This is a genomic window from Neobacillus thermocopriae, from assembly GCF_010975035.1.
Lineage (GTDB): Bacteria > Bacillota > Bacilli > Bacillales > Cytobacillaceae > Neobacillus > Neobacillus thermocopriae.
Genome location: NZ_JAAIUV010000003.1, coordinates 1 through 224,204, shown reverse-complemented (window position 1 = coordinate 224,204; position 224,204 = coordinate 1). Strand labels below are relative to the sequence as shown.

Annotated in this window: 201 protein-coding genes, 1 tRNA gene, 6 pseudogenes and 1 riboswitch; of the genes and pseudogenes, 66 read left to right on the top strand and 142 right to left on the bottom strand. The window is 38.4% G+C overall.

The genetic code is table 11. The features are described 5' to 3' along the window. Positions 1–172: 172 nt before the first annotated feature. From G4Z05_RS03625 to G4Z05_RS03560, 14 genes are all read right to left on the bottom strand, one after another. Positions 173–1,627 carry an Msr family ABC-F type ribosomal protection protein gene (locus tag G4Z05_RS03625; RefSeq protein ID WP_163250502.1) on the bottom strand — a complete coding sequence of 485 codons (1,455 nt, stop codon included), beginning with the start codon at positions 1,625–1,627 and terminating at the stop codon, positions 173–175. A gap of 353 nt (positions 1,628–1,980) precedes the next feature. Further along, a complete protein-coding gene (locus tag G4Z05_RS16690) occupies positions 1,981–2,025 on the bottom strand; it encodes an erythromycin resistance leader peptide (protein ID WP_105980607.1) in 45 nt (14 codons plus the stop codon). 180 nt (positions 2,026–2,205) lie between these two features. Then, positions 2,206–2,691, bottom strand: a complete 486-nt coding sequence (locus G4Z05_RS03615; RefSeq protein WP_163250501.1) for a flavodoxin — start codon at positions 2,689–2,691, stop codon at positions 2,206–2,208. 454 nt (positions 2,692–3,145) lie between these two features. Beyond that, positions 3,146–3,853, bottom strand: a complete 708-nt coding sequence (locus G4Z05_RS03610; RefSeq protein ID WP_163250500.1) for a DNA alkylation repair protein — start codon at positions 3,851–3,853, stop codon at positions 3,146–3,148. 238 nt (positions 3,854–4,091) lie between these two features. Then, entirely contained in the window at positions 4,092–5,099 is a 1,008-nt protein-coding gene (locus G4Z05_RS03605) for a DUF3231 family protein (protein WP_163250499.1), read from the bottom strand. 398 nt (positions 5,100–5,497) lie between these two features. Continuing rightward, positions 5,498–6,094: a YdeI/OmpD-associated family protein gene (locus G4Z05_RS03600; protein ID WP_163250498.1), complete on the bottom strand. Its 597-nt coding sequence runs from the start codon at positions 6,092–6,094 to the stop codon at positions 5,498–5,500. Between the two features lie 239 nt (positions 6,095–6,333). Continuing rightward, complete coding sequence (locus G4Z05_RS03595) at positions 6,334–6,909, bottom strand: hypothetical protein (protein WP_205597424.1); 576 nt, start codon at positions 6,907–6,909, stop codon at positions 6,334–6,336. A gap of 227 nt (positions 6,910–7,136) precedes the next feature. Next, complete coding sequence (locus tag G4Z05_RS03590; RefSeq protein ID WP_163250497.1) at positions 7,137–8,234, bottom strand: sulfate/molybdate ABC transporter ATP-binding protein; 1,098 nt, start codon at positions 8,232–8,234, stop codon at positions 7,137–7,139. Between the two features lie 16 nt (positions 8,235–8,250). Continuing rightward, positions 8,251–9,108 carry a sulfate ABC transporter permease subunit CysW gene (cysW, locus tag G4Z05_RS03585; RefSeq protein ID WP_163250496.1) on the bottom strand — a complete coding sequence of 286 codons (858 nt, stop codon included), beginning with the start codon at positions 9,106–9,108 and terminating at the stop codon, positions 8,251–8,253. A 15-nt stretch (positions 9,109–9,123) separates the two neighbouring features. Then, positions 9,124–9,960 carry a sulfate ABC transporter permease subunit CysT gene (gene cysT, locus G4Z05_RS03580; protein WP_163250495.1) on the bottom strand — a complete coding sequence of 279 codons (837 nt, stop codon included), beginning with the start codon at positions 9,958–9,960 and terminating at the stop codon, positions 9,124–9,126. 32 nt (positions 9,961–9,992) lie between these two features. Then, positions 9,993–11,042, bottom strand: coding sequence for a sulfate ABC transporter substrate-binding protein (locus tag G4Z05_RS03575; protein WP_163250494.1), 1,050 nt, complete (start codon positions 11,040–11,042; stop codon positions 9,993–9,995). Between the two features lie 157 nt (positions 11,043–11,199). Continuing rightward, positions 11,200–11,358: a YezD family protein gene (locus tag G4Z05_RS03570; protein WP_163250514.1), complete on the bottom strand. Its 159-nt coding sequence runs from the start codon at positions 11,356–11,358 to the stop codon at positions 11,200–11,202. A gap of 10 nt (positions 11,359–11,368) precedes the next feature. Further along, positions 11,369–11,824 (bottom strand): RrF2 family transcriptional regulator, encoded by a 456-nt coding sequence (locus G4Z05_RS03565; protein WP_163250493.1) that lies wholly within the window; start codon positions 11,822–11,824, stop codon positions 11,369–11,371. Between the two features lie 488 nt (positions 11,825–12,312). Then, on the bottom strand, positions 12,313–13,020 hold the full coding sequence (locus G4Z05_RS03560; protein WP_163250492.1) for an MOSC domain-containing protein: 708 nt from the start codon (positions 13,018–13,020) through the stop codon (positions 12,313–12,315). 383 nt (positions 13,021–13,403) lie between these two features. Here G4Z05_RS03560 and G4Z05_RS03555 point away from each other — a divergent pair, with 383 nt between their 5' ends. Then, on the top strand, positions 13,404–14,309 hold the full coding sequence (locus G4Z05_RS03555) for a hypothetical protein (protein ID WP_163250491.1): 906 nt from the start codon (positions 13,404–13,406) through the stop codon (positions 14,307–14,309). 424 nt (positions 14,310–14,733) lie between these two features. Here the strand turns inward: G4Z05_RS03555 and G4Z05_RS03550 are convergent, their stop codons facing one another. The 5 genes from G4Z05_RS03550 to G4Z05_RS03530 form a co-directional block, all read right to left on the bottom strand. Further along, positions 14,734–15,294 carry a 5' nucleotidase, NT5C type gene (locus G4Z05_RS03550; RefSeq protein ID WP_163250490.1) on the bottom strand — a complete coding sequence of 187 codons (561 nt, stop codon included), beginning with the start codon at positions 15,292–15,294 and terminating at the stop codon, positions 14,734–14,736. Between the two features lie 11 nt (positions 15,295–15,305). Beyond that, a complete protein-coding gene (gene ribD, locus G4Z05_RS03545) occupies positions 15,306–16,400 on the bottom strand; it encodes a bifunctional diaminohydroxyphosphoribosylaminopyrimidine deaminase/5-amino-6-(5-phosphoribosylamino)uracil reductase RibD (RefSeq protein WP_163250489.1) in 1,095 nt (364 codons plus the stop codon). Next, positions 16,393–17,148 (bottom strand): GTP cyclohydrolase II, encoded by a 756-nt coding sequence (locus G4Z05_RS03540; RefSeq protein ID WP_038539296.1) that lies wholly within the window; start codon positions 17,146–17,148, stop codon positions 16,393–16,395. Before G4Z05_RS03540 ends, ribD begins: the two co-directional genes overlap by 8 nt. 658 nt (positions 17,149–17,806) lie before the next feature. Next, positions 17,807–18,289: a hypothetical protein gene (locus G4Z05_RS03535; RefSeq protein WP_163250488.1), complete on the bottom strand. Its 483-nt coding sequence runs from the start codon at positions 18,287–18,289 to the stop codon at positions 17,807–17,809. A gap of 345 nt (positions 18,290–18,634) precedes the next feature. Beyond that, positions 18,635–19,885, bottom strand: a complete 1,251-nt coding sequence (locus G4Z05_RS03530) for a S8 family peptidase (protein ID WP_163250513.1) — start codon at positions 19,883–19,885, stop codon at positions 18,635–18,637. Between the two features lie 872 nt (positions 19,886–20,757). Between G4Z05_RS03530 and G4Z05_RS03525 the strand changes: the two genes are divergently transcribed. Further along, complete coding sequence (locus G4Z05_RS03525; RefSeq protein WP_038539291.1) at positions 20,758–21,105, top strand: PadR family transcriptional regulator; 348 nt, start codon at positions 20,758–20,760, stop codon at positions 21,103–21,105. Further along, a pseudogene (locus G4Z05_RS03520) lies at positions 21,092–21,445 on the top strand (HAAS signaling domain-containing protein); the annotation flags it as partial. The gene G4Z05_RS03525 and the pseudogene G4Z05_RS03520, both read left to right, overlap by 14 nt. Before the next feature lie 145 nt (positions 21,446–21,590). Here G4Z05_RS03520 and G4Z05_RS03515 read toward each other — a convergent pair. Continuing rightward, the gene (locus tag G4Z05_RS03515) at positions 21,591–21,761 is read right to left on the bottom strand and encodes a hypothetical protein (RefSeq protein ID WP_163250487.1); all 171 of its coding nucleotides are present in this window, start codon (positions 21,759–21,761) and stop codon (positions 21,591–21,593) included. 425 nt (positions 21,762–22,186) lie between these two features. Here G4Z05_RS03515 and G4Z05_RS03510 point away from each other — a divergent pair, with 425 nt between their 5' ends. From G4Z05_RS03510 to G4Z05_RS03500, 3 genes are all read left to right on the top strand, one after another. After that, positions 22,187–22,948: a hypothetical protein gene (locus G4Z05_RS03510; protein ID WP_163182769.1), complete on the top strand. Its 762-nt coding sequence runs from the start codon at positions 22,187–22,189 to the stop codon at positions 22,946–22,948. A gap of 24 nt (positions 22,949–22,972) precedes the next feature. Continuing rightward, positions 22,973–23,158 carry a hypothetical protein gene (locus tag G4Z05_RS03505; protein ID WP_038539286.1) on the top strand — a complete coding sequence of 62 codons (186 nt, stop codon included), beginning with the start codon at positions 22,973–22,975 and terminating at the stop codon, positions 23,156–23,158. Between the two features lie 174 nt (positions 23,159–23,332). After that, complete coding sequence (locus G4Z05_RS03500) at positions 23,333–23,767, top strand: hypothetical protein (RefSeq protein WP_240465298.1); 435 nt, start codon at positions 23,333–23,335, stop codon at positions 23,765–23,767. Positions 23,768–23,899: 132 nt separating this feature from the next. Here the strand turns inward: G4Z05_RS03500 and G4Z05_RS03495 are convergent, their stop codons facing one another. From G4Z05_RS03495 to G4Z05_RS03455, 11 genes and pseudogenes are all read right to left on the bottom strand, one after another. Further along, positions 23,900–24,592, bottom strand: coding sequence for a 4'-phosphopantetheinyl transferase family protein (locus tag G4Z05_RS03495; protein WP_163250486.1), 693 nt, complete (start codon positions 24,590–24,592; stop codon positions 23,900–23,902). 195 nt (positions 24,593–24,787) lie between these two features. Further along, positions 24,788–25,006 carry an MbtH family protein gene (locus G4Z05_RS03490; RefSeq protein ID WP_163250485.1) on the bottom strand — a complete coding sequence of 73 codons (219 nt, stop codon included), beginning with the start codon at positions 25,004–25,006 and terminating at the stop codon, positions 24,788–24,790. Next, complete coding sequence (locus tag G4Z05_RS16770; protein ID WP_477505075.1) at positions 24,999–28,955, bottom strand: non-ribosomal peptide synthetase; 3,957 nt, start codon at positions 28,953–28,955, stop codon at positions 24,999–25,001. Before G4Z05_RS16770 ends, G4Z05_RS03490 begins: the two co-directional genes overlap by 8 nt. Positions 28,956–29,000: 45 nt before the next feature. Next, positions 29,001–29,219, bottom strand: a pseudogene (locus tag G4Z05_RS16765) (phosphopantetheine-binding protein); the annotation flags it as partial. Positions 29,220–29,243: 24 nt separating this feature from the next. Beyond that, positions 29,244–32,003 (bottom strand): annotated as a pseudogene (locus G4Z05_RS16760) (non-ribosomal peptide synthetase); the annotation flags it as partial. Positions 32,004–32,015: 12 nt separating this feature from the next. Further along, positions 32,016–32,243: a phosphopantetheine-binding protein gene (locus G4Z05_RS03480; protein ID WP_038539274.1), complete on the bottom strand. Its 228-nt coding sequence runs from the start codon at positions 32,241–32,243 to the stop codon at positions 32,016–32,018. A 32-nt stretch (positions 32,244–32,275) separates the two neighbouring features. Beyond that, positions 32,276–33,889 (bottom strand): (2,3-dihydroxybenzoyl)adenylate synthase, encoded by a 1,614-nt coding sequence (locus G4Z05_RS03475; protein WP_163250483.1) that lies wholly within the window; start codon positions 33,887–33,889, stop codon positions 32,276–32,278. Between the two features lie 89 nt (positions 33,890–33,978). Beyond that, positions 33,979–35,034, bottom strand: coding sequence for a bifunctional 3-deoxy-7-phosphoheptulonate synthase/chorismate mutase (locus tag G4Z05_RS03470; RefSeq protein ID WP_420872899.1), 1,056 nt, complete (start codon positions 35,032–35,034; stop codon positions 33,979–33,981). A 78-nt stretch (positions 35,035–35,112) separates the two neighbouring features. Beyond that, positions 35,113–35,772: pseudogene (locus G4Z05_RS03465) on the bottom strand (isochorismatase family protein); the annotation flags it as partial. A 137-nt stretch (positions 35,773–35,909) separates the two neighbouring features. Then, entirely contained in the window at positions 35,910–37,115 is a 1,206-nt protein-coding gene (gene dhbC, locus G4Z05_RS03460) for an isochorismate synthase DhbC (protein ID WP_163250480.1), read from the bottom strand. A 31-nt stretch (positions 37,116–37,146) separates the two neighbouring features. After that, positions 37,147–37,935, bottom strand: coding sequence for a 2,3-dihydro-2,3-dihydroxybenzoate dehydrogenase (locus G4Z05_RS03455; RefSeq protein WP_163250479.1), 789 nt, complete (start codon positions 37,933–37,935; stop codon positions 37,147–37,149). Between the two features lie 852 nt (positions 37,936–38,787). On the opposite strand from G4Z05_RS03455, the gene G4Z05_RS03450 reads away from it, so the two are divergent. Next, positions 38,788–39,072 (top strand): YggT family protein, encoded by a 285-nt coding sequence (locus G4Z05_RS03450; RefSeq protein WP_163250512.1) that lies wholly within the window; start codon positions 38,788–38,790, stop codon positions 39,070–39,072. 105 nt (positions 39,073–39,177) lie between these two features. On the opposite strand, the gene G4Z05_RS03445 is transcribed toward G4Z05_RS03450, so the two are convergent. From G4Z05_RS03445 to kynU, 3 genes are all read right to left on the bottom strand, one after another. After that, positions 39,178–40,335, bottom strand: a complete 1,158-nt coding sequence (locus tag G4Z05_RS03445) for a DUF4317 domain-containing protein (RefSeq protein ID WP_163250478.1) — start codon at positions 40,333–40,335, stop codon at positions 39,178–39,180. A gap of 179 nt (positions 40,336–40,514) precedes the next feature. Beyond that, the gene (locus G4Z05_RS03440; RefSeq protein ID WP_163250477.1) at positions 40,515–41,414 is read right to left on the bottom strand and encodes a DUF2971 domain-containing protein; all 900 of its coding nucleotides are present in this window, start codon (positions 41,412–41,414) and stop codon (positions 40,515–40,517) included. Between the two features lie 224 nt (positions 41,415–41,638). Further along, the gene (gene kynU, locus G4Z05_RS03435) at positions 41,639–42,922 is read right to left on the bottom strand and encodes a kynureninase (protein ID WP_038539237.1); all 1,284 of its coding nucleotides are present in this window, start codon (positions 42,920–42,922) and stop codon (positions 41,639–41,641) included. A 166-nt stretch (positions 42,923–43,088) separates the two neighbouring features. On the opposite strand from kynU, the gene G4Z05_RS03430 reads away from it, so the two are divergent. The 5 genes from G4Z05_RS03430 to G4Z05_RS03410 all read left to right on the top strand — a co-directional run bounded on the left by G4Z05_RS03430 (position 43,089) and on the right by G4Z05_RS03410 (position 46,394). Continuing rightward, complete coding sequence (locus G4Z05_RS03430) at positions 43,089–43,622, top strand: DUF6241 domain-containing protein (RefSeq protein WP_163250476.1); 534 nt, start codon at positions 43,089–43,091, stop codon at positions 43,620–43,622. A gap of 20 nt (positions 43,623–43,642) precedes the next feature. Beyond that, positions 43,643–43,867: a hypothetical protein gene (locus G4Z05_RS03425; protein ID WP_163182757.1), complete on the top strand. Its 225-nt coding sequence runs from the start codon at positions 43,643–43,645 to the stop codon at positions 43,865–43,867. Further along, the gene (locus tag G4Z05_RS03420) at positions 43,812–44,240 is read left to right on the top strand and encodes a DUF6241 domain-containing protein (protein WP_163250475.1); all 429 of its coding nucleotides are present in this window, start codon (positions 43,812–43,814) and stop codon (positions 44,238–44,240) included. Before G4Z05_RS03425 ends, G4Z05_RS03420 begins: the two co-directional genes overlap by 56 nt. A gap of 58 nt (positions 44,241–44,298) precedes the next feature. Then, entirely contained in the window at positions 44,299–44,874 is a 576-nt protein-coding gene (locus tag G4Z05_RS03415; RefSeq protein ID WP_163250474.1) for a hypothetical protein, read from the top strand. Positions 44,875–45,185: 311 nt separating this feature from the next. Then, positions 45,186–46,394: an MFS transporter gene (locus tag G4Z05_RS03410; RefSeq protein ID WP_051968262.1), complete on the top strand. Its 1,209-nt coding sequence runs from the start codon at positions 45,186–45,188 to the stop codon at positions 46,392–46,394. Between the two features lie 362 nt (positions 46,395–46,756). Here the strand turns inward: G4Z05_RS03410 and G4Z05_RS03405 are convergent, their stop codons facing one another. The 3 genes from G4Z05_RS03405 to G4Z05_RS03395 form a co-directional block, all read right to left on the bottom strand. Then, positions 46,757–46,954, bottom strand: coding sequence for a DUF4177 domain-containing protein (locus G4Z05_RS03405; RefSeq protein ID WP_038539223.1), 198 nt, complete (start codon positions 46,952–46,954; stop codon positions 46,757–46,759). Between the two features lie 174 nt (positions 46,955–47,128). Next, positions 47,129–47,320 (bottom strand): hypothetical protein, encoded by a 192-nt coding sequence (locus G4Z05_RS03400; RefSeq protein ID WP_163182753.1) that lies wholly within the window; start codon positions 47,318–47,320, stop codon positions 47,129–47,131. 207 nt (positions 47,321–47,527) lie between these two features. Continuing rightward, positions 47,528–48,262 (bottom strand): CAP domain-containing protein, encoded by a 735-nt coding sequence (locus G4Z05_RS03395; protein ID WP_163250473.1) that lies wholly within the window; start codon positions 48,260–48,262, stop codon positions 47,528–47,530. 469 nt (positions 48,263–48,731) lie between these two features. Between G4Z05_RS03395 and G4Z05_RS03390 the strand changes: the two genes are divergently transcribed. Next, a complete protein-coding gene (locus G4Z05_RS03390; RefSeq protein WP_038539214.1) occupies positions 48,732–49,166 on the top strand; it encodes a CBS domain-containing protein in 435 nt (144 codons plus the stop codon). Positions 49,167–49,238: 72 nt separating this feature from the next. Here G4Z05_RS03390 and panF read toward each other — a convergent pair whose 3' ends face one another. Together panF and G4Z05_RS03380 are read right to left on the bottom strand one after the other, a co-directional pair. Continuing rightward, positions 49,239–50,681 (bottom strand): sodium/pantothenate symporter, encoded by a 1,443-nt coding sequence (panF, locus tag G4Z05_RS03385; protein WP_163250472.1) that lies wholly within the window; start codon positions 50,679–50,681, stop codon positions 49,239–49,241. Next, positions 50,666–50,938, bottom strand: coding sequence for a YhdT family protein (locus G4Z05_RS03380; RefSeq protein WP_163250471.1), 273 nt, complete (start codon positions 50,936–50,938; stop codon positions 50,666–50,668). The genes panF and G4Z05_RS03380 overlap by 16 nt, the downstream gene beginning before the upstream one ends. A gap of 413 nt (positions 50,939–51,351) precedes the next feature. Here G4Z05_RS03380 and G4Z05_RS03375 point away from each other — a divergent pair, with 413 nt between their 5' ends. Then, on the top strand, positions 51,352–51,846 hold the full coding sequence (locus G4Z05_RS03375) for a MerR family transcriptional regulator (RefSeq protein WP_163250470.1): 495 nt from the start codon (positions 51,352–51,354) through the stop codon (positions 51,844–51,846). 119 nt (positions 51,847–51,965) lie between these two features. Here the strand turns inward: G4Z05_RS03375 and G4Z05_RS16470 are convergent. Further along, positions 51,966–52,299: pseudogene (locus G4Z05_RS16470) on the bottom strand (hotdog family protein). Positions 52,300–52,607: 308 nt separating this feature from the next. On the opposite strand from G4Z05_RS16470, the gene G4Z05_RS03365 reads away from it, so the two are divergent. From G4Z05_RS03365 to G4Z05_RS03355, 3 genes are all read left to right on the top strand, one after another. After that, complete coding sequence (locus tag G4Z05_RS03365) at positions 52,608–53,570, top strand: LacI family DNA-binding transcriptional regulator (protein ID WP_163250469.1); 963 nt, start codon at positions 52,608–52,610, stop codon at positions 53,568–53,570. A 41-nt stretch (positions 53,571–53,611) separates the two neighbouring features. After that, positions 53,612–53,818, top strand: a complete 207-nt coding sequence (locus tag G4Z05_RS03360; RefSeq protein ID WP_163250468.1) for a hypothetical protein — start codon at positions 53,612–53,614, stop codon at positions 53,816–53,818. Positions 53,819–54,026: 208 nt separating this feature from the next. After that, positions 54,027–54,956, top strand: coding sequence for an alpha/beta hydrolase family protein (locus tag G4Z05_RS03355; RefSeq protein WP_163250467.1), 930 nt, complete (start codon positions 54,027–54,029; stop codon positions 54,954–54,956). A 105-nt stretch (positions 54,957–55,061) separates the two neighbouring features. Here the strand turns inward: G4Z05_RS03355 and G4Z05_RS03350 are convergent, their stop codons facing one another. Both G4Z05_RS03350 and G4Z05_RS03345 read right to left on the bottom strand, forming a co-directional pair. After that, entirely contained in the window at positions 55,062–55,934 is an 873-nt protein-coding gene (locus tag G4Z05_RS03350; protein ID WP_163250466.1) for a putative RNA methyltransferase, read from the bottom strand. A 287-nt stretch (positions 55,935–56,221) separates the two neighbouring features. Next, a complete protein-coding gene (locus tag G4Z05_RS03345) occupies positions 56,222–56,656 on the bottom strand; it encodes a DMT family transporter (RefSeq protein WP_163250465.1) in 435 nt (144 codons plus the stop codon). Between the two features lie 348 nt (positions 56,657–57,004). On the opposite strand from G4Z05_RS03345, the gene G4Z05_RS03340 reads away from it, so the two are divergent. Then, entirely contained in the window at positions 57,005–57,403 is a 399-nt protein-coding gene (locus G4Z05_RS03340; protein ID WP_163250464.1) for a (deoxy)nucleoside triphosphate pyrophosphohydrolase, read from the top strand. A 29-nt stretch (positions 57,404–57,432) separates the two neighbouring features. On the opposite strand, the gene G4Z05_RS03335 is transcribed toward G4Z05_RS03340, so the two are convergent. The 18 genes from G4Z05_RS03335 to G4Z05_RS03250 all read right to left on the bottom strand — a co-directional run bounded on the left by G4Z05_RS03335 (position 57,433) and on the right by G4Z05_RS03250 (position 80,017). After that, on the bottom strand, positions 57,433–60,330 hold the full coding sequence (locus G4Z05_RS03335; protein WP_163250511.1) for a DEAD/DEAH box helicase: 2,898 nt from the start codon (positions 60,328–60,330) through the stop codon (positions 57,433–57,435). A gap of 163 nt (positions 60,331–60,493) precedes the next feature. Further along, positions 60,494–61,282, bottom strand: coding sequence for a 5-deoxy-glucuronate isomerase (locus G4Z05_RS03330; protein WP_163250463.1), 789 nt, complete (start codon positions 61,280–61,282; stop codon positions 60,494–60,496). Then, positions 61,275–62,132 carry a class II fructose-bisphosphate aldolase gene (locus tag G4Z05_RS03325; RefSeq protein ID WP_163250462.1) on the bottom strand — a complete coding sequence of 286 codons (858 nt, stop codon included), beginning with the start codon at positions 62,130–62,132 and terminating at the stop codon, positions 61,275–61,277. Before G4Z05_RS03325 ends, G4Z05_RS03330 begins: the two co-directional genes overlap by 8 nt. Positions 62,133–62,144: 12 nt before the next feature. After that, positions 62,145–63,041 carry a myo-inosose-2 dehydratase gene (iolE, locus tag G4Z05_RS03320; RefSeq protein WP_163250461.1) on the bottom strand — a complete coding sequence of 299 codons (897 nt, stop codon included), beginning with the start codon at positions 63,039–63,041 and terminating at the stop codon, positions 62,145–62,147. Between the two features lie 62 nt (positions 63,042–63,103). Beyond that, the gene (iolD, locus tag G4Z05_RS03315; protein ID WP_163250460.1) at positions 63,104–65,023 is read right to left on the bottom strand and encodes a 3D-(3,5/4)-trihydroxycyclohexane-1,2-dione acylhydrolase (decyclizing); all 1,920 of its coding nucleotides are present in this window, start codon (positions 65,021–65,023) and stop codon (positions 63,104–63,106) included. A 118-nt stretch (positions 65,024–65,141) separates the two neighbouring features. Beyond that, the gene (locus G4Z05_RS03310; protein WP_163250459.1) at positions 65,142–66,605 is read right to left on the bottom strand and encodes a CoA-acylating methylmalonate-semialdehyde dehydrogenase; all 1,464 of its coding nucleotides are present in this window, start codon (positions 66,603–66,605) and stop codon (positions 65,142–65,144) included. A 59-nt stretch (positions 66,606–66,664) separates the two neighbouring features. Then, the gene (gene iolC / locus G4Z05_RS03305; RefSeq protein WP_163250458.1) at positions 66,665–67,666 is read right to left on the bottom strand and encodes a 5-dehydro-2-deoxygluconokinase; all 1,002 of its coding nucleotides are present in this window, start codon (positions 67,664–67,666) and stop codon (positions 66,665–66,667) included. Between the two features lie 33 nt (positions 67,667–67,699). Then, positions 67,700–68,722, bottom strand: coding sequence for an inositol 2-dehydrogenase (gene iolG / locus G4Z05_RS03300; protein ID WP_163250457.1), 1,023 nt, complete (start codon positions 68,720–68,722; stop codon positions 67,700–67,702). A gap of 205 nt (positions 68,723–68,927) precedes the next feature. Beyond that, positions 68,928–69,932 (bottom strand): LacI family DNA-binding transcriptional regulator, encoded by a 1,005-nt coding sequence (locus G4Z05_RS03295; RefSeq protein WP_163250456.1) that lies wholly within the window; start codon positions 69,930–69,932, stop codon positions 68,928–68,930. Positions 69,933–70,008: 76 nt separating this feature from the next. Then, a complete protein-coding gene (locus tag G4Z05_RS03290; RefSeq protein ID WP_163250455.1) occupies positions 70,009–70,962 on the bottom strand; it encodes a sugar ABC transporter substrate-binding protein in 954 nt (317 codons plus the stop codon). Positions 70,963–71,038: 76 nt separating this feature from the next. Further along, positions 71,039–72,034 (bottom strand): ABC transporter permease, encoded by a 996-nt coding sequence (locus G4Z05_RS03285; protein ID WP_163182737.1) that lies wholly within the window; start codon positions 72,032–72,034, stop codon positions 71,039–71,041. Positions 72,035–72,038: 4 nt separating this feature from the next. Further along, positions 72,039–73,547, bottom strand: coding sequence for a sugar ABC transporter ATP-binding protein (locus tag G4Z05_RS03280; RefSeq protein ID WP_163250454.1), 1,509 nt, complete (start codon positions 73,545–73,547; stop codon positions 72,039–72,041). 358 nt (positions 73,548–73,905) lie between these two features. Next, positions 73,906–74,925 (bottom strand): Gfo/Idh/MocA family oxidoreductase, encoded by a 1,020-nt coding sequence (locus G4Z05_RS03275; RefSeq protein ID WP_163250453.1) that lies wholly within the window; start codon positions 74,923–74,925, stop codon positions 73,906–73,908. Positions 74,926–74,938: 13 nt separating this feature from the next. Then, positions 74,939–75,931 (bottom strand): Gfo/Idh/MocA family protein, encoded by a 993-nt coding sequence (locus tag G4Z05_RS03270; RefSeq protein WP_163250452.1) that lies wholly within the window; start codon positions 75,929–75,931, stop codon positions 74,939–74,941. A 208-nt stretch (positions 75,932–76,139) separates the two neighbouring features. Continuing rightward, positions 76,140–76,361, bottom strand: coding sequence for an SMI1/KNR4 family protein (locus tag G4Z05_RS03265; protein ID WP_163250451.1), 222 nt, complete (start codon positions 76,359–76,361; stop codon positions 76,140–76,142). 108 nt (positions 76,362–76,469) lie between these two features. Continuing rightward, entirely contained in the window at positions 76,470–77,243 is a 774-nt protein-coding gene (locus G4Z05_RS03260) for a hypothetical protein (protein WP_163250450.1), read from the bottom strand. Between the two features lie 335 nt (positions 77,244–77,578). After that, positions 77,579–78,757 carry a cation:proton antiporter gene (locus G4Z05_RS03255; protein WP_163250449.1) on the bottom strand — a complete coding sequence of 393 codons (1,179 nt, stop codon included), beginning with the start codon at positions 78,755–78,757 and terminating at the stop codon, positions 77,579–77,581. A 249-nt stretch (positions 78,758–79,006) separates the two neighbouring features. Next, the gene (locus tag G4Z05_RS03250) at positions 79,007–80,017 is read right to left on the bottom strand and encodes a DUF1646 family protein (protein ID WP_163250448.1); all 1,011 of its coding nucleotides are present in this window, start codon (positions 80,015–80,017) and stop codon (positions 79,007–79,009) included. Between the two features lie 316 nt (positions 80,018–80,333). On the opposite strand from G4Z05_RS03250, the gene G4Z05_RS03245 reads away from it, so the two are divergent. Next, positions 80,334–81,134, top strand: coding sequence for a LysM peptidoglycan-binding and 3D domain-containing protein (locus G4Z05_RS03245; RefSeq protein ID WP_163250447.1), 801 nt, complete (start codon positions 80,334–80,336; stop codon positions 81,132–81,134). 204 nt (positions 81,135–81,338) lie between these two features. Here the strand turns inward: G4Z05_RS03245 and G4Z05_RS03240 are convergent, their stop codons facing one another. The 3 genes from G4Z05_RS03240 to G4Z05_RS03230 all read right to left on the bottom strand — a co-directional run bounded on the left by G4Z05_RS03240 (position 81,339) and on the right by G4Z05_RS03230 (position 84,033). Further along, a complete protein-coding gene (locus G4Z05_RS03240) occupies positions 81,339–81,659 on the bottom strand; it encodes an MOSC domain-containing protein (protein ID WP_163250446.1) in 321 nt (106 codons plus the stop codon). 494 nt (positions 81,660–82,153) lie between these two features. Then, positions 82,154–82,816 carry an ABC transporter ATP-binding protein gene (locus tag G4Z05_RS03235; RefSeq protein ID WP_163250445.1) on the bottom strand — a complete coding sequence of 221 codons (663 nt, stop codon included), beginning with the start codon at positions 82,814–82,816 and terminating at the stop codon, positions 82,154–82,156. After that, the gene (locus tag G4Z05_RS03230) at positions 82,813–84,033 is read right to left on the bottom strand and encodes an ABC transporter permease (RefSeq protein ID WP_163250444.1); all 1,221 of its coding nucleotides are present in this window, start codon (positions 84,031–84,033) and stop codon (positions 82,813–82,815) included. Before G4Z05_RS03230 ends, G4Z05_RS03235 begins: the two co-directional genes overlap by 4 nt. A 1,533-nt stretch (positions 84,034–85,566) precedes the next feature. Continuing rightward, a riboswitch (TPP riboswitch) is annotated at positions 85,567–85,675 on the top strand. An 86-nt stretch (positions 85,676–85,761) separates the two neighbouring features. Between G4Z05_RS03230 and G4Z05_RS03225 the strand changes: the two genes are divergently transcribed. The 5 genes from G4Z05_RS03225 (at position 85,762) to G4Z05_RS03205 (ending at position 89,541) form a co-directional block, all read left to right on the top strand. Then, positions 85,762–86,358: a thiamine phosphate synthase gene (locus G4Z05_RS03225; RefSeq protein ID WP_163250443.1), complete on the top strand. Its 597-nt coding sequence runs from the start codon at positions 85,762–85,764 to the stop codon at positions 86,356–86,358. Positions 86,359–86,433: 75 nt separating this feature from the next. Then, positions 86,434–87,543 (top strand): glycine oxidase ThiO, encoded by a 1,110-nt coding sequence (gene thiO / locus G4Z05_RS03220; protein WP_163250442.1) that lies wholly within the window; start codon positions 86,434–86,436, stop codon positions 87,541–87,543. Between the two features lie 9 nt (positions 87,544–87,552). Next, entirely contained in the window at positions 87,553–87,756 is a 204-nt protein-coding gene (thiS, locus tag G4Z05_RS03215) for a sulfur carrier protein ThiS (protein ID WP_163250441.1), read from the top strand. A gap of 1 nt (position 87,757) precedes the next feature. Next, positions 87,758–88,525, top strand: coding sequence for a thiazole synthase (locus tag G4Z05_RS03210; RefSeq protein ID WP_163250440.1), 768 nt, complete (start codon positions 87,758–87,760; stop codon positions 88,523–88,525). Then, positions 88,522–89,541 (top strand): thiazole biosynthesis adenylyltransferase ThiF, encoded by a 1,020-nt coding sequence (locus G4Z05_RS03205; RefSeq protein WP_163250439.1) that lies wholly within the window; start codon positions 88,522–88,524, stop codon positions 89,539–89,541. The genes G4Z05_RS03210 and G4Z05_RS03205 overlap by 4 nt, the downstream gene beginning before the upstream one ends. A gap of 114 nt (positions 89,542–89,655) precedes the next feature. On the opposite strand, the gene G4Z05_RS03200 is transcribed toward G4Z05_RS03205, so the two are convergent. The 5 genes from G4Z05_RS03200 to G4Z05_RS03180 all read right to left on the bottom strand — a co-directional run bounded on the left by G4Z05_RS03200 (position 89,656) and on the right by G4Z05_RS03180 (position 93,526). Then, the gene (locus G4Z05_RS03200; RefSeq protein ID WP_163250438.1) at positions 89,656–90,270 is read right to left on the bottom strand and encodes a YjgB family protein; all 615 of its coding nucleotides are present in this window, start codon (positions 90,268–90,270) and stop codon (positions 89,656–89,658) included. 300 nt (positions 90,271–90,570) lie between these two features. Beyond that, positions 90,571–91,221 carry an amino acid ABC transporter permease gene (locus G4Z05_RS03195; RefSeq protein WP_163250437.1) on the bottom strand — a complete coding sequence of 217 codons (651 nt, stop codon included), beginning with the start codon at positions 91,219–91,221 and terminating at the stop codon, positions 90,571–90,573. Positions 91,222–91,233: 12 nt separating this feature from the next. After that, a complete protein-coding gene (locus G4Z05_RS03190; RefSeq protein ID WP_163250436.1) occupies positions 91,234–91,887 on the bottom strand; it encodes an amino acid ABC transporter permease in 654 nt (217 codons plus the stop codon). Between the two features lie 72 nt (positions 91,888–91,959). Further along, a complete protein-coding gene (locus tag G4Z05_RS03185) occupies positions 91,960–92,775 on the bottom strand; it encodes a glutamate ABC transporter substrate-binding protein (RefSeq protein WP_163250435.1) in 816 nt (271 codons plus the stop codon). Positions 92,776–92,797: 22 nt separating this feature from the next. Then, positions 92,798–93,526, bottom strand: a complete 729-nt coding sequence (locus tag G4Z05_RS03180) for an amino acid ABC transporter ATP-binding protein (RefSeq protein ID WP_163183524.1) — start codon at positions 93,524–93,526, stop codon at positions 92,798–92,800. A gap of 597 nt (positions 93,527–94,123) precedes the next feature. Between G4Z05_RS03180 and G4Z05_RS03175 the strand changes: the two genes are divergently transcribed. Next, positions 94,124–95,578, top strand: coding sequence for a L,D-transpeptidase family protein (locus tag G4Z05_RS03175; protein ID WP_163250434.1), 1,455 nt, complete (start codon positions 94,124–94,126; stop codon positions 95,576–95,578). A gap of 148 nt (positions 95,579–95,726) precedes the next feature. On the opposite strand, the gene lacZ is transcribed toward G4Z05_RS03175, so the two are convergent. Together lacZ and G4Z05_RS03165 are read right to left on the bottom strand one after the other, a co-directional pair. Next, positions 95,727–98,750 carry a beta-galactosidase, LacZ type gene (gene lacZ, locus G4Z05_RS03170; protein WP_163250510.1) on the bottom strand — a complete coding sequence of 1,008 codons (3,024 nt, stop codon included), beginning with the start codon at positions 98,748–98,750 and terminating at the stop codon, positions 95,727–95,729. Between the two features lie 46 nt (positions 98,751–98,796). After that, a complete protein-coding gene (locus G4Z05_RS03165; protein ID WP_163250433.1) occupies positions 98,797–101,001 on the bottom strand; it encodes a DEAD/DEAH box helicase in 2,205 nt (734 codons plus the stop codon). A 118-nt stretch (positions 101,002–101,119) separates the two neighbouring features. On the opposite strand from G4Z05_RS03165, the gene G4Z05_RS03160 reads away from it, so the two are divergent. Continuing rightward, entirely contained in the window at positions 101,120–101,902 is a 783-nt protein-coding gene (locus G4Z05_RS03160; protein WP_163250432.1) for a protein phosphatase 2C domain-containing protein, read from the top strand. A gap of 153 nt (positions 101,903–102,055) precedes the next feature. Here the strand turns inward: G4Z05_RS03160 and G4Z05_RS03155 are convergent, their stop codons facing one another. Further along, a complete protein-coding gene (locus G4Z05_RS03155; RefSeq protein WP_163250431.1) occupies positions 102,056–102,937 on the bottom strand; it encodes a LysR family transcriptional regulator in 882 nt (293 codons plus the stop codon). 232 nt (positions 102,938–103,169) lie between these two features. Between G4Z05_RS03155 and G4Z05_RS03150 the strand changes: the two genes are divergently transcribed. From G4Z05_RS03150 to G4Z05_RS03140, 3 genes are all read left to right on the top strand, one after another. Continuing rightward, positions 103,170–104,495, top strand: coding sequence for an aspartate aminotransferase family protein (locus G4Z05_RS03150; protein ID WP_163250430.1), 1,326 nt, complete (start codon positions 103,170–103,172; stop codon positions 104,493–104,495). Then, on the top strand, positions 104,492–105,898 hold the full coding sequence (locus G4Z05_RS03145) for a sodium:solute symporter family protein (RefSeq protein WP_163250429.1): 1,407 nt from the start codon (positions 104,492–104,494) through the stop codon (positions 105,896–105,898). The genes G4Z05_RS03150 and G4Z05_RS03145 overlap by 4 nt, the downstream gene beginning before the upstream one ends. A 194-nt stretch (positions 105,899–106,092) precedes the next feature. Continuing rightward, a complete protein-coding gene (locus tag G4Z05_RS03140; RefSeq protein WP_163250428.1) occupies positions 106,093–107,349 on the top strand; it encodes an ATP-binding protein in 1,257 nt (418 codons plus the stop codon). Between the two features lie 116 nt (positions 107,350–107,465). On the opposite strand, the gene G4Z05_RS03135 is transcribed toward G4Z05_RS03140, so the two are convergent. Next, the gene (locus G4Z05_RS03135; RefSeq protein WP_163250427.1) at positions 107,466–109,655 is read right to left on the bottom strand and encodes an alpha-galactosidase; all 2,190 of its coding nucleotides are present in this window, start codon (positions 109,653–109,655) and stop codon (positions 107,466–107,468) included. 308 nt (positions 109,656–109,963) lie between these two features. Between G4Z05_RS03135 and G4Z05_RS16585 the strand changes: the two genes are divergently transcribed. Then, complete coding sequence (locus tag G4Z05_RS16585) at positions 109,964–110,086, top strand: hypothetical protein (protein ID WP_276207620.1); 123 nt, start codon at positions 109,964–109,966, stop codon at positions 110,084–110,086. Between the two features lie 217 nt (positions 110,087–110,303). Here G4Z05_RS16585 and G4Z05_RS03130 read toward each other — a convergent pair whose 3' ends face one another. Next, positions 110,304–110,684, bottom strand: a complete 381-nt coding sequence (locus G4Z05_RS03130; RefSeq protein WP_163250426.1) for a TerB family tellurite resistance protein — start codon at positions 110,682–110,684, stop codon at positions 110,304–110,306. 414 nt (positions 110,685–111,098) lie between these two features. Here G4Z05_RS03130 and G4Z05_RS03125 point away from each other — a divergent pair, with 414 nt between their 5' ends. From G4Z05_RS03125 to G4Z05_RS03110, 4 genes are all read left to right on the top strand, one after another. Beyond that, positions 111,099–111,689, top strand: coding sequence for a guanylate kinase (locus G4Z05_RS03125; RefSeq protein ID WP_038539069.1), 591 nt, complete (start codon positions 111,099–111,101; stop codon positions 111,687–111,689). Between the two features lie 555 nt (positions 111,690–112,244). Further along, positions 112,245–112,430 carry a hypothetical protein gene (locus tag G4Z05_RS03120; protein ID WP_163250425.1) on the top strand — a complete coding sequence of 62 codons (186 nt, stop codon included), beginning with the start codon at positions 112,245–112,247 and terminating at the stop codon, positions 112,428–112,430. Positions 112,431–112,678: 248 nt separating this feature from the next. After that, complete coding sequence (locus G4Z05_RS03115) at positions 112,679–113,968, top strand: NCS2 family permease (protein ID WP_038539065.1); 1,290 nt, start codon at positions 112,679–112,681, stop codon at positions 113,966–113,968. A 118-nt stretch (positions 113,969–114,086) separates the two neighbouring features. Further along, entirely contained in the window at positions 114,087–115,073 is a 987-nt protein-coding gene (locus G4Z05_RS03110) for a Gfo/Idh/MocA family protein (RefSeq protein WP_163250424.1), read from the top strand. Positions 115,074–115,219: 146 nt separating this feature from the next. Here G4Z05_RS03110 and G4Z05_RS03105 read toward each other — a convergent pair whose 3' ends face one another. The 4 genes from G4Z05_RS03105 to G4Z05_RS03090 all read right to left on the bottom strand — a co-directional run bounded on the left by G4Z05_RS03105 (position 115,220) and on the right by G4Z05_RS03090 (position 118,706). Next, entirely contained in the window at positions 115,220–116,002 is a 783-nt protein-coding gene (locus tag G4Z05_RS03105; protein WP_327989869.1) for a hypothetical protein, read from the bottom strand. Between the two features lie 2 nt (positions 116,003–116,004). Continuing rightward, positions 116,005–116,472 carry an SgcJ/EcaC family oxidoreductase gene (locus G4Z05_RS03100; RefSeq protein ID WP_163250423.1) on the bottom strand — a complete coding sequence of 156 codons (468 nt, stop codon included), beginning with the start codon at positions 116,470–116,472 and terminating at the stop codon, positions 116,005–116,007. 169 nt (positions 116,473–116,641) lie between these two features. Further along, a complete protein-coding gene (locus tag G4Z05_RS03095; RefSeq protein ID WP_163250422.1) occupies positions 116,642–117,172 on the bottom strand; it encodes an NUDIX hydrolase in 531 nt (176 codons plus the stop codon). A 151-nt stretch (positions 117,173–117,323) separates the two neighbouring features. Then, positions 117,324–118,706, bottom strand: a complete 1,383-nt coding sequence (locus tag G4Z05_RS03090) for an L-cystine transporter (RefSeq protein ID WP_163250421.1) — start codon at positions 118,704–118,706, stop codon at positions 117,324–117,326. Positions 118,707–118,793: 87 nt separating this feature from the next. Here G4Z05_RS03090 and G4Z05_RS16465 point away from each other — a divergent pair. Then, a pseudogene (locus G4Z05_RS16465) lies at positions 118,794–119,416 on the top strand (IS1595 family transposase); the annotation flags it as partial. Positions 119,417–119,739: 323 nt separating this feature from the next. Here the strand turns inward: G4Z05_RS16465 and G4Z05_RS03085 are convergent. After that, the gene (locus tag G4Z05_RS03085; protein ID WP_163250420.1) at positions 119,740–120,921 is read right to left on the bottom strand and encodes a NupC/NupG family nucleoside CNT transporter; all 1,182 of its coding nucleotides are present in this window, start codon (positions 120,919–120,921) and stop codon (positions 119,740–119,742) included. A gap of 373 nt (positions 120,922–121,294) precedes the next feature. Here G4Z05_RS03085 and G4Z05_RS03080 point away from each other — a divergent pair, with 373 nt between their 5' ends. The 4 genes from G4Z05_RS03080 (at position 121,295) to G4Z05_RS03065 (ending at position 125,780) form a co-directional block, all read left to right on the top strand. After that, complete coding sequence (locus G4Z05_RS03080) at positions 121,295–121,987, top strand: response regulator transcription factor (protein WP_163250419.1); 693 nt, start codon at positions 121,295–121,297, stop codon at positions 121,985–121,987. Then, complete coding sequence (locus G4Z05_RS03075; protein WP_163250418.1) at positions 121,984–122,988, top strand: sensor histidine kinase; 1,005 nt, start codon at positions 121,984–121,986, stop codon at positions 122,986–122,988. The genes G4Z05_RS03080 and G4Z05_RS03075 overlap by 4 nt, the downstream gene beginning before the upstream one ends. A 100-nt stretch (positions 122,989–123,088) precedes the next feature. After that, the gene (locus G4Z05_RS03070) at positions 123,089–123,853 is read left to right on the top strand and encodes an ABC transporter ATP-binding protein (protein WP_163250417.1); all 765 of its coding nucleotides are present in this window, start codon (positions 123,089–123,091) and stop codon (positions 123,851–123,853) included. Then, positions 123,843–125,780, top strand: coding sequence for an FtsX-like permease family protein (locus tag G4Z05_RS03065; protein ID WP_163250416.1), 1,938 nt, complete (start codon positions 123,843–123,845; stop codon positions 125,778–125,780). The genes G4Z05_RS03070 and G4Z05_RS03065 overlap by 11 nt, the downstream gene beginning before the upstream one ends. 310 nt (positions 125,781–126,090) lie before the next feature. Here the strand turns inward: G4Z05_RS03065 and G4Z05_RS03060 are convergent, their stop codons facing one another. Beyond that, the gene (locus G4Z05_RS03060; protein ID WP_163250415.1) at positions 126,091–126,462 is read right to left on the bottom strand and encodes a hypothetical protein; all 372 of its coding nucleotides are present in this window, start codon (positions 126,460–126,462) and stop codon (positions 126,091–126,093) included. A gap of 567 nt (positions 126,463–127,029) precedes the next feature. Between G4Z05_RS03060 and G4Z05_RS03055 the strand changes: the two genes are divergently transcribed. Both G4Z05_RS03055 and G4Z05_RS03050 read left to right on the top strand, forming a co-directional pair. Further along, the gene (locus tag G4Z05_RS03055) at positions 127,030–128,703 is read left to right on the top strand and encodes a ribonuclease J (protein ID WP_205597421.1); all 1,674 of its coding nucleotides are present in this window, start codon (positions 127,030–127,032) and stop codon (positions 128,701–128,703) included. Positions 128,704–128,996: 293 nt separating this feature from the next. Further along, positions 128,997–129,500 (top strand): DinB family protein, encoded by a 504-nt coding sequence (locus tag G4Z05_RS03050; RefSeq protein ID WP_163250413.1) that lies wholly within the window; start codon positions 128,997–128,999, stop codon positions 129,498–129,500. 77 nt (positions 129,501–129,577) lie between these two features. Here G4Z05_RS03050 and G4Z05_RS03045 read toward each other — a convergent pair whose 3' ends face one another. Further along, complete coding sequence (locus G4Z05_RS03045) at positions 129,578–130,627, bottom strand: NAD(P)/FAD-dependent oxidoreductase (RefSeq protein ID WP_163250412.1); 1,050 nt, start codon at positions 130,625–130,627, stop codon at positions 129,578–129,580. A gap of 175 nt (positions 130,628–130,802) precedes the next feature. Between G4Z05_RS03045 and G4Z05_RS03040 the strand changes: the two genes are divergently transcribed. From G4Z05_RS03040 to G4Z05_RS03025, 4 genes are all read left to right on the top strand, one after another. Then, positions 130,803–131,648: an ABC transporter ATP-binding protein gene (locus G4Z05_RS03040; protein ID WP_163250411.1), complete on the top strand. Its 846-nt coding sequence runs from the start codon at positions 130,803–130,805 to the stop codon at positions 131,646–131,648. Further along, a complete protein-coding gene (locus G4Z05_RS03035) occupies positions 131,599–132,525 on the top strand; it encodes an iron-hydroxamate ABC transporter substrate-binding protein (RefSeq protein WP_163250410.1) in 927 nt (308 codons plus the stop codon). Before G4Z05_RS03040 ends, G4Z05_RS03035 begins: the two co-directional genes overlap by 50 nt. 69 nt (positions 132,526–132,594) lie before the next feature. Next, the gene (locus tag G4Z05_RS03030; protein WP_163250409.1) at positions 132,595–133,605 is read left to right on the top strand and encodes a FecCD family ABC transporter permease; all 1,011 of its coding nucleotides are present in this window, start codon (positions 132,595–132,597) and stop codon (positions 133,603–133,605) included. Beyond that, positions 133,602–134,609: a FecCD family ABC transporter permease gene (locus G4Z05_RS03025; protein WP_163250408.1), complete on the top strand. Its 1,008-nt coding sequence runs from the start codon at positions 133,602–133,604 to the stop codon at positions 134,607–134,609. The genes G4Z05_RS03030 and G4Z05_RS03025 overlap by 4 nt, the downstream gene beginning before the upstream one ends. Before the next feature lie 75 nt (positions 134,610–134,684). Here the strand turns inward: G4Z05_RS03025 and G4Z05_RS03020 are convergent, their stop codons facing one another. From G4Z05_RS03020 to G4Z05_RS03010, 3 genes are all read right to left on the bottom strand, one after another. Continuing rightward, on the bottom strand, positions 134,685–135,479 hold the full coding sequence (locus G4Z05_RS03020; protein WP_163250407.1) for a carbon-nitrogen hydrolase family protein: 795 nt from the start codon (positions 135,477–135,479) through the stop codon (positions 134,685–134,687). Between the two features lie 103 nt (positions 135,480–135,582). Next, a complete protein-coding gene (locus G4Z05_RS03015; protein WP_163250406.1) occupies positions 135,583–136,368 on the bottom strand; it encodes a YhfC family intramembrane metalloprotease in 786 nt (261 codons plus the stop codon). A gap of 210 nt (positions 136,369–136,578) precedes the next feature. Then, a complete protein-coding gene (locus G4Z05_RS03010) occupies positions 136,579–137,643 on the bottom strand; it encodes an LLM class flavin-dependent oxidoreductase (RefSeq protein ID WP_240465295.1) in 1,065 nt (354 codons plus the stop codon). 322 nt (positions 137,644–137,965) lie between these two features. Here G4Z05_RS03010 and G4Z05_RS03005 point away from each other — a divergent pair, with 322 nt between their 5' ends. The 3 genes from G4Z05_RS03005 (at position 137,966) to G4Z05_RS02995 (ending at position 141,246) form a co-directional block, all read left to right on the top strand. Beyond that, positions 137,966–138,709 (top strand): peptidoglycan recognition protein family protein, encoded by a 744-nt coding sequence (locus G4Z05_RS03005; RefSeq protein ID WP_240465294.1) that lies wholly within the window; start codon positions 137,966–137,968, stop codon positions 138,707–138,709. A 297-nt stretch (positions 138,710–139,006) separates the two neighbouring features. Further along, positions 139,007–139,678 (top strand): hypothetical protein, encoded by a 672-nt coding sequence (locus G4Z05_RS03000; RefSeq protein WP_163250405.1) that lies wholly within the window; start codon positions 139,007–139,009, stop codon positions 139,676–139,678. A gap of 53 nt (positions 139,679–139,731) precedes the next feature. Beyond that, positions 139,732–141,246, top strand: a complete 1,515-nt coding sequence (locus tag G4Z05_RS02995; RefSeq protein ID WP_163250404.1) for a glycine betaine uptake BCCT transporter — start codon at positions 139,732–139,734, stop codon at positions 141,244–141,246. A gap of 64 nt (positions 141,247–141,310) precedes the next feature. On the opposite strand, the gene G4Z05_RS02990 is transcribed toward G4Z05_RS02995, so the two are convergent. Next, complete coding sequence (locus G4Z05_RS02990) at positions 141,311–143,041, bottom strand: L-lactate permease (RefSeq protein WP_205597420.1); 1,731 nt, start codon at positions 143,039–143,041, stop codon at positions 141,311–141,313. Between the two features lie 180 nt (positions 143,042–143,221). Between G4Z05_RS02990 and G4Z05_RS02985 the strand changes: the two genes are divergently transcribed. After that, positions 143,222–143,905 carry an SIMPL domain-containing protein gene (locus G4Z05_RS02985; protein ID WP_163250403.1) on the top strand — a complete coding sequence of 228 codons (684 nt, stop codon included), beginning with the start codon at positions 143,222–143,224 and terminating at the stop codon, positions 143,903–143,905. 65 nt (positions 143,906–143,970) lie between these two features. On the opposite strand, the gene G4Z05_RS02980 is transcribed toward G4Z05_RS02985, so the two are convergent. Next, positions 143,971–144,705 carry a sulfite exporter TauE/SafE family protein gene (locus G4Z05_RS02980; RefSeq protein WP_163250402.1) on the bottom strand — a complete coding sequence of 245 codons (735 nt, stop codon included), beginning with the start codon at positions 144,703–144,705 and terminating at the stop codon, positions 143,971–143,973. 246 nt (positions 144,706–144,951) lie between these two features. On the opposite strand from G4Z05_RS02980, the gene G4Z05_RS02975 reads away from it, so the two are divergent. The 4 genes from G4Z05_RS02975 to tatC all read left to right on the top strand — a co-directional run bounded on the left by G4Z05_RS02975 (position 144,952) and on the right by tatC (position 147,799). Continuing rightward, positions 144,952–146,568 (top strand): PhoX family protein, encoded by a 1,617-nt coding sequence (locus G4Z05_RS02975; protein ID WP_163250401.1) that lies wholly within the window; start codon positions 144,952–144,954, stop codon positions 146,566–146,568. A gap of 46 nt (positions 146,569–146,614) precedes the next feature. After that, positions 146,615–146,791: a hypothetical protein gene (locus G4Z05_RS02970; RefSeq protein WP_163250400.1), complete on the top strand. Its 177-nt coding sequence runs from the start codon at positions 146,615–146,617 to the stop codon at positions 146,789–146,791. Positions 146,792–146,804: 13 nt separating this feature from the next. Next, positions 146,805–147,005 carry a twin-arginine translocase TatA/TatE family subunit gene (locus G4Z05_RS02965; RefSeq protein WP_163250399.1) on the top strand — a complete coding sequence of 67 codons (201 nt, stop codon included), beginning with the start codon at positions 146,805–146,807 and terminating at the stop codon, positions 147,003–147,005. A 68-nt stretch (positions 147,006–147,073) separates the two neighbouring features. After that, a complete protein-coding gene (gene tatC, locus G4Z05_RS02960; RefSeq protein WP_163250398.1) occupies positions 147,074–147,799 on the top strand; it encodes a twin-arginine translocase subunit TatC in 726 nt (241 codons plus the stop codon). 126 nt (positions 147,800–147,925) lie between these two features. Here tatC and G4Z05_RS02955 read toward each other — a convergent pair whose 3' ends face one another. The 18 genes from G4Z05_RS02955 to G4Z05_RS02870 form a co-directional block, all read right to left on the bottom strand. After that, the gene (locus G4Z05_RS02955) at positions 147,926–148,594 is read right to left on the bottom strand and encodes a GNAT family N-acetyltransferase (protein ID WP_163250505.1); all 669 of its coding nucleotides are present in this window, start codon (positions 148,592–148,594) and stop codon (positions 147,926–147,928) included. Between the two features lie 288 nt (positions 148,595–148,882). Continuing rightward, positions 148,883–149,392 (bottom strand): RNA polymerase sigma factor, encoded by a 510-nt coding sequence (locus tag G4Z05_RS02950; protein WP_163250397.1) that lies wholly within the window; start codon positions 149,390–149,392, stop codon positions 148,883–148,885. 22 nt (positions 149,393–149,414) lie between these two features. Next, on the bottom strand, positions 149,415–151,388 hold the full coding sequence (locus G4Z05_RS02945; RefSeq protein WP_163250396.1) for a DUF6449 domain-containing protein: 1,974 nt from the start codon (positions 151,386–151,388) through the stop codon (positions 149,415–149,417). Next, positions 151,363–152,262 carry an ABC transporter ATP-binding protein gene (locus G4Z05_RS02940; RefSeq protein WP_163250395.1) on the bottom strand — a complete coding sequence of 300 codons (900 nt, stop codon included), beginning with the start codon at positions 152,260–152,262 and terminating at the stop codon, positions 151,363–151,365. Before G4Z05_RS02940 ends, G4Z05_RS02945 begins: the two co-directional genes overlap by 26 nt. Then, positions 152,255–152,644: a GntR family transcriptional regulator gene (locus tag G4Z05_RS02935; RefSeq protein WP_163250394.1), complete on the bottom strand. Its 390-nt coding sequence runs from the start codon at positions 152,642–152,644 to the stop codon at positions 152,255–152,257. Before G4Z05_RS02935 ends, G4Z05_RS02940 begins: the two co-directional genes overlap by 8 nt. Before the next feature lie 430 nt (positions 152,645–153,074). Continuing rightward, entirely contained in the window at positions 153,075–154,097 is a 1,023-nt protein-coding gene (gene mglC, locus G4Z05_RS02930) for a galactose/methyl galactoside ABC transporter permease MglC (RefSeq protein WP_163250393.1), read from the bottom strand. A gap of 12 nt (positions 154,098–154,109) precedes the next feature. Next, positions 154,110–155,597, bottom strand: a complete 1,488-nt coding sequence (mglA, locus tag G4Z05_RS02925) for a galactose/methyl galactoside ABC transporter ATP-binding protein MglA (protein WP_163250392.1) — start codon at positions 155,595–155,597, stop codon at positions 154,110–154,112. A 192-nt stretch (positions 155,598–155,789) separates the two neighbouring features. Then, positions 155,790–156,848 carry a galactose/glucose ABC transporter substrate-binding protein MglB gene (mglB, locus tag G4Z05_RS02920; RefSeq protein ID WP_163250391.1) on the bottom strand — a complete coding sequence of 353 codons (1,059 nt, stop codon included), beginning with the start codon at positions 156,846–156,848 and terminating at the stop codon, positions 155,790–155,792. A gap of 608 nt (positions 156,849–157,456) precedes the next feature. Continuing rightward, on the bottom strand, positions 157,457–159,046 hold the full coding sequence (locus G4Z05_RS02915) for a response regulator (RefSeq protein WP_163250390.1): 1,590 nt from the start codon (positions 159,044–159,046) through the stop codon (positions 157,457–157,459). Then, positions 159,021–160,505: a sensor histidine kinase gene (locus G4Z05_RS02910; RefSeq protein ID WP_163250389.1), complete on the bottom strand. Its 1,485-nt coding sequence runs from the start codon at positions 160,503–160,505 to the stop codon at positions 159,021–159,023. The genes G4Z05_RS02915 and G4Z05_RS02910 overlap by 26 nt, the downstream gene beginning before the upstream one ends. Then, the gene (locus tag G4Z05_RS02905) at positions 160,506–161,504 is read right to left on the bottom strand and encodes a sugar-binding protein (RefSeq protein ID WP_163250388.1); all 999 of its coding nucleotides are present in this window, start codon (positions 161,502–161,504) and stop codon (positions 160,506–160,508) included. A 336-nt stretch (positions 161,505–161,840) separates the two neighbouring features. Then, positions 161,841–162,833, bottom strand: coding sequence for a LacI family DNA-binding transcriptional regulator (locus G4Z05_RS02900; protein WP_163250387.1), 993 nt, complete (start codon positions 162,831–162,833; stop codon positions 161,841–161,843). Between the two features lie 2 nt (positions 162,834–162,835). Continuing rightward, positions 162,836–163,894 (bottom strand): aldose epimerase family protein, encoded by a 1,059-nt coding sequence (locus G4Z05_RS02895; protein WP_163250386.1) that lies wholly within the window; start codon positions 163,892–163,894, stop codon positions 162,836–162,838. A gap of 23 nt (positions 163,895–163,917) precedes the next feature. Then, entirely contained in the window at positions 163,918–165,399 is a 1,482-nt protein-coding gene (gene galT / locus G4Z05_RS02890) for a UDP-glucose--hexose-1-phosphate uridylyltransferase (protein ID WP_163250385.1), read from the bottom strand. Between the two features lie 5 nt (positions 165,400–165,404). Further along, positions 165,405–166,394 (bottom strand): UDP-glucose 4-epimerase GalE, encoded by a 990-nt coding sequence (gene galE / locus G4Z05_RS02885; protein ID WP_038538984.1) that lies wholly within the window; start codon positions 166,392–166,394, stop codon positions 165,405–165,407. After that, positions 166,391–167,575, bottom strand: a complete 1,185-nt coding sequence (locus G4Z05_RS02880; RefSeq protein WP_163250384.1) for a galactokinase — start codon at positions 167,573–167,575, stop codon at positions 166,391–166,393. The genes galE and G4Z05_RS02880 overlap by 4 nt, the downstream gene beginning before the upstream one ends. 543 nt (positions 167,576–168,118) lie before the next feature. Then, positions 168,119–168,481, bottom strand: a complete 363-nt coding sequence (locus G4Z05_RS02875) for a VOC family protein (RefSeq protein WP_038538980.1) — start codon at positions 168,479–168,481, stop codon at positions 168,119–168,121. Between the two features lie 175 nt (positions 168,482–168,656). Then, the gene (locus tag G4Z05_RS02870) at positions 168,657–169,889 is read right to left on the bottom strand and encodes a Zn-dependent hydrolase (RefSeq protein ID WP_163250383.1); all 1,233 of its coding nucleotides are present in this window, start codon (positions 169,887–169,889) and stop codon (positions 168,657–168,659) included. A 408-nt stretch (positions 169,890–170,297) separates the two neighbouring features. On the opposite strand from G4Z05_RS02870, the gene G4Z05_RS02865 reads away from it, so the two are divergent. Continuing rightward, positions 170,298–171,578 (top strand): MFS transporter, encoded by a 1,281-nt coding sequence (locus G4Z05_RS02865; protein ID WP_163250382.1) that lies wholly within the window; start codon positions 170,298–170,300, stop codon positions 171,576–171,578. Between the two features lie 52 nt (positions 171,579–171,630). Here the strand turns inward: G4Z05_RS02865 and G4Z05_RS02860 are convergent, their stop codons facing one another. Continuing rightward, positions 171,631–173,058, bottom strand: a complete 1,428-nt coding sequence (locus G4Z05_RS02860; RefSeq protein ID WP_163250381.1) for an alanine/glycine:cation symporter family protein — start codon at positions 173,056–173,058, stop codon at positions 171,631–171,633. Between the two features lie 371 nt (positions 173,059–173,429). Continuing rightward, entirely contained in the window at positions 173,430–174,026 is a 597-nt protein-coding gene (locus G4Z05_RS02855) for a biotin transporter BioY (protein ID WP_163250380.1), read from the bottom strand. Positions 174,027–174,271: 245 nt separating this feature from the next. Here G4Z05_RS02855 and G4Z05_RS02850 point away from each other — a divergent pair, with 245 nt between their 5' ends. Further along, positions 174,272–174,808 carry a ribonuclease H-like YkuK family protein gene (locus G4Z05_RS02850; protein ID WP_163250379.1) on the top strand — a complete coding sequence of 179 codons (537 nt, stop codon included), beginning with the start codon at positions 174,272–174,274 and terminating at the stop codon, positions 174,806–174,808. Positions 174,809–174,976: 168 nt separating this feature from the next. Here the strand turns inward: G4Z05_RS02850 and G4Z05_RS02845 are convergent, their stop codons facing one another. The 7 genes from G4Z05_RS02845 to G4Z05_RS02815 form a co-directional block, all read right to left on the bottom strand. Beyond that, complete coding sequence (locus tag G4Z05_RS02845; RefSeq protein WP_163250378.1) at positions 174,977–175,291, bottom strand: antibiotic biosynthesis monooxygenase family protein; 315 nt, start codon at positions 175,289–175,291, stop codon at positions 174,977–174,979. Positions 175,292–175,386: 95 nt separating this feature from the next. Continuing rightward, positions 175,387–176,349 (bottom strand): siderophore ABC transporter substrate-binding protein, encoded by a 963-nt coding sequence (locus G4Z05_RS02840; protein WP_163250377.1) that lies wholly within the window; start codon positions 176,347–176,349, stop codon positions 175,387–175,389. Between the two features lie 59 nt (positions 176,350–176,408). Further along, complete coding sequence (locus tag G4Z05_RS02835; protein ID WP_163250376.1) at positions 176,409–177,170, bottom strand: iron ABC transporter ATP-binding protein; 762 nt, start codon at positions 177,168–177,170, stop codon at positions 176,409–176,411. Continuing rightward, positions 177,167–178,117 (bottom strand): iron chelate uptake ABC transporter family permease subunit, encoded by a 951-nt coding sequence (locus tag G4Z05_RS02830; RefSeq protein ID WP_163250375.1) that lies wholly within the window; start codon positions 178,115–178,117, stop codon positions 177,167–177,169. The genes G4Z05_RS02835 and G4Z05_RS02830 overlap by 4 nt, the downstream gene beginning before the upstream one ends. Then, on the bottom strand, positions 178,110–179,060 hold the full coding sequence (locus G4Z05_RS02825; RefSeq protein WP_163250374.1) for an ABC transporter permease: 951 nt from the start codon (positions 179,058–179,060) through the stop codon (positions 178,110–178,112). Before G4Z05_RS02825 ends, G4Z05_RS02830 begins: the two co-directional genes overlap by 8 nt. A 315-nt stretch (positions 179,061–179,375) precedes the next feature. Then, complete coding sequence (locus G4Z05_RS02820) at positions 179,376–180,392, bottom strand: DUF418 domain-containing protein (RefSeq protein WP_163250373.1); 1,017 nt, start codon at positions 180,390–180,392, stop codon at positions 179,376–179,378. Positions 180,393–180,455: 63 nt separating this feature from the next. Further along, positions 180,456–181,064: a class I SAM-dependent methyltransferase gene (locus G4Z05_RS02815; protein ID WP_163250372.1), complete on the bottom strand. Its 609-nt coding sequence runs from the start codon at positions 181,062–181,064 to the stop codon at positions 180,456–180,458. A gap of 146 nt (positions 181,065–181,210) precedes the next feature. Between G4Z05_RS02815 and G4Z05_RS02810 the strand changes: the two genes are divergently transcribed. Beyond that, a complete protein-coding gene (locus G4Z05_RS02810) occupies positions 181,211–182,077 on the top strand; it encodes a PRD domain-containing protein (protein WP_327989672.1) in 867 nt (288 codons plus the stop codon). A gap of 101 nt (positions 182,078–182,178) precedes the next feature. Here G4Z05_RS02810 and nagE read toward each other — a convergent pair whose 3' ends face one another. From nagE to G4Z05_RS02790, 4 genes are all read right to left on the bottom strand, one after another. Continuing rightward, positions 182,179–183,621 carry an N-acetylglucosamine-specific PTS transporter subunit IIBC gene (gene nagE / locus G4Z05_RS02805; RefSeq protein ID WP_163250371.1) on the bottom strand — a complete coding sequence of 481 codons (1,443 nt, stop codon included), beginning with the start codon at positions 183,619–183,621 and terminating at the stop codon, positions 182,179–182,181. Between the two features lie 148 nt (positions 183,622–183,769). Further along, positions 183,770–184,261, bottom strand: a complete 492-nt coding sequence (locus G4Z05_RS02800) for a PTS sugar transporter subunit IIA (protein ID WP_163250370.1) — start codon at positions 184,259–184,261, stop codon at positions 183,770–183,772. A gap of 345 nt (positions 184,262–184,606) precedes the next feature. Beyond that, positions 184,607–185,980, bottom strand: coding sequence for an RsmF rRNA methyltransferase first C-terminal domain-containing protein (locus tag G4Z05_RS02795; RefSeq protein ID WP_163250369.1), 1,374 nt, complete (start codon positions 185,978–185,980; stop codon positions 184,607–184,609). Between the two features lie 168 nt (positions 185,981–186,148). Next, positions 186,149–187,483, bottom strand: a complete 1,335-nt coding sequence (locus G4Z05_RS02790; protein ID WP_163250368.1) for a CNNM domain-containing protein — start codon at positions 187,481–187,483, stop codon at positions 186,149–186,151. 220 nt (positions 187,484–187,703) lie between these two features. Between G4Z05_RS02790 and G4Z05_RS02785 the strand changes: the two genes are divergently transcribed. Then, positions 187,704–187,853, top strand: a complete 150-nt coding sequence (locus G4Z05_RS02785; protein ID WP_163250367.1) for a hypothetical protein — start codon at positions 187,704–187,706, stop codon at positions 187,851–187,853. A gap of 213 nt (positions 187,854–188,066) precedes the next feature. On the opposite strand, the gene G4Z05_RS02780 is transcribed toward G4Z05_RS02785, so the two are convergent. The 7 genes from G4Z05_RS02780 to G4Z05_RS02750 all read right to left on the bottom strand — a co-directional run bounded on the left by G4Z05_RS02780 (position 188,067) and on the right by G4Z05_RS02750 (position 193,830). Next, entirely contained in the window at positions 188,067–188,624 is a 558-nt protein-coding gene (locus tag G4Z05_RS02780) for a hypothetical protein (protein WP_163250366.1), read from the bottom strand. 1 nt (position 188,625) lies between these two features. Next, on the bottom strand, positions 188,626–189,216 hold the full coding sequence (locus G4Z05_RS02775) for an SCO family protein (protein ID WP_420872898.1): 591 nt from the start codon (positions 189,214–189,216) through the stop codon (positions 188,626–188,628). Between the two features lie 215 nt (positions 189,217–189,431). Continuing rightward, positions 189,432–191,111 carry a cbb3-type cytochrome c oxidase subunit I gene (locus tag G4Z05_RS02770; protein ID WP_163250364.1) on the bottom strand — a complete coding sequence of 560 codons (1,680 nt, stop codon included), beginning with the start codon at positions 191,109–191,111 and terminating at the stop codon, positions 189,432–189,434. 14 nt (positions 191,112–191,125) lie between these two features. Next, positions 191,126–191,587: a cytochrome c oxidase subunit II gene (locus G4Z05_RS02765; protein WP_163250363.1), complete on the bottom strand. Its 462-nt coding sequence runs from the start codon at positions 191,585–191,587 to the stop codon at positions 191,126–191,128. A 16-nt stretch (positions 191,588–191,603) separates the two neighbouring features. Further along, the gene (locus tag G4Z05_RS02760) at positions 191,604–191,744 is read right to left on the bottom strand and encodes a cytochrome c oxidase subunit 2A (protein WP_163250362.1); all 141 of its coding nucleotides are present in this window, start codon (positions 191,742–191,744) and stop codon (positions 191,604–191,606) included. A gap of 335 nt (positions 191,745–192,079) precedes the next feature. After that, complete coding sequence (locus G4Z05_RS02755; RefSeq protein ID WP_163250361.1) at positions 192,080–193,108, bottom strand: ABC transporter permease; 1,029 nt, start codon at positions 193,106–193,108, stop codon at positions 192,080–192,082. Beyond that, on the bottom strand, positions 193,105–193,830 hold the full coding sequence (locus G4Z05_RS02750; RefSeq protein ID WP_163250360.1) for an ABC transporter ATP-binding protein: 726 nt from the start codon (positions 193,828–193,830) through the stop codon (positions 193,105–193,107). Before G4Z05_RS02750 ends, G4Z05_RS02755 begins: the two co-directional genes overlap by 4 nt. A gap of 214 nt (positions 193,831–194,044) precedes the next feature. On the opposite strand from G4Z05_RS02750, the gene G4Z05_RS02745 reads away from it, so the two are divergent. Then, positions 194,045–194,656 (top strand): TetR/AcrR family transcriptional regulator, encoded by a 612-nt coding sequence (locus tag G4Z05_RS02745; RefSeq protein ID WP_163250359.1) that lies wholly within the window; start codon positions 194,045–194,047, stop codon positions 194,654–194,656. A 136-nt stretch (positions 194,657–194,792) separates the two neighbouring features. Here the strand turns inward: G4Z05_RS02745 and cyoE are convergent, their stop codons facing one another. From cyoE to G4Z05_RS02720, 5 genes are all read right to left on the bottom strand, one after another. Beyond that, positions 194,793–195,734, bottom strand: a complete 942-nt coding sequence (gene cyoE / locus G4Z05_RS02740) for a heme o synthase (RefSeq protein ID WP_163250358.1) — start codon at positions 195,732–195,734, stop codon at positions 194,793–194,795. Positions 195,735–196,056: 322 nt separating this feature from the next. Beyond that, positions 196,057–196,129, bottom strand: a tRNA-Thr gene (locus tag G4Z05_RS02735). 154 nt (positions 196,130–196,283) lie between these two features. After that, positions 196,284–196,796 carry a DUF6141 family protein gene (locus tag G4Z05_RS02730; protein ID WP_163250357.1) on the bottom strand — a complete coding sequence of 171 codons (513 nt, stop codon included), beginning with the start codon at positions 196,794–196,796 and terminating at the stop codon, positions 196,284–196,286. A gap of 440 nt (positions 196,797–197,236) precedes the next feature. Then, on the bottom strand, positions 197,237–197,812 hold the full coding sequence (gene def, locus G4Z05_RS02725) for a peptide deformylase (protein WP_163250503.1): 576 nt from the start codon (positions 197,810–197,812) through the stop codon (positions 197,237–197,239). Further along, positions 197,799–197,996, bottom strand: a complete 198-nt coding sequence (locus G4Z05_RS02720; RefSeq protein WP_163250356.1) for a helix-turn-helix transcriptional regulator — start codon at positions 197,994–197,996, stop codon at positions 197,799–197,801. Before G4Z05_RS02720 ends, def begins: the two co-directional genes overlap by 14 nt. 338 nt (positions 197,997–198,334) lie before the next feature. Between G4Z05_RS02720 and G4Z05_RS02715 the strand changes: the two genes are divergently transcribed. From G4Z05_RS02715 to G4Z05_RS02700, 4 genes are all read left to right on the top strand, one after another. Next, a complete protein-coding gene (locus tag G4Z05_RS02715) occupies positions 198,335–198,580 on the top strand; it encodes a hypothetical protein (protein ID WP_163250355.1) in 246 nt (81 codons plus the stop codon). Positions 198,581–198,891: 311 nt separating this feature from the next. Next, positions 198,892–199,686 carry a hypothetical protein gene (locus G4Z05_RS02710; RefSeq protein WP_163250354.1) on the top strand — a complete coding sequence of 265 codons (795 nt, stop codon included), beginning with the start codon at positions 198,892–198,894 and terminating at the stop codon, positions 199,684–199,686. A gap of 65 nt (positions 199,687–199,751) precedes the next feature. Beyond that, the gene (locus tag G4Z05_RS02705) at positions 199,752–200,492 is read left to right on the top strand and encodes a hypothetical protein (RefSeq protein WP_163250353.1); all 741 of its coding nucleotides are present in this window, start codon (positions 199,752–199,754) and stop codon (positions 200,490–200,492) included. A gap of 23 nt (positions 200,493–200,515) precedes the next feature. Continuing rightward, a complete protein-coding gene (locus tag G4Z05_RS02700) occupies positions 200,516–201,073 on the top strand; it encodes a hypothetical protein (protein ID WP_163250352.1) in 558 nt (185 codons plus the stop codon). A gap of 257 nt (positions 201,074–201,330) precedes the next feature. Here G4Z05_RS02700 and G4Z05_RS02695 read toward each other — a convergent pair whose 3' ends face one another. Together G4Z05_RS02695 and rlmD are read right to left on the bottom strand one after the other, a co-directional pair. Further along, positions 201,331–202,575 carry an MFS transporter gene (locus G4Z05_RS02695; RefSeq protein ID WP_163250351.1) on the bottom strand — a complete coding sequence of 415 codons (1,245 nt, stop codon included), beginning with the start codon at positions 202,573–202,575 and terminating at the stop codon, positions 201,331–201,333. A gap of 468 nt (positions 202,576–203,043) precedes the next feature. After that, positions 203,044–204,414: a 23S rRNA (uracil(1939)-C(5))-methyltransferase RlmD gene (gene rlmD / locus G4Z05_RS02690; RefSeq protein WP_163250350.1), complete on the bottom strand. Its 1,371-nt coding sequence runs from the start codon at positions 204,412–204,414 to the stop codon at positions 203,044–203,046. A gap of 162 nt (positions 204,415–204,576) precedes the next feature. On the opposite strand from rlmD, the gene G4Z05_RS02685 reads away from it, so the two are divergent. Further along, complete coding sequence (locus tag G4Z05_RS02685) at positions 204,577–204,897, top strand: hypothetical protein (RefSeq protein WP_163250349.1); 321 nt, start codon at positions 204,577–204,579, stop codon at positions 204,895–204,897. A 196-nt stretch (positions 204,898–205,093) separates the two neighbouring features. Here the strand turns inward: G4Z05_RS02685 and G4Z05_RS02680 are convergent, their stop codons facing one another. Both G4Z05_RS02680 and G4Z05_RS02675 read right to left on the bottom strand, forming a co-directional pair. Then, positions 205,094–206,557, bottom strand: a complete 1,464-nt coding sequence (locus tag G4Z05_RS02680) for a nicotinate phosphoribosyltransferase (RefSeq protein ID WP_163250348.1) — start codon at positions 206,555–206,557, stop codon at positions 205,094–205,096. A 252-nt stretch (positions 206,558–206,809) separates the two neighbouring features. Then, on the bottom strand, positions 206,810–207,751 hold the full coding sequence (locus tag G4Z05_RS02675) for a diacylglycerol kinase (RefSeq protein ID WP_163250347.1): 942 nt from the start codon (positions 207,749–207,751) through the stop codon (positions 206,810–206,812). Positions 207,752–208,097: 346 nt separating this feature from the next. Here G4Z05_RS02675 and plsY point away from each other — a divergent pair, with 346 nt between their 5' ends. Beyond that, on the top strand, positions 208,098–208,724 hold the full coding sequence (gene plsY, locus G4Z05_RS02670; RefSeq protein WP_163250346.1) for a glycerol-3-phosphate 1-O-acyltransferase PlsY: 627 nt from the start codon (positions 208,098–208,100) through the stop codon (positions 208,722–208,724). Between the two features lie 229 nt (positions 208,725–208,953). Next, a complete protein-coding gene (putP, locus tag G4Z05_RS02665; RefSeq protein WP_163250345.1) occupies positions 208,954–210,432 on the top strand; it encodes a sodium/proline symporter PutP in 1,479 nt (492 codons plus the stop codon). A 553-nt stretch (positions 210,433–210,985) separates the two neighbouring features. Here the strand turns inward: putP and gatB are convergent. The 4 genes from gatB to G4Z05_RS02645 form a co-directional block, all read right to left on the bottom strand. Beyond that, complete coding sequence (gatB, locus tag G4Z05_RS02660) at positions 210,986–212,413, bottom strand: Asp-tRNA(Asn)/Glu-tRNA(Gln) amidotransferase subunit GatB (RefSeq protein ID WP_038538909.1); 1,428 nt, start codon at positions 212,411–212,413, stop codon at positions 210,986–210,988. Between the two features lie 11 nt (positions 212,414–212,424). Next, positions 212,425–213,876: an Asp-tRNA(Asn)/Glu-tRNA(Gln) amidotransferase subunit GatA gene (gatA, locus tag G4Z05_RS02655; protein ID WP_163250344.1), complete on the bottom strand. Its 1,452-nt coding sequence runs from the start codon at positions 213,874–213,876 to the stop codon at positions 212,425–212,427. Positions 213,877–213,888: 12 nt separating this feature from the next. Beyond that, entirely contained in the window at positions 213,889–214,182 is a 294-nt protein-coding gene (gene gatC / locus G4Z05_RS02650; protein WP_163250343.1) for an Asp-tRNA(Asn)/Glu-tRNA(Gln) amidotransferase subunit GatC, read from the bottom strand. 131 nt (positions 214,183–214,313) lie between these two features. Continuing rightward, positions 214,314–214,814 carry a VanZ family protein gene (locus G4Z05_RS02645; RefSeq protein WP_163250342.1) on the bottom strand — a complete coding sequence of 167 codons (501 nt, stop codon included), beginning with the start codon at positions 214,812–214,814 and terminating at the stop codon, positions 214,314–214,316. A 95-nt stretch (positions 214,815–214,909) separates the two neighbouring features. On the opposite strand from G4Z05_RS02645, the gene G4Z05_RS02640 reads away from it, so the two are divergent. Then, positions 214,910–215,362, top strand: coding sequence for an OsmC family protein (locus G4Z05_RS02640; protein ID WP_163250341.1), 453 nt, complete (start codon positions 214,910–214,912; stop codon positions 215,360–215,362). 205 nt (positions 215,363–215,567) lie between these two features. Here G4Z05_RS02640 and aceA read toward each other — a convergent pair whose 3' ends face one another. From aceA to pruA, 6 genes are all read right to left on the bottom strand, one after another. Then, positions 215,568–216,851, bottom strand: coding sequence for an isocitrate lyase (gene aceA / locus G4Z05_RS02635; RefSeq protein WP_163250340.1), 1,284 nt, complete (start codon positions 216,849–216,851; stop codon positions 215,568–215,570). A 291-nt stretch (positions 216,852–217,142) separates the two neighbouring features. Beyond that, the gene (locus G4Z05_RS02630) at positions 217,143–217,772 is read right to left on the bottom strand and encodes an NAD(P)-binding protein (protein ID WP_163250339.1); all 630 of its coding nucleotides are present in this window, start codon (positions 217,770–217,772) and stop codon (positions 217,143–217,145) included. Positions 217,773–217,785: 13 nt separating this feature from the next. Further along, the gene (gene cobA / locus G4Z05_RS02625; RefSeq protein ID WP_163250338.1) at positions 217,786–219,228 is read right to left on the bottom strand and encodes a uroporphyrinogen-III C-methyltransferase; all 1,443 of its coding nucleotides are present in this window, start codon (positions 219,226–219,228) and stop codon (positions 217,786–217,788) included. Between the two features lie 26 nt (positions 219,229–219,254). After that, positions 219,255–219,575 (bottom strand): nitrite reductase small subunit NirD, encoded by a 321-nt coding sequence (gene nirD, locus G4Z05_RS02620; protein WP_163250337.1) that lies wholly within the window; start codon positions 219,573–219,575, stop codon positions 219,255–219,257. Between the two features lie 7 nt (positions 219,576–219,582). Continuing rightward, positions 219,583–222,009 carry a nitrite reductase large subunit NirB gene (gene nirB / locus G4Z05_RS02615; protein ID WP_163250336.1) on the bottom strand — a complete coding sequence of 809 codons (2,427 nt, stop codon included), beginning with the start codon at positions 222,007–222,009 and terminating at the stop codon, positions 219,583–219,585. Positions 222,010–222,352: 343 nt separating this feature from the next. Beyond that, entirely contained in the window at positions 222,353–223,900 is a 1,548-nt protein-coding gene (gene pruA / locus G4Z05_RS02610; RefSeq protein ID WP_163250335.1) for an L-glutamate gamma-semialdehyde dehydrogenase, read from the bottom strand. Positions 223,901–224,204: the final 304 nt, after the last annotated feature.

Here is a 224,204-nt window from a genome sequence, read left to right as displayed (position 1 = left end):
GTTCTTTTTTCGTTAATAGTCTCTTCGTCATTCTAGTTCCGCTCCAACATCTTTTTTCTCATTATAAACAAAAGTACCCTACAAGAAGGACTTTTTTCAAAGTGTCCATCTTATAGGGTACATTTTACGGATTCATTCCCGTCAGAGGCTTTTTTTATTTTCTTCTCCCCTATCACCTTTGGATCAATTTTTTGTCAACAATATGAAAGTTTACGTCAGCGACATTTTTTATAAATTGCTTATCGTGGGATACAAATAAGATTGTACCTTCATAGGCAGAGATAAACCGTTCTAATGCTTCAATCGCATGAATATCTAAGAAATTAGTTGGTTCATCTAATAACAAAATGTTGTATTCCCCAAGGAACAACTGACAAAGTTGAAGGCGAATAGCCTCTCCTCCACTTAATGACTTCACACTTTTTACTAAATCCGTACCGACAAACTGCATCGAATGTAAAACACTACGTAGAAATCCTTCATCATATTCTGAACGATTTTTCAAAAATTGTAAAACCGTTTCATCATTCATAAATTGATAACTCATTTGACGAAAATATCCAAACTGAGCTTTTGGTGATATGGTTAATCCATTTCCCTTATGGGCAATATGGTGCAACAAGGTACTTTTCCCGCAACCATTGCTGCCGGTAATAGCAATTTTCTTACCTAAAGGTATTTGGAAACTTACTTCATCCAATAGCACTTGATCCTGAACACGAAGTGTTAGTCTGTTGGCCATAACGGGAAATTTATTATGCAATTCAAGCGCCTTCGATTGACGGAATTGAATGGGCCTTTCTTCTTGTACGGCTTCCACTACCTTAAGCTTTTCCATCCGATGTTCAATAGCTTTTGCAGCACGCTGGACAGCTTTTTGGCTCGTGCCTTTTGATTTTGTCATATACATCTTATTCGGTTTGGCATTCGCTTCTTTTTTAGACATGCTGCCTGCCTGAACAATTTTTTCCGCTTTTTTCATTTTTTCCTGAGCTGCTTTTTCCAGCCGGCTTTTTTCTTTCAAGTATTGTTCGCGAGCTTGGAGCTGTTGTTCACGTTCTAATTGTTTTTGAGCCATGTAATCACTATAATTACCTGAATAAATGTTGATTTTTCCCCCATCTACTTCCCAAATTGTAGTGACAAGTTCATCCAACAAGGCACGGTCATGACTAATGACAATCAATGCTCCATAATAATACCGTAATTCATCCAGTAAAAAAGATATACCCTCTTGATCCAAGTGAGTGGTTGGTTCGTCCAATAATAGCGCTTCGTAATAATGAGTAAACAATTGAGCCAGCTTCAGCCTTGTTTGCTCTCCGCCACTTAACTGAACAGATTGTTGAGGAACATGCAATTTTCCAAGTAAGGACGGATCCGCTTCTTTGATGGAGGGAGCTTCCACTTGCTCAAAATATCCAAAATCAACGAAACGGTTCACTTTCCCTGCTGTTGGCTGCACCATACCCGCAAGTACCTTTATTAAAGTACTTTTCCCTGCACCATTTTTACCAACGATACCAATGCGGTCAAATTGGTGTACTGCCAATCGTTCAATCTTAAAAATTTCTTTATCTAAATAAATCACTTCCACATTTTGTAATTCAAAACAAATTTGTTCCATTTTTGCTACCTCCCGAAATTGTTATGATTTCGTATCGGTAGCGAGACCGATACGAGCCTCAGTTCAAGCTCGTATCAATATCAAAAAAATAATAAAAACTGCATGGACGCTTCCCTCCCGCTTTCACTGTTAAAATAAAAAATCACAGGCTAGCTGCCTGCGATACAGAGTAAAGGGAATACCCCTATCCTATTCGGAAAAGGTGAAGCGAATAAGCTGTCTATAAAAAATAAAAAGGCATACCAATCTGCCTTTCTTCTATTCATGATATTGATAAAAATGAAGACTATTAAAAAAGGACAGACTCCTCCCATTACTCTGCATACACAAGCAGAGCCTTTGACCGTATTCAATTACTGGTTCAAAGTTGGGAAACGTAATCTCATAGAGTGTGTCATTTTTTAATATCCTCCTTACAATCATTAGTATAAATTTATTTTTTTAAAGTCAAAAGCCTATTTATGAACCATAGATTTTGAAATAGAAAAGATATATATGACAAGTTGCCGTTTTAACATGATTGTCTGATTCTTTCATTCTACGGAAATAGGGTAGCAGCCATCTGTAAAGAACACCATTTATAGAAAGTATTGCTTTACCCTTTGGTTCATTTCCTTTTTCAGCAAAACCCACTCATACACGGATTGGGCAAATTGCTGGCATTGGCGAATTTTATCCTCTGTTTGTGGATCTAGTTCTATTTTCAAGCTCTCCGGAAAAACGTTACACCCGCATTGAATCAACTGATGAGAGATCGTATCAACAGCGGCACAAAAATTTGGATAGGCATGATCGCCTGATCCGAAGCATGCCGCATTTTGACCAGTTAAGTGATACTCAAGTAACTCATGATAAAAATCTTCTGCCTCATATGGAAGGTCACCGTCCCCCCATGTATAGGTTCCAATAAAGATACAATCATAGTCTAGAAGGCTTTGTACTTCTACCGTTTCAAGGCTTTCCATATCAGCTTCACACCCTTTTGAAAGAAGGGTATTTTTTAGGATATTGGCCATTTCTTCTGTATTTCCAGACAGGCTCACATACCCAATAAACATTTTCATTCCAACCGCCTCCTAATTGAAAACGATTTTCAACAACCTATTGTTATCATAATAATTGATAATGATTTTCAATGTCAATATTTTTTCCATTTTTGAGTAAACGAGCAGCCAAATGAATCCATACGATTCATCCATTTAATATCAAAATCAGTAAAGCTCAATTATCCTGATTACGTATATGACTCTCTGAAAATTCAATCACTTTAGTCGTGAGAGTTATCTATGCTCCCAAGCCCTTCCTAGTGGGACGCTCTAACTAAGAGCAAGAAAAAGCAATGATCCCATGTGTTTGCTGACTGATTGTTAGTCTTTTATGCTAGACACTTTTTAAAAACAATAAAACCAGGCATTGCCCGGTTTCGATTTTTTTACGCTATTCCTATAAATCCTTTCTCTAAACAATTATAAATGAATAGGGTAATGCTCTTTTTTAAGTTAAATCTCCCTACTCATTCTAACACCTTACATATTTCCGCTTGAAGCCAAGTCTCCCTCTATCTATTTCCTTTTGAATATTTTCAAGTGCATTTAAAACACTACTTTTTTTCTTGTCCTTTTTGATTTCAACTGGACCAACGGCTTTTGCCGTTTCCACAGCCTTCTCATGGAGAGGAAGGTATGAAATCGCGACAGTGTAAATAAAAAGATTCATCGCCACTTTCGTTCGCTCGGGAGCATCATGAATCGTTTTTTCCACTTGGTCAAGCATACGAGCAATTTTGCTTTCACTAAACTCACTGTCCTTGCGGCTACCTAACAGCCAACAATAACAGCTCCAACCTGCCGACATTCTGAGTTCATCCCCACTTGCAATCCATTTATCCGCCACTTTTTGCGCCATATTTGTTTCTGACAAAGTGACAGCCACCACATAATCGGACAGCATATAGAAATAGGCTCCATCCATCCAGCGTTCAAAATCGGCTTCAGTCATAATCATTGGGTCCGCTATGATCCCTGCAAAATACATGGCATCATAATTTCCAGTGGCGTAAAGTTTCTCGGCCAATGGCTGATTTTTTTTAATCTTTTTTGCAAGCGGCTTCATGGCACCTGTAGCTACTCCAAAAAGCGGCTCGTGTGCCCCATTGTTTATGTACCTCTTTTTCAAACTTTCTTTACCGAGTGCTTCAAGTTCTTGCATCACCGTTTCGAAATCCATCCTTAGCCCTTCCTCCCTTTATAAATAGACATCCTTCCTTGTCATTTCCATTCATCTTCTTAATGTATAGGTGCCATTACCTATTCATTTGTCTCTCTCTATTCTACCATTTTTACCCTATAAGAAAAATTCCTTAATGACAGAGTGTTCCTTTTAGTTTTTTAAAAAAAAGGCTACAACTTGCTCAAAAAAAGGAAGTGATTGTTTCACTCCCATTGTGTTTGTTCCTGTTTTATTCTTACTGCCTTGCTAATTCATTCCGATCAGCAGCCATAGGAGGCTGTTCCATCCATCCATTTTTAATCATGATTTTCGCTCCATCCTCCGCATACTTTGCCACTTCAGCTGATAACTTTACATAGTGCACTCCTAAATCTCTTCTAGGACTCATGGCGATACTTGTACCATAAAAACCTATACTAAGAGCATTAAGGGTAGTTGTAAAATACATCATTAATTTATCCGAAAAGGTATAAGTTGTTGATTCAGTCACTTCAGAAGTCCAGTCCATAGAAAAAGGAAGATCCTCTTTTCTAAGGATGGATGAAAAAATTTCACAATGCTTCTTCGCAATTTCTTTTCCCCTTAGGAAGTATTCGGTTACTTCTTTTGACTGAGCTACTTGACTAAATCCTATTAATGTTGCCATTCCAAAAGCATTTTTTTGGAGATTAGAAAAAAGATTTGTAATTTCTGATCCACATAATGGTCTTCTTTCACCTAAAAAACCTTTCAAAAAGTTGTCCTTTTTGACAAAATCAATGCCGTCTGGGGTGGGTAAATAGGGATGCCGAATATAAAGACCTTTGGATAATAAAAGCTCTTTTACCTCTCTAATAAAATGGTTTAATTGAGTGATACATTCACTAAAAAAACTGTATACATCTGCCCTCGCAGATAAGCTCAGACTCATACAATGACCTTGCAGTGCAATTTTGGCCGCTTCATGGAGGTAATTTAATATATAAGCGTCTGAAAATAATTTGGGGGCATTGACATCCACATCCTCATCCAGTTTAAATCCATATGGAATCGGATACTTCTCTCTATTGAAAATTTCAGTGAGCGCACTAAGATTCCCGTGAATAAGTTTATTCGCATGTTCTAATAGGGATTTGACCTCTGGATCCTCCACAGTGGATAAAAAATATTTCGCTTTACATAAAATTGCACAATCATTGACATAAGATGTCCAAAGAGATGTAATCTCTGCTGACGTAAGCCTCGCCTGACTAACCTTCTCCATTTCATTAACCTCCACTCAAAAAATGAAGTATTCCATAATTTCAATATTCCCCAAACAAGTGAATTCATGTAAAAAAATACAAATCAGATAAGTGGAAACGCCCTGGTCAGCGGCGTATGGCTTCCTCCCAAAAGCTACCGCTTTCGGTCGTGCGATGTGGATGCTTCCGAAGCCTTCCTTGTGGAGCTCTCCAACTGAGATATAAGAAACACGATGAGCCCCGAAAGGCGAGTCGATGTTTACTTATCGTAGGTCAAAATGAAAAAGTAGAGGGAAGAAAGATGGAGTCTAACAAATAGGAGATTGATCCTTTTCTACATATAAAAAATGGGCATTCCAGAAGTCCGTTCCCCGACCTATTGCTGGAATAGCCCATCCAAATACTTTTTTCATCTTTTTTATATATCTTTTAACCCCTTCCCATTAAGAATCTTCTCCATACATTTTTGAATCCTTGACTCCCGCGTTTTGGATTGTTTGGCTTGTGAAAAATAAAGGATATACTGTCTTTGCCGTCCTGGTGTCAATGCTTCAAATGCTGATTTTAAGGCGGAGTTTTCATCGAATTTATTTAGAAGTTCTTTAGGCATGTCATATTCATCCGTTCTTTTTAACTTCACTTCCAAACCGGATTTTTCGACTTCAATCGCTTCATGAATATAGTTTTTCACGGTCGTTTCCATTTCAGCTATTTCTTGGATACTAGTAAACCGAATTTGGCGCTGTGCCTGACTATTCTCCCCAGGTTGGATTAGAATCCTATCGGCATCTTTTAACAAAGCACCTTTAAAAAACATCAATGCACAATATTCTTTAAATCCCTGAATGATAACGATATTCTTTTTCTCAAACGTGTAGCAAGGAAGCCTCCACTTTAATTCTTCCGTCAATTCACAGTCAAGGGCCATTTCTCTTAACTTCTCAAACTCTTCCTTCCACTTTTTCGTATTCTTTAAACATTCATCGACCTTAGGATTTTTTCTGCTATTTGTCATAAAGGAACACTCCTCGTCTCATGGTAAAAAATGTGATGGAAAATCTATTTTGTTTATTCTTTACCTTCAATGAAATCCCTTCAAACCTTCACGATGTTTTTTCATTATTCCCTTTTTCGCACCTAACCATTGATTACCGTATTACGTTCTTGGATTTTTTTCATATAGGGGTGTTTGGTAATTTACAAAAAAAGCAAGGAGCATTCAGTAGGAGAATGATGGAGGGAAGTTTGTATGATTTACCCGACAGAACTAAATACATTCAATGACGATGGCTGTCCCTTTGGAATTTTTCGATGAGCTAGAGGATAATCACTTAGTGGTCCTTCATAAACGAGTTGGAGATGAGGACAGTTTGTAAAATCATTGGGAGTGACAAGCATGTCCGGTTTGTCTGCAATGATAACATCTCCACTCTGAAAAACAGCAGATACAAATTGCGAGCAGAAATAAGCCTTTTCCCGCTTGATTGGTTGATTAAACAACACCCCGAATAAACCGATAAAATTATATCGGTAGCTGTGTCGCTCCTTCTCTATAGCTTGCACAAACTTTTTCATTCTTTGAAATTGCTCCTCCGTGACTAAACACCTATATACCGCACCAATCGCATTTTCAAACAAATCTTGGTTAATCTGTTCCCTTATAAACCCTCCTAAAAATGGGTTATTGGGTTTCTTCCGTCCAAAACTATATATTTCTCTTAATTGTGGATCAAATGAAATAGATACATGATTCAAGGATTGTTTTGTAAATAAGCCGATAGTCTTCGATAACGTCGTCTTTGTATCTGTAAGCAAAACATACACTTCCATTTTGATTCCTCCTCAACACTGCTCCCCTTTTCATTGCATCAATTTCATTCTATAGAACAGCGATGAGAAGGATAATAGTCCTCCGATTGATATTAAGATAAGACCTAAGACTGATCACGCAGAAAAGGTTAATAGATAAAAGGAAAGAGAATAAGGAGGAATGGGTGTGATTCCTCAAGAGAAATATTCACTCTCCTCCCCCATAGAAAAAGAGGCTTTTTCAGCCTCTATGACATGTAGGAAGAAATCGCTGAAACAACCTCTCCCTGTACGTTTTTCTCTGTTTGAATGGAGTTCGTTTTCCTATCAAACAGTACGATGTTTTTAAACTCGGCATATAAGATTTCTCCTTTATGAAAGGGACCCTGCTTCTTGTAATGATCGCTCGTCATTTCGACCTCAAATAATTCATCCGTATCCAGCCTTTTCAGTTCAAATCGGACCGTTGAACCGGCCTTATTAATATGGATCACTACTGCTGGTATGCTGTTTTCATTAGATTGCTGGTGCAAAACAATTTCATGCGGCCTAATATATCCAACCGCTTCTTCCGTCCCCTTTACATGCGGAAAATTCGTTACCAAAGATTCTCCCTTGAATTCATTCACTTTGCCTAAAAAGCTATAAACAAATGCATTGGCTGGTTTTTCATATACTTCTTCTGGTGAGCCAATTTGTTCAATTTTTCCATGGTTCATAATCACAACCGTATCCGCCATTTCTAACGCTTCCTCTTGGTCGTGCGTAACAAAAATGGTCGTAATGTTAAGCTTTTGATGGATTTCTCTTAACCAGCGGCGGAGCTCTTGACGTACTTTAGCATCCAATGCTCCAAATGGTTCGTCTAAAAGGAGTACCTCCGGCTCAACAGCAAGAGCCCTTGCTAAGGCAATCCTTTGCCTTTGTCCTCCGGAAAGCTGAGCCGGATAGCGATCTGCTAAATGTTCCAACTGAACGAACTTTAACAATTCCATTACTTTTTCCTTTATTTCCTTCTTCGTTGGACGTATTTTTCGAGGCTTTACCTTTAACCCAAAGGCGACATTTTCAAAAATCGTCATATGTTTAAACAGGGCATAATGCTGAAAAACAAAACCAACTTTCCGTTCTTTTACAGTTTTAGCCGTATAATCAATCCCATTAAAAAATATTTTTCCGGCATCCAAGTTTTCCAGCCCAGCAATCAGCCTCAGAAGAGTTGTTTTACCTGAACCAGATGGCCCTAATAACGCGACAAAATCTCCTTTTTGTATTTGTAAATTAATATCTTGAATGGCTGTATAGGTGCCGAATGCTTTTGTTACATTACGAATCTTGATCCCCATCTTCAGTCTCCTCCTCTTATCCGTTTTTCCTTGTTTTCCATTCAACAAGGCTTTTTAACACTAAAGTCACTAGCGCCAGCAGAGCCAATAAGGAGGCAACCGCAAAGGCAGCAGAAAAATGATACTCGTTATATAAAATTTCCACATGCAGTGGGACGGTATTGGTTAATCCTCTAATATGTCCTGATACAACGGATACAGCGCCAAACTCTCCCATCGCACGGGCATTACATAAAATAAGGCCATACAACAATCCCCATTTCATATTGGGAAGTGTAACTCGGAAAAACATTTGCCATCCACTAGCACCAAGGGTAATGGCAGCCTCTTCCTCTTCGCTTCCTTGTTCTTGCATCATCGGTATTAATTCACGGACAACAAATGGAAAAGTAACAAAAATGGTTGCAAGTACGATTCCAGGTATACTAAAAATGATTTTTATATTGTTTGTTTCAAGGAAGGGACCAAATACTCCTTGAGAGCCGAACAATAAGACAAACACAAGGCCAGCAATGACAGGGGAGACGGCAAAAGGAATATCGATGAGGGTAATCAAGATATTTTTTCCTTTAAACTCGAATTTCGCAATGGCCCATGCAGCAATGACACCAAAAATGGCATTAAGCGGAACCACAATGGCAGCTGTCATCAGTGTTAACTTTATCGCTGCAAGGGCATCCACATCCTTCAGGGCAGCGAAGTATAACTCGATTCCCTTTTTCAGGGCTTCTGTAAAAACAACGAGCAACGGTATGAGGATAAAAACCCCTAAGAACCCTAAGGCAGTTCCAATTAACAACCATTTTCTGATCGGAGCCAACGGGATGCGGCCAGCTCCTACACGTTTTACATTGAGTGGTTCTTTAGCTATCATGTTATCCAAACTCCTCTAGGACACTTGATGTTTTCTAGCCGTTCTCCACTGCCAAAAATTAATCAAAAATAAGAGAAGGAAGGAGATAACCAACATGACAGCAGCAATAACGGCAGCACCGCTATAGTCATATTGCTCCAGCTTGGTTATAATCAGCAGGGGAACTATTTCCGTTTTCATCGGCATATTGCCGGCAATGAATACTACCGAACCATATTCCCCCAAGGCTCTGGCAAATGCTAGTGCAAAGCCAGTCAACACGGAGGGAATAATGGAAGGAAGAATAATCTTGAAAAAGATTTGGGAAGAACTAGCCCCTAGAGTGGCGGCCGCTTCCTCATACTGTCGATCCAAATCTTGCAAAACAGGTTGAACTGAACGAACCACAAAAGGGAACCCGATAAAAGTTAAAGCAATCATGATCCCTATTTGGGTATAAGCAATCTTAATCCCAAATTCCTCAAAATATTGACCAATCCATCCATTGGGTGCATATATCGCGGTAAGCGCGATTCCAGCAACAGCCGTTGGTAGGGCAAATGGCAGATCAACAAGGGCATCAACGAAACGCTTGCCATAAAAATGATATCTCACTAGAACCCAAGCAATAAGTGTTCCAAATATTGCGTTCACCACCGCCGCAAGAAAGGAAGTATAAAAAGTCAATTTATAGGAATCCATCACTCTTTTATCGGTCACGATCTCCCAAAATTCCGAAAAACTTATCGTACTTGCTTTGACAAAAAGTACAGCAATCGGAATCAAGACAATGAAACTTAGATAAATAAGGGTATACCCCATGGAGAGGCCAAATCCGGGTAACACCCTTCGTCGTTTTGACTGAATAACCATGTGTACGTCTCTCCATTCTTCCAAACCTTTCCTTATGGTTGATAAATTTGATCAAAAATTCCTCCATCGTCAAAATGCGTTTTTTGTGCCTTTTTCCAGCCGCCAAATACCTCATCAATCGTAAATAGTTTAATCTCAGGGAATTGACTGGCATACATTTCAGCTACTTTTGGATCACGTGGACGATAATAATTTTTTGCGGCAATTTCTTGGCCATCTTTTGAATACAAATACTCAAGGTAAGCATTGGCCACTTTTTCCGTTCCGTGCTTTTTGGCCATTTTATCCACAACGGCTACCGGAGGCTCTGCCAAAATACTGACGGATGGGTTCACGATTTCAAACTGGTCTTTTCCCAGTTCATTGATAGCAAGGTAAGCTTCATTTTCCCATGCAATCAACACATCTCCGATTCCTCGTTCAACAAATGTGGTAGTCGAACCCCTGGCTCCAGAATCTAGTACAGGTACGTTTTTAAAGAGCTTCTCAACAAATTCTTTTGCTTTTTGTTCATCTCCATTATTTTTCTCTAAAGCATACCCCCAGGCTGCTAAGTAATTCCATCTTGCTCCTCCAGATGTTTTCGGATTAGGTGTAATTACGGAAACACCTTTTTTGATAAGATCATCCCAATCTTTAATTCCCTTTGGATTGCCTTTTCGGACTAAGAAGACAATCGTTGAAGTATATGGGGAACTATTGTCTGCCAGTCTCTCTTGCCAATCCTTCGAAAGTTTTCCCGCTTCCGCAATGGCATCAATATCATAGGCGAGTGCCAGTGTTACAATGTCTGCCTCGAGTCCATCAATGACGGAACGGGACTGCTTTCCTGATCCACCATGAGACTGGTTGATGGTTACTTTTTGTCCAGTTTCTTTCTCCCAGTAGGAGGCAAAGCTTTTGTTAAATTCCTCGTATAATTCGCGTGTTGGGTCATACGAGACATTTAATAACTCGATTGTTTTTTTGGTAGATTTTTTATCTTCTGTTCCATTTGCTTGATTGTTGGTTTGGTTTGAGCATCCTGCTGCACCTAGCATTAACAGGGTTGAAAATAGTGTAATCCAGATTTTTTTCAACATATGGTACTCCCCCTATTGACTGTTATGATCACTTTTTGTATTACCCTTTTATTGATATAAACAGGCTTTTTTGCAATAAAAAAAGCCCATTAGTTTTACTTGTACATCGTCATATACAAGGAACTAAAGGGCCTTCGGTTGTCCGATCGGCATCTATTCATCTTTTTTTCTGTTGATTGGTGAGTTGGCTACTTTTCTTTTGTAATGGCAGCCGATGTTTTTCTAATCGATCAATCTGAGTGATTTGTGAATCATGGACAGTTATTTGGACGGTTCCAAATTCTAATCCTTCCAATAGGCTAGCAATCTTATCCATTACTTGTTGATCAAGATGTCCTCTTAACGACAACAAAATCCTCTCCTTTTTGCAGTAAAATTCGGTTTTCCAACAAATCTTCCAGTGTCGTTCGCTCTAGAACGTAAGCAATGGTATCTCTGATTAATGACCATAATGGCTTTAATTGACATCCCTCCTCTAAAGGACATGGTTCATATTTGGTAATAGATGCACAGGCCATCGGAGACAAAGGCCCTTCTAAATCCCGGATAACTTCACCCAAATGAATTTCAGCAGCTTTCTTGTGCAACATATAGCCACCTTTTACACCTCTCTTACTTGTTACATACCCCATCTTTTTTAATTGGAGAAGGATTTGCTCCAGGTAATGTATGCTTACAAGGGTTTTATCTGAAATTTCCTGTATGCTCAAAACACTTCCTTGAGAATTTCCTAATAAAATTAAAGCTCTTAATGCGTATTCCCCTTTACTTGATACCTTCATTTCTCCTCCTCCTAATGTTGAGTAATCCAGTCAACATTCATGGCTAAAAATAAATCCCTCTGTTTCTGGGAAACTACCTAATTTAGTTTTGTATAAATATATGCAGTAACCAATTCATGGTCACGTATCCATAGGTACATCTTTATTTCATAGCCCAATTTAATAAAAAGGCTTATACCTAATTCCGATTAACTCTATAGGATTACTTTTTAAGAAATCTTAATATGGTCATTAAAAAAAATCAATAACTTTCTGAAAAGATCCTATAAAATTATTATTTGGCAGTGTGTAAAGGGCTGGATGATCGAACGCCCAAATCCAGTCCTTTTTTCCGCCAAATAACAAGAATAATAGCTTCTGACCTTTATTTCATAAAATATAATTCATAAAAGAGGGCTATATGTGAATGTCCTTACATCAACGACAATTGCTGACTCTCTGGATGTACCCTTCATGGTTTTGTACCTTACAAGGCTTGTCTTTTTAGTTTATAAATTGGGACCATATACCCTATTCGTAATATCCGGATGTATCCTTTTTTCAACCCGTGTCACTAATGTTTCCCGCATTCCGGGTGCAAGAAATTCGCAATGGGCTAATTTGCGCATCTCTTCAAAGTCCGGATTTTTCGCATGAAGGATTTGATTGCATTTTTGAATGGTCCACTGTGGACAAGGTCGTTCTACCAATTTAAAAGTTTGCTCCTCTTTTACCTGTCCTTCTTCAAGTACACGGAAATACCAGCCGGTTCTCCCCGTATTTTGTATAAGCAGGGCAAAAGTTTTGATTTTAAAACGACGGGCTGGCTTCCAGCATGGCTGACGCGGCTGGGAAACTTGAACAACGGCTTCACCAATCTGAAAGGTATCACCAATCGAAATCATGTCTTCCGTTACATTTTCCATAAGGAAATTCTCTCCCATACCACCGGGTCCAATCTCTAGTTTTCCAAGTTCCTTTTGCCAATAAGTATAATTTTCGACTGAATAAGCAAATACCGCTTTTTCAGGACCTCCATGATGCTGCAAATCAAATTGCCCATCCCCAGCTAGGCCCGTTTTTCCGACCCAAACTGGTCCTTTAACCGGCTCTTTAAAAATGGCACTCGTCCATTCTCGATCCATTGGATGGACCGCATCTTTTGTTCCAACCGTTTTTGGTTGCCCGACAAAAACTTTTTTTAAAAGAAAATCCATGTTACCCACTCCTACCGATCGTTGATCTGTATTTTTAATTACCCCTTCTGTCCATTCGACTTGAACGCGTTTGATTCCTGCTTCGAGAAGTAAGACCTCGGACTTAGGGAGAATTACAACTCTAGCACATTATGAAACCATAGATTTCCAAAATGTTTTATCACAGTTGTAACATCACAAATAAACACATTGTGAAGTGAGATTATATTTAAAAAAATTCGAATAATAACCCTTGAAGGAAATAAATATTAATTATTTTTTTGTTTTTGATCTGCGTTCCGAGTAGCCTTATGTATAAAAAATCAAATTTAAATTTATATTTATTGAATATATCGAAAAAAAGAGATTAAATGTATAAGGAAATAAAAAAACGAGGAGGAAATATGTGGGAGAAAATTGAAATTTATTTTTTTGACATAATGGGGTTGCTAATTCCAGGAATCGTATTCGTTACAGGGATTATCTTTACTTCGTTATTTCTAATTTCTGGTCAAGCTCTAAGTGATATACTCGATGTATTAAATAAAATTGCTTTTTTTAAGATATATTTAAAAATGGAAGAAGTGCTAAAAAAACATATTTGGCTATTTGTTGTCTTTGTCATTTTCAATTCTTATCTAATTGGCCATGTTATTAAAATTATGTCAAAGGTATTTTATTGGTTTTTCAGCATTATTTTTGACCAATTTTTTAATAAAATATTTTCATTTATTATTTCATGGTTATGGAAAAATATTAGAGCTTTGATCAGTTTTCTAAAAATTGGGGACCTTTTTAAAGATATTAACCCTGATTTTAAAAAATTCGTAATGGATTTTATTAAATCGTTTTATAAATTTTTCCATCATAATTTAAAAGTTATATTTGTTTTCGGAACAGAATGGTATGAAAAAGATAATAAACCTTTGCTTGAGGAATCATTACGAATTATTAATGAAAGATATGATACGAATTTCCCGACCAAATGGTATTCCATTTATAAGCTTTCAAAAATAATCATATATCATGAAAACTTAAAAAATATGAATGATACATTTTTAGCAAAATATAATTTTTATCGATCATTATCATTTATTTGTTTTTTACAATTTACATTATTAATAATTTTATCTTTCAATAAGGAATTACTAAATGATTATTCTGATATAATAATCAACATTTTAATGATTGTTAACCTAATTTTCTGGTACACCTTTCATGAAAAATATAAGCGATACTTCAAATTGTGTGGTAATGAAACCCTTGTAAGTATTTATTACCATTTAAAGACTACTGAAAGAAAGGGATAAAATGAAATCGCCAAATAGAAATTATGGCATCCCCATCATATGTAAAAGGTGAATGAGAACGGTTATGAAAACCGTTCTCTTCAATTTATAAAGCTTACTTAGTTTGTAATAAGCGGATTACTTTTTAATAATCAATATCTTTTTAAGAATTTAAATACCTTGATTATTTTGATTGTATTAGTAGTTAAGTTCTTTAGGGCTAATTTTAATCCATAACCATATTTATTGTTTTATTTCTTGAATTGAAGCAGTCCTTCCTTTTAAATTTTTTAGATTAGGTAGCTTTTCTTTAATAAATTAAGGACTTTATCACTCCTTTAAAGAACATTTTGTATCTTCGTCCCTCCATTTTTGGTGTTTGATTCCACTTTGCCACTGTCCCCTTTCCATAAAAAAAGAGCCGGGCTCCAATCGCCCAAGCTCCCTATTTGATTATATTTTTAAATTCCTTCCAATGTACCATTCGCGGTAAGTCGATATGCCGGTTATAAGATTGATCTTTAATAATGACTTTCACAGATTCGTTGAGAAGTGTATTTAGCACATCTGGTTTATCATCAAAGTAATAATCTAGATTTAATTGTTTGATGATTTCTACCTTTTCGTGGTCTTTCATCCCATAGAAAAATCTTTCATCCACGACAGGAAAACCGGTTTGTTTCATCCATTCTTTCGTTCTCTCTCCGTGTTCGGCTGGCCTCGAAGTAATATAGAAAATTTCATGCCCCTGTTTGTCTAATTGTTGCAGTGTTTCAAGGGCATCGGGAAAAGGAGGACATGAAGTGTAATAGATCTCCTCTAATGAACGATTCCACATGTGTTTCCCTTCTTCATCTGAAAGCCCAAAAGGTTCGTGGATTTCCACACGGTTTAGTGATTGAAAAACCTCAATCGGAACGTTTTGATTTAGTTTTTTATTGTATAGATGAAAAGCATGTTCCCGCAAATTTATTAATGTATCATCAATATCAAAACCAAATTTCATTGAACATTCCCTCATTTATGATATATCGGGTAGCCGACAAATTTGAAATCTCGGCCGATTTTCTCAAAGGAACCGTCGGCAAGCTCAACCGCATCCCGCATCATCTCAACCCCAGCTCCTTCCAGGAACGTCGGGGCATGTTGGCCGCCCACTAACTTTGGTGCAAAATATAAGACTACTTTATCAATTAATTGATTCTCCAGGAAAGAAGCATTAACGGCTCCTCCACCTTCAATTAATAAAGAAGAAATCAAATGTTCCCCTAAAATTTTGACAACATCATTTGGGTCCACCTGTTTCATCCCATTCGTATGAAAAACTTTAATCCCTAATGATTCCAGCGTTTTCTTCTTGTCTTCATCATAATTTTTGCTTGTAAAAATCCATGTCTCTGCTAAGTTATCCGTAACTACCTTTGATTCTAATGGAATTTTTAACGTGGAATCTAAGATCACACGGATAGGGTTTCGACCATTCGGGATACGCGCTGTTAATTCCGGATTATCCTTTATAACCGTGTTCACCCCAACAAGAATCGCCATATGTTCATTTCGTAGGTGGTGTACATCTAATCTCGCTTCTTCTGACGTAATCCACTTGCTGTCAGAGGTGTGGGTAGCGATTTTTCCATCCAAAGTAATTCCAGCCTTTAAAGTAACAAAAGGCTTTTTCTGAACGATGAACTTATTAAACACCTCGTTCATTTTTCGGGATTCCTCTTCTCTAACCCCAATTACTACTTCGATTCCTGCATCCTTAAGGATTTTCACCCCATTGCCAGCGACAATCGGATTGGGATCCAGTGTTGCAATGACAACCTTTTTGATCCCCGCTTCCACTAGTGCCACCGCACATGGGCCAGTCCTACCATGATGAGAACATGGCTCGAGAGTCACATAAATCGTACCACCTCTTGCTTTGTCACCAGCCATCCTTAAGGCATGAATTTCCGCATGAGGTTCGCCTGCTTTTAAGTGAGCCCCCACACCAACGATTCGATTATGATTCACAATGACAGCGCCTACTAATGGATTGGGATCGGTTTGTCCCTTCATCGCCTGGGCATTTTGTAACGCTAGATCCATATAAAATTCATGATTATTCATTTGGGCAGAACCCCTCATCCTTAATATGGCCAGAGCGCTCAATCTTTGTTTGCAAATATTTTTCGTTATATTCGGAAACATCCCCCCAAAGCGGTTTTCTTCCTGAAACTGGCAAACCTGCATCTTTTAAAGCAGCTAATTTTTTCGGGTTGTTTGTCACAAGGCAAACTGGTTTTGACCGTAATGCTTTTAAGACTTGAATCGCATCATTATAGTTTCTGGCATCATCAACAAAACCAAGAGCATGGTTGGCTTCAACGGTATCATAATTATTTTCCTGTAAAATGTAAGCCATCGCTTTACTGAATAAGCCAATACCGCGGCCTTCGTGATTGGCTAAGTAGAATAAAGCTCCCGTTCCATGCTCAACAATCATTTTCATAGACTGTTTCAGTTGATAGCCACAATCACATCGCTTACTACCAAAAATGTCACCTGTGTGGCAAATCGAATGCATTCGGATAATGGCATCATCAGCAAATGCAAAATCCCCATACACCAAAACACTGGATTGTTGCATTTCAGCCAAATTAATGGATGAGAGTTTATCAATAATTTTTTCAAAATTCTCCGTTACTTCGCTACAATTTAACCAGCAGTACCACTGGAATACGACCGTCTCACCATATAAATTGACTGGGAGACGAATAGGACCGACTAAGTAAATTGCGCCTTCCTCTGTTTTAATTAATTGGATTTTATCTTCAAGAACCGATAACACTTTAGGGTCAAACTTTGTTTGTGTCATCAAAATTCCCCCTTTTTAGGTAGTATGTAATATTTGTAGGTTATTCATCTCGTTTGAAAAAATATTTTAGGGAACTGATGAACCTATAGTAACAAAATTATCACCATGAACCAATTATTTTGAAATATGAGACCACGGAAATGGGTGAAAGGCTTTAATAAATCTTAAATTTAGGTATTACATTCGAATGTTAAACTGATTAGTAAGGAATATTTTTTACATTTAAAGGGGAGAGATTTGAAAGGGGATTTCTCCCTGTGAGGGAAAAATAGAAAAGTCATTACTCATGTTGTTGATTAAAGCCGTAGAAGGCTCGAAGCCCCTTCGACGAAATATGTAAAGAATTCCACATCGAAGAATAAGGAAGACCTACCGTCTTATTAAGTAATAAACGTATTGGTAGCCTTTCCACTCATCCAGGAACGCCGCTAGTTGACCATATTAAAAATGCAACGAACTTTCTTATTAATGAATAAGGCTGTGTTAACCTAGCGATGGATTTGCTCTCTTTGTGATTCGCTTTCCGTACGCGAACGGAACCCTTCTTGGCGTTTTCTGCACGACCACAGAGGCTTGTTACCCGTTCATGTATCCAAATGTGTAACACAACCTTAATCAACAATGAGGCCTTAGATAAACCGCCTTTCGAATAATTTTATTACTCATGATGGTTCTCATCCTGAAGAGGCATTCTGTTTTTTGCCCATAAAGATCGAATCGTAAATCCCACAATAAGTCCCGGAATGACACAAAGCATAGGTAACCACACTGGCCCCAATAGTACTCCAAAGAGGTTTAATTTGGAAGAATATATGCAGCCAACCGTGACAAAGTAAGCAGAAAATAAGAACGGAAGAAAGAGCGATCGATCAACATTCTCACTAGCATCTTGAAATGCATCCCACATTGCAAAGAAATACAAACATGGATAAAACATTAACCATTGATAGTTCGCAGTTTGTATCGCTTTTTCAATCTTACCTTGAAAACTTAGTATAATAATTTCATTAAAATGGGCTTGAACATTCACGATAAATTCTAGAAATATGAGAATAATCCCTTTTACCAATTTTCCATTTAATAGTTGACCAAATCCAGGAAAGGCAATACTCCAAAACAATACCTCTTTATGCTTGGCCACACAATTCTTGCCCTTTTCTAATTTGAAATTTGTTTTTAACGTTTATCCTAATCCACTTGTACTTCATCTTTCGCTGCCCTTCCTCAACATTAAATTTCAACTTATTTTTAAAGAAATTTCGATAGATCCATTGGGAAATCTTAAAATCGAAATGATAATATATGATTCATACTATCATCAGCCCCTCTCGCTCTTTTATAAAATAATATCTCCAATCGTAAAAGAAATATCAGTAAGAGAATTGATTTCAGGAAAAATTTTCTAACTTAAAGGGGTTGTTCGTTATGTTGATAAATGAGCAGATAGGAAAAAGCCATTTAAATCAGATGGCTTTTTCCCTTTTTCTTATTTTACTCTCGCAAACCCAAATCCTGAAGCATAGTCGTCTCCGGTCGTAGCCCCAATTCCGCCTTTAATATCATACAATTTCGCTCTTCTTTGTAATTCTGCACGCAGTTGAGTATGAGTCCACGTTGGATTAGATGACCATATTTTTGCTGCTAAACCTGATACGTGAGGGGTAGCCATGGAAGTACCACTAATGGTGTTGTAGTTTCCATCATACCAGGTAGATAAAATATCTCTGCCCGGAGCTGAAATTTCAATATCACGCTCTTGAATCACGTAATCACCGTCTGTAGCAGAAGAACCACGGGACGAGAAGTCAGCTACACGATAAGTACCATTTTGCTGAACATTTTCCAAAGCAGCAACAGCAATGGCATTTGGCAATGCTCCTGGATAATTAATCGTATTGACACCAGGCCCACTGTTACCTGCGGCAGCCACAACGAGTACTCCTTTGCTGTAAGCATAATCTACCGCACTGGCGATCAAGCTATCTTTGGCACTGGATCCTAATGACATAGAGATAATCACCTTAGAGCCTGTCCGAACGGCTTCATCAGCTGCATGACGAATGGCTCCAGCAATATCATCAGAATATCCTGATCCATTGTCATTTAAAACTTTGTATGCCCAAAGTTTCGCTTCGGGTGCTATCCCATAGACTCCTAATCCATCTGAGGCACCATGGGCGAGAACTGTTCCTGCCACATGTGTCCCATGTCCATTTCGATCTGTACACGAATTATTGACAATGGATGTGGCTTGGGTAAAGTCCTTACATTGTTCAGCACTTCCCACTAAATCATAATGATTAATATAAACACCTGTATCTAATATAGCTACTTTGATTCCTTTCCCACCAGATGTACTTGTAATCGACGGATCATTATAAATCGCTTCAATTCCCCAAGGTGTGCGGTCACTCGGAAGAGAAGTGATAGCTGTCGCACCTGATTTTCCTTTAGTTGAATCCTGAACTCGTTCTAACTTTACTTCATGAACTTTCTCAATTTGTAAATTTTTATTTTTCAATAATGCCTGGTATTGTTTCGCATTCACTTCAACTGTAAAGCCATCTGTTCCAAAATCCCAGCGGGCTTTATAGTTTTTCTTGGCACTTGCCATTTCTGATTTCGGACCTTTAATACTCACACGAATTTTCTGATTAGGATCTGGTTCTTGACCGAAAGCCCCTGTGGAAAATGTGGTGACTCCCATTGTCAAAGCAAGTAAAGCAGCTCCTAACATTTTTCTCTTTTTTAAACCTTTTCTCAACCCTTTTCTCCTCCTACCTTTGTAATAAATGCAATTGGCCATATTGCAATTTTCAGTTTATTTTTAATATTACAATTAATCAATATTTTATCTCTTTCGGGTGGTTGGGAAAATTTTCGAAAACCCTTTTATTAGAAAAGTGGAAGCCCCCTGGGCAGCGGCGTATGGCTTGGAGGGCTCCAACTGAGATATAGGAAACACGAAGAGCGAAAGCAATTCGATGTTGACTTATCGTAGGGCGGAGACCGAAAGACACTAGACGCTAGGGGGCTGGAGCTAGACAGTTATCGAAATCAAAATGATTTTTCTTATCTTCTAAGAAAAGCGGAAGCTCCCTGGGCAGCGGCGTATGACTTGGAGGTCTCCAACTGAGTTATAGGAAACACGAAGAGCGAAAGCGATTCGATGTTGACTTATCGTAGGGCGGAGACCGAAAGACACTAGACGCTAGGGGGCTGGAGCTAGACAGTTATCGAAATCAAAATGATTTTTCTTATCTTCTAAGAAAAGCGGAAGCTCCCTGGGCAGCGGCGTATGACCTCCTCCCTAAAGTGATCGCTTTCGGTCGTGCGATGTTTAAGCTGACGAAGCCTTCCTTATGGAAGCTCTCCTACTTAGATATAGGAACAGGAAAAGACGTGCTCCTTCTCAAGATGGCGATGTTCTTTTTAACCTTTCTTCCTCCATTTGTGAAGACAGGGAATAAAAAAAATTGTAAGATATCAAAGTTTGTTGCATGATGCACAATTATACTGTATGACACATAGTATAAACTATATAGTGTATGACATATAGTATAAACCATATAGTGTATGACACATAGTATGTGGAGTGAGGTGAGGTAAATGAGCACGCTGCTGCATTCGTTGACAACTGAACTGCGCAGAGGGACTTTAACGCTAGCAGTGCTGAGCCAGCTTCGGACACCGCAATATGGGTATTCACTGGTTCAATTATTAGAGAACTCCGGCATCAATATTGATCAGAGCACCTTATATCCATTACTGCGGCGGCTAGAAAAACAAGAACTTGTGACAAGCAGTTGGGATCATACAGAGAGCCGGCCGCGAAAGTATTACGTTTTAAGCGAACAGGGTCTAAAAATATTTCTTCAACTGAGAGAGGAATGGATCAAGAATTCCAAACAGCTTTATGGGCTGTTAAAAGGAGATGAGGAAGATGAATTTAATTGACATATATATACAGGAAGTGACCCGTAGACTTCCTGAAAAAAGCCGAGCGGACATTGCCCTCGAGCTGAAGTCTACCATCGAGGATATGCTTCCGGATGATTACAATGAGGAAGATATTAAAGAGGCTCTCAGCAAATTGGGCAACCCTGCAGCCCTGGCGGCCGGTTATCGGGATCAGCCGATGCATCTTATCGGGCCACGCTATTTTGATGTATATATATCTCTTTTAAAGATGATACTGCCGATTGCTGCTGCGGTTTCACTGATATCACTTGCAGCCGAATTTATTTTTAATTTCAACCGGGACGAAGCGATCATCAATATGATTCTCGAATTGGTGATGCTTTTTAACCATCCATGAAAACCGCACAAAAGGTCATAAAAGCCATTCGTGAGCTTACCATTAAAAACGTTGATTATGACGACTTCTGGAGTATGTAATTATACCCTTGCATAACGCAAATGCTTATTTTATTTGATTCTTCCTAATATACTTCTCCTAGTGTCTGAAGAGCACGTTCCATCTTGTATAAGATACGTAAATCCAAGTAACTTATATTCTTCGTTGGTATCAATGCTTTGATGCGATTTATCTCCTCTTCTGTAAACTGAACGGTGTATCGTACTTCGAGCTTTAATTGGTGGTCATCGAACATATTTTTAAACCTTTCCTTTCCGGAATTTCAAACTTTTTACAAGGTAAAAATGAATATTCGAATACTTTTCAGATAAAAAAATTCCCCAAAAAAATAGAACGGTTGATAACACGCAGGAATCGACGTGCATATTTGAATGCACACGTCAGGGAGATCCGTTCGAAGGATTTATTCATAGATGCTTCAAATTCAAGAATGGAAATAGTTTGTCCTAACTACAAAGACATTGAACAAAGCCCGACTATATATACCATAAAGTTCCATGCAATCTGTTAATAAAAATTAATAAAGTTATTAATAATTTTGAGGGTATTTTTCTGCGATACGAGGCTAAAAGAAAAACAAAAATTTGTCGTTTCCACATAAATAAATTTATTCCAAATCTATCAATTTATGGTAAAATAATGAAAGAAAGGAGCGGCTTTATGAAAAAAATTAAAAATCTATTTTTTTTACTTTTTGCTTTTGTTGTTGCTTTTAATTTGTTGAATTTGAATGCTTTTGCGTCATCTAAAGATAACACAGAATTACCGTATACTACTTTATCAGATAAGGATTCTAAAAAGATTATTAACAGGGCTAAATCTTTAGAGTTATTCAAAAAGGCAAAAAAGATCGTTAAGTCCGAGGGCTATGAATTAAACGGAAAACGAATCGCAGTTCATTTAAATGAGGCTGATACCAACGTTGCCTACTTTTACCTGGAAGAGCGAAACAAAAAAAATAAAAATAAAGATGAATTAAATCCTTTTATCGCAATAGCGGATGGAGGAGAAAGTTTTATTCAACTGGCTAAATACGAAAAAAATGGGATTTTGCATTCAAAACTCTATAAAAATAATACACTATTTAATGAAACCTATATTAATAAAGATGGATTATTCCAAAAAGGTTCTTATGTTTTTATTGAAGAATATACATATGATTTAACTGAAATGAATAATAAAATTTTGGAAGAGGATAATGATGTTAATAAAGATAATATGGTAACTGCTTCTTTCTCTTGGAGCACATTCTGGAGTTGTATTAAAAAACAAGGGAAAGATTCAGCACCTTTAAGAACTATGGTAATGTCAGCATGTTATTATGTATGCTTAACTGGACCGCCAAGTTGTATTACTTGTACAGCTATTAATGCTGGATTAACATTAGGTCAAGCTGGATATTGCGTAAAAAAAGCTTGGTAATTATGAAAAGAAAAGAGGGGTTAGATGGTTAAAGATGAGGAGCGATCTCATTCAAAAAATGTAGTTTTAGCCGTGTTTGATACGGTCACACTAGGAATTCCAGTTTATATTGCAAACTTAATAAAGCAACCCAAAAAGACATTAAAAATATCTTTAATTGTAATTCCCATTGTCGCGATTATAGCTTGGTTTCTTTCATCATTGAACTAATTTGTAAAGCCCTTAGTTTTGAGGGCTTTTTTTGTGTGTTTGATTTTCTTGTTTTTCAGTAGTTTTTCGTTGAACTTCATAACGAAATTCTAGCCTTATCCCGATGATCTGAAAAACATCACCTATATACCGAAGAAAAGAGCCATTAGCAAGTGTGAGGTATTCGGTAGCTTAATGTGGACAGCCATTTGGGCAACCCTCTACTTTTATGCTGACCGACTAATTGGCATTTATCATGGTGGAGGCGAAGGATTGGAGTTTAAAATCCCCGCATTTAATCAGGATGTTCTACTGGAATACTGGCCAGTCGTTGTGGTTATCATTGCGCTTGAAGTAGCATTGGCACTTTACAAATTAATTATTGGCCAATGGACAAAAAGGATGGCAATTTTCAACACCGTCCTAGAACTGTTTTCCACTATCGTTTTTATCTTCATCTTATTAAATCCGAATTTACTGCAACAGGAATTTGTAGGATTTATGACTGACTTATTTTCCATTTCGGCCGAACCATTTACAAACTGGCTACTTGGCGGCATCATCATTATATTTGTTTTTTATGCAGGAATGAGCATATATGATGGAATACGGAAGTCCAGAATACAATAAAAGATTTCTCTAACCAAAATGCCTGTTCTCATAAAGTAGAGAACAGGCATTCATTTAGTTCGACAATTAGAGAGATGAAAAAACTGCGAACTAAAAACCCGAGCTTTATTGAATTTACTGCCACCAATATCATCAGAAGCAGAAACTAGTATCACTCTTACTGCACGATTTCTCCATAAAATAAGTTATCAGCTGCTCTATAGATAGGAACTTCACTTTCTCAGCACGATATTCACTGCATACAGTGCATTGATATTGTGGATCTATATCGATATTCTGAACGAGAACAGGTTCTTTTTTTCCGTTTTGATAAACGAGCCCATCATAGTCAATATCAACGGTTTTTAAATCTGTCGCTAATCCCGTTCCTAACCACTTCACATAACTTTCTTTTGCCGTCCATAAATAATAGAAATCATTCATGCTATCAACCTCGAAGAGCTTTTTTTCTCTTTCGGTCCATACACTTTGAAAAAAGGAAAAATCACGGTACTGTTTCAGTTCCAAATCGATTCCTACTGGACGGTCACTTATTGCACCTATTACATACTGCCCCGCATGTGAAAGATTAAAATGCAGGATCTGATTCACTAATTCATATTTCCCAAATTGGTTTACCTGATAGTTTAATTCTACTGGGGCGCATTGCAATTGTTTGGCTAATTGCATATGCATTAACAAATTACCTATCATGCTACGCAAACGGTCCTCATATTGGCGAAATCGCAGAACATGATGCTGGCGTTCTTTTGGTAAGTTGACGAGTAGCTGGTGAAACAGCTCCTCCTCTATCTCTTTTAAGCGACAAACAAATAGTTGAATCATGAGGCTTTACGCTCCCTTAATGAAAAAACATCTGATTGAACAAATAACATAAAGAAAAAATCGGCCTTTTTACCAAATTTGGTTATTTGATAAGCGAAAGTGTTTTCAACTGCTTGTATGCCATCAGTAAAATGGCTGCAACAATGGCAATACCTAAAATAGCATAGCCACAGATACGATCAGGTCGAAGTTTTATCAAGATGTGACCTTCTCTATTGCAAGACGTAAACTTTTTGGACGCATGTCTCGCCAGTTTTCTTCAATGAATTGCACGCATTCCATTTTCACCTCTGGCCCATAAACCTTCTTCCATCCGGCTGGAATGTCAATTGCTGCTGGCCATAAGGAATATTGTTTCTCTCCATTTATTAGTACAATATAACTTCCCTGTTCGTTTTCAAATGGGTTATACATATTGTCCTTTCCCTTCCTTTAAAGTTAGTGCTTCTTTCACCATTTTTCCTATTTCCGCTAGCGGAGTTGGCTGGCACATATCCTCATGTCTGCATACAATGTCATAGCTCTTAATATGCCCAATAATAAAGGGTACCCAATTTTGTGCATCTACCTCAGGGAACCATTCTGGAACAATGGTTGATTTAAAAAATATTGCATCCCCCTGATAGCAGCCTGCTTCATGCTCTTTTAATAAACGAATCGAATTCTTAAATACTTCTTTTAACCTCATTATCGTATCTTCTGAAAGGGATGCGAGTGCGCTACCATCTGCCTGAAGCTCCCTAATCACCAATTCCTGTGTTAGCTCTGCATCTATTTTCGGCTCGAATCCTCCCAGTGCTAATAGTGCAACGAGTGCTTCCTGCTCCTCATTCAACCCAAATGGAGGGGCTAAGTGCATGGGATAAGCATCTAAAATAATGAGCTGTTCTACTTCATGGCCCATTTGCTGCAGTTGAACAGCCATTTCCTGAACCACATTTCCGCCAAACGACCATCCTAATAATCGATAAGGTCCTTCAGGCTGCACCTTTTGGATGGCCTGAATATATCCAGCTGCCATTTCAGCCAGTGTTTTCGGTAGCTCCTCTTTCTTGCCAATTCCTTTCGCCTGGACACCATATATAGCGATATTTGACGGTAATGTTTTCATAAGACCCGCATAGCACCAGCTTAAACCGCCTGCCGGATGAATACAGAACAATGGGTCATCCCCTTTTCGCAATGGCAATATGACATTAAGAGCATTCGATTCATCATCATCATTTAATTTCTCTGCTAGTCTCGCAACGGTAGGTGCCTCGAATAAATGGCCGATATTTAGTTCTTTTCCAAACGCCTCTTTCAAACGTCCCATTAGCTGAACGGCTAGTAACGAATGACCACCTAGTTCAAAGAATCCATCTTCAATCCCCACCTGCGGCACATGTAACACCTCTTTAAAAATCTCACAGAGCAGCTCCTCCTGTGGATTTCGAGGCAGAGTCAATTCTTTTAAACTATGGTCCGGCATAGGCAATGCCTGTTTATCTAACTTCCCGTTAGTAGTCAGTGGGATCTCCTTGATGATCGTAAATGTGGAAGGAATCATATAATCTGGTAAATCTTTTGCCGCAAATTGGCGTAGAGCCGCAGTATCTATGACTTGATCTTCTTCGTTCACGATATAGGCTGCTAATCTAACATCTCCCGGTACATCTTCCCTAACAATGACCGCAACCTGTGCAATTTGCGGATGTTTGAGCAGAACATTTTCAATTTCACCTAATTCAATGCGAAATCCTCGAATTTTAACTTGATGGTCAATACGCCCTATATAATCGAGCTCCCCATTTTTTGTCCAGCGGGCTAAATCCCCCGTGCGGTACATTCTGCTGCCAGGTTTTCCGTATGGATTGGCAATAAACCGCTCTGCTGTTAACGATTTACGTTCAAAATATCCCTGAGCTAATCCTTCACCTGCCACGTACATTTCACCAATTACATTTGGTGGCACAGGCTGTAGTTTTGAATCCAGCACATACACATCTAAATCCGGGATAGGTACACCTACCAAGCTGTTCACATTTCTTTTTACTAGTTCTTTCGTTAATTTCACATAACTAACATGAACGGTTGTTTCTGTAATTCCATACATATTTATTAGTTCAGGCTGATCATCGGCATGTCTTGAATACCAGTCTTGTACTCTATTAAAATCCAAAGACTCTCCACCGAACACAATATAGCGAAGAGATAACTGATTACTAATATCAGGATGATCCCTGTCTGCCTGCATGAGCTGATAAAAAGCTGACGGTGTTTGGTTTAATACGGTTACCTTCTCTATAGCTAATAATTGTAAAAAAGCTTCTGGTGATCGACTCACTTCATACGGTACAACGACAAGTCTTCCTCCATATAATAATGCTCCCCATATTTCCCACACCGAGAAATCAAATGCATACGAATGGAATAAAGTCCATACATCCTGTTCATTAAACTCAAACCATGAGTCTGTCGCATGCAATAAGCGAATAACATTCTGGTGAGGGATGACAACACCTTTCGGACGACCAGTAGAACCCGAAGTATAGATCATATAAGCAGGATGCAGGCTTTGTAATGGGGTGCTTCTCTCTTCCTGTTTAATATCGGAATCATCAAGATGCCCTATCTGCTCAAAGTCTATATAAATACATTCCATTTCATCCATCTCCATAGGCAGCTCCATATCCTTTGCCATCACAAAAATAGATGGATTCACATCATTTAGAATGTACTCAATACGGTCCTTCGGATAGGCTGGATCAATTGGAACATAAGCTGCACCTGTTTTGAGTACAGCCAAAATACTAACGAGCATGTCAAGAGAACGTGGCAATAGCAGTGGAACAAAGGAATCTGTCCCTATCCCCTTCTTGATGAGGTACCGTGCAAAACGGTTTGCTTTTTGATTTAATTGTTCATAGGTTAAGTGCTGGCCATCATATGTAACGGCAATGCGTTCGGGATGGGCAGCTACTTGCTGCTCAAATTGTTCCACAATTGTCGATGATTCTGTTTCAATCAATCCTGAATTCCAGGTATTGATCGTCTGCAGCCACTCTTCTTCTGTTATAATGCATAAGTCCTCAATAGTCGGATTTTTGTGCAGCTGGGTAAGCACCATCTGATAACGGTGCATCAACATCTCGACCGTATCGAAATCATAGAGATCCGTTCTGAACTCAACAATGGTTTCAATCCCATTTGCCGTATCATCCTTATACAATTCACGCATTTCGATACTTAAATCAAACTTTGATAGCCCGACTGTATGCAGCTCAAATTCAGCTGGATTATCATCAATGTTTAATGAAGGCATTGGTGTGTTTTGCAGTGCAAACATAATTTGGAATAATGGATGGCGTGAAGCCACACGCTCCGGATTGATTTGCTCTACTAAGCGATCAAATGGCACGTGCTGATGCTCCCAAGCTTCAATACAGGTTGAGCGTATACGTTCGATTAGCTGATCAAATCTTGGATTGCTGCTTGTATCTACACGCATGACAAGAGTGTTAATAAACATACCAATTAAATCCAATGTTTCTTTGTCTTCCCGTCCTGCAACCGGGCTACCAACCACAATATCTTCTCCGGCACCAAGCTTTGTCGCCATTGCACTAAATGCCCCAAGCAAGATCATATACAGGGTGGCATTTAAATCTTTAGCCAATTGCAACAGCTGCTGATGCAGCTCTGATGGAATGACAAATTTATAGGTTTCCCCTTTTGCCTTTGTACTAGGATTCCGTTTTCGATCCCGCATCAGTTCAATTTCATCCGGTATCCCTTCCAGCCGCTTTTTCCAGTATGCTAATTCACGTTCCTGCAAGGAAATGCCATTGACTTTATGTTCAAGCATTTGTTGCTGCCACAGAACAAAGTCTGCATACTGAACAGGTAAAGGAGTCAAGGAACCATCGTATGCCTCCTGAATATCCTGCATAAGGGTGGCTAGGGACCAACCATCTGCGCTAATATGGTGTAGTACAAATACTGCTATTCTTTCATTGATAATGGTTACTTTAAACCCTGCTTCATGCTGTAAATCAAAAGCATAACGGACTGCATGTTCAATTGCGCTTGTCTCGTCTTTTTCCTCCACTTTCCATACATCAAATGAAACCGGTTCTTCAACAACCAGCTGATATGGAACGCCATCAGAAGCTGGATATTTCGTACGTAAAATATCATGGCGGTTCGCTACTGCCTGCACAGCCTGCCGGAATTTGTCTACTCGGATTTTTCGCTTAAATGTCACAACAAGTGGAATATTATATGTCGCACTTGGACCTTCCAGCTGATGCAAAAACCACAGACTTCTCTGATTGAAGGATAATGGAAGGCGTTTCGGACGCTTCTGCTTTTGGATCTTCACAGATATATCCTCAGCATGATGTTGATCCAGCTTCCGAGCCAATAATTCAGGCGTAGGATTCTCAAATATGGAAGAAATAGTTATATTCGTGTCCAGCTGCTGTCGTATTTTTAACAATAATTGTGTCGCTAATAGGGAGTGTCCGCCCAAGTGGAAGAAATCTTCATCGGTCCCTACCTGTTCAAGAGACAACACTTCCTCAAATAAGCGGCAAAGAGTTTTTTCTAAATTCGATTTCGGTTCCTTTTTTTGCTGAGTGGACATATTCGGCCGAGGCAATCGCTTACGATCAATTTTTCCATTGTTTGTTAACGGCATGGCATCAAGCGGCACTATAAAAGAAGGAACCATATATTCTGGCAATTCCTGTTTTAAAGTTTTTGTGAATTCCTGAGGATCAATGCTCCCCACTATATAAGCAACAATGCGCTTGTCACCTGGAACATCTTCACGAGCTGTTACTACTGCCTGGCTAACCCCTTGATGTTTTACTATTTTCGCTTCAATTTCTCCTAATTCTATGCGAAAACCCCGAATTTTAGTCTGCGAGTCACTACGACTAATATATTGCAGTGTTCCATCCTTATTCCATTTCACTAAATCACCTGTACGATACATTCGGGTGCCTGGCGGACCAAACGGATTTGCAACAAAACGCTCGGCCGTTAACACTGGCCGATGATGATAACCGCGGGCAATTCCGTCTCCAGCAATGTACAGCTCACCGATTACATCTGGCGGCACCGGCTGCAACATGGAATCTAATACATAAACTTGTGTGTTACGAATAGGTTTTCCTAAATCTGGAACTTCTTGAATTTCAGCTGGAACTTGACTAGTTGTTGACCAAATCGTCGTTTCAGTAGGTCCGTACATATGATGAATAACCGCACCAGCAGAACCTAACTCATTGGCAAGGTGAATGGATAGCGCTTCCCCGCCAACCAATGCACGCAGCCCCGTTAAAGCATTCGGTGAATATTTCACAAGGTACTGCCATACAATTGGTGTAGCCTGCATGATTGTAATGTTTTCCTGTTCAATGATGCGCGCCAGCTCTTGTGGATCTTGAACTTCATGCTTCGCCGCAAGTACAACACATGCCCCGTTTATTAATGGCAAATAAATTTCAAGCGCGGATATATCAAAAGAAATGGTGGTTACAGCAAGCAGTTTTTCCTTTTCATCCAGTTGAAAAGTTTGCTGCATCGATTGTAAAAAATTCATTAAACTTGCCATCTCAATCACAACGCCTTTAGGCTGCCCTGTTGAACCTGATGTGTAAATCATATAGGCTGCCTGGCGGGGGGAATGACTAGACTCCCATTCTAATAGAGTTCTTTCCTGTTTTAGATGTTTGACATTTATCGTCATTACTTCTGCAGTAAAAGGCAGTTCCTCGAAATTCACAAGAACAATGGCCGGCTGTGAATCTTCAATCATATAATTCAAACGGTCTTGTGGATATTCCGGATCAAGCGGTACATAGGCAGCGCCCGCCTTTAACACACCAAGCATGGAAGCAACCATTTCTATGGAACGATCCATGCAAATACCGACAAACTGTTCACTGCCAATCCCTTTATTTTTTAATACTGCAGCAATTTTATGGACTTCCCTCATTAATTGATGATACGTAATCGATTGATCATTCATCTGAATAGCAATCGCATCTGGTGTACGTAACGCCTGTGCTTCAAACGCCCGGGTTAATGACACATATTCATCTTCTACATGAGTTTGATTCCAATCCAACAGTACTTGTTTGCGCTCTCCCTCACTTAAATAATCCACAGTAAATATTGGTAGATGCTGATTCATCAATAGCTGTGTGAAAAATCGCATAAAACGCTCGGCATGTTCTTTCACCTTTGATTCACAGTAGCGATTTCGATTGGCTACCACATCTAGTTGCATTTCCTCTCTTGTTTTATAAATATTGAAGGAAATATCTTCAACAGCCCCTGTAGAGAGTTTTTTCAACTCACCAATCGCCGATCCAAACCTTAAATCTTCATAAAACGGCATAAAATTGACTTGCGGACCGAAAAGAAGGTCTTCAGGATTAAGCTGCAAATCTCTGCGTATCTGCTCATGACGGTAATGTTGATGCTTTGCTACCTGTATCATTTTCTGCTTGGTCTGTAATACGATATGCTCAAACGACTGTTCAACCGTAAAGTCCATCCGTAATGGAACCGTATTTACTTTTGTACAAGGCACATTAACCGCCCTACTGCCGAGACGCCCCATCATCGGTATTCCCAGTACGACACTCCCTACATTTGTTAACCGTTTTGTATAGGCTGCAACGGCAGCAGTTATAACGTGCTGGACATTTACCTTTAATTGTTTGGCCATTTCCTGCACTTTTGCCCAACACTCGTGTTTAAACATACTTTCATGCAAAAGAGTTTCACCGATATCCGTATTAGCACTTTCTGACAAACTAGCAATCTCAGTACCGGCCAGTTCTTCACACCAAAACTCATGATCTCTCTTATATTCTTCTGACTGTTTATATTGCCACTCTTCTTCGATCACGTTCTCATAGTTTCCAAATTCCTTCGTATATTCTTGACCATTCAAATAAGCGTCATATCGCTCGGCTATTTGCTGAAAAATGAAACGAAAGCTATAGGCATCGCTCACCAGATGATGAATACGCAAATACAAATAGTGCAGCTGGCTATTTTCTGTAAAAACAATGGCGCGTACAAGTGGGTCCTTGGTCAGATCGATCATCGTTGCAATATCTTCATGCATGATGCGATTCGCTTTCTCAAAGTTTGCATTCTGATGTTCGCAAGAAAAGGATACGTTTTCTTCCAAGCGATGCCAAACCTGTCCGTCTTGTTCAAAACACTTAATATGTAATGCTTTTGCTGAAGTTATTGTATCGTTTACTGCCATTAATAGGATGCTCACATCGAGATCACCTTGTAATTGCACATATTCCGCTGTATTATACAGTGGGCTTGCTGTCATGTGATGTGCGTACCAAATTCCCAATGCTGCATCTGGTAATGGATAACTTTTTGCAGCCATTTCTTTTCCTCCTTATACAGCCGAATGTGTCTGAATCTTTTCAAGCCAGCCTTCAACCGTTGGCTGTTCCAAAAAATCTAGGAAATTAACAGAAATGCCTTGTTTACGCAGTTCTTCTACAATGGACATGATCATCATGGAATTCAAGCCGGCATAGAGTAAATTTTCGTCGTCCGCAATGGTATCCATCTCATCCTCTATATAGGATGCTATTAGTTCCCGCAGTTGTTTTCTTGTCATGTAAAATCCTCCATTCTTCGATTAGTTCCGTTCTATCTGGCCAGCTGTGGCCCTTTTTCTATCCATTCGCGCAAGTCTTTTTTCGAAACCTTCCCTAGGTGTGTCATTGGGAAATGATCGACTGCTACAAACTCATCCGGAATTTTATAAGCTGCGAGCCCACGTTCGGCTAAAAACTTTTTTAATTCTCGCGGCGATACTGCACTGCGAAAAATAACAAAAGCACAGCTTTTTTCGCCCATATAAGGATCGGTCTTTGCCACAATGGCCACATCATGAATAGCAGGATGTGCGAGGAGATGATTTTCGACTTCTTCTGCTGCAATTTTTTCGCCGCCACGGTTAATTTGATCCTTGGCCCTCCCTTCAACAGTTAGGTAGCCCTGTTCATTGACACTCACTATATCTCCAGTCCGGTAAAAACCATCTTTTGTAAATGCTTTGGCATTATGTTCTGGAGCCTTGTAATAACCTTGGATGGTATAAGGCCCTCGTGTTAATAAATGTCCTGCCACCCCAACTGGTAGCTCGTTATCTTCATCATCAACAATTTTTATTTCATCAAATGGAGACATAGGTTTTCCTTGTGTATGAAGAACGATTTCCTCTGGATCATCCAAACGTGTGTAACAGACTAATCCTTCTGCCATCCCAAAAACTTGCTGCAATTTGCATCCGAAAACGGGTTTTATTCTTTTGGCGGCTTCTGCACTGAATTTGGCTCCGCCGACTAAAATCACTTCCAAGCTTGATAAGTCCTCTGATCTTTGGGGCTTCACATCCAGCCAATGAAGGGCAAGCGGTGGGACAAGCGGCACCATAGTTACCCGATGCTTCTCTATTAATGGAAAAGCTTCATCAGGACTCGGGGAAAGACTTAGCACAATTTTCCCTCCTGCATATAGAGCCCCTAATATTCCAGGTGAACTCATCGGATAATTGTGGGCTACAGGGAGAACGACAAGAAACACGGTCTGATTAGTCACCTTACAGCACTCTACACTTAATTTGATTGTGTACATATATTCATCATGTGTTCTCGGTATGAGCTTCGATCTGCCCGTACTTCCACCGGATAATTGTAAAAAAGCAACGTCACTTCCCTGAACTTGAACCTCTCTCATCGGTTCATCACTATAGACCTGGTCAAAAGAAAGAAATTCCTCTTCATCTCCAACGACAATGACATGCTTCAATGATGGTGCGCATTCTTTAACTTGTCTTGCTAAGTTCCGATAATCAAATCCGCCAAATTGGTCAGGAATGATATAAGCTTTCGCTTCTGAAAACCTACAAAAATAGCTTATTTCACTAAAGCGATGGGAAGGTAGAGAAAATACCGGCAATGCCCCCATTTTGAATAAAGCGAACACTACCTCCACGTAGGGGATAATATTCGGAAGCTGCACCACTACACGGTCTCCCTTTTCAATCCCGAGCTTTTGCATTCCAGCTGCTAGCTTCGTCGCTCGCTCATTTAATTCTTCGTAAGTAATCGAAGAATAAGCATCTATGACAGCGATATCTTTGGCATACCGCTTGCTTCGGTCTTCAAGCATTTGTCCAAACGTCCATCCTTCCCAGCAGCCCTTCTGCCGGTAAAACTCCGCCCTATCGGCTGGCCAAGGTGTAAATCCTTCAAGCATCTTCCTACCTCCAATATTCTTGAATAGAATAAAAGTTTTTCATAACCAATAATGAATATCATTCTCATTAAAAGAGGGCACAATAGTATCTATGCATAAATTTGTTCATATTGATTCCGCTTAAGAAATGGTTGTATTTCACTGTAAAATTCCTCAAATTCATCCAAGTTCATTTGCTGTTTCGAATCTGATAACGCGTTTACCGGATCCGGGTGGACCTCTGCCATAATGCCATCTGCGCCAATCGCAAGTGCGGCTTTGGCGGCAGGAGCCAATAAATCTTTTCTTCCGGTAGAATGTGTAACATCCACTATAACTGGCAAATGTGTTTCCTGCTTTAAGATTGGAACAGCAGATATATCGAGAGTATTTCTCGTTGCTGTTTCGTAAGTCCGGATTCCTCTTTCACAAAGAATAACCTTTTTATTCCCATATGAAAGGATATACTCAGCTGCCAACTTAAACTCTTCCATTGTTGCGGACAATCCTCTTTTCAGTAAAATAGGCTTATCGATTTGACCTAATTCTTTTAAAAGGGAGAAATTCTGCATATTTCTCGATCCTACCTGAATGACATCAACAAGTGGGATTGCTTCTTCTATTTGATCAACACTCATTATTTCTGTAACCACTGCCATATTGTGTTCACGGGCCACTCTTGACAGAATTTCCAATCCTTCTAGTCCAAGCCCTTGAAAATCATAAGGAGAAGTCCTAGGTTTAAAAGCACCACCTCTTAAAAGCTTTACCCCTTTTTGCGCTAATACGGCTGCTACTTCCCGAACTTGCTGATAACTTTCCACCGCACAGGGACCCATAATCAAATGAGGATCGCCATTGCCAATTCGCTCGTGATTTACCGTAACGATTGTATCTTCTTTCTGGTGTTCTCTTGAGTAAAGAAAAGTTTTCTCCTTCTTTTTATCTGAAAGTCCCTTAAAAATATCTTCCATCGCCTTTATCATTTGTTCATCTTTCTTCTTTTTCGCTAAATGGACCATCCTTGTGAAAAGTGACTCAAATGAAATCCCATCATTTGTTTGCAGCTCTTGAACAAGTTTATGCCTTTTTAACAATAATTGTATAAGCTGTTCTTCAATCTTAGTGATCGCATCTTTTGAGCTGGATAAGTTTTTCATCGCAATGGACTCCTTTTATGAATTAATTACCTGATAGGTAATTGATTTACAGCTTCATTCAATAAATGGAGGGATATTATTTTTCCCTTCATTAGCTACGCCCTCTTTCCTTTTCAGCTCTTCCACGATCTTGGAGGCTGTGGTGGTCATTCCGCAGCGGGAGGATACATAGCTTAATGACATAGCATGGAATTCGGGTGAAAAATCTGCTACGGCATCTGCTACAAAAAATGGCTGTATGTCCTGCATAAATGCATCACAAGCGGACAGTAAACACCCTATATGAGCGTATACACCGCAAATGATAAGCTGATCACGCCCTTGAGACTGAAGGTATTCTAGTAATTCCGTTCGTTTAAATGCGCTGTATCTCCACTTCGTCAGCACCATATCCCCTTCATCTGGTGAGATCTCCTCAATGATGTCCGTGTATTCAGGCTTATCCTCAAGTCCCACTCCCCAAAAATCGGTAAGAAGTGCCCGGTCTTTAGGAGACTGATTTCCTGGTTGAGCAGAATAAACCACTGGGATTCCGAGTTTTTTACATTCCTCTTTCAACCGTTTTATATTTTGCTTGAGTTCAATAATCGGAGACTGGTTTTCGTCATAAGCATTTAAAAAATACTTTTGCATATCATGGATAAGTAGGACAGCTCGGTTAGGATCGATTTTCCAGTCTACCTTATTTTCTGGCAGTTTCTCTATTCCTGGCATTTTATATGGTGAGATGGAAGGGATACCCATCAAGCTTCACTCCTTTTATTTATGTGTCTTCTATCTTAACTGACATTCCACTTGGCTCAGGCACTGTCAGGGTATATAGTGCTGGCCTACTGGAATTTCAAAATTTTGAGATTCCATTTGATACGATCATTCGTAATCTATAAGTCTTGTAATCCCATTGCATTAAGCATCGTGCGAAGTTTAGCAGAGGTTTCATTCCATTCCTCCTCAGGTTTTGACCCTTCTACGATTCCTGCACCTGCATATAAAGAAACCGTACTATTTTCAATTTCTGCGCAGCGGATGGCCACGATCCACTCCCCATCTCCGCTTTCATCACACCAGCCAACAATACCTGTAAAATAATTACGATCAAAAGGCTCTATTTCATGAATAACCTCATAGGCCCTCTTTGTTGGGAATCCGCAAACCGCTGGTGTAGGATGAAGAGCAAGGGCTAAATCTAGGGATGTCAATTGGCTATCTACTAGTTCTCCTTTCATTTCTGTGGAGAGATGCCACATGGTTTCTGTTTTCACAAGAGATGGCTTATCTGGTACCATCAAGTTTTTACATAGACCCTTGAGTCCTTCGGCTACTGCTTCAACCACCACGGCATGCTCATGTAAATCCTTCTCTGATGCCAATAGCTCCTCCGCTCTCCGCTTATCTTCAACAGGATCTTCACTCCGAGGTCTCGATCCAGCAAGTGGATTGGCCAGCACGGCTGTTGCGGACCTTGATACAAGCAGCTCCGGACTTGCTCCAATAAAAGTTCGCTTATGGATGGGATTCAAATCACCAGATTGACGATTGAATAGATTGACAGCAAATGTATAGCCCCCTGCATTAAGCTGTACCAAATTCCGCAAAATTTGTTTTTTGTCTATCGGTTCCATTGTTTGACATCTTAATGCTTTGGCCAGAACAAACTTTTCCAGTTCCCCCTCTTTAATATAGGTGAGCCCTTTATTGACTCCTTCCATGTATTCCTCACGTTCAGGTATAAATTGACTTTCATATGTACGAACGGAAACCTTGCAATCTTGTAATTTATCATTTCCTTGAAGAGATTCAGCATATAGGATCTTCTCAGGAATGATGAGCTGCGGCGCATTCTTTGGATCAAAAGGGATAGCTCCTACTACCACAGGTTTTAGCATCCCTTCTTCCTTCGCCTCTTCCAATGCTTTCTTAACATGTTCCGAAAAATTGCTGTAGTCCACATTCCTTTCATGGAATAGTTCCTTAAATACACCCTTAGCTAACATGGTTCTTCTAGGTGAAGACAGGTAAAAGTCTTCCTCTTCATACTCATTAAGCAACTGGTCTTTTTCTTCTGCCATTGTTATAACACCATTCATTTTTCGCCCCTCCTGATTACACTTTTTTATTCTATGAAATGCCTAAAGTCGCTCCTCCATCTACACATATGTTTTGCATCGTAATATGAGAGGATTGATTTGAAACTAAAAAAAGTACTGTATTGGCAATATCTTGAGGAGTAGCTATTTTTTTTAATGGTATGCCTAAACGATAGGACTCTGGAACTCCCCGAATAAACTCATCTTTTCCAGAATCATCCTTCCAAAGCATTCGCAGCATCTCCGTGTCCGTTGAACCAGGCGATACGATATTGCAGCGAATATTGTATTTGGCAAGCTCAAGCCCCAAACATTTTGTGAACATCGTAGCCGCAGCCTTTGAAGCAGCATAAGCAGAAAGGGATATTCTCGGTGTAAATGCCGCATTGGAACCTACTGTGACGATTGAACCCCTTTCTCTAGGAATCATTCGCCTACTTACAGCACGAGATAAAATAAAAACCCCCGTTGAATTAACGGCGAACGCTTCATCCCAATCTTCATCCTTAAGACGGTCAACGGTTCCCATTCGCATAACTCCTGCTACGTTGATTAAAGCCTCAATAGGACCGTCATTTTCCTCTATTCTTTTTACGGTCTCTTCCACAGCTGGCCGATCACAAATATCCAGAGGATACGCGGCCGCTTGTAAGCCCTCCTTTTTCAGATCAACTTCAAGATTTTTCAATGCATTTTCCTCTTTATCCATTAAGGCAACGAACATACCACTTTTGGCTAGTTCTCTTGCAACGGCCTCTCCTATTCCTCCAGCAGCACCAGTCACGATTGCCACTTTTTTGGATGATAATGTAGACTGCATATATTCCTTCCTTTCTTGAAGATAAGGCAACTGGCAGGGTTCAAACCTATAACAGCAACTGCCTTAAAAATATGGCTAATGAAGAATAATGATAATCATTCTCAATAAAAATCAGGCTTAATTTCTTTATTTATCCATGAAGTAGATAATCAATAAATTTTATAATTGCCTTAAAGCTTATATAAACGATAATGATTATCACTATCACTTCTCAACACAAATGATAAATGTTCTCAATTAAATAATCAAAGGTTTTTCACTATATTTTCCATTTTTGATAAAATAGTCCTGTTTTAAAAAACCATTCTTTCTTCCCTGATAATTAAACCAAAAAAGCGTTAATCTTTATGATTAACGCTTTTTCAATATATGAAAATTCCTTTCATGACAGTCCAATTTTTTGGCATGTAATAGCCAAAATTACCCATATTATAAACCTGATAAATCAAAGGGTTGTCTGTTTCCAGCTATCCACTCATACTGTTGATATAAAGAGCAAGCCTAGTAATCCCTAAAAGCAAGGCAACAAGCACAAGGGGGGATTTAAGGAATCTAACTGAATGTTGTTCCCGATCAAAATGACAAGTGAATTTAGAATAGACGCCTTATTAACCTCCTTTACAACGGTCATAATCGGGGCCCTTTAGCCACTTTCTACTCATCATGCTTTCGGATCGCAGTCGCATAAAAGTTCGGCATTTGCAGATGATAGGGATGATGAGCCGGCCAAGGATCCTAGATTGTGTTATATCAAAGTCGGAGGCGTCCAAAAAAATTTTTCTAAAAAAATGTGAAACTTTCTTTGGACATACCCGTATTACATATATAAAACTAAAAATAGGCAGGAGATTTATATTGAGCACGACCATTTTACAGCTTGGTGCATATGCATTTGAAATTTACTATTGGTTGATTTTAATAGCGATTTTTGGATCGTGGTTTCCACAATTTCAAACCTCAAAAATTGGTTTATGGGTTCACCAATTAGTCGAGCCTTACTTAGGTTTTTTCAGACGTTTTATTCCCCCGCTCGGACCTATTGATTTTTCGCCAATCATTGCCTTATTGGCTTTAAGATATTTAAGCGGATTTGCCCTAGAAGGTTTGCGACAATCTTTGAATTTCTTAGGAATTTAATAGATTGTGTTGTCAATAAAAGAATTCAGGTATCCTTTTTTGGTTCCTATTTTGATCATAAATACATAAAACGGCTCGGATTTCTCCGAGCCGTTTTTTCTCCCACTAGAGTGATTTCTCTTCCAATTTAAATCCTTCCACCACGACCTCTTCATCTACCTCTAGAAGTAGGCATCTTTTTCCTTCGTATGTAATATATTTGACATGTTTCAGATCCTTTGGATCAATGGTTACATTGGCCACTTTTGTTTCAATTTTTATCGTTTTCGGCACTAAACTACTTGCTTTAAATTCATGCTTTTCGTCTGAGACGACACTTTTAAAGGCGTGCTCTACCTTCGCTTCATCCACATTTTCAACGCCACTAACAGTTAAAATCCGTTCGATGTCGCGATAATCTAGGGTTGGGGCTTCACTTTCTTCCTTTTCCACATTCTCTTGGACCACTCGATCAATCTCTTCATAAACACTAGAAATGACCCTCGAATCCACTTCGTCCCCAATTACTTCTTTTAAAATCAAATCAAAACAGTCTTTATCATCCTGTGCAGTAATGATATCCTCACAATCCAAAACTTTTTCAATAAACGTATAATCAGGTTGGTTCACTTTCCCGGCACAATAAAGAATATGATTCACATCCGCACGATTGTCATTAAATGCAGGGAACAAGAAACCACACATAGGTGAATCTAAATTAATAATCGGATCCACGACATGATACGATTTGAATTCTTTTTCAATATAATCAAACATGAGGGCTTTTTTGGGCTGATCGGTTTTATTAAGGCTGCATAGGATAAACTCATTGGCATACACCTCATCATCCCCACCCTCTTCGGATTCCGGATTCCTCTTTTTGGTCGGCTTCCGGTACTCTCCACGGATAAATGTCACCACGGTGTCAAATTCATAGGAGGCATAGGCAAACATTTTTCCCACGATCTCCAACATATTATCCTGCCAATCGGCGGAATCCATTTGCATCCCTTCGTAGAGTATCGTTTGTGTACTGTAATCCACATCCCGTTTGAATTTCAGCTCAAATAGCTTTGCATCCAGATGCCCGGTCAACACCTTTTTAAAATTGGCTAGAAAAAGTTCTTGTGTTTCTTGGTCCAGCATTTGAAAAGGCCGGCTGACTTGGTGATAGATTTCACCTGATTCTTTTTTGACATATACATTGAAGATTTCTCGAATATTCATCCTAGGGTTGTCTAATTTAAATTGTTTTCGAATATTAGCAATGTCTTTTTTGTTCATTTGTCTCATCTCCCATTTCTTGATTATACTGTTCGGAAGCGAATCTTCCTAGTGAAAGCCATACCATTTGCTATCGAATGATTGGGAGAGAAGACGAGAAAAAGCTCACTCGAAATCGTCATAAACGACCGTTTTCCTTTCGAGTTCTTCCATCTTGACTCAAGCTCTGGTTATTCTAATTAAAATCTTAATGGGGCGTTAGATGTTCTTAGTTCAATGCCTTCTAGCTTTTTCACAGTCAAATAAAATTCTAAACCAGATCGGACAATGTCTAATTTCGTCCGTGGTCCAATGGTTATTTCTCGAATTAACAACCGCTTTTCACCAGATTGTTCGTCATATTCATAGACAGGGACTTTAATAAAAGGGATGAACGCGCCTCTGGATACACGGAAGTGGATGGATTCATTCGATTTCGGAATGTAAATAAACCGATATTCTTCTTCACTAGCAAAAGCAGGATGTTTAATAAAGCAACCTAATGTACCAAAAGTAAATAACAATGCTTGAGAAAAACGCTCCTCTGATAATTGGGAATCCCTAGCCAGATGTAAAAGTTTTTCGATCACCTTTTTAACAATAGCTTTCTGTTTTTCTTCTGAGTAAATGACTCTTCCTACAAAAGTAAACTGAGAATTGAAAGATTGGCCGAAGAACTTTTTCCCATCGATGCCAATATTACATCCCTCATTCATTCCATAATTATTCCATAAAACGAGTGAATCCGGGTTTTCTGTTAATGAAAACGCAAATATATTTAAATCCTTATAATAGCCCTCGGTAGAAGCAAAGTCCTTGTATAAGGAAATAAATGTCTCCTTTTCTTTTGAATCCTCTACATCAACAATTACTTTTTGGACAATTTCGTTGACGTAAGATATTTCTTTATAGTCATTCATAAAATCGACACGTGTGACCCAAATGCATTTTTCACGATCCAGGATATTATTTAAGGCCTCCATCGAAGTGTAATGATAAAGCATAGGCCCATTCATAATTTTCGATAAATTATCAAAAACATGTTCAAGAAAGAAATTCGCCATCTCTTGTGTCGTTTCATCGATAATAACCTTTCCCAAATTCCTTCCTCCCCAATACGTTTTACCCTTTAGTATATCTATAGACGGAAGGAAACATTTCTAAATTTATGAATAGACTTTCAAAAAATTGCAAGTGCTATGGCCATGTAGGCGCTCAACTAAGATAGCCTCTGACAGATCATAAGGCAGTGCTAGAACTTGCCTTTAACCAATTTTTCTATGTACAAACAAAAAACTCGCCCATTTGGCGAGTCTTCAATATATCAAGCGACCACTTCCCGCTCATTCTTAAATTTTTCATACTGCTTTTCGGTCATGATTGTTTTTAGAATTTGGACAACTTCCCAAACTTCTTGGTAAGAAGTATATAGTGCAACTGGAGCTAGACGGATAATGTTCGGTGCCCGGAAATCAGGAATAACGCCATTTTCCTTTAGGGACTTGCAAATACGGGCAGCTTCCTCATGCTCAAGACTTACATGTCCACCTCGTCGTTCCTCTTCTCTTGGTGAGCCGATGTGAAATCCCATGCCAGCCAATTCTGTTTCAATTAAATCCATTAAATATTGAGTAAGTTTTAAAGATTTTTCACGGATACGTTCTATTCCTGCTTCATGAAACATGTCTAAGGACCCAATCAGGGGTGCAAGACTCAGCACATGTGGAGTTCCGATTTGGAAAGCTCCGGCAGAGTTTGCAGGTGTAAACGTATGTTCCATATCGAATTGCTTCTCTTTATTCGAACCAAACCAACCAGTCATTCCCGGTAATTGATTAAAATGTTTTCGGTTGACAAATAAGGCGCCTACTGCACCTGGTCCGCCATTTAAATGTTTGTAATTACACCAGAAGGCAAAATCAACATCCCATTCACTGAAATAATGTGGGATCGATCCAGCCGAATGACAGGCATCAAACCCGATTATGATCCCTTTTTTGTGGGCTGCTTCTGTTAATCGTTTCATATCTAAAATTTGTCCGCTTCGGTAAAGAATCGTTGGGAGAACGACTAGAGCCACTTCATCGGTCATAGCTTGAATAAGATCCTCTTCATCTAAATAACGACCATCACGGCTCTTTACCCGAATGAGGTGAGTATCCGGATCCAAACCATGAAGCCTCAACTGGCTTTGAAGAGCATAAATGTCAGATGGAAAATTAAGTTCATCTGCCAATATTTTTGTACGTTTTCCTTCCGGTTTATAAAAGGTGGAGACAAGCTGATGTAGATTAACGGTGGTGGAGCCAGTGACAATCACTTCTTCTTCTGAAGCCCCCACTAATGGCGCCAGTTTCTTACCTAATTCCTCCGACATATAAAACCATGGATGTTTCCCCTGTGTCCAGCCATCAATTCCATATTGCTTCCAATCTTCCAGTGTCTCTAGCAGTGTCTTTTCTGCTCTCTTCGAAAGAAGCCCCAATGAATTTCCGTCCATATAAATCGTTCCTGGTTTTAAATAAAACTCCTCACGAAAACGCGATAGAGTGTCTTTCTCATCTAACTGTTTAGCAAACTCTAATGTTGGCAAGAACTCAGACATCATTTCTCCCATCCCCCTAAATTGAAATCGTTTACAAAAAGAATAACAAACAATATGACATGATGTCAATAACTTAGAATACTAGGGAAACAGGTCCGCGAAATTACGACACAATTCCATCTTGATAAAATTTTTCTCAAATAAGAATATATGGTAATGGGGGGGTTCTATGAAAAAATATGTAATTTGGTCTGTTTCCATTCTTGCTGCTTGTGCAATTATTTTTCTAGCCACGATGAAGATTATTGATAATGTTAAAGAATTCAAGAAAAAAGAAGTGAAGATCGAAAAAGCTGTTTCTCAAGAAGAGAAGAAAGAAAAAGAGAAAGAACATGAGGAACAAACTGGCTACATTGGTGGAGAAAATGAATTAGGTCTTAAACCAGATTCTGCTGAGGTGACTGTTGTTGATGTCATGCACAAAATGACTCATCAAAAAGTTAGAGCTGATGATAAATGGGGGGCTTATCCAATAACTCCAGAAAACATTGAGATTGTTTATCATATTGTTTCTAATAGCTCTTTTAAAATCAAAGGAGACTTGTTAGAAATTGTTACAAGATGGAAAAATGGTGATTTTTCCAAAGCAGATGAAGACCATAACTACCTATGGAGATACCAAGGTGGAAACGTCGGTGAAGCTCATGGTCTTATGAGTCCTGAAGAAGAAGCTGAATTCATTAAAAACAACTTTCAAAAATAACTGGAATAGGAGGATTTTTCATGATGAATAAAAAAGTTGTTATTGCTGCTGCCCTTAGCTTGGCAATTGTAGCAGGAGGAGCATTGATTGCTTTATCAAATAGTGATAAAAGTAAAGTAGAATCTAATGAAACTGAGTATCCTAATCTCAAACCACCAAGAATGCATGTAGTAAAAGGTATCGAAAAGGTTGGCGTTACTCCAAGAAGAATTGGAACAAGCTGCCAAAAACGTTGGAGAAATTAATAATGTGAAGGATCTCCAAAACCACTTGATAACTTTATCTTTACAAAAGCTTGAGTTTAAAGGTGAACAGTATCACAAATTTATTCCTCAAGGAACTGCTGACGTAGCAAGAATTCAGGTGACAAAAGCTAACCTTCAATACCTACACAACCAAGCAGTCAAGTTAAATGCCCCAGCAGAATTTGTGAAAATTATAGACAAATGGAAGCAAGGAGACTTCTCTGATATGCTCAATGACTATGCTTTGATTAGAGAGGTAAAACCGGAGGAGAGCACAGCAATAAAAATGAGAACGGAAGAAGAAGAACAGGAATACATCAAGCATTTCTTCGGTGATAAAGGATTAGAAATTCATAATCGAGATTGGAAATAGTCATTAAAAATAAGCTCTGAATTCTTTCTCTGAAGTTTTTTAAAAAATGGAGCACATCATGTTAAAACAACTATTTTCTTTATTCCCTATTCTTCTTATTTTCGCAAGCTTGTTTTTCCCATTCATTTTAATAGATCTATTGATTATTAATTTAATGGATGGATCTTATTCTAAGTTAATGTATTTAATCCTGTTTCTTGTTGTATTTTATATAGCTGATTTAATATTGAATATCTTCATAGACAGTTTGTTGAAAGTAATGGCTGATTTTAATTTTTTAAAAATGAATGGCAACTTTATTTCTGCAATATTTGATTTATTAGGTAGTTTTATTGTGATTAGTCTTCTTGATTCTATATTTCAAACAGTGAATCTTTCTATTGGCATAAAAATATTAATTGTTTTCATTCATACATTATTAGTATTTTTAATCCATAACTTTCAAACTGAAATTGACCAGGGTGCTGACAATACAGACAATAAGCTGCCATCAACTGTCGAATATGAAATAAGGTATCTTTTGCAAAAAGAAAATTTAGTCACTTGCATTGACTTAATAAAACAAAAATATCCCGATATACCTAAAAAAACAATAATAAAGACGGTTCGAAAAATGAATAACGAGCATAAATAAAAATGACTCCTTTTAGGGAGTTATTTTTATTTTGAAAGAAATGGTTTTTGAAAAAAGAGAAGTTTATTTAGGACAAAAATGGTGTAGAACCTGAAGTTGAACTTTTCATTGGCGATGGATATCTTGTGCTTAAAAAGAAGAGACCTCCCCTGGTACTAGTGCTAGTAAAATCGTCAAGCATTTGCGGATATGTGCAATGCTTTATGTGATACTATCTGCGACCTGAAAAAAGGTGATGTCACTCTAATATTCATAAGAAAACGACATATGATATACTTTAGGTGGTTTATACAAAGAGAGGAGTTCTTTCCGTGGAGTTACAACAGGCACATTCACATTCGAAATCTACATATATCTTTTTTCTCATTACGGGAATTGTTCTGGTTGCCTTTAATCTTCGGCCAGCCATTACCTCACTGGGTCCACTAATTGGGATGATCCAAGAAGATGTCGGCCTTGCCCATTGGAGTGCCGGTTTATTAATGAGCCTTCCGTTAATCACCTTTGCCGTCATGTCCCCGATTGTTCCAAAAATTGCGGCTCAATTATCCAATGAGAAAACATTATTAATCGGCCTATTTTCACTATTAATTGGAATTAGCATTCGGTCGATCCCGATGACGTTTTTTCTATTCCTGGGAACACTACTTGCCGGGACAGGCATCGCCATTGGAAATGTGCTGCTTCCTGCTATTGTAAAAGATAAGTTCCCGGAAAAATTTGGTCTATTAACAAGTGTCTATTCTACCTCCATGGGCCTACTAGCTTCATTAGCCTCAGGCATCAGTGTTCCATTAGCCGTAGGTCTAGACCTTGGATGGCAAGGAGCTCAAGTCATTTGGGGATTACCAGCGGCCATTGCCATTTTCGTATGGTTTTACTTACAAAAATTTAATCAAGAACAACCTCAAGATACAAAAAAGACCCTTGTCAGTACAACATTTGTTTGGAGTTCAGGACTGGCATGGCAAATCGCGATTTTCATGGGGTTTCAATCATTTTTATTTTATGTGACAATCTCTTGGCTGCCTGAAATTTTACATAGCCGTGGCATGAGTTTGGAAACAGCCGGATGGATGCTTTCATTCAGCCAATTAGTGGGACTGCCTGCCAGCTTCTTCATTCCTGTCTGGGCCGGACGGCTTCGTTCCCAAACCTGGCTAGCCTTTATGTTGAATGTGTGCACGTTAATGGGATATATAGGTTTACTTTTTGGCTCCACTTACCCTATTTTCATTACAAGTATTATTTTCATCGGAATCGGTTTAGGTGGAACTTTTCCATTAGCCCTTAGCTATATTGGCCTGCGAACAAGAAATGCGAACCAAGCTGCCGCTTTATCTGGAATGGCTCAATCCACTGGTTATATTTTGGCTGCGGTTGGACCATTATTTATTGGCTACTTATTTGACCATACCCATTCATGGACCATCCCGCTAATCACCCTCAGCTTGGTCACGATTATCGTCATGGTATTTGGAATGATCTCTGGCCGGGATCGAACAATTGAAGGGCGATAAAAACGAAAAAGTTTGGTTTTGAAATGGTTTTAGCATCATTTAGGTATGTAAGTGAACATGAATAAAAAGCATCGGTGAATGACTAAGGTGTTCCGTTTTAAGGTGCATATCGAATCAATGACATATAATATGACGCGTGAATGGTCGCGCGTCATTATTTCTTTTATAACATGCGATGGACATTTGTTTTAAGGGGGATATTTAAAATTTTCCAACTTCGATAATACCTATTCTATTTGAGATAAAAAAAAGACCTCTTATCCACTGGATGATGGTCTTTATTAAGCATAATGTTCTTCTATTAAAGCCCTCTTTAGTTTAAATGTTATGTTTCACAAACTTTCATAACGAATGGTTTCTGTTTACTGTTTTATAGGTCTTTCAAATATCAATTCAAAGTATGATCCTACTGCAACTCCTGAAGTTACAAAATCAGGAGAAAAAATTTGAACAAAACGCCAGCCTTCATTTGCGTGATTTTTAATGACTTCTCGATAGTCTTCCTTAGGTTTACCAGATAATTTTTTCAACTCTATTTTTACAAACTTGTATTCATACATTGATTTCCCCTCCTTTTGATTATGCTTATTTAATTATTAGTAAATATTAATTAGAAAAAGGTTTAAATATTTCGATGATTCACTCCAACTAAATGGCCCCGTTAGTTGAATGAACTTGTGCATGCCATTATTACTAATAATACTACCGTTTCTTTTTTAGATGATGGCTAATTGTCATTTTGGAATGTGATTGGCATATGGATCATATAAACCCGTAAGTAAAGTAACGCTTCCCATTAAAATGACGGTACCTGCTATTAACAATCCATTACCAATGATGTTATTTTTCTTTTTTCGAGAGAATATCCCTAGTGAAATAAAAATAATGGCAATTGGTATTAGTACGAGCCCTAAACCGATATTCAATTGTAATTCCTCTCCTTTAAAGAAAAATTCCCTTAATTTAACAGGTATATTTTAACAAATAATCAGAATAAAACAAGTAAGTCTTTCAAAATAAAATTTCGGTCATTTTTTTCATAAAATCATAAAGATCCGCGCTTGTAACATCCTTTAAACATAAAAAAATACGCATGGATTCCCCATGCGTAAAAGTTATCAGAGAAGTAATTTTTATTTACCAATAAACTCTTGTGTCCAATAGTTACCTTGAGAAACGTGGCCAACGCCAATATGTGTGAAGTTCGGATTTAAAATATTCTTACGATGGCCTTCACTATTCATCCACGCCTTAACTACTTCCTCTGGTGTACGTTGTCCCATGGCAATATTTTCACCAGCAGAACGATAAGAAATGCCATATTGTTTCATCATATCAAATGGTGAACCATAAGTTGGGCTCGTATGGCTGAAATAGTTTTTTGCGGACATGTCACGTGATTTTTCACGCGCCATTTTACTTAATTGCTCGTCCACCTTAAGAGCAGGAAGACCTTGTTTTGCACGTTCTTGGTTGGTAAGGTCAACCACTTTTTGCTCATAGGCGCTTAAGCTGTTCGTTGTTTGCTTAGATGCTGGTTGTTGTGGTGTTGCTGGCTTTTCAGCCTTTACAGGTTGCTGAACAGGCTGAGTTGTTTTAGGCTGTGCAGGCTTCTGTGTCTGTTCAGTTGGGTTCATTTTAGGTGATTGCTGCTGAGTCACCGTCTGCTTTGGAATCTTTATGCCATATTGTGAATAGATTTGCTCTAAAATTTTATTTATATCATTCCAATTCGTGCTTTGGTATACATATACATGTTTTTGTACATCAGTTTTGATGGTTGCGGCTTCTGCCTTATGAACGATAGGGCTTGTCATCAATAACGCTGCCGCCGCTGCAACAGTTACTAATCCTTTTTTCTTTGCCATTTCTAACATCCTCCCCTGTCAAAAATCGCTGTTGCCAAAATTCACTTTCATCATACCATGAGATTTTTGTCATATTTCAGGAAGGAGTTGGAAGTGGGTGAATATCCTTTCGTGTTTTTATCACGATACATCTAACAAAGCTTAGAATGACAAGTTTTATTCGCCTAATTGGAATCGTTTCCTTTTCCACAAAATCCCCAATATCTATCATTATTTCCATGATTTATGTACATTTTTAGGGTTGACATACTTGCAGAAAACGCGCTTTTTTTACAACTGTTTCTAAAAAATATCAAACCTTACACCTAGATTAACCATGATACAAGCAAATATCGAAGGAAAATTTGGCTGACGCATGCATTTATATTCCACCAAAGCTGCGTAGCCATTGGCTAGTAAAATGTACCATTAATAAAATAGCTACTCGATCCCATCCTATAAAAGAAAATTTTATTTTGGAGGTCATTACATGGCACAATTAAGAGATATCATGACATCTAATGTGGTTACTGTTAATGAAACACAAACTGTACAAGAAGCTGCCGCGTTAATGAGTCAATATAATATTGGCGCAATCCCAGTAGTCAACAACAATAAAGAAGTGGTTGGAATGATTACCGACCGTGATATTACCCTTCGTACAACAGCACAAGGAGAAGGAGCACAAACACCTGTGTCTCAAGTCATGACAGCACAAAAAATTGTACAAGCTACACCTGATATGGATGTTCATGAGGCGGCCAATTTGATGGCACAACAACAAATTCGCCGATTACCAGTAACAGAGAATGGAAAAATCGTAGGAATGGTGGCTCTAGGCGATCTTGCCGTACAAAATATCTATGCAAATGAAGCCGAACAAGCTTTACAAAGTATTTCCACTCCTTCTGCTCCTCAGCAGTAATCAAAAGAATTTAAGAAGTGAGCACAGACCCATCCTTGGGGCTGTGCTCATTTTTCCGTACATTAATTGGCATTAAGACATCCATGGTTGCTGAACCATTTGCTTTGTACACTTACTTACCAGAACAAACACAAGGAGAGAAATAATGACAGGAATTGTTACCGTGTGCATACCAAGCAAATTCCCATGAAATTGATAAATATACACATACGAAACTAGTCCGATTACCATCGATGCCAATGCTCCATATTTATTTGCCCTATTCCAATAGAGACCTAAAACAACGGTCCATAAAAAGGCGGATTCCAGCCCACCAAAGGCAAATAAATTTAACCAAATTAATAGTTCTGGTGGACGAATGGCAAAACCTACAACAGCAATCCCAATAATGGTTGTCACAAGAAAACTCATCCGTTTGATTTCCGCCTCATTCGCCTTAGGTTTCAAATAGTTTAAATAGACATCTTTAACAAGCGTTGAACTTACAAGGATTAACAAGGCATTTACTGTCGACATAATGGCTGCCATTGGTGCCGCCAAAACGATTCCAGCAAGTACTGGCGGTAAAATTTCCAGCGTTAAAGTAGGCATTACTTTATCACCTACTTCTATTCCTGGAATCACGGCTCGTCCAAATACACCGATTAAGTGCATCCCAAACATAATCGTTCCAATACCAATGGTTCCAATAATAATGGCACGATGCATTCCTTTTGACTCCTTATAACTCATCGCCCGAACAGCGATTTGCGGAAGACCAATGACTCCAATTCCAATTAAGATCCAGAAGGTCGATACATAAAGCGGTGAAAGACTAGCATCTGCCCCGAATGGCGAAACGAAATTAGGATTTTCCGCCACAAGATTCGCCATAATGGCAGAAACCCCGCCTCCTTCCGTGATCACAGCAACCAAGAGAATGACCGTCCCAATAATCATGACCGATCCCTGCATGGCATCGGTTAAAGCAACTGCCGCAAATCCGCCAATAATGACATAAACTAGCACCGCTACTGAAAAAATCAACAATGCTCCTTGATAAGATACCCCAGTTAATGACTCGATTAATCGGGCACCACCAACCCATTGGGCAGTCATGGAAGCGAATAAAAAAACAAAAATCGCAAATGCAGAAAGTAGAACAATTACATTGGATTGATAACGTGCCTTAAGGAAATCAATTAAGGTAATTGCCTCATATTTCCGAGCGATAATCGCAAATTTTTTTCCTAAAATCATTAAGACAAAATATCCTGCCGGCAATTGAGCCATAGCTAGTAAGACCCAACCTAATCCCGTTTGATAGGCCACACCCGGACCACCAATAAAGCTTGACGCACTTCCATAGGTCGCCATCATGGTCATCGCAAGCAAGAAGCCACCCATTTCTCGTCCGCCAAGGAAATAATCCGATAGAAATGAATTGGAGTGTCGCAAACGTGCATTTGCCCAAAAACCTATACAAAATATACTCACAAGGAATATGACCAGTGGAATGATTACTTGCCAATGCATCCGTCATCCTCCTCCTCAAGGGAAACTTCAGTGAAGAAGAATTTTATGACGACGGCAATCAGCACAATCATAAAAACAGTTCCAGCAATACAGCTATAAAAAAACCAGGCTGGAAAACCAAGAATGTATGTATACGTAGTTGGATCTTGTCCTCCCAATCCATAGGCAAAGCCATACCAAATAGCAAAATTGATGATGACAAGGATGACACCGATTTTCGCTTCTCTATGTGCATATTTAAAACGTTTATCTTCCATACTCTCACACCTTTCCGAACCTATTTTATACGTAAAAGCCTATTTGAATAAAGGAATTAATAAATCAAGCCTTCCCTGTGACTGGCTCATTATATCAAAAAAATCATTTTTTACACGTTTCTTTGTTTTTTACGTATTCTACTTTTATTTTTCCCTCTCCCTAGGATATTTACAAAAACCCGTTTTACTGGAGTCCTAAAATAAAACCAAGCCAAATTCCGTCTTTTTTATTACATAAAAAGTCAACACCGATAATTGGATAGCTGACTTGTTGAATAGGATCTTTATTTCATGAACTTGTAAATATACTTTAATTTCATGTCACAATCCTGTCCTTTTTCTGAAAAAATTCAATGATAGGATAGTTCTATCCTTAAATGTCAATCTAGTTACGGAAAAAGTGAGTGAGAAATATGCTGAGTGTAAAAGAAGCTGCTGCCCATTTAACTTCGAATGGCATTGCTGCCAGTGATCAAGAGGTAATGACATGGATTAAGGAAGGCAAAATAAAGGCCAAAATGGACAAAAGAAGGAACACCACCTACAAAATCCATATTAAAGACCTTATTGCGTTTATGATACAAACCCATACCGCTCACCTTTCTTCCCAATTAGAAGAGTCCCTTCAGGAAAATCGCCGTCTGACCGAACAAATAGAACTATTAAAGACCCGTGTACATATTGAACAATCTAAGGTACGCACCTTAAAAAAATGCCTAAACACACAGATGGAACTTAATGGATCTAGCACTATGAACTATAGTGAGTTGTTGAGACTGGACCAAGACTCAAACAGCCACGATCTAAAAAAAGAATTTAAAAAGTTGTTAAAAGCCCTCCATCCCGACCGCGGTGGAGATGAAAGGCTTTTTAAAGTGTTTCATGAACATTATGAGAATATAAAGTAACCATTCATTTTGAGGGAAGGCCTTTGTCTTCCCTTTATTTTTGGCATGTATATGCACGTTTTCCCCTTAAAAACCAGTTTTTTCCATCGCTACTACTATTACGTCAATATAGATGGTATTTATAAAATAACACCCGCAAAGCCTCTTTTAAGACCTCTTTATCGTTCTGATTTTTACATACAAAGGAGGCAGCGATAGCAGTTCGATTTTTTTCTTCCTGCTATTCGTAGTTTTCAATTTTTACCTCACAAATGATGGTATCTCAAAATCCATTATACGAGACAAAACGTTTGGATCCCTGTCTACATTTGTAATCAGCGTAAAGGTTAATAGTCCATTGATGAACAGTCTTCCCTGTTCTTCCAGGGTTTTATGATAAATCCCCTTATCTCCTGAAATCTTAGTAAATCATTCTACATCCCACACAGTAAAAGTCCGTTCAAATGTTATCATATCCCCTACTTTTCATGACATCTTCCCTCTCATTTTCTATACAGTAACCATTATCCAAATATTACAATAATAGTAATTTATCCCCTACTCTTTTGTTTTTTTGTTGGGATGTCTTTTTTGATACTGGGAAATGGAAAATGATGCTAATATTAGAATAGAGCCGCATAAGAACAATAAGCACAAAATACCTTTCATAACGAACATTTCCTTCACTCCTTATCACGGTGAATGATGTCAAAATGATTGTAAATGGTGAAACGCATTTCAGATCAAGAAGAAAAAACCATTTTCGTAAGGAGTTTCAAACGATGGCAAATATTAAAGATATTGCAAAAAAAGCAGGAGTATCTGTTACAACCGTTTCCCGTGTATTGAATAATCATCCATATGTGAGCGAAGAAAAAAGAGAAGCGGTTAGGAGGGCGATAGAGGAAACCAACTACAAACGAAATTTAAATGCGGTTCATTTAAGTAAAGGAGAAACCTTTCTCATAGGGGTAGTCATTCCTTTCACCAATCATCCTTACTTTGGTTTGTTAATGGAAGGAATATCTAATGAAGCGGTAAAGAACAATTACAAATTAGTTCTGTTCCAAACCAATTATGAGGTGAACAGAGAAGTGGAAGCATTAAAGATGTTACAACATAAACAGATTGATGCTTTAATTATCTGTTCAAGAAGCTGTAGTTGGGATGTGATCGAAGAGTATGTACAATACGGCCCCATCGTTCTTTGTGAAGATTCAAGGGGGCGAAAGGTATCTTCCACCTTTATTGACCATTATAAAAGTTTTTTCAATGCCTTAGAATATTTACATAAGAATGGCCATCAAAAGATCGGTTATTGCATTGGTAGAAAGTCAGGAACCAATAGTAAGCAAAGGGAAAAAGCCTACAAAGAGTTTCTGAAAAAGATCCATGCACCCTATGTCCCCCATTACATTTTTGATCAATGTCTTAAATTTGAGGATGGAGTTAAAGTGGTGCAGCAATTAACAGAAATGGATGATCCACCTACTGCCTTGTTAGTGACTAGCGATATTGTGGCAGCTGGTATCATTACTTGCTGTAAGGAAAAAGGAATCTCCATCCCTGAACAATTAGCCATTATGGGGTTTGATAACCAGCCAATCGCAAAAATCATGCACATCACCACACTCGAAATCCCTTTGGTTGAAATCGGAAAAAAATTATTCCTTCAGGCCATCGACAAGGAGAAAAATTCTCATGAAGAGATACAAGTTAAATTAATCGAACGACAAACTGTGTAAATTCTTATCCATTATTCGAGGAGATAGGAGAGGATTATGTCATGAGAAAAATTTACGAATATCTATCTATCGACGAAAAAAAAGAAGTAGTGGAAAAATTAAAAGCAGATTTAAAAGAGTTAGAACAAGAGCTAAATCAAAATAAAAATTCCTTTTCAAAATTTGTATGCGAAATTTTGTATAGTACACGAGATCAATGGCAATTAGAAATTGAAGAGTTAGAAAAGGAAATAAAAGCTAATTGTTAATCGGTTTTAAAAAAGTTCCTCAAGTAAGGAGGAACTTTTTTCTTTGCTATATACCACCATATAGAGAATGACAAATGGGAGTTGTTTGTCTACCTCTTTTCCTTTCTCCAAGGAAACCAAATGGATAGTCGATAAAATGATTTAGGCAGGGAAATCAACCTAATGGAACGAAAATAATAGAATGAGTGGTAGATAGGAGGAAAACACAATGGCCGATGAAAAAATTGTCATAGGGGCAGGAACAAAATATCCACTTAATGGCAAATTGTCCCTTCCAGATGAAAGGAATGGTTCGGTTCCTGCAGTTGTATTGGTCCACGGCTCGGGTCCAGCCAATATGGATGCAAAAGTCGGAAATAATTACTTTTTTAAAGATATAGCCGATGGACTCTCCGAAAAAGGAATTGCGGTAGTACGTTATGATAAGCGTACCTTTGTATACGGCAAAGAATTGAAACACCAAACCAACATGACAGTCAAAGAAGAAACGATAGAAGATGCCATTCTAGCAGCAAATTTTCTTCGAAATGATTCACGGATTGATGCTAGTAAGATCTTTGTTTTAGGTCATAGTATGGGAGGGATGTTGGCTCCACGTATTGATGCAGAAGGTGGCCATTTTGCCGGCATCATCATTGCAGCTGGTTCCCCGCGTAAAATAGAAGAAATTATGTTGTCCCAAAATGAGGATGTCTTAAACTCGTTAAATTGGTTTCTCAAAATAATCGCTAAGAAACAGGTTGCCAAATTAGCTACTAAATTTGACCAAATCTATCAAATGAGTGATGAAGAAGCAAAATCAACGAAACTATTTGGCAAATATGTTAGAGCCTATTATTTTAAAGAGATGGGAGAACATCCTGCTCCTGATTATCTGAGAAATTTAGAGAAACCCGTTCTCATTCTCCATGGAGAGAAAGATGTCCAAACATCAGTAGAAAAGGATTTTCATGCATATAAAAAACTATTGGCTGATAAGCCAAATGTCACCTTTAAACTTTATCCAAATCTGAACCACTTATTTATGCCAGCCATATACGGAGAAATTCTAAAAGTAAAAAAAGAATATAAAGTGCCACAGAAAGTAGATCATCAGGTGATTCAAGATATAGCCGATTGGATACATTCCATCACATAAATCTTGACTCGCAACTACTTTGTTTATGCAATTCGCTTTGCAAGATAGGAAATAGAAAACCAAATAAAATAGGCAGCTAAAAAACTTAGCCGCCTTTTCCTTTCTCTAATGATTCCTTCCAATTAATATTTTTAAATCAATGGTGATCTCTGAACAATCCCGCTTCAGCAACACATCCATATCTGATTTTGTCAGATTCCAAGAAAGTGGGGACATTTGAACTAAGTTTTTAAACTCAATCGGAGTTAATTCTTTTGTATAAGATAGGGAGATAACATCCTTTAAATCAAAATGCTTTTTAAACAGTTCTTCCGTTTCCTCGTTTTTAGCCATCCCCTTTTTCGTGTCTCCAAAAAGAGCTTCCCGTAGTTCAATTAAATAATTAGGACCTGGAACTACTTTGATCACAAGACCATTAGAAACTAAAATCCGCTTAAATTCCTTATAATTGGAAGGCGATAAGATATTAAGAATGACATGAATGGATTGATCAGCAATAGGGGACTTCGCCAAATCTCCCACCAGCCATATCGGTTCTTTGTAATTCTTTGCAGCCATGACAATACCATCTTTAGAAATATCCAAACCAATCCCTTGAAGCGGAATTTCACTGCATTGGTCTAAAATTTTTTGTAAATGTGATCCTTCCCCACATCCAGCATCAAAAATGAATAATGGAGAATGAGAATGTTCGCTATATTCCTTAATCGCCTTCGCCAGATTCTCATGAAGCAGTGTATATAAATCACTTTCCATCATAATTTTCTTCCTTGCTTCAAACAATTCCTTATGATAATGACTTTTTGTCGGGCGAGACATCAAATTCACATACCCTTGTTTCGCCAAATCAAAGGTATGGTTGTTTCTACACATAAGGCTTTTTAAATCAACCACTTCAAACGGACTTTCGCAATGAGGACATCGAAATGCTTTTATATATTTATGTATCACTTCTGCACTTTTCAGTTTATTCGACATATTTTCTCTTCCTTTCGTTTCAAAAAAGCGTAAGCTCTGCTCTGCGGCATTTGCCAAGAACAGATGGAGGGAAAACGACAAGACCATGTACGAAGGGTCTCACCGCTAGTGCTGACATTTTTTAGTTTAAAAAATCACAGACAATCAGCCTGTGATCATTCAGAGTAAAAATGTCCAGCTTTTTTACCTGGTGCCCTTCTCTTTAACCTGGAATGGTCTTCCAATTCCTTCATACCCTATTCTATCAAATTCTAGTTTTTAATAAACAAGTATGAGAACGTAACGAATCATTTTTGATTAAATAAATAAATGGAAATAAACAATAGAACCATTGCCACTATTTTTTTCATATCCATTGGAATCCGAGTTCCGCCAAATAATCCGAAGTGGTCAATAATGATACCCATGATGATTTGTCCAGCAATAACCGCGGCCAAAGTAGGGGCAACACCAATTTTCGGCACACTAAAAACCGCAACGATCACATAGATAGCCCCTAACAATCCTCCGATTAACTGCCATTTTGGAACTGTTGTAACAACCAATAGATTCCCTTTTCCAAAAAAGATAACAGTAAAGAACAATGCTAGTGTTCCAATCCCAAATGAAATAAAAGCAGCTTCTAAAACCCCTGCTTTCTTCCCTAGCCCTCCATTAATTTGACCTTGAATCGCCACCGCAATACCGCCAATGAATGCTAGTATCGGAAATAATATTTTCATCCATGCTACCCCCTCATCCTTTGTCATCTATTGAAAGTCATGACTTGCTACTAATCTTTCACCTTTTCATCATTATTGCTACTGTAAAAATACACCACTCTCTATAAAATAACACAGATTCTTTTAATACATTTTAAATTTACCTCATCGATTCATTATAAAGTTGCATTTAAATCCTCTAATATTCCTTCCTCAAATTATTTCTAACATTAATTTTCTAGTATGCTTTGTTTTCTGTATACCCAGTTTTATTAAAGAGTAAATAACCGCCCCCTTTAAATGAAAATAGGATTATTCACTTTAAAAATGATATTATAAATTATGAAAGATTTTTTTAGGGAGGCCGTCATGAAAAAACACATAAAGGTAGTAGCAGCCATTATTGAAAACGATCAACAAGAAATTCTGTGTGCTCTTAGATCACCTGAAATGTCTATACCAAATATGTGGGAGTTTCCAGGTGGAAAAGTAGAAGCAAATGAGGATATATACACCGCTCTAGAAAGAGAAATTAAAGAAGAATTGAACTGTAAAATTGAAACATTTAAAGAAGTTTTTAATGATAATACCCATGAATACGAAACATTTATTATAAATTTAATTTCAATTAAATGCCGAGTAGTGGAAGGAACCCCGACTCCAAGTGAACATTCAAAGTTAATTTGGTTAAAAAGAGAAAACTTAAATTCTCTCAAGTGGGCACCTGCGGATATTCCAGCAGTTGAGCAATTAATTCAAGAAAAATAGTCTTCTCAAAATGAGAAGACTTATCTTTATTAATTCGTACCATTAATAATGTAGCTGTAAAGTTTAGTTTCAATCGGATTTTCCATTACCAAATTCATATGAACCACTGGTAGCTTTTTCCCCTTACCATCTTCCATAGTTACCTGTTCGATACAATTTTTATCTGGGGTTGCTTTTCCTAAATAATAAAAATCTGTTCCTTCATCATCATCTTTCTTTACAAAAATATGAAGTTCAATACCTTTTTCTTCTGATTCAATGATTGTTTTCACTTCTTGGGATTCTAATGTTCTATTACTCCTTGTTGCCCACTTAAGGACTTCAGGACTTAAAAATTCATCTGCATAATCTATACTCGATCCAACATCTTCTTTTTTGTAATAAGTCACAAAGATTGGACATGTGCCATGTTTGGTTTTATAGCCATAAAGAGTAGAGCTTTCATCATTAGACCAATTCAAAAGTTTACATACATCTTTCCGTGAATATTTCTGATATAAAGTTAATGGTACTTCAGTTTTATAGTGCATAGACTTTTCCCTAGCGCTCTTAATAACATCTTTTACAAGGATTTTAAAAAACGGGTTATCGTTTAAACTTCTACGTACCACATCATTAAATGTAAATATGCCATCCACATTTAATATGATTGGCTGATTCCCATACTTTTCTTTATAACTTTGTGTAAAAAATTCTAAACTAAAAACTCTTAAAACTGATGAAAGAGTCTTATCGTCAACCAAACAGTTACTATCAATTAAATGTTTTATATAATCATCAAATTTTACTGTTTCTTGTTGTAGAAGAAGGTCCATTAAAATAATTTCATGTTTCCTTTTGCCGTTTAAAATCTCCATAGATAGCATAGTCAGTACACTGTTCTCATACTTCGATAATAATGGTACTTCTTCCTGGAGCTTTAATAAAAATTGATAGTAATTCGTGTGCTTAGTGACAATTACTTCTGGATCAATGGAATGATTTACTACAAAATCATATAGATAAGGTATTCTACCTATCCGATTTTTCAACTCTACAAATGCCTCTTTTAATACTTTTAATGCTGTTAAATTACTGTTGTTAATCGCTTTAAAAATTTGCTTTTTGGCAATTTCCTCAAAATTGATCGTTGAAACTCCCTTAATATAGCTCGTGTCCTTGATGCAACGACGTAATTTATCCTTACTATGAGATTTATCACCTGATAAAGCAATTGGAATTAAATAGTTATTTTTATAATTACCAATAAAGTCAATAATTGTTACATATTCTTTCGTTGGATGTTTACGCAGCCCCCGACCGAGTTGCTGTATAAAGATAATACTAGATTGTGTTTGTCTTAACATGACTACCTGATTTACACTAGGAATATCTATTCCTTCATTGAAAATATCAACAGTAATAATATAATCTAACAGTCCTTCTTCAAGTTGCTTTACTCGACGATCCCTTTCTTCTTGAGAATGATCCCCTACTAATGCAACTGTTCGTAGCCCTTTCTCATTAAAAGCATTCGCTAATTTTTTTGCCTCCTCTTTCCTACTACAAAACATTAGCCCTTTTACTTTTTCACCTGAAAATCCATAGTAATGGATTTTTTCAAGAATATGATTTACCCGTTCCTCGGTAACAAGCTTTGATAATACGGCTGTTTCATCAATTAATTCACCATTATATTCAAGATCAGTTACACCAAAATAATGAAAAGGACATAGCATATCTTCCTCAAGAGCTTCCTGCAACCGAATTTCATAGGCAATGTTATAATCAAAAAGCTTAAAAATATTATAATCATCTGTCCGTTCTGGTGTAGCAGTCATACCCATTAAAAAATCAGGATTAAAATAATCGATTACCTTCTGATAGGAATGGGCACCTGCTTTATGTACTTCATCAATTAAGATATAATCAAATTCTTTTGAATCAAACTGAGCCAAAGTTTCTTCCTTAGAAATAGATTGAATCGTAGCAAACAAATATTTTGCATTTGTCTGTTTACTAGTTCCTGATAGTATGCCGAAGTCGGATTCAATTCCTCCAAGAACCTTTTTATAATCTTCTTTTGCCTTTTGCAGTATTTGTTCCCTATGTACAATAAATAACATACGTTTTGGGCGGAAACGTCTTACATCAAAAGCAGACAAATATGTTTTACCTGTTCCAGTTGTCGATATGACTAATCCCTTTTTTGCTCCAGCATCACGAATTGCTTGAATTCCTTGTAATGCTGCTTCTTGCATTTTATTTGGCTTAATCTTAAGAGCCTCTTCAATAGAATTTATATTATATTGAGACGGTAATTCTACTACTTGGTCTAATGCTTTTCTATGTACAAGAGGTGTGTACCTCTTTTCGTATAATTCTATCCATTCTTCATTTAATGGATGAGCTTCGTTCCAAACTTCTTCAAATTGATTTTTGAAATGATAAACAATTTCCCCATTTTCATGTGAGGTCAATTTAACGTTCCATTCATAATTTACTTTTAAAGCATGGGCAGTTAAATTTGAACTTCCAACAATTAATGAATAATGGTTTCTTTGATTAAAAATATATCCTTTAGAATGAAACCCTTCTAAATTAGTTGTCCTAACTTCAACATTTTCAATTTTCATTAATTCCTTAAATACTTTTGGTTGATTAAAATTTAGGAAGGTTGAAGTTAATATACGACCTTTTACCCCTTTTCGTTTAAGGTTAAGAAAATGAGATTTTAGAGTTGCCAGACCGCTTTCAGTAATGAAAGCTACTGAAAAAAAGAATGATTCACAGCTTTCTAATTCATCAAGTAATGTATTTAATACATTTTCTCCATTTCTTGGATTATTCACTAATAACTTCGGTCTATAATTTCCAGTTTTACTTATCCTTTGGTCAATAAATCCTTTATGTAACGAAACCTTTAAATCATCAACAAAAATACCCATTGAATCACCATTCATTACCAATTGATAAATCAATTGTAATGCTCGCTAATACTTAGATCAACTAGAACATAATATTTATTGCTTGCAATCTTACAATATTAAAAAAATCGCCTGCGGCTCATTCAACAGCCACGCAGGCGATAAATTTTCTCCTATTCTACTATTATTTCTCCGGCCAAATCTTCGCATCAGGCTCAAGCAGCCATTTGTGTTCTTCCTCCATGATACGGTCTGTCCATGGATTTTGATCAAGATGGCGAATCATCCAGCAAAAGTACATGGCATATCCAGGTGCGGTTGCTTGTGGGTGATCTAAATGGCCAGGAATGGTAATATAGCTATTATGCTCGACGCGGTATGCTTCTTCCCCCACCATCGCACAACCAAATCCTTGTGGCTTATCAAAGCGGTAGTAATAAACCTCTGGCTGATCATGATGATGAGGTGGGTAACTGGACCAGCGGCCCGGATAAGAAATGACCTCGCCAATGACAAGATTGGAGTAAGGTGCATGGTTATAATCAAAAATCGTGCGAATGACACGCTCTGCTGTTCCATTCCAAATCCCTTCCCCCAAAACCGAGCTTTCGCAATCTTCCGGGGTATACAATTTGGCTTCAAATTCTTTTTCATTATTGGTTTTTTGAACAAGCACTTCACTCTTGGTCAATGCTGTCAGCTTTACTTCTACTCCCTTTGGAACATGCAGGCACCAAGGGTCTTCTTCAAAAACACTCTTACGTTTGATTTCCTGAATGTGACCGTTCCATTCCAAACGGACAGAACCTTCTAGTAATAGGATAGCCGATTCCTTCCCTCCATCGAATAGAACCTCCTCTTTTCCTTCTGCCAATGTGTAAATGCCAATATCCTGAAGCATATCAGGATGCTTGTTATCCATATCTGTTATCGCTGTATAACCTTCTTTTAATTCACCAAGTTTTTCATACATAATTTTTTACCTCCTCCACACGTCCCTCACTTTGGAACATGCGTATATGGCGTTTGACATTTTCTGCAGCAGCCTCAATCATTCGTTCGTGATAGGAAAAATAATCTTTAAATGGCGCTTCCTCGTTCACCGTTTGAATCACCTTATTAAAAGTAGCGGTGGCTACATTAATTTTCCGAATGCCGTAGCGAATGCAGCGTCGGAAATCTTCTTCTGAAATTCCAGAACCGCCATGAAGGACAAGTGGAGTCTTCACTTCGCGGTCAAGTTCCTCTAAACGATCAAATCGTAAATTCGGTTCCCCTTTATACAGTCCATGGGCATTACCAATTGCAACCGCCAAGGCATTCACTTCCGTTTCAGCAACAAATTGCTTGGCCTCTTCAACGGAAGTAATCATCCCTTCCAGATCGACCGAACCATCTTCACTCCCGGCCACCTGGCCAATTTCGGCTTCTACGGTGGCACCATATTCACGGGCAATCGCCGCCATCTTTATGGTTTGTTTCATGTTTTCTTCAAGCGAATGATGGGAGCCATCATACATAATGGAGGAAAACCCTATTTCTAATGCTTCGCGAATTTTTTCTTCTGTTAGCCCATGGTCAAAATGGACAGCAACCGGAACCTTCGCTGCTTTGGCTGCCGCTACCATCGATGGCCCAATAATATGTAACGGAGAATGTTTCAAACGGACTTCTGCAATTTGTAAAATAAGCGGGGAGCGCAGTTCTTCTGCCGCATGAACAGCTCCCAGCACCATTTCCATATTGGCTACACTAAAGGCACCTACACCGTATTGGTTCTTCTCAGCATGGTCTAGAATTTCTTTCATCTTTACTAATGGCATCGTATCGCTCCTTTATAATCCACTGATTTCACGAATATATTGACGAGCTTTAAATGCATACTCCAATGGGTTGGCAATGGCTGGATCCTGCTCGGCCTCCACCACAAACCAACCTTCGTAACCAGCCGCATCTAAAGCTTCAAACACCGGCTTAAAGTCAATGCAGCCGTCTCCAGGCGTGGTAAAGACGCCACTTTTCACTGCCTGAAGGAAACTCATACTTTCTTCACGTACCTTATGGGCAACCTCCATTCGTACATCCTTCAAATGAACATGATGGATACGCCCCATATGTTTGTTTAGCACATGTAAATGATCTTCTCCGGAAAAAACAAGGTGACCCGTATCATAAAGAAGCGATACTTTTTCTGGATCTGTTTCCTCCATTAACCGGTCAATTTCTGCCGTCGTTTGAACACCGGTACCCATATGGTGGTGATAAACAATCTTCATTCCTTTTTCTGAAGCCAGTTCTCCCAACACATGCAGGCCGTCGACTAAAAGCCGCCATTCTTCCTCTGTAAACACAGGCTTTTTCTCAAATAACGGAATCTCCATTTTTCCTTGTATACTGTTTCCTTGCTCAGACACAACAATGACTTTGGCCCCCATCTCGTGTAAAAAGTCACGATGCTCCTTAAATGCCTCGACGTTTTCCTCTAATGGCCTGGAGGTTAAAAAAGCACTAAACCAAGCACTAGCAATCTCCAATCCTCGTAATGACAGCGCTTTTTTTAAAACTTCGGTATTACGCGGATATTTATTTCCCACTTCACTTCCGGTAAATCCAGCTAATGCCATTTCACTAATACATTGCTCAAATGTCACTTCACCGCCAAGCTCTGGCATATCATCATTCGTCCAACCGATGGGTGCAATGCCCAACTTTACGTTCTTTCCCTCAAACATGTTCCACAGCCTCCTCAAAAATGACTATGTTGTTTTTCCATCCGACCTGTTCTACAACTCTACTAATAGGCACGAGCTTTTTGAAGATTTGCTTCTTTGTGTTGATAGGAAGCCTGGATACTTTCTTTTTTTGAAACTTCTGCAATACCCACATGCCACCAGGAATCATAGCCATGGGTCATTGTTTTTGGAAGGACTTTAATATCAATTAAAGTGCTGACGGTTTGTTTTTTCGCATCTAATATTGCCGCTTCCAGCTCTTCCATTGTTCGAACCGAATAAGTTTTCACACCATATCCTTCTGCTACTTTGGCAAAATCAATCGACATTACTGAACCATCCAATTTTCCTGTTTCAGGATTACGCTTTCGAAATTCCGTACCAAAGCTACCCATGCCATTTTCCATTTGCAGATTATTGATACAGCCAAAACCGGAATTATCAAACAAAATGACATTGATTTTTTGGCCTTCCTGTAGACTTGTCACAAGTTCGGAATGAAGCATCAAAAAGCTACCATCACCTACCATTGCATACACTTCCTTATCGGGCTCTGCCAGCTTCGCTCCAAATGCACCGGCAATCTCATAACCCATACAGGAATAACCGTATTCCATATGATAGGTGTTGCGATTTTTTGATACCCACATACGCTGCAGGTCGCCTGGCAAACTTCCCGCTGCCCCAACGACGATCGCTTGATCATCGATGAGTTCATTCACTTTGCCAATCACACTAGTTTGAGTAAGTTCAGAACCAAATACCTCTTTATATTCAGGTAGGATTTCATCTAAATGTCCGGCAATTTCTGGTGTAAAAGAATCTCCATAGCGAATGTGATAGAGTCGATTCAATTCTTTCTCCCACTCTTGCTTGGCTACAGCAATTTCATTCGTATAAGTTGAAACATAATCCCCAAGCGCCTCTTGAATAGCTTCAAGGCCAGCCTTCGCATCCGCCACGACCTTTACGGCATCAAGTTTGGAAGCATGAAATTCGGAAATGTTAATCGTCAATACTTCTGCTTCTCCAAATAATTGTTTGGAGGCTGTCGTAAAATCCGTAAAGCGGGTTCCTACACCAATAATTAAATCCGCTTGTTTGGCAATCGAATTGGCAGCCGAGTTACCCGTTACTCCAATTCCGCCAAGGTTTAGTGGATGATGGCTTTCTACAGCACTTTTTCCTGCCTGGGTTTCACCAAATGGAATATTAAATTTTTCAGCAAATTGTAAAAAGGTATCAGCCGCCTCCGAATAACGGACTCCACCACCCAATATGAGCAATGGCTTTTTCTTGGACCGAATCAGTTTCACTGCATCCTTAACACTTTCAGCCGATGGCTGACGACGCTCAATGCGATGGACTCGTCTAGCGAAAAAGCTTTCCGGAAAGTCCCATGCCTCTCCTTGGACATCCTGCGGTAAAGCAATGGTAACGGCACCCGTATCAGCAGGATTTGTTAACACTCTCATCGCATTCAACATAGCCGACATGAGTTGCTCCGGACGGCTCACACGATCCCAATATTTGCTTACAGCTCGAAAAGCATCGTTCGTGGAAATCGATAAATCATGTGTTTGTTCAATTTGTTGAAGAACTGGATCAGGCTGTCTTGTAGCAAACACATCCCCCGGTAGTAATAGAATCGGAATATTGTTTGCTGTCGCTGTGGCCGCAGATGTCACCATATTGGCTGCTCCCGGTCCAACCGATGATGTGGCCGCCATAATTTGTTTACGATGCTTTTGCTTAGCAAACGCCATCGCGGCATTAGCCATCCCCTGTTCATTCCGTCCTTGATACACTTCTAATTCTCCAGGATCTTCTTCTAATGCCTGACCAAGGCCCAACACGTTTCCATGGCCAAATATTGTAAAAATCCCTTTTACAAATCGCTCTTGTTTCCCATCAAATTCTACAAATTGAGCATTTAAAAATTTTACTACCGCCTGTGCAGTGGTTAATCGAATCGTACCCATTCTGACAATCCCCTTTCCGTTCAATGAATCTTTTTTCTAAAATCAAACCATAGCCAACAATGAAAAAAGGAAGCGGCACGGACCGACCTCCGTCCCACCACTTCCTCTCTCATTTCAACTACTTCATATAACGTGCCGTTAACATTTTCTTTCTTGTATAAAATTCCACACCATCTGGCCCATTGGCATGAAGATCACCGTAGAAGGAATCTTTATAACCAGAGAATGGGAAGAAAGCCATTGGAGCTGGAACGCCAATATTGACTCCAAGCATACCGGCATCAATGGTTTCACGGAACTGGCGAACGGCCGCTGCACTATCGGTATAAATGCAGGCTCCATTAGCAAATCGTGATGCATTAGCAAATTCAATCGCCTCAGTTAAATCTTTCACACGTACCACTGATAATACCGGTGCAAAGATTTCATCTTGCCAAATTTTCATATCTTGCGTAACATTTTCAAAAATGGTTGGTCCGACAAAGTAACCATCGCTGTTTACTGCTTTGTCATTGCGTCCATCACGAACAAGTGCCGCCCCTTCTTCTAATCCTTTTTCAATATAGCCAATGGTACGCTCCTTATGATTTTGACGAATCACTGGTCCCAAGAAGACATCTTCATCCAACCCATTTCCGATTTTGATCGCGTCTGCCTCTTGCTTAAGCATAGATACAAATTGATCGGCAATCGACTCTTCTACTAAGACCACGGATGCTGCCATACAGCGTTCTCCCGCGGAACCAAATGCTGCACTGGTAATTTGCTTGACTGCATTTTCTAGATTTGCATCCGCCAATACGATAGAGTGATTTTTAGCCCCAGAAAGAGCTTGAACCCGTTTTAAGTTGGCAGAAGCCGTTTTATACACGTATTCAGCCACAGGCTGAGATCCAACGAATGAAATCGCTTTTACAAGTTTGTGCTCCAAAAGTCCGTTTACAACGTCGTGAGCTCCATTAACAATGTTTAATACTCCTTTTGGAAGACCTGCTTCTTCAAATAACTCAGCGAGTTTCGCAGCAAGAAGAGGCGTACGCTCCGATGGCTTTAACACGAAAGTATTTCCGCAAACAATCGCAAGCGGGAACATCCAGCATGGAACCATCATCGGGAAGTTAAATGGAGAAATGCCCCCCACTACTCCAAGAGGATAACGGTACATCCCAGATTCAAGACCTGAAGCAATATCAGGAAGCTGTTTCCCCATTAAGAGAGTTGGTGCTCCCGCAGCAAATTCTACACACTCAATCCCACGAAGCACTTCACCATGGGCTTCGGACAAACTCTTTCCATTTTCGATCGTAATGAGTTTGGCTAGTTCATCCCAATGATCCACAAGAAGCTGCTGGTATTTAAAAAGGATCCGAGCACGTTTTGGGACCGGCACTTGAGACCATGTTTGGAAGGCTTCATTCGCTGCTTGAACAGCACGATTCAATTCTTCTTTTGTAGAAAGCGGAACAATCGCAAGTTCTTCACCTGTTGCAGGGTTATAAACTACTTCTGTTTTTTTAGAAACGGACTCAACCCATTCTCCGCCAATATAGTTCTTTAACTTTTTCACAGTAGTTACAGTCATTGAGAATTCTTCCTTTCTATCAAATTTATATAGGAAACTTTCAATCTATTAATGATTAGTTAAACTGGTTCATATACAGCGGTTTCCATGTATTGCTCTAGTTCTTCCCATGTCGGCATCGCGTCAGAGCAACTATGGCGGGAAATGACAATGGATGCAGAAGCACTCCCCCATTTCATTGCTTCTGACACTTCTTTTCCTTTCATTAATCCGTATATAAAGGCAGAAGCATAAGAATCACCTGCACCAAACGTCTTCAACACTTGGGTCCGGAAGATTCCGCTTCGATGGACCGCTCCATCTTTTGTATAAGCGATCGAACCAGAGCCACCATGTTTAATTACCACTAGTTTGGCACGATAAGAAAACCAGCGGGATGCGGTATAATGATCATCGGACTCTTTAACATGTAATAATTTCTCCATCATATCAAATTCTTCACGCGTACCAATAATCACATCACATTTTTCAGCAGCCAAATTATAATAAACAGCTGTTTCTGCTTCATCTGTCCATGTATATGGCCGGTAATCCAAATCGAAAAATACGGTAACATCATGTTTTACTGCATATTCCAAGGCCAAAAAGACCGCTTCACGCGATGGGCTTTTCGCAAGTGCCGTTCCAGAAACTAACAAGGCTTTGGATTGTTTTATATACTGTTCATCCACATCAGATGGATGGAGTTTTAAATCCGCCACATTATCGCGATACATTAAAATGCTGCAATCCTCTGGGCTTTTGATTTCTGTAAAAGCAAGACCGGTAACCGCTCCAGTATGATCGATCTTTACACCGGTTGTATCAATTCCGTTTTTCTCCAAGTAGTCCGTAATAAAACGTCCCATTTGATCATTGGCAACCTTCCCAATAAATCCTGTTTTTTGACCGAGCCTAGCAGAGCCAATAGCGATATTAGCAGGTGAACCGCCGACATATTTGGTAAAAGTTCGTGTTTCCTCCATGGGGCGATTAATTTCATTGGCATTTAAGTCAATACACAGTCGGCCGATAGCAATCAGATCAAAGGGGCGATTTGGATGAAATTGTAGTGGGTTCATCTACTTTCCTCCTTCCGTACCTATTAAAATCCTTTACACAATGGCGGTTTCGCCCACTTGCTCCAACTTAACAGGAACGCCTGTTTCCAGTGATTTTTTTGCTGCTCTTGCAATCCGTTCCGCCTGTAGTCCATCAAATCCACTGCAAACGATTGGCTTATTTTCAAGGATGGCAGCGACAAATTCTTTTACCTCATCTATATAAGCTTGTGTATATCGTTCAAGGAAGAAATACAATGGTTTCTCTTTTGAAACATGTTCGGCTGTGGAAACTTCCACTTGATTCGCCCGTTTATTATCTGCTTGAGCAGCACCTTTGTCGCCAAATATTTCAAGTCGTTGGTCGTATCCGTATACAGCTTGGCGACTATTATCGATGACACCAAGGGCTCCGTTAGCAAACTTCAAAGTAACGATGGCAGTATCTATATCACCTGCTTCGCCTATCGCTTGGTCAACGAGTACAGCGCCATTTGCAAACACTTCTACTACTTCGCTATCCATTATGTAACGAGCCATGTCAAAGTCGTGAATAGTCATATCCATGAACAACCCGCCGGATGATTGAACATATTCAATACTTGGCGGTTCTGGATCACGAGAGGTGATACGTAAAATATGAGGCTTTCCAATCGTTCCATCTTGGACAAGTTCTCGTATTTTTCGAAAGTTTGGATCAAAGCGGCGATTAAATCCTACTTGTAGCTTCACACCGGCTTTTTCCACCACCTTGATTGCTTCTTCTGTCTCTTCTACTGAGAAACTAACCGGCTTTTCGCAAAAGATATGTTTTCCTGCTAAAGCGGCTTCTTTTATGATCGTTGCGTGTGTATTGGTTGGGGAACAAATAAATACTGCTTTAATTTCTGGATCCTTTAATAAATCATGGTAATCATTGGTCAATACTTCAATTTGTTTCTCCTTTGCCCACTCTTTCAAGTGTCTAATTTCCACATCCGATACACTTTTTACTCGGATTTGCGGAATGACTCTTAAATGATCGACATGTAATTTGCCAATTCTTCCTGCTCCGATGATTCCAACAGTCAATGTCATCGACTAAATCCTCCCTATCAAAATCGCAGTTAATAAGTTAAGCGCTTTCCTTACTGTTAATTATAGCCAATATTTATTTATTTTCAAGTTAATTTTGAATTTTTATAAATATGCTTACTTCTCTAAATCACACCGTTCGGTAAGCGCTTAACTTAATGTTTAAATAGGAAGCCGCCCTATTGATTCAGGCAGCTTTATTGTTGAATTACCTTGTTAAATCTTTTACAGATTCCCGTTCTACCAGTGTTGGCGTAAGCATGATCCGGCGGCCTGGCATGCTTGGTTCCTCAATCGCCTCCAGTAGTTGCTGAATCGCATAGCGGGCCAAATCTGAAATCGGCTGTGCAATCGTCGTTAAGCCTGGGTCGGAAAGTTCAGCATAGATCGTATTGTCAAAACCAATCACAGATATATGTTTCGGGACCAATACCTTCGCCTTCCGCGCTTCATTGATAAAAACGGCTGCGATCAAATCAGTAGATGCAAAGACAGCAGTGGGCCTTTCTTTCATTTGCAAAATTTTTTGTGCGGCCAATTTCGCGTCTTCTATCTTAGATTTGGCATTAATGATCGCATTGCTATCTAGTTCAATTTTTTGATCAGCAAGTGCTTGTTTAAAGCCCTCCAGCCGAAGACGGCCACTTGGTCTTTCCATTTCAGTTATCATCGCCAATTTGCGGTGTCCTTTTTCTAACAAGTAACAACCAGCAAGATATCCACCCCTTAAATCGTCCGTCGTCACAACGTGCGCGGATAAAGAAAGATGGTCAATGGAAAACAGGATAAACGGAATATTTCTCGAGCGGAGTTTTTGAAGGGCTTTCAATTCTTTGAGTTCCGTTGCGATAATAATCCCGTCCACCTGTTTTTTTAAAAGAAGCTCAAGGTACTCCTGCTCCCTTTCCAATTGATAATCTGTACTGCACAAAATAATGGAATAGCCTGTTTCCCTTGCATTATTTTCTAACGCCCGAGCCACTTCGGCAAAAAACGGGTTGGCGATATCAGGCACAAGCACCCCAATCGTATAGGTTTTCTTGCCGGTTAAAGCAGCAGCTAGGCTACTAGGCTGGTATTCCAGCTCCTCCATTATTTTCATTACTTTTTTTCTTGTTTTTTCACTAATGTGACCTGTATTATTCACTACTTTGGACACAGTAGCGATGGAGACGCCCGCCTTTTCGGCAACATCATAAATAGTAGGTTTCATGTGCTCTAACTCCTCAATAGGTCGTTTCCTCCTATTTTATCATGAAGGAAATCAGCGGGATGAATGGATTGATTCATTATTTTGAAATACTTTCCAGAAACTCTAATTTTTCTTTAGCGTTTTCTTTCGTAATAATGTCAACACCGCTGTTAATTCGTTTTTCAACTTTCTTTCCTTTTATAGCCTCCAACGCATTTTTTACCCCTTCATATCCCATATCATAAGGACTTTGAGCAATGGTACCAGCAAGTTTCCCAGCCAAAATCGATTCTACTGCTTCTTTAGTTCCATCTGTACCAATTACTTTTACATCAAGACCTTTAGCTTCCACCGCCCGTAACACTCCAAGGGCCATATCATCATTAGCGGAAAACACCCCTTTAATATCACTATGTTTCTGAAGGATGTTTTCCATGACGGAAATCGCTTTTGTTTTGTCACTATCAGCAGGTTGTTCTGCGACAATTTCCATTCCGGCTTCTTTAAGGGCTTCCTTCGCTCCTTTAATTCGTTCATCAGTTGCTGTATTTCCAAGCGCTCCAGAAATCAACGCAACCTTATCCCCCTTTTGAAGCATAGATGCAAGTAATTTTCCGCCTTCTTGACCTGCTTCATAGTTTTCCGTTCCAATAAAGGTTATTTTATTTTTCACATCTGCATCCGTATCAATCAAAAGAACGGGAACATTTGCTGCTTCTAAGGCAGGAACGACGGTATCCGGTTGGGATGGAGATACAACTAGTGCACCAGGTGATTGGCTTAATTGGTCTTCGATCATATTAATTTGTTGCATTACTTCAGATTCAGCATTGGGCCCCACGACATTGACGTCCACTCCAAGTTCTTTCCCAGCTGCTTTTGCCCCTGCTTCAACATACTTCCAATAAGGACTTGACAACGTTTTCAAGACAACGGAAACACTTTCCTTCCCACCACCACCGGAAACTTCTTTATCACCGCTACATCCTGCGATGAGTGCTATACAGGAGACAGCCACTGCTGCACTAAATACTTTCCACTTCTTTTTCATTTGATTACCCCCATTAATTCCTATATTTCATACCCTGAGTACCTTTTTAGGTACTCAAGGCTATATAAACGTAGTGTTAAGATTTTTTACTTTTGCGTTGGCGAAGAACGTCAACATAGACAGCTGCGATTATGACAGCACCAATGACCGTCATTTGGAAATCGGCTGAAACATTTAATAGATTTAAACCATTTCGAAGAACAGCGATAATCAAAGCCCCAATTAATGTTCCCCAGACCGTACCGACACCACCAAGGAAACTTGCGCCACCAATGATCACCGCAGCAATCGCATCAAGCTCATAAGAAAGTCCAGCAAGTGGGAATGCCGAGTTCACGCGCCCTACCATGACAAGACCAGCAAGACCTGCCATTAAACCGCTGATGGTATAAACAATAATTAATACTCGGTCTACATTAATACCAGAGAGGCGCGCTGCTTCTGGATTTCCCCCGATTGCGTAAATATAGCGCCCTGTTTGTGTTCTTGTTAAGAAAATATGGAAAATCACATACACCACGATAACTAGAAGGAAACTTACTGGAATAGGGCCGACAAATTCCCGTCCCAAAAATTGAATCATATATGGAAATCCGGCAATCGGTGCAGCGGCTGTAACAATAAGCGCAATCCCGCGAGCGATATTCATCGTACCAAGAGTGGAGATGAACGGATGTGGTAAACGTAACTTCGTTAATAAAATTCCGTTTAACCATCCAAATCCGGCTCCCATCAACAGACAAACTAAAATCCCAACAATAGGACTCATTCCCAAATTGACCGATACAATTCCCATGAACATAACAGATATAGCTAGGACGGAACCAACAGACAAGTCAATCCCTGCTGTTAAAATAGGAAGAAGCATTCCTATAGCTAACAAAGCATTAATGGTAGACTGACGAGCAATGTTCATGATGTTATTAACGGTTAGAAATTTATCAGATAAAAGAGTTAGCACGGATGATAAAAGGACTAGACCAATGAGTGGCCCAAATTTGCTTAATAATTTTTTCAATGGACGATTTTTTTTTGTAACCTCATTTTCCGTTTGGATGACAACTTGACTCATATTCTCACACTCCTGTAGCCGCTTTCATTATTCGCTCTTGCGTCGCTTCTTGAATTGGTAAATCAGCAGTGATTTTTCCTTCACTCATAACGAGAACCCGGTCACACATACCTAGGATTTCTGGAAGCTCAGACGAAATCATGATGACAATAGCACCGTTTACAACCAGCTGATTCATTAAACGATAAACTTCTACTTTGGCCCCGACATCAATGCCTCTGGTCGGTTCATCAAAAATAAATACTTTTGCATGTGTGCAAAGCCATTTTGCAATGACAACCTTTTGCTGATTTCCTCCACTCAAGTTGCGGGCATTCAGATCAATGTTATCAGGCCGTACCTTTAATTCTTTAATAAACCGCTGCGCTTCCTCCCGAATTCCTTTTAAATCAATCAATCTCGATTTTTTCTTGAACTTCTTCATATTGGCCATAACAATATTAAAATCTAGCTTTTGGTCAAGTAAGAGTCCCTCTCCTTTTCGATCCTCTGTGATAAAAGCAATTCCTGCATCAATGGCATCCCGTGGTGACTTAATCTTTACTTCTTTTCCATCAATAAAGATTTTTCCATTTCGGCTTGGATCGGCACCAAAAATGGCTCTCGCAAGCTCCGTGCGGCCGGCACCAACTAGTCCCGCGATCCCTACGATTTCACCATATCGGACACTAAAACTTACCGGACCAGGAGCACCGGCAACTTCTATGTTTTCCACCCGAAAACCTTCTTTACCAAGAGGAAAAGTTTGTTTCGGAAATTTTTCATCCAATGTTCGCCCCACCATCAATTCAATCCAGTAGTCAGGATCCGTCGTTTTTACTGGTAAAGTCTCAATTTTGAAACCATCCCGAAGAATCGTAATTCGATCTCCTAATCTTTTAATTTCTTCCAGCCTGTGAGAGATGAATACAATCGCTATTCCTTTTGCCTTCAACTGCTCAACACAGTTATACAGTTGCTCTACCTCTTTCGCACTTAAACTGGAGGTCGGCTCATCCATAATAATTAACTTTGCTTCTAAGGCAAGCGCTTTCGCAATTTCGACGAGCTGTTGCTGTCCAATTCCAAGATCCCCTAGTTTTTGATCAGCCAAATCCGGGCTTTGTCCAAGCATTTGTAAACAACGCTTTGCTTCTTCTAGCATGGCTTTTCGGTCAAGCAGTGACATCTTCCCTTTTTTCTTTAATTCCCTGCCTAGAAAAATATTTTCATAAACTTTGAGGTGGGGAATGACATTTAATTCCTGATAGATCGTAGCAATTCCTAGTTTTATTGCATCAACGGGGGTATGTAATTGAGCTAGTTGACCTTCCCAATAAATTTCTCCCGCATCTTTTTGATAAGCGCCGGTCAAAATCTTAATTAGTGTCGATTTTCCCGCCCCGTTTTCACCGAGCAAAACATGAACTTCTCCTGCTTTAACATCTAAATCAATCCCTTTTAATACATGGTTTTGATGAAAGCTTTTTTTAATTCCTTTCATTTCTAGGAGGTTTTCTGCATGCGCAATCATTAACAAACCCCTTTCTCGTCATCTTTGGCCTTTTAAAATAATTAATTTTCGGAAAGCGTTTTCCTAATCTTATTCTGATTATAACTAGTCAAATAACATTTTTCAATTAGTTTTTTAAATTTTTAAACTAATTTAAATTATTAATCTAGTAAAATTAGCATAAGCCTCTTTTATTAAGGACTTCAAATTAAAATGGAGTGCAATCGAGTAAGAGGAATCATCGTCACAGAGGCTAGAGTTCAATCAAATTAAGAGGAGAACTTTAAAATGAAGGTATCAAAAAAGAAAATTCTCCAAGATCAAAAAGGGACATCCAGATATGACTTTCTGGATGCCCCTTTTTAACTAATAGGCGGTTTTATTTTACTCCAACAGCTCCAACATTCATTTTTCTCCCTGTCAAATAGGATTCACGTGCCGCTAAAGCTATTTCAAGCGCTTTCACTCCATCCTCTACGGTGATGCGAGGAATCCTCTTCTCCGCTACAATGCGGAAGAAGTCCATAAGCTCTAAATGGTATGCATCAATAAAACGGGTTGGGAAATCCGGCACAATATCGTGGGAAACCTTATTCTTCGTCAATATTTGAATCGAATGATGCTGTAGATTTCCAATAAAAATGGAACCCTCTGTTCCAATCACTTCTGCGCGGATATCGTATCCATAATAGGCATTGCGACTCGCCTCTACATCTCCTGCTGCCCCTGATGCAAATTCCAAGTATGTTAATGATTGGTCCACATCCTGATATTTTTTCATAAATGGATATTTTAAAATGCTGCCATGGGCTGAAACAGTTTTCACTTCTGAATCCATTAAATAACGGGCGATATCAAAATCATGAATGGAAACATCAACAAATATGCCTCCACTATGCTCAATAAAGATTTCTTGCGGAGCATGTGGATCGCGGGAAATGCCACGATAATAGATAGGTTCACCGATATCACCAGCTTCAATCCGCTTTTTCGCCTCCTCATAAGCGGGGTCGAATCGTCTCATAAACCCGACCTGACAAATGGCATTTGATTTCTCGACCAGCTCTTTAATTTGAAGCGCTTCCTTTAAATCGATGGTTAACGGCTTTTCAATAAAGATCGCTTTCTGGGAAGCCACTGCCTTATTTAATAATTCAAAATGAGAGCTTGTCGGAGTGGCAATGATTACCGCTTGAATGGTTTCATCTTGAAAAATTTCATCTGGATTAGAAGTATAATACGGCACTTCTAATTCCTCTGCCACTTTGCGAGCCATTTCCACATTCATATCACACACGGCTGCAAGCTCTGCATGTTGAATTCTTAATGCCACGTTTACAGCATGCCAATATCCTAGTCTCCCTAATCCCAAAACAGCAGAACGAATTTTCTTTGTCATGTTTCCCTCTCCTTTAGTTTACATCGATTAACACAGAATGGTTTTGCAGTGATTGATAGCTTTTCTCTAAACAGCGGGCCATTTCTAGAGAATGATTGGCATTGTAGATCGGATCTTTTTTATTCAAAATACATTCATGAAAATGTTCTACCTGGTTTAAATATTGATCATCTTTCCATCTTTCAAATAAGATGATGTTGCCATTGTTGTCTTTAACCGTAATTTTACCGAAGCCATCATCAGAAACATCTGGGCGGAAAGAGGAATCAACAAGGATTGTTCCTTTAGACCCAATAATCTCGTAACGGTTAATAAACGGAAGCTCCATGGAAGCCGTGATTTCTGCTGTTCGTAATTGGTCATCGATTAACACACAAGTGGAGGTAGTATCGACGCCAAAGTCCGGATGTACTTTACCAATCATAGATAGTTTCATAGGTTTAAATCCGATCAATTGTGTGATCGCATGAAAACCGTAACATCCGACATCACGCATTGCTCCACCGCCGAGTTCATGATTAAAGCGAATATCCGCGTTATTCTCAAGTTTCCAGGAAAAATGGGCTTTCGCATGTTGATACTGCCCAATAAGGTTGGATTGAAGAAGCTCTTTTACACGTGTATGCTGACGGTGAAATTGATACATAAACGCTTCCATGAAAACAACTCCATTGTCCTCCGCCGCTTTTTTGATCGATAGCATTTCATCTTCTGTCAAGGCAGCCGGTTTCTCAAGCAGAACGTGTTTTCCATGGTTCATCGCTTTAACGGCCCATTCGGCATGTAGAGAATTAGGCAACGGTATGTAAACAGCATCAATATCTGGATCAGTTAACAGTTCTTGATAATTTTCATAAATCGTCGGCACTCGAAAACGCTCTGCCTTCCCTTTGCTTTTTGAAGCAACCGCCGATACAACCGCTCTCCCTGAACGTCTTAGTGCAGGTACTAACTGGTCAAAAGCAATATTGGCTGCACTCATAATCCCCCAACGTATTTGAGTCATTGTCCTCCTCCATCTCATTTTTTCGTTTGTGGTTTTTCGTTGAATTCATGAAACAAACACAAAAGTAACATATTGATTAAAAAATCTTGATAAGTTAAGCGCTTTCCTTTTCTCTCATTTTAACCAACTTCTACTATCATTTCAATTATATTTCTCAATTATTAGAATTTTTATTCTTATTTTGGATAGAAACATAAGCCCTATTACGTCATTTATAATAATTCCCGTTATAAAGCCATCTACCGTCTTCAATATCTGGCAATAGTCCCTTTACGTATTTTTTTAATTCCTCAGGTAATTCATCTTTATCAAGTTCATCTAAAGTAAACTTGATAATTTGTCCTTCCTTAAAGTCCATGACTTGAACTTCCATTTGCAGCCTACCCTTTAGGTCCGTTATTTTTCTAGTCATCATAATGTGGTAAGCCATACGATCACCTCTTATGTATTTTACCAAACATATGTTCTGTTTATAAAGAAATGTGTTAGGCATTTTAAAGTTGTTTATAGGAATGATGCCAGGATCTTTGTAAAGTCACTATTCTTTCAAAAACAGTTTCCGCATCTTTTTAGAGGCGAGGTCAAAGAAATTAGAAATTGGATTTTTGTCAGTCGATGAAAGTTTGACTTTTCTAATTCGTTGTTTCCAACATTGGATCATGATATCCAAGGTTCTTTCTAGTTCTTCCATTTTATGTTTAAAGCAGACAGTGGTCATTTTCCGAATATATCCAATGGTTTTACGTTTTAAAGGCTGTGACAACACACGATCACTGACATATGTAGGATGTAATTCCCTCGTTTTCTTTTTCGGATTTGGAATACAAATGAATTGATTTTTATGATGGTCAGTAGAATCCCCTTCATCTTTATCGTGTTGGTTATGTTTCACAGAAAGAGACATAGTTTCTATTTCATTCAATAGTTTCTCTTTGGAGGATTCATCGATGGGATAACGATTAAAAATATATAGATTACTTGATTGGGAGCCATTTTCACGTTCGGTTTTAAGAACCGTAAGGACGCCAAGTTGGATTGCTTTTTGCGTCATTCGTTTAAATGTAGAGCGGGAAATGCCATTTTCATTGTATTCTTCATGGATCGTCTTTAAGATTGTTTCAATTTTTGTATTCGCCACACCTGGGACCTTGGTTGCAAAACGGGCCAAACATTTTAACCCAACCCATTCTCCTTTGGTGAAATCTCTTTTGTGATTCACAAGCCACTTCTCAAAATGGGCATTAAATTCCTTCAGACTTTCAAACTGAGAAAAAGCTTTAAGCTGTTCCATATTGCCAGATTTCAAATTCATCCCATTGCACCATCCTTTCAACCTCTATATAGGGAAAAAGAAGGCTCAAGGTCAGGGGAAGTTGTGACAAATTTTTGAACAAAATTCGTTCATCATCTAGCGCGAATCGTAGCACGATACGTGGGCAAAAATAAAATAAAAAAGAAAAATAAAAAGAAAAACAACAACAAAAGAAATACATCCAAATGTAATCGTCATTCCTATCTAGTGAATCATCATCCTAAGAGCAATAAAAAAAGAGAGAAGCAGATTGAACCACTTCTCTCTTATGCCCTTTTCCTCTCTAGGCAAATGCCAAGCACCTTGAAAATAGGGCAAGCTCATTTTTTTATCATTTAGAACTGGCCTGATCTCTCATTTGGAGATAAAACCATTGTTTTGTTGCTCTTGGATTGAAAAAACCATTTCAACATTGGAGGAGTAACAAGGGTTGTCACGATCACTACTACTACAGCTGTAGCGAATAAATCTTGAGGAATTAAATTTGCTGATGAACCCATGGCCGCAACAATTAAGGCTACTTCCCCACGAGAAACCATGGCCGAACCAATTCCCATTGAACTATTCCATCCAAAACCAGAAAGTTTGGCACCAAGTCCTGCACCAATAAATTTAGTTAAAATCGCTAAAATACTAAGTGCAATAATTAAACCTAAATGATCCATAATCCCCGAAAACTTTGCCGAAATTCCAATGAAGGCAAAGAATACGGGTACGAAAATCGAATAGCTAATTGTTTCCACTTTTTCAAACACTTCATGCTTAAATTTTGTTAAGCTAATCGCAATCCCAGCTATATAAGCTCCAATAATATTAGCCACACCTGTGTATTCCGCTGCGACTGAAAAAATAAAGCAAATGATTAAAGCTGAGGAAACGACCATTTCACTAACTGGGAATTTGGTTAATTTCTTCATCACCCAAGGAACCACTTTCCATGCTAAGAAAATAGCAATGACAAAGAACAATACTTTCTTCATGACTAAAGTGGATAAGGATACGTCCCCACCGCCAGCAATGCTCATTAAGAAAGCTAAAATGATCATGACCACCACATCGTCAAGAACGGCAGCACCTAATATCGTCGTTCCTTCCGGAGTTTTCAACTGATTCATTTCTTTAAGAGCCTGTACAGAAATGCTTACACTCGTGGCAGAAAGCATCACACCTAAAAACCATGATTGTAAGTTGGTTAAACCCATTATTCCTCCTGCGGCATATCCTAAGAATAATGGAACAAGAATACCACCAAATCCAACAAAGGCCGATGATTTTCCAGCGCGTTTTAATTCATCAAGATCCGTTTCTAGGCCTGCGATAAACATTAACAAGATAACACCTATCGTACTAAATGCGGATAGGGTATCTGATGGACCAATGAATCCAAACACAGATGGACCTAATAAAATCCCTGCAATAATTTCTCCTAGTACAGAAGGTTGGCCCCATTTCACACTTAAGCTTCCTGCCAGTTTGGCTGCGATGATAATGAGTACCAAATGAAGAATAATCATAGATTCCATCCCTCCATATTCATAAAAATTTCCAACAAAAAAAGAGCCTGTTACCAAAGGACATAAAAATCCCCTTGGTGACAGACTCCTCCGTAACTCTTAGCTATTCTTTTGTACATTTATTATACCATAAACCAATTAAAAATGAAACCAACAGAAAATTCCATTAATCAATACCATTGTAAAGATGCATCACATAATAAATGGAACTACCGATGGTCCCTTATTAAGTACACACAACCAAATTAACTAAAAGACAGTCAATAGGATAAAGTATACTGCCATGAAAACCAATCCGATTGGAACACCAAAGGCAGCCCACTCTTTGCTCGTAATGTTTAACTTTCCTGCTGAAATAATATTTGGAATGTTACCAGGTATGAGCATCCCACCACTAATAATTAAACCAAGCAATACCGCTCGAATGGTTTCAATATCCATTGCCGGGCTAACTTCTGCAGCCACAAGCGTCGCATTATCCAATACGGCGGATATCATATTAATCCAATACAATAAACTTGGAGAAAGACCAATGACATACTCATTGATAAATGGCTCAAACCCATGTCCAAGAAAAGTAAGCCCCATTACGAATAAATAAATTTTCAGCGAACGAACCAATATCTCTTTATAGCTCTCTCCTGTATTTTCCGACTTTAACCCACCTTGTTCTTCATGTGGTTTCACCAAGAAAAAGGATAAGAGTCCAAATACGAAGACAGCAGGCACTACATCTTTCCCAATCAGTTGAAGGAGAAATGTAAAGTCTTCATTTAACTTACTTATAGCAATGGTTGCTAATGGTTCCCCAATTGGGGTTAATGCCGCTCCAAGACCAATAGAAAAACATGCTAACACTGTGAATCGAACTTCTGATTTTCGATCAAGTGGAAGAACATTGACGATAATGACAAGAACAATCGCTGCAATAATGGCCGTAATGATACTAGAAATTAACCCAAGTAATATAACAGTTAAGGCGAAAAAGAGTCTTGGTGTCAGTTTTTTACTGCCCCATAGAATCGATTTTTCAATTTGTTTTTGAAACCACTTACAAATCAATCCAGCTATAAATACAGCCAATGTAATATGTATAGGGTCAATTAGTGCTTTCTCGATCAGATGAAAATCCATCATTCCACTGATAGTCGCTGCCGCAATTCCCATAACAAACAAAAAAATTTCCAAATTGTGTTCTACTTTTTTTACTAGGAAAGGCAGCAATAAGACCAATAATAGTATGATAATTAAGCCAATCATATTCCATATTCCTTTCTCTGAACAATTATTCATAAAATTCATTTATCTATAATCATAATACTAACCTTTTTTTGTCGTAAAAAGAAGAGACTTTTCTTATTTCATTACTGCTTTTTTAAATATTTTTATATTTACTACCTATTTAACCTCCTCTCATTTCCACTATCCTTCCAATAGTTTTAACCGTTATAGAAATATTATTGCAATATAAATGCCATAGACGTAACCAAAATATTACCTGCCTGTTCTTTTTCTGTGAAAATTCTATGATACGATAATTAACAATTAGCAACCAAAGAACATGGAGGGTAAAACAATGCTAAAGAAAACAATGTCAATAATAGCAGGTGCTGTACTCTCGGTCACTGTAAGTGCTAATGTTCAAGCAGCAACGATCACGGTAAAAAAAGGTGATACGTTATGGGATCTTTCACGTACAAATAATACGACTGTTGAAAATATTCAAATGTTGAATCATCTTACAACTGACCTTATTCATCCTGGTGACGTCCTCACCATTGCACCTGAAAAACACTATACGGTGAAAAAAGGTGATACGTTATGGGACATAGCCCAAGAACATGATGTAACCGTTGCGCAATTAAAAGAATGGAACGAATTATCTTCGGATCTCATTCATCCTGGTTTAAACCTTATTATCTTTGAAGGAGCAAAAACAACGAATACAGTTAAGAATGAAAAAACCGTAACGCCATTAGTGCAAGAAACGAAGAATGCTCCAACTGCAACGGCGACTCCTTCAACAAATCAGGCAACAACAAAAAGTGAACCTGCAGCAGCTGCTCCTTCAACAACAACGGAAGGTAAAAAGAAACTTATAATGGAAGCTACAGCCTATACGGCATCATGCGAGGGATGCTCTGGTATTACAGCCACTGGCATTGACCTACGAGCAAACCCAGATCTAAAAGTCATTTCCGTTGACCCATCGGTGATTCCACTTGGTAGCAAAGTGTATGTAGAAGGTTATGGGGAAGCCATCGCCGGGGATACTGGTGGAGCTATCAAAGGAAATAAAATTGATGTCTTTATTCCTTCCAAAGAAGAAGCGATCAAATTTGGAAGAAAACAAGTAGAAGTAACGATTTTAAATTAAGGTAAAAAATAGAATTTAACAAAAATGGTCTAAGCGGCCTTAGCTCTATGATTGATAGGGAGAAGGCCGTTTAGTCATTTTTCTAACATGATTAGAAAAGAAAAGGAATATTTTAAGAGATATTGCCATTCCCTATTATGTATTCATCTATCTACTAATAGGAAAGCTTATCCGTTTACATCCTCTTCCTCTTCCCATCATCCACTATTGCATCGGATGGGCAAAATCATTTATCAAAATTTGTACTTCATCATTTTCATGAATTTCCCCAGGCCTTTCCACCGCACAAACGATCCCGCGCCTTTTATAACCTGCACGGACAAAACGAGTGGACAGCGTCTCATGCTCCACATAATGTTTTTGAATCTCATCTCCTGGTAAAGTACATGGCTGATTTTCTCCCATACATATTAAACCTGCTCCGCTTGGAAAAAGAAGACGTGAGCCCATTGTGAGTTTCGTAAACTCTGGGAATCCTTTGATGAGAAGATTGGCCCCTAACCATTCTGGCAGAACCGTTTCCACTCCTAATTCTTTAGCAATAATATCTAACTCTTCTTCAGATACAAATGAAATTTGTTAGATCCTGATTACCCATAGTTTTATACCATGTAGATAGCTGATAGCCCTTTTTAGCAGGATACAAGTAATCAGACACTAGTTCCCCAGAATTATGATGATTCGGTATACTTTTAGGTTTATTAAAGGAGAAGACTTCAAATCGGAGCCAAGAAAATATCACGAAGTCAAAATGGAGTGTCCATTTACACGCAGTGATTTTTTTTGCAAAAATAACTATGTATCATGGGTTTCCAGCCAGGGGCTTAATTAGAAATATAACTCCTATATATAACTATGATTCTTAATGAGGCCTTGCTAGATAAACAGCAAAAAGAATGAGAATGATTCCTAGCACTATGAAAAACTTGTATAAAAAATTCCGTTTTCTACGAGAAACACCAAAAATGGTGAAGAATATTCCAAGTATGAATGACATGATCATTGTATAGAATCCCATTTTATTCATTCCTTTCGAGAGTAATGATTCGTTCATGACGATTGGCTACATCTAAATCATGAGTCACTGTAATAACAGTAGTATTAAATTCTTTATTCATATCAAAAAGTAGATTGATAATTTTTTCTTTATTTTCTAAGTCTAAAGACGCAGTTGGTTCATCTGATAAGATTATTTGGGGATTCATAATGACAGCCCTAGCAAAAGCAGCTCTAGATCGTTGGCCACCAGAACAATCAAGTGGTTTTTTTTTCAAAATGGGCTCAATCCCAATTTTATTAACAATTCGTTTAAAGTGATCTTGGACAGTTAGGTCTTTTTCAATGTTAGCATACATAAGCGGCAATTTAATATTATCCTCTATGGTCAAAGAATTAATTAGTGCGGACTCCTGAAGAACAAAACCAATTTTTTGATTACGCCACTCAGCTAGTTTATTTCGTGATAAATCCTTAACAGATGAACCAAAAAGCTTATAGCTCCCTTGATATTGTGTATCAAGTAGACCAATAATATTAAGCAAAGAAGTTTTTCCAACTCCAGATTCCCCTATAATACAAAGTCTTTCCCCAGGTTCAACTTCCAATTTAAAATCATTTAAGATAGAAAAACCTTTCTTCTTGAATGTTTTTTTCTGGATCTCTAGTTTAATTATACTATTCATTTTAACACCCCCACGGAAATCGGAATACTTTTAATTTTTTTTATCGTAAGTTCAACAATCGTAAACCCAATAATCAAATCTATAAAAAGAACAATAAGTAGAGCAATCCAATCCATACTTATTAAGCCAAACATTCCGTAAGTAGCAAATATTGAGTCTTTTTTTAACCAAAAGCCGTATCTATTGAAAGCGGTTATCACAAATAGTATGACTAGATTAATAGAAAACAATATTCCAAAATAACTATAAAAAATTGCTCTTAGTTTTGAATAACTTAATCCGACTAATAAATTGATTGTAAAATCTTTTATCATTAAACGAATGCTTACCAAAGTATTCCAGATAGCTAGACAAACAATGATTAGTAGCAAAATAAAGGTGATAATACAGATGATTTTTAATGAATCAAAATAAGAATCTTCAAAGTAATTAAAATTTTCTTGTTGATTAAAAAAGTTAAATTTTAAACCTAGATTTTCCTGGATAAGTTCACTTAAATTCGTTGCTTTCTCTTTTGTCGAATCAAGAAGCACCATGTCCATCAAACCATTAACGAGGAGGTCAAGACCTGCACTTTGAATAAATTCTTCGTTAATAGGTAGGAAAATTGAAAAATTGAAATAATTTTTTGAATTAGGAGCATAAAAATTAGAACGATGAGTATTCTTCTCCAAGACCCCTTGAACTTTTAAATTGACTAATTGTTGGGTGACAGGATCTGTAATCTCAATATATGACCCTACAGGATATGTTGTGGCCAGACCTGCACCTACTAAAACAGGTATTTCTTCTTTATTAAATTTATAGTTGAAGTTTAAGTGGTTTCCTTGAGATAATCTAAATTGATTTATCTTATAAGCCTCTTCATTGATATAATTGAAAGAAACTTCCATCTTATATTTATTATATAATGAAGTGACAAAACCATCGACTTGCATAGCATAAGTATAATTTTTGTTTAAATATTCATATACTTTTTTTGTATCATCTATTTCAATTCTATCAAAATCAGCTTCACTATTTGGGTCTAGATTAGCAATAAAAGTTCCTTCTTGATTCAGAGTTTCTATTTCTTGATAACCTTGAAAAGTTGAAATAATTGAACGAGCAGCAGTAAAAGAAAGATAATTAGCTAAAAAAAGTAATATTATCATACCCAAAACAAGTGTCCATCTTTTTAAAAATATTCTAGTTATAAAAAAATGTAAAATTTTCATTCTTTTTTCACCTGACACGCACTAAATAGTATATATATAATAAAAATAAGAACTAAGTAAAGATTGCTGGTTACATTCAGCCCTAAATAGAAGTTCAATGAAAGTGAGAGTAAAAAACTAAACACTAAAATAGCTATACTATTCAAGATATATCGGATTATAATATTTACCATCGTATCTCCTACAAGTATTCGGCAGAATATTTCTGTTTTCCTACGATTTAAAAATTGATAGTGAAATACTATTATAATAAATGTAAGAAAAATATTTATAATAAGTTGATAATCTGTAATACTTTCCAAAAAAGACTTTAAAATAGAAGAACCTTCTAAATTCAACGTTTGTACATAAATACATAGTAAGTTTGAAGCAAAACAGATTAGATAGATAGCAACCGCCTCAAAAACGTCGAAAAATCTAAATAAAGAATATTTCATAAACTACTCCTTAAAGATGGCATCTATAAATTTAATAGTATCACCTTTTAATAATACCTACTACGTAGCTGTAAAAACAATTAGTTATTATTCATAATTAAAGTAATGCGGTACTTTATAAGATTTAAAAGTCGATAACATTATATCTAATTAAAATCGGGACCTGTAGAAAAACACCTATCAGGCCCCAACGATTTCCTATAATTCATTAATAATTAAATCTCATAGATATTTCATTAAATTTTGTTAAGCGAATATTTAAAAAAATCAAACCCGGAAAAATTATTTAAGTGGTCCACGCTTCCAAGAAAAATACGTAGTATACTTGTCTCCCCATCTTAAATCGTCCCAAACAGAACCTGTAACTTTGCCGTTATAGGCTGTTTTACTCAGTAAAGTTCTACCATCTCGTGTATATTTAAACGAAGTATATTGATATTTTGACTTACTGTAATTCCAGGCGGCACCATTATATTTAATTTGGAAAGATTCTTCAGAAGAGGCTCCACTAGTTGAATCTCAGAAAGTTGCCCCAAACACTGTATTTCCACCTAATCCAATTGTGCCAACTACCAACGCCGAGATAATAAACTGTTTCATTTTCTTTTTCCTAGTACATTCTTCCTTTCTATTAGTATATAAAAACACTAACATAATTTAACATATTTTCCATTAAAATGAAATAACTTTAAAAATTATAATAACACCAATTGATTTTACAGAAAAATATAATGTTATAACGGAAATGGTTCACGGATACAGTGGCAGAGAAAGACTACCATGTATCACTTACAAAAAAGGAATCGAATTTTTTAAAGAATATAATTTATAATGTCAAACTGAATTATATTGCCTTTGATATAGCTAATAAAAATATTATTTCATACGATGCTTTTCAAAATGCCCACGATAGTAATCGGTAAGAATACCTAAGAAACAAAAGACGCAAACGGCGGCGGTTTAAAATTAGAGATAAACCACCATTCAAACATTGTAAAATAGATAAATAGGAAGAAAAAACAAGGAAACAAGTGACAGGCATTATTCAATGTGTTACGATGGATAGCGTAGGAATTATGACAAATAAATAGGTAAATAAATCCGCTAGAGGTGCCTTTATAAAAGGCTGAGATCGAAGTGTTACTTCGGGACTCTATGAACCTGATCTGGTTAATACCAGCGTAGGGAAGTGGAGAATGGGAGCATTGTATGCATTATTCACAGCCACTTTCTTACATAAGAAAGTGGCTTTTTATTTTCCCTCTAGCGGTAACTATTTGAAAATGGGGGGATGGTCATCAAGGAATTACATATTATTTCCAATGGCAAAATGCCAATTGAACAATTACACGAAATTTTAATGGATATACATCCCTATGTCACCATGATTCACTTAAGGGAGAAACAAAAGACAGCGAAAGAGCTTTTTCAAGCTGTTGAACAGTTAGCAAAAGACATTCCACTTTCCAAAATAATCATTAATGACCGCGTGGATGTCGCCGTTACAGCAGGAACGGCCGGTGTTCAATTAGCTGGGCACAGTTTAGATGCCGTTCATGTAAAAAAAGCTTTTCCTCTACTAAAAGTAGGGACCTCCATCCATTCCTATGAAGAAGCCCATCAAGAGGGGGCAGATTTCCTGCTATACGGCCATGTTTTTCCATCCAAATCAAAGCCTGGCCTGCCTCCGAAAGGACTGGAGGAATTAACCAAGTTGTCTCAACTCAACATCCCGGTTATTGCCATCGGTGGGATCACACCAGAAAACACTCCGCAAGTACTTCAAGCTGGGGCAGATGGAATTGCGGTAATGTCAGGAGTTTTCGATTCATGCAACCCGCTCGATGCCGTAAAAGCGTATACAATGGCCTTACATAAACAATCGTAAAATGGATAAATCAGAAAGTTCTTGGTGTGTATCAATTAATCCTTTCTTATTAGTGAAAAAATGGAGATGGAATTGATGAAAAAATCATTTGACACAGCCATTATCGGAGGAGGAGTGAATGGGACCTCCATTGCCTTCGAACTGGCCAAAAAAGGACGAAAAGTTATTCTACTTGAAAAGCAACAAATAGCCGCTGAATCATCCCGTGCCGCAGCCGGAATGCTGGCAGCCCAAGCGGAGATCGAACAAGATGGCCCGCTTTTCCAACTAGCATTAAAAAGCCAAAAGATGTTTGCCTCTCTTTCACAAGAATTATTGGAATACTCCGGCATTGATATTGAGTTCGTCCAAAAAGGAATGCTGAAAATTGCCGAAACCGAAGATATCGCACATGAAGTTCAACAACAAGTCCTCTTTCAAAGGAAGTGGGACCATGAAATTCGATGGCTCGATTCCCATGAAATTAGGGAACTGGAACCAGCGTTATCCCCTACTATAGCTGGAGGCATGTACCTCCCAAATGATGGGCATGTACATCCGGAAAAATTAACGCAAGCCTTTGCGAAAGCTGCCCTCCATTTTGGAGCAGAGATACGCGAAAATACAGAGGTCCTCTCCTTCCTCTATGATCAAGGCAAAGTGAAAGGCTTAAATACTTCAAATGGGATCATTCATTGTGACCAAGTTGTCATTGCAGTAGGAGCCTGGGCTAACCGACTGATAAAGGACCTTCCTGTGTTTCCAGTAAAAGGCGAGTGTTTTTCTGTGAAAGTGAATAAACCAATCATTAACACGACTATTTTTTCAGATAAGCGCTGTTATCTCGTTCCAAAGCGAAATGGAGAAATATATATTGGAGCGACGATGATTGAAAATTCTTTTGATAAGGCCGTCACACCTGGGGGAATAGCCTCATTAATCGAAAGAGCGGTGAAGCTCGTACCAGAAATTAGAGATGCCACTTGGGAACGGGTGTGGTGCGGTATCCGGCCGCAAACCAATGATGGAAAACCATACATTGGTGAGCACCCTGAATATAAGGGAATTTTTGTGGCAACCGGACATTTCCGCAACGGAATCTTATTAAGTCCGATAACTGGTAAACTTGTAGCCGATTTGTTGGAAGGCAATACGACTGAGCTTTCAGCCTTTCGCCTCGATCGACATCAACCATCCGTAATGTAGGAGGTAAAAATGAAAGTTACATTAAATGGTGAATCTGTACAATTACCGGAACATATTACGTTTGTTTCCGATGTACTCAAACATTATAACATCCATGAGAAAATCGTCGTCGTAGAAGTAAACGGGAAAATACTTTCTCGTTTAGAACACGAGAATACGAGATTAGCAGATAATGATCGAATTGAAATAGTTCATTTTGTAGGAGGCGGTTGATATGTTAAAAATTGGTCCATATTCTTTTCAATCCCGATTATTACTTGGAACAGGAAAATATCCAAACTATGAAATCCAAAAAAATGCCGTTGAAATCTCTGAAGCAGAAATCTTAACCTTTGCCGTCAGACGAATGAATATTTTTGAACCAAGTCAGCCGAATTTTCTAGAACTGCTTGAACCCTCAAAATATACGCTGCTACCAAATACAGCGGGAGCAAAAACAGCTGAAGAAGCCGTGCGTATCGCCAAACTCGCTAAAGCATCCGGTTTGTGCGATATGATTAAAGTCGAAGTAATCGGCTGTGATAAGACATTACTTCCAGATCCAGTCGAAACCCTAAAAGCCACAGAAGAATTAGTGAAGGAAGGATTTATTGTCCTCCCATATACGTCCGACGATGTCGTGTTAGCCAGGAAACTTCAAGAACTCGGCTGCCACGCCATCATGCCGGGAGCTTCTCCAATTGGATCAGGTCAAGGAATCATCAACCCAGTCAACTTAAGCTTTATTATTGAGCAGGCTGAGGTTCCGGTAATTGTCGATGCAGGAATCGGCTCCCCTGCCGATGCCGCACTGGCCATGGAACTAGGGGCCGACGGTGTGTTATTAAATACCGCTGTTGCTGCTGCAAAGGATCCTGTAAAAATGGCAAAAGCAATGAAATTAGCCATTGAAGCGGGTCGTTTAGGATTTGAAGCAGGCAGAATGAAGAAAAAACGTTATGCAACAGCCAGCAGTCCAAAAGAAGGAATGATTACCGGTTGATTAGCCGTTACTCTCGCCAAGAATTATTTTCACCCATCGGAAAAAATGGACAAAAAAAGATCTCATCCAGTCATGTGCTTATCATTGGAGCCGGCGCTCTTGGATCAGGAAGTGCCGAGGCTCTCGTCCGTGCCGGAATCGGCAGATTAACGATTGTTGATCGCGATTATGTAGAATGGTCCAATCTCCAGCGGCAGCAATTGTATTCCGAGGAAGACGCTAAAAACCGGCTACCAAAAGCCATTGCGGCGAAAAATCGTTTACATGCCATTAACTCCTCTGTGGAAATTGAGGCTATGGTTGCAGATGCTTCCGTTCAAGAGCTTGAAGCCTGGGCTAGTAAGTTCGATTTGATCATCGATGCTACCGATAATTTTGAAACAAGAATGATCATCAACGATGTGTCACAAAAATATGGTGTTCCTTGGATTTACGGAGCCTGTGTAGGAAGTTACGGAATATCCTACACATTCATCCCTGAAAAAACACCTTGTCTCGCCTGTTTATTAGAAACCGTTCCACTTGGGGGGTTAACTTGTGATACAGCTGGCATTATTTCCCCAGCTGTAAGCATGGTTGTATCTTATCAAATAAGTGAAGCATTGAAAATTTTAGTTGGCGACCTAGATTCATTACGTGGCAAACTCGTTTCCTTTGATCTTTGGAAAAATCAATTTAGTGCGGTTAACGTCGATTCTTTGAAAAAAGAAGATTGTCCTTCTTGTGGAGCCACTCGTTCCTACCCATTCTTATCGTTTGAAAATCAAACCAAAACGGCTGTCCTATGTGGGAGGAATACCGTACAAATCCGTCCTCCTCAAACTGCTGACCGTGATTTGGAAGCTTTAGAAACGATATTGATCCAACAAGGACGAGTCGTACAGCGAAACCCTTTCTTATTGTCTTTTCAGGTTGATCCATACCGAATGGTTGTTTTTAAAGATGGAAGAGTATTGATTCATGGAACGAAGGATGTATCGGAAGCGAAATCGCTCTATCATCGATATTTAGGGTGATAAGCTAACATGAAAAGAAAATGTGCCTGTCGCTCGACGTAAGATGTCATTGTGAACGAATAGACATTCGGCGGTGACAGGCATGACTTATTTTCACATTTTGATGGCCTATCATTAACCTGCCATTTGATTTTTGGCACCAGCAGGATAAAAGACGGAAATATGGTCGATTGTCGATTTTGAACCAACAAATTTTAATTGAAATTTCTCATTCACATTATATACCCAAATCTTGTCCCCACTATTGGAACGAACGTTGTTTGGTTTACCCAGTACTTTCTCAACCTCATCAAACGTGATTTGTTGAATTTCTTTAGAATAAGAGCGCACATCAAAAATTTGTTCTCCCTTATTCACACCAAAAACAATTCCATGGCTAGAAAACGTGAAATATCTATTCCCTGCAACAAAATCTTCTTGATCAGGCTCACCCCAATATAACTTGACTTCATCAATCACCGTTGTACTTGCTGGAAAACTACAATTTTTGACTGTACCAACTTTTGCCAAGGAGACAATTTCCTGTATTAAGGTTGTATGTTTAGGGTTGTTGTTATTTGGTTGGGAATTGGACGGTGGGTTGGATGGATTAGTTGGATTGGTTGGTTCATTTATCGTTGGGGGTTGCTTTGGCGAAGTATTAGGTGCTTCTGTTTCTTGATCATTCGAACAACCTACAAGTAAAGCCAATAGACAAGGAATGAAATAAATCTTTGCTATTCTTTTCAATAGATAATCCCCTTTCGTATTTCTTTTCGGAACATGAACGGCTAATTTTCCTACTCTCTATATAAAACGGAAAGAGCTCCTACTTCGTTACAAGGAAAATATATCCAAATAATTCTTCTTCTAAGAGAATCCGAAATTCTTTTTCTTCCTCGTATTTACATTAAATGCGGGCCAATTTTATTTCATATAAAGAGGGTGTCCCCAAATTATCCTTTTAGGAACACCCTTTTCGTTTACCTCTGAATGATGAATACGAACCCCGATATCCATGGACTATTAGCTTTTCCATCCATTCAATCCTCATGCTTGTCTACTTTCCAATCTTCTAGCCACGAGTGACAGAGCATAGTTCACAATAAAATACATGAAGGCAACAAGTATAAAGATTGGAATAATATAGTTGACGTTTTGAGCATAGATAATTTGAGCATTGTGCATAAATTCCGGTAAAGCGATAATGACACATAAAGAGGTATCTTTTAATAAGGAAATAAATTGGCTTACAATTGGAGGAACCATTCTCCGAAGGGCCTGAGGCATGACAATATGCCATAGAGTTTGAATATAAGTTAATCCGGATGAACGTGCGGCTTCAATCTGCCCTTTATCAATGGAATTCAATCCACCACGAACAATCTCCGCCAACATTGCGGATTCAAACACCGTTAAGGCCGTAATTGCGGCTTGAGTCACGGTTAGCTTGATCCCCACTTCCGGGAGCGCGAAAAAAGTAAAGAATATGATGAGTAACAATGGCATATTCCGAATCGTTTCAACATAAATTGCCACAACCCTCGAAACGACTGGAATTTGAGCATACCGCAATGTCCCTAACAGAATGCCAATAATAAAACTTAATAGTATAGAAATAAAAGCAATAGATAATGTCACCCAAAAACCATCGGCGAGGAATTTTAGATGATCAGCTGAAAGAGCTCCTGCAAAATCCATAAATCCCCCTCCTTAATAACTTCTAGCAAGGCGTCTTTCCAAATAACGAACGCCATAGCTTAGTGGGATGGTCAATACAAGATAAAACAACCCAACGAAAATATACACATCAAACGTAACAAATGTATGGGAGGAAACGATGTCCCCAAAGTACATTAAATCTAGTCCCGCTATAATTCCTAATATCGATGAATTTTTTACAAGATTAATAAATTGGTTGCCAATCGGCGGAATAACGATTTTTATTGCTTGTGGCAAAATAACGGCCTTCATGGCCTGCAAATAGGTGAGTCCTGATGATCTTGCCGCCTCCATCTGCCCTTTTGGAACCGAAAGTATTCCAGCTCGAATCGCTTCTGCAATAAAAGAAGCGGTATAAATGGCAAGGGCAATCGTCCCTGCAACAAATCCGTTTAACTGAATACCTACTGCAGGAAGACCGACATAAAAGAAGAAGGCAATAATGAGAAGAGGAATATTTCTAATAAATTCCACATATGCGGTGCCAATCCAATTGAAAGGTTTAATCGGGGCAATTCTCATCACAGCAATGATCACACCAATAATAAAGCTTCCGATCAAGCCAATAATACTAGCTAATATCGTATTTTTAAATCCTTCTAAATAAGTATCGAAATGATCGATCAAAATCGAAAAATCTATCATAATAGATATCTCCCCCCTTTTTCTTAAGAAGTATTAGGATGGGCAAGACTTGCACCCATCCTGATATCACGGTTATTCGTTGGTTTTAATCCATTTATTTTTGATTTCGTCATACTTTCCGCTGTCTCTCATGTTCTTTAACGCTTTATTAATTGCATCAACTAATTCTTTATTTCCTTTTTTAACAGCTATTCCATATGGCTCTTCTGTAAACGTTCCGCCAACCAATGTATAGTTTGGATCCTGGTCAGCCATTCCATAAAGGATCGCATCATCCGTTGTTAAGGCATCGCCTTGTCCGGATTTTAATGCCGTAAACGCTTCTGTATAGTTTTCAAATTCTAAAACGGTGGCCTCTGGGGCTTTCTCACGAATGTTTAAAGCAGAGGTTGACCCTTTCACCGCAAGAACCTTTGTCCCTTTTTTCAAATCTTCCAGTCCTTTAATAGGGCTTCCCTTTTTGACAAGAAGGGACTGACCAGCATGAAAGTACACATCCGAAAAATCTACTTCTTTTTTCCGTTCTTCTGAAATCGTCATCGTTGCAACAATCATATCAATATCCCCGTTATTTAACATTGGAATACGGGTTTTGGATGTCACTTCTTTAAACTCCACCTTATTCTCGTCTCCAAGAATTTCTTTTGCTAATTCTCTAGAAATATCAATATCAAACCCTTCTACTTCGCCAGTATTCGGGTTCTTCAGTCCAAATAAACGGGTATCATATTTGACACCGACAACCATTTTGTCTCTTTCTTTTATTTGTTCTAAAGCATTTTTTGAAGTACTTGACGTTTTATCATCGCTTTTTCCACATGCTGCAAGTAACATGGATGCGGATAATAAAAGAATTCCGGCAAGTTTGCTTGCTTTACTCTTCAACATAAAATTTTCCCCCTTAAAATGTTTAATGATTTAAAATACGGCTAAGAAATACGCGAGCTCTTTCTTCTTTTGGATTCGCGTAAAAATCAGCCGGTTTTCCCTCTTCCAGAATTCTCCCTTGGTCCATAAAAATAATTCGGTCGGCCACTTCTTTCGCAAATCCCATTTCATGGGTCACGACAACCATCGTCATTCCTTCTTTTGCCAAAGCTTTCATAACATCCAGCACTTCGCCAATCATCTCTGGATCTAGTGCTGAAGTAGGCTCATCAAACAACATGATTTCTGGCTTCATGGCAAGTCCCCTAGCAATGGCCACCCGCTGTTGCTGTCCACCGGATAGCTGGGATGGATAGGAATTCGCTTTATCTGGAATCCCTACTTTTTCCAAATAATACATGGCTATTTTTTCCGCTTCTTCTTTTGACTGTTTCAGCACCATGGTTGGAGCAAGGGTAATGTTTTCGAGGACCGTTTTATGTGGATACAAGTTAAAATGCTGAAAAACCATGCCGATATTTCGTCTTAACTCATTTATATTGGTGTTTTTGTCATTGACTTTCACACCGTTAACCGTCAGTTCTCCGTCACTGATCGTTTCCAAACGATTAATACAGCGAAGCATGGTGCTTTTTCCCGATCCGGAAGGGCCAATGACAACAACTACTTCTCCTTTATTAATGACAAGATTAATATCTTTAAGTACATGAAAGTCACCATAATACTTATTTACGGACTTAAACCGAATCATCCCAAACCTCCTCCTTACGATGTGTTTACTATGTAAGAGTTTTCCCAACTTGTTGAAATATACGAAGTATTGACCAAATTTGGAATATTAAAGAATTTGACAAGTTATTAATATAGTACAATTCATTCATTATTTAGTAAATATCTATTTTGAAATTTATGAATATTTACACAAAGATTACTACCTCATTTATATTCGTGCTTTTCCAATGAAAGAACACTCATTTTCACATCCACTTTTCTAGAATACTTTTTCATAATCATCCAATATTTGCAAAAACCAAACGACACAATTTTCCCAATATGTAAATAATCACCTTAAATATTTCAAAATTTTTTCGGAGGAAGTGAAACATTTTCACTACTCAAGGCGTCTTTACTATCAAAATATCATCATAGAAAGGTCTTGTCTTAGTGTGTTCTATCAACATTTTGTGCTACTCAATAAAATTAATCTTAAATTCCACAAAAAACGACACACTTTTTACAAAGATTTCTGCTAGAATAACAGAAGTAATATTTTCGAAAAACTATTGAAATCTTTGATACAATCCATATTTTTACAAACATTCTTATTAAAATACAAAAAACAGGGGGAATGAAATTGGAAAATGCTGCTTTACAAGAATCAATGGGGCAACAAACTAGACAACATACACATTCGACAAAATGGTTTAAAAATTGGAAGTTTATCACAGCAAGTAGCGTCATTGTTATAGGGATCCTTCTAGGGGCACTAAGTTATTATCAAACAAGCCACTTTAATGCCCAGGTAAAGATAAATGGGGTACATGTCGGCGGTATGACAGCGGAAGAAGCATTGCATAAATTAACATCTTCCGAACTAAAAAATACAATCTATATTGGTGATCAACAAATCCTAGATGGAAATGACACGAAAATGGCATTTACGACAAAAGACCTCCCTGCAGTCGAAAAATTATTAAAAAGCCAATGGTCCTTTTTTCCATCCTCCAAAGAAAAGAACCTTTTCTTAAAGCCAAACAGTCAAGATGAATATCGAACTGTGACACTGAAAAAACAATTAGAGGAAAAGCTTATATCATTAAATGGCGGATTAAAGGCTCCCATAGACGCCCAGGCTCGATTAGAGGATGGAAAAATCGTTATTACAGAAAGTGTTGGTGGAGAGCAGTATGATGTAGCTGGTCTATTAAAAGAGTACGACAAGCATGGTTATACGAGCGAAATTAAGCTAAAACCACTTCTTCTTCAACCGATCACTGCTGATAGTGAAATCGTCAAAAAACAAGAAAAAATGCTACAAGAACTCCTTGGGCGAACTGTGAATTATAAAGTGCAAAATAAAGTGTATACATTAAAAGCTAATGAATTAATAAAAAAAGCGTCCGTTTCAAAAGAAAATACTATTACCATCGAGGAAACATTAATTAACCAAAAGGTCGATGAAATTAATGCTGCACAATCTACCTTGAATAAACCTTTTACATTCAAGACCCATTCAGGTGCCGTGATCACGGTACAAGGGAAAGGATATGGTTGGGCACTCGATGCGAAAAAAGAAACAGCTTTGATTGCAGAAGCTTTTGCAAAAGGAGAAACTGACATCTCAGCAGCTAATATTAAAGGTCATGGGTGGAAAGGCGAAGGCTATGGCTACGAAACATTAACCAATAACGGAATCGGTGATACCTATGCCGAAGTATCCATTAAAGATCAACGCTTGTGGATATATAAAAATGGCAAAATGGTCTTCACCACACATGTCGTAACCGGCACACACAGCACAGGGGAAGATACGGACAAAGGTGTGTGGTATATTCTCTACAAGAAAAAAGATGACATCCTTAATGGTAGCCGGGTAGGCGGTGGAGAGTATGCCGTTCATGTTGATTATTGGGTTCCATTTACAAACAGTGGTCAAGGGTTCCACGACGCCAGCTGGAGAACAAACTGGTCACCTACTGCCTATTTAAATGCAGGTTCAGGTGGTTGCGTCAATATCCCTCCAAAAGTCATGAAAACCGTATTTGATAATTTAGAAACTTACGAGCCAGTAGTTGTATATTAAAAGCCAGGAGATTCTCCTGGCTTTTTCCATTGCAATGTTTACTAAAAATTTTATAAAGCTGATGATTTTATCACCGTCTCCTCTTTCCTCCCAATCCAAAAGACTTTTAGCGTGTTGTCGAAGAATGCCACAAACGAATCATCACCGATTACACTTTTTGGATCATAAATTCAAATACTAAATCTTGATCCGCTTTGATCAAATATTCGTCATGAACAGGCGCTCCCCAGCTGTCGTCCCCACCGACCCCCATTTGCTTGCCAGAAACGGTAACAACCGTATAATGGATGTTCGGCAGTTCATAAACATGCTGAGCATTTTCCAGTTCAAAAGCTGTATAAGGGGAAAAATTGCATTCCAGCGGTTCTTTAACAGAAGAAATTCTTATCCCTTGTCCGTTACGATTGGTCACGCTGACACGGCGGACCCCTGTCCGATTCCCTGATTCCTGTGGCATGACATAACTCGATCGGTTGTCACAAACCTGATTCTTAAAGGTGGCCAGTCTCGCTCCCATCGCGCGGTCACAATAATTTTCTTCCGGTCCCAAAGCATACCACTCTAATTGGTCATAGTCTGCCGGCAACTTGAATGACAAAGCAAAAATCGGTAGTTGCGGCAAATGTTCTACTCCTTTATAGGAAGATTTCACCTTTAAACTTCCATCCGGATAAACCGTGTAAATGGTCTTAACTTCAATATCTGGATGAATCGAGAATTGATAAGTAAAACCAATGCTGACGGAGCTTTCCCTCTCCTCTACCTCTACATTGACACATTTTCGTGCCAGGCTCGCTGCAAACCATAGGCCAGAATGATAGTTTTGGGCAAAGCCTCTGTCATTATCAGTCGTTGCTCTCCAAAATAATGGTGCAGGCGGCTGTGAAATCATCTCATTGCCATTATATTTCAGCGAAACTAAACTACCGACGGCCTTTGAAAAGAGCACCGTAAAGTCACGGCCATGTACACCAATATGGACATCCCCATGGACAATATGAAACTCTCCAATTGGTGGTGCGATTTCTCTTGTCCCGATTTGAAACACAAATTGTCCGAAAGCAACCTCATAACCGGCGTCCGCCCAAAGGGTGCTTCCCTTCAGTTTTAAAGACGTTTGAATACAATATTCACCCGGAGTTGTAGTGATCCCCACAGGTAGGGCAAACTCATAACGCCCCTCGTCTTGCGCTTCCACTGCCGTCAAAAGCGTATTTCGATACAATTCCTCTCCTTCATGAAATAGCACATACTCACACTCATAGTCCGCTGTATTCGTAAACAAGCTTTCATTCTTAATCGTTACCCCTGATTGATCAGGGAATAGTTTATAATTTTGATATAAAAATTTCACTTCTTGCATCTTCGGCGATAGCTTCCGATTGGCATAAACAATTCCATTTGTACAGAACCCGTAATCGGTTGGACGATCACCAAAATCACCACCATAAGCGAGAAATTCATTCCCGTAACGATCTTTTTTATAGATGGCTTGATCAATAAAATCCCAAATAAACCCACCTTGGTACATAGGATATTTTTCTAATTCAATATATTTGTACATCCCACCAAGTGAATTTCCCATTGCATGCATATATTCACAGCTAATATAAGGCTTCTTCGGATCTTCCCTTAAATACTTTTCAATTTCATCCGGTTTTGCATACATTCGGCTTTCGATCTCACTCGTGTCATTATATTCACGATGATGAAAAACTCCTTCATAGTGAACGAGGCGGCTGGGATCCGCTTGTTTGAAATACTTCGAAACATTCAAAAGAACTTCCCCTGCGTAGGATTCATTGCCACAAGACCAAATTAAAATGGAAGGGTGATTTTTATCCCGTTCCAACATAGAAATGGCTCGATCCATTACAATCGGCTCCCAATCCAGTTTATTGCCGGGAATATTCCAGGAAGGATCGACAACCCCCATCTTTTGCCATGAACCATGTGTTTCAAGATTCATTTCATCAATGACATATATTCCATATTCATCACATAGCTCGTACCAATAGCTCTGATTCGGATAGTGGGAAGTACGGACAGCATTAATGTTGTTTCGTTTTAACGTTTTAATATCCCACAGCATGTCTTCCTTCGTAATTGCCCGTCCGCGGCGTGGGTTGAATTCATGTCGGTTTACCCCCTTGAATACAATCCGCTTCCCATTTAGGTGCATGATGTTGTTTACCAATTCAAATTTTCGAAATCCTATTTTTTGTGGCACTACCTCTACTAAACTGCCAGACTTGTTATAGATTTGAATAAATAATTGATACAAATGAGGCTTTTCTGCGCTCCAAAGTGCCGGCTGATCGACGGTCATGGCAATCGACCATTTCCCGTCTTTTTTTTCTGCTATGCCAGTTTGAACCCGTTCCCCTTTCGAATTGACGAGTTCGGCCGTTATTTTTGAAGGAACGTCCCCCTGAAGCTTTAAATCCACCATCAGTGATCCTTTGGTAAAAGTGGAATCAAGTTCAGGGCGAACATGCAGGTCAAATACATGAATCTCAGGAACAGTGTAAAGATACACATCACGAAAAATTCCAGAAAATCTCCAAAAATCCTGGTCTTCCAGCCAGCTTCCGGTACTTCGATGATACACCTCGACCGCCAGTTTATTTTCTCCTTCTGTCAAATACGGAGTAAGCTCAAACTCTGCTGGTGTAAACGAATCTTCACTGTAGCCGACAAACTCGCCATTCAGCCATACATAAAAGGCGGTTTCCACGCCTTGAAACGAGATATATACCGGTTTTTTTTCCATATTGGCTGGCAAAGTAAAATATTTCACATAACTTCCCACTGGATTATCATCGGTTGGAATTTCTGGTGGTCGAATCTCATGATGGCCATCCCATGGATACATCGTATTGACATATTGTGGCTGTCCGTAGCCTTGAAGCTGAATATGTCCTGGAACGGTTATATCTTCCCAACTGGCACAAGAAACTTCTTTTTTAAAAAAATTAACCGGTCTTAATTCCGGATTAATGCTGTAGGAAAATTTCCAATTTCCGTTTAAATCAAAACGCCACTTCATAGGAGCAGCCTTACGTGCCTCTTCCATCGTCTCATAATAGACATGATCTGAATGGGCTGGAACACGATTAACGGCAAACACCTGAACATCAGTAAGCCAATTTAGGCTTGGTGTCATTGGCATATGAATCACACATCCCCTCACCTATTTTTTTAAATCCACCCGACACTTACATTTGTTTCAATAAATACTCACATATCTTTTCAGAACATAGTCTTGCCGCTACATAAGGGGGCCGTATATCTTTGGCACCTTCATACGGTAGTCCCAGCCATAACACTTTCTCGTCAATCATGACAAATGGAAAAGGATAGCCCTCCTCTTGTTCTCGATCGGAAATCAGCCTAAATTCCACTCGTTCTCCTCTGTTTCGTAGCTGCTCCTGCCATGGTTTTGATAACTCCATTCCCTCTGGCAAGGAGAGGATCACCGAGAATTTAGCCGCTTTTATGTCTCGAAAAACAGCTTCTAACTTCAAAGCGTGCATCCATCTTAGTTTCGGGTGCTGGTTACGGATCCAAGTGCCAATCTCTTTCGTGGTAACCGTTTGTTGGTGCTGGATTTGATATTCAACAAGTTGCCTCAATGTCTTACCTTGAAAAACATGATTTTTTATAAAATGGATGTTACTAACATGAAGAAACTTTCCTTTTGTTCTCGTTATCGCAACATTAATAAGGCGTTCACTGTCCTTGCCGGTTAACAGCATGCCGGCCCGGTCTTGTGGGGCACTATCGACGGTATCAAAGATCATCATATCCCGTTCACTTCCCTGGAAACGATGGACAGTGGCTGCAATGATATCCGCCTGGGTGCATTCTTCCTGATAGATCTCCTCTAAAAGCTGCTCCATCAAATTGGCCTGAACCCGGTATGGGGTGACATATCCAATCGATTTCGTGCCTCCTATAAAAGCTTCATGAATTAATTGAAAAGACAACAACAACTGCCATAGATTGAACCTTGAATTTGTTGTTCGATCACTCATACAATGCCGCCCCGTGAAACTCGTATCCACTAGCATGGATGCCTGCTCTTTGAAAGGGGCCCGTCTTACAATTCGGTTTCTGCTATGAAACACACTTTCATGATTCCCTACCAATGAGTGATAGACATATTGATTCGTAAAAGCAGAAATATCAGGATGCATTCTCCGCTGTTCTTTTAATAAAAAAAGATGGGGGTGAAGTATTCCTTCATTCATCCCTTCTACTACCCCTGCTTGATGAAATACATCCTCTTTCAACCATTTGGTTACAAGTGGATCCCTACTAGCCGCTATCGGTGGCAGTTGTTTAAAATCCCCGCAAATAATGACCCGCTTCCCTAAAGAAGCAGCAAAAGCGGTTTGTGGCACATAGGCCATACTTGCTTCATCAACAATGACGACATCATATTCCCGTTCATAAACCGCACTGTCACTTGCCGCCTTTGCCAGAGTTGTCCCAACAATAAACGCCTCTTTAATTAATTGAATTTCTCTTTTCCGAACTTTCTCCAACATCCTAGCAATTTGTGTTTCTAGTTCCAACAGATGATCTGAATCCCGTTTACTAAAAGATTGCGCTAAATCCTGCTTTAAGTGTTGCCTTTCTTCTAGTAACCTCTTTCGATTTTGGGCCAGTTTCGGGTCCTTTTTTTCAATAAGCCAATCCGTCGAAATTTCATGATGGACTGTCATCTGCCCCATGTTGGCACCATAACGGAGGACATCCCCTTCCCGGAATCGGTTTTTCTTTTTAATAAAAGCGGTCAGTTCCTCCATTAATACATCAACCGCTTGATTGCTGTGCGAAAGGATTAACACTTTTTTCTGTTGAAAATATTTGTTGGCTGCTGTTCTTGCCAAAGTATAGGTTTTCCCCGTACCCGGCGGCCCCCAGACGAACGTGACCGGATTGTATTTAGACCGTAATACCAATTCATGAACATTACTTTTGATCTTCTCTTTCGGATGCCTCGCTTCCGTTGGGGGATTCATCAACCGCTTGATCCGGAGTCGCTTTTGTTTACTTTTTTTAATTTCATCCAAACGTTCGATTAATTGTTCAAACAGTTCCCATGGATCATGAAGTAAATAAGCATCAGGGATGAGATCACCGAAGCTCTTTTCTAATGAAAGGATCACTCCCTTCCCTTCTGCGGAAAGCACTTTTCCACTCGTTTTCATCGTGCCCCATTCCAATTTAATCAAGGAGCCAACTGGTATTCTTAATGGAACAGCGGTATCAAAATAATAATTGAATTCCCCTTCATTCGATAGTAGCCTGCCATTAGTCACAATATAGCGGCTACCACCGAACTTCTTTAAATAATGAATTTCTTGCTGTAATGCTTGCTGCCATTCTTTAATATATGTTTTCGTTGTTGTCATTTTTAACTCCTTCTTTTAAGCCATTTGGCGTCCGCATGTTTCACACTAATCAAACGTATCGATCCCTCATACATTAATAGAAATGGAGGTGATAAAACTGGAAATTGAGATTATTCAAATGAAAAGTGCGAAAAAACATATTTGTGAAGATTATTTTATCTCAAATAAAGAAATGGGGCTATTTGCTATATTGGACGGTGCAACACCCATCTCAAACTTCGTTGATCAAGATGGACATAATGGAGCCGTTTTAGCCTCAAGAATTGTTGGTAACGCTTTAATAAAGGTGGAAAATACCTCTATCAAAACGACTATTTCTGAGGCTAATTTGCTGCTTGCCAATGAAATGAAAATTCATCGAATTGACACCTCCAAAAAAGAAGAGCTTTGGAGCACTTGTTTAGCTATGGTGAAAATGGATGACAATGAGATCCATTTTGCCCAAATTGGAGATTGTATGATTTTCGCCACCACTAGAACGGGAGAATGGAAAACATTATCGAAAGACATGGTTTTTGGAATTTCAGAAAGAGCTAGGCAACACCGAGAAAACGAAAGGCGCCTAGGACGAAAATTGCCACCTGAAGAATATTATCAGAATAAAAAACATTCCCTTATTTATAACAGATCATTAGCGAACAAAGAGAACGGATATGCTGTATTAAATGGGGATCCTGCAGCCATCCAGTTTTTACATGAAGGAATTCTTCAAAAGGAAGAATATAGGGGAATTCTATTAATGACGGATGGTTTATTTCCAAAAGACAGAAATTGGGGAATGATGTTAAGTCACATTAACCAAAACGGATTATACCAGTACGCAAAAAATTTAATCGAGTATGAACAGGCCAACAACCTATCACAAGATGACAAAACAGGAATTTGGATTCAGTTTTCATAAAAGGCGAACAAAGATGGTCACTTGTTCGCCTTTATTCTAATTTTAAGGAAGACATTTTGAATGATTGAATGGTGACAAACAAAGTCGGTTAACAGTCTCTTTCTTTCCAAGGATTCCTTTTCTCCACATGATTCCGTCTTCAATTATCATTACCTATTCCTGATGAACTGGCCAGGCATTTTGTAAAAACTCATGAAACGTTTCAATATTTGGTTCATTCGAGCGAAATTTTAAATGGATGGCCGAAGTGATTATCGGTTTGTCTATTTTTTCGAGAACAGTAATCAATCCTTCCTCTATTTCCTTTTTAATAATATTCTCTCCTAATATTGCATACCCTGTTCCATTTAAGACCGCTCGCTTGATCATCTCATCACTTCCACCCACCATAATCGTGGAACGTGGCTGAAATTGGCTATTTTTAAAATAATAATCGATAATACGGCTGAAGCTGCAATCCTCATTGTAGGAAATAAAGGAATATTCGCTTACGATTTCCTGATACGCCCTCCCTCTTGCCAGTTCTTCAGAAACCACTAATAAGGTCTGTTCTTCCTCTAAAAATGTTTTTCTTAATTCACTCTCATTGCATTCACTTGCAATAATCGCCATGTCTGCCACTTGATCCTTCACACTTTGGATGGCATGGACACTATTTAACGGAAGAAGACGAACTTTTACTTCAGGATACATTTCCATATACGTTTTGATTAACGGAGAAAGATGATGAGTACAATAGTATTCCGATGCGGCAATCGTCAGTATCCCCGATGGTCCACGTAGTGACTCCATGTCTCTTTCCATCTTTTCCAACAGAACAAATAAGTGATCTACATGTTCTTTCAACTTTTTTCCAGCCGTCGTCAGCATGGTCTTCTTTCCAACTCTAGTAATGAGAGTATGATTTAATTCTTTTTCTAAAGACTGTATTTGTAATGTAATAGTCGGCTGTGTATATTTTAAACGTTTAGCTGCCTTCGTCATATTTAGTTCTTCTGCCACCACTTGAAATGTCCGTAAATTCCGCAATTCCATCCTTATCACCGCTTTTACTGCTATTAAAATACATCCGATCTTAAGCCTACATTACTATTATTATATCAAACTTCCTTTTCATTCTTTATGTCTCATACATATGAAGAATGTTTTTCATTCCAATGACAAGATTTCCTTATTTTTACTATTAAAATTTTTTATAGTTATTATTTGACCAATCGTAAAAATTATAGGAAAATTCATTCAATATTTATCTATTGAAATGGGGTTAATGGTGATGATTGATTGGAAAACCGTAAATGAGGAAGGGTTATTGGCACCTACGATGGCAAAAGATTTCCCTAACCTCCCAGTCGTCAAATCAGAAGGATATTTTTACATTGGTGCCGATGGAAAAAAATATTTAGATTTCACTTCTGGGATCGCTACAGAAAATACGGGACACCGACATCCCAAAATCATGGCTGCCATCAAGGAGCAAGTAGATCGATTAGTTCATGGCCCTATCGGGATCATTAATTACGAGTCCATCCTTTTGTTAGCCAAAAAATTGAAAGCGATTTTACCAGAGCCGCTAGATTGTTTCTTCTTTGGGAATAGTGGAGCGGAGGCAATTGAAGGAGCAGTTAAATTAGCACGGCATGTTACGAAAAGGCCTTATGTCATCTCATTCATTGGTGGCTTCCATGGGAGAACGATGGGAGCACTCAGTTTGACCACATCAAAAAGTAAGTATCGAAGGAATTTACCTGTTGGAGCCCATTTGACTTACCAACTTCCCTATGCGCAAATTTCGGAAACGCCAGATGGGTTTGACCATGACGAATATTGGTCTCAACAAGTTGAGAAAGATTTTAGACGGTTATTTAACCATCTCGTTTCTCCAGATGAAGTGGCGGCTGTTTTATTAGAACCCGTGCTTGGGGAAGGGGGCTATGTCGTCCCTCCAAAAGCATGGCTACAAAAGATTAGGGAAATTTGTGACCGACATGGCATTTTACTAATCTTTGATGAAGTGCAAACAGGGTTTGGCCGTACAGGAGATTGGTTTGCTGCCAATCGATTCCAAGTGACACCCGATATTATGGCCATTGCAAAGGGAATTGCGAGTGGATTACCACTAAGCGCGACAGTTGCTTCGCGAGAATTAATGGAAAAATGGGATATTGGAAGCCATAGTACGACCTTTGGGGGAAATCCTGTCGCCTGTGCAGCTGGATGTGCAACCATTGATGTTTTAAAAGAAGAAGGGTTAGTTGAAAATGCTAGAGTTTTAGGTGACTATGCATTAAAAAAACTAATGGAGTTAAAAGAAAAACACCCTGCCATCGGAGATGTTCGAGGCATTGGTTTAATGTTAGGAATTAAAATTGTCCATCCAGAAACAGGTGAACCAAATGGAAAAGGATTAATGAATATTCTTAACAAATGTCTTCAAAAAGGGGTCATTTTCTATTTAAGTGGTAATCAGGGAGAAGTCATTCGAATGATCCCTCCGTTAACGATCGATAAAAAACATTTAGACTTAGGCATTTCTTTGCTGGACGAAGCGGTTACCGAATATGAATTAGAAGTAAGTATGGGGGTGTGTAAATGAATCTTCTTGATACGATTGTTCTACTTCTCTATTTTGGTGTTCTAATGATTATCGGCATCATTGGGATTAAAATGGCAAAATCAGAAAAAGATTTTCTACTTGCAGGAAGCCGCTTAGGATACTTTAGCCATGTAGGCTGTTTAGCAGCTGTGATTATTGGTGGGGCCGCTACAATGGGGTCCACCACGTTAGGTTATGAGTTCGGTATTTCTGGTTTTTGGTTTGTTTCGATGATGGGGTTTGGGATAGCGGCATTAGGAATTTTCGTTGTCAATAAAATTGGCGGTTATGAAGTTTTTACAATAAGCCAATTACTCGGGAAACGATTTGGAGAAGGGACACAGCTTATTAGTGCGGTTGTGACAGCGATTTATACCCTCATGATTGTTGTCACCCAAGTTATCGGAATGGGAAATGTCATTCACGTTTTATTAGGATGGCCTGTCATTCCTTCGATGGTTATTGGCGGCGGGATTGTCCTCTTTTATACCATTCTAGGTGGAATGTGGAGCATTACGTTAACAGATATGATTCAATTTGCCGTCATGACCATTGGCATCTTCTTTATCATGTTTCCTTACAGTATAGATAGTGTAGGCGGTCTCACTGCCCTATTCCAAAGTGTGCCAGAAAGTCATCATCATATCACAAATATTGGCTGGGATCGCATTTTTCAATACTTTTTACTATACTTTTTCGGATTAATTGTCTCTCAAGACATTTGGCAGAGAGTTTTTACAGCAAGAAGCCAAAAGGTCATGAAAGCGAGTGCCGTTTCTGCTGGTATTTATAGTATTTTATATGGTTTAGCACTAAGTATTGTCGGTATGTGTGCACTTGTCCTTCTTCCGAATTTAGGTGACTCTCAATCTGCCTTTACAAGTCTCGCATTAGAAATTCTTCCTCCAGGCTTGTTAGGGCTCGTTCTTGCTAGTATTTGTTCCGCACTGATGTCAAATGCATCAGGTGCTATCTTTGCTTCCGCAACCTTGATCACGAACGATATCATTAAAGTATATGGAAAAAAAGTTAGGAACGATCAAGAGATCATTAAAACATCCCGAATCGTCACACTTGGTTTAGGTGTGTTGTCTATCATTTTCTCGATCTGGATTCAAAATATTCTGGTTGCCTTAGATATGGCCTATGCCATTCTATCAGGTGCCATTTTCGCCCCCCTCGTTATCGGTCTATATTGGAAGCGGGTAACGAGCCAAGCAGCTTTTTATTCTATTATTGCAAGTTCACTTGTTATCTTTACTACCTTTATGATTTATGGAATCACTTCGACACTACCAATCATTTACGGGTTACTTACAGGTATCCTTGTTATTGTAGGAGTAACTATCTTAACACCTGTAAAAAGTTTGGATACAACAACATCAACAAGAAAAAGTGGATAAACCTAACGAAGACCATGAGTATTCCCTCGTGGTCCCTTTTTTATGTAGTACAAATATAGTTTTCCACTCTGTATAAGAAAGTGATATGATGGAGAATGAAATAATAAGATAGTATTCAAATTTTCTACAGGAGAATGGATGAGGTCTTTTATAGCCCCTCATTAGCCTGTTAGCTTAAAGTGAGGATTCCTTTCTTGATAACGCTGATTAAACCATTATTAGTGAATATTACAATTCTATTTTCCTTTACCTTTAACGCGAATTTATTTTTTCCATTTCAGACGAAACATCACCTTTCACTGAAACAAAAGGTCATTTACGGACTGATTGGTGCCTTTGGCGGCCTGCTTTGCATGTTTTATCCGATAGAAACATTGGGAGATACTCGTTTTGATTTAAGAATGATTGCCATTTTTGTCATTACTTTATATACTGGTTGGCTCCCTGGAATGATCGTTTTAATAAGCACTTGTTTTATTCGTATTTTGATTAGTGGTCCATTTGTTGGAATTGGACTTACGATCAATATATTTGCCTTATTAACTGCCCTTTTATTTCGAAAAAAATTTTTACGATCATCTAATAAATATTTATTAGGAACCATTGCAATCCTTTGTTATATAAGTATTTACATCATACTCCTTTCATTTTCCGTACATTTTTTGCATTTTAACTTTTATATCATTTACTTTACCATTTCTTATTTCGTTTGTATGGCTCTTATATTTGTGATTGAAAAATTGATAAAAATTAATAAGCAATTTGAAGAAATGGTCTATCTTGATAAACTGACGATGATTGGTCAGTTGACAGCTTCCATTGCCCATGAAATTCGAAACCCGCTTACCACGGTAAGGGGATTTATTCAGTTTCTAAGCAAAGAAACAAAGGATGAACAGTTTAAACAATTTTCTTCCATCATCTTAGATGAACTCGATCGCACAAATAGCATCATTACGAATTATTTAATGATGACTAAGCCCGAACAATTTCGCTTAACAGACATACCACTACATGAAGTAATTGACAGCTGTGTTCAATTAATGCGTCCATATGCCTCATATACCAATGTATCGATCGAATGGGAAAAAAACGAGCCTATTTTTATTCGCGGGGATGTACATTCTTTAAAACAAGCGATCATGAATATTATCAAAAATGGTATTGAAGCGATTGAGGGACAAGGAATCATAAAAATAAATGTAAAGCCAGATTACTTTAAAAATAAAGTTCGATTGCGGATTAGTGACAATGGTAGAGGAATGTCACAGGAGCAGTTAAAACAAATCGGTTTGCCTTTTTATACGACAAAATCAAAGGGAACAGGACTTGGTAGCATGGTCACAAACAAAATCATTCGGGATATGAATGGTTCCATTGAATACGAAAGTGAACTTGGTCAAGGGACAAAAGTAACCATTGAATTTCCTTTACTTCATAGTGAAACATAGATATCCCACGTCGTTCTCTATAATAAAGTCCGTGAATGTCTATTCACGGACCTTTTCTTTCCCTTTCAACCAATCCAATCCTATGCGATTTCTTTCGTCTACATTCCTTTCCAATATTAATGAACAGCTTGTAAAAAAAACGTCTTTGAGAAAAAATCGGATTTGATTAACGGCATGGTTAATCCCATTTTCATCAATTCATCACCATAAAACTTTTTCTCCCCATGATTAATCCTGTATAACCATGATGGATTTAACCCGCGCAATGGTAGCCGAAAGAACGGTGGATTGGGGATAGCAAGAGTTTTGTAGTAGAAAACTACTGCACGTTCCTGATTCGATGCTACATACATCCAAGCTGTGTCTGTTCCTTCAAATGGGCTGAGGAGTCTGTACATATCACCATACCAGACAAGATCCTGGATTTGGTAGTAAAATTGCAGCTCCTCCATCACTGTCCTCTTATCTTCTTTCGTAAGTTTTTCCACATTCAATTCAAACCCCAAATTGGCAGCCATAGCAACATGACACCTCATTTTCATTGGTGTAACTCTACCTACCTGGTGATTAGGTACATCTGACACATGAGCGCCCATCGTTATAGCCGGATAGACCATGCTTGTTCCATATTGAATTTTCAGCCTTTCTACCGCATCTGTATTATCACTCGTCCATGTTTGTGGCATGTAATATAGCATCCCCGGATCGAACCGTCCTCCCCCGCCCGAGCAACTCTCAAACAAAATATGTGGAAATCGATTTGTTAATATTTCCAGAATCTGATACAAGTTCAACATATAACGATGGGCTGTTTCCTTTTGCCGTTCAGGAGGCAATACACCCGAACGTACTTCCGTCATATTTCGGTTCATATCCCATTTCACATATGATATCGGTGCACTTTCAAAGAGACTGGTAAGCGTCTCGACTAGCCAGTCGCATACCTCCTTGCGGGTTAAGTCCAAAATGAGTTGGTTTCGTGACAACGTCCTCTTTCTCCCTGGAACATGCAAACACCAATCCGGATGCTTGCGGTATAAATGACTGTCAGGAGATATCATTTCCGGCTCAACCCACAAACCAAATTGCATCCCCTTTTTTTGCATATACTCGGCAATTCCTTTTAAGCCATGGGGAAGTTTTTTCTGATCTACTTGCCAATCCCCTAGTGAGCTTTTGTCATTATCACGATTCCCGAACCATCCATCATCTAGAACAAACAGCTTGATTCCGAGTTCACTTGCTGCGTCCGCCATCTCTTTTATTTTTTTCTCGGAAAAGTGAAAACGAGTGGATTCCCAATTATTGAGTAAAACAGGACGGGGTTTGTCTCTGTGAATGCCGCGACATACCCGAGTCCGTAGGAGGGTATGAAAAGTTCGCGACATACCGCCAAGCCCTTTTGATGAATACACCATTAATGCCTCCGGGGTTTGAAACGTTTCACCCGGTTTTAAAAGCCAAATAAAATCAAATGGATTAATACCGATGGACAGCCTCGTAGTATCAAAAGGAGAGGCTTCAATGGAAGCTTGAAAATTTCCACTATAAACGAGACTAATTCCATACACATCTCCATACTCTTCAGTCGCATTTTTGGATAGTAAGGCAATAAACGGATTATGTTGGTGGCTACTAGCCCCCCTTGATGAGGAAATGGACTGTATCCCGCGATGGACGGGTTGTCGTTCGATATGCCGTTCCCTTGCCCATGTACCGTGTAGGTGCAGCCAATCCCAATTCGCATGGTGAAAATCAACAGACATGCTCATACAATGATGAATTTCCACTTCTTCGCTTCCAAGATGCTCAAATAAAGCCGATCTTGTGATCACATCTAGGTCGCGGTAAATCGTGTATTGAAGATGAAGTCCAATCCCCAACATCGAATCGACTAAGGTAAGAACAAGCGTATCTGCCTCTGTCGAATCTTCGACATAAGCTGCCGGCAATCCTTTTAGAGGTGGCTTTCCTTGAATAATCTTATGTGAATCATAAATAAATTCGGTAATCGTTGAACCATCCTTTGTACGAAGTTGATAGGCCGGAGTTCTGAAATCTCCATTTCCAAATGCAGGGTATTCTTGGGGAAGTGTATCCAAAGAAAAGGAGGGATCGGATGGTTCTGTCATTGGAGAGAAAGCCCTCTTTTTGTAGGATAAGATGGAAGCAGGCTGCAAGGAAGAAACCCGCCTCCCCCAATATAAATGAGCTGGATACTTCCCATGGACTAATTGAATGAAATAACTTACTCGATGATTATATAAATGAAAAACCTTGTCCTCTTCATTCCACTTGATTGGCACAATCATCCACTCCTCACATCATCCTCCTCTTCCTATCGTATTTTGCTTGAAGGGAAAAAATCACCCTTTATGAACACAAGTGAAACCTCATTTAGCCCATCCAGCTTCAATTCTTCGTCTTTCGCTCCTACTAATCTGATAAAGGTTCATCCCCCTCGCCCGAATAATTTTTTGTAGTCAAGCAATAAAGATTCAAAAATCGCATATTTATAACATATATATGAATATATTTATTGTTAGAAAGGGGGAGATTGCTATAGACATCTGTATTTCTTGCGGAATGGAGCTATCCATCATGGAGAGGAATCGTGCAGAATGCTGGGATTGCCGTGACTCAACAACAGAAGCCTATGCGGAGGATGAGTAAGGAATCATTTTATCGTAAAGGAATGGGTTTAGTCGTGTATTTGATTTTAAAAGAAAAATGGTAAAAAGAGACACCCGATAAATGGATCAGGTGTCTCTTATTTTTTGGTTTAGTGTCTGAACCCTTTTCCAACTTCAGTTCATGAGTACTGTCATATGATAGGAATTTTTTATCATATCGGTGGGATCTTTGGCTGCTGATTAGAGGTACGATTGGTGAATTTGTGTAGTAATGTTTGGTGAGAGTCAAAGCTTGTTTAACAAGAAAAGACAGGTCAACATTTATTTTCCCCATTCATTTGACAATTCTTTAATTTTATCAACCCAATCCTTAAAGCTTTGAAATTCCTTTTCGTCAAAACCGAAGTGCTTCTTAATCTGGCGAATACACATATTTTCCTGCTCATGTAAAATACCATCTGAAAAAACGAGTTGAAAGAGTTCTGTTAGAACAATGGTTTTGGCACGTTTTGTTTGAAAAGTATTTAGTATGTCCTCCATTGCCCATCCTTTTATTTGATAATTCTTCAAGTCCATTTCCTTTTTGTACTTTTCAAGAATGGAATTTTCATATACGGATAAATTCCCGTCGACACCGGCAATCAAAGCAGCCAATTCAATAAAAGCCACTCTCTCCTCCGGTAGAAGTTCTTCTAAGAACATGTCACCTAACTCCTTTATACTTTGTACTATGTTATACGAACAACATTTCAGTTCGTTTCATCTTGTTTTTTTGGCTGCTTGTATCGTGCCATTCCTTGCCAAATCTCATATATGATTGATGGCTCTTTAACAAGATCTATTCCAACGACTATCCACCTTCCATTCACCCTGTTTCATCATTTGTCCATTTCCGCTCTGCTCTTTCATTATTTCATTTAAACAACCTTTTTACGCAAAATCTTTCTCCTATGATTGCCCGAAAACCCATAATTAATCCCTAAATCTACTAAAATAATTGAAATATTTCTATTAATCAAATAGTTCTGGTATAATGATAGTAAACTCATTTTTTAATAGCTATTTATTGAAAATGAGGTTATTTTTTCCATCATCATAATAAAAGGAGGTTACTTAATGTACCAAATCAAAGGAAAAGAGAAAATATTTGTTTACACCGGGCCGGATGGGTCAGGAAGAAAAACCATCGCCAAAATGGTCGCTACTGCTTTTGACATGGAAACCATCATCTCATACACCACTCGCTCTCCCCGACACTATGAAAAAAATGGCGAAGACTACCACTTTGTAAGCGAAGAAACCTTCAAACAAATGGAAGCCCAACAAGAATTTCTTGAAAGCGTTGAAATAGACGGAATTTATTATGGAATCCGTGAACAGGATGTCGTCGAATCCTTTAAAAACCATGATCTTATTTATTTAACTTTAAACCCAGAAGGGGCAGAAAAATTAAAAGCCATGTACGGTGACCACGTTGTCCGCATTTTCGTTTATGCCGACCGCGATACAGTCGTCGAAAGACAAAGGATGCGTCAAGATAGCGAAGAAGACATCCAACGGCATTTGTCCCATTATGATGAGATTATGAGCTATAAAAATAACTGTGAACATGTATTTGAAAATTTTGATGCCCCTCAGGTAGCTTACCAAATTAGCGAATTAATTGAATCCTATTTAGATCGAGATCTCATTGTCACAGATTATTAATAACATGATCCAAGGGCCTAACCCCTATTTAGTTAATTTGTTATCATTGCGGGGATTTAGGTCCTAATTTTCTTGAATTTTCAAATGAGCTTCATCCGATCATATGTATCTACTATATTGATTGGACGACTATGCTCGATTCTATCAAAAGCGATTCACATTTTGTCAGCCAACTCCTCTATCTTTTTTCCCTACTCTACGAGTTGAAGCAAGCCTCATTCTCTTCCTCCCCATCCTAAAAACAAAAAAATCACACCACAAATGGTAGATCACTCAACATTCCTAAAACCCGCCATTAAATCCATCAACTCCTATTCGTTCCAAGAAAAGCTACCTTTTGGAATTTCAAAAAAATAATCAAAGAATAAGGACCTCCTCATTCTCCTCTTTAATAAAATGTATTAACAGCTTACCTTGATGATGACACGAAACGGTTTTTGCCTTAAGTGATTCTCTGCATAAGACTTGTCATAAGCAAATAAGATGAAATTAATCCCATTGTTTTCAACCCTACATGCGAATACGTCATTTCATTGAAATAAAGGAGGAGTGTCCATGACAATTTTTAATAAAATTGCTTTATTCTTTGTTGTGTTATACTCGGTATTTATCATCATAAACACGTATTTAGAAGAAACCGAACAGGTCAAATCTAACGTCATTTACTTTTTAATGAATGGTTTTGCTTATATGGTTTCAGCCTGGGAACTTGAGAAAGAAAAACAAATATTATCATCATAGCATTCTTTCACAAGAATGCTTTTTTCACATCCAAACTCGTCCTTCCCATACAGGAAAATCTAAACCCAATAACCTACCATTTACCAAAAAAGTAAATTCCACCAATCCTGAATACGTTCATACACTAGGTGCTAGGTCTTCTGTCTTGTCTAGATGATATGTTATAATATTCTCGGCATGAGTTGTATCGAAATACGATAAACTTGATGCGGGTGGGAGAGGGACACACGAGAAAGTGTGATAAAAAAATGAAGGGAGTTTTCAAGCTTAAGCAACATGAAACCAATTTGAAGAGGGAGGTTATCGCAGGGATTACGGCATTTTTCTCCATTGTCTACATTATTGCGGTCAATGGGAATATCCTTCAGGATGCGGGAATTCCGCTGGAAGCCGGAATCATTGCCACCGTTCTTTCTTCGCTCATAGGCTGCTTGCTAGTCGCCTTTATAGCCAATGCTCCATTAATCCTCGTTCCGGGTATGGGCATCAATGCCTTATTTACCTATACCATTGTCGGATCGCTCGGACTTAATTACATGGAAGCATTAGCTGCAGTTGTCATATCAGGAATCCTTTTTGTGATCGTGGCTTTTTCAAAATTGGCCACCGTTTTATTCAAGGCCATTCCCACATCATTAAAGGAATCGATTACTGTCGGGATCGGCTTATTCATTGCCTTTATCGGCTTGCAAAAAAGCGGAATTATCGTTGGAAACCCAACGAACTTTGTAGCTCTGGGCAATCTGTCGTCCCCAGTGGTACTGGCTTCGATCATTAACCTGATTTTGACGTTATTTTTATTTTTAAAGAAAGTACCGGGGAATTTCTTAATCAGCATTATTGTAGGTACCATTATCTCTTACTTTTTCGGGCTGGTTCATTTCCCAAAAGAAGGTACAGCATTTCTTTCCTTTTCGGACTATAAGAATGTCTTATTTAGTGCCGACTTTGGAAAAATGGCCACCATTCCATTTTGGAGTGCCACTTTTTCACTGGTGTTAGTACTTGTGTTTGAAAATATTGGGCTGCTGCATTCCCAAGTGAATGGTATGCTTCAAGCACCTGAAAAGAACGGCAAGTCACTTAAAGCCGTTTCCCTTTCCACGATCGTTTGTGGATTGCTAGGCACAAGTCCTTCGGTATCAACGGTTGAAACAGCGGCAGGCATTACAGCAGGCGGAAGAACAGGAGTAACCTCTTGTGTAACAGGGTTTCTCATCTTATCCTCTCTATTCTTTATGCCATTTATTAAAATGGTACCGAATACGGCTATCGCTCCCATCCTCATTATTATTGGGGGATTAATGTTAACGAATATCGTCCATATTGATTTTACCGATTTCACGGAAGCCTTTCCGGCCTTTCTTGTGATCATTATGATTCCGTTAACCTACAGCATTGTCGATGGAATCGCATTCGGATTCATTGCTTACCCGCTGGTAAAACTTTTTACTAACAAGCAAAAACAGCTTTCTTTATCCATCTATATCGTTTCCATTCTGTTCTTGACCAACTTTCTACTTCACGCGATTGGTTAACAGAATGTTTAATACAAAAGCAGAATGTTGTTGACATTCTGCTTTTTATTGTCTTTATTTGGCATACATAGAAAAATCCATTATGATAAAAGGAGTTTAATGATAGGAGTGCTTTGAAATGAAAATTGCAACCATCGGAACAGGATTCATTGTTGACACTTTTCTTTCTGCAGTTGAAAAAATAGACGACGTCCAGTGCGTGGCAATGTATTCCCGAAAAAGGGAGACCGCCAAGCCACTGGCAGAAAAATATCACATCCACACCATTTATACTGATTTAAAGGAGTTGCTTAAAGATCCTGCGATCGAGTTCATTTATGTGGCATCTCCTAACAGCCTACACTATGAACACACTCGCCTTGCCTTAGAGCATGACAAACATGTCATTTGCGAAAAACCATTCACTTCTACTGTAGAAGAAATGGAGAAGTTGATGGCGCTGGCAAAGGAAAAACAATTAATGCTGTTTGAAGCCATTACAACGATCCACATGCCAAACTATCAATTAATTCGAGAACATCTAGACAAGCTCGGACCAATCAAATTGATCCAGTGTAACTATAGCCAATATTCGAGCAGATACAATGCACTTCTTGCCGGTGAAACGCCAAATGTATTCAATCCTAAATTTTCCGGCGGTGCCCTTGTAGACATCAACATCTATAATCTACATTTTGTGATGAATTTGTTTGGAACACCGGATTCCATTCGTTACACCGCCAATAAACATCCAAATGGAATTGATACTTCCGGGGTTTTAGTTCTAAAATATCCGGACTTTATTGCCGAATGTGTAGGAGCAAAAGATACACAAAGTCTCAATTTTGCGATCATTCAAGGCGAAAAAGGCTATATTCATGTAAAAAATGGTGCACACCCGTGCGAATCCATTATTTTACATACAGAGGATACAGAAGTTACCCTTAACAACCAGACAACCACTAATCGACTTTATTATGAACTACTAGCATTTAATGAGATGTTCAAAAATAGGGACTTTGACCGCTGCTATGAGCTGCTTGACTACAGCCATTCAGTGATCCGCATGCTGGTCGAGGCGAGAAAAGATGCCGGAATCGTCTTCGAGGCCGACCATAAAAAATGAACCACAACGATGAAAAGCCTGTATGGTTGATGACAAAGTCATCATTCATACAGGCTTTTTTATAAACCTATTTCTTCTTCCACTAACGCTCCCGATTGTAAAGAAAACATATTGAGCTAATATGTCCTGGATTATTTCTACAAAAACTAGTGCTGCATCATTTCAGGGAAGAGTATGGAAAGTATAATAAATGCCATCTCTCCCACTATAAATACGATCGTCCAGATGATTGCCTTACGTGAAGGGGGCGGGCCATCAAGCAATACTTTGACACCCAACGGGACTAACGCTATGCAAAGGCCAAGTAATATGAAGGTGGACTCGAACCTTGTTCCTTTAAGGGTGCCTAAAGGAAGGAAAAACATGGAACTTAGTGCAATGGAGCGAATGATTCCCAATATACCGGAACGATAGGCACCTATTGCCAATAGTATCCAGCCAGCCATCATCCAACCATTGAAATAACAAACGATGTGGAAGGCTTGGTATGAGTCGCTTACAGCCTTTGTTGCGAGTTCCAGGTTTTGTACCTTTACAAGTTGGAAAGCCATATGATCGATTCCACCATGAAAAACGCGGCCAATAAGACCTAGGATTGTAAACATTCCACCCCATGCTGCCAAAATGGGGTGTTTCAAACCAATGAATCTCACTAAGGTAATAATCCCCGGCCAAAAGAAAAGGCACCCCAGCACAAAACAACTATAAGCCGAAGTGATCAGCATGGGATGCTCAGCATAGGCTTCTAACTGCGCATCAAAAAAATAATGAAATGGTATCCTAAGGAGGGCTGCTACCAGTAATAAAAGTGGTCCAATGATTAAGGAGAGTCCTCCCATCCAACGCCCAGGAAACCAATAAGTAGTATTTTTACTTTTTTCGGATGGATTTTCTTGTATTTTATTTTTGTCCTTCATACATATTTTCACAGTTATTTACTACTCCTTAATACGGCTCTAAGCTCTTCTGTCATTTGTTCCACTAATTCAGGTGTACCGTGAAACTGAGCAGGAGTATTTTGAAATAATTGAATACGCCAAGTTTCTTCTTTTTTTACCAATATAAGAGTATGGTGCGTATTTACCTGCGGGTTAATGTCATTTGATTGAGGTGGTACCATACCAGCAATAGCTCGTAATAACGCTATGTCCGAATTAAAAAATTTTACACTTTTTACTTTGCTAACAAATTGAGCAGTTTGATGGTGCTCAAAGATAGGGTTAAGATGCGAAAATATTTCCTCCCTTCCGATTGATTGGCTACCATCAAAACCAATGCTTTCACCATCTTCAGTAAATAGGTCTGACATTCCTCGAGCATCTTGATTATTCCAAGCCTCTAATAATTGTTCATAAACGGCTTGTACTTCTTTAGAAGCATTACTTTCCCTATTATTCACTACTCCTTTATCCTTTCATATTTACTACATATTCTAATATAAAATAAGAGTAAGGATAATCCTTAATAGACATCCTTACTCCCTTATTCCATATATCTAAATAATTCATCGACCTTTCTATAATAGCAATTGTTCCCTTTATCTATTTTACAGCTATCCTTTTCCATCATTAGTCTGTGGCAAACTTATATCTCAGTATCGCTGCCAGCCCTGCCCCATGTCGAAAATCACCAGTCATGACCATTTCTTTCAGTGTTTTCATACTGATTTTATGTACTTCAATTTGCTCACTATTTTCCAATTGTTGTTTTGTTTTTGTTAACCCTGCAGCGGCAAACAAAAAAATTTCCTCACTAGTCGAACCTGGGGACGGATAAAAGCTACCAAGTTCCATCCAATGTTCTGCTTGATAACCGGTTTCTTCTTCTAATTCCCGTTTGGCCGCTGTCAGTGGAGACAAATCTGATTCACTGTCAATCATACCAGCAGGTAACTCCCATTCCCAGCTTTTTAATGAATGGCGATATTGCTTTAAACATAAGATTTTATGGTCATTCGTAATAGGAAGAATGCAAACACCTTTAGCAAAATCAATATAAGAAAACGTTGTAATATCTCCATTAGGCAATGTTACTTCATCCGTTATAATGTCAAAACGATCTACCTGCTTTTTCGTTGAATGATTCATTTTCCACTCCATCACACTTCACCTCACTCGTTTATTTTACCATGTAATGTATGGATGATGTCTTGAGGTATTTTTTAATAGAAAGTTAGGAAGCTTCAATGTGGGAGGAGGATGAAAAAAGGCTGCCGAACGAATCGACAGCCTCCATTCACACGAATCTATTTCATGCTTCCACGACATTTGGTCTCTGGTAAACTTCTTTTTCAAACTCGCCCGTTGCCTTACTTGTTAACACACCGGCCGTCATCGCACCGCTGACATTTAGAGCGGTACGACCCATATCAATTAAAGGTTCAACGGAAATCAATAGACCGACAATGGCCACTGGTAAATTCATCACCGATAAAACGATTAACGCTGCAAATGTTGCCCCACCGCCGACACCAGCGACACCAAATGAACTAATGGTAACCACCAGAATCAATGTTAAAATAAACGTTGGGCTAAATGGATCAATTCCTGCTGCTGGCGCAACCATGACCGCAAGCATGGCAGGATAAACACCTGCACATCCATTTTGTCCGATGGTAAGGCCGAAAGACCCTGCAAAGTTGGCAATTCCTTCTGAAACACCGAAATCTTTTGTCTGTGTTTTAATGGTCATTGGTAATGTTCCCGCACTCGAACGTGAACTAAAAGCAAACGTTAACGTTGGTAATCCCTTTTTCACATAGTTAACCGGGCTTAGCTTAGCAAATGATAATAGTAATAAATGGACAATAAACACGAGAATTAACGCCACATAGGAAGCGACAACAAACGTACCTAATTTGACAATAGCATCATAATCACTTGTTGCTGCCACTTTTGTAATAATCGCCAAAATTCCATATGGTGTTAATCTCAAAATAAGCGTAACCACACGCATGATAATCGCGTATAAAGAATCAATAATTTTTGCAAATAACGCAGCATTTTCAGGATCCTTACGTTTAACACCAAGGTAAGCAACCCCAATAAATGCTGCAAAAATAACCACGGCAATCGTGGAAGTCGAACGTGCCCCTGTTAAATCTAGGAATGGATTTCCTGGAATAAATTCAATAATTTGTTGTGGAAGCGTCATGTTTTCAACCGTAGTGACACGCTCTACTAAAGCCTCATTTCTCGCCTTTTCCGCTTCTCCTTCTGTTAATTGAATACCATCAAGACCAAATCCTAAAGCAGAACCAATCCCAATGGCAGCAGAAATGGCTGTTGTTCCTAATAAAATCCCAATGACTAAAATACTGATTTTACCAATATTTTTCGTCAATTTAAGCCTTGTAAAGGCACCGACAATGGAGATGAATACGAGTGGCATAACCACCATTTGTAACAATTTCACATAACCAGTGCCGACTATATTAAACCAATCGATCGTTCCAATCGTTACTTCATGTTGGGCTCCGTAAATGAGATGAATCATAAAACCAAAAACAATTCCTAATCCCAATCCGGTAAAAACACGTTTGGAGAAAGAAAGATGCTTCTTTTGCATGATGAATAAACCAAACATTAGCAACAAAAGCACGGCCACATTTACGGCAATTAATATATTATTCATTGTATACCCCCCTATTAATCTTTCAAAAGTTTAATACACAAATTCCTATAAGTCAAGTAGGAATTATCCGTTCAAAACAGCCAAAACGAACGCTACCTATGTAAAGATTACACAAGAATATTCGATGATATGACAGGAAGCCCATTATCGAGAACAAAATATCCTCATACAATGGCTTAAATATGAAAAAATGATGATTGAAGGCTTCAATCTCCCAAAAACGCTAAAGTCCTTCATATTCACATTTCGACTGATTTCTATTGGAGACATAAAATTTTATTCCCCATTCGTTCAGGGCCAAACTCTAAGGAATTGTAGAGGTGGAACATTTTTCTAGGAAAGGAATAAAGGAAAGAAAATGATTACTCAATAGAAAGGCTTGTAAACGTGGTATTTCAAAAGAATAGATCTGCATTGTTGTAGTATCACATATCAGGTTGGCAACACGAAGCCATCAATGGAAGCAAAAAGGAAAACAAAAGGGAAAGGAATTGACCACATTCAACACGTCCACGGGTATCATCATCCATTGAAAAAAGTGGATTAATAGATTTCAAGGTCTAGCATCCAAATAACTTGAACCTTATCTTTTCTTGAAATGAATAAGAAAATACCATTTCAAAAACCTTTCAAGGATATGCTCCTTGGTTCTTGGGTCTTGTCAGTGTGTTCATTTCACAACAGTTGATAAGATTAGGAGAAGTGCTTAATTACACTCCCCAATATTATTTACGTACTTTAAATAGGAAGTTTGTAGTAGTTCCAATAACTAAAGATGCAATCACACTTGAAAGCAAAGTGATTATTATAACGGGTATGATGTTTCCGCTTGGAAAAATTTGCGAACCCATTAGTACAAGAACGATAAAGAAAGATATTACATAGTCTCTTTTTCTAAATTTCAACAAAACAACCATATATTACCAATCTATTTCTCTATTATATTATAAATCCTTTACCTTTTAAATAAAACAACAATCTTTTAGAAAAGAACCATTTATAAAGAAAACCTAGTGCAACAAGCACTAGGTTTTTATAAAACAAAACTTACAATAACGCCTGAAAGCAGGCTGACAAGTGTAGCACCGTATAAGAGTTTTAATCCAAAACGGGCAACCACATTTCCTTGTTTTTCATTCAAGCCTTTTACCGCACCAGAAATAATACCGATAGATGAAAAATTTGCAAAGGAAACTAAAAATACAGATATAATCCCAAGTGTTCTTGGAGAAAAACTATCTGCCACTTTTGATAAATCCATCATCGCGACAAATTCATTGGTCACCAGTTTCGTAGCCATAATTCCGCCAGCACGAACCGCTTCGGAAAAAGGAATCCCCATTAAGAACGCAAATGGAGCAAAGATATAACCAAGCAATTGCTGGAAGGAAAGACCAAACAATAAATCAAACGTATGATTAATTCCTGCTATTAAGGCAACAAATCCTATGAGCATCGCACCGACAATGACTGCTACCTTAAATCCATCAAGAATATATTCCCCTATCATTTCGAAAAATGACTGTTTTTCTTCCTCACGAATATCTAAAATATCTTCATCTTTCTTTACTTGATAAGGATTAATAATGGAAGCAATGATAAAACCACCAAATAAGTTCAAAACAAGAGCTGTCACCACATATTTTGGTTCGATCATGGTCATATAGGCTCCCACAATGGACATGGAAACGGTAGACATAGCTGAAGCACATAATGTGTACAAACGATGAGCCGGTAGCTGACTAAGCTGTTTTTTCACCGTGATAAATACTTCGGATTGGCCAACCATCAATGAGGCAACTGCATTATACGACTCCAGCTTACCCATACCATTTACCTTACTAAGGATCAAACCGATTCCCTTCATGATTAAAGGTAAAATTTTTAAATATTGAAGAATTCCTATTAATACCGATATAAATACAATTGGTAGTAACACAGTTAGAAAGAACGGCGCTTCCCCTTCATTAGCTATCCCACCAAAAACAAATCCAACACCTTCATTCGCATAATCAAGAAGTGTTAGAAATACAGTAGAAATCCCGTTAATGAGGATTAAACCAACTTTCGTATTTAGCAAAGCAGCAGAAAGGATCAATTGGATAACAATCATCATCACAATTGGCTTATAACGAATTTTTTTCCGGTCTGAACTCACTAACCATGCCAACGCAATCACAAATATCAGACCTATTATTGAAATCAAATAATGCATATAGAACCTCCTATTGTTTGTAGACGCTTTCAAACATGAAATCGTTTTCTCGATGTTAGTCGTCTGACAACCATTCAAAGAGTATCAAAAAATTGATGAAATGTAAAATGACGAATTAATAGGATTTTTCAATATTGTAGGACAGTTCTACAAACTCTCCCCTTCCTTGCTCTCATTCCTCTATATATGTGACCCTTTTTCTCTATTTATTACTCATCGTTTCCAAGATCACACCTATTTACAAAACCAAAAACTGGTTTCATTCGGCTTTTATTGGATTTGACTCCTTCCATTGGAAACCTACAAACCTTTGGCATGAAGGAAATATTTGCTATACAATAAAGGAAGGAAAAACAAAAAGTTGGTGAACACATTGTTTAAACTGCTATTGATTGAAGATGATGTTACATTGTTTCAAGAAATAAAAGAACGGCTATCTAGTTGGTCTTATGAAGTGTATGGAATCACTGACTTTTCCCAAGTGTTTCAAGAATTTACCGCCATTAAACCTGATTTAGTCATTATTGATATTCAATTACCTAAATTTGATGGGTTTCATTGGTGCCGAATGATTCGGTCTCATTCGAATGTTCCGATCCTATTTTTATCTTCACGTGATCACCCTTCAGATATGGTGATGTCCATGCAACTCGGTGCCGATGATTTTATTCAAAAACCATTTCATTTTGATGTCCTAATCGCAAAAATCCAGGCTATGCTTCGTCGTGTTTACGATTATAGTACCGATTCCATTGAGCTAAAAACATGGTGCAATGCCACCATTGATTTTCAAAAGAATACCGTCACCAATGAATTAGGCACCATTGAACTGACTAGAAATGAAATGATCATTTTGCGTGAACTTGTTAATCAGAAAAACAAAATTATTAGCCGTGAAGCTTTAATCAAAACTCTGTGGGAAGATGAACGTTTTGTTAGCGATAATACGTTAACCGTTAATGTGAACCGGCTCCGAAAAAAATTAGATGAACTTGGCCTCGGGCGTTTTATTGAAACAAAAGTGGGCCAAGGATATATGGCCGTGGAAGAAGGATCGGTGTTATGATCAAAAAATATTGGATCGAGCGGAAAAGTTGGATTCTTCTTGTCCTATTTCTTGAAGCCCTCACTCTTGTTATTGCTTACCTTGATTCGGCGATCCCGGTCCTTCCCATCCTTTATATTGTTTTTTTATCGCTCCTGATTTTTATCCTATTTTTGTTCTATCGTTACCAAAAAGAAACCAAATTTTTTAAAAGCTTACAAGAATGGGATAACGATTTAGATGTGACTAGGCTGGCAGACGCGGAAAGTCCGTTTGAAAAGATCATTGAAACGAGTGTCGTTAACCAAACCGAATTATTAAAGAGAGAGTCTTCCTATAATCAGATGACTTTAGAGCAGGAAAAGGACGACCTTTTAGCGTGGATTCATGAAGTAAAAACCCCTTTGACAGCCATGTCATTAATGATTGACCGTCTCGAAGACGAAAAGCTAAAAGCAAGCTTAACATACGAATGGCTGCGCATTCATCTTCTTCTTGACCAGCAGCTCCATCAAAAACGAATTCCATTTATGGAAAATGATTTGTATATCGAAAAGACGGATTTAAAAGCCGTTATTTTTAAAGAAATTAAAGCATTAAAATCTTGGTGCATGCAAAAAGGGATTGGCTTTGAAGTTAATCTTGAAGTTGCTGAAGTTTTGACTGATGCTAAATGGTTGGCATTTATCCTCAGGCAGCTGTTATCCAATGCCGTAAAATACAGTGAAGCCTCTGATATATTCATTAAAAGCTACGGAAAAGATGGTCACACGATTCTGGAAATAAAAGATGCTGGGCGTGGAATTGATCCAAAGGATCTACCCCGCATTTTTGAGAAAGGTTTTACTTCAACGACTGCCCATCAAGACCGTGCTTCAACAGGTATGGGTCTCTATCTTGCTCAAAAAGCTGCCGAGCCATTACGGATCCACCTCAACGTAGAATCGACCTTAGGAAAAGGGACAACATTCTCTTTAACCTTTCCAAAGAAAAACGAATTCGATCATATTACCGGCATGTGACAGATTTGTCACATGCTTTTCGTATTTGTTCGCCAAATCGAAGGATTCGGATACACACCAGCTTTTATAATAAAACTATCGAATAAAGGAGTGTGTCGATATGCCAATCTTACAAGCCAAAAAAATATATAAAAGCTATGGAAACAAGTTTAATAAGCAAGAAGTATTAAAAGGACTGGACCTAAGCATCCATCAAGGAGAATTTGTCAGCATTATGGGTCCATCAGGCTCGGGAAAAACAACATTGTTAAATGTCCTCTCCTCCATCGATCAAGTGAGCCACGGCATGATTCACATTGAAGGCAAAGAAATTACACGAATGAAGGAGAAGCAGCTCGCTGAGTTCCGCAAAAAACATTTAGGGTTTATTTTTCAAGAATATAATCTACTCGATACGTTAACCGTCAAGGAAAACATTCTCTTGCCATTATCCATTTCGAAAATGTCCAAAAAAGAAGCGGAGCAGAAATTTACAGAAGTAGCCAAGGAACTGGGGATTTATGAACTGAAAGATAAATACCCGAATGAGATATCCGGTGGCCAAAAACAGCGGACTTCAGCGGCTCGGGCATTTATTCATGAACCGAGCATTATTTTCGCCGATGAACCGACCGGTGCGCTAGATTCCAAATCGGCCTCTGACTTACTTCATAAATTAAGCCAGTTAAATGAAAAACGAAATGCCACGATCGTGATGGTAACGCATGATCCAGTAGCAGCAAGCTTTAGTAGCCGCGTTATTTTTATTAAAGACGGGCAAATCTTTACACAGATTAACAAAGGCGAACAATCAAGGCAGATGTTCTTTCAAGACATCATGAAAACACAAGGCGTTTTAGGAGGAGTGTCACATCATGAGCATTAATCAACTCATCCTCCGCAACCTAAAAAAGAATTTAAAAAACTATTATCTCTATGTATTTGCACTTATTTTCAGCGTTGTCCTTTATTTTTCCTTTGTTACACTACAGTATGATCCTTCCATGAATGAGGCAAAAGGCTCGGTTAAAGGGGCAGCTGCCATTCGAGCAGGATCTGTGTTACTGATTGGAATTGTATCTGTCTTTTTACTTTATGCTAATACCATTTTTATCAAACGGCGCAGCAAAGAAATTGGTTTATTTCAATTAATTGGAATGACGAAAGGCAAGATATTTCGTATCTTGAGTGCCGAAAACTTTATTCTTTATTTCAGCTCTTTAGTCATTGGGATTTTTCTCGGGTTTTCCGTCTCTAGGCTTATCGTGATGATTGTCTTTAAAATTACCGGAGTGGAAGCCATTGCGAAACTTCATTTTTCATCAGAGGCATTCGTGCAAACCGTCATTGTTTTTTCCGCTGTCTACCTTTTGATTATGCTGATGAATTATTTATTTATTAAGCGTCAGACAATCTTAGGGTTATTCAGAGTCCAGTCGTCTACGGAAGGGAATGCGAAAAAATTATCGATTTGGGAAATGATTATTGGGATTGCCGGCATGGTTTTTATTACTCTCGGCTACTTTATATCATCAAAATTATTTGATGGTAGCTTTACGACTGTAACAGGGCTGTTTGTGGCGATGATATCAATATTGATATTAGTTATTGTCGGAACTTACCTTTTTTACAAAGGATCCGTTAGTTTTATCTTTCATCTTATTCGAAAAAAGAAGGATGGGTATTTGTCGATTAAAGAAGTCATGTCCCTGTCTTCCATCATGTTCCGCATGAAATCGAACGCCCTTCTTTTAACTATTATTACAACTGTGTCCGCCTTAGCCATTGGGTTACTATCTCTTAGCTATATCTCCTATTATTCAGCAGAACAAACAGCGAAAGATTATGTTGCAGCGGATTTTGCCTTTATCTATTCCGATGACGCCAAGCGTTTTACCGATGCACTTGAAAAAGAAGGTATCGAGTATAAAGAGAAAAGGATTGAAGTGATACAGACAAAAGCCAACCTTTCAAACATCATCGATTCGAATTTAGAAGAAAAGTTGTTTAACCCTAATAACTTGACCCTTCCCGTGGTCAGTGAGCGGGCGGTCAAACATATAAATGTCTCACGAGATGAAGTGGTTTTATCTGGTTATAATGATTTAATGCAAAGATTCATGCCCCTTAAAGATTCCGGACCTATTGAATTGGAAGGGCAAAAAGAAGTGATCCCATTAAAGTATACGGAATTGAAAAAAGATCATCTCGTCTCATTATATTTTACATTCAGTTCTCCCGTTGCGATTGTCGACGAAACCATCTTTACGCAGTTAAAAAACGATCTCATTCCAGATATACAGAGGGAGTCGTCCCTATATATTGGAATTGAGTTAAAAGATGAAGCAAAATTAGCAATAGCTAATGACAAATTCCAACAAATGAAATTTAAAGGTGAGAGCAACTCCCGTCTTGAAATTAGCAATAACGAGAAAAGAGTATTAGGACTTGCAATGTTTATTGTCGGCTTCTTAGGCTTAACCTTCCTTATCACATCCGGATGTATCCTTTATTTTAAACAAATGGGTGAAAGTGAAGAAGAAAAACCAAACTATACAATCTTACGGAAGCTTGGCTTTACACAAAGTGATTTAATCAAAGGAATTCAAGGAAAACAGCTCTTTAGTTTTGGCATTCCATTAGTGGTCGGGCTTTCTCACAGTTACTTCGCCGTTCAATCCGGCTGGTTCCTATTCGGTACTGAAATTTGGACCCCAATGCTGATTGTCATGCTATTATATGCGGCATTGTACTCCATCTTTGGCATTTTATCTGTCTTCTATTACAAAAAAATTATTAAAGAGGCACTATAATTCTTAGCTCCAGTTGCTTAGCCAACTGGAGCTTTTTTTTTCTAATTAATAAGACTCCTTTTTTTTCAGGATAAAAATATCTCTTTTCTTGGTGCAAAGGAATGGAAAGAGGATATAACTACTCCCAACGCCCATTCCGAACCAAGTTTGAATCTCTGCAAATAGATATAACTATGCCTTACTAAAAGGAAAAACCCCTTATTACATAAGGGATTCTACAAATTTTATAAAGTTTGCTCATACAACAAAATAAATGTTTTGTTGCATTAGAAAAAACTTTTCGTGGTCTGAGTTATCCTATTATAAAAAGTTAAGGAGTAACTTGTTTCCACTTAACACCCGTGTATAATGATCCATAATAATTAGATGTTGAACTTACAGTATAAGTAGCAGTAAATACTGTATTAGCACCTGTAGTTCCTGTATGAGAGACTGTAGTATTATTGTAAAAACTACCATTTACAACATAATAATAACCTGTTGATTCTAAATCAACTTTAATTGACCCTTGGAAATATTTACTTCCAGCTTTAAAACTTTGTAGCATTGGTTTTGTTTTAGTATCTATCCAACCAAAAGAGCCACTCCTACATGCTTTTACAATGACGAGTAGTTTAGCATTATAACTCTTTACTGTGTGTGTAGTGGAAGTTTCATGCCAACTACACGTACTAGCAGCCATTACTGCTACTCCATTAAAAATTTTCGAAAAACTAGATTCAGTATTTGGATGCTCTTTTTTAATTTGTTCAATTGATTTTCCAGTTAATTCTGCTGTTCTTTTAACAGCTTGTTCATATGTTAATTCTATATCATAGTCTTCATTAGAATTTCTAATCTTCTCTAATTGTTCATCTGTCTTTGGAAAACAAGTCAGAAGATTATTTAATAGGATTTTATAAGGACACCTATTGGGGACTAGGACTCCACAATAATATTAAAAATGAAAAAACTATCCAAGATTGCTATTCTAGATTATTTGTTATTCTGGAACGCTTTAAAAATACAGGAGAAATAATAATAGATGAGAAAAGTTTACTTTAAATAATAAGTCCAGTAGAGCCATTTTGTTCTACTGGACTTTTTTTCCATAAAACACACTTGTATACTACCAATAAACTAATGAACCAGATTGTATAAAAGGAATAATTCGACTATGTATAGTACTCCCTATTCTTTATTGTTAGAATTTTTAATTTTCAAAGAGGAAATACTAGGAACATCTTATCGAATACGGGAGGGTATCGACTTGACAACCAATCAAAATACCTTATCCATCTTTGCCCTTGGAGGCGTCAACGAAATCGGGAAAAATATGTATGTGGTGCAATATGGCGATGAGATCGTGGTCATCGACTGTGGCGGTATGTTCCCGGACGAAAGCTTGCTAGGGATTGATCTGATTATACCTGATGTGTCTTATTTAGAGGAAAACCGAGATAAAATCAAAGCTCTAATTGTCACTCATGGCCACGAGGATCATATTGGTGGTATTCCTTACTTTTTAAAAAAAATCAATGTACCGATTTATGCGACACGGTTTACCCTCGGGCTAATTGAATTGAAACTAGAAGAACATAGGCTAAAAGGTGATACGAAACTCATTGCCATCGATGAGGATACAAGGCTGGAATTTGGGAATATTAAGGTATCTTTTTTCAAAGTCAGCCATAGTATTCCTGATTGTTTAGGTATTGTTTTTCACACGCCAGAAGGAAATGTGGTTCATACCGGAGACTTTAAATTCGACTTAACCCCTACCAATAACCAAAATTCCGATATTCATAAAATGGCTGAAATTGGACAGAATGGGGTGCTCGTCTTAATATCCGAGAGCACCAATGCAGAGCGAAAGGGATTCACCCCTTCAGAGCAAATGGTTGCCAACCATCTAATGGAGGCATTTTTAAAAGCGGACGGGAAAATCTTTGTTTCAACCTTTGCTTCTAATGTAAATCGGGTACAGCAAGTAGTCGAAGCCTGCATTAAGACAAACCGGAAGCTGGCGTTGTTAGGTAGAAGTATGGTGAATGTGTTAGAGGTTGCGATGGAACGTGGGTATTTGTCCGTACCAGAGGGAATGATCATTGAAGCAAGTGAGATAGAAAAACATACTCCAGAAAAGGTCGCTGTATTATGCACGGGCAGTCAAGGTGAGCCCAACGCCGCTCTTGCCCGCTTGGCCGCTGGAAACTACCGCGATGCCTCGATAAATCCGGGAGATACCGTGATTATGGCTGCTTCCCCAATACCGGGAAACGAAAAAGCGGTGTCACGAATTATTGACCAACTTTTTCAACTTGGGGCACATGTCATTTATGGTTCTGGCAGCACGACCGGAATGCATGTTTCCGGTCATGGCTATCAGGAAGATTTGAAATGGATGCTTACCCTCATGAAACCGACCTACTTTATTCCCATTCATGGCGAATATCGGATGTTACACCATCACCGGCAGCTTGCAGAGTCAGTTGGGGTAGAGAAAGGAAATACCTTTATTATCCGAAATGGTGATGTCGTGGATATTCAAGGTGGAGTTGCTCGACAAACTCGAAATGTTCCAGCTGGGGATGTATATGTTGACGGGATAAGTGTGGGAGATGTCGGTGACGTGGTGCTTCGAGATCGGAAGCAGTTGTCTGAAGATGGCATGCTCGTTATTGTTTTAACATTGAGTAAACAGGACGGAAGAATCATCCAAGGTCCCGACACCATTACACGAGGATTTGTGTATGTGAAAAATTCCGAAAATCTACTACAAGAGATCAATGGTTTGGTGAAAAAGTCTGTTGAGGAATTGCTTGCGGAAAATATCCGCCAATGGAATATCATTAAACAAACCATCAAAAAAACCGTGGGACAATATTTGTTTCAACAAACAAAGAGAAAACCAATGATTTTGCCAATTATTATTGAGATTTAGTTATTCTTTCTATTTACGGGGCACCTGCCCCCCTTTTTTATATCCGCTTTGGATGGCAAACAATTACGGTACCTAAGTAATCATCCTAGAAAATAGTTTCTCCTTGTTGTAAATGGCTAGAATCAAAGCACGAATATGCCAATGAAACATTATTTATACTTGAAAGACACATGAAGCCTTTAATGAATGTCAACATTTAATGAGGGCAGCCATAACTCCATAAAAAAGGAAATTGAAACATACGAACAAATGTTTTATACTATATTCTCACAAATGTTTTGGAGGGATCGTGAATGTATGTAACGATTGCAGACTTTATTCGAGAGTGGAATTGGGAGGCATCGTTAACTCAGAAGGTTTTGGAAGGTTTAACGGATGATTCCTTAAATCAAAAAGTGTACCCAGAAGGTCGTACATTAGGAAGGATTGTTTGGCATTTTACAACCAATATACCAGAGTATTTAGCTCATTTCGGGCTGAAAATGGATGAAATAAAATATGCAGAAAAGGTCCCTACCTCTGCGAAAGAAATTGTAGAAACTTTTAAGCAGATCAGTTCTTCTGCTGCCAAAGCCATTGAAGAACAATGGACAGATGAAACCTTAAAAGAAGTGCAAATCGCGTTTGGAAGAAAAGAAACAAATGCTCAAATATTGATGGGACTCATTAAGCACATTATTCATCATCGTGGACAAGCTACCGTACTCATGCGTCAAGCTGGAATTAAGCCTTATGGGGTGTATGGACCACCAAAAGAAGATTGGATTCACTTAGGAGTAGAACATCCACCACTTTAAGTTCGTTAATTAATCAAAAAGGGAAACCCCATAAACTTGGGGTTTCCCTTCTTTGTTTATTTCAACCTTACATGAATTCAATTCATCATTTGTTTAACAAGCTCTTTATTTTGTTCTTTAAACTTCTCATTATGAGAAGAAACCATCGCATATTTTTCCGCATTAGGTTGAATAAATTGCTTTGCCCTGTTGACGGCATTAGCGGCGTCTTGGAAGGCACCGGCAATTAAATAAACTTTCCCGTCATGCTTTAATATATCCCCCGCAGCGTAAATTCCCGGGACAGAAGTTTCACTGTTTGCATTTCCCTCAATGTAAAAATCATCTGCCATGGCGATCTCTACTTCACTATTATTTAATAAAGAAGCATCTCGCTCATACCCATGATTAATGATCACCTCGTCAACCGCCAAATACAAAGTTTCCCCTGTTTGCTGGTTGGTCAATTCCACCTGTTCGATCACTTCATGATTGGAACTAGCCATTAATTTGGTAATGGAGGTATTAAAATAACAAATAACCGAACTATTTAAAAGCTGAGAGACTTGGGCTTCATGCCCATTCAGAGCTTCCTTCCGATAGACTACATATACTTGCTTTGCAATTGGTTCTAGCTCATTAGCCCAATCAATAGCCGAATTACCGCCACCAGAAATAATCACTGTTTTATCTTTAAAACGCTTTAATGATTTCACGGTATAATTCAAATTGGTAACCTCAAACCGTTCTGCTCCTTCAATTTCGAGCTTATGCGGTTTCAAAATTCCGCTCCCAACTGCGACAATGACGGTTTTTGAATAATGCTTTTGTCCTGACGAACCCGTTAAAACGAATATACCATCTTTATTTTTCGAAATTGACTTTACTTTTTCATTTAATACCACTGTGGGATTAAAGGTTAATCCTTGTTGTACTAGCTGATCAATCAGCTTTGCAGCTGGTATAGGTGTCAACCCTCCAACATCCCAAATCATTTTTTCCGGATAAACATGCAACTTTCCGCCTAAATAAGGCTGGTATTCGATAATCTTGGTCTTCATTTCTCTTAGACCGCTGTAAAACGCAGAATATAATCCAGCTGGTCCCCCTCCAATTATCGTCACATCAAAAAGTTCAAGTTTATCCATTCTGTTCACTCCCACAATCTGCGTGTAATTGATTATCATTCTCATTACAATCATATACTATTCCTATTGTGTTAGCAATATAAAATTTATATTGACAAAAAAGTCAATAGGGCGGTATATTTAATTACGAATATGACACTGATAATCATTATCATTCAGAAGCGGAGGTCAGGTAATGACTCGCCTTTATACAGAAAGTTTAAATATTGGCTACGGTGAACGCCATATTGTAAAAAATCTCAGTGTGAAAATCCCAGACAAAAAAATTACGACCATTATCGGACCGAACGGCTGTGGGAAATCCACCCTATTAAAAGCAATTACCCGGATTATTTCACAACAGTCTGGTACCGTTGTCCTAGATGGAAAAGATATTTCAAAAGTAAACACAAAACTACTCGCCAAAAAAATGGCGATCTTACCCCAGACACCTGAAAGTGCAAGCGGACTAACCGTCGGTGAACTTGTATCCTACGGCCGCTTTCCATATCAATCAGGCTTCGGCCGATTAACGAAAAAAGATTATGAGGTTATTGAATGGGCTCTTGATGTCACAGGAACCGCTGATTTTAAGTTTCATCCCGTTGATGCCCTTTCCGGCGGCCAACGACAAAGAGTTTGGATTGCCATGGCACTCGCGCAAGAAACCGATATCATTTTCCTTGATGAGCCAACCACTTATTTGGATATGGCTCACCAGCTTGAGGTTTTAGAATTATTGCAAAAACTAAACAAAGAACAAGAGCGCACCATCATTATGGTCTTACATGATTTAAACCAGGCAGCAAGATTTGCCGACTATATTATTGCTTTAAAAGATGGTGAAGTTGTTAAAGCAGGTACCTGTGAAGAAGTCATAACCCGCGATGTGCTTAGAAAAGTTTTTCAAATTGATGCGGAAATCGGAAGAGATCCGCGAACCAACAAACCAATGTGCATTACTTACAATCTTATAAAAGGAGACTACAAACATGAAAAAACTGCTGTTCCCGTTTATTCTGCTGTTAGTGTTAATTATTAGCGCTTGTAGCAACAACAATTCTAGCAAAGATGAAAGCGACTCTGTCAAAGAGGATAAAGCAAAAACCATTACCTATCAATCTGAGAATGGCCCTGTTGAAGTCCCAGCCAACCCGAAACGACTGGTTTTGCTTTCTGGATATACAGGTAATGTCCTACAATTAGGCGTCAATGTCGTTGGTGTCGATGTTTGGTCTAAAAATAACCCTACTTTTAAAGACGAATTAAAAGATGTTGCGGAAGTTTCTGATGAAAATATTGAAAAAATTATCGAATTAGAGCCAGATTTGATTATTGGATTATCTAATATCAAAAACATTGATAAATTGAAAAAAATTGCCCCTACTGTTACATATACATGGGGAAAATTGGATTATTTAACCCAACATATTGAAATTGGTAAACTATTAAACAAAGAAAAAGAAGCCCGTGCTTGGGTAGAAGACTTCAAAAAACGGGCGGAAGCTGCTGGAGAAGAAATCCGCGCAAAAATTGGAGAAGATGCAACAGTCACTGTCATCGAAAGCTATGGCAAGGATCTTTATGTCTTCGGTGACAACTGGGCACGTGGTACCGAAATTCTCTATCAATCTATGAAATTGAAAATGCCGGAAAAAGTAAAAGAAATGGCTTTAAAAGATGGATATTATGCACTTTCTGCTGAAGTGTTACCTGAGTATGTCGGTGATTACCTGATCATAAGCAAATACCAAGATGCAGATGTCTCTTTCCAAGAAACAGAAACTTACAAAAATATTCCTGCTGTTAAAAACGGACATGTATTTGAAATGAGAGGCGAAGGTGCTTCCTTCAGCGACCCAATTACTTTAGAAAATCAATTAGAATTTATTAAAAAATCATTTCTTGGAAACAATTAACCGGTGGAGGAATTCTTGATATAAGAATTCCTCTTTCCCTATTTTTACGAAAGAGAAGATGTGAGACTGATGAAGAAAGAGAATCCACGTTCCATCCCCTTTATCTTTATACTGATAGCAGGAATTCTTGCTTTTATTGCCATGTTTATCATTGCTATGGTCGTAGGGGCAGCGGAAACATCCATTAAAGATGTATGGCTGGCACTTACTTCTACTGAGAAAAATAAAACGATTTTAATGCTTCGAGAAATCCGTTTTCCAAGGGAAGTTGCCGCTATTTTTGTTGGGGCTGCACTCGCCGTTGCCGGAGCCATTATGCAAGGTTTGACGAGAAATCCACTTGCTGATCCTGGTCTCTTAGGGCTAACAGCTGGCGCCAATGCAGCTCTAGCCATTACCATTGCTTTCATCCCTTCTGCCAACTATTTTACGATTACCATTGTTTGTTTCATCGGAGCAGCTGCTGGAACACTAATGGTATTCGGGATTGGTGCCATGAAAAAAGGTGGCTTTTCCCCCCTCCGCATTGTTCTTGCCGGCGCCGCGATATCATTATTCCTACGTGCAGTAGCTGAAGGTATTGGTATTTATTTTAAAATTTCTAAAGATGTAGCCATGTGGACTTCTGGAGGTATGGTTGGAACGACTTGGGACCAGCTCCAAGTCATTATTCCTTTTATTGTGATCGGTATTACGGTTTCATTCCTTTTTTCCAGACAGTTAACCATTCTTAGTTTGAGTGAAGAGGTGGCCGTCGGGCTTGGGCAAAATATCACCCGAATAAAAACTATTCTATTTATCGTGATCATTTTGCTAGCCGGTGCTTCTGTTGCTCTTGTCGGAAGTATGACTTTTCTCGGATTAATGGTCCCGCATATCGTTCGGGCCATCGTTGGAACGGATTACCGCTATATTCTACCGATGACCGCGATTACTGGTGCGATCTTTATGCTATTGGCTGACACACTAGGACGAACCATTAATGCCCCTTATGAAACACCTGTGGCAGCCATTATCGCTATGGTTGGACTTCCCTTTTTCCTGATCATTGTGCGTAAAGGGGGGAAAGCATTCTCATGATTCAACCAGCATTAATTAGAAAACAACGAATCATTCTTTTGATTCTAATGTTTTTGATTGCCTTTACAGGCATCATTGGACTCGGCATGGGGTCCGCTGCTCTTTCCTATGATCGGCTGCTACCAACCATACTCGGACAAGGGACATTCAAAGAAGAGTTCGTCTTATTTTCCATTCGGCTCCCAAGAATGATCATTACCTTGTTAGCGGGCATGGCCCTTGCCCTTTCAGGCTCGATCCTACAGGGGATTACCCGCAATGATTTAGCCGAACCTGGAATTATTGGTATCAATTCAGGAGCGGGGGTGGCAATTACCGTATTCTTTTTGTACTTTCCTATTGAGGTAGGTTCATTTGTTTACGTATTGCCGCTCGTTGCCTTCTTGGGTGCATTAGTTACAGCATTATTAATCTATCTTTTCTCATACAAACGAAAATCAGGTCTTCAGCCGGTTAACCTAGTATTAACGGGTATTGGGTTTTCATTCGCCTTTTCCGGTGCAATGATCGTTCTAATTTCATCTGCTGAACGGCAAAAGGTTGATTTTATTGCCAAATGGCTAGCTGGAAACATTTGGGGTACCGATTGGCCGTTTATTTGGGCGATTCTCCCTTGGCTGGTAGTATTAATTCCGTTTACACTTTATAAAGCCAACCGCTTAAACCTACTTAGTCTAAGCGAACCTGTAGCCATCGGTGTTGGCGTCTCGCTCGAAAAAGAACGGCTAACTTTAATGCTGACAGCCATTGCCCTTGCCGCCTCTGCCGTTTCCGTTACTGGGGAAATCGCTTTTATCGGCTTATTAGCCCCGCATATTGCTAAAGCCTTGGTTGGACCAAGACACCAATTGTCCATTCCAATTGCATTACTCCTTGGCGGGTTTTTATTATTACTTGCTGATACGATAGGAAGAAATGCCGTCGATCCTGAAGGCATTCCAGCAGGCATCATGGTCGCTCTCATTGGTGCACCATATTTTATCTATTTATTAATGAAAAAATAAACAAACAGGCACCCTCTTTCTTCAGAGGGTGCCTGCTTGTTTGTAAAAATGTAGCTTTGTAGGTATTCCATGATCTTAACAATAAAATTCTGGCTTCCGATCGCGAACACTCGGTAACTTTGCTCTTACTTGTTGAATCCGTTCTAAATCAATGTCTGTCACAATCAGTGTTTCTTCTTCACCGCCACTTGCCATGATAACCCCCATCGGGTCCACCACAATACTGCGACCAGTAAATTCAGTGCCAACTAAGTTGGCCCCGCAGACAAACATCGTATTTTCAATGGCTCTCGCACGTATCAATGTTTGCCAATGATCTTCTTTCATCGGTCCCGCCATCCATCCTGCTGGAACAAGCAAAACATCTGCTTCTTGAAGCGCAAATTGTCTAGCAATCTCCGGAAATCTTAGTTCATAACATACCATTAAGCCGATCTTTCCGAACTCTGTTTCTACCACCTTATACCGATTTTCCCCAGGGATAATCGTATCAGATTCTTTATAATTAAATGCATCATATAAATGAGTCTTCCGATAAGAATGAATAAGCTCCCCAGCTCGGTTAATGAATACCGTCGTATTATAGGCACGACTGTTTTCATCTTCTTTTGATTCATACATTCCGCATACCACGTAAATATCGTTTTTACGGGCAGCCTCTTTAAGCGCAGTAACAAATGGGCCATCCAACGGTTCAGCTACTTCCACTGGCAGGATGCCAGACTTTGGAGTCGCTAGCGCCATATAAAATTCAGGTAAAATAACAATATCTGCTCCCTTTTTCTTTGCCTTCTCAATAGATTGCAGGGCCTTTTGTAAATTAGAAGCTTTATCGACACCAGTGGACAATTGACAAATGGCTACTCTCACGTCAGCTCCTCCTAACACATTTAATAATACTTTTATTTTAATAGAAGGACTTTCATTTTGCCGACTTTTTTACCTATTAAATGCTTATTTTTCCTAAAGCATTCTACGATTTTGATGGAATATCTGGCAGGAAGGTTCTTGCCTTTTTAATAAAGAAAAAGGATAAGATCCCAATAATGGCTACATAAACTTCAATGATCCAAAGTTGTTTTATATGGCCGGTTTGAAAAAATACGGCTGGGAAATCAATTGCTGCATGAATGAAAATAGCTAACACTAACAAAGAAAATCTCTTCTTTACTACACCAATTAATACGAGTAAACTTAATGCTATTTGGATGAATACGGCAAAGAATCGTTCCAAGCTGCCCAGTAAATAAAAAGATGCCCCTTTACTTACAAGCTCGTCCTTAAGGACTGCCAGTTGGTCGGCAGGAAATTGCGCTCCCAATGCCGCCTCCAATGCTCCTGCATTTAACAAAAGTGCCAATACCATCCTTTGCCCGGCTATGATCAATGAAAGGAGAATGGCTTCAATACCACCCCAGCCGATACCAAAGGAAATACCGCTTTTATAGTCGCGGTATCTTTTTAAAAGCCAAACAAACAACAGGAACCTGCCTAGCTCTTCAAATACACCAGCGGCTAATGCCCCATACGTCCCAAATGCCCATGGATGTTCGGCATAATTTGGGAAATTGGTTATAACGACCACGTGCAACACCTTTTCTAATATTTGCGTAAAGACAAAAAACCCCACTGCCCCAACAATGATCGGTTTCATCGCTATCCCCGTTCTTTTTCTATAAAACCAAATTAATCCGATAAATAAAACAATAGAAAAAACAATCATAATCACCATCGATGCCAGTGTAGCCGAGCTTACCATTGGAATTTCCCCCTTTTCCCTCTCCTTTAATATTATCATTATCAATAATGATAATATTAATGTTAATTACTGTCAATCCTTTTGGCCTCAACATAACCATTTTCTTTCCACTAAAAAAACCGGTTACACAGTACACTCCGTATATCCGTGATAACCGGTACCTACCTCTTAGCGTTGATACAAAGATTATATAATGATGAATGAACGAAACTACTTTTTGAGCTTTCTAGTTTCACGCCGTACCACAGGCGCAACCTCCACCGCTAGACGCTCAATATTCTCAGCGACTTTTTTAAATGGCATTCCCCCAATATCCAATTGAGCGAGAAACCTTTGATGACCGAATAGTTCATATTGATAAAGAATTTTTTCGATAATCTGCTGGGAGCTACCTACAAACAGTGCTGTATCCGGACCAGCAAGCTGCTCAAATTCGGACCTGGACATTTGCGCTACAGAGTGTTCTCGATTAAAGAATTGCCGATAGTTTGCATAATAAGGATAATACTCGTCCTTCGCCTGCTCATTTGTACTAGATATATAGGCATGGCCAGTTACTGCCACTTTTAAATTACTAATTGGATGCCCTGCTTCTGCTGCGGATTGTCGGTATCGCTCGACAAGTGATGTAAATCTTTCTGGCGCACCACCAAGAATCGCCATGGTTAAACCAACCCCATATTTGCCGGCGCGTTCTGCACTTTCCGGAGAACCACCAACTCCAACCCAAAAAGGAATCTCTTTTTGAGCAGGCCTTGGGGCAATTTCCGCATCCTTTAACGGAGATCGAAAGCGTCCGCTCCAAGTCACTCTTTTTTGGGCATTTAATTTTAAAAATAAATCGATATTTTCATCAAATAATCCATCATAATCATCCAAATTATAGCCGAACAAAGAAAAAGACTCGACAAAAGCTCCGCGACCAGCAATGACTTCAGCACGTCCATCAGATAATAAATCTAACGTTGCAAAATCTTCAAAAAGGCGGACAGGATCAACGGTGCCCAATACGGTCGTTGTACTTACCAATTTCACTCGTTTCGTTACTTGCGAGGCTGCTGCCAAAATGACGGGAGGAGTCGATGCGACATAGTCCAACCGATGATGTTCACCAACACCAAATACATCCAAACCTGCTTCATCCGCTAATTTTGCTGCTTCCACTATTTCCTTTAACCGCTGTCCCGCAGGAATAGTTTTTCCTGTATCAGGCTCCGGAACCAAGTCCCCTAACGTATAGATACCAATTTCCATGCCGGATTGTGCATAATTCATCACTGTTTCCTCCCCAAATTAATAACCCGTTTCTTGTTAACACACACATTTATCTCATATTAAAAATATATCAATTAAAGATAAATGTAAAATATGAATAGGAGGGCTAAAAGACCATCATTGCAAACGAAAATAATAGTTTTCACTTATTGTTGTGAAAGAAATGAAATTTATTAAATAAATACATCATTTTCCCTCCCTATCAGACTGCATGTATCAACCATATTTTCAAGAACCCATTGAAGTGAACTACTCGGAATATTTCAATAACACTTCTGCAAACTAGTAGTAGAAATCAATGATCTGGAAAGGATAAATCAAATTGAAGAAATCAATAGCAATGATATCTGTTATGTTCTTAAGCCTATCTCTCCTTGTTTGTCCCATTTCCGCTAATACAAATGACAAACCTGTATCAACCCAAAAATATGGTGTCACTTCAGGGCAGCATATACTTATGACCCGGGAGGAATTTAGAAACTGGCTGTTCAATCAAACATTTAAGCGAAAAATCAATATCATACAACAGCACCATACATGGGCGCCCTCTTATAAACACTTTCATGGTTCCAATCATTTTCAGTTGCTGGAGAGTATGAGGAATTACCATATGACAAAAATGGGATGGAGTAATATTGCCCAAAACATCACCACCTTCCCAGATGGAAAAATTGCTGTTTCACGACCATTTGATGTGGCTCCTGAAGGAACGATCGGTCCTAAAGCAAACGCAACAGGATTAACCATTGAGAACCTTGGAAACTTTGATGCCGGCCACGATGTCATGACTGCGGAACAAAGAGAAACCATTGTTTATCTCACTGCCTTGCTTTGTATCAAATTCGGGCTGGTTCCCTCTATTGATACTATCACTTATCATCACTGGTGGGATTTGAGAACAGGTGAACGTGTGCTTGATAATGCTCCAGACTACAATGTGAAATCTTGCCCCGGAACGGCCTTCTTTGGTGGCAATTCCACAACCGCGGCAAAGACCCATTTCTATCCACTTGTAGCCAAAAAAATAGATGAAATATTAGCATCAATGAAAACTTCTGACAACTAAATTCACTGCGGAGAAATGGAATTAAATTACTATTCCATTTCCCCACCCCTCGATTATTTCCCGACAATTTTTGACCTATTTCACTATTTATGACATAGTAGTGTATGAATTCCCTTTAAACGTCCGCATAATACTAGACAACTCGTGGATTCTGCAGCAGTTGCATAACTTTTTATTAAACAACTCGGTGTTCTTCCATTCTCCTTCATGTTTTTTTCCAAAAAAGGCATTCTAATGAATAATCGGTTTTCTATGATTCCATATCCTATTTGCCTATGCGAGAAAGGAGATGTATTTGTGAAACTATATCAAGTAAGAAAAGGGCAATTTGTTTATTACAACAATGAGTTACATAGAGTCTATGGAGTCAAACCAATGTTTAAACAATCCGTTCATCTTATCAGGCTGAGGGATTTAACCCAGCATTTAACGACAGCGGCAAGTGTAGAAAAATATAAACCAAAAGAACGAGACAGTTTTATTTTTAATCATAGGGTATACACACTCAGAAACGATCGGCAGGCTGAACCAGGTGATTTTATCTTAATACACAATCCCATGCCTGATTCCCTGGATACGTATTCATTAAATGAAATTGAAGTAGTGGAAACAGCAGATAAAAAAGGGGTTATTACGAGTAATTCTCAAGGGATTAAACATAATGAGTATTTGCTAATGGTTCCAGGCCGGGCCAGTGATAGCAACCCTATTGAATATCAAGATATTGAACGAGCTGCCGCAGAAAACATGCAAGATACGGATCTGGACCAATTACCTCATCCAATAAACGGACTACTGCCATCGATAGGCGACATTTATTTAAAAAAGGATCAAGATGAACTATTTGAAGCAATGGTAGTGGCCATCAAGGGACAAACCGTCTACCTTGGAGGCGGTTTAGAGGTATCTCAGGAAGAATTGATGAACCCCGATAAATGGGAATTTCTATACAATCTACTTGATAAATGATCTTTCACCCTATTCACAAGATCATTTGTCTTCCACTATACGAGGAGGTTTTTATGGATAGAAAAAACACAGTCTTTATTACATCAATCATACTAACTCTCATTTTTATCATTTGGGGAGTTTTTTTTACAGATAATCTGGCAAAAGTGACAGATACCATCTATCAAGGTTCCATAGACTACCTCGGATGGGTATATGTAGGAGCTACCTTTTTCTTTGTCATTTTCTCGGTTTATTTACTTTTTTCGAAATATGGTGATATTCGTCTCGGAAAAAAAACGGACCGGCCTGATTTCAACACGGGATCTTGGCTAGCCATGTTGTTCGGTGCTGGTATGGGAATCGGGATTGTATACTGGAGTGTTGCCGAGCCAGTCACCCATTACACCAAGCCTCCTTATGGAGAAGGTTATACGATTGAGGCTGCCAATACAGCGATGAAATATACCTTTTTTCATTGGGGACTACATCCATGGGCCATATACACTGTAATCGGGTTAGCCCTTGCCTTTTTTCAATATAACAAAAAGCTTCCAGCATCTATCAGTTCGGCCTTCTATCCGATATTGGGAGATAGAATCTACGGGCCAATAGGAAAAACCATTGATATACTGTCCATCTTCGCTACGGTATTTGGTATTGCCACCTCTTTAGGACTTGGTGCCATGCAAGTAACGGCCGGTATGCATGATTTATTTGGGGTTCCAAATGTGTTATGGATCCAACTTATCGTCATTATCGTCGGTACGGTTCTTTTCATGATCTCTGTTAACACAGGACTAGAAAAAGGAATCCAATACTTATCGAATGCCGCCATGATTTTTTCTTTCGCCATCATGCTTCTGATTTTAATTGTTGGACCAACCTTAACGATGATTAAAGTCTTCTTTAATACAACAGGACTCTATATTAATGACTTTATACATATGAGTCTACGTCTGAAACCTTTCGGTGAAGGAGAATGGATTGCATCATGGACATTATTTTACTGGGCATGGTGGATCGCCTGGGCTCCATTTGTCGGAATGTTTATTGCACGGGTTTCTAAAGGACGAACCATCAGGGAATTTGTCATTGGGGTGCTAATTGCTCCTACACTAGGAACCTGTCTTTGGATGTCGATATTTGGTGGATCGGCGTTAAAAATGGTTCAAGAACCAGGAAACTCAGATTTGGCAGAATTTATTACGAAAAATATATCCTTATCTATCTTTACATTCTTTGATCATCTTCCATTTAGTTCCGTATTAAGTATTTTTGGATTTGCTGTCATAGCTATCTATTATATAACGGTTGCCGATACAGCTACGTTTGTATTAGGCATGCTTAGTGAAGGCGGAACATTAAATCCCTCTAATAAAATCAAAATGACATGGGGGGTTATCCAATCCGCTGTAGCAGCTGTATTGCTTTTAGCAGGCGGTTTGAATGTATTGCAAACAGCTTCCATCGCTGCTGCTCTTCCCTTTGCCATTATTATGGTGATCATGTGCTACTCCTTATTGAAAGGATTAAAAAAGGAAGCCGAAGTACAACGTAGCAGTAAAAGAACTCGGCAACATGCATAAAAGAGAAGGAATCAAATTCATCGTTATAAAAAAAGAGGGGAGTAATTCCCCTCTCTTTTTTTGCTTATAAGGTATAAGTTGGGATCATCCAAGGGAACACATAGGCTTGTAGCATGACTAAGATTCCCATTAAAACCGCTAAAGCAATACTATGGAAAAAGACAGCTCGGAATATAGGTCCAACTGCATTAGCCCCTTCATTTCGATCCTCGTAACAGGCAGCAGTCGCTACAACGATGCTTTGAGCATCAATCATTTTACCCATAACCCCACCCGTTGAATTGGAAGCAGCAATCAGGACGGGATCTAGCCCCAATTGATCAGCTGTAATTCGCTGCATATTTCCAAATAAGGCATTCGATGAAGTATCACTGCCTGTCAAAAAGACGCCAAGCCAACCTAACATAGCGGCAAAGAACGGATAAAGATCACCCGTTTTTGTGAATGCAAGACCTAGTATCGCATCTAATCCGGAATAGCGGGTCGTATACCCTAAGCCTAAAACCAATGCAATGGTAATTAAAGGAGTTTTCATTCTTTGTGCCGTACGTACAACCGATAATTTCCACTGTTCTTTACTTAATCGGAGGAACAAACCACTTAAAATGGCAGCAAAAAAAACACCTGTTCCTGCTGCAGATAACCAATTCAAAGCATATACCGCAGCTTCGGGAGCCGATTCTTTTGCAAGGGGAGGACCACGGAAAACTAACTGGTCTAAATAAGGGACAGAAATATTATAGATGGACTTAAGACCAAAGAAGTTTAATGAATTTAAGAAGGTTTTCCATTGAGGCAATCCCCACAAAAATACGAATAATGTAAGAAATGCCCAAGGCGTCCAAGCCTTAGCTACTTGGCCACGACTATATTGGGATTCCTGTACTTCCAGTGTTTTCATTTCTTCTTCCTCACCAGGAAGATAAAACTTATTCTTTGGCTGCCAAACTTTAAGAAGTAAAATTAATGCAAGCATGGAGACAATACCGGCCACAATATCTACAAGCATCGGACCAATATAGTTAGAAACAGCAAATTGGGTAAGGGCAAAACTAACACCTGTTACAACAATAGCTGGCCAAACTTCTATGACTTGCTTCCATTTTCCTTTATGCATAAAAACCATGGTCGCAATCAACCAAAATGGGACAATAATGGAGAAGAATGGAAGCTGACGGCCTGCCATTGCAGATAAAGCAGATTCAGGCAGTCCCGTTACATTGGCTAAAGTAATAATTGGTGTTCCCACCGCACCAAAAGCAACAGGTGCCGTATTAGCAATCAAACACAAAACAGCTGCCACCATTGGTCGAAAGCCCAAACCAACCATCAGTGCCCCAGCAATCGCAACCGGAGTCCCAAAGCCAGCTGCCCCTTCAATAAATGCCCCGAAAGAAAAAGCAATAAGCAGCGTTTGAATACGCCTATCAGATGATAAAGAAACAACCGATGATTTGACAATATCAAATTGACCTGTCACTAATGTAATCGTATACAAAAACATCGCTGCAACAATAATCCATCCGATCGGCATGAGGCCAAATAAAGATCCATAACCAAATGCCGCCAATGTCGAAGACACAGGCATGTCGACAAGCCATATCGCCATCAAAATGGTGACGATCGCTGCTATAAAAGCAGCTTTCGGTGCAGCAATTCCATGGTGCCTTCTTCCTAGTTTATCTTTATGTGGGTGGACTGCAAGAAAATACAACAATGTCAAAATGGGCACAGCTGCTAACAGTGTAGAAAGAAACGTATTTCCCATCGGGTCATACATTTGATGAAACTCCAAACAATCCCCTCCCTTATACGTTTTATTAAAATATATGGGTTGTCATTTCTGTTTAGTACAGATAGTCTTCCTTTACCATTTTGTCATTTGATCTTGTTTATTTTTGGGCAGAAGGAATCATCAAATGACTCCGTCATACAATAAGTCGAGAGATATTCGTATGGGAGGAGGAGTATTTCAATGTATTTTCCACAACCATGGGGACGTACACAGACAGAATGGAGTTCCAATTTGCGAAATCACTTTCATATTTTAAAAGTAATAGGCGAAGGATCTGTATATGCATCACCCGACATGTCTACTATTACCTTAGGGGTCATTTCAGAAGGGATAAATTTATCCGATGCCCAGAAAGAAAATAATGAAAAGACAACTAAAGTCATCCAGGCGTTAACAAACATTGGGATTCCTAACGAAGATATTAAAACAGCAGATTACCGAATCGAAATGGTCTATGATTATGAAGACGGGAAACAAACTCTACGTGGGTATAGAGTAACCCATATGTTAGAAGTCACCAATCATGCAGTCGATCGCACAGGACTGATCGTCGATACGGCCGTTAATAATGGGGCAAATACCGTTTCTAATATTGATTTCAACCTAAAAAATCCACAAGTCTATTACAATCAAGCATTAGCACTTGCCTTAAAGGATGCTCAATTGAAAGCAACAGAATTAATAAAAGCGATGGGAGTAAAATTAAATAAGATTCCAATTTGGATTCAGGAAATCAACCAAACTCCACCAATCGTACCTTTTCAAACCTCTCTGTACGCCAAAAGTGAAGCCATTCCCCCCATCCAGCCTGGCAAAAGAAAAATTACGGCAACTATCCAGGCCAAATTCTCCTATTACCAATAGTTTGAAGCACTCACAAATGAAAAAGTGAGTGCTCATTCTTTCTTCCAGCCAATGACCCTTTTGCTTTAAAATACTCTTTCAGCCAAGATCTGAATTATAAGGGCAATAGTAAACATCCTTAATAGAGGTTTTACATATTTCGGTTTTAATTTTTCCACAATGCGAACACCAATATGAGCACCAGTAAGAGAACCTAAAAGAAGAGCTAGTGTCACGGGCCAAATAATTTTTCCTGCGATGATATAAGTAATTGCTGCACCAAAGCAACTTGAAAAGGTAGCTAACCGAACCAAAGCAACAGCACGAATATAGGCAATATTCATATAATCAAATAAATAGAACATTAGTGTCCCTTGTCCAAGTCCGAATAGGCCGTCATACATTCCAATTCCGAATAGCCCTGATATGCTGACACGATTCATCCTTAATGGCTCGTTTCCAGAAAAATGATTTTTTCCCATAAAAGAGGTAATGAAAGCAAAAATTAATAAGAAGATCGCAAGGATATACATCTTGTCCCCAGATAATTTAGAAGCGATAAAACCTCCTGTTATCCCCCCTCCAAGGCTTACAGGAATCATCCATAAGGATTCTTTAAGAGAGACTTCTTTCTTTTTATATAAATGATAAAAGCTTGAAATAGAGCTAATCGTATTCGATACTTTGTTGGCGCCAATAGCTGAATGGACAGGAATTCCCATTAGCAACATAACTGGGAGACTAATCATTCCTCCTCCTCCAGCCAGCGTCCTAAGCGTTGTTGCAATGATTCCAATCAAGTAAAGAATAACAAATTCCATTTCCTCCACCTCCTTTGTACAGTATATTCCAATTACATCGATAAAAAAATTTCATTATTTTTATGAAATAAAATAAGAAAAACTTATTATATGACATGAGATGCAAAGCCAACTCAAATATACACTTTACGAATCATTTAAATTTTCTTAATAAATCTTTACATTCCCTTAACTTCTATTCTACATTCCCCCTCTATAATCAAACTTGTGAAGGACCTAAACCATTTAAAAGGGGGAGAAAATTTCATGGATCGTCGTCATTTTTTAACCTATGTAGGAAGTAGTACCGCTGCCTTGGTTGCCGCATCATCTGGGATTGCAGCATTAACAGAAAACACGATGGCAGCCAATCATTTGATGAATGGAAAACCTTCCGGAAAAGGCAAACCTCTTACGGTATCGTTTAAACCGATTCAGCGTACATGGGAGAATGATTTAGTCCTGCCTAAAGGCTATCACTACAATATCATTGCTTCATATGGTGATGTCATTAACTCGAAAGGAGAAAAATTTGGAGACTCCGTAGATCTTACTGTCTATTTTCCAATTGATAGTTTAAAAGGTGGTAACAATTCTGAAGAAGGATTGATTTGGGTAAACCATGAATTCCCTGAACCTGCCAACTATATGAAATTACTAGGAATGGATCCGGCAAATTTTAAAAAAGAGAACCTAGCAAACTACCCCCACCTTTTAAAAATGGAGAAAGAAGCTGTCGGCGGTTCCGTAATTCATGTCAAAAAAGAAAAAGGCGAGTGGAAATTGGTTCAAGATGATACATATAATCGCCGTGTGGATGGGACGACACCCATTGAGTTAACAGGCCCTGCCCGCGGTAGCAAAGCGGTAAATGGCGCCGTGAAAGTGGAAGGCACGCTCGGAAACTGCAGCGGTGGCCGCACTTTATGGAATACAGTGCTATCCTGTGAGGAAAATACAGAATATGGGCAAGATTATGGCTGGCCAAACTTTAATGACACGCATTATGGCTGGGTCGTGGAAGTGGACCCGTTTGATCCGAAACGTCCCGTTCGAAAGCATACGGCACTTGGACGATTTGCCCATGAAAATGCAGCTATGGGGCTGACGAATGATGGAAGAGTCGTCGTATATATGGGTGATGATAAAGGGGATGAATGTTTCTATAAATTTATTAGTGAGAAAAAATTCAATCCAGTTAACCGTGAGGCAAACTTTGATCTTTTAGAAAAGGGGACCTTATATGTTGCAGACATCAGTAAACAAAAATGGATTGCCCTTGACCATGAGAGCACCCCTGCCTTAAAGGCGCAGTTTGCTGACCAAGCAGATGTTCTAACCAATGCCCGTGCAGCGGCTCGTGTTGTTGGTGGTACAAAGCTGGATCGCCCTGAGGATGTGGAAATTCATCCACTGGATGGTTCTGTTTTTCTTTCATTAACCAATAATTCTAGCCACGGGAATTTCCATGGACAGATCATTCGATTTGTCCCTCCAGACGGTGACCATGGCAACGATTCTTTTACCTTTGAAGTATTTGTTGCCGGCGGACAGAAAAGCGGCATCACCTGCCCAGATAACCTTCACTTTGACAGTAAGGGCAACCTATGGGTCGTCGAGGATTTTAGTGCTACAGAGGATAATGTTTATGCAGATTATAAAAATTGCGGTGTTTTCCTCGTTCCTACGGATGGGAAAAATTATGGAAAGCCACAGCAATTTGCCTCTGGACCAAAGGGTAGCGAATGTACAGGACCATGGTTGACACCGGATGAACGCACATTATTTTTAGATATTCAGCACCCTGAAACATGGAATCCATATCCTGGTCAAAGTTTTGGACGTTCTGCCTTAGTAGCCATTCAAGGCGGAAAGTTTAAATAAGTTGAACGAGGACAGACCGTCCCTAGTGAATAGAAGGTGGATAATGATGATTTTAGTTTGTCCCTCACACGTGAAAGATGCGTTGAAATTGATTTATATCCCTCATATTCAAACAGTACCTGAAGCGGGGGTCGGTACCCGTTGTGAGTTTTGCCGAAACCGAGCAAAGTATAAACTCTTTAACTATTCACAACAGCGAAAACATATAAAACAAGTCATTTAATGGAGGTCAACCTATGTTACAAAACATTGGGATCCCCGGTTTAATTCTTATCCTGGTTATTGCCTTAATTATTTTCGGTCCTTCCAAACTGCCAGAGCTAGGCCGAGCCGTCGGTTCGACTCTGAAAGAATTTAAAAAATCGACACGTGATTTGGTTTCAGATGAAGATGATGGGAAAGTTATGACAACCATCCATAAGGAAAAAACTATTTAAATTTTTCATTTGGATGATGTAAGCGGTAAGTGTTGCTTGCATCTTCTTTTTTCAAGGAGGTATCCAACATGAATAGCCAAGATATGGATTTCGTTGGTCATTTAGAGGAATTGCGGAAGCGGTTAATAATTGTACTGGGCACATTTATTTTATTTTTTACTTCAGCTTTTGTATTTGTAGAAGATATTTATCGATGGCTGATGAAGGAGTTAGAAATCAAATTGGCTATATTAGGTCCTAGTGATATTTTATGGATGTATTTCTTATTGGCCGCTGTTGTTGCAATAGCTGGGACCATTCCAATGGCTGCCTGTCAGGTATGGTTGTTTGTACGTCCAGCATTGACGGAAAAGGAGCGGAAAGTGACTCTAGCCTATATTCCGGCATTATTCTTTTTATTTATTTGTGGAATCAGTTTTGGCTATTTTGTCATTTTTCCACTTGTCTTTGATTTCCTGCTATCTCTATCAGATGGAATGTTTATTGATTTTTTTACAACGGAAAAATATTTCCAATTTCTCATTCACATGACCCTTCCTTTTGGCTTTTTGTTCGAACTCCCAATAGTGATCATGTTCCTAACGAGCCTTGGAATGCTGAAGCCTTATCAGTTACAAAAAAATCGAAAATATTCTTATTTCGTTTTACTTATAACCGCTGTTCTTCTTACACCACCAGACTTGCTTTCTGACATCCTTGTCATCATTCCACTGCTTTTTCTTTATGAGTGTAGCTTACTGCTATCAAAAATGGTGTACAGGCGAAAACGAATAAAATTAGAAGTAGTGGCATAACATGATTAATCAAACGTTTGATTCGTTTTAAAATGAGAGCACCCCTACTCCTTGACATAAGTTTGCAGCCAATAAGGCAAATAAACCATGGAAAAAAGCATGGACCATTTCATTCCCCATGCTTTTTTATCTTCTTCCGTAATACACCCATATTTCGTTGTTTCTTTGTTCCATTTTAAAACCGCGCCAGCCTTGTTTAAGTTTTTCTTGTTGACCTCTTGTATGGCTCATTTTAATGACTTCGATTTCCTTCCAAGGCAGGGCCTCTTCCTTGAACAAATCCTTTACAAATACATAACGCACAAGACCACCATATTTTTCTTTGAGAGCTGCAACTTGCATCCCCTGGACGAACTTGTCTTTTAAACTCGGGATATTGAACGGGGCAACAGTACAGCACACATAACGATAAGGGTGTGATTCCTTCTCCAATTCCCTCATAATTAACTTTGCTAATAATTGCTGCAGACGATTGCCCCGGTATTCCGGTAACACATTGGTGATTTCCTGATAAATGACTTGGCTCAATTGTTCTTCTGATAATCCAATATCCCAGCCCAGATGCTCGGCGTCTATATGCGGCACTAGCATGGCACGAAAAGCGATCAGTCCCCCCTTTGCAAAAGCCCCAAGCATAAAACCATTTCCTTCTAAAATAAACTGAAACTCCTCCTTGGTGAGCGGTTGAAGCACCTCTTTATTCTCCAGTCGTTGATAAACAACATCCTGAACTTGCAAAACTTCTGGCAAATCATCGATCGTTAATTCCCTTACTTCAAATGGTATTTCAGTCATTTCTCCTGCTTTTTTCAATATTCCTTCAAAAATCAAATTAACAGACCTCCCCCAAAAAACCGTCTACTCATTTTTCCCTCCAAAAACACCAATCCCTCCAGTCGACTGGTTCATCCATTGATTATTAGGATAAAGGAAACCAGAAACCTGACAAAGAATTTATCATTGAACCAACATGACTCCAATCTTCTCTAGTTAACTTACATAAAATGATTCAAAAAAGAGGTGCCTTCTTATCATAAGAAAACACCTCTCTATATAAAAATCAATACCTATTAAAAAAAAGGATTAGGCACCAACAAGCTGCTTTAGCTGTTTACGCGCCCGGTATAGGCGGGTTTTGACAGTGGCTGATTTCATGTCGAGGAGGCTGGCGATTTCATTTTCTTTCAAACCATATTGTATTTTTAGGACAAGTACTTCTTGGAATTCTTTTGATAGGTTTTTTAAGGAGTCGCTAATAGTTTCTTTGAATAGTCGGAGATGAACTGTTTCTTCTGTGCTAGTTTCATAGCCATTTCCCCCCAACAGTGGTTCCAGCATGGAGTCGTCCATAACTAGCCAATTCCTCCTTTTTTCTGACCGCAAGAAGTCGATGGCGGTCCGAGCGGTAATGGCGGACAGCCAACCTCCTAATTTACTATTATCTTCGATTGTATGAATTTTCTTATATGCCTTTAAAAAAGACTCCTGAACGATGTCTTCCGCCTGGTACAAGTCTTTCGTATATTTATAAGCTATATATAGAAGACGCTTTGCATATATGGAATAGAGTCGATCAAATTCAGCCGCTTTCACGTCTCCACCCCCTTAAATCTCTTTACTTAAAGTGGCTCCTGACAAAATCCGGTACATGCGCCTCGTCAAAATAAAGAACTTCATCATCATCCCCATTGTTATAATAGAAGACTGCCGCATAGCTGTATTGATCTCGATAATTGCCCCCTGCTGTTTCTAATGCATGCTCGATCTGTTCTTTATCGGTTATTGTCAATGAATCTCCGTTTTGTTCCACTTTTCTTTTTACTTCCTCCAAATCCATTGGTGAAAATTCACCTTTTGCCACCACAACTTTGGAAATATCCTCCGAAGTAGCTTTTACTTGATCAAGGAGATTCTTTTCCTTTAACCATGCATTAAATTTTACATAAGTTGGCTTTAGTTCGAATATAACCGAATTTTCTCTTCCCAATTGCAGTTCAATGGTCGATCTTCCGTACTGGAAATAAACACTATCCTCATAAGATTCCGCCAGCACATCCTCTTTTATTAGCGAAATGGCTTCTTGTACATCCTTTGGATCCGACAACGTTACTTCCTTTCCAATTGGCCCGATTGCCGTAATACGAATATTCTTGACTTTCGTTTCATCGACCATAAAAATCTCTCTTGAATTTCTTTTAAATTCCTCTGACTCATAAATAGGTTTATAGAGATCGTTATATAACTCCGTCATCACATGATATTCGCGAATCACCTTTTTCCCGTTTTTCAATTCATAGATAAAAAAGATGGTACTACTTAAATCATTCTTGCTTCCCTTTAGAATTTCTTTATCAGCAATGATTTGTTCATGTAGCCTACGAACCGCCGCGATGTTTTGTGAATCCTTTATTGGTTTCGGATTATAGAAGTTATCGGTGAACCCATCTTGACGATTAAAGTAAAAACTAGGATTATCTCCTACCAAGACTCGTTTAATTTCAGATTGCTTAGGGACCTTTTTTTCATAGAACCCAAGAGCTTGACTTCCTATCACTAGGAAGACAATAATCCCTAGAAATATAGCCAGACCCTTAATTTTTGTAAAAACTCTCCATGTTTTTTGAAGAACCATTTCTGCTGCAAAATAGCCAAAAGCAGCCCCCACCCCATAGCCAAACACCGTCCAACCGATGTTTTCATAGGAAATCATATGAAAATATACTCCCCCAAAAAGCATGAAGCAGAAAGACGCACCATATTTAAAAATAGAACGTAATTTTGCCACAGAAATGGCTTCAGAGGCTGTTTCTAATCTTCTTTTTTTATAGAAAAATAAGGCTAAACCATATAGGACCACTGTTAATATCCCGTACACAATTAAAATTTTCCATGAAGGGATTCTTCCTTCCAGCTCTGCCGCAAAGGTTATTGGCGATAAATTTCCAAATTGTTTTCTCAAATAATAGCTACTTGGAAAACCGTAGAGCAGTATGTTTAGATTAGTAAATAATAAAAGGATAAAACCAGTTGGAAACAAGACAAAAATATAAGTTAAAACGATCTGGACTGCCGATATCCCTGTCATCATGGCAATAAATACACTAGCTGTATAAAGGAGTAGACTAATAATAAGGGTGGTACCGGCCCAAAAAAAGATATCCATCACCGTGAATAAGGAATCAATATCATAGAAAAAATGCATGAATAATAAAATGATTGAAATGAGTAATATAGGAGCAACTATCAGGAAAATTCCGGCTAGTGCATAATGATGATAGATTTTATCCCTTTTAATGGGAAGGCTGTGTACCAGGTCATTTGCTTGCTTAACATGCAAGAAACGAAAGATTAATACCGCCAGAAGTACTGGTATAACGATCATTAAACCCATTTGAATCTGAAAATCATATTCAAAAAGACTAGTTTTTGTTTGGTAAAATTGAATATCTTCCTTCGAATCAAGAATCATTAAAATTTTAAAAGGAATTATAAAGAACAAAGTGAAAAAATAGACTAAAGAAACCCAGCCCGTACTTCGTCCGATCTGAAAGAACAATTCCTTATTAAACAATGACATTTTTGATGGCATAACCGATATCCCCCATTTCATAAATAAAAATTTCTTCAAGCGTAAGTGGGAGCAAGTCGAAAATGACCGGATTGGTTTGGCGAATGTGCTTGGCAATGATTTCTTCTTCTCCTCTAATAATCAACAGATGAACACTTCCTCGTTTTTCCGAATGAAGTGGATTGAGTTTGTTTAGCAACTGCTCCGGAACTCCATCCTTATAAGCAATCTGAACCTTATGAACATTGGACTTCAGTTCATCAAGTTCTTTTTGCATGATGAGTGTTCCTTTATGAATAACCCCAATATGATCGCAAATATCTTCAATCTCCCTGAGATTGTGAGATGAAATTAAAATGGTCATTTCTCTTTCAGCGACATCGTGAATCATTAGATTCTTCACCTTCCTACGCACAACCGGATCCAATCCATCCATCGGCTCATCAAGAATAAGAATTTCCGGTTTGACGGAAAAGGCTAAAATAAAGGCAATTTGTCTTTGCCATCCTTTTGAAAAAGTTTGAATCTTTTTGTTGATATCCACCTCGAACGCATTGATTAAGTTTTGGAATCTCTCCTCATCCCAGGTTGGGTAGCAGTTTCTATAAAAGCGTGCCATTTGTTTAGTCGTATATTGGGAGAAAAAGTATGGCTGGTCTGGTATATAAAACAACTTTTGCTTGAGACGGACATTCTCAAAAACGGGCTGTCCGTCAATCATGACTTCGCCCTTCTCCTGAAGATAAATTCCTGCCAACAGCTTAATGATGGTTGTTTTTCCCGCTCCGTTTGAACCAATTAATCCGTAGATAGAGCCTTTATGAATATGTAAGTTTACGTTTTCAATAGCGGTCAAACGGTCAAAAGATTTTGTTACGTTTTTCATTTCAATCATGGCTTTCGCCTCCCCCTTTTGAAGCGTCCAAGTCTTGAACAAGCTTAATAATTTCCTGTGCCGGAATTCCAAGGTACAGTGCCTCCAAGACTAATTTTTCGAGGTCCTTTTTTACGGATTGTATTTTTTCAATGTCCCTTGTTTGATTGTTTGGGTTGACAAAACTGCCTTTTCCTTTAATGGAATAAATAAAACCTTGGCTCTCAAGTTCTCGATATGCCTTTTGTATTGTGTTTGGATTAATAGTTAGTTCGGTGGCCAAGGCTCTTACCGATGGCAGCTGTTCATCCGCTTTGAGCACCTCATTCATAATTAGCTCCTTAATTTTTTCAACCAGCTGCTCATATATCGGCTTTCGGCTCCTCATGTCTAATTCGAACATAACGGACCCCCAATCTGTATTAACTGTACTATTATTCATAATACAGTTTGTATTATATTCCATCCGTTGGAAAAATGAAAGGTTTTTTTTAAATTCCTTGATAATCATTTTTTTGAGAAAGGGCTTAAGCGCAGATGGAAGAACATAGAAGGCTTTTTCCTACTGAGTGAAAATATCTCATAGAAGTAATCAAAAATACATATTCGATTTCAATGTCGGTTGGAAACAAAAAAAATAAGGCTATATTAGTAACGGAATGAAAAAATGTCCTTCCTAATTCCGATGAAGGACGTTGCACATCTCTCACATATGAAAATATTAATCATCTACTCAATAGCTAACTATCTTTCATCTCACAAAAGAAACGAATGTTTCAATAAAGAATTAAAAGGGCAATCCCCAAAAGAGGACTGCCCAATAAACAACCATCTTATTTCTTTTTTGCATGTTTTCGCATATCAAAAGCAACGGCAACAACGATTATCGCACCTTTGACAATGAATTGTATATAAGGGCTGACACCGAGGAAAGCTAGTCCATAGTTGATGATTTGGAAAATCAGAACCCCTGTAATAACCCCGGCTACCGTTCCAATACCCCCTGATAAGGACACCCCACCAACTACAGCAGCAGCAATTGCATCAAGTTCGTACATGTTCCCAGTATTATTTGTCGCACTACCGACACGACCAGCTTCAAGCGTACCAGCAAAACCATATAGTAGTCCGGCAATCATATAAATAATAATCATGTTTTTTGCGACATTTACCCCCGAAACCTTAGCTGCTTCCGGGTTTCCGCCAATCGCATACATGTTTTTCCCCAGTTGCGTTTTGTTCCAAATAATCCATATTAGAATAGAAACGATAACGGCATAAAAGATTAAATATGGAAACTCATATTGACCTATTTTAATTCCTCGTTGAGCAAAAGTGGTGAAAGCTTCACTTAAACCACCAATTGGCTGTGCACCATATGGAGGACGGTCAAAATAGATGGAAGTAATCCCATACACACCTATCATCATACCGAGTGTGGCAATAAACGGAGGTACATGGAATTTCGAAACAATCCAGCCATTTAATGTTCCAAATAGACCCGTAATCACCATGGCAATAAGAATCGGAACGAATAAAGGTAGTTCTGGCAAATTGGGATACATCTTATAAGCATAATCTCCTGCCTGCAACAAGGATGCTGAAATAACCGCTGCAAGTCCTACTTGACGTCCAGCTGATAAGTCTGTACCACCGAGTATTAGGATCCCCGCAATTCCAAGGGCGATAATAATCCTTGAAGATGACTGGCTAAGAATATTAATAAAGTTCGTCATGGATAGAAAATCCGGAGACGCGATGATGATTCCAATCACCAACAAAACTAAAAAGACATAAATCACATTATCAAACAGCCATTTTATGATATTCGAACCTTTTTTGGCCTTATTATTCATTTGAATCCCCTCCTAGTACAACGCTGCCAATCGCATGATTTCTTCTTGTGAAGTGGTCTTTGTCTCTACAATTCCAGCTGCTCTTCCATTACTCATTACTAAAATTCGGTCAGTTACTCCCAACAATTCCGGCATTTCAGAAGAAATCATGATAATTCCTTTCCCTTCAGATGCCAGTTGATTAATAAGTTGATAGATTTCAAATTTTGCTCCAACATCAATTCCACGTGTCGGTTCATCCAGCAATAATACATCTGGCTTAGTTAACAGCCAGCGCCCAATAATGACCTTTTGCTGATTACCGCCGGAAAGAGTTCCAATCGCTGTTTTCTGCGAAGGTGTTTTCACTTTCATAGAATCAATGACCCATTTTGTATCGTCATATACTTGGCTTTCTGACAAAAAAATCCCTTTCCGATACTGTGGTAAATTAGCAATAATAGAATTAAAACTAATGCTTAACCCTGGAAAAATCCCCGTTGAACGTCTTTCTTCTGTTACGAGGGCAAATCCATTTTTAATGGCTTGCTGTGGAGAATGATTAATGACTTCCTTGCCATGAAGCTCAATCGTTCCAGACTGAATCGCTCTCAAACCAAACAATGCCTCAACCACTTCTGTCCGTTTTGAGCCAACTAACCCAGCAATTCCTAATATCTCGCCTTTTCTTAATTCAAAATTGATATCTTTAAACGAAGGCTGCATTTCCGCTGTCAAGTTTTTAACCTTGAGAATCACATCTCCTGGTTGGTTCACCTTAGGAGGAAAACGCTGTGACAGGTCACGTCCAACCATTAGCTTAATAATTTCATCGGTGGTTAAATCTTTTGCACTTTTGGTTGCGATATACTGCCCATCACGCATAATAGTTACTTCATCGGATATTTTCAAAATTTCTTCCATCTTGTGAGAAATATAAATAATGGCGACATTTTTGCTTTTCAGTGTTCGGATAATCTTAAATAAATGGGCAACCTCTTTCTCAGTCAGTGAGGATGTTGGCTCATCCATAACAATGACTTTTGAATCATAGGATACTGCTTTTGCTATTTCTACCATCTGCATTTCAGAAACGGATAAGCTGCTTACTTTTCTGCGGGGATCGATGTTGATATCCAAACTTTTAAAAATAGCTGCCGTGTCCTCGTACATTTTCTTTTCATCAATGAAAATGCCTTTCTTTGGGTAACGTCCCAACCAAATATTGTCCATTACATTTCGCTGACGTACTTGATTCAGTTCCTGGTGGACCATGGACACGCCATTTTCAAGCGCCTGTTTGGAATTCGCAAACGATACCTCTTTCCCGTCAAAAATGATTTTTCCTTCATCCATGGAGTAAATACCAAATAAGCATTTCATTAATGTCGATTTTCCTGCCCCATTTTCCCCCATTAAGGCATGGACCGAACCTGCCTTCACTTTAAGTGATACACGATCCAACGCGACAACACCGGGAAATCGTTTCGTTATGTTAATCATTTCAAGAATATTTGACATGAGCGAACCTCCTCGCCAATCCATCTAAAAATAATGAGAAGGACTTCCTTCGTGTGTCCCCTTTTTACTCACATTTGTCCTTAAGGCAATGCCCCGAACGAAGGAAAAGCATGATCTTTTCCTTCGTTCGAGGAGCGCCAAAGGGCGATCTGATATCCCCGGACTAGGCGCTATCTCTTTTCCATATTCCTCTTACTTATAAGCGTCTTTACCAACTTGGATGTTTTCTTTTGTGATTTCAACGTATGGTACACGAACAGCTTTCTTGTCATCAAGCTTCCATTCTGTTCCTTCTAATACATCTTTGCCATTTGCCGCATTCGTTGCCAGTTCAATCGTTGCTTTCCCTTGATTTTTCGCGTCATTTAAGACGGTTCCAACCATCTTGTCTTTTTCAATCATTTCAAGTGCTTCCGGAATTGCGTCTACGCCTACAACTGGCATAAATTTGTCACCAGAGAAGTAGCCTGCTTTTTCAAGAGAAGCAATGGCCCCTAACGCCATACCATCATTGTTAGCGATTACAAATTCAATCGTATCATTGTATTTGGAAATCCATGCATCCATCTTTTCTGTCGCTTTTGTCGCATCCCACATAGCTGTATCAAGGGCTAATTCCTCCACTTGAATACCTTTTTCCTTAATGGTATCTACTGCAAATTTTGTACGTGCTTCGGCATCTGGGTGTCCAGGCTCACCTTTTAATAATACGTATTGGATTTTGCCGTCACCGTTTTTATCCCATTTGTCTTTATTCGCTTCCCAAGCCTTAGCAATTAATTCACCTTGGATTACACCCGATTCAGAAGAGGTAGTTCCTACATAGTAGGCCTTATCATATCCTTTTAATACGCTTTCATCTGGCTCTTTGTTAAAGAAGATAACTGGAATATTTTTAGTTTTTGCTTTATCGACAACTGTTTGTGCCGCTTTTGGATCTACTAGATTAATGGCCAGCGATTTTGCGCCCTTAGCAATCAGAGTATCAATCTGCTCAATTTGTTTTGCTTGGTCATTTTGAGAGTCGTTCAGCATGAGATTTACTTTCCCTTTTGCTGTATCCTCCATTGCCCGACGGACATAGGACATAAAGTTATCATCAAACTTGTAAATGGTTGCACCAACAGCCGGAAGACCTTCTTTTTCCTTGCCAGCATCACTTGAACCACCTGTAGAACTGCTACAACCAGCAGCTAATAGAATACTAGATGCCACTGTTAATGATAGAATCATTCCTTTTTTCTTTTTCATCTTTTCACCCTTCTCCTTTTAAATATTTAGGTAAGCTCAACTTACCCCTTCATGTAAACCCTTACAAAAATAGTATCATAGGAGTACTTTGATACATAGGTCTAAAGTCTAGCATAATATTGTGAATTTCTAGATTATTTTGCATTAGAAAAGCGGAAGCGCCCTGCTTAGCGGCGTATGACATGGAGGATCTCCAACTGAGATAAAGGAAACACGAAGAACCGTAGGTGATTCGATGTTGACTTATCGTAGGGCGGAGACCGAAGGGCACTAGCCGCTAGGGCGCTGGAGCTAGACATTTTTCAAAGTCCTATCCCCTTTCTTTTCTTACCAGAAAAGCGGAAGCGCCCTGCTTAGCGGCGTATGACATCCTCCCAAAAGCTATCGCTTTCGGTCGTGCGATGCTTAGCTACCGTAGCCTTCCTTGTGGTGGCCACCGACTGAGATAAAGGAAACACGAAGAACCGTAGGTGATTCGATGTTGACTTATCGTAGGGCGGAGACCGAAGGCGTCTTGCCGCTAGGGCGCTGGAGCTAGACATTTCTCAAAGTAAAAAAAATGACCGAACCCTTTTAAGATTCGGCATCCATGCTCATTTTTTCTGACTTTATTCATATATGATGGCTTTGCGGTACTCTGTTGGAGATAGCCCTGTATGCTTTTTAAATACCCGGCTAAAATAATTGGGATCCTTATATCCAACGGAATAACAAATTTCCTTCAAACTCTTTCCTTGGTCAACAATCATCAACTTAGCCTGCTTTATTCTCAATTCTGTCAAATAATCAATAAAGGTCATACCAAAACGTTCTTTAAATAGTTTGCTAAAATAATAGGGACTGAGTTCTACATATTCGGCCACCTGTTCCAAAGTAATCGACTCTGCAAAATGGGCTTCTATAAATTCCTTTGCCATATGTAACATACCCTTTGCATGATTGTTCCTCCAAACTTGGACATAACGGGTAGCCTCTAATATATAATTTTTCCCTTTTTCCAGAGCCACCTCGGTTTCCCATGATTCATCCATGACAGGTGTTGTTTCATAGGGAATTCCCAGTTCATGGAGCATTCGTGAAATCAAAACAAACATTTCATCAAACGATTTTTTCAACTGGTTTCTCTTCAAATTATTGTGTTCCTTCAGTCCTTTAATATAGGAATTGAACAAGAGTAAAACCTGATTCATATCTCCTTGCCGTATCGCATCCAGTAACTGTTTTTCTACTTTTAGGACTTCGGAAACTGATTGTGATTCATTGGCTCCCAGTTTTTCAGAAAATAAATAATTTCGGCCAGACTTTTTTAATAAAGTTTTTAATGCTTCCATTGCCTCATGGTAGGACTTCGTTAACTCGTAGGCCTGATTATATGGATTGCCTACCGTAATCCGTAAATCTCCTTTAAAGGATTTCTTTTGAAAAAGCTGGAACATATGGTCAATAATTTTTTGGGCATTTGTTCGAAAGGAAGTCCTTTCAACGGTCTTTTTACATAGGCATAAAACAGGGACTTGATTCTCTGCTAAAGGCCCTATCATAAACTCATGCTCGGTTTTCATCAAATCTAAAGTCTTTTTTAACCACTGATACCATTCCTCTTTTTCAGCAGTGCTAAGATTGGCTTCCCCTGTTGGTTGTATGAAAAATAACATAATATAAGCTGAAGTAATTTCTACCCCTAACAATTGCCCCCATTCTTCCAAAGAAATATCTTGCACTCGGCTCAATAATAGAGAAGAAACCCACTCTTTCTGAGCAATCGATACAACTCGTTCAAGATTCTTTCGTAATTCTTCCTGTTCCTCTCTTTGCCTTCGCTCTAATAGAATCTCATCAGCCACACGCTGTAAACTAGAAAGGATATCCTCCTTTCTACTAGGTTTTAAAATGTATTCCTTCACACCTTGTTGCATCACCTCTTTTGCATACTCAAATGTATTAAAGGCGGAAACCATGATAAACCGAATGTCAGGAGCAAATTTTTTAATTTCCTTTACTGCTTGTACACCATCGATTCCAGGCATTTTTATGTCCATAAAAATAATATCGGGTCTAAACTGATCAGCCATTTCAATGGCTATTCTTCCATTAGGAGCTTCCCCTATTACCATTACATCCTTCTTCGAATTACTGATGATTTTCGATAAGGCTTTCCGTTCAAGAACCTCATCATCCACGATTAGAATTTTTAACATCGTCTTTTCCCCCTTCATCAGAGACAGGAATCATCAGTCTAAAATTCGTCCCTTGGTTTAATTCGGACTCAATGGCAACCAAATTATTTTGCTGATAAAAAAGCTGTAGTCTTCTGATTACATTTCTTACCCCTATACCAGTGGAATTCCCTCTCGATGTTTCTGAATGGTCATAGGAACCCTCCGTTGACGTACGATTCATGAATTGAAGCAGCTTTCTTTTCACAGACTCCTCCATCCCTCGTCCATTATCCATCACTTCAATGTGAATCCGATCACCCTTCCGGTAGATTTTAAGATGAATTTCCCCATTTTCTTCATAGGACTCTACTCCATGAATAAAGGCGTTCTCAACGAGTGGTTGCAAAATTAGTCTAGGAATCTCAAAATCCAAACAATCTTCCTCAATACTTGTTTTAAATTGAATCCGTTCCCCAAATCTTGTTTTTTGAATAAAAAAATACTCTTTTACAATTCTCAGTTCTTCGCGAAGGGAAGTAGCCTGATTAATATCACCAAGATTGTATCGAAGTATTGCTGCCACTGCTTCGATTAATCGTGATGTCTCTTCCGCTTCTTCCAAATAAGCCATTTTTGAAACCGTATTCAATGTATTGAACAAAAAATGCGGATTCATTTGATTTTGCAAGTTTCTTAATTCTAATTCTTTCAGGAGCTGGTCCAATTCCGATTGCTGTTTAATTTCCAATACAAGCCGACGAAGGTTTTCTCTCATTTGATTAAACGTTTCTGTTAACGGTTTCAATTCATCTTTGGTCGTTACTTTAATATCTTCCCCATCCAAATTCCCTGTTGAAATTTCCTTTGCCGCTTCAGAAAGCAAGCGAATAGGTTTTGTAATCCCTCCGGAGATCCATAATGCTAGTAAGGCACTTAGAAAAAACGCTGCCGCAAACAGCGAAAAAGACATTCGCCGATAATATTCATTTTGCTGCTCCATTTGATTGAAAAACTTTTGATAATCAGTAAGTTTATTATTTAATAGAACTAATGTACTTTCATGAAGAAAAGAGGCAATTTTCAACACTTCATTATAATGTTCCGAATATAAATTGATCTCACCTTTTTGAAAAGTGCCAAGGGTGGCATCACATTCATCTAAGAAACTATCAATTAAATTTTTATAATTTTTTAATGTCAAATCATTCGAATCCATAATTTTCTCAAGGCGTTTCTGATCCTTAATTAATTTTAGTTTTTCTTTTCGATAGCCTTCTAGATAGGTCATATCCTGATCTAGAATATATGCATGCAATTTTTCGGTTATGAAATTGGTTCTTTGAGAAATATCATTAAGCAATAGAAAACGCTCAAAGCTATCTTCATACTCTGTCACTAATTTTTCACTGCTTTTGTAAAAAAATAGTCCAACAGAGGTCAATAAAACAACTAAAATGATAAAATAAAAGAGCAATTTCGTTCGAATTTGGAATAACATTTATCTGACCCCCTTAATATTGTTCAAATAAGGAGGTAAATCATATTTTCTCAAAATGCGTGTAGCTGTATGAATGGTTGAAGGCACTTTTTTCCCTTCACGCAGATCGATCATCATCTTTACAGCACGATATCCCATTTCAAATGGTTCCTGGACAACAGTGGCCTGGATGGTCCCCTTCCGAATATATTTCTGTGTTTCTTTCAGCAAATCAAATCCTATAATATAAATTTGTTTTTGTTTATTGAATTTTTCGACTACTTCTGCTACACCAATCCCATCTAAAGCACTCGTCCCGAAAAAGGCGGTGACCTCTGGATGCTCCTGAAGAATTTGATAGGCTTTTTCAAAAGCACGTACCCTGCTAATTTGAGATTCCTCTATGGCCACAATTCGAATTCCCTTTTCCGATTGGATGGCATCTTTAAAGCCTTGGACTCGCTGCCTTTGATGATTCTTATTAAAGCTTCCCGTAATGATCGCTACATTAGCTTGTCCATTTGTATCAGCAATCAGCGCTTTCCCTGCCAAAAATCCTGAATAATAATTATCCGTTCCAATATACGCCAAACGCTTGCTATTAGCAGCATCGGTATCTACCGTAATAACGGGAATCCCCTTTTCCACTATTCGATTAATTAATGGGCTAAATTGTTCATCGCTTAATCCTTGGGTCATGATCCCATCTACTTTTGCAGCTGCTGACATTTCAATCGTTTTAAGGTGATCATCGAAATTTGCCTGACGTGGTCCCGTGTATTCAAGTAAAACATCATACTTTTTTGCTGCAGCCCGGGCTCCTTCTTCTACTAATCTCCAATAATCATTATCTAACTCTTCTGGAATTAGCACAAAATGGTATCGATCGTCATTTGGCTCTTTTTCTTCCGTTGGAAGCTGATGGGTAACGACTTTATATCCGTAAAAAACCGAAAACGAGCAGCTTACTATAAAACACACAATTCCTACAACATAGGCTACAATCGACAATCTGCTCATAGGCATCCCCCATTATCTCTCTGATGGATACCAATATTATACAGAACATCATTGACGTCAACAATGGAAGGAAGAGGATAAGAACCGAAAAAAGAGGCTTTGACATACGTATTGTCCATGTTGGAAAAACCCGAACAAAAGGATAACTTTAAGGGGTCCCTTGACAAATTATCCCCTGCAGAGACCCCCCAGATTTATCAATGTATATCCAATCCATCTTCTAAAAATATAGGCTGAACCCTAATAAAGTCGTTTGTTAGGACCTTTTAGGTCAGCCTTCATCGTTCAGGTTTTAAATTAGTTGGTGGTACTATCATACTACTATAGTAAACTAACTTAAAAACTGCTGTTTCTTATCATTAACTCTGTGGCGATATTGATTTTTTTGACTGTTTTCCTTCCTTCCATTCTTTCTAACATTGTATCAACAGCTGTCTCGCCCATTAACTCTGTATGAACTTTAACTGTACTTAAAGAAGGAAACACGTATTTTGATACACTTATGTCATTGATACCGATAATATTTACACGTTCAGGTACTGATATCTGCTCTTCCAAAAGTGCTCTAAGCGCCCCGATGGCCAACGGGTCATTTCCAGCCAGAAATGCCGTCGGAAGGTTGTCTCCATGATCTTGAATGGCTTTTTTCATAAGGGAATAGCCTTGGTCCACTGAAAAAGTTCCTACATACATATATGCGTCATTCCATAGCCCTTTTTCAGTTAAAAAGCGCTTAAATGCTCGTTCTCTTGGATCTTCAATCATAGAGGTTTGGTCTTTAAATTCTTCTCTTCCCCCAATATAGCCAATCTTTTTGTGACCTTTTTCCAGAAAATAATGTAGAACCTTCACGGTAGCTCTATCCAAATCAGTAACTACGGAATCATATTGATCCTCATCCGGTGAAAAATCAACAAACACTAGATTTTTTGATAAGGCAGATAGTTCTTCTGCCTGCCTTCTACTATATTTTCCGATGGCAATGAGACCTTGAATCTCTTCCTCTTTTAATTCTTCAAGACTGTCATAAAAGTATTTTACCAATTGTATACCATGATGACGGCAGCGATTCTCCACCCCAAGCCGAATCGACATGTAATACAAATCTTCGAGCTCTTCTTTTTCGGTATACCATTGAATGAGCGCAATTTTTCCAAATTCCGATTTGCGCACACCGGATTTTTTCTTATAATTTAGTTCTTCTGCCGCCTCAAAAATTCTTTTTTTCGTTTCATCACTGACAGAAAGCGTCGCATCATAATTCAGCACCCTTGATACAGTAGCAATGGACACGCCCGCTTTTTTTGCAATATCTTTAATGGTCGCCATAATCAAACTCCTATTGTATTAGAAAAAAATCGATACCTTGTTGTAGATTGATAAACATCTTCCGGATTTAATATAATGGATGGAAAATTCGGATGATGGATCGCATCCGGAAGACCTTGTGTTTCTAGACATACCCCAAGATAATTCCTCGCAGGGACACCTGCTATGGAAAATGGGCCACTTAGCTGATTACTTGTATATAAAACCACACAAGGCTGATCCGTTGTTATTATAAGTGATCTACCACTTTCTTTCTCACTTAGCGTGATAGTATTTTCCCCTTTTTTTGCAAAAAGGAGCGGGTGGTCATAGCCGTTTCCGACCAGTATATTTTGCGGATGGGAAGATTTAATCCCTGACTTTAATAGGCGTCCTTGATTAAAATCAAATGGAGTATTCTTTGACTCTATGATTTTTCCTGTAGGAATCAAATCATAACCAAGCTCTAAAAAACGTTCACTATCTAATTGAAGAATATGTTCCGTACAGTCTCGTTTTACATTACCGCTTAGATTAAAATACGAATGATTCGTTAAGTTAATCAATGTTTTTCGATCTGTCTTAGCCTCATAAGTAATGCTTAGCTCATTCGTATTCGATAAAAGATAAAGAATATTTATTTCCAAATTTCCGGGATAGCCTTCTTCTCCATCTGGACTTAAGTAAGTAAAACGGATGCCAACTGCATCTACTTGTTCAACCGGCTCAGTTTTCCAGATCCTTTTATCAAACCCTTTTCTTCCGCCATGTAAATGATTCGGAAACTCATTTGCTTCCAGTTTATATTCTACCCCATCCAGCTCAAACGCAGCATATTTTATCCGTCCTGCTACACGTCCTATCACTGAGCCAAAGTAAGGTGAGAAATCTACATATTCTTCCAAAGTATCAAAACCAAGAACTACATTTTCCAACTTACCATGGCGGTCAGGTACGATGATCTTTGTAATGGTACATCCATAATTCAAACAAGAAACGGACATTCCTAAATTATTCGTTAATGTATACTCTATCACCGGCTCACCATGGTAATGACCAAATTCCCGCTCTACCCATTTCACTAATTTATCACCCCATTTTTTTATCAAAATAATGCTTGAATAAATCGTTTAAATCCTGCGATTCCTGCTTCATCTCTTTTAAATACTCCCGCATCCTCTAACACTCTTAAAAATTTATCTCCGACTGCTTTTCTAATAATGGTTTGTACATTGAATTCATTCACAGATGCACCAAAACGAGCTTTTAACTGTTCCGCCCATTCCATATGATAATCGGCAACCAAACTTGGTTTTCCAAGAAGGTAATTTTCGACTTCTGCTAGCTCCTCCTTTAAGCGCGCTGGCAAAACAGCTAGCCCCATTACCTCAATTAGACCAATGTTTTCCTTCTTAATATGATGGACATCCGCATGAGGATGAAAAATACCTAATGGATGCTCGATATTTGTTCGATTATTTCGAAGAACCAAGTCCAGCTCATATCGTTCTCCCTTTTTACGTGCAATCGGGGTAATCGTATTATGAGGTATCTCACCCGTCCATGCGATAATTTCCAATGCTTCATCACTATAATTTTTCCACTTTGAAAGGATATGTCCGGCCGCCTGAACTAGCGGGTTTATTTGGTCTGAACGAAGGCGAATAACAGACATCGGCCATTTTACAACAGCACATTGAACAGATGGAAACCTCGTCATTTCAAAATGCCAATCATCCGGAGCTTTCGCCATCGCAAATTCATAATTCCCGCCCTGATAATGATCATGAGAAAGAATCGACCCACCCACAATCGGCAAATCCGCATTAGAACCTAAGAAATAATGAGGGAACTGTTCAACAAAGGTTAGCAGTCGCAAAAAGGTTTCTTCATTAATTTTCATTTCAGAATGGTTTTCAGATAGGACGATACAATGCTCGTTGTAATACACATAGGGTGAATATTGCAAATACCAAGTCTGGTCCAACAGATTCACACGTATCATTCGATGATTGGAGCGGGCAGGATGTCCCATTCTCCCGGCATAGCCTTCATTTTCAATACAAAGAAGACATTTTGGATAAGCTGTTTGCTGTACCTCCCGTTCGTAGGCAATGCTTTTCGGGTCTTTTTCCGGCTTAGAAAGATTAATCGTAATATCCAAATCACCGTATTCCGTTACCACTTGATACTCCATATTTTTCTGAATTCGCTTCATTTGAATGTAGTTGCTATTTTTGCTTAGTTCATAGAAAAACTTTGTTGCTGCTTCTGGATTCTGCTTGTATTTTTTATAAAAAAGCTTATTCACCTCAGAAGGTCGGGGGAGGAAACAGTTCATAATTTTGCTTGAGAAAATTTCCTTTTCATCAAAGATATCTTTGATTATTCCTTGTTCACAGGCATAATCCGTGATCTTCTCCAACAATTCGGGAATCTCTAAATTGGTTTCTCCATCACTTTCGATAAACTCCGTCATCTGTAATAGTGCCAAAACTTGGTTTCTAACATAAATCTCATCTTCCCGCTCGATTAATTGGGTGGCAAGTGCCTGGTTTATGAGCTGTTGAATGAGACCGTGAATCATACTCCTCACCCCTCATAACCATTCGGATGATGCTGGTGCCAGTTCCAGGCATCACGAATGATTTGATTGATAGAAGTCTTTTTCGGATTCCAACCAAGAATTTGTCTCGCCTTTTCAGATGAAGCAATTAAAGTACTTGGATCACCGGCACGACGTTCCCCCACTTGAACTGGAATATTTATACCCGTAACCTCTTTTGCCGTTTCAATGATCTCTTTTACGGAAAACCCTTGACTTGATCCGAGGTTAAAAATATTGCTTTCTCCGCCATTTTGTAAGTACTGGAGCGCTAAAATATGGGCAGCAATCAAGTCTTCCACATGAATATAATCACGGATGCATGTACCGTCTGGAGTGTCATAATCCTCCCCAAACACCGTTATCGCTGGTCTCTTTCCTAAAGCCGCTTCCAACACAACTGGAATTAAATGGGTTTCAGGGTTGTGATCTTCGCCGATTTGTCCGTCCTCTCTTGCCCCGGCTACATTGAAGTACCTTAGCGAAACATACTTAAGGTCAAATGCTTTTTCACACCAGGCCATCATTTTTTCCATCGCAAGTTTTGTTTCTCCATAGGTATTGGTTGGCAGTGTGACAGCGTTTTCTGAAATTGGCATCACTTCCTGTTCTCCATAAACAGCAGCTGTTGACGAGAATACAATAAACTTCACGCCATATTCCTTCATCATTTCGAGAACAATTTGTGTTCCATACACATTGTTGTCAAAGTATTTCAGCGGCTCTATCATCGATTCTCCGACAAGGGAATTAGCAGCAAAATGCATAATGGCCTCTATCTTTTCTTTTTCAAAAACAGACCTCATAAACTCACGGTTACGGATATCTCCTAGATAAAAATGAGCCATTGGGTGAATAGCTTTCCTGTGGCCAGTTTGCAAGTTATCAATCACTACCACTTCATGTCCTTGATCGATTAATTGATATACAGCATGTGAGCCGATATAGCCTGCTCCACCTAAAACAAGAATACTCATTCGTCAACAGCCTCCATTTCAATTTCTTTGGCCCCGTCACCAATATTAGCCACATAAAACTCAGCTTCATAGCCAATCTTTACACGATATGCCGCCCCTACACTAGCGATAAAATTTTCTACTTTTTCATTAGCTACAATCGCGATGGCACAGCCACCAAAACCAGCACCGGTCATTCGTGCACCAAGGACGCCCGGTTGTTGCCACGCAGCTTCAACTAAACTGTCCAATTCGACACCTGTCACCTCGTAATCATCGCGTAACGAAAGATGCGACTGGTTCATCAGCTGACCGAACCCGACCAAGTTCCCTGCTTTTAATTCCTTAAGCGCCTTTATCGTTCTTCTATTTTCATAGACTGCATGCCTAGCACGCTTTCGAACCACTTCATTCGTAATAAGATGTTTATTGTCTTCAAATTCTTGTTCAGATAGCTGTCCAAGTGCTTCAATGGAAAGCTTTTTCTGAAGCTGTCTCAGCGCCTCTTCACATTCGCTACGGCGTTCATTGTATTTCGAATCCGCCAACTCTCTGCGCTTGTTTGTATTCATAATAATGATTTTGTGGTGATCAAGCTGAATTGGTGCATATACATATTTTAGTGTCTGACAATCTAGTAAAATACCCGCCTTCTCTTTTCCCATTCCAATAGCGAATTGATCCATGATTCCACTGTTAACACCGATAAATTCATTTTCAACCCGCTTGCCAATTTTAATTAAATCAAGGCGTGGGATTTCTAATTGGAACAAACCATCCAGAAGAACACCTGTTAATAATTCAATGGAGGCAGAGGATGATAAGCCGGCACCGTTTGGAATGTTTCCTTTAATCACACATTCAAATCCATTTGGGATCTGAAAACCCGCCTCGCTGATATATCGGATCATCCCTTTAGGATAGTTGGCCCAATCATGATCTTTGTTATAATCCAACTCGTTTAGATGAAACTCAATAATTCCTTTGTTCGGAAAATTTTCTGAGTATAAACGAACTAGCTGATCCTCCCTTTTCCGTGCAACCGCATAAGTTCCATAAGTAATAGCACACGGAAATACATGACCACCATTATAGTCAGTGTGTTCACCAATCAAATTAATCCTGCCTGGAGCAAAAAATGCCTGTTTCGGTAAAACTCCATATAAGTCTAAAAACGTTTTGTTAAGAGGGCTAATGTTCATAAATTCCTCCAACTATATTTTAATATTCCGAAAGTTTTTATCTTCCTTTATATTCTAAATCTATAAATAAAAGCCTTCAATTATTTTAGTAAAAATTTTACTAAAAATTTTAAATAAAGAACTACATAGGAAATGACTGGTTCATTGAGAAGCCCCCCTAAAATTACACCCTTCAAAAAAAGATAATCTAATAGAAAATTATTTGTTCTTTTTTACTAGTCTTATGTACGTACTCGTATATGGTATTTCCTTTTTACTTATGTACCATCAAAATCCGTTTATCATCGTGCTCACTCTTAATAATCAGTAACTATAGTTTAATCAATCGTTTGATTAGTCTGTTGTCCTAATCAATCGTTTGATTAGCAAGGAAAAATTTAATCGAACGTTTGGTTAATTAAAAAATTTAATTAAACATTTGATTAGCCATTAAAAATTCTTGATTTCCAAGTTTGTTGTACCTAATCAAACGTTTGATTAGGTTTCTTTATAATAAAAAAAGGACCAAAGAATTACGATTTCTTTGATCCTCTGTTCTAGTGATTATTCTTTCAATAAAAACTCATTTCCGTCTTCGTCAATAAACTGGACGAATGAACCCCATTGCATCGTTTGCGGTTCACCCTTAAACTGAACACCTTTTGCTTTCATGTTTTCATACAGTTCCATAATGTTTTTGCATTTAAAAACAATCGATGCTTTCATATTTTCATGACCCGGCATCATGGATTTAGGATAAAGGACTAAATGAGACTCTGCGTTAGGAGGCGCGACCTCAAGCCAGAAGGCATTAGGGCCCATTGGAAACTCTGCCTTAACTTCAAATCCAACCTTTTCTGTCCAAAAATTCTTTGCCTTTTGTTGGTCGTCCACATAAACAGCTACTGTTGCAATATTTGTAATCATGTTGATCCTCCTGAAAATACGATTGGCAAAACTAATGACAAAATTCATCTTAAACATTTTGTAAAAAACACAATCTACTCCCAAAATCTCTGTAAACGCATTCACCTATTTATTTGAGAATAATACCCAAACGATTTTTAGGTACATTACATGTTCTGGTAATTTTAATTAAATTTTATTTAGATAAAAGACTTAGAACAGTATCCAATACGACGTTTACTCCTTTTTCACAGTCCTCCCATGTGGTCAGTTCTTCTTCACAATGACTTTTACCGTTTATGCTTGGGACGAATAGCATGACAGATGGGACCAAACTAGCAATGAACTGTGCATCATGTCCTGCCCCACTGACCATTCTTCTATGAGAGTACCCAAGCGACTGGGCTGACTGTTCTACTAGGTCACATAGTTCTGGCTTGAACCACACGGTATCGCGTTCCCATAGTTTCGTTGTTTTTACCTCACACCCCTCGTTAACCCCCAAGTTTGGAAGCCCTTGAATGAAATCCTTAACGGTGTTGACAATTTCCATATCTTTATGACGGGCTTCAAGTGTAAACACTACCTTATTTGGAATTACCGTATGGATACTTGGATAGACATTAACCCGGCCAATGGTATACACCAACTCTTTATCCAGAGACCCTAAGCGTTTGCGAATTTCATTAATAAGATTGTTTGCTGCAAAAAGCGCATCCTTACGCATATGCATAGGAGTGGTACCAGCATGATCCGATTCTCCGGTCACTTCAATTTCATAGCAAGCCATACCTACCACACACTCAACTACACCAATGGAAAGTCCTTCCGCCTCTAAAATTGGACCTTGTTCAATATGCATTTCAATTAAGGCTGTGGCCTCTTTTAGACGATTTTCCTCTTCTCCGGCGTAGCCAATGGCTTTTAAAGCTTCCTCAAAAGTAGTCCCTGAAGCATCTTTCTTTTTCAACATGACTGATTTATCAAATTTACCAGCGAGCACACCTGAAGCCATCATTGACGGCTCAAACCTCGCCCCTTCTTCATTAGTAAAGTTCACAACGGTAATCGGAATTTTAGGTTTAATGTTGTTTTCAACAAGGGTTCTAACCACTTCCAAACCAGCCACTACTCCCAGAACCCCATCAAACCGTCCGCCTTTTTTTACAGAATCGAGATGGGAGCCAATCAGAATTGGTGGTTTATTTTCAGTCCCTTCAAGCGTGGCGTACATACATCCCATATCATCGACCTTGACTGACATTCCCAATTCCTCACAGCAAGAGCGGAAATAATCTCTTGCCCTACGATCTTCTTCTGATAATGCCAGTCTGGTTACACCATTATTTTCTGTCTTACCAAATTCAGCAAATCGTTCCAGTTCCTTTTTTAATCTTTCCCCATTAATTAACAATTTTTGCTTTTGCATGATTTAAACACTCCTTTTTAATAAGGTAATAAAAACTGCGTTTATCTCTTACCATGTAATCTCTAGGAGTTCATATGGACATGCACCTGAAAGAACGAAAGCAGTAGGGGGACGACTTACCAGCATTGAAGTAACTACTAAAACCCCATCACTTAGATGTAAAAATATTCAGATACTTCCAATTATATCTCTTCTCTAACAAATGTCATTAGACAAAACATAACAACCTAAACACAAAATATTTTATAGTATGTATGATTTGGACTGGCAGTACATGTCCAACTTATACGTATAAAATAAAGTAAACGTACATGAGCGGTGCCAAATACTATTATTGTATTATTTCGAATATTGTTGTATCTTTGAAAGGCATGGGGTTATAGAATAGATGAACGTGAGGCGCTAGATATGTGGAGAAATCGGAATGTGTGGATTATATTGACGGGGGAATTCGTGGCTGGTCTTGGGTTATGGCTTGGGGTCATTGGGAATTTGGAGTTTATGCAGGAGAAAGTGCCTTCAGATTTTGTAAAATCACTTCTTCTTGCAGGAGGATTGGTTGCTGGTATTGCTGTTGGACCATATGCAGGCAGATTGACCGATCAAATCAGCAAAAAAATGGTTATGCTAATTTCGGGATTTGTCCGTATCATTAGTGTCATCTTTATGTTTATTGCGATATCAACTGGCTCCATTTGGTGGATGCTCGTCTTTTCTGTCTTAATTCAAACTTCTGCCGCATTCTATTTTCCTGCATTGCAAGCAGCCATTCCACTCATTGTGGCAGACAGAGAATTACTTCAGTTAAATGGAGTTCATATGAATGTCGCAACATTATCACGGATTATCGGAACTGCACTTGCAGGGGTATTACTTGTAGCTCTTCCCTTATCCATGATATATACGGGCTCTTTGGTGGCTTATATCCTTCTATTCATTCTCACTTGTTTTTTAAACATTGATGAACCGACTACCAAACAGGCACTATCGACAGAAACGAAAAAAGCTGCAAGGATGAAGAATGAGCGCCGTCTTGAAAAAACAAGTCCTCAAGAGAAAATGAGCTTTAAAGACGTGTTTCCCGTTATTCAAGGACTTCCGATTGTCTTTATGACTCTTCTCTTGTCACTAATTCCTCTATTATTTTTAGGGGGCTTTAACCTGTTGGTCATCAATATCAGTGAACTTCAGGACAGTTCTGCAATCAAGGGCTGGATCTATACCGCAGAAGGGATATCCTTTATGCTAGGGGCATTTTTAATCAAGCACATTAGTAGCAAAAGTTCCCCGTATACCATTTTGTTTAGTAGTGCGTTTCTGATTGGGTTATCTCAATTTCTTTTATACATGGCCGACATCCCAATCATAACAATCATAGCATTTGTCCTATTTGGGTTTTCGGTCGGCTGCTTTTTCCCGACAGCTGCCACCATTTTTCAAACGAAAGTTCCTAAAGATTTTCACGGTAGATTTTTCTCCTTCCGTAATATGCTGGACCGAATCATCTTTCAAATCGTCCTTCTCATCACCGGGTTCTTGTTAGATCTCATTGGCTTACAGCTCATGTGTGCCCTATACGGAGGCTTGACCATAATCATGACTTCCATCTTCTATCTGAAAAATAAGCAGGAAATCAAGCAAAATAACCACATCCTACCCGTCAAAAAGGAAAAAGGCATTTCCACCTAACAAAGGTGAAAATGCCTTTTTTGTTTTATTAAGAAGCTAAGTATCTTTATCCTTAACCTAGATTCTCTTTATTGCCCTGTTGAGCTGGAGCGTTTTCCCACGCTTCCACGTTTTTAAGACCTTTTATATTCGTTGTATAGAATACTGGATTCTTCCCTGCAGCCTTTTGTTTTTTATAATCAGATAAGGCAGCAAAGGCAATTTTTCCAAGCAATAAGATGGCAATTAAATTGATAATAGCCATAAGTGCCATAAATAAATCAGCTAGATTCCATACAAAGCTTAACTCTGCCACGGAACCAAATGCTACCATCCCAACAACAGCTGTGCGGTAAAGATTTAGAACGAATTTATTATTTTTAATAAATTCAATATTCGATTCTCCATAATAGTAGTTACCTACTACAGAACTAAACGCAAATAAGAAAACAATCAAAGCAAGGAAGATTCCTGCCCATGAACCAAGCGAACCTTCAAGAGCATTTTGAGTTAAGACGATACCATTACTTTCTTTAGATGTATATAAACCTGATAATAGAATGATAAATGCTGTTGAACTACAAACCACAAGTGTATCAAAGAAAACTCCTAATGCTTGAATCAATCCTTGTTTAACCGGATGGCTAACTTCTGCTGTAGCTGCGGCATTCGGTGCACTACCCATACCAGCTTCATTCGAAAACAGCCCGCGTTTAATTCCGTTCATCATTGCAGCCCCTAAAGCCCCACCTGCAACTTGATTAATTCCAAAAGCACCTTCGAAAATTAATTTAAAAACGCCTGGAAGTTCAGTTATATTCGTAATCATAATAAAAATCGCACAAAGGATATAGGCTCCAGCCATGACTGGTACCATCCATTCGGCCACTTTCGCTACTCTTTTAAGTCCACCGAAAATGATGATAGCAGTAATGATAGCTAATACAACCGCAATTAAACCTTTATCAATCCCAAAAGAATTGTTTAAAGAGCTCGTAATTGTATTTGCCTGTACAGAGTTAAACGCCAATCCAAATGTTAACGAAATTAGAACGGCAAACGTAATTCCCATCCAACGAGCATTCAAAGCCTTTTCCATATAATAGGCTGGCCCACCGCGGAACGTGTCTCCATCTTTTACTTTATAAATTTGCGCAAGTGTTGCTTCGATAAAGGCTGAAGCGGATCCGATGATAGCAATGAGCCACATCCAGAAAACTGCTCCAGGTCCCCCAGTTGTAATAGCAATAGCTACACCGGCTAAGTTACCGGTTCCTACACGAGAAGCCGTACTAATACAGAATGCCTGAAAAGATGAAATCCCTTTCTTATTTCCTTTAGAACCTTCGCCCATTAGGCGGAACATTTCACCGATCATTCCAAATTGGACAAATTTTGTTCTTATAGTAAAATAAAGACCTGTACCAATTAGTAATGCGATCAAGATATAGGACCATAGTAATGTATTTGCTTCACCAATAAAGGTTTCTATTACTTTCATTCCATCTCCCCCTTGCTCTATTTAGTAAATACCGTTATAATTTATCAAATTATTTAAATTATTGCAATGTATAGACTTTCCAATTAGGCGTTATCTACTAAAAAATGTCCAAAAAGTATAAATGTCCAATATAGTAAAAAAAGTATGTTAATATACCAAATTTTAGAATTATCAAAAATCACATCCTAAACAGCAACGTTTGGCTTGTATTCTGTCCAATGGAAATACAAAGAGACTGAGATGATGATTATTGGGGGATTACACCACTAGGAAATTGGTGCTTAAACCTATCTAGAAATCGAAAAACATTCTTTCCGATGAAAAGGGGCTTCCAGAAGACGAAAAAACGACTTTCTGGACAGCCCCTTTTATTATGAAGCATTTTTTAATGTTTTGAAATGTCCTTTTGAAAGGAGGTTTTTTTCGAGTTTGAACGCTACAGTTCCCGCAAGGATGGATAGAATAATATCCTTTGGCAGTGGGGGAACCATCCATAGCCATGCCAATTTATAGCTAAAACCTTCTGGAGCAGCTGCCCAAAGCTTGTAGGCATAGTACATCCAGTTTGTACCGAACACATAATTGATGGCTGTCCCAATCAATGCTGCCAAAATAAATGCTGGTAGACTTTTTTTCTTTTCGACAATTTTTCCTGTAATATATGCCGCAAATATATATGAAAGAATAAAGCCAAAGGTAGGTCTCAGTATAATCCCGATTCCACCAAAAAACCCAGCAAAAACAGGAGCTCCTACCATTCCAAGCATCGCGTAAACAATCATAGCAATAGCACCTAAGCGGCTACCTAAAATTAACCCTGATAAAATAGCAAAAAACGTTTGCAAGGTGATGGGAACACCACCAACCTGTAAAAATGGTGCAATTGTAGTGATATTTGCACCAACGGCCATAAGCGCAACAAATAAACTTACTAGTGTTAGATCAAGTGCCCTAAACTTCATATTCATCCCCCACTTCAAACTCAATTTCGATATTTTAAACATAATAATAGAAAGATATTTTGTCAACTTAATTTTAATATAGGTTAACAAATTTGGGTAGACAAACAATTACTGCTCCATAAGCTTAGTCAATTATTCTCTTTGCTAATCACCAAGGACAAGCACTCTGATAATCACATCTGCACGCTAAACACTCTTTCCCCATAAAATAAAGTAATAAACATCAAAGGGAAAGATGTGGTGTATCACTTATGAATCATCCCAGGTCGACCGGCCTTTTATTTAACAATCTTCAAGAAACACAGATGTCCTTTGAACAGGTTTTCGAGAGAATTGTAGAATTTATTAGTAGTGATCCATGTGGGAATTATCGCCTGATGATTGGAACAGATTCACAAGTTCATAAATCCCAAACCACATTTATTACCGGAATTGTCATTCAGAATGTGGGAAAGGGCGTATGGGCCTGTATAAGAAAGGTGATTGTTCCAAGGAAAATGACACAATTACATGAGCGAATTTCTCTAGAACTGTCATTGACAGAAGAAATCGTTTCCTTATTTACCGAGGAAAGAAAAAATACATTAATTAACCTCGTTCTTCCACATATTTATGATGGGGCCTCCTTTACGATCGAAGGTCATATCGACATCGGAGCAGGAAAAAGAAATAAAACAAGTGAATTTGTGAAAGAAATGGTTACAAGAATGGAATCCATGGGGGTCGAGCCGAAAATCAAACCAGACGCCTTTGTCGCCTCTAGCTATGCCAACCGCTACACAAAATAAAAATAATCTCCAACACAATCAATGGGACCAAGCATCTTATAAATTAAAAGCTTGGAATTATGAACTTCCAAGCTTTTGACCACTATTTCAATGAATAATTCCTATTTTTCAACTTTGCCCTCATCGTCTAAAAAAACCTACTAATTCCTTAGAAATCTTTTATAGGTTCTATCCTTCACTATTTGCTGTATAGTAAAGATCTTGGCTCGATTCGAGAATATATTCTGGTTTAGGGACTCCACGTCTTGCCTTATGACCAGCAATATGTTCAGGACTCATCTCCCAGTTTTTCCAGTCTTCTTCAGACTCCCAGCGAACTACGACCATCACTTCCTCATCACCGCGACGCACCTTTTTCACCAAAACTTGTTTATCAATAAAACCAGCTTGCTGTTCCAATAGTCCACCTCGCTTTGAAAATCGCTCTACCACTTGGTTGGCAAATCCTTCTTTTACAACAATCCTCTTAATTTGATAAAACATGAAAATCCCTCCGTGTTTTTTTCACTTTAAAATGTCACTACACTGTAGCCAATCAACATACAAGAAGAGCCAGGCTACATGCCTGGCCTGTACTCTTATAGGGCTGCTTCAATTTCTTCTGCCATTAATTTAATAGATTTTAATCCACCGCCACTTAAATACCAAGTATTTGCATCTAAGTAAACAATTTTGTTGTTTTTATATGCATTGGTTTTTTGTACTAGCTCGTTTTCAATTGTCTTTTTCGCACCTGCTTCGCCACCAACGGCTACATTACGGTCGATAACAAACAATACATCTGGATTTTTCTCCATAATATACTCGAATGTTACCACTTGGCCATGTGTTGAAACTTCAATATCTTTATCCACTGCACCGAATCCAAATACATCATGAACAAAACCATAACGAGAATTTGGACCAAACGCACTAACTTTTCCTTCATTTGTTAATACAATTAAACCTTTTTGATTGGCAGATGTAGCTTTTTTATTTAACTTTTCAATGTTAGCTTTAATTTCTTTTAGTTCACTAGCTACTTTCTCTTCTTTTCCAAAGATTTGACCAATTAAGTTCATATTTTTCTCGAAAGATTCCATATATTTTGTAAAGTCTAATTCAATAAAGACAGTTGGAGCAATCTCTGCGAATTGATCATATAATTCAGCTTGACGTGCAGAGATAAAAATGACATCTGGCTGTAACGCATGAATAGCTTCAAAGTCAGGCTCTTTCAAGCTTCCGACATTCGTATATTTTTTATCTGCATATTTTTCCAGATAGCTTGGAATCATCGCTTGTGGAACACCTGCAACCTCTACCCCTAATTCATCTAGGGTATCTAAGACACCAAAGTCAAAAACTACTACTTTTTCAGGATTTTTCTTAACAACTACTTCCCCAAATTTATGTTGGATCGTCACTTCTTTTGCTTCCGTTGTTTCACTCCCTTTACTACCGGAAGACTTTTCTTGCTGAGATGTCTCCTTAGCCCCACCACATGCGGCTAATACGAGAATGATAGAAAAAATAATTCCTAGTAAACTCCACTTCTTCATTACAATTCTCTCCTTAAAAATTTGTATGTTAGTTTACTTACTTAACCATTTCAAAATATTTAAGAATTAAAATACACACATATACGGCAGTTACCCATATCCTGAATTGGAATATCCATATCATATATTTCCTTTAATGCTGACGATTGAATGATTTCTTCGGTCGGACCATCCTTCACTACCCTGCCGTCTTTTAACGCGATAATCCAGTCAGAATAGACTGAAGCAAAGTTGATATCATGGAGAACGATGACCACTGTTTTACCAAGATCATCCACCAATCGGCGTAAAATCTTCATAATCTGAACCGAATGCTTCATATCCAGATTATTCAAAGGTTCATCGAGTAAAATATACTCAGTGTCCTGTGCGATAACCATCGCAATAAATGCACGTTGGCGCTGGCCTCCTGACAATTCATCTAAATATCTATGCTGTAGATCGGACAAGTGCATATATTCAAGTGATTGATCCACTATCCGTTCATCCTCTTCCGTCAATCGGCCTTTTGAGTAAGGAAAACGGCCGAACGACACAAGCTCTCGAATCGTGAGACGGACATTCATATAATTGGACTGCTTCAGAATCGAAACTCTCTTGGCAAAGTCATTAGATTTCATTTTTTTAACATTGGTGTTATCAATCAGTACTTCTCCCGTATCCGCATCTAAGAGCCGGCTGACCATGGACAACAAGGTTGATTTCCCGGCCCCATTCGGACCGATGAAGGAAGTAATTTTTCGTGGCTGAATCGTGACAGACACATCCTCGACAACCGCTTTTTTTCCATAAAATTTGGACAGTGACTTCACTTGAATCATGCCGCTTTTCTCTCCTTTAACAATAAATAGATGAAGTATACACCGCCAACAAAATTAATAATGACGCTTAGAGTTGTTGAGAAAGTAAAGATCCTCTCAACCACCCATTGCCCTCCAACTAAGGCGATTATACTTAACACAATCGCACCAGTAATCAATGTTTTATGTTTATACGTTTTGAAAAATTGATACGACAAGTTGGCTACAATCAAACCAAAGAAGGTAATTGGCCCGACAAGAGCCGTTGAAATGGAAATAAAGATGGCAACAATAATCAGCATTTGTCTAACAATAGAATCATAGGGTACGCCCAAATTGATCGCGACCTCACGTCCAAGCGATAAAACATCCAAATACGTGATGTACCGCCAAGCATAAATGATGGCACCTCCGACAATCACAAGTGACAGCCAGACTAAATCAGGATTGATATTATTAAAGCTTGCAAACATACGGTCTTGAACAATTTGAAACTCATTCGGATCAATCAGCACTTGGAAAAATGTCGAAATGCTCGAAAAAAACGTCCCGACGATAATTCCAACGAGCAACAAGAAATAAATTTGCTGTCTGCCTTTTTTAAATAGGAACCGATAGAGTAAGAGAGCAAATACAATCATTGCAACCAAAGAAATCAAAAAGTTTAATTGCTTATTCGTCACAATGATATGATCGGACCCCAAGAAGAAAATAATAATCGTTTGCAGTAGCAAATAAAGTGCATCCAACCCCATGATACTAGGTGTCAAAATCCGGTTATGTGTGATCGTTTGAAAAACAACGGTTGCATAAGCAATCGTAAAGCCAGTAATAACCATAGCCACTACTTTTACAACCCGCCTTGGCAAGGCATAGTCAAAGCTTCCCTTTAAATCATGAAATAAATATAAAGCACAGCATCCCGCAGCGATCAAAACGAGGATGATTATTTTTAACAAATTACGCATGGGCTCTCCTCCGGAATAGTAAATATAGGAAGATTCCGCTTCCAATTATGCCGACCATTAGACTGATCGAAATCTCATACGGATAGATGATCACCCGTCCCAAGACATCGCAAACCAGAAGGAATATTGCCCCGAGAAGCGCCGTATGCGGCAACGTTTTTTGTAAATGATCGCCTTTAAAAATGGAGATAACGTTCGGAATGATTAAGCCAAGAAATGGGATAACCCCTACTGTTAAAACGACTGTTACCGTAATAAGGGCAACAAGAATTAATCCGATGTTCACAATCCTACGATACCGAAGCCCAAGATTTTTAGAAAAATCTTCTCCCATCCCCGCAACCGTAAAACGATTCGCATAAAGATAGGCAATAATGACAATCGGAACACTTATGTATAACAACTCATATCTACCCTTCATCACTGCAGAAAAATCACCTTGTAACCAGGCGGACATATTTTGAATCAAGTCGGCCCGATAGGCAAAAAAGGTAGTGACCGAGGATAAAATATTCCCAAACATCAGCCCAATGAGTGGAATAAAAATAGCGTCTTTAAACTTAATACGATCAAGTATTTGCATAAATAAGAGCGTCCCTGCCAAAGAAAAGACAAAAGCTACTGCCATTTTTTCCATCATTGTTGTATCAGCAAACATCAGCATTGCTACTAGAATTCCAAGCTTTGTAGCATCCAGCGTTCCAGCCGTTGTCGGTGAGACAAATTTATTTCGGCTCAGCTGCTGCATGATCAAACCGGCAATACTCATTCCCGCACCGGCAAGCAAAATGGAGATAAGCCGTGGCAGCCTGCTAATTAAAAAAATTTGAGTTTCCTCTGATTGAAAATCCAGTAAATCTAATGGTGTAATGCTACTAACACCAACAAATAATGAAATTCCAGATAATACTATTAATACAGGTATTAAAAATCGTTTTTTCATGTCTGTCTCCAAACATTTCTATTTATCTAGCTTTCTTTTTGAGGAAATATTCTTTATCCACCCTACTAAAAAGCTAGATACAGAAAATGATAATCATTATCATCAAATTATAAAAAATAAAATTTCTACTGTTCTATTAATTCTTTGACACTGATAATCATTATCAACTCCTTCCGATATTTATTATAACACCAATATTTACCTCGTCAACTAAGAATGAGAATTATTTTCAATATGATTCAATAAACCTAGGTCTATATTCTTATACCGTTTTAAAAGAAATAAAAAAGCGGCGATTCCACGCCGCTTTAGAGTCTACTCCCTTGAAAGTCTATCACCATGGGCATTCATTTGCTTACGTAAAGGAGGAATCTGAAGATAGGTGATCACCCTCCAGATCCATTCTAATGGTCCGTAATGATAATATCGCAGCCAAAGGACACTGAAAGACAATTGAATCACATAAATGATTAAACAGATCAAAAATGAATGAATGCATGAAATGTTACCAATTAAATGGAGTTGATTACCAACTACTAGAATAATAACCGTTTGCATCATATAATTTGTCAATGCCATTCGACCATAACTTTTTAATGGAGATAACCACTTCTGAATAAATCGATACTGCAAGAGAAGAACCAATACTCCTACATAAAATGCTGAAACAATAGGACCAATGATGATTCCGATCCTAACAAATTCCATATACAACCTATCTTCAATAATAAAAGGAGCATACTGGTATTGATACAACAGTCCCGCAATGCTTAGTACAAACATAATTCCTGTAAATACAGCGATTCCTTTTTTCTTTTCAAATAATTTTTCAAACAAGCGAAACTGTCCCGCAGAGATTCCCAATAACATAATAGGAATGACCATAAATAACTTAAAAGAAAACACACTAAAAATGATGAACATCAACAGGCCAAGAAAGAGGTTCATCACTTTGTTAACCTTATAGAAAGGCAGCAAAAGTAAGCCACATACTGCATAAACCGTTAACGCTTCCCCCGGATGAAACTTTACATGTACTAACCCAAAAAGAAATAGGGCTACGATCCTCCTTAAAAAGAGGACACCCCCATTCATCCCTTTTTGATTGGCCCTTGTCATAAAAATAGAAAACCCTACCCCAAACAAAAAGGTAAAAATCGTATAAAAGCGCCCCTCCACAAAAAGGTATAAGAAACGCCAATAAGCCGCATCCAGTGAACCAGCTTTTGGCATCCCCAACTCTAGTAAAGGTAGAATATTCACCAAAACAATTCCAAGCAGGGCAAATCCCCGCAGATAATCCAGCTCTTCAATACGATGACTATAATCCATTTAATATTCCCCTTTCCATCAACCAATCCCACCTATTCCTGAATAGCGCTGACAGTCCTACCACTATTCCCCTAGTCGATATATTAAAAAACGTTCATTGGGATTATTTTTGTAGATGACGGGTATTTTTACTTCCATTTTCAGTTCGAAGGCGGTGTCATTTTCTAAGTAATAAATATAGTCTTCAGAAGGATAGTACAGGACAACGTCAATTTGTCGTTGATATTGTTCCACAGATCGTAGGATATTGTTGATCACTTTTCTAAACACTTGGATAGAAAAAGGATTAAAGAAATAAAAACGATTATCCAATGGGTTTATCAAGTATTCTTCTGCTAAACAGCATTGAAACTGGATCTTTTCTTTCCGATTTTTCGTTTTTCGGATATATCGTTCAAGGTTTGCCATGGCTTTTTCGTAAAGCGCTTCATCCATCTCAACCCCGATAACCTCTGAATGGAAAAAGTAGTGGATATAAAAATTTAATCTTCCTTTCCCACACCCAAAATCCACCACCCGATCACTGCTTTTTAGCTCATAATGACGAAAAAGCTCCTCAAGAGCACTATAGGGCGTTGGTTCATAGCGATGGTATTGCAAAGACTTATGAAAACCCTGCTGCTTTTCTTTTGTTTTAATATTTAACAATTTGTCATAATAATGTTCTTTCATCGTTGCTCCTATTACACCTATTTTTTCAGAAATATAAGCTTCCCTATCAGTGTATCAAAAACCGGCAATGAAAAAGGAGGAAAAACAAAAAACATGTCGAATTTTCTTTTTAACCAATTTTTTTACCTAAAAAACATGCATAAGGCATATTCACAACATATACTCTACAGGGACAAACAAGGAGTTGGATTCCTCTGAAAATCAAACAAATCCTAAATAATAATGCCGTAGTCATTATTGATCAAAAGGAAGAAAAGATCGCTATCGGGAGCGGAATCGCTTTTCAAAAAAAGAAAAATGACATTGTCAATCCAAATAAAATCGAAAAGCTGTTTGTACTTAAAGAAAATGAAAGATTCCATCAACTACTTCTTCAAATACCCGAAGAACATTTTGCCCTTTCAGAAGAAATTATCACCTATGCCGAGCAATCTCTCGGAACCAAACTAAGTGAACATATTCATATTGCACTAACCGATCACTTATCTTTTGCCATTGAAAGAATTCGGGATGGAATATATGTAAAAAACAAACTTCTGCAAGAAATTAAAATACTGTACAAGAACGAATTTAACATCGGCCTGTGGGCCATCAAACATATGGAAAAAAAGATGAACATTACGTTCCCTATTGACGAAGCTGGTTATATCGCATTACATATTCATACTGCCAAACTAAAGAGCGGTGATATGAAACAGACACTCAGACAAACAGCAATCCTTAGCCATATGATACAAACAATCCGGGACCATCTAAAAATGGAAATGAATGAAGAGGATCTTTCCTATCAACGGCTGATTACCCACTTACGCTTTGCCCTATTACGGATTAATGACAAACAGCAGCACACCATGGATGAAGAAATGTTAAAAATGATAAAATTAAAATTTCCTGCTTCCTATGAATGTGCCCAACAAATAGCAACAGAACTCTTACACCATTATCAGATGCTCTTACCCGAACATGAACTAGGATATATAACCCTTCATATTGAACGACTACGAATAAAGTAACGGTAAATCCAAAAAACGCAAACCAACTACAACATCTTCAATAAAAAACGCTTGGGCCTTACATAAAACGGGATCCCAAGCGTTTTTATTACAAACAATTATTATTTATTCCGGATTTTCATTACTTCATCAGCAACAAACTGAACATTGGTGCCAACAATGACCTGAATGCTATGTTCGCCGACAACATTAATCCCATGTACCCCTGCTGCTTTAATTTTATTCTTGTCAACCTTATTCATATCCTTCACTTCCAAACGCAAACGAGTCACACAGTTGTCGACAGAAACTACATTATCGTCCCCGCCCAATCCTTCATAGATTTGTTTAGCCATAACTGCAAATTTACTCTCGCCTGAAGGACCAGCTTCTGCCAATTCTTCTTCATCTTCTTCACGTCCAGGTGTCATCAAGTTAAACTTTGTAATAATAAATCGGAATAAGAAATAGTAAATTACTGCAAAAATAAGCCCCTGAACTAAAAGCATATATGGAGAATTGGCCAATGGTAGCCTTGAACTTAAGAAAAAGTCAATGAAACCCGCACTAAAACCAAAACCTGCGGTCCAATGGAAAGTGGCTGCAACAAATAAAGAAATACCAGTTAAAATAGCGTGCACAATATAAAGAACCGGTGCAACGAACATAAACGCAAATTCAATTGGCTCTGTAACACCTGTAAAGAAGGCAGCAAAACCAGCAGCCATCATTAAAGATGCTACTTGCTTTTTCTTCTTCGTTTTAGCCGTATGATACATCGCCAAACCGGCTGCAGGCAAACCGAACATCATGACAGGGAAGAAGCCTGCTTGATACATACCGGTAACACCCTTTTCTCCATTACCGGACCAGAAGTTACCAATATCATTAATTCCTGCCACATCAAACCAAAACACAGAGTTCAAGGCATGATGCAATCCAGTTGGGATTAGAAGACGGTTAAAGAAGCCATATAATCCTGCACCTGCAGCTCCTAATTCACTGATTCCCTTACCAAAAGATACTAATGCAGTATAAATCACAGGCCAAATAAAGAACAATATGGCAGATACCACCAACATTGAAACGGCTGTCATAATTGGCACTAAACGTTTGCCACTAAAAAAGGCCAGCGCATCCGGCAATTTCACATGGCTAAAGCGATTGTACATTATCGAAGCAACAATCCCCGAAAGAATACCAACGAAAGCGTTTCCAATTTTCCCAAAAGCAGGATCCACCTCTTCTGGTTTTATACCTTCCAACAATGCCACTGTACCGGTTGACAGTAATGTCGTTACCACGAGATAGGCAACAAGACCGCTCAATGCCGAAGAACCATCTTTTTCCTTGGACATCCCTAATGCAACACCGACTGCAAACAGGATAGGAATATTTCCAATAATTGAATCACCGGCTTTAATAAGGAATGCAGCAAGTGGACTCTCTGCCCCCCAACCTGAAGGGTCAATCCAGTAACCAATCCCCATCAAAATAGCGGCAGCTGGCAAAACAGCGACTGGCAGCATTAAGGATCGGCCAAGCCTTTGGAGATACTTCATCATTTTCATTACCCCCTATTCATATAGACGTATACAAAAAAGTGAAACAGATAAAATCATTTTTCCAATGCATAAGCTTTTTATCGTTTTGACCCTTCATCACCCCCTTAAAACAGGGGGACTTCTCCCCCTTCATCGTACGGTATGAAGCTTACTTTTTATTTACGGTGATCATCACCGTCTTACCGGCAATACCTTCCTTCTCCTCTGTTACATGAATTTGTTTCTTTCCATCCTGGGCATTGGTGATTACAATAGGAGTAACCGTGCTAGAAGCATGGGCCTTAATATAAGTCCAATCCACTTCGAGCAGCAATTGTCCAACCGAAACTTTTTCCCCTACCGTGACTGCCGGTTTAAATCCTTCTCCATTTAACGATACGGTTTCTAACCCGACATGGATTAATATTTCTGTTCCATCCTCAGCCAAAATACCAATTGCATGCTTCGTTGGCGCTACTTGTATGATCTTTCCATCGACTGGTGCATATATATGACCTTTCTCTGATGGCAAGACGGCAGCGCCTTCACCAATTAATTTCTGACCGAAAACCGGATCTGGCACCTCCTCTAGCTTAATAATCTTTCCATCTACCGGTGCATGGATTTCTACTGCTTTTGTCTTTTTAAAGAAATTAAACATAAAAATTACCCCTTTACCAATATTAATGATAGTTATTAGAAAAATATTAATACTATTTACCTAATTATCTTTTTCTGAAATTTATCAAGAAACTAGTGTATCGAGGCCTTTCTTGATCGTGCGTTCCATCCGAGAAAAAGAAACACAATAGGCCACTAATGCGTTTACACTAGATCATTCTCCAGTCAATGCTAATAAAAAAGGCATGGCGGTATCATAAAAGGCACTAAAACCTTCTATTTTACCACCATGCCTGATCGAATCAGTAACATGTGATCGATATTCTATTACGATTATCGTAACATACACATCACTACTTGTAAAACATAAACTATGAATTTTATCCTAATAATTCCCTGTCCATCTTAGCCCTTTTGGATAATGGTTTTTTAACGTACGGTCAGATAGTTTTCCCCAACCAATGGAATATCCATCTACTTCTACTAGGTACCAACCTTTTGGACCTTCCGCTTCCAAAGATTCTCCCTTTAAAAAGGCCAAAATATCTCGGGAGTCTACCGGCAAGTTCCATTTATGCTTCACCTGTTCCCCTTTTAAGGCCAAAGCCATTGCATGAGAAGGTTCGAAACGATTCTTTTTAATCGTACCCAAATGCCAACCCGGGCGCACAACCTTTAGATTCTCTAGTGACAACATTCCCTCCGGCAGCAAATATAATTGTTCTCCGAATAACAGAAATTCTCCTGTTGGAGCTTCTCGTAAATTCTCCTCAGCAAACTGAAAGTAGCTTTTCAATGTTTTTTTGTCTGTAAAAACTTTCGGACCTTTCCATTTTCCGTGCTCCGCTCCGTCTGTTTTTCGTAAAACAGCAATATAATGACCCTCACCTTGAACATGATGCGGCCAAATTCTTATCGTTTTTTCTAAATCTGCCACACCTTCCGGCACCCAGTCTCTCCGACCTCTGTCAAATCCTTCAAAAACCTGAATATCCTCCACTTCAAAGTTCGAGTTCTTTTTTAAAAATTGACTAATAATCCCTTCATTTTCTTCCGGTGAAAAAGTACAAGTCGAATAAACCAATCTTCCTCCTGGCCGAAGCATAGTTCCAGCATGTTCAAGAATATCCATTTGTCGTCCTGCACACACAGCCACATTTTCAAGGCTCCACTCTGCACAGGCATCCGGATCTTTACGAAACATTCCTTCACCAGAGCAAGGAGCATCGACTAAAATTCGATCGAAATATCCCGGAAATCTTTCAGCCAGCCTTGCCGGAGTTTCATTCGTCACAACCGCATTGGTTATCCCCATCCGCTCCACGTTTTGCGAAAGAATTTTTGCCCGTGCTGGATGAATTTCATTCGTCAGCAAAAAGCCTTGCTGCTGCATTCTTGCTGCCATATGTGTCGTTTTCCCGCCCGGGGCAGCACATAAATCCAGTACTCGCTCGCCTGGCTGAGGATCTACCAACTCTCCGGCCGCCATTGCACTCGGCTCCTGAATGTAATACAATCCAGCCTCATGATAAGGATGCTTACCAGGGCGGTCTATGTCCCCATAATAAAACCCCTCTTTTACCCAAGGAATTTTATCCAGATGAAACGGACTCATTTTCTGAAACTCTTCCATATCTATCTTAAGCGTGTTTACCCGCAGACCCTGAGCTTTGTGGTCCTCATAACTTTTCATAAAATCCTCATATTCATCCTTTAAAAGATCTCTCATTTTGTTACGAAAATCCTTTGGCAACTCCATTTCCATCACCTCAAAACCGATCTAACTTTCATCTAATGTGCCGCGGGTCATATTATACATGGAAAATCACGATAGAAAAATGATAACACAATAATTGTCTTTCATTTCATTCTACATAGCTCCCCACAGAGAAGCGTTTTGCAAAAAAGCACCTAATCCCTTCATTGGTTAGGTGCTTTCTTCTTCAACAACCACATTTTCTTTAACAGTTACCTTTACCCTCTCAATCCGTCTGTCATCCATTTCTTTAACTTCAAATAGGACATCATTATATTCCATAGATGGCCGTTCATTGAACTCGGGAATATAGCCAAGTTGACCGATGATAAATCCGCTAAGTGTATCATAATCCTGAATTGGCAGACCAACTTTAAGTACATCTTCAACCTCGTGTAGACTCGTTGTCCCTGCCATCATATAATGGTTTGGATCTAGCACTTCAATTTCAATGACGTCTAGCTCCGGTTCATCATATTCATCAAAAATATTTCCAACGATTTCTTCAATTAAGTCTTCAATGGTAACAATCCCATCCGTTCCACCGTATTCATCCAGAACAATAGCCATATGGATATTGTTTTTTTGCATATCCCTAAATAAACGGTCAATTCGAATGGATTCAAGAACAAAATAAGGTTCACGAACCATTTCTCTCAGATTAAATGCATGACGATCCCCGCTCTCAAGAAATTGAAATAAATCCTTAACATTAAGAATTCCGATAATATGGTCGATATCCTCTTCATACACAGGCATTCTAGTGTATTTTTCATTATTCACAATTCGAACCGTTTCCTCCAGACTTGTTTCAATGGGGAGAGCAATAATATTGGTCCGATGAGTCATAATGTCTGAAACATGCTTATTATCAAATTCAAAAATATTATTAATCATTTCCTTTTCCGCTTCTTGGATCGTTCCTTTTTCCTGACCTACATCCACCATCATACGAATTTCTTCCTCTGTCACATCTTCCTCGTCTGCATTTGGATCTAATCCAAAGAGCCGAGCAATCAAATTCGTTGATAAAGTCAACAGCTTCACAAATGGATAAGTAAGCTTAGAAAGTAAGATTAAAGGTTTAACTGCAAAAAAGGAGATGGTTTCCGCTTTTTGTAAGGCCAACCTTTTGGGAACGAGTTCTCCAAGTACTAAAGTAAAATAGGATAAAATTAATGTAATAATGACCGTTGATAACGTTTCAAGTATATTGGCCGGGAGCGGTATCCCCAGATTGGAAAGCATCTCTGCTAGGGCGCTTGCAAAATTTCCAGCTGCAAAAGCACTTGCAAGAAACCCAGCCAATGTAATTCCAATTTGAATGGTGGCTAAAAACCGGCTTGGTTCGGATAAAAGCTGGTGAACAAGTTTTGCTTTTTTATTTCCACCATCGGCCATCATTTTAATTTTATTATCATTCAAGGAAACAAGTGCCATTTCTGATGCTGCAAAAAATCCATTCAATAATATCAGGAACACGAGTACAAATAATCCGGTGCCCACAATAGTCACCTCCCAAATCAAAAACGAACGTGCAATGGTTTTTGATTAGTATCAGTATATTTGGTTCTATCCTTTCAAAGTAATTTTTGGAAAAGTATTGAAAATAACAAGTGAAGGTTCTTTCCCTGTGCTCCTAATCGTTCCACTCTTCTCTTGACAGCAATCCATTAAAATAAAGGTACAAATAATGGACACCCTAATAGGTAAAGGAGGAGTTTCTATGTCATCCAATCCAAATGAACCAATGGATATGAATGCTTCCACAAGCAACAATCCTGTTAGAGACCGAATCAAAAGTAGAAATCCTGCTGATTTTTCTAGCTCTTCCCTACGAAGGATTGCTCTATCACGCCTAGGGAGATCTCGATAATTGAGAAAAGCATAAGCGCCCTGGAAATCAACAACGACTCGCTTTCACTCATCATGTTTCCTTTATCACAGTTTGAAAAGTTTCTACAAGGAAGGCTTGAGCAGTATAATCATCGCACAACCGAAAGCGATAACTAGACAATTCTCAAAGTCGAAACTATATGCTCTTCTTCTAAAAACAGAGCCTGCTTCTTCAAGAGCAGGCTTACATTTATTAAACATATTCAGAAGGGTCGACAAAATAGGTATAAACCAAATAAATAATCATGCAAATGGCTGTTGTCATAAACCCCCAACCGAGAGTCAGCTGTTCCATGACCAGATAGTTGTTACATAATTGTACAGGTGACCAAATATATAGAGCTCCCACCCCGATAAACAATAACGTAAACAGAATAATAATTATGTTTTTTCCTATTGAACTAAGTTTTTTCCAGCTATCCCTTAAAGGAACTCCAGCCAAAAATGGCAAGCTAATAAATTTAAAAACCTCCACTGCTGGAACAGTTAATGATTCATCCATCGTCCGTGGAAGCATCCAATATACCATGATAATGACAAATAATAAGATTCCTGGGACCCCATTACGATTCCATTTTTCAAAAAAGGCTGGGAATTGTTTTAGAATAAACTGGGCCATTAAAAATCCGGAAATAACTAGCATCGGCATTTGCATATGCATATGAATGATCATTATCGATTCCATAAAGGATGCCACAGGCGGAATCAGCAGAAATAGAAATAAAAGCAGCCCATAAAATGATTGATTCATGCTACTCCCCCGCTTCCTTTTTAAGAATACGGACAACCTTTTTAGCTGCCTCATCCGTCTTCTTGTAATCCATCACATCGATAAGATATCCTTGTTTATCAACTAAATAAAACGCCGAATTATGAGCAAATGTTCCATTATCATCAGGAATAACAATGACACCGAATGCATTCAACAGTGACTCTAATTCCGATTTGTCTTTAATTCTGGCCATCCTCCAGGTTTCCCCGTCACTATTAAAATACCCTCGATATTTTTCCAATGTGCCCGGATCATCACGATCCGGATCAAAGCTAATGCTTAAAAAAACAATCTCTTTACCCAAATACTTTTTTGGAATCAGTTCATATACTTTTGACATGTTCATTTCCAATTGAGGGCAAACAGTTGTACAAGATGTATATAAAAATGTAAGAAATACATATTTATTTTCAAATTCAGAAAATGAATAAATCCGCTCTTTACTATCCTCTAATGTCACATTAGGAAATTTCGGCTTTTCTTTCACCAATTTATTAACACGAGCCGTTTCCGCTGTATAGGCGGTAAAACCGTCAGTTCCAATATAGAACAAAATCAATCCAAATAACATTACCAGGGATAGGGAGATAATCGTATATTTTTTTTGGACCACCATGATCACTTCCAACTAATTTTTCAAAAATATGAAGCAGAAAGAGATAGCCCAATCCCACGAGCTATCTCTTTTTCTTAGAACAAGTGTTTAACAACATTTATTTCGAAACACGGCTTTTTAGCCAATTCGCATAATAATTCCTAACACCTTAAGCAAGTATTGTTTTCTCATTACCAAGTTTTCAATGGAGGTGAGCCTGGAGGTGCATTTACGATAAACTCAGTTAATGGTATAACGTATGCCATAGAAACGACAATCAGCATGACGACAATCCATAAACCCCAACGCTCTGTCCAGTAAGGAGTTTTTGCTGCCCCTTCTTCTTCTTCTGCTAGTGGGAATTCTGTTTCACCTTTAGGTGCAAAGAACATCATATTGAATACGGCATATACTTGAAGAATGACACCAATAATTAACAACGTACCGCCGATCGCTAGGAAAAATAAATATGGATCCCAGCTTAATGCAGTGGCATTGTCAAAGTAAGTGGAATAAGAGGTTCTACGTGGTGAACCTAATAGTCCTACCCAGTGCATGGCTCCTGCCATTAATGTCATCCCAATGGTCCAGATAATCGTTTGAATAATCCCTAATTTGTTCATTTTTGGGGTTAACACACGTCCAGAGATAAATGGAACTAACCAATAAGTAATTCCAAAGAATGTCATAACAACAGACATCCCTAATGTTAAGTGGAAGTGTCCAACAATCCACATTGTATTATGAACAACCTGGTCTAATTGGTTTGTACTTTGTACAATACCACCCGCTCCAGCTGGAATGAAGGCTGCCATTGCAATGAATGGTGCTAAGAAACGAACATCCCCCCAAGGAAGTTTTTTATACCAGCCAAGCAATCCTTTACCGCCTTTCTTTCTAGCGGTTCTTTCAAATACGGCAAACATCGCATAAGCTGTCATTAATGAAGGGAAACCAATAGCCAAACTCATAAATACGTGCATATATTTGATGCCTTCATCAATACCTGGGTCAATAATTTGATGGTGGAATCCACCGGTAATGTTCATGACGACTAAAGCAATAATCACGACGCGAGTTAATGTGTCACTCCAGCGTCTTCCGCCAATAATTTTCGGAACAACTACATACCAAGCAGAAGTAGCTGATAAATACCAGATGTTAACCAATGTATGGCCGAATGCCCAGAATAGTGTACGGGAAACCATGACATTAATTCCATCCACCCATCCAAGCACCCAAGGAATGATCATGAATACTTCAATGGCTACAGGAATCAGTGCGAAGAATAATAGGACAAACACACCAGTAGCAAAATAAGCAAAGATTGGAACATGCTGACCTTTATGATTTTTCCTCCAGTTTGCTACATTGATAAAACATCCTACACAAGCCAGCCAAATGCCTAATGCGACAAATACTAATCCAAAATAGAACATAGGATGTGCCGCCATTGGCGGGTAAAATGTATACATGACAGATGCTTCATTCATAAGGATCGGAATCACAACTAAGACAATTCCAATCATTTTAGACACAAAACCAGTCCAGACAATCTTTCTCACTTTAGGAAGAAGACCTCCTAAAGTATGTGACATCCCTGCATAAAAATAACCGATAATAAAGAATGCTGTTAATACTAGTATTAATAAAACACCGTGCGCAGTAAGTACTTGATAATAGTTTAGCCATGATGGCATTTCCAAGAGACCTGCTCGGTTCAACCCTTGCAACAATCCTAAAAATCCGCCGAGAAGTAAGGCGCTAAAGGCTACCGTTAAATATGTTTTTGAAATTTTGGCATCTTCTGGACTAATGCCAAGCGCTTTATTCGCTGTTTCTCTTATCGTTTTTGCTGTTATGGTTGCCATTTACTTTCCCCCCTTTATTTCACAGTAATGGTTGTGCCCATCACTTGATGGCCGGCACCACAATACTCATTACATAGAATTAAATACTCACCAGCTTTATCAAATTTCTGTTTGATTTTTTGAATGTGACCTGGTGGGACCATTGCATTCACGTTTGTGTTGGCAATCTGAAATCCATGTGTTACATCCTTAGAAGTTAATACAAAAGTAACGGTAGATCCTGCTGGCACTTCAATTTTGTTTGGATTAAAGCTAAATGCTTGTAATGTCATCACTACTTCGTATTCATTTTCGCCAACCTGTTTTACACCTGGTTTATCAAATGGTGCAGTTTGATCAACCTTCGTTGGATCAATCGTTTCCATATTACTTGGTGGCCCCATTTCTAATGCAAATGCTTGATAACCTGTGATAAGCATGAAAATCATAATCATTCCGAAGCTTAACGTCAGCCAAATTTTTTCATCACGATGCATTTTCTACTCCCCTCCCTTATACTCGAACCATATATAAGCCATAAACGATTAAATAAGTAACTAAAATAACTCCTCCAACCACTCCACAAGAAATCCATGTGCCTTTTAGCGGTTCATGGTTTTCTGCTTTTTTGTGGCTGACTTTTGTTGATTCCATATAAGAATCCCCCTTTTGGTTTTGTTTGTTCTTCTTACTTACATAATAATTAGGAATGATTCTCAATGAAGTGAAGTGAATCACATAAATAAACCAGAATAAAAAATTGAAAATTATAACATGTAGAAAATAAAAATTTGGAGAAAGGTTATGTAAAAATAACGACATTATCACTGGATTTACCTTTTGAACGAAAGGAATGAATAAAGAGGAGATTTTTGAAGTGAGTTTAGTAAAAACTCTCCTTATTCGAATAGAAGTGGAGTAGTAAATACATAAACAAAAAAAGAGCGACAAGATTGATAATACTTGTCGCTCTTTTCATTAGAATACGATTAAAGTTTCCTAAATTTTTTCAATGCTAGTGTGTTCAATATATAAAGGATGAATGTGTATCCAATCAACCCAAAAAGATAACCCCAAATTTGAAGGAATCCTCCACCGTAAACCATTACTCTTTTAATAGCTTCTACACCATAAAAAACTGGCATGAGGTAACACAAATTCCCTAGATGGTATGGAATTAAATCTAATGGAATCAATCCTGAAAAGAATACTTGTGGAATAATCGTAAATGGTATTAGTTGTACTACTTGTAACTCTGAAGTAGAGAACACAGAAATCATTGCACCAAACGAAACGGCAGTAATCGCTAATAAAACCATGGCAACAACAATCCAACCAATGTTTCCAATAGAATGTAAATTCAGCACATAAAACGAATAGAAAACAATCAGTATGGCTTGAATAATAGCAAATACTCCATATCCTAACGTATATCCAAGAATAACCTCTCCTCGTTTAATAGGAGTCATCATTAACCTTTCTAATGTACCACCACTTCGTTCTCTAACAAGTGCCATACCTGAAATAATAAATACCAGTAAAAATGCGAATAAACCTAGAAACACATATCCAAGGGATTCAAACGTTGAATTGTCTTGTGCGCCATATACATACGACATATTTATCTTTGCTGACGGATTTAGGGAAGATAAAGCTTTTTGTATTTCAGATAATGCTTTTGCACTTTTTTTAGATGGTTCATACATGATGATATTTACACTGGCATTCTCTGAAATAGTAAAGATTGCATCCACGTCAAGATGATCCTTTAAATATTGCTTTGGATGTTGGAAATCATCATTCGATACATATATTACCTTCAAATCTTGTGCTTTCAACTCTGTAACAAGAGGGGCTGGCATGGCATTTTTATTGATTCCTACTGTCGCTGTATAGTCTGAATCACCAAGCAAAAAGTAAATTAAAGTTAAAGCAAAAAGTGGTGCAATGAATATCATCATGACACTTCGTTTATCATTTAAAGTTTGAAGGATCACACGCTTGGCTAAATGGATCATTTTACAACACCGCCTCTACTCGAAGCCATTAAGAATAGTTCTTCCACTCGACCTGTATTGGTCTTCTTCAGCAATTTTTCTACACTATCGTATTCAATTAAAGAACCATTATAAATGAGAGCCGCTTTATCACACTCTGTTACTTCATCCATAACATGTGTGGAAACAATAATTGTCGTTCCTGATTTTTTAATTTCCTGAAACTGATCCCAAATAGTACGACGCAACACTGGATCAATGCCCACTGTCGGTTCATCCAAGAATAAAACATCTGGTTGATGTAAAATAGAAGCGGCTAAAGAAAGTCGCTTTTTCATCCCACCAGAAAAATTCCTTATCAATTTCTTTCTATGCTCGGTTAAATCTACTAATTCAAGAACTTCTTTAACGCGCTGTTCTAATTTACTTTTACTTAATTGATAAAGTCCTCCAAAAAATCGCAAATTGGATTCTGCCGATAAATCATCATACAAAGCATCATTCTGTGGCATATATCCAATCTTTTTTAACATTTTCAAATTAGGCATTTTTATATTGGCTAGTTGGATGTGTCCTGTATCTGCTGCAATAGCTCCTATCATAAGACGAATTAATGTTGTTTTACCCGAACCAGAAGGCCCAAGCAAACAGCATATTTCTCCGGAAGGAATGGTAAATGTGATATCTTTAATAACTTCCTTTTTTTCAAAGCTTTTGCTAACATTTGAAATTTTAATATCCACCAAAGTCCTACCCCCTCTAATTTAAACGAATTACAACTCATAATAATTTATATATGAATCTATTCTCCTCCACAAAACGGACAACGTGTTGTTTTAATGCTTTTTATTCATTATAATAAACCGTAATTTATCATTACAATAATCAAAAATTCTGATTGTGTCGGATAACCAACAACATCTTCAAATGTGTTAAATAATGATTGGGGGAGCAAAAATGCGTAATAAAAATACGGATTTACGTGTCATTCGGACGAAAGAAGCTATCAGAAATGCATTGGTGGAATTAATTGAAGAAAAAGGTTTAGATGCCCTAACTGTAAAAGAGATTACTACGAAGGCAAAAATTAACCGAGGAACTTTTTATGTTTATTACCAGGACAAGTATGATTTAGTTAACAAATGTGAGGATGAGTTTTTTCAAGAATTGGCTGATATGATCATAGAGAACTTTTCCAAAACCATGAATGAAAAGAAAACGAACCCTTCGGTAACGATTCCCGTTACCCTTGTAGTATCCATTTTTGAACATATCGACCGAAATAGAAAGTTTATGAAAGCAATATTAGGACCAAAAGGAGATTTATCATTCCATACAAAGATGAAAGAATTCATGTGGAAAACATTATTTGAAAACAATAAATTCATTCAACAAGAAAATCTCTTAGTTCCTATCGAATACCTCATTTCCTATATTTCATCTGCACATTTAGGCGTTATACAACAATGGTTGAATAGTGATAAAAATGAATCTCCTCAAGAGATGGCTCATATTTTATACACCATGACTGCTAATGGTCCTTTCTATGCAGCAGGTTTAAAACGTTAATAGATGAGGGGCGGTAATAAATATGGCCCCTAATTTGGTCATTTGTTCAATCATAAACAAAAGCAGTGTGATTTCTGTTGAAAAATCCACTGCTTTTATCGTTGTTGAACCAACTTATTTAAACTGCAACGATTTATTACTGAAATACAGGTAATGTTACAACAATCATAAGTAAAAACAATAGAGTGACATAGTTCACAGAATAAAGGAACATGACATGTGCCCATTTTAAATCATTTTTCGTAAAGAGTCCGTAGATACTCACTACCAGCCAGCCTATGTTCATGATGGTTGCAATAGCAACAAAAGTAGTTCCGAGAGAACCAAGATAAAATGGCAATGGTAGCAAGCAAGCGATATAGACAACCATTTGACGTTTAGTCATTTCAAAACCATGTACGACCGGAAGCATGGCAACTTTAGCTGCTCGATATTCTTCACATTTCTTCATGGCAACGGCAAACGTATGTGGCATTTGAAAAATAAATAAAATGAGAAACATGATAATCGGAACGATATGAAAACCGGAATCGATCGCTGTCCAACCAATCATTGGCGTAACGGCACCGGAAATACTGCCAATGACCGTGTTAAGTGTATATCGTCGTTTAGACCACATTGTATAAAGAACAACATAGGTAAACCATCCGATAAATGAATAAATGACAGCTTCAAATCTTGTAAAGAACATTAATATAAACCCTAGGACTGTAAGGATAATCCCTGTCCACAGCACCGTTTTTAAGGAAAAATTCCCCGTTACTGTCGGCCGATGCTTCGTTCGATCCATAACCGTATCAATATCTACATCATACCAGTTATTGATCACAAGAGCCCCAGCTATAATCATGGTGCTCCCGATCATCGTCAGCCAGAAAATGCCCCAGTTGTCAGCAAAGGATGAACCCGTAAAATAGAGGGCTAGCCAAAAACCAGCAAAAACCGGTAGGACATTTGCCACTAACACTTTTCCCTTCAGTAGTGCTTTTATATCAAATATCATACTAGCTCGACTACTAGTATGAGATATCGCTACTTTTCCACTGTTCTGCACGGAAGGCACCCCACTTTGATTCATACAGAACCCCCCTTAAAGATAGTTAAAATCAAACTCAAAGAACAAACTTACTCAACTTAATATTAACATACTTTCCAAAGAAAACCCCTATAGAAAAATTCCCAATAAAAAAGAATATGGTGGAATGTTCACTGTAAGCCAACACAAGAAATAATGCCGAGGCATTCCCCGACATTTGATAGAACAAAATTTTTACTTTCCTTACTTACATTCAGATCATCAAATAAAACAGCAGCCTTTTCATCTTATCAGTAGGTAGACTGCAATCATTAAAATAGGCAACAATTCCTTCAGGCTTAAGGGAATGTTGCCTCTGTTTTAATGCTGGTGACAGGATTCGAACCTGCGACCCCTTCATTACGAGTGAAGTGCACTACCAGCTGTGCTACACCAGCAAGTATGAACGAACATAGGTATTATAGCACAATTTTTCATAAAATTCCATTTCCGATTCATGTCTATTTCAGTAATTATTCAAGTTTATTCCTTAAAAGATATATGCCACCTACTTAGTAGTAATCGTTCGATGAAACAATAATAAAGATTGATTTAATGTTTCTCTTTTGCAAAATGAATTGCATTGATCAATTCTACCGGTTTTTGTGTCCCAATCACTACTGTTTCATTTTTTAATTTCAGCTTTATACCTTGTTTACCATACATAGTATAAGATTTTTCTCCTTTAAGATTCATACGAATTCCCCATCCCCCAAATTTAAAAAAATGATAATCTATTTGTTCAATATGAACTATATTCTTATATAAAAATCTTTGATAATGGAACTGAAAAGGGATAAAACGAATATAAATCCCATCTACACGAACTTCGACTATTAGTTTTAGAAACCCTATCAACACTACAGGAAAAATGATGCCAAAAATAATCCAAAATATAAGGAGCACGGTGTTGGGAGCTGGCTTACTTCCAAATGGAATTCCCATTACAACTTGCTGAAACACACTGTACCAAGAAAATAAAGCCAAAAAGAGGACCAATGCCCATATCCAAATTTGAGTTGGTCTTTGAATTTCACGATAAATAACTTGATTATAGTTCCCCATGTTTTATCTACCTTCTATTTTGTTACTTAACTACTCTCTCAATTAAACTAGAAGAACAAACTTACACTCAATCGGAAATGGTTTTATGAGTTTATCATTTCAAGTAGAAATAGGGTATAGAAATTTTTATATGGGGTTTTCAATGGAGGGATTATTCTAATGTTCTTAAAAATAGGGATCCTAATTCTAAATATGTTAACCGCAGTCGATATTGCTTTATATTGAAGGATGATAATTTGAGATTTTGATCCATTAACTTTGTGATTGTAGAAAGATTTGGCCCAGTATTTTAAAGGGGAAAGGAAGCCTTCCGAAAACTACTCTAATTTTGATTTAAAGTAAATGTAACAGACCTTACTCATTAAAAATGTATATAAGTAGGCTTCCTATATTGTTTTAAGAATCAATATAGAGAATGCCCCTTCTGATAAAGGGCATTATTAGTATAAACTTTTACTGTTCTCTGGTAATTTGAATGGATTTTCCTTATTCATTCGATCATAAAACATAATACCATCTAGATGATCTATCTCATGCTGTATAACAATAGAGGCATATCCTTTGAGTTTTAAAACTATTTCTTCTCCCTCTAAATTAAAGCCTTTCACTTTTATCCGTTCATATCGTGGGACATACCCTTTTATTTCACGATCAACAGAGAGGCAACCTTCGCCTTGTGGTAAGTATATGATCGATACTGAATGACTAATGATTTTCGGATTAATGAGGGTATATTCATGTTTTATTCCCTTCTCATCTGTTAAATAGGCTACAAACATACGCTTATTCAAACCAATTTGATTCGCTGATAAACCTACTCCTGCACGCAATTTGTATTTTTTTGCCACAGAAGGATCTTGACTATTTTTTAAGAAATTCATCATGCAAATCAATGTTTCTTTATCTTCCTCTGAAAGTGGTAGTATAACTTCTTTCGTTGGTTGATGTAGAATGGGATTTCCTTCCCTTACGATATCCTTCATTGTGATCATATAATTTGATTTAAATTTCCCCATAAATGAACAATTCATCTACCTTTACCTTTAATATTACTGATATTTTGAACGCCAACTCCAAAGTTGGGTCATACTTATTATTCTCAATACAACTAATCGTTTGTCTGACTACCCCACACTCTTTGGCAAGTTGCTCTTGAGTAATTCCCATTTTCTTTCGAATTTCTTTAATCTTATTTTTCAATCGCATCACCAATGTCAAAAGTATTGGACATTTTTATTTTAGCAATCACCATTCATCTGTCAATACCTTTGAACATTTCACTTGCTCCACTCCATGAAATCGACTCCCCTTGTTAGACAAAGGATAGAAAGATTGGTTGAACCCATAAAAAACTTAATCCCTTCCGATTTAAAGTTCCTTCATTAGAACTAAAGAAGCAAACCTGTAAACAATTGAAATAAGGCGTACGTCTCAATTTTGAAAAAGATATTTCATTATGAAGTTTGAAATGTTACAATTAACAACACAAGAAATTACTGGAAATTTAGTATAAATTTTGTTCATGTGGAGGTGGTTACATGAAAAATTTATTCTTTGGATTATTAGTAGCAATAATAATTGGATACCTTTACTTTTCATTATTAACAGTTCCTGTATCAAGTGGAGTACTATTAGGATTAATCATATTCCTCGTTTCAATGACCATGTTAGTTATTCTTAAAAGAGAATCGTTTAAGCGCATAGCAAGAATCATGTCTTTTGCCGGTGTATTTCTTAGTGTAGGTACCTTTGCATTAATTTTATTAGCAATGAGTAATATGTAACCAAAAAAATGACTGACCCAAAAAGTCTTTAAAATGATTTTTGGGCTCAGTTTTTTTCTTTGAATTTTATGGACTGTTTTTTACAGATCCAATCGTCTCATTCCATATCATTAAGTCCTATCCCTGAATTTGCTGATTTACTGAAAAAGTGAAAAAGACTAGGAGGCTTCCCCAACATGCTCAGGTAAAGTGGATGGGTACCATTAAAAAAATTAATAGAAATAAAGTTTAATAATATAAAAATATTGAAAAATCCCATTATTTTCCTTAAAATGTTAATTGTTGTAAATTTGATTTAGGGGGAGAATGAAATGAGATTTAAAAAAATCGTTTCTAGTGTTATTCTCGCTACATCACTATCAACTTCTTTTATGCTTTCCGGTTTGACAAATCCGGGTAGCGCCTATGCAGATTCAGTAAAGGCTCAAAATGAAAATGTTACTGGAACTGCAGGAATTATTCTAAAGATTGATCTTAATTCAGAGGACAAAAAGCTTTTAGGGAAAGATTTCCTTAAAAAAGTGGAAAAAGAAGATGGTTGGAAACGTACGAAAACTGGTTATGAAAAATTCTACCCTGCAAGGGACGGATCACTAACGGTTAATGGTAAGGAAGTAGATTTAGCTACTAACGGGACATTTGCTATTACTGAAAAAGCTAAATTATTAGATATTCAATTTAAAGCAAACGGTCAAGAAATTCATACAAAAATAGAAAATACGAAAGATAAACCTCAAAATATAGATTTAGTGAAAACGATTGACTTCAAAGACTTTATACAGGCAATGGACGGTGAAATGGTTAATTCAGAAAGTGGTGATATAAGCATTCAATCTGAAGTGGGTCAAAGACACTATCCTGGCGACCGTGTTCACTGTAATCGATTTAATGGTCGATATACAGATCATGTATATTATAATCATTGGGATCCTAGAGCATGGAAAAACTTTATAAGTAGTGATTGCGATTGGGCATTCTTCTCTTATGATTGTGAAAATGACTACACGAGTGATACAAAATGTCGTGGTCTTCAATCAGCTTATAACTATAGAAACTGCTCTTGGGCATTAGGCCATTCTAATAAATATCACTATTGGGACAATTAATCTTATGAACTTCAGGACAATGTCTTCATTGTCCTGAAATTATTTATAAGGAGATAGACTACCATATGAAAAAATCTATTTCTTTGTTACTATTCATTACTTGTTTTTTTATTTTGAATGCTTGTAACCAAATGAATCATCAAGAAAAAACTGCTCAACAGTTAAATAGTTTAAATGCAGTTCATTTATATAAAGATGGAACTTTAACAACTAAAATTGAAATTCCTGAAAACTTAGTTAATGAAGAAAACCTACAAATAAAAATGAATTTGAAAATGAAAAATATGGATCATAATATTGAAGGAATTGATTTAAATAAAGAAAAAAACTATTATACAGCAAAGATTGATTTACCTATGGAAGGAATTTGGGACATAGACTATATTTATACTCTAAATGAAAATACAAAAATAGATTCCTATACTGAAGTTTTTGGGCAAGTAGATAAAAACCAAATTAAGGATTTTACCATTGATATTACAACCAAACCTGAAGTGATCCAACCTAATCAAGAAGGCACTTTAAACATTCAAATTCTTGATAATCAAAACAAGGTCATTCAACACTCAAAGGTAAGTTTACAATTTGATTTGTTAGAAAAAGATATCCACTTCACCAAAAATATAGAAAATACAAATGGAACACATCAATTTAAAGGAAAATTGGAAGAAGGAATTTGGAATGTGACTATTCATTGTTTAGTAAATGAAAAAGAGCATATACAGGAGACGGTCGTTTTACCAGTGGGAACAGAAGCTGTAAAAGAATTAGAAAAAGAATCAGCCAAACACAACCACCATCATTAAAGTGCACTCTCTTTGGAGGTATTATGAATAGAGATTATATATTTATCATAGGAATGGTTTCCATTATTTTATTCATCGTGTTCCTATTTTTCAGTTTTAAAACAAAAAAGGCATTGTTCTATACATTAAGTATATTAACCTTCATTTTATGCGTAGGAGTAGGAATAATCTATTATTCTCTCCCACTCCATTCAGATGCATTACATGTAGAAGAAAAAAATAACGGTGTTTATATTAACTGGAAAAATGATTTCTTAGTAAAACAAGGAAAATATAATATTCTAATATCGGAAGGTAAAAACAATACCATCAAACTAAAAAATGTTGATTTGGAAAAAATAAGACAAAAAGAGTTATTTTCAGAGGCGGCTAAAAACGATTATCACAATTTATACTTATCTTTTTTTGAAAAAAGCGACTTCTATAATCAAGAAAAAGGATATGAATATTTTATTATTCCTAGTAATTACGAAGGTCTTATTCAAGTAAGTAATACAAATACGAATCTTTACTATATGTATTTATATCCAGAAATGATGGGCCCTACACGACCTTATTGGATTAAAAAGCTAAATGAATAATTGTTCATATACTCGTTTCATACAAAAAATGCTCCATTCGTTTTCAATTACATTTGTAGCTTTTTTAGCCTTCATTGTAAAAAATCAAATTCCATATGAAAAAGGGAAGCCGTGGGATTCACGGACTTCCTTTTTATTTGATTACTTTTCGTTCACTCCAAATTAGATAAAACATAAGGTCAATTTCCGGACATTAGAAGTTTAGCATTATAGATAAAAGCATCTCTTATTAGCTTGATTGAATAAAAAATCTTATACTAAACTTCTTTCAATAATGGTTTTCCCGCTTCAATTAAAGTCTTATTTTGCCATAGAAAAATGGCTAGTATGATCGTGAATATTCCCGTTCCCAAAAGCAGCCATTCAATTTTGATAAAATCTGCAATGGGGCCGAATATTAACATTCCAATTGGCATCATGGAGGTTGAAATCATTCCCATAACTCCAAAAACCCTACCTAAATAATCATCTTCCACTTTTTCCTGCAACAATACGTTTGCTGGTGTATTAAAAATGGGCATAGCGACTCCGAATAAAGCCATGAAGGAAAGATAAATCCAAAAGACTGGAACAATTCCAAGTGCAACTGTGCATATACCCATTATTAGACTTGCGAATCCTAATGTTTTAATTTTATTTTCGAAGCCACCCCATGTACCGATAATTACTCCTCCTACCATCATTCCAATGGAGAAGGCACATTCAATTGCTGCTAATTTCCACTCACCACCACCAAAACTGCGTGTAACCTGAAGCGGAGTCAAAAATGCAGCGGGTGCCATTAATACAAAAAATACAGCAAAGAATAAGAAAAATTCCTTTAGAAAACTATGGTTATTCACATATTGTAATCCTTGTTTAAAATCACTAAAGTAGCTTGTTGTTTGTTTTTCTGTTGCCTTCTCATGTAAAGGAACTTTTAAGAAAACTAGTAAAGTGAAAATTGCAATGGCTGCTGTAATTACATCCATAAAAAATATCACTTCAATTGAGGTTAATCCTAGTAGTGCTGCACTAACCATTGGGGATACAAACATGATAACAGCTTGAATACTTCCATTGGCTCCGTTTACCTTCGTCAGTTTATCCTTGGGAACAATCTGCGGTAATATTGCACCAACAGCAGGCGTTTGAATTCCCGTTCCAAAAGCACGAACCGCTGCCATAACAAAAAGCAGCCAGATTGCGTCATATCCCATTAAGAAGAGAATCGCAAGAATTAAAGTGGCAATTGCGATCATTCCATCTGCTAAAATAATCAGCATTTTACGGTTATAACGATCCGCCCAAACTCCTGCAACTGGAGATAAAAGAAAGGTTGGAATAAAACCACAAATAATATACAACGTCATCATCTTACCGGATTCCGTCATTAAAGTTATATGCCACATCAAGGCATATTGAATGACTGCCGATCCAAAAAGTGATATCGTTTGACTACTTAAAAAGAGAATAATATTCTTAAACCAATTCTCTTTGAGCTTATATTCTACTGTATTCATGTCTAAACAACTCATTTCTATATTTTTAAATTTTACTTCTTCAATCAAGTGAAACCTCTATCAATGGGGTTTTACTGCACGTTAAGAGTGGGATAAATTTGTTAAGCTCTTTGTATTCGTTCCGCAATTAAATTGGCTATATTGTTTTATTAATGAATCATCTCAAAATCGAAGTATATTTAACCTAATTCCATCAGAAACTTAAAATACCTACCGTAAATATAGCATTTGTAATCACCTACCCAACTCTCTTATTTACCATATCTACCTTTTTTACTTTTAACTTGGTGACAATCATATATTAAATTGGACTTCTGGTTGCCTATTCCCTGCTTGAATCTTGTACGATATCTTTTCTAGAAAGTGAAATTATGAGGAATGAGCAGTAGTTCACCAATGATTTTTATCGATTTTCCACTCCTAAAATTAAATAGAGACAAGATAAAAACCTTATCTTGCCTCATTATTTTACTTTATAATCAGCTGCGCAACACACTCAACATGTGTCGTCATCGGAAACATGTCCACTGGCTGAACTTCCATGGTTTTGTAACCACCATCTTCCAAAATTCTTAAATCCCGAGCCAAGGTTGCTGGGTTGCAGCTAACATACACTACCTTTTTCGGTTTCATATCAATAATGGTCTGCAATAATGCAGCATCACAGCCTTTGCGTGGAGGATCTACAACTAAAACATCAGCTGTATTTCCTTCTTTATACCATTTTGGAATGACAACTTCAGCTTCACCAACAGCAAACTCCACATTCGTCATACCATTTAATGCGGCATTTTTCCTTGCATCTTCAATGGCTTCCTTTACGACTTCCACCCCAAAGACTTTTCGCGCCTTTTGTGCTAAAAATAAGGAAATAGTTCCAATGCCGCAGTAGGCATCAATCACGTTCTCCTCCCCGCTTAAGTCCGCATACTCGAGGGCCTTTTCATAAAGCACCTTTGTCTGCACGGGATTTACTTGATAAAAAGACAAAGTAGAGATCGCAAATTTCACATCACCAATATAGTCATAAATGACATCGTTGCCCCACAACACCTTCGTCTTTTCCCCTAAAATCACATTAGTCCGCTTGGCATTCACATTATGTACAATCGATTTCACCTTTGGCAAACGAGCAACGATTTCCTTTACTAGCCTGTTTTTATTTGGAATCTCCTCCGTTCTTGTGATTAGGACTACCATCAGCTCACCCGTTTGTTTCCCATACCTAGCCATAATATGACGAAGAACACCTTTATGCGCCTCTTCATTGTAGGCAGGAATACGAAGCTCTCTACAAATCTCCTTCACCACCTGAATGGCTTCATTCACTTCTGGTAGCTGAATAACACTTTCATCCGTATCCACAATTTCATGGCTTCTAGGTTTAAAAAATCCGGCAATCAATTTACCATCTTTTTCACCCACAGGAACCTGTGCTTTGTTTCGGTAATATAATGGCTCCTCCATTCCTAAAATTGGATGTATGACGACATCCTCCAGCTTCCCAATTCGACTAAGCACTTGACGTACTTGGTTTTCTTTGTATTTAAGCTGACCTTTATAATTGAGGTGCTCAAGCTGACAACCTCCGTATTTATGCTTTTCATCGCGGGAGATATCAACACGATATGGACTTCTTTCATATAGCTCAATTAATCGGCCAACCCCATAACTCTTACCAGTCTTAATTACCTTTACCTTCGCTTTTTCGCCAGGTAACCCATTGGACACGAAGATAGGATATCCCTCATACTTTGCTACCCCCATCCCATCATGGGTTAAATCCGTAAATTCGACATCTATATAATCATTTTTATTTACAGGCAATGTTCTGCTCATACACTTCTTCCTTTACTCCATTTTGCTAGCAAGATTGTATCATAAAGCACTACCGAATGCGAAAACAGCTTACTTCTAAAAAATTTGTCAGATCATTTTCCTTTTCAAATATAAATATAATGTATATGATAAAAACAATCGGATGGAAAGGAGTGAATATAGATGAAGATGACTAAAAACTTCTCCATCGCCTTACTCCTTGCCTTCTTAGCCTTTACTTTCTTACACAATACAAAGGTGCTCAAACAACCGCATTTTGAAAGCAAAGCCGTCATCCTTATCGGCGACTGGGTGGAGAAAGAGCATCCTGACGATGAAAAGAAACAGCCCTTCACTTTCACATACCTTCATGTTCTATCTCTAAACATTTTAGAGGCAGGAATTTTACTTTCTTATATTGCTGTTTATTTCATCCGAAAGGATTCTTTTCTTATCCCGGTTTTTCATCAATCCAATTATGTGATCTTTCCTCCCCAAAATTAAAACAAAAATAGTAAGGGAGGAGATCAATAATGTGGATTCGCTATTTAATGATTACCTTTTTTTCACTTTCAGCGGCGAGTATTCTTACTTATCAAGGGATTGAGATTTTCCAAGCCTTCATCGATTATTTTAAACAAGAATAACTTAATCTACGAACAAGAGCGCAAAGCTAAATGCTTTGCGCTCTTTTATAAGCTTATTCTTTCATTGCTGAAACTTTTTCTTTCACTTCTTCAATATTCTTCATCTTGTTATCCCAACATTTTTGACTGAGATCAACAGGATAAAATTCCGGATTCATCGTCCGTTTATATTCGTCCCAAAGGGCATCCAAATTTTCCTTCAAATAATTCCGAGACTCTTCCAAAGTAGGAATCTCATATACCAACTTACCGTCATTAAAAATATCAACATGAAGCTCTTTGGCAGTAAAGTTTGTCACTATTTTATTTAAATAAGTATGTGTAGGGTGGAACATTCTTAAGCGTTTTTCTGGAAGAATTTCATCCTCTAACGCAATATAATCTCCCTCAGCATGATGGTTTTTATTATTTATGATCCGATAGACTTTCTTTAACCCAGGAGTCGTTACTTTTTCTGGATTAGAGGAAATTTTAATCGTATCCTCTAACTCCCCTTTTTCGTTTTCAATGGCAACAATTTTGTAAACAGCCCCTAAGGCAGCTTGGTCATAAGCCGTAATCAGTTTCGTTCCGATACCCCAGCTATCAATTTTGGCACCTTGGGCCTTCAAGTTTATTATGGTATATTCATCCAAATCACTGGAAGCAAAAATTTTTGCATCCTTAAAACCAGCCTCATCCAACATTTTTCGAGCCTCTTTGGATAAGTAAGCTAAGTCACCACTATCTAGCCGGATACCAACAAAATTAATTTTGTCTCCCATTTCTTTTGCTACTTTAATGGCGTTAGGAACCCCCAGACGGAGTGTATCATATGTATCTACGAGGAATACACAGTCTTTATGGGTTTCTGCATATTTGCGAAAAGCTTCGTATTCATCTTTATAGGCTTGAACCATCGCATGGGCATGAGTACCAGCGACAGGAATCCCAAAAATTTTTCCTGCTCTAACATTACTAGTCGCTTCAAAACCTGCAAGATACGCCGCACGTGTTCCCCAAATAGCAGCATCCATTTCTTGGGCCCGTCTTGTCCCAAATTCCATAGCCACTTCATCGCCAACCACATGCTTAATGCGTGCTGCTTTCGTGGCTATTAATGTTTGATAATTCACAATATTAAGTAAAGCAGTCTCAATCAGTTGTGCTTCAGCCAAAGGAGCATCAACACGCAGTATAGGTTCATTGGCGAAAACAATCTCGCCTTCTTTCATCGCACGGATGTTTCCTGTAAAGCGCAAATCTTTAAGATAATTTAAAAAATCGTCCTCATATCCGACTTCATTTTTCAAATATTTTATATCTTCCTCAGTGAACCGAAAGTTTTGAATGAATTGGATAACTTTTTCTAAACCAGCAAATACAGCATAACCATTACCAAACGGTAGCTTCCGGAAAAATAATTCAAACACCGCCCGTTTATTATGGATGCCATCTCTCCAATATGTCTCTGTCATATTAATCTGGTAAAGATCTGTATGCAGAGTAAAACTATCATCTTGATATATGTGTTTCATCATTATCCTCCATCGGCACTAATACAGCTTTCCCCCATTATACCCCAAATAATCATTAAAACCTACCCTTTAACCACTTTTTAACGAAATGCCCTATTTTATTCCTTTTAGAGCAGAAAGCGAAACACCCTGATTAGAGACGGATATCATAGTTTTCTCCAACTCAGATAAAAGAAAAACAAAGAGATGTGAAACCGAATAACTTTTTTTCACAAAAAAATTCGCTCCTTTTAAAGGAGCGAACTTTTAAACTTAACTGTATCTTTTTCCAGGTTCCCAATCCGTTGGACGATCATTTGGACGGATATCATCCAGCGGCACAAATACTTCTAAGTGACGATACAGGTTCTCAAACTCGGCCGGAAGCAGACCGCCAAATTCACCATCTAAATTTAACTGCACTTTTTCCTCGGAATGGACTTTTATCCTGTTGGCTTTCGTATAAATTACATTAGGATCATTGACATGTTCCCCTCGTACGGCTAATGTGGCAATCCTAATAAACTCAGCTAGATTAACTTTCTTTAAAATCAACAAGGAGAATAATCCATCATTGATGGATGCGTCTGGCGCTAATTTTTCAAACCCACCGATGGAATTGGTCAGACCAACAAGGAACATCATAGCTTCCCCTTCGAACAACTTTCCATCATATTCAATACGAAGATCGGATGCTTTAATGGAAGGAAGCATTTCCATTCCTTTTAAATAATAAGCCAACTGACCAAGCATTGTTTTTAACTTGCTAGGCACTTCATATGTAAGCTCCGTAATTCTTCCACCGCCGGCAATATTAATAAAATATTTATCATTGATGCGCCCAATATCTACAGGAATTAATTCTCCTCTTGTAATGATATCCACAGCAGCATTTATATCCCTTGGTATGTGTAGAGCACGAGCAAAGTCATTAGTTGTTCCTGCCGGAATTATTCCAAGCTTTGGGCGATATTCCTGCTCTGCCAGGCCATTTACAACTTCATTAATCGTTCCATCCCCACCGGCAGCAATGACGACATCATACTTCCGTTCCACCGCAATCCGTGCAGCTAACGTCGCATCACCAGCGCCCGTTGTTGCATGACAAGATGCCTCATATCCAGCCTTCTCTAATTTTTCCAAAATATCTGGAAGGTGGCGACGAATTAATTCACGCCCAGAGGTAGGATTGTAAATCAATCTTGCTCTTTTCATCATCATCATCCTATTATCAATATCTAATATCCATATTTCTTCTATATTCTACCAACTCAAATAATACGTTACAAATAGAGTGACATATTTTTCGGAGAACATCCCTATATTATAATACAACTGTTTACGTTTTTTGCAAAAAATTAGCGCGGTGCCTACCACCCGCTGCCAATACCTGTTTGCTTTTTTCACTATATTAAATATTTTGTTCAACTCCGAGTTTTTCATCCACGATGTGTTTTGCTCTCCCTATTCTAATCTCACATGGGACATACAAAGATTTCCAACTTGCAGCTACTTACTTTATGATAGAATAGAAGAAATCATTATTAAAGGACGGATGCTAATGTTCTGGTTGCTGCTTATTGCTTCTTATTTGATGGGAAGCTTTCCAACTGCATTATTAGTTGGCAAGCTCATTTTTGGAGTCGATATCCGGGATCATGGCAGCAAAAATCCAGGGGCGACCAATACATTAAGAGTTTTTGGGAAGAAATCGGCAATCTTCGTCCTTTTGGTTGACCTAGGTAAAGGAGCATTAGCAGCTTTTCTTCCTCTTTATTTCCAATTAAATGCCGAACCATTGTATTTTGGACTAGCTGCTGTTATCGGCCACTGCTTTCCTATTTTTGCTCGTTTTAGAGGGGGGAAAGCAATTGCCACCACTGCAGGTGCACTTTTAGTGGCAAACATTCACTTATTCATCATTGCTTACGTCTCATTTTTCCTCGTAATTTACTTAACGAAGTACGTCTTTTTCGGTTCTATTTCCGTTGGGCTTAGTATGGTCATTTATGATTTCTTTTCAGAAAAACTAGAATTTGAGATAGTCTTTCTTTTATTCTTTTTCTTATTAATTTTTCTCCATCGCTCCAATATCCGGAATTTCATCCTTGGTGTAGAGCCAAAAATCAATGATAAAAATTTAATTAATGACCGTATACCACCTAAAAATGGTGGAATGAAGATGTAATAAATGACCCTGGGCATATATTGCCTTGGGCTATTTTTTTTGGCTATTATATTGGCAGTGCATAAAAAACCCCTTAATTTCACATTATTTATTATATCGCGAAGATTTTATTCTATTTAAAAAAAACAATAAATTGCCAGTAGAAAAAAGATTATTATATTTGTTAGAATATTTATGCACCAAAATTATTATTCTAAATATTTTCAAAAAAGAACAAAGGGGGAACATTATGTCTAACGAAACATTACAGCTAATTTCAATTGGAATCTATTTAGTAGGTATGCTTTTAATTGGTTGGTATGCATATAGAAAAACAAGCAACTTGACTGACTATATGCTTGGTGGTCGTTCTTTGGGACCTGCTGTAACCGCTTTAAGTGCGGGAGCTGCTGATATGAGTGGCTGGTTGCTAATGGGTTTGCCTGGTGGAATTTATGTAACCGGTTTAGCTGATGCCTGGATTGCCATTGGATTAACGATTGGTGCCTATTTAAACTGGTTACTAGTTGCTCCACGTCTACGCACCTATACCCAGGTTGCCAATGATTCAATTACCATACCAAGCTATCTTGAAAATCGATTTAAAGACCAAACAAAACTACTTCGTATTGTATCAGGAATTGTTATCCTTATTTTCTTTACTTTCTATGTTTCATCAGGAATTGTTTCTGGTGCCGTCTTTTTTGAGAGCTCCTTTGGTACAAGCTACCTTACAGGGCTATTAATCGTTGCGGGCGTTACAATTGGCTACACCTTATTTGGCGGATTCTTGGCGGTAAGTTATACCGACTTTATCCAAGGATTAATGATGCTAATTGCCCTTCTTCTCGTTCCAACACTTGGAGTTTTTGCTACAGGTGGACCAGCAGAAACATTTGATACAATTCGTGCGGTTGACCCAACACTGCTTGACTTCTTTAAAGGAACAACGGTTTTAGGAATTATTTCGGCAATGGCTTGGGGCCTTGGCTATTTTGGTCAGCCACATATTATCGTTCGTTTTATGGCGATTACAACAGTTAAAGAAACAAAAAGCGCTCGCCGTATCGGTATGGGCTGGATGATTTTCTCTTTAATTGGTACTATTTTTACTGGATTTATCGGTATCGCTTATTTTAAGCAAAATCCACAAGTTGTATTGGAGAATCCTGAGGCAGTCTTTATTGAATTAAGTCAAATTCTATTCCATCCACTTTTCGCTGGATTTGCTTTAGCTGCGATTCTTGCAGCAATCATGAGTACCATTTCTTCACAGCTAATTGTAACCTCTAGTGCGCTGGTTGAAGATTTATACAAAGTCGTCATGAACAAAAATGCTTCCGACAAACATCTTGTTTTCTTAGGAAGAATGGCAGTCCTAACTGTTGCTGTTGTAGCCTCCCTGCTTGCATTAGATCAAAATAGTACAATTTTAGATCTTGTAGCCTATGCATGGGCAGGTTTCGGTGCAGCATTCGGACCGGTTATTATTTTAAGCTTATTCTGGAAGAAGATGACAAACTGGGGCGCACTTTTTGGGATGATTGTCGGAGCTGTTACAGTTATTGTTTGGAAAAATGTTGGCCTTGGAGAAACCCTTTATGAAATCGTTCCAGGATTTGCCCTTAACCTTATCGTTTCATACATTGTCAGCTTAGCTACTTATAAGAAAAACGAAGAAATTGAAAAAGATTTTGATGAAAGTGTCCGCTTGTTAAAGCAAGAATAAAAAAGTACAAGCGACCTGGCAACGCCTAATGCCAATAGCATTCCAAATAGAAGCTAGAGGCGAAATAGTATAGACTTATCGTAGTGAAAAGAGGTCATACCTCTTAGGCGCTTGTCCTAACATCTCTATCATTCTCAAATATTAAAATGCCTGGATTCAAACCAGGCATTTTTTTCATCAAACGTTTGATTAAATCTAGAAAAATCATAATTAATCAAACGATTAATTAAATCTTGAATTGCCTTTTCCTTAACTAATCAATCGTTTGATGAACTGAATCCTTAATAAATCAGATTTTTACCTCAGCAAAAGGACTTTCTTCTCCTTTATTAAATCACTATTTGCCTATATGGAAAGATGTAAAAAATTAACAAATTCCCCATATCTCGACATAATGTTTGATATTTCCTGATTAACCAAACGTTTGAATAAATCGGCCAAAACCCTTAATCTAATTTGTTTTTTTCCCGGGAAATCACATGAAGGATGTCGAAGATTATTTCGACTTTGTTCATCAAAAATGGCCGGCAGTCAAATCTGCCGGCTATCTGAATTAACGTTTTTGCAATTCTTGGTTTAAAAGTTTATTAACCATTTGTGGATTGGCTTGGCCCTTAGTCGCCTTCATAACCTGTCCAACAAGGAAGCCTGTTGCTTTCGCTTTTCCACCTTTGAAATCTTCAATAGATTTTGGGTTGTTATCGAGGACTTCATTGATAATCTTTAATAAAGTACCTTCATCAGATATCTGCACAAGTCCCTTTTCTTTCACTATTTGCTCAGCATTTCCACCGTTTTCAATTAACTCTTTAAAAACGGTCTTGGCTATTTTAGAAGAAATAGTGCCATTTTCAATGAGTTTAATCATGCCAGCTAGTCCTTCAGGTGTTAAAGCCACTTCATGCAACTCTTTTCCTTCTGCATTCAAGTAACCAGAAACTTCCCCCATGATCCAGTTAGATGCCTGCTTCGGATCGGCCCCAGCTTTCACTGTTGCTTCAAAGAAATCTGCCGTTTCTTTTACAACCGTCAGAACCTTTGCATCATACACTGGCAACCCTAGCTCTTCAATATAGCGTTTTTGCCGTTCATCTGGAAGCTCTGGAATTTCCGCACGAACCCTCTCTTTCCACTCTTCATCAATGTATAATTCGAGCAGATCTGGTTCTGGGAAGTATCGGTAATCATCAGAGCCTTCCTTTACACGCATTAATATCGTTGTTCCTGTTGCTTCATCAAAACGGCGTGTCTCTTGTTCAATTTTACCGCCTGCAGATACAATTTCCCTCTGACGTTTTTCTTCATACTCTAGCCCTTTGCGAACAAAGTTGAAGGAGTTCAAGTTTTTCAATTCAGTTTTCGTACCAAATTCTTTTTGTCCAACCGGGCGAATCGAAATATTGGCATCACAGCGAAGTGAGCCCTCTTCCATTTTACAATCAGAAACCCCTGTATACTGAATAATGGATTTTAATTTTTCTAAATAGGCATAAGCTTCATTTGGAGTTCGAATGTCCGGCTCTGAAACAATTTCAATCAACGGTGTTCCCTGACGGTTAATATCTACTAATGAATACCCTTTTTCATGATTCAGCTTACCAGCATCTTCTTCTAAATGAATTCTTGTAATCCCAATTCTTTTCTTGTATCCATCCACTTCAATTTCAATCCAACCATTCTGGCCAATCGGTTGGTCAAATTGTGAAATTTGATATGCTTTTGGATTATCCGGGTAAAAATAATTCTTCCGATCAAATTTGGTATAAGTGGCAATCTCACAATTCAATGCCATCGCTGCCTTCATCCCGAATTCCACTGCCTTTTTATTCAGAACCGGAAGTACTCCCGGATAGCCTAGATCAATAACACTTGTATTTGTATTTGGTTCGGCACCAAAGTGATTTGGGCTATCTGAAAAGATTTTTGATTCCGTTTTTAACTCGACATGGACCTCTAGTCCAATCACTGTTTCAAATTCCATATTCTTCCCCCCTATAATTGCGGCTTCTGATTATGATAATCTGTTGCTTGCTCAAACGCGTGAGCCACGCGATAGATAGTCGCCTCATCAAAATGCTTACCAATAATTTGGAGACCTAATGGCAAGCCTTGGTCAAAGCCGCATGGCACGGAGATTCCAGGTACTCCGGCTAGGTTCACAGGTATGGTTAAAATATCATTTACGTACATAGTCATCGGGTCATCAATTTTTTCACCAATTTTAAATGCAGGTGTTGGTGTTGTTGGACCAATGATGACATCATATTTTTCAAAAATATTCTCAAAATCCTGTTTAATCAGGGTTCGAACCTTTTGTGCCTTTTTATAATAAGCATCATAATAGCCTGAGCTTAAGGCAAATGTTCCAAGCATGATTCGACGCTTCACTTCTTCTCCAAAGCCTTCTGCCCTTGTATTTTTATATAAATCCAATAAATTGTCTGCATTTGGAGTCCGATAGCCGTAGCGGACGCCATCAAAGCGGGCAAGGTTTGCTGAAGCTTCAGATGAGGACAGTAAATAATAGGTAGCAAGAGCATACTTGGAGTGAGGCAGAGATACCTCTTCCCAAACAGCGCCAAGACTTTCTAGAACCTTTAATGCATCTAGAACGGACTGACGAACCGTTTCATTTACGCCTTCGCCAAGGTATTCTTTTGGTACGGCAATTTTTAATCCTTTCACATCTCCGGTTAACGCTGCAGCAAAGTTAGGGACTTGAACATCGGCTGAAGTAGAGTCCATCGGGTCAAGACCAGAAATAGCCTGGAGCAAGTACGCATTATCCTCAACTGTTCTTGTAATCGGTCCAATTTGGTCAAGGGAAGACGCAAACGCCACAAGCCCGAACCGAGATACCCGGCCATAGGTTGGTTTCATTCCAACAACACCGCAAAAAGCAGCAGGCTGACGAATGGAACCGCCTGTATCAGAACCAAGTGAAAAAAGTACTTCTCCAGCCGCAACAGCTGCTGCGGAACCGCCGGAAGAACCACCTGGTACTCTGTCCAGATTCCAAGGATTACGGGTTTTTTGGAATCTTGAGTTTTCATTTGATGAACCCATCGCAAACTCGTCCATATTTAATTTACCAATTGTCACGGTTTCTGCCTGCTGCAGTTTCTGAACAACCGTAGCATCATAAATTGGATCAAAATTTTCAAGCATTTTGCTGGCACAAGTAGTCCGAAGCCCTTTTGTTACAATATTGTCTTTTACACCAATTGGCATCCCATAAAGTATACCTTTAGTAGAGTCTAGTTTTTCATCAAGAACCTTTGCTGTTTGGCGTGCACGTTCTTCATCAATGGTTAAAAATGCTTGAACCTTGTCCTCCACTTGATTGATTCGCTTATAGGCTTCATCGACAAGGTCAGAAACTTTTAATTCTTTTTTATGTAAAAGTTCATGAAGATCTGAAACTTTATGGTCAAATAAACTCACCTTGTAATCCTCCTACTCCCCTAATATAGATGGCACTTTAAATTGCCCATCTTGATGGTCTGGTGCATTTTTTAAGACTTCTTCACGTGGAAGTCCAGGCTTTGGAATGTCTTCGCGTAATACATTTTTCATATCGATTACATGGTATGTAGGTTTTACATTTTCAGTATCCAGTTCATTTAACTGTTCTGCAAAAGTAATGATCTCATCTAGCTGTTTAGTAAACTTTTCTGCCTCTTCTTCGGTGATCGCAAGACGAGCCAAATTGGCAACATGCTTCACTTGGTCAAGTGAAATTCGCGACATGTTCTTTCCCTCCGAATCTTTTCATTTTAATATTGATGATACCAAACTTTTTTGCTTCACCGCAATGATTACCCTTTCAGTATGGATAGAGTTTGTAGATTTTTAAAAGAAACACCACATATGTCACTCTATTAACTTACCAACTTTGTTTTCTTATAACGCTTCTTATGCCGTTTAGTTTTAGGTTGCTTCATTTTAAAAAGAATATATCCTAGCATCCCCCCAAAAGTGTTTAAAATTAAATCATCGACATCAAAGCTACCTAATTCAAACAGGAGCTGAAGTACCTCAAAAGATAAGCTTAAACAAAAAGTTGCCATGACCACTTTGCCTAGTTTTTGAAATCTCTGCGCCATCATTGGTAAGATAAATCCAAAAGGAGCAAATCCAATCACATTCCCTGCCAGGTTCTCGATTCGTATATTCAAGTTGATATCAGCTAAAAACAAATAAAAATAAATGGTCTTGAAAGGGACAAAATTATTTGAGCGCCAATGGTATTCGTTGTAGGTAAAATCAAGATGATAAATAATTTGGGATATCGGAATATATTTAAATAGTACTAGCTTTGTAAGGACAGCTAGATACACACAAAGGATGATGAACCAAAATAGTTTTCTAAGTATTTTCATCTTTGTTACTCCATTATTCTTAATTAACTTGATCGTATCGTGTTAACCAAATACTGTCTGCTCCTAACAATATATCACTTTTTGGAGGTAAAAGGATGGCTGAACATCGATTTTTTTTAAAAGCCAATTGGCCAGGTCTTCGGAATGATGTGGGGGATATTGAAACTGGAAATTTAAAAACAAAAGTCTCCATTCCGCCTGAAATGGATGGCCCAGGAATTGGGACTAATCCCGATGAAATGTTGCTTGGGGCGGCTGCCACCTGCTACATCATCACGCTGGCTGCGATGATGGAACGTAGCGGTCTCATGAAGGAAAGCTTAACCATGGAGTCGGAAGGTATTGTTGATGTTACCCGAGGAGTCATAACATATAAAAAAATCATCCATCGGCCACGTGTCGTTTTACCAGCGAATGCTTCTGAAGAAGATCGAGCGATGGTTCACAAGCTGGCCAGAAAAGCTGAAACTTCCTGTATGATCAGCCGGGCTGTAAAAGGAAATGTGGAGATTGAATTGCAGGCAATAGTGGAAATTTCAGAAAGATAAATGAAGTGGAGTAATTAGATCTTCCCTTAGTGGATAAATGAAAATCAAAGAAGCTCCAAGTCAAGCTATAAACGTAACGATTGAATACTCTATAGAAAAAGGGAGCAATTACCTTTTTAGAAGGTAGTTACTCCCTTCGTTTTCCCCATATTCAAATTTTAGAATTGGACCAATTCAAAGAATGGTTCTTAATGTAAAAAACTTATTATTTTGCACTCGTAAACTGCTCAACTTCTGTAGAACCTTTCAACGCAGTGGTTGAAGATGTTCCTCCAGAGATGACCATAGACACCTGGTCGAAGTAACCCGTTCCTACCTCGCGCTGATGACGAGTGGCTGTGTAACCATACATTTCACTTGCAAATTCAGCTTGCTGCAATTCGGAGTATGCAGCCATACCACGATCCCTATAGCCTCGAGCCAATTCAAACATACTATGGTTAAGCGCATGGAAGCCAGCCAGTGTAACGAATTGGAACTTGTAACCCATTTTACCAAGCTCTTGTTGGAAATTGGCAATTGTTTCATCATCTAATTTCTTCTTCCAATTGAAGGAAGGAGAGCAGTTATATGCTAATAGTTTACCAGGGAACTTCTCATGGATTGCTTCTGCAAAGCGGCGAGCTTCTTCCAGATTAGGTTCAGAAGTCTCACACCAGATAAGATCTGCATATGGCGCGTAAGCCAACCCGCGGCTGATGGCTTGGTCAAGACCTGCCCTTGTACGGAAGAAACCTTCAGGAGTGCGTTCACCGGTAATAAATGGCGCATCGTTTTCATCGATATCACTAGTAATTAAATCTGCTGCGTTCGCATCGGTACGGGCAATCAGTACCGTAGGAACACCCATGACGTCGGCAGCCAAACGTGCAGCAATTAAGTTCCGTACCGCGGTTTGTGTCGGAAGCAATACTTTTCCTCCTAAGTGACCGCATTTTTTTTCAGAAGACAGCTGGTCTTCAAAGTGGACACCGGCAGCTCCTGCTTCAATCATCCCTTTCATTAATTCAAAACAATTCAATTGTCCGCCAAAGCCGGCTTCTGCATCGGCCACAATCGGAGCAAACCAATCAATGGAATGATCTCCTTCCGCATGATGGATTTGGTCGGCACGCTGTAGTGCTTGGTTAATTCGTTTCACAACAGCAGGCACACTATTCGCTGGATACAAACTTTGATCTGGATACATATGTCCAGATAAGTTTGCATCTGCAGCTACTTGCCAACCACTTAAGTAAATAGCTTTAAGACCCGCTTTAACCTGCTGAACTGCTTGATTACCAGTTAATGCCCCAAGCGCATTTACATAATCTTCCTCGTTGATTAGCTTCCAAAGCTTTTCTGCTCCTCTTTTAGCCAATGTATATTCAATGTCAATTGAACCGCGAAGCTTAATCACATCTTCTGCAGAATAAGGCCGTGTAATCCCCTTCCAGCGAGCATCCATTTCCCAACTTTCTTTTAATTCAGCTACTCTTACATCTTTCATTGTAAAATCCTCCCTATAATAAAATTCATTTTTTATGTTGTAGAGTTAATAAACTCTGCAAATATACAGCCAAATCATCCTAAACTATGCCCCTGCTACTTTACACTCTAAAAGTTCTTGCCTTATTTGTTATAATACAGTTATTATTCTTGTTTTGTATTATATAACACACTTCCCAAAATTGGAACTACTTTTCTGAATATTTTTAGAAAAATAAGAAAAATGTCCCTATTTTTGTTTTTGTCAAAGTTGTAGTAGAGTTTTTGTATATAAAAAAGCAGATACCCATTTTTAGGTATCTGCTTTACAAATCTGTTTATATAGCCGCCAAAATGCTTCCTCTAAGTCATCATTATTCATAAATTCCTCTGCTGCCATGGCTGTCAGAAGCTTTCTTCTTAATATAGGTTCTTTAATTTCTTTTAAAATCCATTGCCGTTTTAAAAAAAGAAATTCCAAATAATCCTCATATTTTTCATCAAACTGCTGTTCTAGCTGTTTACAAATTTTCTTTGCTAGTGTCGGGTTGGCACCGCTCGTTGAAACAGCAATCGTTAACTTACCACGCTGCAGGCGGGCGGGAACATGAAAGTCACTATTCTTCGGATCATCCACAATGGTAACAAGTTGATGAGGCTGTGCTACATTCTTTATATGTTGATTTAATTGAGAATCGTTGGTTGCCGCATAAATCATAAAAGCTCCCTTAAGGTCCGTTTCCAAAAAATCCCTCTTATACCAAGTGATTTGTTCCTCTTGAGTAATTCTTTGTAATTCAGGTGTCGCCTCAGGAGTAACAAGAATGATTTGTGCCCCGGTTTCCAAAAGACCAATTACCTTTCGTTCCGCTACTTTTCCTCCGCCTATCACCACTACTTTTTTTCCTTCAAGTTTTATCATTATTGGATAATAGGAATTCATACGCCACCCTCAATTACATGATTCCAATCGGCTTTGAGGCTAATAATTCTACCAATGCTTCCTTTGTCGCTTGTTTCGGCATTTCACTTACAGGAAGCCCTTGCTTCATTACAGCATTCATCGTCTTTTTGCCCATAGAGACAATTTGTACATTTTCCATCAAATGAATGCCACATTCTCTTAACCCTCTCATAAAAGGCTCGACTGAGGCACTATTAGGAAAAACAACGGTATTGATCACGGCATCATCAAATATTCTTCGAAAAATTGGAAAGAATTGTGAATCCAATACTTTTTCACTTGTCAGCCATACATCCGCATTTTCATCCTTCTCCCATTGGGTGTCACAAACAACTAGCCGTTTCCCCATCACAGACATTTCATCGGCTGGAAGTGGAATAAACCCTCTTTCCCTTAAGGCTTTGAGAGATTTGTTGGAAACACCGAATAGTTCCGCACGTATTCGGCGTATATCGAATTGGTTTTCGTATAGAATGTTAAAAAACTCATCAACACTTTCAGGCGAAGTAAACAATATTTGATCATAACTGTCTATCTTAGCTAAGATTTCTGGATTTACTGGAAGAGTGATTCTTTTCCATTTTGGAAATTCAATGACATCTGCTCCTTGTGCAGCCAACTCCTTCGCCAAATCGCTTGGGCTCTCACTTGTACGGGCAAGTATGATTTGTCTGCCATAGAGTGGCTTATTTTCAAACCACTTCATTTTTTCCCGAAGCGAAATAACTGGGCCAACCAAGATAATCGCCGGATTACTAAACTTGGCTTCCTTCACCTTATCTGAAATATCAGCTAAAGTTCCTTGCAACGTTTTCTGCCGGCCGAACGTTCCCCATTGAATTAAAATGACTGGTGTGTTTGATGGTTTTCCATAAGCAATGAGATTTTCACAAATGAACGGTAAATTCCTTACCCCCATATAAAAAGCAATGGTATCAATACCTCGGGCAAGACTATCCCAATTTAAGACAGGCTTGCCATCCTCAGATTTATCATGAGCGGTGATCACCGCAAAGGATTCAGCATGCTCCCGATGGGTTACCGGGATCCCTGCATAAAGTGGGGCAGCGATTCCCGATGTAATGCCAGGAACGATTTCAAATGGAATCTGATGCTTGGCAAGTGCTTCTGCTTCTTCTCCAACCCGTCCAAACACTCCAGGGTCACCACCTTTGAGGCGGACAACCATTTTTCCTTCCTGGGCTTTTTTCACCAATAGGTCATTGATATTTTCCTGGCGTAAAATATGGCGTTCCGGCAGTTTACCGCAGTAGATTAACTCGCAATCCGCCGGAACAAATTCCAATAGTTTTGGATTGGCTAGCCGATCATACAAGATTACTTCAGCTTGTTTGATTGCTTCCAGCCCTTTTACTGTGATTAATCCAATATCCCCTGGCCCAGCTCCTACTAAATAGACTTTTCCTGTTCCCATCCTGCAGCATCCTTCCTTTTTTCCTTCTATAATACGATAAAAACAACATCCTTTTCTATTTCTATTTTATAAGTTCTTACCTGTCCATTATCTGGCTCCTGCACCTTACCGTCTACTAGTGAAATTTTCCAATCATAGACAGGGCAGTATACGTACTCCCCGCTGACAAGTCCCTCTGACAGAACACCACCCTTCGGATGAGGACTGCGGTTTTCCAGCGCATAGACCCGTCCATTAGATACTTTAAATAAAGCAATTTCTTTGTCATCTAATCTAATGGAATAACCTGTTCTTGCTTTTAGATTGGAATAATGGGCAACTGGAATTCGTCTTATGGTTTTTATCATTTTGGAATCACTCCCCGACCTTGATTATGTGTGTCATATAGTACTTATCTTGAATTTCTTTACTTTGAATGGCTTCGTTCCATGGATCCACATATTTTTTCAACGTTTTATCAAGTCGTTCGTTTAAGGCTTGGCGCATTTCCTTATCGGCCAATACTTCTTGCACATGCTTTAAGCCTATACGCTCCAGCCATTTAGAAGTCCTCTCTAGATAATTCGCTGTTTCACGGTAATATTGAAGATAGGCACCTGTGATTTCCATTACTTCTTCCTTAGTCTTCACGGTGCATAACAGATCTGCAGGGCGAAGGTCAACCCCACCATTTCCCCCGACATAGATCTCCCAGCCACCGTCAATTCCAACAAATCCAATATCTTTAATTCCTGCTTCGGAACAATTTCGTGGACAAGCAGATACACCCATTTTCACCTTATGAGGTGTATCAAGCCGTTCAAATTTCTTTTCAAGCTCGATGCCAAGTGCCATGGAATCCTGTGTACCGTAACGGCAAAACTGGGAGCCAACACAGGTTTTTACAGTGCGTAGTGTTTTTCCATAGGCATATCCTGACGGCATATCAAGGTCTTTCCAAATGCTTGGCAAGTCTTCTTTTTTCACACCGAACAAACCGATGCGCTGACCGCCGGTTAGCTTTACCAATGGAACATGATATTTTTCAGCCACTTCGGCAATTTTTTTCAAATCTTTGGCTGTCGTGACACCGCCGTACATTCTTGGAACAACAGAGTAAGTTCCATCCTTTTGGACGTTGGCATGCATTTTTTCGTTAACTAAACGGGAATCACGATCATCCATACCATGATCCATGTAAATCATGCCCAGATAGTAATTAATGGCAGGACGACATTTGGTGCAGCCTTCCTCATTATTCCACTCTAGGACATTCATCACTTCTTTCACACTTGTTAAGCCCTTTGTTTTGATTTCTTCTATTACCTCTTCACGGCTTAAAGTGGTACAACCGCAAATACTAGTTTTAGAGGCAGCTTTTTCGTTAAATTGATTACCTAAAGTATGAGAGAGAATGCTTGCAACTAATGGTTTACAACGTCCACAAGAGCGGCCGGCATTTGTGCACTGGCTAACTTGATCCAATGTTGTAAGACCTTTGGTTTTTATTGATTCAACAATGACTCCTTTCGTAACACCATTACATCCGCAAATTAATTCATCATCTGGCATGGAGGCAACATCATCACCATCATTGATCGCTCCACTACACTCCGATTGCAAAATAGAAACACTTGTCATACCGCTAATATCTTCTTGTTTGGTCAGCATTCGGAACAGTCTAGTACTGTCCTTTGTATCGCCGTAAAGAACAATCCCGACAATTCGGTTATTCCTTATTAACACTTTTTTATAAATTCCCTCATACTCGTTGTGTACCATAATTGATTTTGTCGTGGTGTCTTCATGTATTTCTCCTGCAGAAAAAAGGTCTACCCCAGCTACTTTTAACTGAGTACCTGTAACTGATCCTTTGTACGGCTCCGTTTCTCTGCCACAGATATGGTTTGCAAGTACCTTTGCTTGTTCATATAAGGGCGCTACCAACCCATAAACAATTTCACGATGTTCTGCACACTCACCAACTGCATAAACATGAGGGACATTCGTTTCCATATAGTCGTTCACAACGATTCCTCGGTTGACATAAACTCCGCTATTTTTTGCCACTTCTGTATTAGGCCTAATTCCTAGAGCCATCACTACAAGGTCAGCCTCTATTTGGGAACCATCTTTAAAACGGAGACCAATTACGCGCTCATCTCCCAAAATTTCCACCGTTTCTTTTTCCATTAAAAAATTCATGCCCTGGGCTTCCAGTTCTTCTTTCAGCATGGATGCTGAAACACGATCTAACTGTCTTTCCATTAAATGAGGCATTAGATGGACCACATCTACTTTCATGCCAAGATTTAAGAGTCCTCTTGCGGCTTCAAGGCCGAGAAGTCCTCCCCCTATGACGGCTGCTTTTTTATATTGTTTGGCTAATTTGATCATCAATTCACAATCTTTTATATCACGAAAACCAGTAACACCTTGTTTATTTGCCCCTGGAATTGGTAGAATAATAGCCTTTGATCCTGTTGCGATAATTAATTCATCATATTGGACTTCACGGCCTTGATCACTAAGTACCTTCCTTGCCTTTGTATCAATTTTGACAACTGCTTCACCCGTATATAATTGAATATTATTGTCTTTATACCATTCTAATGGATTGATGATTATATCATCAAAATGGACATCTCCTTGAAGAATATTGGATAATTTGATTCGATTATAGTTTGGATACGGTTCTTCTCCAAAAATGGTAATCTCAAATTGTTCGGGCTCCAGCTTTAAAATTTCTTCAATGGTCCTAACCCCTGCCATTCCGTTGCCTATCATCACCAATTTTTTCATCTTAGGTCGCTCCCTATATTTTTTTAGTTTTATTGTAAGGTGAGAACCAATGAATATATTGTGAAGTTCATCACAAGTTAAGATTATTTGTGAACATTTTCACATTATTGTCAAAACTTCATTCAGCTGTATATACATCATGAGAAATTGCCATGATTGATAGTTTGTATTCATTCTATAGCCATTTTGGACTTCATAACTACGTTAATAGATTCCTTGCTTTTATCTTTTTATGTTTTGTCCATCACGGCTCCAATGAAGTTCATCAGCACTCACAGAGCACGACAAAATAAAATCAATAAAAAAACCCCTTCCCACAATGAGGGAAGAGGTTCGCTTATCATTAGAACATTTCAGATGTTGTTTTAGCTTGCATGTGTAGTAATAGATAGTCTGGGCCTCCAGCTTTTGAGTCGGTTCCAGACATGTTAAAGCCGCCGAAAGGCTGATAGCCCACAATAGCACCTGTACAGCCACGATTGAAGTAAAGGTTTCCAACATGGAAGTCTTCACGAGCCTTTTCGATATGAGCACGGTTTTTAGTAATAACAGCACCAGTTAAGCCATATTCAGTGTTATTTGCAATTTCAATAGCCTCATCAAAGTCCTTCGCCTTAGTGAAGCCTACTACTGGTCCGAAGATTTCTTCCTGCATAATTCGTGCTTTCGGATCTAGGTCAGCAAACACAGTTGGTTTAATGAAGTACCCTTTGGAATCGTCTCCTTCACCACCAGTCATTAACTTACCTTCACTCTTACCAATTTCAATATATTCCATAATTTTATTGAAGGCGTTTTGATCAATAACAGGTCCCATGAAAGTACCTTGTTCTGTTGGATCACCAACAGTTAACTGGTTGGTTAATTCAACCACACGGTTCAATACTTGATCATACACATCTTCAACAATAACAGCACGTGAGCAAGCAGAGCATTTTTGTCCAGAGAATCCAAATGCAGATGCAACGATTGATTGTGCTGCTAGTTCAAGATCAGCTTCGGAGTCTACGACAATGGTGTCCTTACCGCCCATTTCAGCAATTAATCGCTTCATCCAGATTTGTCCTGGATTAATTTTTGAAGAACGTTCAAAAATGCGAAGTCCTACATCACGTGAACCGGTAAAGCTAATGAAACGAGTATCCTTATGGTCAACTAAATAATCGCCCACTTCTGCACCGCTTCCTGGAACGAAGTTTAATACCCCTTTAGGAAGACCGGCTTCTTCCATTACCTCAACAAACTTCGCTGCTATAACCGGAGTAGTGGAAGCAGGTTTTAATAATACTGTGTTACCAGTTACAATTGCAGCAACAGTCGTACCTGCCATAATCGCTAGTGGGAAGTTCCATGGAGAAATGATGATACCTACTCCTAATGGAATATAATGATAGCGGTTAAATTCATTTGGACGACTATTTACAGGTACTCCATCTTTTAGAGCAAGCATTTGACGGCCATAATATTCAAGGAAATCAATTGCTTCCGCAGTGTCAGCATCTGCCTCTTTCCATGGTTTACCTGCTTCCTTTGTTAAAAGAGCAGAAAACTCATGCTTACGACGGCGAATAATCGTTGCTGCTTTAAAAAGCACATCCGCACGAAACTCTGCCTTTGTTTTTTTCCAAGTTTTAAATGCCTCAACAGCCGCTTGCATTGCTTTTTCTGCTAATTCCTTATTTGCTTTCGATACGCGGCCGATTACTTCTTCTTTATTTGCTGGATTATAGGAAATAATTTTTTCCTCGGTGGTAATTTTCTCACCGCCAATAATAAGCGGATATTCTTGACCTAAATATCCTTCTACTGTTTTTAACCCTTGAAGATAAGCTTGACGGTTCTCTTCAACTGTAAAATCTGTAAACGGCTCATGCTTGTAAGGTTGTACCATCTCTAACCCCTCCTATGTAAATTAAACGTTTACAACAAGTCCATTCTACATGAATCTATTCGCCGCTTCAATAATAAGGGAACTTAAGCTTCGGAAAATAAACAATATTATAATTCCTCAAAAGGTGTCTTCTTAGCCAACATACTAAAAAAATAATCCGACAAAAAGTCGGATTATTTCAGATTGTAGACAAAAGGCATTCCGAATAAACTTAATTCGAAATGCCTTTTCAAATTTTAAGCAATTTTTGGTCTATATTAACTTTAATTTGACCCCTACGGGGTCAATTATTATACCATTTTTG

What these genes read in the sequence shown, in the direction of transcription:
- G4Z05_RS03625 (WP_163250502.1), bottom strand. Translation starts at nt 1,627, where the DNA reads ATGGAACAAATTTGTTTTGAATTACAAAATGTGGAAGTGATTTATTTA.
- G4Z05_RS03615 (WP_163250501.1), bottom strand. Translation starts at nt 2,691, where the DNA reads ATGAAAATGTTTATTGGGTATGTGAGCCTGTCTGGAAATACAGAAGAA.
- G4Z05_RS03610 (WP_163250500.1), bottom strand. Translation starts at nt 3,853, where the DNA reads ATGGATTTCGAAACGGTGATGCAAGAACTTGAAGCACTCGGTAAAGAA.
- G4Z05_RS03605 (WP_163250499.1), bottom strand. Translation starts at nt 5,099, where the DNA reads ATGGAGAAGGTTAGTCAGGCGAGGCTTACGTCAGCAGAGATTACATCT.
- G4Z05_RS03600 (WP_163250498.1), bottom strand. Translation starts at nt 6,094, where the DNA reads ATGACAAATAGCAGAAAAAATCCTAAGGTCGATGAATGTTTAAAGAAT.
- G4Z05_RS03595 (WP_205597424.1), bottom strand. Translation starts at nt 6,909, where the DNA reads ATGGAAGTGTATGTTTTGCTTACAGATACAAAGACGACGTTATCGAAG.
- G4Z05_RS03590 (WP_163250497.1), bottom strand. Translation starts at nt 8,234, where the DNA reads ATGGGGATCAAGATTCGTAATGTAACAAAAGCATTCGGCACCTATACA.
- cysW (WP_163250496.1), bottom strand. Translation starts at nt 9,108, where the DNA reads ATGATAGCTAAAGAACCACTCAATGTAAAACGTGTAGGAGCTGGCCGC.
- cysT (WP_163250495.1), bottom strand. Translation starts at nt 9,960, where the DNA reads ATGGTTATTCAGTCAAAACGACGAAGGGTGTTACCCGGATTTGGCCTC.
- G4Z05_RS03575 (WP_163250494.1), bottom strand. Translation starts at nt 11,042, where the DNA reads ATGTTGAAAAAAATCTGGATTACACTATTTTCAACCCTGTTAATGCTA.
- G4Z05_RS03570 (WP_163250514.1), bottom strand. Translation starts at nt 11,358, where the DNA reads ATGGATAAGATTGCTAGCCTATTGGAAGGATTAGAATTTGGAACCGTC.
- G4Z05_RS03565 (WP_163250493.1), bottom strand. Translation starts at nt 11,824, where the DNA reads ATGAAGGTATCAAGTAAAGGGGAATACGCATTAAGAGCTTTAATTTTA.
- G4Z05_RS03560 (WP_163250492.1), bottom strand. Translation starts at nt 13,020, where the DNA reads ATGGATTTTCTTTTAAAAAAAGTTTTTGTCGGGCAACCAAAAACGGTT.
- G4Z05_RS03555 (WP_163250491.1), top strand. Translation starts at nt 13,404, where the DNA reads ATGTGGGAGAAAATTGAAATTTATTTTTTTGACATAATGGGGTTGCTA.
- G4Z05_RS03550 (WP_163250490.1), bottom strand. Translation starts at nt 15,294, where the DNA reads ATGAAATTTGGTTTTGATATTGATGATACATTAATAAATTTGCGGGAA.
- ribD (WP_163250489.1), bottom strand. Translation starts at nt 16,400, where the DNA reads ATGAATAATCATGAATTTTATATGGATCTAGCGTTACAAAATGCCCAG.
- G4Z05_RS03540 (WP_038539296.1), bottom strand. Translation starts at nt 17,148, where the DNA reads ATGACACAAACAAAGTTTGACCCTAAAGTGTTATCGGTTCTTGAAGAT.
- G4Z05_RS03530 (WP_163250513.1), bottom strand. Translation starts at nt 19,885, where the DNA reads ATGTTAGGAGCTGCTTTACTTGCTTTGACAATGGGAGTCACCACATTT.
- G4Z05_RS03525 (WP_038539291.1), top strand. Translation starts at nt 20,758, where the DNA reads ATGAGCACGCTGCTGCATTCGTTGACAACTGAACTGCGCAGAGGGACT.
- G4Z05_RS03515 (WP_163250487.1), bottom strand. Translation starts at nt 21,761, where the DNA reads ATGTTCGATGACCACCAATTAAAGCTCGAAGTACGATACACCGTTCAG.
- G4Z05_RS03510 (WP_163182769.1), top strand. Translation starts at nt 22,187, where the DNA reads ATGAAAAAAATTAAAAATCTATTTTTTTTACTTTTTGCTTTTGTTGTT.
- G4Z05_RS03505 (WP_038539286.1), top strand. Translation starts at nt 22,973, where the DNA reads ATGGTTAAAGATGAGGAGCGATCTCATTCAAAAAATGTAGTTTTAGCC.
- G4Z05_RS03500 (WP_240465298.1), top strand. Translation starts at nt 23,333, where the DNA reads ATGTGGACAGCCATTTGGGCAACCCTCTACTTTTATGCTGACCGACTA.
- G4Z05_RS03495 (WP_163250486.1), bottom strand. Translation starts at nt 24,592, where the DNA reads ATGATTCAACTATTTGTTTGTCGCTTAAAAGAGATAGAGGAGGAGCTG.
- G4Z05_RS03490 (WP_163250485.1), bottom strand. Translation starts at nt 25,006, where the DNA reads ATGTATAACCCATTTGAAAACGAACAGGGAAGTTATATTGTACTAATA.
- G4Z05_RS03480 (WP_038539274.1), bottom strand. Translation starts at nt 32,243, where the DNA reads ATGACAAGAAAACAACTGCGGGAACTAATAGCATCCTATATAGAGGAT.
- G4Z05_RS03475 (WP_163250483.1), bottom strand. Translation starts at nt 33,889, where the DNA reads ATGCTTGAAGGATTTACACCTTGGCCAGCCGATAGGGCGGAGTTTTAC.
- dhbC (WP_163250480.1), bottom strand. Translation starts at nt 37,115, where the DNA reads ATGAATGGTGTTATAACAATGGCAGAAGAAAAAGACCAGTTGCTTAAT.
- G4Z05_RS03455 (WP_163250479.1), bottom strand. Translation starts at nt 37,935, where the DNA reads ATGCAGTCTACATTATCATCCAAAAAAGTGGCAATCGTGACTGGTGCT.
- G4Z05_RS03445 (WP_163250478.1), bottom strand. Translation starts at nt 40,335, where the DNA reads ATGAACAAAAAAGACATTGCTAATATTCGAAAACAATTTAAATTAGAC.
- kynU (WP_038539237.1), bottom strand. Translation starts at nt 42,922, where the DNA reads ATGATGTCTGAGTTCTTGCCAACATTAGAGTTTGCTAAACAGTTAGAT.
- G4Z05_RS03430 (WP_163250476.1), top strand. Translation starts at nt 43,089, where the DNA reads ATGAAAAAATATGTAATTTGGTCTGTTTCCATTCTTGCTGCTTGTGCA.
- G4Z05_RS03425 (WP_163182757.1), top strand. Translation starts at nt 43,643, where the DNA reads ATGATGAATAAAAAAGTTGTTATTGCTGCTGCCCTTAGCTTGGCAATT.
- G4Z05_RS03415 (WP_163250474.1), top strand. Translation starts at nt 44,299, where the DNA reads ATGTTAAAACAACTATTTTCTTTATTCCCTATTCTTCTTATTTTCGCA.
- G4Z05_RS03405 (WP_038539223.1), bottom strand. Translation starts at nt 46,954, where the DNA reads ATGTATGAATACAAGTTTGTAAAAATAGAGTTGAAAAAATTATCTGGT.
- G4Z05_RS03395 (WP_163250473.1), bottom strand. Translation starts at nt 48,262, where the DNA reads ATGGCAAAGAAAAAAGGATTAGTAACTGTTGCAGCGGCGGCAGCGTTA.
- G4Z05_RS03390 (WP_038539214.1), top strand. Translation starts at nt 48,732, where the DNA reads ATGGCACAATTAAGAGATATCATGACATCTAATGTGGTTACTGTTAAT.
- panF (WP_163250472.1), bottom strand. Translation starts at nt 50,681, where the DNA reads ATGCATTGGCAAGTAATCATTCCACTGGTCATATTCCTTGTGAGTATA.
- G4Z05_RS03380 (WP_163250471.1), bottom strand. Translation starts at nt 50,938, where the DNA reads ATGGAAGATAAACGTTTTAAATATGCACATAGAGAAGCGAAAATCGGT.
- G4Z05_RS03375 (WP_163250470.1), top strand. Translation starts at nt 51,352, where the DNA reads ATGCTGAGTGTAAAAGAAGCTGCTGCCCATTTAACTTCGAATGGCATT.
- G4Z05_RS03365 (WP_163250469.1), top strand. Translation starts at nt 52,608, where the DNA reads ATGGCAAATATTAAAGATATTGCAAAAAAAGCAGGAGTATCTGTTACA.
- G4Z05_RS03360 (WP_163250468.1), top strand. Translation starts at nt 53,612, where the DNA reads ATGAGAAAAATTTACGAATATCTATCTATCGACGAAAAAAAAGAAGTA.
- G4Z05_RS03355 (WP_163250467.1), top strand. Translation starts at nt 54,027, where the DNA reads ATGGCCGATGAAAAAATTGTCATAGGGGCAGGAACAAAATATCCACTT.
- G4Z05_RS03350 (WP_163250466.1), bottom strand. Translation starts at nt 55,934, where the DNA reads ATGTCGAATAAACTGAAAAGTGCAGAAGTGATACATAAATATATAAAA.
- G4Z05_RS03345 (WP_163250465.1), bottom strand. Translation starts at nt 56,656, where the DNA reads ATGAAAATATTATTTCCGATACTAGCATTCATTGGCGGTATTGCGGTG.
- G4Z05_RS03340 (WP_163250464.1), top strand. Translation starts at nt 57,005, where the DNA reads ATGAAAAAACACATAAAGGTAGTAGCAGCCATTATTGAAAACGATCAA.
- G4Z05_RS03335 (WP_163250511.1), bottom strand. Translation starts at nt 60,330, where the DNA reads ATGGGTATTTTTGTTGATGATTTAAAGGTTTCGTTACATAAAGGATTT.
- G4Z05_RS03330 (WP_163250463.1), bottom strand. Translation starts at nt 61,282, where the DNA reads ATGTATGAAAAACTTGGTGAATTAAAAGAAGGTTATACAGCGATAACA.
- G4Z05_RS03325 (WP_163250462.1), bottom strand. Translation starts at nt 62,132, where the DNA reads ATGCCATTAGTAAAGATGAAAGAAATTCTAGACCATGCTGAGAAGAAC.
- iolE (WP_163250461.1), bottom strand. Translation starts at nt 63,041, where the DNA reads ATGTTTGAGGGAAAGAACGTAAAGTTGGGCATTGCACCCATCGGTTGG.
- iolD (WP_163250460.1), bottom strand. Translation starts at nt 65,023, where the DNA reads ATGGGTACGATTCGATTAACCACTGCACAGGCGGTAGTAAAATTTTTA.
- G4Z05_RS03310 (WP_163250459.1), bottom strand. Translation starts at nt 66,605, where the DNA reads ATGACTGTAACTACTGTGAAAAAGTTAAAGAACTATATTGGCGGAGAA.
- iolC (WP_163250458.1), bottom strand. Translation starts at nt 67,666, where the DNA reads ATGAACCCACTACAATTTCATCCAAATCGCCCCTTTGATCTGATTGCT.
- iolG (WP_163250457.1), bottom strand. Translation starts at nt 68,722, where the DNA reads ATGACATTGACTGTTGGAATCATCGGAGCAGGAAGAATTGGCAAATTA.
- G4Z05_RS03295 (WP_163250456.1), bottom strand. Translation starts at nt 69,932, where the DNA reads ATGAAACCTACTATTTATGATGTTGCCGAAAAGGCGGGCGTCTCCATC.
- G4Z05_RS03290 (WP_163250455.1), bottom strand. Translation starts at nt 70,962, where the DNA reads ATGAAAAAGAAGTGGAAAGTATTTAGTGCAGCAGTGGCTGTCTCCTGT.
- G4Z05_RS03285 (WP_163182737.1), bottom strand. Translation starts at nt 72,034, where the DNA reads ATGAGTCAAGTTGTCATCCAAACGGAAAATGAGGTTACAAAAAAAAAT.
- G4Z05_RS03280 (WP_163250454.1), bottom strand. Translation starts at nt 73,547, where the DNA reads ATGATTGCGCATGCAGAAAACCTCCTAGAAATGAAAGGAATTAAAAAA.
- G4Z05_RS03275 (WP_163250453.1), bottom strand. Translation starts at nt 74,925, where the DNA reads ATGACAAAGAAAATTCGTTCTGCTGTTTTGGGATTAGGGAGACTAGGA.
- G4Z05_RS03270 (WP_163250452.1), bottom strand. Translation starts at nt 75,931, where the DNA reads ATGACTCAAATACGTTGGGGGATTATGAGTGCAGCCAATATTGCTTTT.
- G4Z05_RS03265 (WP_163250451.1), bottom strand. Translation starts at nt 76,361, where the DNA reads ATGGCTTACCACATTATGATGACTAGAAAAATAACGGACCTAAAGGGT.
- G4Z05_RS03260 (WP_163250450.1), bottom strand. Translation starts at nt 77,243, where the DNA reads ATGAATTTGAAATCTGGCAATATGGAACAGCTTAAAGCTTTTTCTCAG.
- G4Z05_RS03255 (WP_163250449.1), bottom strand. Translation starts at nt 78,757, where the DNA reads ATGATTATTCTTCATTTGGTACTCATTATCATCGCAGCCAAACTGGCA.
- G4Z05_RS03250 (WP_163250448.1), bottom strand. Translation starts at nt 80,017, where the DNA reads ATGATTGGCTTAATTATCATACTATTATTGGTCTTATTGCTGCCTTTC.
- G4Z05_RS03245 (WP_163250447.1), top strand. Translation starts at nt 80,334, where the DNA reads ATGCTAAAGAAAACAATGTCAATAATAGCAGGTGCTGTACTCTCGGTC.
- G4Z05_RS03235 (WP_163250445.1), bottom strand. Translation starts at nt 82,816, where the DNA reads ATGAATAGTATAATTAAACTAGAGATCCAGAAAAAAACATTCAAGAAG.
- G4Z05_RS03230 (WP_163250444.1), bottom strand. Translation starts at nt 84,033, where the DNA reads ATGAAAATTTTACATTTTTTTATAACTAGAATATTTTTAAAAAGATGG.
- G4Z05_RS03225 (WP_163250443.1), top strand. Translation starts at nt 85,762, where the DNA reads ATGGTCATCAAGGAATTACATATTATTTCCAATGGCAAAATGCCAATT.
- thiO (WP_163250442.1), top strand. Translation starts at nt 86,434, where the DNA reads ATGAAAAAATCATTTGACACAGCCATTATCGGAGGAGGAGTGAATGGG.
- thiS (WP_163250441.1), top strand. Translation starts at nt 87,553, where the DNA reads ATGAAAGTTACATTAAATGGTGAATCTGTACAATTACCGGAACATATT.
- G4Z05_RS03210 (WP_163250440.1), top strand. Translation starts at nt 87,758, where the DNA reads ATGTTAAAAATTGGTCCATATTCTTTTCAATCCCGATTATTACTTGGA.
- G4Z05_RS03195 (WP_163250437.1), bottom strand. Translation starts at nt 91,221, where the DNA reads ATGGATTTTGCAGGAGCTCTTTCAGCTGATCATCTAAAATTCCTCGCC.
- G4Z05_RS03190 (WP_163250436.1), bottom strand. Translation starts at nt 91,887, where the DNA reads ATGATAGATTTTTCGATTTTGATCGATCATTTCGATACTTATTTAGAA.
- G4Z05_RS03185 (WP_163250435.1), bottom strand. Translation starts at nt 92,775, where the DNA reads ATGTTGAAGAGTAAAGCAAGCAAACTTGCCGGAATTCTTTTATTATCC.
- G4Z05_RS03180 (WP_163183524.1), bottom strand. Translation starts at nt 93,526, where the DNA reads ATGATTCGGTTTAAGTCCGTAAATAAGTATTATGGTGACTTTCATGTA.
- G4Z05_RS03175 (WP_163250434.1), top strand. Translation starts at nt 94,124, where the DNA reads ATGAAATTGGAAAATGCTGCTTTACAAGAATCAATGGGGCAACAAACT.
- lacZ (WP_163250510.1), bottom strand. Translation starts at nt 98,750, where the DNA reads ATGCCAATGACACCAAGCCTAAATTGGCTTACTGATGTTCAGGTGTTT.
- G4Z05_RS03165 (WP_163250433.1), bottom strand. Translation starts at nt 101,001, where the DNA reads ATGACAACAACGAAAACATATATTAAAGAATGGCAGCAAGCATTACAG.
- G4Z05_RS03160 (WP_163250432.1), top strand. Translation starts at nt 101,120, where the DNA reads ATGAAAAGTGCGAAAAAACATATTTGTGAAGATTATTTTATCTCAAAT.
- G4Z05_RS03155 (WP_163250431.1), bottom strand. Translation starts at nt 102,937, where the DNA reads ATGGAATTGCGGAATTTACGGACATTTCAAGTGGTGGCAGAAGAACTA.
- G4Z05_RS03150 (WP_163250430.1), top strand. Translation starts at nt 103,170, where the DNA reads ATGGTGATGATTGATTGGAAAACCGTAAATGAGGAAGGGTTATTGGCA.
- G4Z05_RS03145 (WP_163250429.1), top strand. Translation starts at nt 104,492, where the DNA reads ATGAATCTTCTTGATACGATTGTTCTACTTCTCTATTTTGGTGTTCTA.
- G4Z05_RS03130 (WP_163250426.1), bottom strand. Translation starts at nt 110,684, where the DNA reads ATGTTCTTAGAAGAACTTCTACCGGAGGAGAGAGTGGCTTTTATTGAA.
- G4Z05_RS03125 (WP_038539069.1), top strand. Translation starts at nt 111,099, where the DNA reads ATGTACCAAATCAAAGGAAAAGAGAAAATATTTGTTTACACCGGGCCG.
- G4Z05_RS03120 (WP_163250425.1), top strand. Translation starts at nt 112,245, where the DNA reads ATGACAATTTTTAATAAAATTGCTTTATTCTTTGTTGTGTTATACTCG.
- G4Z05_RS03115 (WP_038539065.1), top strand. Translation starts at nt 112,679, where the DNA reads ATGAAGGGAGTTTTCAAGCTTAAGCAACATGAAACCAATTTGAAGAGG.
- G4Z05_RS03110 (WP_163250424.1), top strand. Translation starts at nt 114,087, where the DNA reads ATGAAAATTGCAACCATCGGAACAGGATTCATTGTTGACACTTTTCTT.
- G4Z05_RS03095 (WP_163250422.1), bottom strand. Translation starts at nt 117,172, where the DNA reads ATGGAGTGGAAAATGAATCATTCAACGAAAAAGCAGGTAGATCGTTTT.
- G4Z05_RS03090 (WP_163250421.1), bottom strand. Translation starts at nt 118,706, where the DNA reads ATGAATAATATATTAATTGCCGTAAATGTGGCCGTGCTTTTGTTGCTA.
- G4Z05_RS03085 (WP_163250420.1), bottom strand. Translation starts at nt 120,921, where the DNA reads ATGCATTATTTGATTTCAATAATAGGTCTGATATTTGTGATTGCGTTG.
- G4Z05_RS03075 (WP_163250418.1), top strand. Translation starts at nt 121,984, where the DNA reads ATGATCAAAAAATATTGGATCGAGCGGAAAAGTTGGATTCTTCTTGTC.
- G4Z05_RS03070 (WP_163250417.1), top strand. Translation starts at nt 123,089, where the DNA reads ATGCCAATCTTACAAGCCAAAAAAATATATAAAAGCTATGGAAACAAG.
- G4Z05_RS03065 (WP_163250416.1), top strand. Translation starts at nt 123,843, where the DNA reads ATGAGCATTAATCAACTCATCCTCCGCAACCTAAAAAAGAATTTAAAA.
- G4Z05_RS03060 (WP_163250415.1), bottom strand. Translation starts at nt 126,462, where the DNA reads ATGGCTGCTAGTACGTGTAGTTGGCATGAAACTTCCACTACACACACA.
- G4Z05_RS03050 (WP_163250413.1), top strand. Translation starts at nt 128,997, where the DNA reads ATGTATGTAACGATTGCAGACTTTATTCGAGAGTGGAATTGGGAGGCA.
- G4Z05_RS03045 (WP_163250412.1), bottom strand. Translation starts at nt 130,627, where the DNA reads ATGGATAAACTTGAACTTTTTGATGTGACGATAATTGGAGGGGGACCA.
- G4Z05_RS03040 (WP_163250411.1), top strand. Translation starts at nt 130,803, where the DNA reads ATGACTCGCCTTTATACAGAAAGTTTAAATATTGGCTACGGTGAACGC.
- G4Z05_RS03035 (WP_163250410.1), top strand. Translation starts at nt 131,599, where the DNA reads ATGAAAAAACTGCTGTTCCCGTTTATTCTGCTGTTAGTGTTAATTATT.
- G4Z05_RS03030 (WP_163250409.1), top strand. Translation starts at nt 132,595, where the DNA reads ATGAAGAAAGAGAATCCACGTTCCATCCCCTTTATCTTTATACTGATA.
- G4Z05_RS03025 (WP_163250408.1), top strand. Translation starts at nt 133,602, where the DNA reads ATGATTCAACCAGCATTAATTAGAAAACAACGAATCATTCTTTTGATT.
- G4Z05_RS03015 (WP_163250406.1), bottom strand. Translation starts at nt 136,368, where the DNA reads ATGGTAAGCTCGGCTACACTGGCATCGATGGTGATTATGATTGTTTTT.
- G4Z05_RS03010 (WP_240465295.1), bottom strand. Translation starts at nt 137,643, where the DNA reads ATGAATTATGCACAATCCGGCATGGAAATTGGTATCTATACGTTAGGG.
- G4Z05_RS02995 (WP_163250404.1), top strand. Translation starts at nt 139,732, where the DNA reads ATGGATAGAAAAAACACAGTCTTTATTACATCAATCATACTAACTCTC.
- G4Z05_RS02985 (WP_163250403.1), top strand. Translation starts at nt 143,222, where the DNA reads ATGTATTTTCCACAACCATGGGGACGTACACAGACAGAATGGAGTTCC.
- G4Z05_RS02980 (WP_163250402.1), bottom strand. Translation starts at nt 144,705, where the DNA reads ATGGAATTTGTTATTCTTTACTTGATTGGAATCATTGCAACAACGCTT.
- G4Z05_RS02975 (WP_163250401.1), top strand. Translation starts at nt 144,952, where the DNA reads ATGGATCGTCGTCATTTTTTAACCTATGTAGGAAGTAGTACCGCTGCC.
- G4Z05_RS02970 (WP_163250400.1), top strand. Translation starts at nt 146,615, where the DNA reads ATGATTTTAGTTTGTCCCTCACACGTGAAAGATGCGTTGAAATTGATT.
- G4Z05_RS02965 (WP_163250399.1), top strand. Translation starts at nt 146,805, where the DNA reads ATGTTACAAAACATTGGGATCCCCGGTTTAATTCTTATCCTGGTTATT.
- tatC (WP_163250398.1), top strand. Translation starts at nt 147,074, where the DNA reads ATGAATAGCCAAGATATGGATTTCGTTGGTCATTTAGAGGAATTGCGG.
- G4Z05_RS02955 (WP_163250505.1), bottom strand. Translation starts at nt 148,594, where the DNA reads ATGACTGAAATACCATTTGAAGTAAGGGAATTAACGATCGATGATTTG.
- G4Z05_RS02945 (WP_163250396.1), bottom strand. Translation starts at nt 151,388, where the DNA reads ATGCCATCAAAAATGTCATTGTTTAATAAGGAATTGTTCTTTCAGATC.
- G4Z05_RS02940 (WP_163250395.1), bottom strand. Translation starts at nt 152,262, where the DNA reads ATGATTGAAATGAAAAACGTAACAAAATCTTTTGACCGTTTGACCGCT.
- G4Z05_RS02935 (WP_163250394.1), bottom strand. Translation starts at nt 152,644, where the DNA reads ATGTTCGAATTAGACATGAGGAGCCGAAAGCCGATATATGAGCAGCTG.
- mglC (WP_163250393.1), bottom strand. Translation starts at nt 154,097, where the DNA reads ATGAATAATAAGGCCAAAAAAGGTTCGAATATCATAAAATGGCTGTTT.
- mglA (WP_163250392.1), bottom strand. Translation starts at nt 155,597, where the DNA reads ATGTCAAATATTCTTGAAATGATTAACATAACGAAACGATTTCCCGGT.
- mglB (WP_163250391.1), bottom strand. Translation starts at nt 156,848, where the DNA reads ATGAAAAAGAAAAAAGGAATGATTCTATCATTAACAGTGGCATCTAGT.
- G4Z05_RS02915 (WP_163250390.1), bottom strand. Translation starts at nt 159,046, where the DNA reads ATGTTAAAAATTCTAATCGTGGATGATGAGGTTCTTGAACGGAAAGCC.
- G4Z05_RS02910 (WP_163250389.1), bottom strand. Translation starts at nt 160,505, where the DNA reads ATGTTATTCCAAATTCGAACGAAATTGCTCTTTTATTTTATCATTTTA.
- G4Z05_RS02905 (WP_163250388.1), bottom strand. Translation starts at nt 161,504, where the DNA reads ATGAGCAGATTGTCGATTGTAGCCTATGTTGTAGGAATTGTGTGTTTT.
- G4Z05_RS02900 (WP_163250387.1), bottom strand. Translation starts at nt 162,833, where the DNA reads ATGGCGACCATTAAAGATATTGCAAAAAAAGCGGGCGTGTCCATTGCT.
- galT (WP_163250385.1), bottom strand. Translation starts at nt 165,399, where the DNA reads ATGATTCACGGTCTCATTCAACAGCTCATAAACCAGGCACTTGCCACC.
- galE (WP_038538984.1), bottom strand. Translation starts at nt 166,394, where the DNA reads ATGAGTATTCTTGTTTTAGGTGGAGCAGGCTATATCGGCTCACATGCT.
- G4Z05_RS02880 (WP_163250384.1), bottom strand. Translation starts at nt 167,575, where the DNA reads ATGAACATTAGCCCTCTTAACAAAACGTTTTTAGACTTATATGGAGTT.
- G4Z05_RS02875 (WP_038538980.1), bottom strand. Translation starts at nt 168,481, where the DNA reads ATGATTACAAATATTGCAACAGTAGCTGTTTATGTGGACGACCAACAA.
- G4Z05_RS02870 (WP_163250383.1), bottom strand. Translation starts at nt 169,889, where the DNA reads ATGCAAAAGCAAAAATTGTTAATTAATGGGGAAAGATTAAAAAAGGAA.
- G4Z05_RS02865 (WP_163250382.1), top strand. Translation starts at nt 170,298, where the DNA reads ATGTGGAGAAATCGGAATGTGTGGATTATATTGACGGGGGAATTCGTG.
- G4Z05_RS02860 (WP_163250381.1), bottom strand. Translation starts at nt 173,058, where the DNA reads ATGAAAGTAATAGAAACCTTTATTGGTGAAGCAAATACATTACTATGG.
- G4Z05_RS02855 (WP_163250380.1), bottom strand. Translation starts at nt 174,026, where the DNA reads ATGAATATGAAGTTTAGGGCACTTGATCTAACACTAGTAAGTTTATTT.
- G4Z05_RS02850 (WP_163250379.1), top strand. Translation starts at nt 174,272, where the DNA reads ATGAATCATCCCAGGTCGACCGGCCTTTTATTTAACAATCTTCAAGAA.
- G4Z05_RS02845 (WP_163250378.1), bottom strand. Translation starts at nt 175,291, where the DNA reads ATGTTTTATCAAATTAAGAGGATTGTTGTAAAAGAAGGATTTGCCAAC.
- G4Z05_RS02840 (WP_163250377.1), bottom strand. Translation starts at nt 176,349, where the DNA reads ATGAAGAAGTGGAGTTTACTAGGAATTATTTTTTCTATCATTCTCGTA.
- G4Z05_RS02835 (WP_163250376.1), bottom strand. Translation starts at nt 177,170, where the DNA reads ATGATTCAAGTGAAGTCACTGTCCAAATTTTATGGAAAAAAAGCGGTT.
- G4Z05_RS02830 (WP_163250375.1), bottom strand. Translation starts at nt 178,117, where the DNA reads ATGCGTAATTTGTTAAAAATAATCATCCTCGTTTTGATCGCTGCGGGA.
- G4Z05_RS02825 (WP_163250374.1), bottom strand. Translation starts at nt 179,060, where the DNA reads ATGAAAAAACGATTTTTAATACCTGTATTAATAGTATTATCTGGAATT.
- G4Z05_RS02820 (WP_163250373.1), bottom strand. Translation starts at nt 180,392, where the DNA reads ATGGATTATAGTCATCGTATTGAAGAGCTGGATTATCTGCGGGGATTT.
- G4Z05_RS02815 (WP_163250372.1), bottom strand. Translation starts at nt 181,064, where the DNA reads ATGAAAGAACATTATTATGACAAATTGTTAAATATTAAAACAAAAGAA.
- nagE (WP_163250371.1), bottom strand. Translation starts at nt 183,621, where the DNA reads ATGATGAAGTATCTCCAAAGGCTTGGCCGATCCTTAATGCTGCCAGTC.
- G4Z05_RS02800 (WP_163250370.1), bottom strand. Translation starts at nt 184,261, where the DNA reads ATGTTTAATTTCTTTAAAAAGACAAAAGCAGTAGAAATCCATGCACCG.
- G4Z05_RS02795 (WP_163250369.1), bottom strand. Translation starts at nt 185,980, where the DNA reads ATGGAGTTGCCAAAGGATTTTCGTAACAAAATGAGAGATCTTTTAAAG.
- G4Z05_RS02785 (WP_163250367.1), top strand. Translation starts at nt 187,704, where the DNA reads ATGTCATCCAATCCAAATGAACCAATGGATATGAATGCTTCCACAAGC.
- G4Z05_RS02780 (WP_163250366.1), bottom strand. Translation starts at nt 188,624, where the DNA reads ATGAATCAATCATTTTATGGGCTGCTTTTATTTCTATTTCTGCTGATT.
- G4Z05_RS02775 (WP_420872898.1), bottom strand. Translation starts at nt 189,216, where the DNA reads ATGTTATTTGGATTGATTTTGTTCTATATTGGAACTGACGGTTTTACC.
- G4Z05_RS02770 (WP_163250364.1), bottom strand. Translation starts at nt 191,111, where the DNA reads ATGGCAACCATAACAGCAAAAACGATAAGAGAAACAGCGAATAAAGCG.
- G4Z05_RS02765 (WP_163250363.1), bottom strand. Translation starts at nt 191,587, where the DNA reads ATGCATCGTGATGAAAAAATTTGGCTGACGTTAAGCTTCGGAATGATT.
- G4Z05_RS02760 (WP_163250362.1), bottom strand. Translation starts at nt 191,744, where the DNA reads ATGGAATCAACAAAAGTCAGCCACAAAAAAGCAGAAAACCATGAACCG.
- G4Z05_RS02755 (WP_163250361.1), bottom strand. Translation starts at nt 193,108, where the DNA reads ATGATCCATTTAGCCAAGCGTGTGATCCTTCAAACTTTAAATGATAAA.
- G4Z05_RS02745 (WP_163250359.1), top strand. Translation starts at nt 194,045, where the DNA reads ATGCGTAATAAAAATACGGATTTACGTGTCATTCGGACGAAAGAAGCT.
- cyoE (WP_163250358.1), bottom strand. Translation starts at nt 195,734, where the DNA reads ATGAATCAAAGTGGGGTGCCTTCCGTGCAGAACAGTGGAAAAGTAGCG.
- G4Z05_RS02730 (WP_163250357.1), bottom strand. Translation starts at nt 196,796, where the DNA reads ATGGGGAACTATAATCAAGTTATTTATCGTGAAATTCAAAGACCAACT.
- def (WP_163250503.1), bottom strand. Translation starts at nt 197,812, where the DNA reads ATGGGGAAATTTAAATCAAATTATATGATCACAATGAAGGATATCGTA.
- G4Z05_RS02715 (WP_163250355.1), top strand. Translation starts at nt 198,335, where the DNA reads ATGAAAAATTTATTCTTTGGATTATTAGTAGCAATAATAATTGGATAC.
- G4Z05_RS02710 (WP_163250354.1), top strand. Translation starts at nt 198,892, where the DNA reads ATGAGATTTAAAAAAATCGTTTCTAGTGTTATTCTCGCTACATCACTA.
- G4Z05_RS02705 (WP_163250353.1), top strand. Translation starts at nt 199,752, where the DNA reads ATGAAAAAATCTATTTCTTTGTTACTATTCATTACTTGTTTTTTTATT.
- G4Z05_RS02700 (WP_163250352.1), top strand. Translation starts at nt 200,516, where the DNA reads ATGAATAGAGATTATATATTTATCATAGGAATGGTTTCCATTATTTTA.
- G4Z05_RS02695 (WP_163250351.1), bottom strand. Translation starts at nt 202,575, where the DNA reads ATGAATACAGTAGAATATAAGCTCAAAGAGAATTGGTTTAAGAATATT.
- rlmD (WP_163250350.1), bottom strand. Translation starts at nt 204,414, where the DNA reads ATGAGCAGAACATTGCCTGTAAATAAAAATGATTATATAGATGTCGAA.
- G4Z05_RS02685 (WP_163250349.1), top strand. Translation starts at nt 204,577, where the DNA reads ATGAAGATGACTAAAAACTTCTCCATCGCCTTACTCCTTGCCTTCTTA.
- G4Z05_RS02680 (WP_163250348.1), bottom strand. Translation starts at nt 206,557, where the DNA reads ATGAAACACATATATCAAGATGATAGTTTTACTCTGCATACAGATCTT.
- G4Z05_RS02675 (WP_163250347.1), bottom strand. Translation starts at nt 207,751, where the DNA reads ATGAAAAGAGCAAGATTGATTTACAATCCTACCTCTGGGCGTGAATTA.
- plsY (WP_163250346.1), top strand. Translation starts at nt 208,098, where the DNA reads ATGTTCTGGTTGCTGCTTATTGCTTCTTATTTGATGGGAAGCTTTCCA.
- putP (WP_163250345.1), top strand. Translation starts at nt 208,954, where the DNA reads ATGTCTAACGAAACATTACAGCTAATTTCAATTGGAATCTATTTAGTA.
- gatB (WP_038538909.1), bottom strand. Translation starts at nt 212,413, where the DNA reads ATGGAATTTGAAACAGTGATTGGACTAGAGGTCCATGTCGAGTTAAAA.
- gatC (WP_163250343.1), bottom strand. Translation starts at nt 214,182, where the DNA reads ATGTCGCGAATTTCACTTGACCAAGTGAAGCATGTTGCCAATTTGGCT.
- G4Z05_RS02645 (WP_163250342.1), bottom strand. Translation starts at nt 214,814, where the DNA reads ATGAAAATACTTAGAAAACTATTTTGGTTCATCATCCTTTGTGTGTAT.
- G4Z05_RS02640 (WP_163250341.1), top strand. Translation starts at nt 214,910, where the DNA reads ATGGCTGAACATCGATTTTTTTTAAAAGCCAATTGGCCAGGTCTTCGG.
- aceA (WP_163250340.1), bottom strand. Translation starts at nt 216,851, where the DNA reads ATGAAAGATGTAAGAGTAGCTGAATTAAAAGAAAGTTGGGAAATGGAT.
- G4Z05_RS02630 (WP_163250339.1), bottom strand. Translation starts at nt 217,772, where the DNA reads ATGAATTCCTATTATCCAATAATGATAAAACTTGAAGGAAAAAAAGTA.
- cobA (WP_163250338.1), bottom strand. Translation starts at nt 219,228, where the DNA reads ATGGGAACAGGAAAAGTCTATTTAGTAGGAGCTGGGCCAGGGGATATT.
- nirD (WP_163250337.1), bottom strand. Translation starts at nt 219,575, where the DNA reads ATGATAAAAACCATAAGACGAATTCCAGTTGCCCATTATTCCAATCTA.
- nirB (WP_163250336.1), bottom strand. Translation starts at nt 222,009, where the DNA reads ATGAAAAAATTGGTGATGATAGGCAACGGAATGGCAGGGGTTAGGACC.
- pruA (WP_163250335.1), bottom strand. Translation starts at nt 223,900, where the DNA reads ATGGTACAACCTTACAAGCATGAGCCGTTTACAGATTTTACAGTTGAA.